This is a genomic window from Acetobacterium wieringae, assembly GCF_023700225.1.
GTDB classification, from domain to species: domain Bacteria; phylum Bacillota; class Clostridia; order Eubacteriales; family Eubacteriaceae; genus Acetobacterium; species Acetobacterium wieringae.
On record NZ_CP097897.1, the window covers coordinates 634,388 to 863,170 of the forward strand.

Annotated in this window: 255 protein-coding genes, 14 tRNA genes, 2 rRNA genes and 1 pseudogene (2 of these 272 only partly in view); 192 read left to right on the forward strand and 80 right to left on the reverse strand. The window is 43.5% G+C overall.

What is annotated here, in order from left to right; translation table 11 throughout:
• The 8 genes from CHL1_RS02955 to CHL1_RS02990 form a co-directional block, all read left to right on the forward strand.
• Positions 1-295, forward strand: a 23S ribosomal RNA gene (locus CHL1_RS02955); it begins 2,569 nt to the left of the window's first position.
• 89 nt (positions 296-384) lie between these two features.
• Positions 385-501, forward strand: a 5S ribosomal RNA gene (rrf, locus tag CHL1_RS02960).
• 9 nt (positions 502-510) lie between these two features.
• Positions 511-585: transfer RNA gene (locus CHL1_RS02965), tRNA-Asn, on the forward strand.
• A gap of 55 nt (positions 586-640) precedes the next feature.
• Positions 641-715 (forward strand) — tRNA-Glu (locus CHL1_RS02970).
• Positions 716-735: 20 nt separating this feature from the next.
• Positions 736-812 (forward strand) — tRNA-Asp (locus CHL1_RS02975).
• Positions 813-988: 176 nt separating this feature from the next.
• A tRNA-Thr gene (locus CHL1_RS02980) sits at positions 989-1,064 on the forward strand.
• A gap of 21 nt (positions 1,065-1,085) precedes the next feature.
• Positions 1,086-1,170 (forward strand) — tRNA-Tyr (locus CHL1_RS02985).
• A 301-nt stretch (positions 1,171-1,471) separates the two neighbouring features.
• Positions 1,472-1,547, forward strand: a tRNA-Lys gene (locus CHL1_RS02990).
• A gap of 143 nt (positions 1,548-1,690) precedes the next feature.
• Here CHL1_RS02990 and CHL1_RS02995 read toward each other — a convergent pair.
• The 4 genes from CHL1_RS02995 to CHL1_RS03010 all read right to left on the reverse strand — a co-directional run bounded on the left by CHL1_RS02995 (position 1,691) and on the right by CHL1_RS03010 (position 5,613).
• On the reverse strand, positions 1,691-2,818 hold the full coding sequence (locus CHL1_RS02995) for a tyrosine-type recombinase/integrase (protein WP_250934599.1): 1,128 nt from the start codon (positions 2,816-2,818) through the stop codon (positions 1,691-1,693).
• Positions 2,819-2,988: 170 nt separating this feature from the next.
• Positions 2,989-3,645, reverse strand: a complete 657-nt coding sequence (locus CHL1_RS03000; protein WP_250934600.1) for an NYN domain-containing protein — start codon at positions 3,643-3,645, stop codon at positions 2,989-2,991.
• Between the two features lie 368 nt (positions 3,646-4,013).
• Positions 4,014-4,871: an exonuclease domain-containing protein gene (locus tag CHL1_RS03005; RefSeq protein ID WP_250934601.1), complete on the reverse strand. Its 858-nt coding sequence runs from the start codon at positions 4,869-4,871 to the stop codon at positions 4,014-4,016.
• Positions 4,872-4,896: 25 nt separating this feature from the next.
• On the reverse strand, positions 4,897-5,613 hold the full coding sequence (locus tag CHL1_RS03010) for a LexA family transcriptional regulator (RefSeq protein WP_250934602.1): 717 nt from the start codon (positions 5,611-5,613) through the stop codon (positions 4,897-4,899).
• A 200-nt stretch (positions 5,614-5,813) separates the two neighbouring features.
• Here CHL1_RS03010 and CHL1_RS03015 point away from each other — a divergent pair, with 200 nt between their 5' ends.
• The 23 genes from CHL1_RS03015 (at position 5,814) to aroD (ending at position 20,553) form a co-directional block, all read left to right on the forward strand.
• On the forward strand, positions 5,814-6,023 hold the full coding sequence (locus CHL1_RS03015; RefSeq protein ID WP_250934603.1) for a hypothetical protein: 210 nt from the start codon (positions 5,814-5,816) through the stop codon (positions 6,021-6,023).
• A 157-nt stretch (positions 6,024-6,180) separates the two neighbouring features.
• A complete protein-coding gene (locus CHL1_RS03020; RefSeq protein WP_250934604.1) occupies positions 6,181-6,807 on the forward strand; it encodes a hypothetical protein in 627 nt (208 codons plus the stop codon).
• Positions 6,807-7,328 (forward strand): PcfJ domain-containing protein, encoded by a 522-nt coding sequence (locus tag CHL1_RS03025; protein ID WP_276520490.1) that lies wholly within the window; start codon positions 6,807-6,809, stop codon positions 7,326-7,328. The genes CHL1_RS03020 and CHL1_RS03025 overlap by 1 nt, the downstream gene beginning before the upstream one ends.
• Positions 7,329-7,331: 3 nt before the next feature.
• Entirely contained in the window at positions 7,332-7,568 is a 237-nt protein-coding gene (locus CHL1_RS03030) for a hypothetical protein (RefSeq protein WP_250934606.1), read from the forward strand.
• Positions 7,565-7,810 carry a hypothetical protein gene (locus CHL1_RS03035; protein WP_250934607.1) on the forward strand — a complete coding sequence of 82 codons (246 nt, stop codon included), beginning with the start codon at positions 7,565-7,567 and terminating at the stop codon, positions 7,808-7,810. The genes CHL1_RS03030 and CHL1_RS03035 overlap by 4 nt, the downstream gene beginning before the upstream one ends.
• Positions 7,811-7,812: 2 nt before the next feature.
• Positions 7,813-7,983, forward strand: a complete 171-nt coding sequence (locus CHL1_RS03040) for a hypothetical protein (protein ID WP_250934608.1) — start codon at positions 7,813-7,815, stop codon at positions 7,981-7,983.
• Positions 7,973-8,968: a hypothetical protein gene (locus tag CHL1_RS03045; RefSeq protein ID WP_250934609.1), complete on the forward strand. Its 996-nt coding sequence runs from the start codon at positions 7,973-7,975 to the stop codon at positions 8,966-8,968. Before CHL1_RS03040 ends, CHL1_RS03045 begins: the two co-directional genes overlap by 11 nt.
• A gap of 17 nt (positions 8,969-8,985) precedes the next feature.
• Positions 8,986-9,312, forward strand: a complete 327-nt coding sequence (locus tag CHL1_RS03050) for a hypothetical protein (RefSeq protein WP_250934610.1) — start codon at positions 8,986-8,988, stop codon at positions 9,310-9,312.
• A gap of 16 nt (positions 9,313-9,328) precedes the next feature.
• Positions 9,329-9,481 (forward strand): hypothetical protein, encoded by a 153-nt coding sequence (locus tag CHL1_RS03055; RefSeq protein WP_250934611.1) that lies wholly within the window; start codon positions 9,329-9,331, stop codon positions 9,479-9,481.
• A gap of 61 nt (positions 9,482-9,542) precedes the next feature.
• The gene (locus CHL1_RS03060; RefSeq protein ID WP_250934612.1) at positions 9,543-9,809 is read left to right on the forward strand and encodes a hypothetical protein; all 267 of its coding nucleotides are present in this window, start codon (positions 9,543-9,545) and stop codon (positions 9,807-9,809) included.
• Between the two features lie 3 nt (positions 9,810-9,812).
• The gene (locus tag CHL1_RS03065) at positions 9,813-10,199 is read left to right on the forward strand and encodes a phage holin (protein ID WP_250934613.1); all 387 of its coding nucleotides are present in this window, start codon (positions 9,813-9,815) and stop codon (positions 10,197-10,199) included.
• Positions 10,200-10,216: 17 nt separating this feature from the next.
• Entirely contained in the window at positions 10,217-11,731 is a 1,515-nt protein-coding gene (locus CHL1_RS03070; protein ID WP_250934614.1) for a GH25 family lysozyme, read from the forward strand.
• A gap of 100 nt (positions 11,732-11,831) precedes the next feature.
• Positions 11,832-12,416: a P-loop NTPase fold protein gene (locus tag CHL1_RS03075; protein ID WP_250934615.1), complete on the forward strand. Its 585-nt coding sequence runs from the start codon at positions 11,832-11,834 to the stop codon at positions 12,414-12,416.
• 2 nt (positions 12,417-12,418) lie between these two features.
• On the forward strand, positions 12,419-13,174 hold the full coding sequence (locus CHL1_RS03080) for a P-loop NTPase fold protein (protein ID WP_250936219.1): 756 nt from the start codon (positions 12,419-12,421) through the stop codon (positions 13,172-13,174).
• 365 nt (positions 13,175-13,539) lie between these two features.
• Positions 13,540-13,614 (forward strand) — tRNA-Gly (locus CHL1_RS03085).
• A gap of 493 nt (positions 13,615-14,107) precedes the next feature.
• Complete coding sequence (gene fdhF, locus CHL1_RS03090; protein WP_070369912.1) at positions 14,108-16,783, forward strand: formate dehydrogenase subunit alpha; 2,676 nt, start codon at positions 14,108-14,110, stop codon at positions 16,781-16,783.
• Between the two features lie 60 nt (positions 16,784-16,843).
• Positions 16,844-17,458: a molybdenum cofactor guanylyltransferase gene (locus tag CHL1_RS03095; protein ID WP_250934616.1), complete on the forward strand. Its 615-nt coding sequence runs from the start codon at positions 16,844-16,846 to the stop codon at positions 17,456-17,458.
• An 80-nt stretch (positions 17,459-17,538) separates the two neighbouring features.
• The gene (locus CHL1_RS03100; protein WP_070369914.1) at positions 17,539-18,231 is read left to right on the forward strand and encodes a TrkA C-terminal domain-containing protein; all 693 of its coding nucleotides are present in this window, start codon (positions 17,539-17,541) and stop codon (positions 18,229-18,231) included.
• Between the two features lie 87 nt (positions 18,232-18,318).
• Positions 18,319-18,403 (forward strand) — tRNA-Leu (locus tag CHL1_RS03105).
• A 7-nt stretch (positions 18,404-18,410) separates the two neighbouring features.
• Positions 18,411-18,485, forward strand: a tRNA-Gly gene (locus tag CHL1_RS03110).
• Positions 18,486-18,550: 65 nt separating this feature from the next.
• Positions 18,551-18,627: transfer RNA gene (locus CHL1_RS03115), tRNA-Arg, on the forward strand.
• Positions 18,628-18,723: 96 nt separating this feature from the next.
• Complete coding sequence (locus CHL1_RS03120; protein WP_148637289.1) at positions 18,724-19,731, forward strand: nucleoid-associated protein; 1,008 nt, start codon at positions 18,724-18,726, stop codon at positions 19,729-19,731.
• Positions 19,732-19,794: 63 nt separating this feature from the next.
• Positions 19,795-20,553: a type I 3-dehydroquinate dehydratase gene (gene aroD, locus CHL1_RS03125; protein WP_250934617.1), complete on the forward strand. Its 759-nt coding sequence runs from the start codon at positions 19,795-19,797 to the stop codon at positions 20,551-20,553.
• A 16-nt stretch (positions 20,554-20,569) separates the two neighbouring features.
• Here the strand turns inward: aroD and CHL1_RS03130 are convergent, their stop codons facing one another.
• Together CHL1_RS03130 and CHL1_RS03135 are read right to left on the reverse strand one after the other, a co-directional pair.
• Positions 20,570-21,106: a phosphatase PAP2 family protein gene (locus tag CHL1_RS03130; RefSeq protein ID WP_070369917.1), complete on the reverse strand. Its 537-nt coding sequence runs from the start codon at positions 21,104-21,106 to the stop codon at positions 20,570-20,572.
• Positions 21,106-21,804, reverse strand: a complete 699-nt coding sequence (locus CHL1_RS03135) for a uracil-DNA glycosylase (protein WP_070369918.1) — start codon at positions 21,802-21,804, stop codon at positions 21,106-21,108. The genes CHL1_RS03130 and CHL1_RS03135 overlap by 1 nt, the downstream gene beginning before the upstream one ends.
• A 164-nt stretch (positions 21,805-21,968) precedes the next feature.
• On the opposite strand from CHL1_RS03135, the gene ispE reads away from it, so the two are divergent.
• The gene (gene ispE / locus CHL1_RS03140; RefSeq protein ID WP_250934618.1) at positions 21,969-22,715 is read left to right on the forward strand and encodes a 4-(cytidine 5'-diphospho)-2-C-methyl-D-erythritol kinase; all 747 of its coding nucleotides are present in this window, start codon (positions 21,969-21,971) and stop codon (positions 22,713-22,715) included.
• Positions 22,716-22,831: 116 nt separating this feature from the next.
• Complete coding sequence (locus CHL1_RS03145) at positions 22,832-23,515, forward strand: GntR family transcriptional regulator (RefSeq protein ID WP_070369920.1); 684 nt, start codon at positions 22,832-22,834, stop codon at positions 23,513-23,515.
• A gap of 81 nt (positions 23,516-23,596) precedes the next feature.
• Here the strand turns inward: CHL1_RS03145 and lspA are convergent, their stop codons facing one another.
• Positions 23,597-24,076, reverse strand: coding sequence for a signal peptidase II (lspA, locus tag CHL1_RS03150; RefSeq protein ID WP_070369921.1), 480 nt, complete (start codon positions 24,074-24,076; stop codon positions 23,597-23,599).
• Between the two features lie 196 nt (positions 24,077-24,272).
• On the opposite strand from lspA, the gene CHL1_RS03155 reads away from it, so the two are divergent.
• The 52 genes from CHL1_RS03155 (at position 24,273) to CHL1_RS03410 (ending at position 58,176) form a co-directional block, all read left to right on the forward strand.
• Complete coding sequence (locus CHL1_RS03155) at positions 24,273-25,487, forward strand: AI-2E family transporter (protein WP_242871564.1); 1,215 nt, start codon at positions 24,273-24,275, stop codon at positions 25,485-25,487.
• A 66-nt stretch (positions 25,488-25,553) separates the two neighbouring features.
• Entirely contained in the window at positions 25,554-26,780 is a 1,227-nt protein-coding gene (gene tyrS, locus CHL1_RS03160; protein ID WP_070369923.1) for a tyrosine--tRNA ligase, read from the forward strand.
• Positions 26,781-26,791: 11 nt separating this feature from the next.
• A complete protein-coding gene (gene hisS, locus CHL1_RS03165; protein WP_070369924.1) occupies positions 26,792-28,027 on the forward strand; it encodes a histidine--tRNA ligase in 1,236 nt (411 codons plus the stop codon).
• A 170-nt stretch (positions 28,028-28,197) separates the two neighbouring features.
• Positions 28,198-29,403, forward strand: coding sequence for a THUMP domain-containing class I SAM-dependent RNA methyltransferase (locus tag CHL1_RS03170; protein WP_228881335.1), 1,206 nt, complete (start codon positions 28,198-28,200; stop codon positions 29,401-29,403).
• Between the two features lie 67 nt (positions 29,404-29,470).
• Complete coding sequence (rlmB, locus tag CHL1_RS03175; protein ID WP_250934619.1) at positions 29,471-30,457, forward strand: 23S rRNA (guanosine(2251)-2'-O)-methyltransferase RlmB; 987 nt, start codon at positions 29,471-29,473, stop codon at positions 30,455-30,457.
• Entirely contained in the window at positions 30,454-30,966 is a 513-nt protein-coding gene (locus CHL1_RS03180; RefSeq protein WP_070369927.1) for an NYN domain-containing protein, read from the forward strand. Before rlmB ends, CHL1_RS03180 begins: the two co-directional genes overlap by 4 nt.
• A gap of 12 nt (positions 30,967-30,978) precedes the next feature.
• Entirely contained in the window at positions 30,979-31,587 is a 609-nt protein-coding gene (gene sigH / locus CHL1_RS03185; protein WP_070369928.1) for an RNA polymerase sporulation sigma factor SigH, read from the forward strand.
• 61 nt (positions 31,588-31,648) lie between these two features.
• Positions 31,649-31,733, forward strand: a tRNA-Tyr gene (locus CHL1_RS03190).
• Positions 31,734-31,744: 11 nt separating this feature from the next.
• Positions 31,745-31,820 (forward strand) — tRNA-Thr (locus CHL1_RS03195).
• Positions 31,821-31,890: 70 nt separating this feature from the next.
• Positions 31,891-33,084: an elongation factor Tu gene (gene tuf, locus CHL1_RS03200; RefSeq protein WP_070369929.1), complete on the forward strand. Its 1,194-nt coding sequence runs from the start codon at positions 31,891-31,893 to the stop codon at positions 33,082-33,084.
• A 223-nt stretch (positions 33,085-33,307) separates the two neighbouring features.
• Positions 33,308-34,189: a DegV family protein gene (locus tag CHL1_RS03205; RefSeq protein ID WP_250934620.1), complete on the forward strand. Its 882-nt coding sequence runs from the start codon at positions 33,308-33,310 to the stop codon at positions 34,187-34,189.
• 290 nt (positions 34,190-34,479) lie between these two features.
• Positions 34,480-34,788: a 30S ribosomal protein S10 gene (rpsJ, locus tag CHL1_RS03210; RefSeq protein ID WP_014357213.1), complete on the forward strand. Its 309-nt coding sequence runs from the start codon at positions 34,480-34,482 to the stop codon at positions 34,786-34,788.
• Positions 34,789-34,842: 54 nt separating this feature from the next.
• Positions 34,843-35,472: a 50S ribosomal protein L3 gene (rplC, locus tag CHL1_RS03215; protein WP_070369931.1), complete on the forward strand. Its 630-nt coding sequence runs from the start codon at positions 34,843-34,845 to the stop codon at positions 35,470-35,472.
• Between the two features lie 29 nt (positions 35,473-35,501).
• The gene (rplD, locus tag CHL1_RS03220) at positions 35,502-36,122 is read left to right on the forward strand and encodes a 50S ribosomal protein L4 (RefSeq protein WP_148637297.1); all 621 of its coding nucleotides are present in this window, start codon (positions 35,502-35,504) and stop codon (positions 36,120-36,122) included.
• Entirely contained in the window at positions 36,122-36,412 is a 291-nt protein-coding gene (gene rplW / locus CHL1_RS03225; RefSeq protein WP_148637298.1) for a 50S ribosomal protein L23, read from the forward strand. The genes rplD and rplW overlap by 1 nt, the downstream gene beginning before the upstream one ends.
• A gap of 52 nt (positions 36,413-36,464) precedes the next feature.
• Complete coding sequence (gene rplB, locus CHL1_RS03230) at positions 36,465-37,298, forward strand: 50S ribosomal protein L2 (RefSeq protein ID WP_070369933.1); 834 nt, start codon at positions 36,465-36,467, stop codon at positions 37,296-37,298.
• Between the two features lie 43 nt (positions 37,299-37,341).
• Positions 37,342-37,620: a 30S ribosomal protein S19 gene (gene rpsS, locus CHL1_RS03235; RefSeq protein WP_070369934.1), complete on the forward strand. Its 279-nt coding sequence runs from the start codon at positions 37,342-37,344 to the stop codon at positions 37,618-37,620.
• An 18-nt stretch (positions 37,621-37,638) separates the two neighbouring features.
• Positions 37,639-37,974 carry a 50S ribosomal protein L22 gene (gene rplV, locus CHL1_RS03240; protein ID WP_041669084.1) on the forward strand — a complete coding sequence of 112 codons (336 nt, stop codon included), beginning with the start codon at positions 37,639-37,641 and terminating at the stop codon, positions 37,972-37,974.
• A gap of 11 nt (positions 37,975-37,985) precedes the next feature.
• Entirely contained in the window at positions 37,986-38,711 is a 726-nt protein-coding gene (gene rpsC, locus CHL1_RS03245; RefSeq protein WP_070369935.1) for a 30S ribosomal protein S3, read from the forward strand.
• A gap of 18 nt (positions 38,712-38,729) precedes the next feature.
• Positions 38,730-39,170: a 50S ribosomal protein L16 gene (gene rplP / locus CHL1_RS03250; protein ID WP_026393630.1), complete on the forward strand. Its 441-nt coding sequence runs from the start codon at positions 38,730-38,732 to the stop codon at positions 39,168-39,170.
• Complete coding sequence (gene rpmC / locus CHL1_RS03255; protein WP_070369936.1) at positions 39,167-39,370, forward strand: 50S ribosomal protein L29; 204 nt, start codon at positions 39,167-39,169, stop codon at positions 39,368-39,370. Before rplP ends, rpmC begins: the two co-directional genes overlap by 4 nt.
• Positions 39,371-39,398: 28 nt before the next feature.
• Positions 39,399-39,656, forward strand: coding sequence for a 30S ribosomal protein S17 (gene rpsQ, locus CHL1_RS03260; protein ID WP_070369937.1), 258 nt, complete (start codon positions 39,399-39,401; stop codon positions 39,654-39,656).
• Between the two features lie 27 nt (positions 39,657-39,683).
• Positions 39,684-40,052 (forward strand): 50S ribosomal protein L14, encoded by a 369-nt coding sequence (gene rplN / locus CHL1_RS03265; protein WP_026393627.1) that lies wholly within the window; start codon positions 39,684-39,686, stop codon positions 40,050-40,052.
• Positions 40,053-40,066: 14 nt separating this feature from the next.
• The gene (gene rplX, locus CHL1_RS03270) at positions 40,067-40,381 is read left to right on the forward strand and encodes a 50S ribosomal protein L24 (protein ID WP_070369938.1); all 315 of its coding nucleotides are present in this window, start codon (positions 40,067-40,069) and stop codon (positions 40,379-40,381) included.
• Between the two features lie 20 nt (positions 40,382-40,401).
• Positions 40,402-40,944, forward strand: a complete 543-nt coding sequence (gene rplE, locus CHL1_RS03275) for a 50S ribosomal protein L5 (RefSeq protein WP_070369939.1) — start codon at positions 40,402-40,404, stop codon at positions 40,942-40,944.
• Between the two features lie 13 nt (positions 40,945-40,957).
• Positions 40,958-41,143, forward strand: coding sequence for a type Z 30S ribosomal protein S14 (locus CHL1_RS03280; RefSeq protein WP_084504860.1), 186 nt, complete (start codon positions 40,958-40,960; stop codon positions 41,141-41,143).
• Positions 41,144-41,175: 32 nt separating this feature from the next.
• On the forward strand, positions 41,176-41,574 hold the full coding sequence (gene rpsH / locus CHL1_RS03285) for a 30S ribosomal protein S8 (RefSeq protein WP_070369940.1): 399 nt from the start codon (positions 41,176-41,178) through the stop codon (positions 41,572-41,574).
• Positions 41,575-41,598: 24 nt separating this feature from the next.
• Positions 41,599-42,135, forward strand: a complete 537-nt coding sequence (gene rplF, locus CHL1_RS03290; RefSeq protein WP_070369941.1) for a 50S ribosomal protein L6 — start codon at positions 41,599-41,601, stop codon at positions 42,133-42,135.
• 40 nt (positions 42,136-42,175) lie between these two features.
• Positions 42,176-42,544: a 50S ribosomal protein L18 gene (rplR, locus tag CHL1_RS03295; protein ID WP_070369942.1), complete on the forward strand. Its 369-nt coding sequence runs from the start codon at positions 42,176-42,178 to the stop codon at positions 42,542-42,544.
• A gap of 17 nt (positions 42,545-42,561) precedes the next feature.
• The gene (gene rpsE / locus CHL1_RS03300; protein ID WP_070369943.1) at positions 42,562-43,068 is read left to right on the forward strand and encodes a 30S ribosomal protein S5; all 507 of its coding nucleotides are present in this window, start codon (positions 42,562-42,564) and stop codon (positions 43,066-43,068) included.
• Between the two features lie 11 nt (positions 43,069-43,079).
• Complete coding sequence (gene rpmD / locus CHL1_RS03305) at positions 43,080-43,262, forward strand: 50S ribosomal protein L30 (protein WP_070369944.1); 183 nt, start codon at positions 43,080-43,082, stop codon at positions 43,260-43,262.
• An 11-nt stretch (positions 43,263-43,273) separates the two neighbouring features.
• Positions 43,274-43,717 carry a 50S ribosomal protein L15 gene (gene rplO, locus CHL1_RS03310; protein ID WP_070369945.1) on the forward strand — a complete coding sequence of 148 codons (444 nt, stop codon included), beginning with the start codon at positions 43,274-43,276 and terminating at the stop codon, positions 43,715-43,717.
• 1 nt (position 43,718) lies between these two features.
• The gene (secY, locus tag CHL1_RS03315) at positions 43,719-44,978 is read left to right on the forward strand and encodes a preprotein translocase subunit SecY (RefSeq protein WP_070369946.1); all 1,260 of its coding nucleotides are present in this window, start codon (positions 43,719-43,721) and stop codon (positions 44,976-44,978) included.
• Between the two features lie 23 nt (positions 44,979-45,001).
• Positions 45,002-45,661: an adenylate kinase gene (locus CHL1_RS03320; protein WP_070369947.1), complete on the forward strand. Its 660-nt coding sequence runs from the start codon at positions 45,002-45,004 to the stop codon at positions 45,659-45,661.
• Between the two features lie 2 nt (positions 45,662-45,663).
• Positions 45,664-46,413, forward strand: coding sequence for a type I methionyl aminopeptidase (gene map / locus CHL1_RS03325; protein WP_070369948.1), 750 nt, complete (start codon positions 45,664-45,666; stop codon positions 46,411-46,413).
• Between the two features lie 12 nt (positions 46,414-46,425).
• On the forward strand, positions 46,426-46,605 hold the full coding sequence (locus CHL1_RS03330; protein ID WP_250934621.1) for a KOW domain-containing RNA-binding protein: 180 nt from the start codon (positions 46,426-46,428) through the stop codon (positions 46,603-46,605).
• A 125-nt stretch (positions 46,606-46,730) separates the two neighbouring features.
• A complete protein-coding gene (gene infA / locus CHL1_RS03335) occupies positions 46,731-46,958 on the forward strand; it encodes a translation initiation factor IF-1 (protein ID WP_070369950.1) in 228 nt (75 codons plus the stop codon).
• A gap of 13 nt (positions 46,959-46,971) precedes the next feature.
• Positions 46,972-47,085: a 50S ribosomal protein L36 gene (gene rpmJ, locus CHL1_RS03340; protein WP_013382261.1), complete on the forward strand. Its 114-nt coding sequence runs from the start codon at positions 46,972-46,974 to the stop codon at positions 47,083-47,085.
• A gap of 144 nt (positions 47,086-47,229) precedes the next feature.
• Positions 47,230-47,592 carry a 30S ribosomal protein S13 gene (gene rpsM, locus CHL1_RS03345; RefSeq protein ID WP_070369951.1) on the forward strand — a complete coding sequence of 121 codons (363 nt, stop codon included), beginning with the start codon at positions 47,230-47,232 and terminating at the stop codon, positions 47,590-47,592.
• A gap of 13 nt (positions 47,593-47,605) precedes the next feature.
• On the forward strand, positions 47,606-47,998 hold the full coding sequence (rpsK, locus tag CHL1_RS03350) for a 30S ribosomal protein S11 (protein WP_070369952.1): 393 nt from the start codon (positions 47,606-47,608) through the stop codon (positions 47,996-47,998).
• 15 nt (positions 47,999-48,013) lie between these two features.
• Entirely contained in the window at positions 48,014-48,643 is a 630-nt protein-coding gene (gene rpsD / locus CHL1_RS03355) for a 30S ribosomal protein S4 (protein ID WP_070369953.1), read from the forward strand.
• Between the two features lie 71 nt (positions 48,644-48,714).
• Positions 48,715-49,674, forward strand: a complete 960-nt coding sequence (locus CHL1_RS03360; protein WP_070369954.1) for a DNA-directed RNA polymerase subunit alpha — start codon at positions 48,715-48,717, stop codon at positions 49,672-49,674.
• Positions 49,675-49,678: 4 nt separating this feature from the next.
• Positions 49,679-50,020, forward strand: coding sequence for a 50S ribosomal protein L17 (rplQ, locus tag CHL1_RS03365; RefSeq protein ID WP_026393609.1), 342 nt, complete (start codon positions 49,679-49,681; stop codon positions 50,018-50,020).
• A 98-nt stretch (positions 50,021-50,118) separates the two neighbouring features.
• A complete protein-coding gene (locus CHL1_RS03370) occupies positions 50,119-50,964 on the forward strand; it encodes an energy-coupling factor transporter ATPase (protein WP_070369955.1) in 846 nt (281 codons plus the stop codon).
• Entirely contained in the window at positions 50,955-51,809 is an 855-nt protein-coding gene (locus CHL1_RS03375) for an energy-coupling factor transporter ATPase (RefSeq protein WP_070369956.1), read from the forward strand. Before CHL1_RS03370 ends, CHL1_RS03375 begins: the two co-directional genes overlap by 10 nt.
• Positions 51,810-51,813: 4 nt before the next feature.
• Positions 51,814-52,635 (forward strand): energy-coupling factor transporter transmembrane component T family protein, encoded by an 822-nt coding sequence (locus CHL1_RS03380; protein WP_070369957.1) that lies wholly within the window; start codon positions 51,814-51,816, stop codon positions 52,633-52,635.
• A gap of 16 nt (positions 52,636-52,651) precedes the next feature.
• The gene (gene truA, locus CHL1_RS03385) at positions 52,652-53,386 is read left to right on the forward strand and encodes a tRNA pseudouridine(38-40) synthase TruA (protein ID WP_070369958.1); all 735 of its coding nucleotides are present in this window, start codon (positions 52,652-52,654) and stop codon (positions 53,384-53,386) included.
• 180 nt (positions 53,387-53,566) lie between these two features.
• Positions 53,567-54,004 (forward strand): 50S ribosomal protein L13, encoded by a 438-nt coding sequence (gene rplM / locus CHL1_RS03390; RefSeq protein ID WP_070369959.1) that lies wholly within the window; start codon positions 53,567-53,569, stop codon positions 54,002-54,004.
• Positions 54,005-54,027: 23 nt separating this feature from the next.
• The gene (gene rpsI, locus CHL1_RS03395) at positions 54,028-54,420 is read left to right on the forward strand and encodes a 30S ribosomal protein S9 (RefSeq protein ID WP_070369960.1); all 393 of its coding nucleotides are present in this window, start codon (positions 54,028-54,030) and stop codon (positions 54,418-54,420) included.
• Positions 54,421-54,504: 84 nt separating this feature from the next.
• Positions 54,505-56,319 (forward strand): translational GTPase TypA, encoded by a 1,815-nt coding sequence (typA, locus tag CHL1_RS03400; protein ID WP_070369961.1) that lies wholly within the window; start codon positions 54,505-54,507, stop codon positions 56,317-56,319.
• A gap of 199 nt (positions 56,320-56,518) precedes the next feature.
• Positions 56,519-56,860, forward strand: a complete 342-nt coding sequence (locus CHL1_RS03405; protein WP_070369962.1) for a hypothetical protein — start codon at positions 56,519-56,521, stop codon at positions 56,858-56,860.
• Between the two features lie 125 nt (positions 56,861-56,985).
• Positions 56,986-58,176 (forward strand): AI-2E family transporter, encoded by a 1,191-nt coding sequence (locus CHL1_RS03410; RefSeq protein WP_228881349.1) that lies wholly within the window; start codon positions 56,986-56,988, stop codon positions 58,174-58,176.
• Between the two features lie 72 nt (positions 58,177-58,248).
• Here the strand turns inward: CHL1_RS03410 and CHL1_RS03415 are convergent, their stop codons facing one another.
• Together CHL1_RS03415 and CHL1_RS03420 are read right to left on the reverse strand one after the other, a co-directional pair.
• The gene (locus tag CHL1_RS03415) at positions 58,249-59,097 is read right to left on the reverse strand and encodes a Tle-like phospholipase domain-containing protein (RefSeq protein WP_070369963.1); all 849 of its coding nucleotides are present in this window, start codon (positions 59,095-59,097) and stop codon (positions 58,249-58,251) included.
• Between the two features lie 43 nt (positions 59,098-59,140).
• Positions 59,141-59,980, reverse strand: coding sequence for a putative ABC transporter permease (locus CHL1_RS03420; RefSeq protein ID WP_070369964.1), 840 nt, complete (start codon positions 59,978-59,980; stop codon positions 59,141-59,143).
• A 220-nt stretch (positions 59,981-60,200) separates the two neighbouring features.
• On the opposite strand from CHL1_RS03420, the gene CHL1_RS03425 reads away from it, so the two are divergent.
• Together CHL1_RS03425 and CHL1_RS03430 are read left to right on the forward strand one after the other, a co-directional pair.
• Positions 60,201-60,791, forward strand: coding sequence for a secondary thiamine-phosphate synthase enzyme YjbQ (locus CHL1_RS03425; RefSeq protein WP_070369965.1), 591 nt, complete (start codon positions 60,201-60,203; stop codon positions 60,789-60,791).
• Between the two features lie 46 nt (positions 60,792-60,837).
• Positions 60,838-63,396 carry an MrcB family domain-containing protein gene (locus tag CHL1_RS03430; protein ID WP_250934622.1) on the forward strand — a complete coding sequence of 853 codons (2,559 nt, stop codon included), beginning with the start codon at positions 60,838-60,840 and terminating at the stop codon, positions 63,394-63,396.
• A gap of 115 nt (positions 63,397-63,511) precedes the next feature.
• Here the strand turns inward: CHL1_RS03430 and CHL1_RS03435 are convergent, their stop codons facing one another.
• Entirely contained in the window at positions 63,512-63,943 is a 432-nt protein-coding gene (locus CHL1_RS03435; RefSeq protein WP_070369967.1) for a CBS domain-containing protein, read from the reverse strand.
• Between the two features lie 193 nt (positions 63,944-64,136).
• Here CHL1_RS03435 and cdaA point away from each other — a divergent pair, with 193 nt between their 5' ends.
• From cdaA to hydG, 8 genes are all read left to right on the forward strand, one after another.
• Entirely contained in the window at positions 64,137-64,985 is an 849-nt protein-coding gene (gene cdaA / locus CHL1_RS03440; protein WP_070369968.1) for a diadenylate cyclase CdaA, read from the forward strand.
• Entirely contained in the window at positions 64,972-66,186 is a 1,215-nt protein-coding gene (locus tag CHL1_RS03445; RefSeq protein ID WP_250934623.1) for a CdaR family protein, read from the forward strand. The genes cdaA and CHL1_RS03445 overlap by 14 nt, the downstream gene beginning before the upstream one ends.
• 144 nt (positions 66,187-66,330) lie before the next feature.
• Positions 66,331-67,419 carry a 3-phosphoserine/phosphohydroxythreonine transaminase gene (gene serC / locus CHL1_RS03450; RefSeq protein WP_070369969.1) on the forward strand — a complete coding sequence of 363 codons (1,089 nt, stop codon included), beginning with the start codon at positions 66,331-66,333 and terminating at the stop codon, positions 67,417-67,419.
• A gap of 29 nt (positions 67,420-67,448) precedes the next feature.
• Positions 67,449-68,618, forward strand: coding sequence for a phosphoglycerate dehydrogenase (locus tag CHL1_RS03455; RefSeq protein ID WP_070369970.1), 1,170 nt, complete (start codon positions 67,449-67,451; stop codon positions 68,616-68,618).
• A gap of 70 nt (positions 68,619-68,688) precedes the next feature.
• Positions 68,689-69,933: a DUF1015 domain-containing protein gene (locus CHL1_RS03460; protein WP_070369971.1), complete on the forward strand. Its 1,245-nt coding sequence runs from the start codon at positions 68,689-68,691 to the stop codon at positions 69,931-69,933.
• Positions 69,934-70,399: 466 nt separating this feature from the next.
• Positions 70,400-70,678, forward strand: coding sequence for a TM1266 family iron-only hydrogenase system putative regulator (locus CHL1_RS03465; RefSeq protein ID WP_148637308.1), 279 nt, complete (start codon positions 70,400-70,402; stop codon positions 70,676-70,678).
• Positions 70,671-71,711 (forward strand): [FeFe] hydrogenase H-cluster radical SAM maturase HydE, encoded by a 1,041-nt coding sequence (hydE, locus tag CHL1_RS03470; RefSeq protein ID WP_250934624.1) that lies wholly within the window; start codon positions 70,671-70,673, stop codon positions 71,709-71,711. The genes CHL1_RS03465 and hydE overlap by 8 nt, the downstream gene beginning before the upstream one ends.
• A 101-nt stretch (positions 71,712-71,812) precedes the next feature.
• The gene (hydG, locus tag CHL1_RS03475) at positions 71,813-73,231 is read left to right on the forward strand and encodes a [FeFe] hydrogenase H-cluster radical SAM maturase HydG (protein WP_228881362.1); all 1,419 of its coding nucleotides are present in this window, start codon (positions 71,813-71,815) and stop codon (positions 73,229-73,231) included.
• A 36-nt stretch (positions 73,232-73,267) separates the two neighbouring features.
• Here the strand turns inward: hydG and cls are convergent, their stop codons facing one another.
• Positions 73,268-74,731 carry a cardiolipin synthase gene (gene cls / locus CHL1_RS03480; RefSeq protein WP_228881365.1) on the reverse strand — a complete coding sequence of 488 codons (1,464 nt, stop codon included), beginning with the start codon at positions 74,729-74,731 and terminating at the stop codon, positions 73,268-73,270.
• Positions 74,732-75,219: 488 nt separating this feature from the next.
• Between cls and hpf the strand changes: the two genes are divergently transcribed.
• The 8 genes from hpf to CHL1_RS03520 all read left to right on the forward strand — a co-directional run bounded on the left by hpf (position 75,220) and on the right by CHL1_RS03520 (position 86,662).
• Entirely contained in the window at positions 75,220-75,750 is a 531-nt protein-coding gene (hpf, locus tag CHL1_RS03485; RefSeq protein ID WP_070369976.1) for a ribosome hibernation-promoting factor, HPF/YfiA family, read from the forward strand.
• A gap of 246 nt (positions 75,751-75,996) precedes the next feature.
• Complete coding sequence (locus CHL1_RS03490; RefSeq protein WP_070369977.1) at positions 75,997-77,682, forward strand: DUF5317 domain-containing protein; 1,686 nt, start codon at positions 75,997-75,999, stop codon at positions 77,680-77,682.
• A 140-nt stretch (positions 77,683-77,822) separates the two neighbouring features.
• Positions 77,823-80,333: a preprotein translocase subunit SecA gene (secA, locus tag CHL1_RS03495; protein ID WP_070369978.1), complete on the forward strand. Its 2,511-nt coding sequence runs from the start codon at positions 77,823-77,825 to the stop codon at positions 80,331-80,333.
• Positions 80,334-80,642: 309 nt separating this feature from the next.
• Positions 80,643-81,734, forward strand: a complete 1,092-nt coding sequence (prfB, locus tag CHL1_RS03500; RefSeq protein WP_228881371.1) for a peptide chain release factor 2 — start codon at positions 80,643-80,645, stop codon at positions 81,732-81,734.
• Between the two features lie 226 nt (positions 81,735-81,960).
• Positions 81,961-83,127, forward strand: coding sequence for a homocysteine biosynthesis protein (locus CHL1_RS03505; RefSeq protein ID WP_070369979.1), 1,167 nt, complete (start codon positions 81,961-81,963; stop codon positions 83,125-83,127).
• Positions 83,124-83,528, forward strand: coding sequence for an NIL domain-containing protein (locus CHL1_RS03510; RefSeq protein ID WP_070369980.1), 405 nt, complete (start codon positions 83,124-83,126; stop codon positions 83,526-83,528). Before CHL1_RS03505 ends, CHL1_RS03510 begins: the two co-directional genes overlap by 4 nt.
• A gap of 2 nt (positions 83,529-83,530) precedes the next feature.
• A complete protein-coding gene (locus CHL1_RS03515) occupies positions 83,531-84,262 on the forward strand; it encodes a UPF0280 family protein (protein ID WP_070369981.1) in 732 nt (243 codons plus the stop codon).
• A 33-nt stretch (positions 84,263-84,295) separates the two neighbouring features.
• The gene (locus tag CHL1_RS03520) at positions 84,296-86,662 is read left to right on the forward strand and encodes a homocysteine S-methyltransferase family protein (RefSeq protein WP_250934625.1); all 2,367 of its coding nucleotides are present in this window, start codon (positions 84,296-84,298) and stop codon (positions 86,660-86,662) included.
• A 222-nt stretch (positions 86,663-86,884) separates the two neighbouring features.
• On the opposite strand, the gene ade is transcribed toward CHL1_RS03520, so the two are convergent.
• The gene (gene ade, locus CHL1_RS03525) at positions 86,885-88,600 is read right to left on the reverse strand and encodes an adenine deaminase (protein ID WP_250934626.1); all 1,716 of its coding nucleotides are present in this window, start codon (positions 88,598-88,600) and stop codon (positions 86,885-86,887) included.
• Between the two features lie 217 nt (positions 88,601-88,817).
• Here ade and CHL1_RS03530 point away from each other — a divergent pair, with 217 nt between their 5' ends.
• The 3 genes from CHL1_RS03530 to CHL1_RS03540 all read left to right on the forward strand — a co-directional run bounded on the left by CHL1_RS03530 (position 88,818) and on the right by CHL1_RS03540 (position 91,302).
• Positions 88,818-89,555: a flavin reductase gene (locus CHL1_RS03530; RefSeq protein ID WP_242871567.1), complete on the forward strand. Its 738-nt coding sequence runs from the start codon at positions 88,818-88,820 to the stop codon at positions 89,553-89,555.
• 189 nt (positions 89,556-89,744) lie between these two features.
• On the forward strand, positions 89,745-90,371 hold the full coding sequence (locus CHL1_RS03535; RefSeq protein WP_070369983.1) for a TetR/AcrR family transcriptional regulator: 627 nt from the start codon (positions 89,745-89,747) through the stop codon (positions 90,369-90,371).
• A gap of 7 nt (positions 90,372-90,378) precedes the next feature.
• Positions 90,379-91,302, forward strand: a complete 924-nt coding sequence (locus CHL1_RS03540; RefSeq protein ID WP_250934627.1) for an alpha/beta hydrolase — start codon at positions 90,379-90,381, stop codon at positions 91,300-91,302.
• A gap of 84 nt (positions 91,303-91,386) precedes the next feature.
• Here the strand turns inward: CHL1_RS03540 and CHL1_RS03545 are convergent, their stop codons facing one another.
• From CHL1_RS03545 to CHL1_RS03565, 5 genes are all read right to left on the reverse strand, one after another.
• Positions 91,387-91,782: an AAA-type ATPase lid domain-containing protein gene (locus CHL1_RS03545; protein ID WP_250934628.1), complete on the reverse strand. Its 396-nt coding sequence runs from the start codon at positions 91,780-91,782 to the stop codon at positions 91,387-91,389.
• Positions 91,754-92,842 (reverse strand): sigma-54 interaction domain-containing protein, encoded by a 1,089-nt coding sequence (locus tag CHL1_RS03550; RefSeq protein ID WP_250934629.1) that lies wholly within the window; start codon positions 92,840-92,842, stop codon positions 91,754-91,756. Before CHL1_RS03550 ends, CHL1_RS03545 begins: the two co-directional genes overlap by 29 nt.
• A 120-nt stretch (positions 92,843-92,962) precedes the next feature.
• The gene (locus tag CHL1_RS03555) at positions 92,963-94,378 is read right to left on the reverse strand and encodes a trimethylamine methyltransferase family protein (protein WP_070369985.1); all 1,416 of its coding nucleotides are present in this window, start codon (positions 94,376-94,378) and stop codon (positions 92,963-92,965) included.
• A gap of 31 nt (positions 94,379-94,409) precedes the next feature.
• Positions 94,410-95,858: a trimethylamine methyltransferase family protein gene (locus tag CHL1_RS03560; protein WP_338078309.1), complete on the reverse strand. Its 1,449-nt coding sequence runs from the start codon at positions 95,856-95,858 to the stop codon at positions 94,410-94,412.
• A gap of 38 nt (positions 95,859-95,896) precedes the next feature.
• Complete coding sequence (locus tag CHL1_RS03565) at positions 95,897-96,676, reverse strand: aspartate/glutamate racemase family protein (RefSeq protein ID WP_070369987.1); 780 nt, start codon at positions 96,674-96,676, stop codon at positions 95,897-95,899.
• Between the two features lie 673 nt (positions 96,677-97,349).
• On the opposite strand from CHL1_RS03565, the gene CHL1_RS03570 reads away from it, so the two are divergent.
• The 15 genes from CHL1_RS03570 (at position 97,350) to CHL1_RS03640 (ending at position 114,965) form a co-directional block, all read left to right on the forward strand.
• Positions 97,350-99,008, forward strand: a complete 1,659-nt coding sequence (locus CHL1_RS03570) for a BCCT family transporter (RefSeq protein ID WP_250934631.1) — start codon at positions 97,350-97,352, stop codon at positions 99,006-99,008.
• 460 nt (positions 99,009-99,468) lie between these two features.
• Positions 99,469-100,686 carry an NAD/NADP octopine/nopaline dehydrogenase family protein gene (locus tag CHL1_RS03575; RefSeq protein WP_070369989.1) on the forward strand — a complete coding sequence of 406 codons (1,218 nt, stop codon included), beginning with the start codon at positions 99,469-99,471 and terminating at the stop codon, positions 100,684-100,686.
• A gap of 142 nt (positions 100,687-100,828) precedes the next feature.
• A complete protein-coding gene (panB, locus tag CHL1_RS03580; RefSeq protein ID WP_228881407.1) occupies positions 100,829-101,683 on the forward strand; it encodes a 3-methyl-2-oxobutanoate hydroxymethyltransferase in 855 nt (284 codons plus the stop codon).
• 21 nt (positions 101,684-101,704) lie between these two features.
• Positions 101,705-102,328, forward strand: coding sequence for a corrinoid protein (locus CHL1_RS03585; RefSeq protein WP_250934632.1), 624 nt, complete (start codon positions 101,705-101,707; stop codon positions 102,326-102,328).
• Positions 102,329-102,591: 263 nt separating this feature from the next.
• Positions 102,592-103,476, forward strand: coding sequence for a DMT family transporter (locus CHL1_RS03590; protein ID WP_070369992.1), 885 nt, complete (start codon positions 102,592-102,594; stop codon positions 103,474-103,476).
• 104 nt (positions 103,477-103,580) lie between these two features.
• A complete protein-coding gene (locus CHL1_RS03595) occupies positions 103,581-104,930 on the forward strand; it encodes a uroporphyrinogen decarboxylase family protein (protein WP_070369993.1) in 1,350 nt (449 codons plus the stop codon).
• Between the two features lie 126 nt (positions 104,931-105,056).
• On the forward strand, positions 105,057-105,686 hold the full coding sequence (locus CHL1_RS03600; protein WP_228881419.1) for a cobalamin B12-binding domain-containing protein: 630 nt from the start codon (positions 105,057-105,059) through the stop codon (positions 105,684-105,686).
• A gap of 9 nt (positions 105,687-105,695) precedes the next feature.
• Positions 105,696-106,505, forward strand: coding sequence for a methyltetrahydrofolate cobalamin methyltransferase (locus CHL1_RS03605; RefSeq protein ID WP_250934633.1), 810 nt, complete (start codon positions 105,696-105,698; stop codon positions 106,503-106,505).
• A gap of 199 nt (positions 106,506-106,704) precedes the next feature.
• Positions 106,705-107,622 (forward strand): CobW family GTP-binding protein, encoded by a 918-nt coding sequence (locus CHL1_RS03610; RefSeq protein ID WP_250934634.1) that lies wholly within the window; start codon positions 106,705-106,707, stop codon positions 107,620-107,622.
• A 104-nt stretch (positions 107,623-107,726) separates the two neighbouring features.
• Positions 107,727-108,254, forward strand: a complete 528-nt coding sequence (locus tag CHL1_RS03615; protein ID WP_070369997.1) for a hypothetical protein — start codon at positions 107,727-107,729, stop codon at positions 108,252-108,254.
• A gap of 353 nt (positions 108,255-108,607) precedes the next feature.
• Complete coding sequence (locus CHL1_RS03620; protein ID WP_250934635.1) at positions 108,608-110,038, forward strand: APC family permease; 1,431 nt, start codon at positions 108,608-108,610, stop codon at positions 110,036-110,038.
• Between the two features lie 145 nt (positions 110,039-110,183).
• On the forward strand, positions 110,184-112,943 hold the full coding sequence (locus CHL1_RS03625) for a bifunctional diguanylate cyclase/phosphodiesterase (RefSeq protein WP_250934636.1): 2,760 nt from the start codon (positions 110,184-110,186) through the stop codon (positions 112,941-112,943).
• Positions 112,944-113,062: 119 nt separating this feature from the next.
• The gene (locus tag CHL1_RS03630; protein WP_250934637.1) at positions 113,063-114,046 is read left to right on the forward strand and encodes a 1-deoxy-D-xylulose-5-phosphate synthase N-terminal domain-containing protein; all 984 of its coding nucleotides are present in this window, start codon (positions 113,063-113,065) and stop codon (positions 114,044-114,046) included.
• Positions 114,047-114,048: 2 nt separating this feature from the next.
• Positions 114,049-114,561 (forward strand): 1-deoxy-D-xylulose-5-phosphate synthase, encoded by a 513-nt coding sequence (locus CHL1_RS03635; RefSeq protein ID WP_250934638.1) that lies wholly within the window; start codon positions 114,049-114,051, stop codon positions 114,559-114,561.
• 194 nt (positions 114,562-114,755) lie between these two features.
• Complete coding sequence (locus CHL1_RS03640; protein ID WP_250934639.1) at positions 114,756-114,965, forward strand: hypothetical protein; 210 nt, start codon at positions 114,756-114,758, stop codon at positions 114,963-114,965.
• Positions 114,966-115,037: 72 nt separating this feature from the next.
• On the opposite strand, the gene CHL1_RS03645 is transcribed toward CHL1_RS03640, so the two are convergent.
• Positions 115,038-115,559 carry a helix-turn-helix domain-containing protein gene (locus tag CHL1_RS03645; RefSeq protein WP_070370001.1) on the reverse strand — a complete coding sequence of 174 codons (522 nt, stop codon included), beginning with the start codon at positions 115,557-115,559 and terminating at the stop codon, positions 115,038-115,040.
• A 312-nt stretch (positions 115,560-115,871) separates the two neighbouring features.
• On the opposite strand from CHL1_RS03645, the gene CHL1_RS03650 reads away from it, so the two are divergent.
• From CHL1_RS03650 to lpdA, 24 genes are all read left to right on the forward strand, one after another.
• Entirely contained in the window at positions 115,872-116,009 is a 138-nt protein-coding gene (locus tag CHL1_RS03650; protein ID WP_250934640.1) for a hypothetical protein, read from the forward strand.
• Between the two features lie 8 nt (positions 116,010-116,017).
• Complete coding sequence (gene modA, locus CHL1_RS03655) at positions 116,018-116,665, forward strand: molybdate ABC transporter substrate-binding protein (protein WP_250934641.1); 648 nt, start codon at positions 116,018-116,020, stop codon at positions 116,663-116,665.
• 93 nt (positions 116,666-116,758) lie between these two features.
• Positions 116,759-117,442, forward strand: coding sequence for a molybdate ABC transporter permease subunit (gene modB, locus CHL1_RS03660; RefSeq protein ID WP_070370003.1), 684 nt, complete (start codon positions 116,759-116,761; stop codon positions 117,440-117,442).
• 3 nt (positions 117,443-117,445) lie between these two features.
• The gene (locus tag CHL1_RS03665; RefSeq protein WP_250934642.1) at positions 117,446-118,519 is read left to right on the forward strand and encodes a sulfate/molybdate ABC transporter ATP-binding protein; all 1,074 of its coding nucleotides are present in this window, start codon (positions 117,446-117,448) and stop codon (positions 118,517-118,519) included.
• A gap of 154 nt (positions 118,520-118,673) precedes the next feature.
• A complete protein-coding gene (locus CHL1_RS03670; RefSeq protein WP_250934644.1) occupies positions 118,674-119,651 on the forward strand; it encodes a CHAD domain-containing protein in 978 nt (325 codons plus the stop codon).
• A 109-nt stretch (positions 119,652-119,760) separates the two neighbouring features.
• Positions 119,761-120,669: a quinolinate synthase NadA gene (gene nadA, locus CHL1_RS03675; RefSeq protein WP_250934646.1), complete on the forward strand. Its 909-nt coding sequence runs from the start codon at positions 119,761-119,763 to the stop codon at positions 120,667-120,669.
• A 12-nt stretch (positions 120,670-120,681) separates the two neighbouring features.
• Positions 120,682-121,983, forward strand: a complete 1,302-nt coding sequence (locus CHL1_RS03680; protein ID WP_250934648.1) for an L-aspartate oxidase — start codon at positions 120,682-120,684, stop codon at positions 121,981-121,983.
• A gap of 1 nt (position 121,984) precedes the next feature.
• On the forward strand, positions 121,985-122,836 hold the full coding sequence (gene nadC, locus CHL1_RS03685; protein WP_476723733.1) for a carboxylating nicotinate-nucleotide diphosphorylase: 852 nt from the start codon (positions 121,985-121,987) through the stop codon (positions 122,834-122,836).
• Between the two features lie 111 nt (positions 122,837-122,947).
• Positions 122,948-123,460 carry a transcription repressor NadR gene (locus tag CHL1_RS03690; RefSeq protein WP_250934652.1) on the forward strand — a complete coding sequence of 171 codons (513 nt, stop codon included), beginning with the start codon at positions 122,948-122,950 and terminating at the stop codon, positions 123,458-123,460.
• A 316-nt stretch (positions 123,461-123,776) separates the two neighbouring features.
• A complete protein-coding gene (gene amrS / locus CHL1_RS03695; RefSeq protein ID WP_338078281.1) occupies positions 123,777-124,607 on the forward strand; it encodes an AmmeMemoRadiSam system radical SAM enzyme in 831 nt (276 codons plus the stop codon).
• Between the two features lie 9 nt (positions 124,608-124,616).
• Positions 124,617-126,113: a metallophosphoesterase gene (locus tag CHL1_RS03700; protein WP_250934653.1), complete on the forward strand. Its 1,497-nt coding sequence runs from the start codon at positions 124,617-124,619 to the stop codon at positions 126,111-126,113.
• 134 nt (positions 126,114-126,247) lie between these two features.
• Complete coding sequence (locus CHL1_RS03705) at positions 126,248-127,639, forward strand: sigma-54 interaction domain-containing protein (protein ID WP_250934655.1); 1,392 nt, start codon at positions 126,248-126,250, stop codon at positions 127,637-127,639.
• A 137-nt stretch (positions 127,640-127,776) separates the two neighbouring features.
• Complete coding sequence (locus CHL1_RS03710; protein ID WP_070370012.1) at positions 127,777-128,064, forward strand: thiamine-binding protein; 288 nt, start codon at positions 127,777-127,779, stop codon at positions 128,062-128,064.
• Positions 128,039-128,239, forward strand: a complete 201-nt coding sequence (locus CHL1_RS03715; protein ID WP_250934657.1) for a hypothetical protein — start codon at positions 128,039-128,041, stop codon at positions 128,237-128,239. The genes CHL1_RS03710 and CHL1_RS03715 overlap by 26 nt, the downstream gene beginning before the upstream one ends.
• Positions 128,236-128,811 carry an ABC transporter permease gene (locus CHL1_RS03720; RefSeq protein WP_250934659.1) on the forward strand — a complete coding sequence of 192 codons (576 nt, stop codon included), beginning with the start codon at positions 128,236-128,238 and terminating at the stop codon, positions 128,809-128,811. Before CHL1_RS03715 ends, CHL1_RS03720 begins: the two co-directional genes overlap by 4 nt.
• The gene (locus tag CHL1_RS03725) at positions 128,808-129,782 is read left to right on the forward strand and encodes an ABC transporter substrate-binding protein (RefSeq protein WP_250934661.1); all 975 of its coding nucleotides are present in this window, start codon (positions 128,808-128,810) and stop codon (positions 129,780-129,782) included. The genes CHL1_RS03720 and CHL1_RS03725 overlap by 4 nt, the downstream gene beginning before the upstream one ends.
• A complete protein-coding gene (locus tag CHL1_RS03730; RefSeq protein WP_070370015.1) occupies positions 129,763-130,515 on the forward strand; it encodes an ABC transporter ATP-binding protein in 753 nt (250 codons plus the stop codon). The genes CHL1_RS03725 and CHL1_RS03730 overlap by 20 nt, the downstream gene beginning before the upstream one ends.
• Positions 130,516-130,805: 290 nt before the next feature.
• Positions 130,806-131,108 (forward strand): DUF6506 family protein, encoded by a 303-nt coding sequence (locus tag CHL1_RS03735; protein WP_070370016.1) that lies wholly within the window; start codon positions 130,806-130,808, stop codon positions 131,106-131,108.
• A 30-nt stretch (positions 131,109-131,138) separates the two neighbouring features.
• The gene (locus CHL1_RS03740; RefSeq protein WP_228881468.1) at positions 131,139-131,507 is read left to right on the forward strand and encodes a Lin0512 family protein; all 369 of its coding nucleotides are present in this window, start codon (positions 131,139-131,141) and stop codon (positions 131,505-131,507) included.
• Between the two features lie 153 nt (positions 131,508-131,660).
• Positions 131,661-132,617 carry a thiamine pyrophosphate-dependent dehydrogenase E1 component subunit alpha gene (locus tag CHL1_RS03745; RefSeq protein WP_070370061.1) on the forward strand — a complete coding sequence of 319 codons (957 nt, stop codon included), beginning with the start codon at positions 131,661-131,663 and terminating at the stop codon, positions 132,615-132,617.
• Entirely contained in the window at positions 132,614-133,585 is a 972-nt protein-coding gene (locus tag CHL1_RS03750; RefSeq protein ID WP_228881470.1) for an alpha-ketoacid dehydrogenase subunit beta, read from the forward strand. The genes CHL1_RS03745 and CHL1_RS03750 overlap by 4 nt, the downstream gene beginning before the upstream one ends.
• A 115-nt stretch (positions 133,586-133,700) precedes the next feature.
• Positions 133,701-134,696, forward strand: a complete 996-nt coding sequence (locus CHL1_RS03755; RefSeq protein WP_250934663.1) for an ATP-NAD kinase family protein — start codon at positions 133,701-133,703, stop codon at positions 134,694-134,696.
• Between the two features lie 53 nt (positions 134,697-134,749).
• Positions 134,750-136,066 carry a dihydrolipoamide acetyltransferase family protein gene (locus CHL1_RS03760; RefSeq protein ID WP_250934665.1) on the forward strand — a complete coding sequence of 439 codons (1,317 nt, stop codon included), beginning with the start codon at positions 134,750-134,752 and terminating at the stop codon, positions 136,064-136,066.
• 13 nt (positions 136,067-136,079) lie between these two features.
• On the forward strand, positions 136,080-137,483 hold the full coding sequence (gene lpdA, locus CHL1_RS03765) for a dihydrolipoyl dehydrogenase (RefSeq protein WP_070370020.1): 1,404 nt from the start codon (positions 136,080-136,082) through the stop codon (positions 137,481-137,483).
• Positions 137,484-137,589: 106 nt separating this feature from the next.
• On the opposite strand, the gene panD is transcribed toward lpdA, so the two are convergent.
• From panD to uraA, 8 genes and pseudogenes are all read right to left on the reverse strand, one after another.
• Positions 137,590-137,973: an aspartate 1-decarboxylase gene (gene panD / locus CHL1_RS03770; protein WP_250934667.1), complete on the reverse strand. Its 384-nt coding sequence runs from the start codon at positions 137,971-137,973 to the stop codon at positions 137,590-137,592.
• A gap of 10 nt (positions 137,974-137,983) precedes the next feature.
• Positions 137,984-138,826, reverse strand: coding sequence for a pantoate--beta-alanine ligase (panC, locus tag CHL1_RS03775; RefSeq protein ID WP_250934669.1), 843 nt, complete (start codon positions 138,824-138,826; stop codon positions 137,984-137,986).
• 4 nt (positions 138,827-138,830) lie between these two features.
• Positions 138,831-139,667 (reverse strand): 3-methyl-2-oxobutanoate hydroxymethyltransferase, encoded by an 837-nt coding sequence (gene panB / locus CHL1_RS03780; protein WP_250934678.1) that lies wholly within the window; start codon positions 139,665-139,667, stop codon positions 138,831-138,833.
• 284 nt (positions 139,668-139,951) lie between these two features.
• Positions 139,952-140,806 carry a Rossmann-like and DUF2520 domain-containing protein gene (locus CHL1_RS03785; protein ID WP_250934680.1) on the reverse strand — a complete coding sequence of 285 codons (855 nt, stop codon included), beginning with the start codon at positions 140,804-140,806 and terminating at the stop codon, positions 139,952-139,954.
• A 459-nt stretch (positions 140,807-141,265) separates the two neighbouring features.
• Positions 141,266-142,189, reverse strand: coding sequence for a magnesium transporter CorA family protein (locus CHL1_RS03790; protein ID WP_250934682.1), 924 nt, complete (start codon positions 142,187-142,189; stop codon positions 141,266-141,268).
• Entirely contained in the window at positions 142,176-142,499 is a 324-nt protein-coding gene (locus CHL1_RS03795; RefSeq protein WP_228881556.1) for an OST-HTH/LOTUS domain-containing protein, read from the reverse strand. The genes CHL1_RS03790 and CHL1_RS03795 overlap by 14 nt, the downstream gene beginning before the upstream one ends.
• Positions 142,476-143,225, reverse strand: a pseudogene (locus tag CHL1_RS03800) (NYN domain-containing protein); the annotation flags it as partial. The pseudogene CHL1_RS03800 and the gene CHL1_RS03795, both read right to left, overlap by 24 nt.
• 386 nt (positions 143,226-143,611) lie before the next feature.
• On the reverse strand, positions 143,612-144,904 hold the full coding sequence (gene uraA / locus CHL1_RS03805; protein WP_458795893.1) for a uracil permease: 1,293 nt from the start codon (positions 144,902-144,904) through the stop codon (positions 143,612-143,614).
• A 233-nt stretch (positions 144,905-145,137) separates the two neighbouring features.
• Between uraA and aroE the strand changes: the two genes are divergently transcribed.
• Positions 145,138-146,004 carry a shikimate dehydrogenase gene (aroE, locus tag CHL1_RS03810; protein WP_070370027.1) on the forward strand — a complete coding sequence of 289 codons (867 nt, stop codon included), beginning with the start codon at positions 145,138-145,140 and terminating at the stop codon, positions 146,002-146,004.
• Positions 145,994-146,521, forward strand: coding sequence for a shikimate kinase (locus CHL1_RS03815; protein WP_070370028.1), 528 nt, complete (start codon positions 145,994-145,996; stop codon positions 146,519-146,521). The genes aroE and CHL1_RS03815 overlap by 11 nt, the downstream gene beginning before the upstream one ends.
• Before the next feature lie 70 nt (positions 146,522-146,591).
• Here the strand turns inward: CHL1_RS03815 and CHL1_RS03820 are convergent, their stop codons facing one another.
• The gene (locus CHL1_RS03820) at positions 146,592-146,840 is read right to left on the reverse strand and encodes a hypothetical protein (protein WP_070370029.1); all 249 of its coding nucleotides are present in this window, start codon (positions 146,838-146,840) and stop codon (positions 146,592-146,594) included.
• Between the two features lie 316 nt (positions 146,841-147,156).
• Between CHL1_RS03820 and CHL1_RS03825 the strand changes: the two genes are divergently transcribed.
• Together CHL1_RS03825 and CHL1_RS03830 are read left to right on the forward strand one after the other, a co-directional pair.
• Positions 147,157-147,243, forward strand: a tRNA-Leu gene (locus CHL1_RS03825).
• 5 nt (positions 147,244-147,248) lie between these two features.
• A tRNA-Lys gene (locus tag CHL1_RS03830) sits at positions 147,249-147,325 on the forward strand.
• Positions 147,326-147,509: 184 nt separating this feature from the next.
• On the opposite strand, the gene CHL1_RS03835 is transcribed toward CHL1_RS03830, so the two are convergent.
• The 24 genes from CHL1_RS03835 to terS form a co-directional block, all read right to left on the reverse strand.
• Positions 147,510-147,746 carry a hypothetical protein gene (locus CHL1_RS03835; protein WP_250934684.1) on the reverse strand — a complete coding sequence of 79 codons (237 nt, stop codon included), beginning with the start codon at positions 147,744-147,746 and terminating at the stop codon, positions 147,510-147,512.
• Between the two features lie 124 nt (positions 147,747-147,870).
• Complete coding sequence (locus CHL1_RS03840; protein WP_250934686.1) at positions 147,871-148,908, reverse strand: N-acetylmuramoyl-L-alanine amidase; 1,038 nt, start codon at positions 148,906-148,908, stop codon at positions 147,871-147,873.
• Positions 148,908-149,240, reverse strand: coding sequence for a phage holin (locus CHL1_RS03845; RefSeq protein WP_250934688.1), 333 nt, complete (start codon positions 149,238-149,240; stop codon positions 148,908-148,910). The genes CHL1_RS03840 and CHL1_RS03845 overlap by 1 nt, the downstream gene beginning before the upstream one ends.
• Positions 149,237-149,530, reverse strand: a complete 294-nt coding sequence (locus tag CHL1_RS03850) for a hypothetical protein (RefSeq protein WP_228883292.1) — start codon at positions 149,528-149,530, stop codon at positions 149,237-149,239. The genes CHL1_RS03845 and CHL1_RS03850 overlap by 4 nt, the downstream gene beginning before the upstream one ends.
• A 62-nt stretch (positions 149,531-149,592) precedes the next feature.
• A complete protein-coding gene (locus CHL1_RS03855) occupies positions 149,593-149,754 on the reverse strand; it encodes a hypothetical protein (RefSeq protein ID WP_250934689.1) in 162 nt (53 codons plus the stop codon).
• The gene (locus CHL1_RS03860) at positions 149,747-149,890 is read right to left on the reverse strand and encodes a hypothetical protein (RefSeq protein ID WP_250934691.1); all 144 of its coding nucleotides are present in this window, start codon (positions 149,888-149,890) and stop codon (positions 149,747-149,749) included. Before CHL1_RS03860 ends, CHL1_RS03855 begins: the two co-directional genes overlap by 8 nt.
• 1 nt (position 149,891) lies before the next feature.
• Positions 149,892-150,212, reverse strand: a complete 321-nt coding sequence (locus tag CHL1_RS03865) for a hypothetical protein (protein WP_250934692.1) — start codon at positions 150,210-150,212, stop codon at positions 149,892-149,894.
• Between the two features lie 9 nt (positions 150,213-150,221).
• Positions 150,222-152,342 (reverse strand): hypothetical protein, encoded by a 2,121-nt coding sequence (locus CHL1_RS03870; RefSeq protein WP_250934694.1) that lies wholly within the window; start codon positions 152,340-152,342, stop codon positions 150,222-150,224.
• On the reverse strand, positions 152,342-153,406 hold the full coding sequence (locus CHL1_RS03875) for a siphovirus ReqiPepy6 Gp37-like family protein (RefSeq protein ID WP_250934695.1): 1,065 nt from the start codon (positions 153,404-153,406) through the stop codon (positions 152,342-152,344). The genes CHL1_RS03870 and CHL1_RS03875 overlap by 1 nt, the downstream gene beginning before the upstream one ends.
• Before the next feature lies 1 nt (position 153,407).
• Positions 153,408-154,271, reverse strand: coding sequence for a phage distal tail protein (locus CHL1_RS03880; RefSeq protein ID WP_250934697.1), 864 nt, complete (start codon positions 154,269-154,271; stop codon positions 153,408-153,410).
• Positions 154,264-157,332 (reverse strand): peptidoglycan DD-metalloendopeptidase family protein, encoded by a 3,069-nt coding sequence (locus CHL1_RS03885; protein WP_250934699.1) that lies wholly within the window; start codon positions 157,330-157,332, stop codon positions 154,264-154,266. Before CHL1_RS03885 ends, CHL1_RS03880 begins: the two co-directional genes overlap by 8 nt.
• Before the next feature lie 188 nt (positions 157,333-157,520).
• Positions 157,521-158,114 carry a bacteriophage Gp15 family protein gene (locus CHL1_RS03890; RefSeq protein ID WP_250934707.1) on the reverse strand — a complete coding sequence of 198 codons (594 nt, stop codon included), beginning with the start codon at positions 158,112-158,114 and terminating at the stop codon, positions 157,521-157,523.
• Entirely contained in the window at positions 158,111-158,512 is a 402-nt protein-coding gene (locus CHL1_RS03895; RefSeq protein ID WP_250934709.1) for a DUF6673 family protein, read from the reverse strand. Before CHL1_RS03895 ends, CHL1_RS03890 begins: the two co-directional genes overlap by 4 nt.
• Before the next feature lie 11 nt (positions 158,513-158,523).
• Positions 158,524-159,030: a hypothetical protein gene (locus tag CHL1_RS03900; protein ID WP_250934711.1), complete on the reverse strand. Its 507-nt coding sequence runs from the start codon at positions 159,028-159,030 to the stop codon at positions 158,524-158,526.
• A 4-nt stretch (positions 159,031-159,034) separates the two neighbouring features.
• Positions 159,035-159,460 carry a chloramphenicol resistance protein gene (locus CHL1_RS03905; RefSeq protein ID WP_250934720.1) on the reverse strand — a complete coding sequence of 142 codons (426 nt, stop codon included), beginning with the start codon at positions 159,458-159,460 and terminating at the stop codon, positions 159,035-159,037.
• On the reverse strand, positions 159,457-159,789 hold the full coding sequence (locus CHL1_RS03910; protein WP_250934722.1) for a minor capsid protein: 333 nt from the start codon (positions 159,787-159,789) through the stop codon (positions 159,457-159,459). Before CHL1_RS03910 ends, CHL1_RS03905 begins: the two co-directional genes overlap by 4 nt.
• A gap of 2 nt (positions 159,790-159,791) precedes the next feature.
• Positions 159,792-160,205 carry a DUF6751 family protein gene (locus tag CHL1_RS03915; RefSeq protein WP_250934724.1) on the reverse strand — a complete coding sequence of 138 codons (414 nt, stop codon included), beginning with the start codon at positions 160,203-160,205 and terminating at the stop codon, positions 159,792-159,794.
• A complete protein-coding gene (locus tag CHL1_RS03920) occupies positions 160,202-160,531 on the reverse strand; it encodes a head-tail connector protein (protein ID WP_250934726.1) in 330 nt (109 codons plus the stop codon). The genes CHL1_RS03915 and CHL1_RS03920 overlap by 4 nt, the downstream gene beginning before the upstream one ends.
• A 12-nt stretch (positions 160,532-160,543) precedes the next feature.
• Positions 160,544-161,425, reverse strand: a complete 882-nt coding sequence (locus CHL1_RS03925) for a hypothetical protein (protein ID WP_250934728.1) — start codon at positions 161,423-161,425, stop codon at positions 160,544-160,546.
• Between the two features lie 15 nt (positions 161,426-161,440).
• Positions 161,441-162,007: a phage scaffolding protein gene (locus CHL1_RS03930; RefSeq protein ID WP_250934729.1), complete on the reverse strand. Its 567-nt coding sequence runs from the start codon at positions 162,005-162,007 to the stop codon at positions 161,441-161,443.
• A 357-nt stretch (positions 162,008-162,364) separates the two neighbouring features.
• Complete coding sequence (locus CHL1_RS03935; RefSeq protein WP_250934731.1) at positions 162,365-163,570, reverse strand: phage minor capsid protein; 1,206 nt, start codon at positions 163,568-163,570, stop codon at positions 162,365-162,367.
• A complete protein-coding gene (locus tag CHL1_RS03940; protein ID WP_250934733.1) occupies positions 163,570-165,033 on the reverse strand; it encodes a phage portal protein in 1,464 nt (487 codons plus the stop codon). The genes CHL1_RS03935 and CHL1_RS03940 overlap by 1 nt, the downstream gene beginning before the upstream one ends.
• Positions 165,018-166,379 (reverse strand): PBSX family phage terminase large subunit, encoded by a 1,362-nt coding sequence (locus CHL1_RS03945; protein WP_250934735.1) that lies wholly within the window; start codon positions 166,377-166,379, stop codon positions 165,018-165,020. Before CHL1_RS03945 ends, CHL1_RS03940 begins: the two co-directional genes overlap by 16 nt.
• A complete protein-coding gene (gene terS, locus CHL1_RS03950; RefSeq protein ID WP_250934737.1) occupies positions 166,366-167,067 on the reverse strand; it encodes a phage terminase small subunit in 702 nt (233 codons plus the stop codon). The genes CHL1_RS03945 and terS overlap by 14 nt, the downstream gene beginning before the upstream one ends.
• A gap of 199 nt (positions 167,068-167,266) precedes the next feature.
• Here terS and CHL1_RS03955 point away from each other — a divergent pair, with 199 nt between their 5' ends.
• Entirely contained in the window at positions 167,267-168,040 is a 774-nt protein-coding gene (locus CHL1_RS03955; protein WP_250934739.1) for a hypothetical protein, read from the forward strand.
• A 57-nt stretch (positions 168,041-168,097) separates the two neighbouring features.
• On the opposite strand, the gene CHL1_RS03960 is transcribed toward CHL1_RS03955, so the two are convergent.
• The 26 genes from CHL1_RS03960 to CHL1_RS04075 form a co-directional block, all read right to left on the reverse strand.
• The gene (locus tag CHL1_RS03960; protein ID WP_250933967.1) at positions 168,098-168,613 is read right to left on the reverse strand and encodes a DUF1492 domain-containing protein; all 516 of its coding nucleotides are present in this window, start codon (positions 168,611-168,613) and stop codon (positions 168,098-168,100) included.
• Positions 168,610-168,837, reverse strand: a complete 228-nt coding sequence (locus CHL1_RS03965; protein WP_250933968.1) for a hypothetical protein — start codon at positions 168,835-168,837, stop codon at positions 168,610-168,612. Before CHL1_RS03965 ends, CHL1_RS03960 begins: the two co-directional genes overlap by 4 nt.
• 103 nt (positions 168,838-168,940) lie before the next feature.
• Positions 168,941-169,273, reverse strand: coding sequence for a hypothetical protein (locus CHL1_RS03970; protein WP_250933969.1), 333 nt, complete (start codon positions 169,271-169,273; stop codon positions 168,941-168,943).
• Positions 169,270-169,680 (reverse strand): dATP/dGTP diphosphohydrolase domain-containing protein, encoded by a 411-nt coding sequence (locus CHL1_RS18470; RefSeq protein WP_420840479.1) that lies wholly within the window; start codon positions 169,678-169,680, stop codon positions 169,270-169,272. The genes CHL1_RS03970 and CHL1_RS18470 overlap by 4 nt, the downstream gene beginning before the upstream one ends.
• Entirely contained in the window at positions 169,677-170,165 is a 489-nt protein-coding gene (locus CHL1_RS03975; RefSeq protein WP_250934741.1) for a helix-turn-helix domain-containing protein, read from the reverse strand. Before CHL1_RS03975 ends, CHL1_RS18470 begins: the two co-directional genes overlap by 4 nt.
• Positions 170,162-170,293: a hypothetical protein gene (locus tag CHL1_RS18300; RefSeq protein WP_276520472.1), complete on the reverse strand. Its 132-nt coding sequence runs from the start codon at positions 170,291-170,293 to the stop codon at positions 170,162-170,164. Before CHL1_RS18300 ends, CHL1_RS03975 begins: the two co-directional genes overlap by 4 nt.
• A 23-nt stretch (positions 170,294-170,316) precedes the next feature.
• On the reverse strand, positions 170,317-170,505 hold the full coding sequence (locus CHL1_RS03980; RefSeq protein WP_250934743.1) for a hypothetical protein: 189 nt from the start codon (positions 170,503-170,505) through the stop codon (positions 170,317-170,319).
• A complete protein-coding gene (locus tag CHL1_RS03985; protein ID WP_250934745.1) occupies positions 170,502-170,897 on the reverse strand; it encodes a RusA family crossover junction endodeoxyribonuclease in 396 nt (131 codons plus the stop codon). The genes CHL1_RS03980 and CHL1_RS03985 overlap by 4 nt, the downstream gene beginning before the upstream one ends.
• Positions 170,887-171,051: a hypothetical protein gene (locus CHL1_RS03990; RefSeq protein WP_250934747.1), complete on the reverse strand. Its 165-nt coding sequence runs from the start codon at positions 171,049-171,051 to the stop codon at positions 170,887-170,889. Before CHL1_RS03990 ends, CHL1_RS03985 begins: the two co-directional genes overlap by 11 nt.
• Positions 171,052-171,348: 297 nt before the next feature.
• On the reverse strand, positions 171,349-173,589 hold the full coding sequence (locus CHL1_RS03995; protein ID WP_250934749.1) for an AAA family ATPase: 2,241 nt from the start codon (positions 173,587-173,589) through the stop codon (positions 171,349-171,351).
• Positions 173,590-173,592: 3 nt separating this feature from the next.
• Positions 173,593-174,459 carry a radical SAM protein gene (locus CHL1_RS04000; protein WP_250934751.1) on the reverse strand — a complete coding sequence of 289 codons (867 nt, stop codon included), beginning with the start codon at positions 174,457-174,459 and terminating at the stop codon, positions 173,593-173,595.
• Positions 174,453-176,066: a DEAD/DEAH box helicase gene (locus tag CHL1_RS04005; protein WP_250934753.1), complete on the reverse strand. Its 1,614-nt coding sequence runs from the start codon at positions 176,064-176,066 to the stop codon at positions 174,453-174,455. The genes CHL1_RS04000 and CHL1_RS04005 overlap by 7 nt, the downstream gene beginning before the upstream one ends.
• Positions 176,067-176,068: 2 nt before the next feature.
• Complete coding sequence (locus CHL1_RS04010) at positions 176,069-176,536, reverse strand: DUF669 domain-containing protein (RefSeq protein ID WP_250934763.1); 468 nt, start codon at positions 176,534-176,536, stop codon at positions 176,069-176,071.
• Between the two features lie 26 nt (positions 176,537-176,562).
• Complete coding sequence (locus tag CHL1_RS04015) at positions 176,563-177,696, reverse strand: ATP-binding protein (RefSeq protein ID WP_250934765.1); 1,134 nt, start codon at positions 177,694-177,696, stop codon at positions 176,563-176,565.
• 2 nt (positions 177,697-177,698) lie between these two features.
• Entirely contained in the window at positions 177,699-179,027 is a 1,329-nt protein-coding gene (locus tag CHL1_RS04020) for an AAA family ATPase (RefSeq protein WP_250936230.1), read from the reverse strand.
• A gap of 7 nt (positions 179,028-179,034) precedes the next feature.
• Complete coding sequence (locus tag CHL1_RS04025) at positions 179,035-179,193, reverse strand: hypothetical protein (protein ID WP_250934766.1); 159 nt, start codon at positions 179,191-179,193, stop codon at positions 179,035-179,037.
• Positions 179,190-179,423 carry a hypothetical protein gene (locus CHL1_RS04030; protein WP_250934768.1) on the reverse strand — a complete coding sequence of 78 codons (234 nt, stop codon included), beginning with the start codon at positions 179,421-179,423 and terminating at the stop codon, positions 179,190-179,192. Before CHL1_RS04030 ends, CHL1_RS04025 begins: the two co-directional genes overlap by 4 nt.
• Positions 179,423-179,611: a hypothetical protein gene (locus CHL1_RS04035; protein ID WP_250933980.1), complete on the reverse strand. Its 189-nt coding sequence runs from the start codon at positions 179,609-179,611 to the stop codon at positions 179,423-179,425. Before CHL1_RS04035 ends, CHL1_RS04030 begins: the two co-directional genes overlap by 1 nt.
• An 89-nt stretch (positions 179,612-179,700) precedes the next feature.
• Positions 179,701-179,934: a hypothetical protein gene (locus CHL1_RS04040; protein WP_250933981.1), complete on the reverse strand. Its 234-nt coding sequence runs from the start codon at positions 179,932-179,934 to the stop codon at positions 179,701-179,703.
• A gap of 14 nt (positions 179,935-179,948) precedes the next feature.
• On the reverse strand, positions 179,949-180,281 hold the full coding sequence (locus CHL1_RS04045; RefSeq protein ID WP_250933982.1) for a hypothetical protein: 333 nt from the start codon (positions 180,279-180,281) through the stop codon (positions 179,949-179,951).
• Positions 180,274-180,441, reverse strand: coding sequence for a hypothetical protein (locus tag CHL1_RS04050; RefSeq protein ID WP_250934770.1), 168 nt, complete (start codon positions 180,439-180,441; stop codon positions 180,274-180,276). The genes CHL1_RS04045 and CHL1_RS04050 overlap by 8 nt, the downstream gene beginning before the upstream one ends.
• The gene (locus CHL1_RS04055; RefSeq protein ID WP_250934772.1) at positions 180,438-180,611 is read right to left on the reverse strand and encodes a hypothetical protein; all 174 of its coding nucleotides are present in this window, start codon (positions 180,609-180,611) and stop codon (positions 180,438-180,440) included. Before CHL1_RS04055 ends, CHL1_RS04050 begins: the two co-directional genes overlap by 4 nt.
• Complete coding sequence (locus CHL1_RS04060) at positions 180,611-180,784, reverse strand: hypothetical protein (protein WP_250934782.1); 174 nt, start codon at positions 180,782-180,784, stop codon at positions 180,611-180,613. The genes CHL1_RS04055 and CHL1_RS04060 overlap by 1 nt, the downstream gene beginning before the upstream one ends.
• Before the next feature lie 2 nt (positions 180,785-180,786).
• The gene (locus CHL1_RS04065; RefSeq protein WP_250934784.1) at positions 180,787-181,278 is read right to left on the reverse strand and encodes a hypothetical protein; all 492 of its coding nucleotides are present in this window, start codon (positions 181,276-181,278) and stop codon (positions 180,787-180,789) included.
• A gap of 6 nt (positions 181,279-181,284) precedes the next feature.
• Positions 181,285-181,548, reverse strand: coding sequence for a hypothetical protein (locus CHL1_RS04070; protein WP_250934786.1), 264 nt, complete (start codon positions 181,546-181,548; stop codon positions 181,285-181,287).
• A gap of 12 nt (positions 181,549-181,560) precedes the next feature.
• Positions 181,561-181,743, reverse strand: coding sequence for a hypothetical protein (locus tag CHL1_RS04075; RefSeq protein WP_250934788.1), 183 nt, complete (start codon positions 181,741-181,743; stop codon positions 181,561-181,563).
• Positions 181,744-181,799: 56 nt separating this feature from the next.
• Between CHL1_RS04075 and CHL1_RS04080 the strand changes: the two genes are divergently transcribed.
• Positions 181,800-182,078: a hypothetical protein gene (locus CHL1_RS04080; RefSeq protein WP_250934790.1), complete on the forward strand. Its 279-nt coding sequence runs from the start codon at positions 181,800-181,802 to the stop codon at positions 182,076-182,078.
• Here the strand turns inward: CHL1_RS04080 and CHL1_RS04085 are convergent, their stop codons facing one another.
• On the reverse strand, positions 182,079-182,345 hold the full coding sequence (locus CHL1_RS04085; RefSeq protein WP_250934792.1) for a hypothetical protein: 267 nt from the start codon (positions 182,343-182,345) through the stop codon (positions 182,079-182,081).
• A 42-nt stretch (positions 182,346-182,387) separates the two neighbouring features.
• Positions 182,388-182,621, reverse strand: coding sequence for a helix-turn-helix transcriptional regulator (locus CHL1_RS04090; protein WP_250934794.1), 234 nt, complete (start codon positions 182,619-182,621; stop codon positions 182,388-182,390).
• A 157-nt stretch (positions 182,622-182,778) separates the two neighbouring features.
• On the opposite strand from CHL1_RS04090, the gene CHL1_RS04095 reads away from it, so the two are divergent.
• From CHL1_RS04095 to CHL1_RS04245, 31 genes are all read left to right on the forward strand, one after another.
• Positions 182,779-183,420 (forward strand): LexA family protein, encoded by a 642-nt coding sequence (locus CHL1_RS04095; protein ID WP_250934796.1) that lies wholly within the window; start codon positions 182,779-182,781, stop codon positions 183,418-183,420.
• Positions 183,421-183,488: 68 nt separating this feature from the next.
• Positions 183,489-184,163: a hypothetical protein gene (locus tag CHL1_RS04100; protein ID WP_250934798.1), complete on the forward strand. Its 675-nt coding sequence runs from the start codon at positions 183,489-183,491 to the stop codon at positions 184,161-184,163.
• 240 nt (positions 184,164-184,403) lie between these two features.
• Entirely contained in the window at positions 184,404-185,486 is a 1,083-nt protein-coding gene (locus tag CHL1_RS04105) for a tyrosine-type recombinase/integrase (RefSeq protein ID WP_250934800.1), read from the forward strand.
• A gap of 361 nt (positions 185,487-185,847) precedes the next feature.
• On the forward strand, positions 185,848-186,009 hold the full coding sequence (locus tag CHL1_RS04110; RefSeq protein WP_175440888.1) for a hypothetical protein: 162 nt from the start codon (positions 185,848-185,850) through the stop codon (positions 186,007-186,009).
• Between the two features lie 173 nt (positions 186,010-186,182).
• Entirely contained in the window at positions 186,183-187,895 is a 1,713-nt protein-coding gene (hcp, locus tag CHL1_RS04115) for a hydroxylamine reductase (RefSeq protein WP_070370030.1), read from the forward strand.
• 164 nt (positions 187,896-188,059) lie between these two features.
• Positions 188,060-189,229, forward strand: a complete 1,170-nt coding sequence (locus tag CHL1_RS04120) for a class I SAM-dependent methyltransferase (RefSeq protein ID WP_070370031.1) — start codon at positions 188,060-188,062, stop codon at positions 189,227-189,229.
• A gap of 137 nt (positions 189,230-189,366) precedes the next feature.
• Positions 189,367-190,485 (forward strand): metallophosphoesterase family protein, encoded by a 1,119-nt coding sequence (locus CHL1_RS04125; RefSeq protein ID WP_070370032.1) that lies wholly within the window; start codon positions 189,367-189,369, stop codon positions 190,483-190,485.
• A complete protein-coding gene (locus tag CHL1_RS04130) occupies positions 190,482-192,791 on the forward strand; it encodes an ATP-binding protein (protein ID WP_070370033.1) in 2,310 nt (769 codons plus the stop codon). The genes CHL1_RS04125 and CHL1_RS04130 overlap by 4 nt, the downstream gene beginning before the upstream one ends.
• A gap of 218 nt (positions 192,792-193,009) precedes the next feature.
• Entirely contained in the window at positions 193,010-193,360 is a 351-nt protein-coding gene (locus tag CHL1_RS04135; RefSeq protein ID WP_070370034.1) for a hypothetical protein, read from the forward strand.
• Positions 193,357-193,824 carry an ATP-binding protein gene (locus CHL1_RS04140; RefSeq protein WP_250934802.1) on the forward strand — a complete coding sequence of 156 codons (468 nt, stop codon included), beginning with the start codon at positions 193,357-193,359 and terminating at the stop codon, positions 193,822-193,824. Before CHL1_RS04135 ends, CHL1_RS04140 begins: the two co-directional genes overlap by 4 nt.
• Positions 193,793-195,142, forward strand: a complete 1,350-nt coding sequence (locus tag CHL1_RS04145) for a [Fe-Fe] hydrogenase large subunit C-terminal domain-containing protein (RefSeq protein ID WP_070370036.1) — start codon at positions 193,793-193,795, stop codon at positions 195,140-195,142. Before CHL1_RS04140 ends, CHL1_RS04145 begins: the two co-directional genes overlap by 32 nt.
• 262 nt (positions 195,143-195,404) lie before the next feature.
• Positions 195,405-195,737, forward strand: coding sequence for an AraC family transcriptional regulator (locus CHL1_RS04150; RefSeq protein ID WP_070370037.1), 333 nt, complete (start codon positions 195,405-195,407; stop codon positions 195,735-195,737).
• 1 nt (position 195,738) lies between these two features.
• On the forward strand, positions 195,739-196,476 hold the full coding sequence (locus CHL1_RS04155) for a PHP domain-containing protein (RefSeq protein ID WP_070370038.1): 738 nt from the start codon (positions 195,739-195,741) through the stop codon (positions 196,474-196,476).
• Between the two features lie 365 nt (positions 196,477-196,841).
• On the forward strand, positions 196,842-197,312 hold the full coding sequence (locus CHL1_RS04160) for an NADH-quinone oxidoreductase subunit NuoE family protein (RefSeq protein ID WP_070370039.1): 471 nt from the start codon (positions 196,842-196,844) through the stop codon (positions 197,310-197,312).
• Positions 197,313-197,321: 9 nt separating this feature from the next.
• Positions 197,322-197,867 carry an ATP-binding protein gene (locus CHL1_RS04165; RefSeq protein ID WP_276520473.1) on the forward strand — a complete coding sequence of 182 codons (546 nt, stop codon included), beginning with the start codon at positions 197,322-197,324 and terminating at the stop codon, positions 197,865-197,867.
• Positions 197,868-197,871: 4 nt separating this feature from the next.
• Positions 197,872-198,270: a (2Fe-2S) ferredoxin domain-containing protein gene (locus CHL1_RS04170; RefSeq protein ID WP_228881509.1), complete on the forward strand. Its 399-nt coding sequence runs from the start codon at positions 197,872-197,874 to the stop codon at positions 198,268-198,270.
• 19 nt (positions 198,271-198,289) lie between these two features.
• Complete coding sequence (nuoF, locus tag CHL1_RS04175) at positions 198,290-200,089, forward strand: NADH-quinone oxidoreductase subunit NuoF (protein ID WP_070370042.1); 1,800 nt, start codon at positions 198,290-198,292, stop codon at positions 200,087-200,089.
• Between the two features lie 20 nt (positions 200,090-200,109).
• Positions 200,110-201,861 carry an NADH-dependent [FeFe] hydrogenase, group A6 gene (locus tag CHL1_RS04180; protein ID WP_228881512.1) on the forward strand — a complete coding sequence of 584 codons (1,752 nt, stop codon included), beginning with the start codon at positions 200,110-200,112 and terminating at the stop codon, positions 201,859-201,861.
• Positions 201,862-202,062: 201 nt separating this feature from the next.
• Positions 202,063-204,276 carry an SF1B family DNA helicase RecD2 gene (gene recD2 / locus CHL1_RS04185; RefSeq protein WP_250934805.1) on the forward strand — a complete coding sequence of 738 codons (2,214 nt, stop codon included), beginning with the start codon at positions 202,063-202,065 and terminating at the stop codon, positions 204,274-204,276.
• A 148-nt stretch (positions 204,277-204,424) separates the two neighbouring features.
• A complete protein-coding gene (locus CHL1_RS04190; protein WP_250934806.1) occupies positions 204,425-205,174 on the forward strand; it encodes a ComF family protein in 750 nt (249 codons plus the stop codon).
• A 214-nt stretch (positions 205,175-205,388) separates the two neighbouring features.
• Entirely contained in the window at positions 205,389-206,294 is a 906-nt protein-coding gene (murB, locus tag CHL1_RS04195) for a UDP-N-acetylmuramate dehydrogenase (RefSeq protein ID WP_070370046.1), read from the forward strand.
• A gap of 131 nt (positions 206,295-206,425) precedes the next feature.
• Positions 206,426-206,824, forward strand: coding sequence for a PHP domain-containing protein (locus CHL1_RS04200; protein ID WP_250934808.1), 399 nt, complete (start codon positions 206,426-206,428; stop codon positions 206,822-206,824).
• Between the two features lie 17 nt (positions 206,825-206,841).
• Positions 206,842-207,156 carry a PHP domain-containing protein gene (locus CHL1_RS04205; RefSeq protein WP_250934810.1) on the forward strand — a complete coding sequence of 105 codons (315 nt, stop codon included), beginning with the start codon at positions 206,842-206,844 and terminating at the stop codon, positions 207,154-207,156.
• Positions 207,157-207,311: 155 nt separating this feature from the next.
• Positions 207,312-208,184, forward strand: coding sequence for an RNase adapter RapZ (gene rapZ, locus CHL1_RS04210; RefSeq protein ID WP_250934812.1), 873 nt, complete (start codon positions 207,312-207,314; stop codon positions 208,182-208,184).
• Between the two features lie 235 nt (positions 208,185-208,419).
• Complete coding sequence (locus tag CHL1_RS04215) at positions 208,420-209,430, forward strand: gluconeogenesis factor YvcK family protein (protein WP_250934814.1); 1,011 nt, start codon at positions 208,420-208,422, stop codon at positions 209,428-209,430.
• A gap of 45 nt (positions 209,431-209,475) precedes the next feature.
• The gene (whiA, locus tag CHL1_RS04220) at positions 209,476-210,477 is read left to right on the forward strand and encodes a DNA-binding protein WhiA (RefSeq protein WP_250934815.1); all 1,002 of its coding nucleotides are present in this window, start codon (positions 209,476-209,478) and stop codon (positions 210,475-210,477) included.
• A 292-nt stretch (positions 210,478-210,769) separates the two neighbouring features.
• The gene (locus tag CHL1_RS04225; protein WP_250934817.1) at positions 210,770-211,168 is read left to right on the forward strand and encodes a phage holin family protein; all 399 of its coding nucleotides are present in this window, start codon (positions 210,770-210,772) and stop codon (positions 211,166-211,168) included.
• A 157-nt stretch (positions 211,169-211,325) separates the two neighbouring features.
• The gene (locus CHL1_RS04230) at positions 211,326-211,679 is read left to right on the forward strand and encodes a D-Ala-D-Ala carboxypeptidase family metallohydrolase (RefSeq protein WP_250934819.1); all 354 of its coding nucleotides are present in this window, start codon (positions 211,326-211,328) and stop codon (positions 211,677-211,679) included.
• Between the two features lie 202 nt (positions 211,680-211,881).
• Positions 211,882-212,106: a DUF1659 domain-containing protein gene (locus CHL1_RS04235; protein WP_070372874.1), complete on the forward strand. Its 225-nt coding sequence runs from the start codon at positions 211,882-211,884 to the stop codon at positions 212,104-212,106.
• Positions 212,107-212,138: 32 nt separating this feature from the next.
• Positions 212,139-212,363, forward strand: a complete 225-nt coding sequence (locus CHL1_RS04240; protein ID WP_250934821.1) for a DUF2922 domain-containing protein — start codon at positions 212,139-212,141, stop codon at positions 212,361-212,363.
• 293 nt (positions 212,364-212,656) lie between these two features.
• On the forward strand, positions 212,657-213,235 hold the full coding sequence (locus tag CHL1_RS04245) for an RNA polymerase sigma factor (RefSeq protein ID WP_250934822.1): 579 nt from the start codon (positions 212,657-212,659) through the stop codon (positions 213,233-213,235).
• A 187-nt stretch (positions 213,236-213,422) separates the two neighbouring features.
• Here CHL1_RS04245 and CHL1_RS04250 read toward each other — a convergent pair whose 3' ends face one another.
• The gene (locus CHL1_RS04250) at positions 213,423-214,478 is read right to left on the reverse strand and encodes a PocR ligand-binding domain-containing protein (RefSeq protein WP_070372872.1); all 1,056 of its coding nucleotides are present in this window, start codon (positions 214,476-214,478) and stop codon (positions 213,423-213,425) included.
• 586 nt (positions 214,479-215,064) lie between these two features.
• Here CHL1_RS04250 and CHL1_RS04255 point away from each other — a divergent pair.
• The 10 genes from CHL1_RS04255 to CHL1_RS04300 form a co-directional block, all read left to right on the forward strand.
• Entirely contained in the window at positions 215,065-215,655 is a 591-nt protein-coding gene (locus CHL1_RS04255; protein ID WP_250934824.1) for an RNA polymerase sigma factor, read from the forward strand.
• A complete protein-coding gene (locus CHL1_RS04260; RefSeq protein ID WP_250934834.1) occupies positions 215,652-216,776 on the forward strand; it encodes an anti-sigma-I factor RsgI family protein in 1,125 nt (374 codons plus the stop codon). The genes CHL1_RS04255 and CHL1_RS04260 overlap by 4 nt, the downstream gene beginning before the upstream one ends.
• Positions 216,777-216,779: 3 nt before the next feature.
• The gene (locus CHL1_RS04265; RefSeq protein WP_175440990.1) at positions 216,780-216,935 is read left to right on the forward strand and encodes a hypothetical protein; all 156 of its coding nucleotides are present in this window, start codon (positions 216,780-216,782) and stop codon (positions 216,933-216,935) included.
• A 559-nt stretch (positions 216,936-217,494) separates the two neighbouring features.
• Positions 217,495-220,197 carry a hypothetical protein gene (locus CHL1_RS04270; protein ID WP_070372870.1) on the forward strand — a complete coding sequence of 901 codons (2,703 nt, stop codon included), beginning with the start codon at positions 217,495-217,497 and terminating at the stop codon, positions 220,195-220,197.
• Between the two features lie 619 nt (positions 220,198-220,816).
• Positions 220,817-221,236: a hypothetical protein gene (locus CHL1_RS04275; RefSeq protein ID WP_070370126.1), complete on the forward strand. Its 420-nt coding sequence runs from the start codon at positions 220,817-220,819 to the stop codon at positions 221,234-221,236.
• Positions 221,233-222,375, forward strand: a complete 1,143-nt coding sequence (locus tag CHL1_RS04280; RefSeq protein ID WP_242871574.1) for a tyrosine-type recombinase/integrase — start codon at positions 221,233-221,235, stop codon at positions 222,373-222,375. Before CHL1_RS04275 ends, CHL1_RS04280 begins: the two co-directional genes overlap by 4 nt.
• Positions 222,376-223,084: 709 nt before the next feature.
• Entirely contained in the window at positions 223,085-223,552 is a 468-nt protein-coding gene (locus tag CHL1_RS04285) for a JAB domain-containing protein (RefSeq protein WP_070370133.1), read from the forward strand.
• Positions 223,553-224,387: 835 nt separating this feature from the next.
• Positions 224,388-224,945 (forward strand): hypothetical protein, encoded by a 558-nt coding sequence (locus CHL1_RS04290; RefSeq protein ID WP_070370127.1) that lies wholly within the window; start codon positions 224,388-224,390, stop codon positions 224,943-224,945.
• On the forward strand, positions 224,945-227,623 hold the full coding sequence (locus CHL1_RS04295) for a hypothetical protein (protein ID WP_250934836.1): 2,679 nt from the start codon (positions 224,945-224,947) through the stop codon (positions 227,621-227,623). The genes CHL1_RS04290 and CHL1_RS04295 overlap by 1 nt, the downstream gene beginning before the upstream one ends.
• A 535-nt stretch (positions 227,624-228,158) precedes the next feature.
• Positions 228,159-228,783, forward strand: partial view of a tyrosine-type recombinase/integrase gene (locus tag CHL1_RS04300; RefSeq protein WP_250934838.1) — the 5' portion only. Its footprint extends 236 nt past the window's final position; 625 of the gene's 861 nt are visible here — the first part of the coding sequence; the start codon lies at positions 228,159-228,161; its stop codon lies off the right edge, out of view.

The window sequence follows — 228,783 nt, forward strand, 5'->3', positions numbered from 1 at the left end:
GTTCGGTCCCTATCCGTCGTGGGCGTCAGATATTTGAGAGGAGCTGTTCCTAGTACGAGAGGACCGGAACGGACAAACCACTGGTGCACCAGTTGTTCCGCCAGGAGCATAGCTGGGTAGCTAAGTTTGGAAGGGATAAGTGCTGAAGGCATCTAAGCACGAAGCCCCCCTCAAGATAAGATATCTCACCAGAAATGGTTAAGGTCCCTGATAGACGATCAGGTAGATAGGCTGGATGTGGAAGTATGGCAACATATGGAGCTGACCAGTACTAATCGACCGAGGTCTTGATCCAAGAATTTATACACTGTGCTGTTTTGAATGATCACTGCGTGATCATAAAAGACAATTGATAAATGCAATAATAATTAAATAGTTAATTAATCTCGCGACGATGGCGGAAGGGCCACACCTGTTCCCATACCGAACACAGAAGTAAAGTCTTCCAGCGCCGAAAGTACTTGGTGGGCAACTGCCTGGGAGGATAGGACGTTGCGGGATTTTAAATAATCCTCAGTAGCTCAACGGTGGAGCACTCGGCTGTTAACCGATAGGTTGCTGGTTCGAATCCAGCCTGGGGAGCCATTAAGAAACAAAGCGGGTGTGAAGCAGACCGTTTCATATCCGCTCTTTTAAGCAAGGCCCCTTGGTCAAGCGGTTAAGACACCGCCCTTTCACGGCGGTAACAGGAGTTCGAGTCTCCTAGGGGTCACCAAATTTAATATCCATCCATGCGGCCTGGTAGTTCAGTTGGTTAGAATGCCAGCCTGTCACGCTGGAGGTCGAGAGTTCGAGTCTCTTCCAGGTCGCCATTTACAAAACATAATAGTATGTCAAACAATTATCATTAAGCTGATGTGGCTCAATTGGCATAAGTAGAGAGCCCAAAATTGACGAGAGTAGCGAGTCAAAATTTTGGTGCGAATCACTTAGTTATCTGTAGTGTATTAGCAGTAAGTAATTCAATGTATCAATACTTTTTTATTAAGCTGATGTGGCTCAATTGGCAGAGCAGCTGATTTGTAATCAGCAGGTTAACGGTTCGAGTCCGTTCATCAGCTCCATTTTTTTGTCAAAATTCGGATGGGAGAATGCCCGAGTGGCTAAAGGGGGCGGACTGTAAATCCGTTGACGACGTCTACGATGGTTCGAATCCATCTTCTCCCACCATAAGTGAGATCCGATTTCAGGATGAAATTGGCTATGCATGTGAGCAGAGCGAATCGTGCATCATCGAACTTACGCATTTTAATTAAAAACTAATCCATATTGGATGAGAAGAGTTTTCGATTAAAATACGATCCTTAGCACAACTTAATTTAATGATCTGACCCATTAGCTCAGTTGGTATAAGCAGTGAACCAAAAATGCACGACCGTAGGGAGTGAACATTTTTGTGTGAATCGCTTAGTCAGGCAAACTTGGGTATTACACAATCGTTTGAAGACAAACAATAACTAAATAATTTTATGACCCATTAGCTCAGTTGGTAGAGCATCTGACTTTTAATCAGGGTGTCGGGCGTTCAAGTCGCCCATGGGTCACCATTTTTTTATCAAAAAAACCGCTATTTAAAGCGGTTTCTTTTTTTACCTTCAATTCTAAATCTTCACACATTTTGAAATCTTCACACATTTTTAGCACTTCAGAAATATTTCTAAAATCTTAGCACATTTCACACACTGGCAAGTTAAACGCTCCGCTTAAACTGAACAATCTTATCAGAGGTTTCCATGTATTGATCCAGGGCATCAATGGCGGTACGCTTCATGTCTTCCAGGGCGTGCAGGTAAATGTCCCCGGTGATGGTTATAGAGCTGTGGCCCAGGATGGCCGATACTGTTTTGATGTCGGCCCCGTGATAGAGCATTAGGGTTGCGGCCGTATGCCGGAGATCATGGTACCGGATATTTTCAAAGGCTGGCCCTTTGATATTGGTGTACGAATGGGAAACATACTCCGGGATAAATTGCATACCGTTTCGATGGACACAGACATATTTATTTTTGACATAACTTTCAGCGAAATGTTTCCGGAATTTGGCCTGGTTCTTTATTTCCTCTTTCAGTTTCTTGGCCACCCCCAGGGTAAAGGGGATCTGCCTGGTCTGCTTGCTTTTTGTTGGAAGATGAAAGTACGCACCTTCCTTGTAATGAAGTGTTCTCCGGACTGTGATCACCCGGGTTCTGAAATTAATGTCATGCCACTGTAAACCACAGACCTCAGCACGGCGCAAACCCAGGAAGAGGGATAAGTAAACAGCGGTTTCAATTTCAGCCCCAGAAAAGTAGGATAGAAAGGTTTTAACCATATCCGGGTGGATGATCTCAGCTTTGAATTTATCCTTTGGGATCGGCTGTGCCAGATCGGCCGGGTTGAATTGGATCAGTCGATCCTTGAGGGCCTGCTTCAGTGACTGCTTTAAAATGCGATGGTAATAGTTGCAGCTGGTACCGGACAGACCATCGGCCCGGAGATCATTATACAGAGACTCAATATCCGTGACCGTTAATTTCTGCAGCTGTATTTTGCCAATGACCTCGCCCATGGCCGCCGTCGTTGACTCATAAGAAGAGTATGTTTTATCAGACAGGGACGATTTTTTATAAGATAACCATTTTTTAAAATAATCCTCAACCAGCATTTTGGACGGGCTGACATAGGTACCGTCACGCTGGGAAGCCTCAATACTGACCTTAAAATCATTGGCGTCCTTAGCCCGGGAAAAGTTTTTCATGCGCTGTTTACCATCTTCCCGCCACCGGACCTGCCACGTTTTCTTTCCGGATTTGTACTCAATTTTCTTTACTGTAGCCATTATTCTTGATCCTCCTAAAAAAGGGCGTAAAAAACCCCGATTTTGTCCAATTACGTTGAAAAAAACCGGGCGTAGTGCTACAATAAATATGTGAATAGGTATATTGTGCTTAGCCCGGTATATCTGAACCCGTCTTTTCTGCTCCAACAGAAGAGGCGGTTTTTTGTTTTTTATTTAAATGCGTTTTCACATGTTCTTAGACCATCGATATGCTCAAATAAATCGGGTTTAATTGGAGCGCCCAAAGGGTCTAATACAAAATCGATACCTTCACGACGGGCAAGCTTTGCTGCAGGGACAAAGTCACTATCACCGGAAATCAGAACGATTTGATCAACTTGTCTTTTATAGGCTATTGAGGCAATGTCCAAACCGATTTTCATATCAACTCCCTTTTGATCAACATTAATTACAAAATCATATTCTGAAAGCTCATCAAAAGCAATTTTATCATTGCACAATTTTTTGAGGATATCCGGTCTTATTGTGAAATGAGCCTGTGTATCTGCAAGTTTTCCCATTCTTAAAGCAAATTTTCTTTTCTTTTTTAATTCATCAAGAAATTCAGTCATCCAGGTATGAAGATCAGTTTTTGAATAATCGATCTGCTTTTTAAGAAATGGATGATATATCTTTTTATCCATTGGCGGACAATCATAGTAAAAGATTCTGTAAAGGTCATGTTTGGTATCGTCATGTTTTTCTTTCAAATGACGGTAACAGTATTCACTTAACTCTTTTGCTCTTTCTTCAGCCGTTTTTTCTCCAAGTTTTATTTGAGCACGGCGTCTATAAAATCCCCCATCAACAAGTATCGCTGTTTTCATGAAGCATCCTTTCAAAATTTTAAATAAAAAAATCCCTGGGTTCGGCACATCCCTTATAGGTGGGAGGCTTACTGCCAGGGAACTATTAGCATTATTTGATGCTTTAATTATAGTTCATTTGGCAGTGATTGTCAACGATTTGGAAGCTATTTAAGCTTATTTAGGCTTATTTTAGCTTATTTTATTGTAATTTAGCGTTTTATAGAAGAGGCGGTATATTTACTATATTTCCAATCCGATAAGACTGTAAAAAACATCCTCAGGCATTATATCAATATCAAAACCATCAGATTTCAACTCTTCAGCCCTCTTGTGTTTATTACTTTTGCCGTCCTTTATGCTTTTGCAATAATCGTTATTACCGAGAATTAAATAATTTGTTTTTGGGTGACAGTTTTACCGCACGTGCCACCTAAATTTACGACTATTTGCTGAGCTTCCTTTCTGACCATCTTATCAAGAGAACCAGTAAAGATACACTCTTTATTGAAAAAAGGATTTGAATCATCAATTTCTTCAGATTCAGGGGAAAGATTTCTGGGATCAAAATTACTCCGGGTACGACGGTTAAATAAATCAATAAAATTATCGTGAGTATCATACTTTGACGGGATCATGTCATACATTGCTTGGTAACAATTAAGAGTAACTTCGCAATCATATAGGCTACGATGTAGTTTCGAATCGTCGAGAATGATACTTAAATAATTGGTAACATCTATGAGTCGATGATGTCTTTCTTCGCTAAAAATCTTTCTTGCAATACGCATTGTATCAACATAGGTAATTTCAATATTGCGGTCAAACAATTGTCTGAAGTTATGTTTTAAAAAATTAACATCAAAACTAACATTATGACCAACAACAATGGAATCTAAAATAAATGATGAAAAATCTTCAAGAACATCTTTTAAATCCGGTGCGTCAGCAAGCATTGCGTTTGTTATGCCAGTAAGGTCAGAAATAAAATCACAAACATAATAATAGGGCTCGCCATCATCGGTATACAGATAATCTGTCTTGTTTTCTTTTGGAAAAAGAGGCATAAAATAAGATGTGGGTTTAGTTAAGGATGAAAACTTAGATATAACAATGCCATCCCGAACTCGCAAGGCTGAAATCTCAATAATTGAATCGTAAGTAGGAGAGAGACCAGTGGTTTCGATATCAAGAACAACAAACTCATTTGGAAATGCGATAATACTATTCGGATTTGATCTAGACATAAGTTCCCCTTTCAAAGATAAAAATTTATATCTCAACAACCTTGCCAACAACCTTCAGATGATCAGCTTCTTTGATCACGATCGGTTCATAGGCCGGGTTGAGTGAAACCAGACTGCAGTTTTCTCCTTCACATACATATTTCTTAATGAATCCTTCACCATTCAAAACAAACACACCAATTTCACCAGAGTTAATTACAGGAATTTGTTTAACAAAAACAACATCCTTATCATAGAAGTTTGGCTCCATGCTGTTACCAGCAACCCTGACGCAAAAGGTCGAGTCGGGTGGGACGATCCCGGCAGGGAAGTCCATCATTTCATAATGGCTGCTGTCCAGGAACTGGCCGTTACCGGCGCTGGCCGGTAGATCATATAAAGGACGGGAAATATATTCGATATGATCCCGGATCTGGATAATCTTGGAACCTTCTTTGACTTTGATCAGCATATCCATAAATTCTCTGACCTTCACCAAATCTTCAAGATCGAAATCCTCAATGATTTGTTCGAATTGGCTTAGAGCTGGCGAACGCTTCACAAACATTTCACCTGTACCATTTTTCAACCATTCTTCGGAAACGTTGAATTCACGACAGATAGATAAAATCATCTGTTCAGTGAAATTACGTTCACCTTTTTCAAGTTTAGATATAGCAGTATTAGTAACACCAAGCTTTTTGCCAAAATCATTTTGATTAAGCTTTAGAGTTTTTCTGAGTAAATTTAATCTATCTTTCATTATTCAACCTCCACAGGTTCGATAATATCACCATTATTCCCCTCTGTCAATATTTTTCAAAAACTATTTGACAAAATAGACATAGGCGAATATTATATAGACAGAGGACACATTTTGTGCAAAAAAAGTTATCCCGCCTGTGGGAGATTGGCATTTTTTAAAAGATGCTGTCAAGAAATGAGTCAAAGGAGGTGAAGAGGATGAGCGATGATTGCAAATTTTGCACAGAGGAAAAAGAGATCCGTCAAACAGGAATACGCAATGGCGATTTTAAAATTGAGATTTGGAAAAATGAGAGTCAGGATCTGGACAATGAATTTTATTTGAATGTCCAACACCTAAACCAAAACATTTACGAAGAGGATTTTAAGATAAACTATTGTCCGATCTGTGGAAGAAAATTAGCGTGAGAGAGAGGAAAAGATTAAAAAACTCGTATATTAATTTTAATGACAGGATAAAGTGGCTTGTATTCAGATCATCAATGAGCAGATCGCCGTGAGGTATTTTAATTATTGCAAGTATTACAGCAAAAATGAGCAAACCGGCGAAAGGGAAGAAAGCATTATGAATGAATTTGAAGAAATGCGATTTCTGCTTGATAAAAAAAGCAAAAGGGTGACAAAGTATGAGCGAATTCAAGATAGTTGGAAGGGGGAACGATGGGTTAAAAGAGGCGGAACTGGAAATAACAGTCAGCATTATGATGTTTTTCCGGAAAATATAAAAAGCGTCCTATCTGGAACAAACTGGCAATACTCAAAAATGGAAATTCTGGCAGAGGCGGGCAAGCAGTTTAATCCATTGGTTTATCTCTTCCATTATGACAATAACCCAGCGATTGAATATATCTTGAAAGCCGGACTTTATAACATTGCCACAGATATGCTCAGTGACGGTTATTGGCGGTACGAAAGAAAAGCAAAATCGCTGCAGGAATATTTTGGTATTACGACAGAAGAATTAACGATGGTGAAACGAGTGGATCCTAAATTAAGGACACTGAATCAATTCAAAAAACTAATAGAGAATAAATTGCCGAGAGAATCAGATATGCTTCTTCTTCAGGAATGTAAAATAACAGAGCATAACTTCGAAAAAATACTCAAATGTGAGGGTGATCCAGTTAAGAACATGAAGTACCTGAAAAAACAGGCAGGCATAAAATCAAAAAAACTACCATTAATTCCATAATTGGAACCTATTTTGACTACATCAACATGGCAAGGCAGGAGCAATGGGATCTCAGCGAAAAACATAACCTCTGGCCGAAAAACCTAATCGCCCGGCATGATCAGCTGGTGGATATCATCAACAAGAAAAAAGACGAAGAACGTATGAAGAAATTAAGAAAAGAAAACAGGCTGATCATGCAGCGCCAGAAGAGGATTGATGATCGTTATTACTTTGAAAGCCAGGGATTTTTGATAAAAGCACCTGCAGAGGCAAAAGATATCATACAGGAAGGTTCAAAGCTGGGGCATTGTGTTGGCGGTGATTCTTACATTAAAAGTCATGCGACCGGGACGACAACAATTTTATTTATCAGAGAGGTAGATAAACCAGAAATACCATTCTACACGTTGGAGCTGACCGGTGACAGGGTTATCCAGGTCAGAGGGAAACGAAATGAGTTGCCAACAAAAGAAGTCGCTGCTTTTGTAAATGAGTGGACCGATAAAAAAATTAAAAGAGAATTCAAGGAAGCGGTATAGGCCATGTTTGAAAAATGCATGGGCTGCAGTAACTATGGAGGAACAAGTTTAATATGTGCATTTGCATGTGAAAGGGCTAGAAAAATGAAAAAAGAAAAAAGAGATCACTGTAAAAAAGCCGACTGTCTGTATTATGACCATAAGCAATACAATAACAATTGTTCAGCATCGGCCACACAGCACAAACAAAAAAATGATTGCCAGTTGTATTTGAAAAAGAAGGAAAAAGCTGAAAAATGAAACAATCAGATCCCAGGGACATTAAAAAACAGGTTACTCTTTGTGAGGTAAAACTGTACGGATCGGAAATAACAGAACCGGCAGAATTTTTTAAAGATTGTGAGATATCGGCATCAGAATTATCGGAATGTGTGGTGATCAAAGTCAAAGACACCCACTCAGCAATAAAAATAAAAAAGACAGCGTTATTGAGCTTAATGGGATATCCGTGTAATCATCAAAAATATACTGAGAGGATATGAAAATGACAAAGACGATTTATAACGAGGAAAAATTTGTGGAAAAGTATCCGGATCCAACCGCAGCCAGTGCGATTGAGAATATCAACAGAGAAAATAATAAGAATAAGAACAGGGCCAAGGGGTATCGGAGCCGGTCAATCGGGAAGTCATTTGAACAAGTGATTGAGCATTGATGCGCTTTTTGGCAACGTTTTAGCATCATGGCTGTTTTATAACAAATTTACAAATACGATCATGCACTTATGGCAAAATGGCTCTAATTATTACATCAGACATGTTAATGAGAATAAAGAGGTTTTATTCTCATTCTCGATTGGAAGTATAACTTATGGCATAACCTGTGTAAATTATGGTGATTATGCTTTTGTTTTTGATGTAAATGGCTGGAAGAAATACTCGTCAACCGGAACACTTTTATCAAGTGGATCTGATTTTAAAATCGATAGCGCATTTAATACTTCGTACCAGCGGATTCTTATCCTTGAGTCAGCGGGTGTTTTGATTGGTGTTCAACCCGACAAATCTGTTAAATGGTTTGATCTTTCAACAAGTGCGGTAATAAAAACACTAACATTCAGCGATTTGGTTTCAGGTTATCCATTTAGAGATAAATACGGAAATTGGTATTATGAAATTACTGGGGGCTATTATAAGAAGGTTAACAGCGATGGCAACATTGTTTTTTCACAGTCATTGGGAACACGTTTAAACCAAAACAATGGTAATTACCCTGTTTGTCTACTTGATGATTTGGATATGTTCTTTCAAACATATATGACAAGTCCTCCTAATTATTTTTACGCTAAAGCATTATCAATGGTAGATGGCAGCATCATTTATAACACCGCAACTTATAATGCAAACATAACTTATAGCGCACAATTTGCAAAAGTATCAAACAATGGAAAACTGGTGATTCTTTCACAATTGCAGTCACAGAACAGCGTTGTGTGTATGGAGATCACTGAAGCAGGTGTGGTTGATTATAACACGTTCAAAAATATATCTTCATTGGGCGGTGGAGGTTATGCCCCCGTTACTGCTCATTCAATTCCAAGTTATACATTTGCAGATGATAAGTTATTCTTTTGCGGGTATTTATCAGCAGCATCGGTATACCTTATTTGTGTTGTAAATTTAGGTTATTATTTAGACTGAGAAATAGGGAGAAAAAAATGCTATTCATAAAAACAAATTCAGACAATCAGGTCACGTTTATTCACTACAAACCGTTTGATGAAATTAATGGCTTGAAAAAGACAGAAACAGAATTATTGAAGGAGGGATTTCTTGTTGAGTCACTCCCGGCAGTTGAAGAGGTCGAGGGTAAAAATGTTATCTATTTTTATACACAAACAGGCGGTTTTAGCCATGAGTACTTTGATGTACCGAAAACCAAGGAACAAATCTACGCTGAAAAGCTTGATCAACTGGAAAATCAGACAGCTGAATACATGGTTGATCTGGATTTTAGATTATCAAACATCGAATTAGGATTATAGGAAGGAGGTGTGAAAAATGACCTATACATATTGTAAAAAAGTGATCACAAACGGAAATTATGGAACGGAAGAAGACATGATGATTAAACTCGACGTGTTCTTGCTTAATAACCGAATTAACCAGGATCAGTACAACGAACTTGTTTCATTGTTGAACGCAACAGCTTAAGGCTGTTTTTTTATTGCTCAGGGGCGGGAGACCGTCACTATTTATTTGAAAGGGGACGGTTATGTTTTCACCGACAGAAATTTTAAGCATGGGTGTAGCGGTAGCAAGTATTATATTCGGTTTCGCCGGGTGGCGACGAAACGACAATAAGGATGCTGAACGGTTGGGGGTCATAGAAACGAAACTTGAAAGCATTCTGGATGATTTAAAGTGTTTGATCAGCAAAATTGATAAGACAGATGGTCGTTTTAATGCACTGGAGCAGAGGATTACAAAACTGGAAGAACAGGTTAAGACATGTTTTTCAATGATAAAAAAGGAGGATTAAGAAATGAAAGAAAAATTTATAAAAATTGCGGATGCTCTGAGTGGCGTATCCGTTTCTACGTGGGTGGTACTGGCAACGATTCTATTGGCGGTAACGAATGCCATTCTGACAGCAACTGGTCATAATCCGATTGAGGTATCAGATGATCAATTGTTTCAATTAGTGTCCTGGGCGCTGGTTTTTGCCAGTATCGGTTATGGGATCTGGAAAAATATGTCAATCACGAAATCAGCGCAAACTGCGGATGAAGTACTTAGATTATTAAAACAGGGATTGGTAACGGTCGCTGAAGTTCAACAATATGTACAACAGGTCAAAGAAAAGCAGAACACATCAGCGGATCAGAGCGCTGAAACAGTTAAAAATACTGGAAACTATAAAACGGAATAATAAACGGAGGTAGCGATATGCTGCAAATCGAAGGAATAGACGTTTCCCAGCACCAGGGCGATATCCAATGGCCACTCGTAAAAAACTCAAACAAAAAGTTTTCCGGCGTCCGGATCGGATGGGGTGAAGCCAGGAATGCATCAGGCGGGGAGCTTGATGCAAAAGCCCTGGTTAATTTGGATGCCTGTGTTGTCAACGGTATTCCCCCAATGCCATACATGTACTCCTATGCACAAACCGTGGAAGAGGCAAAGATGGAAGCAAACTTTGTTAAAACCATCTTATCAAAATATCCACGATCAACATTTGCCTATCCGATTGCATATGATGTTGAGGATCAGCAGTATCAAGGGAACATCGACATTAACCCGATCATTGATGCATTCTGTGAAGAGATTCATGATTCCGGGTATAAAGTCATTGTTTATACGTCATTGGATTGGTTTGAAAATAAGGTTAATGATATTAACAAAGGAAAGTGGTTCACATGGCTGGGTCAATGGGATGTGGATCAGCCGGAATTTATGCCAAGCATCTGGCAGTATTCAGATAAAGGATCCGTTGAAGGTATTTCTGGAAACGTCGATCTTAATATCTGTTATCAGGATTATGTGAATATTGACAACCCATTTCCGACGAAAGCGGTTGAAGTCGTGGTTACTCAGCCATCAAGTCCATCTCAGGAAGTGATTACACCATCGGATCCGTTAAGTGTCCAAGTATTTTCTATTGTTGAGGAGCAACGAGTTTTAAGACTTTTAAATTATGGAGACATTGAGGCAGACGGTCAAGTTGGGGATTTAACAAGATCAGCCAGAAATAATGCAAGAAGAGGTTATGGCCTGGACGAAACCGGAGAATCCGGGCTGGATCTGGAACGATGCTTAAGAGGTCAGCTCATGTCAGTGCAGGCTCGGTTAAATGAATTAGGTTATGAATGCGACATTGATGGTCGCCTGGGAGATGCAGGCACCCAAACAACAGACCGGGTATTAAGCTTCCAGAGAGATAGAAACCTGACAATTGATGGAATAATCGGGACAAATACTTTTACGGCGTTGTTCTCAGTGACAAACGCACCGGTCGCAGCAACGGCCCCGGTAGTCGCATTGCCTGAAGGAATGGCTTCTAAGAATTTCAGCTGGTACGAATTTGCGTGTGGCTGCATCAAAGGAGATCCGACCAGCGGCTGCAATGGATATCCCGAAACAAATTATGGTCAGATCATAGCGCAGCAGCTCATTGATAAACTGCAGCAGCTCCGGGATTATGTCGGGGCAATTGTCATTACGTGCGGGATCCGCTGTCCGGAGAATAATAAATACTGGCAAGGCGTTTGGAATTCACTACACATGCTGGGTGAAGCCATAGACTGTTATTGTCCAGGACTGAACATCATCGAGTTTGCCAGGATCGCATGGCAGGTATTTGGAATTGCAGTTAGAGTATACCCGTCACAAGAGTTTGCTCATTTAGAGTTATCTGATCTTGGTGGTGTATACAACCAGGAAACCGGCGACTTTATTTATTGATTTCGGCCACCTTCGGGTGGCTCTTTTTTGTTTTTAGACAATGGGGGAAAGAGGTGTTATAATCAAAGAAAACTTTGATTGATGAATGGAGAATTACTTAATGGATATAGAAAAAAAGAATGTTTTATTTGCGCAAAGAGAGCAATTATTAGATGAGTTGATTCAATTTAATAATAGAGAAAGAAATAGAATATGCTCATTGGTTGGAGAATGGGGAAGCGGAAAAAGTTTTTTTATTGATAAATTTATTGAACGAGTTAAACAAGAAGATATTATTGAGACGAGTGAAGAACAATCGGATCCAATAAAAAAACAAAGTTTTGATATTTTGAAATTTGATGCTTGGGAGAATCAAGCAAGTACGAATATTAATGGCATTTTTTTGGAATTTGTTTATAATGAATTGATAAAAACTTCAAAAGATGAAAAGTCTTTTTATGAGTTTCTGCAAAAATATGGGATCAAGTATTTTAAAGATATAATAAAAAGTGCGGGTGAAGCGCTGCTGCCACTGCCAAAGGAAGTTAGCAAACAAATTATAAAGCCGATTGATGAGTTCAATAGTATGGCATTGTATAAAATGCTTTCTAATACTATTTTGAACGAGATAATTGATGAAAAAAAATTCTATGAAATTATGATTGACTTGCTTTTTTTGAAGAACAAAATAATAAGTTCCTATTAATTATTGATGAACTTGATAGATGTGAACCAAAATTTTCAATTGAGTTAATTAAAAAAATAATATACTTGAATAAAGAATTAATAAAAAAAGGAAAAGATGTTAATTTCTTAATATCTATAAATAAAGTAGAATTTGCTAACTTGCTAAAAGGGTACTATGGAAATGAGTATGATACACATCAATATTTTGATAAAGTATTTGATTATGAATTTGATTTGCCTGTAGCTAAAAGTGCTTTTGAATATGTTGGAGAATTATTATCAACACCAAAGAACGGACAAATACTAGAATTTGAGCTTAAAGAAAAATTAAATTTGGAAACTATAGAAAAATTTAAAAACTTAAATTACAGAAAATTAAATTTGCTAATTGAAATAATTCAGAGACCGAAAAAATTGGTAAATGAATATTATGGAGATAGTTTTAATCCAGATTACTACTATGATTTAATTAGATTTACATTAGAAGTTGTTAAAATGAGTAACTATACCGAATATTTAGAAATAATAAATGCAATAAGAAGATTGAAATCAAGAAAGATTTATTCAATAAATTTAAATAGAGGGATTTTAACGATTACTGATGAAATTGAAGATACTGAGAAATTTTTCAATGATATTATAACATTTAGCAAATATTTTAAATATCAAGAAATGGGTGTTGTTCACAATGGAAATTTAGAAGAATTAGAAATAAACAAATTAAAAGAACTCTTAAGTGTAGAGGTGCTTAGTTTAATGTCGGGTTATCCAATATAATTTATTAAAATATAAAAATGAAAAACTTTACTATTCAATTTGATAATAATTAATTAGACTTAGCACTATGTTAGCACACAAGAAAAAATACATATATAAAGGAAGGAAAAGAGCAGCTATAAGAAAATGGCATAAAATAAAGGGTTGAGACAGGATAGTAAATTATAAAAAATAATAAAGAACGGTTTGCATCTGACTTTTAATCAGGGTGTCGGGCGTTCAAGTCGCCCATGGGTCACCATTAAAAAAGCTAACCGCATGATTTGCGGTTTTTTACTTTTTTGTTAATAAAATTCAACAAAAACATCATTTGTATGAAATAATTACTTGCAGAAGAATGGATTTGTTGTTATAATATAAGCGTTGCGGAAGTGGCTCAGTGGTAGAGCACTGGCTTCCCAAGCCGGGGGTCGCGGGTTCGAATCCCGTCTTCCGCTCCAATAAGATGATCGTCAAAACGTAAGTGTAAAGTTGTGTATAACAATTTTGCACTTTTTTATTTTTCTCTAAAATAGTTCTAACTTGACTCATATAAATTTGGAAGTGAATTACAAATTCCTGTAAAAATTATCAGTAATAACTGATAGAATTGAGATTGCTATAAAAATTTTGTGGTAGTTTAATCGACAGTCATTTTTTAACGTCGGAAAATTACTCGTTATTGTTGCTATTTTCCGAAGTAGCATTTTATTCGCATTTAATTTTTGTTAGTTAAATCACAAACATACAATCATTATAAATTCAGGTCCAGAATATCGTTTTGTAAAGCATTGCAAAATCCCATCCGACAGGGATTCTTGGTGATTTTACTAAGACGATAAGTATGTATTTCTTAAATCATCCGAGAAAAGAATCATTTAACTAAAAAACATCAATGACAAATTAAAAGTTATAGAATATAATGGAATCCTAAAAGAAGGGAGAAATAAATTTATGGTTAATTTGACAATTGATGGACAAAAAGTTAGTGTCGAACCAGGAACTACAATACTGAAAGCAGCACGTTCCATCGGTATCGACATTCCGACATTATGTAATTTTAAAGACTTCACACCGGAAGGCAGCTGTCGTATGTGTCTTGTTGAAGTCGTTGGAGCGAGAAGACTTGAAACTTCCTGCTCAACTCCAGTAGCGGAAGGTATGGTGGTTAATACCAATACGCCGGAGGTAAGAGAAGCGCGCCGATTTGTATTAAAAATGCTCATGTCAGATCATACCTTTGACTGTATGACATGTTATAAATATGGTTGTTGTGAATTTGTTGAATTCAATGCGAATTGCATTGAATATGATGCGGTTAAGGCTTTCGGTACCGAACGGGTGATGACAAAACCCATCGATGATTCCAATCCGTTTTATACCTATGATCCCAATAAATGTGTACTCTGTAATCGATGTATCAAAGTTTGCGAACACCTTCAGTGCAACCATATTTTAGCCCAATGTGACCGTGGTTATGAAACCAATATCAATCCGGTTTTCGAAACGCCCAGAGGGAAATCAGAATGTGTCAGCTGTGGTAACTGTATTGCAGTCTGTCCGACTGGTGCATTGGCACCGAAACAGTTTAAACCCTTTGCCTATGCCAAAACAGTTCAGACTGTTTGTCCATATTGCGGAGTAGGCTGTACCTTGAATTTAAAAATAATAGATAATAAGATTACTGACATTTATAGCACAGAAGGAAATGTTAATGACAATCTTTTATGTGTCAAAGGACGCTTTGCTTATGATTTTGTCAGCAGTCCTGATCGTTTAACAACGCCGTTAATCCGCAAAAACGGTGTTCTGGAAGAAGCAAGCTGGGAAGAAGCCTTAAACTTAGTAGCAGAGAAACTAAAAGAAGCTAAAGCAGAAGGTCCTCAGGCAGTTGCGGGGCTGTCTTCAGCCCGATGTACGAATGAGGATAATTATGTTTTCCAGAAATTTATTCGTACTGTTGGTGAAACCAACAACGTTGATCATTGTGCCCGACTTTGTCATGCTTCAACTGTTGCTGGTCTGGCTAAATCATTTGGTAGTGGGGCGATGACCAATAGTATTGATGAAGTGGATTTAATGGATGTTATGTTTGTTACCGGCTCCAATACCACCGAAACTCATCCGGTTATTGGTGCTAAAATAAAACAGCGACAACAAAAAGGGGCAGCTCTGATTGTAGCCGAACCACGAAAAATCGAACTGGCAAAATACGCCGATGTATATTTACAGATTAAACCGGGAACCAATGTCCCATTACTTAATGGAATGATGCGTGCCATTCTGGACGCTGGTCTGGAAGATAAAAACTTTATCAATGAACGAACCGAAGGCTATGCAGCGTTTAAAGAATTTATGGATACGCTGACTGTTGAAGGATGTGCTGAAATCTGTGGTGTTGATCCTGAAGATATGCGTAAAGCGGCACTTCTCTATGCAACCAAAGACAAGGGTGGAATCTTTTATTCCATGGGTGTCACACAGCATAAAACCGGTACCGATGGTGTTATGTCAACCGCCAATCTGGCGATGCTGACTGGAAAAATCGGCCGTGAAGGATGCGGTGTTAATCCATTGCGTGGTCAGAATAATGTTCAGGGAGCCTGTGATATGGGCGCATTACCAGGCGATTTGCCAGGTTATCAGAAAACCGCCAACCCGGAAGTGGTGGAAAAATTCGAAAAAGCCTGGGATGTCAAACTGCCACAAAATGCTGGCAAAACACTGACTGAAATTATTAATGGGGTCGGCGACGGAACCGTAAAATTCTTATACGTCATGGGCGAGAATCCAGTTGTTTCTGATCCGGACACAAATCATGTTAAACATGCTCTTGAAAAAGCCAATTTTGTTGTAGTCCAGGACATCTTCTTAACTGAAACGACAGAGTATGCGGATGTTGTCCTGCCAGCCTTTGTATATGCTGAAAAGGATGGTACCTTCACCAATACGGAACGCCGTATTCAGTTACTCCGAAAAGCGGTAGAAGCTCCCGGAGAAGCTAAGAATGACTGGGAAATTATTTCTTTAATTGCTCAGAAGCTGGGAGCCAAAGGCTTCGACTTTAACAGTGCAGAAGAAATCATGGATGAGATTGCCTCTGTAACACCCAGCTACACCGGGGTTTCCCATGAACGACTCAGAAATGGCGATCGGATTCAATGGCCGTGCCTGAGTAAGGATTCAGAGGGAGCAAAATTCCTCCATGCTGAAAAATTTACCCGTGGATTAGGAGCCTTTATGATTGCGGATTATATTCCGCCTGAAGATCAGGCTGATGAAAAATACCCACTGATTCTGATGACCGGTCGTATTTTGCAGCACTATCATACCCGAACCATGACCATGCGGACACCAGGAATCGAGGAGATCGCTGGTGACCCATTTGTCGAAATCAATCCCGAAACAGCTAAAGAATATGACATCAATGAGGGAGATTTCATTACCGTTACGTCGCCCAGAGGAAATGTTTCTGCAAAAACCCGTTTCAATAAGGGAATTATGGAAACGAATCTGTTCATGCCATTCCATTATGGAAACAGCGGTGCTAATCATCTAACCGGCGGAGAATTAGATCCAATAGCTAAAATTCCACCATTTAAAGTTGTCAAAGTCAATATTAGTAAGTAAATAGTCACAAACCAAAAAGGGTGCGCATAAGCACCCTTTTTCGATTAAAGGAGGATGGATTTGAAGAAGTTTGGTACAGCAGTAATCTTGTCGGGGGGGCTCAGCCGACGAATGGGATATGACAAAAAAAAACTACGGATTGATGGCGAAAACATCATCAATCGCATTGTTAAACAGCTTTCCTTAGATTTTGAGGATATCATTATTGTCGGATCAAAACCTGAAAATCTGCCCGAAATTGGAGGAATTCGGGGTGTGTATCCGGATGCTATGGAGTTGTCGGCATCCCTGGTTGGTATCTATACCGGTCTATTGCATGCCCGGTCTGAGTATCTTTATGTAACGGCTTGTGATATGCCGGTTTATAATCATGATTATGTGGTATACATGAAGCAGCTGATAAAGAGCAATCCTGGGGTAGGCGGTTGCGTTACCCGTTTTGAAGAGTGGATCGAACCCTTTAATGCGTTCTATCGTGCTGATCTTGGCCCTAAAGTAGCTTCTTTCCTGGAAACAGGGCGCAAGAGCATTTATAAATGCTTTGAGCATGAAAACCTCTATTATATTGATGAGAAAAAAGGGCGAGAGTTCAGTCCCGACTGGGATATGTTCTGCAATTTAAATACCCCCAGTGAGTTAAAAAATCATATCAAAAAAAGACGAGACTTGATTTAATCGGGATCGTGCGGCATAATATAAATCTGAAGGTCATGCCGGTAAATGATTCGGATCGGTGGCCTTTAAAAAGGAGTAGCATGAGTTTTAATGTATCACTGATTAGTTTTTTTGTCCTGATAATTGCCTATTTTATCCTGGTGGAGATATTTACCGTGCTTTTTCGTCTGACCGGTCTGCGGGAAGATAAGGCCCGTTTTCAGGCGGTATCCTGTATGACGAACAGCGGCTTTACCACGAGAGAAAGCGAATTGATCCTTAATTCGGCGGCGAGGCGTAATTTGGCTCGAGTGATGATGCTGTTTGGCTATCTGTTTGCGGTTTCCGGGGTTTCGCTTTTAGTCAATTTATTTATTCGTTCTTCAGGGGATCAGATCAATTGGATGACAATACTTTATTCACTGGTTTTTCTTGTGGTAATTTTAGTGATAACCCGATCAAAATGGATCATCCGAAAATTTGATGAATTAGTGGAGCGCCTGGCTAAAAACAAAACAAAGGGAGCATTTTGTAATAATGTTCGCATTCTGGAAATGTTTCACGATAAGCTCATCGCTGAGGTTTTTGTAACCTGCATTCCCCCGGAGATCAGAGATAAAACCTTATTGGAAATGAATTTTCGGCATACCTATAAATTAAATGTTTTGTTAATCAAACGGGGGAATATAATCATGGATCATGTTATTTCTTCTGATGAAATTAAACAGGGAGACCGGGTTTTGATCTATGGTTCAAAAAATAATATAATGGAATTATTTAAAGACAGCATATAAAATATAAAAAAAGTTTCAAAGTGGGTTGACAAAGCCTACGTATTTTGTTATTATAATCAAGCACGTTACAGATGACAGCATTGCTTAGCGGATGTGGCGGAATTGGCAGACGCGCTAGACTTAGGATCTAGTATCGAATGATGTGGGGGTTCAAGTCCCTTCATCCGCACCAATTATAAGCGGAAGTGGCTCAGTGGTAGAGCATCGCCTTGCCAAGGCGAGGGTCGCGGGTTCAAATCCCGTCTTCCGCTCCAAAATTTAATAAATTTGAAGCGATTTGGGCGATTGTCCGAGTCATTCTTTTTTAATCTACTTATGTGCGCCCATAGCTCAATTGGATAGAGTGCCTGGCTTCGAACCAGTAGGTTGGGGGTTCGAGCCCCTCTGGGCGTACCATAAACGTGCTTAAACAGTCATTCGTGGCTGTTTTTTATTTACCCGAAAGTTTGTTGAATGTCATCTGATCAAACGTAATAAGAATAGGAAAATGAAATGAAACCAGAAATCAGTATTAACAAAGCAATTTTACATGTTTTGGATACCAATGCAAGTATCCCGGTGTTATCGGACATGCTTTTAAATATGACGGTGTTGATCAAAGAATATGTCGAAAAACATGTGTTAAGATCGCTAAAGGATCCGGAAATTAAACGAACCATGTTTCGGGTGGGGAGTCCTTTTAAAGAGCGAATCATTGATTATAAGAATAATCCCCATGAGCTGATCCGAGTTAGCTCTGAAATATCGCAGTTGTTTTTTGACTATATGCTGGAAAATATAGAGATACCCTCCGCCGATCTGGTTTTTGTGGACTTTAACATCGAACATGAAAACTATCTGGGAATTTTCAAATTTAATTACAAACAGGGATACATCCACTACGTCAATACCGACAATGGTCTGACAAATGATATTCTGGTTCAGCCCTGTGTACTGCCAACGGAAAGTCAGAAACTGGATGAGTTTATTCTTATCAACCTGGCCAGCGATGAGCTGCTTCTAAAGGAAAAACAATATCTGATCAATAACGAGAAGGCTTATTATATTTCCAGCCAATTGATTTTTTGTGAGCCGGCGATTTCCGAAAAGGAGGCTTTTGACATTATTGATAAAACTGTCAAAGAAGTGATTGTCAGAGAATATGGCGGTGATTATGAAAAGCTGAATGCAGTTAAAACGGTGTTGGCAGGCGACTATGAAACCGAAAACGAAATTGATGTCGATAATCTGGCTAAAGTCGTTTTTGATGGGGATTCGACCATTCAGGAGCGTTTCAGATCGTCGTTGGAAGAAAAGGGGCTTTATGATAAAAGGATTCCGGTTACGTCAAATATCGAAAAGAAAATATTCAGTAAGCAAAAGTTCATTACCGATACCGGTATTGAAATCAGTATCCCTACGGATCAGCTAAAGCGAAATGACATTATCGAATTTAAAAATAATCCGGATGGTACCATTTCGGTGGAGATCAAAAATATCGGGCTTTTAAACCACAAGTAACGATCTGCTGTCACCAGGATGGTGTTTGCTACGATGAGCGGAAGATTTGGAAGGAAGAAGTTTATGGATAGGCAAAAGACATATAAATTAATCGAAAAAAACACTTTTACCTCGTGTGTTCCATTGATCAGCGCCAATCGTAATGAACTGTTGGCTGATGTTGAAGTGGGGGTGGCAAATGGCTGTGATTTTCTGGAGTGGCGCCGGGATCATTTTATGCCGGGAGAGATTCTTACTGTTGCAGACGAACAGGATCTGCTGAGTGAAATGAAAATCAGAATGCCTGATCAGGGGCTGATTTATACCTTTCGCAGTCATTATGAAGGTGGTGCTGTCGAAACTTCCGATGAGATTCGGGCAGACGCAGTGATGGCTGCGATAAAAAGTAACCGGGTTGACTATGTGGATGTGGAACTTAACAACGCGGCTCCTTTTTTGACGAGGATCAAAGAGGCTCTCAAAACAAGCGAGACCCAGTGGATCGTGTCATACCATGATTTTGCGAAAACGCCGACTACAGCGGAGATATGGGATATTTTTACAGCCATGGAGGAAGCAGGTGGAGACCTGCTTAAGCTGGCGGTCATGCCCCAGTCAACGGACGATGTGCGCCGTCTGATGCAGGCAACGCTTACCTATAATGAAAAATTTCCCAAAGCGATGATTGCCATTGCCATGGGAGCAAAGGGATCGATAACGCGAATAGCTCCGGAACTGTGTGGTGGTTCGCTGACTTTTGTGGCTGGGGCCGGGAAAACCGCCCCTGGACAGCTTAGTTTGGAAGAAATAGTGGATCTGAGGAAACGAATGGCTCTGATATAATTATCAGAGCCAGCGGTCATTCCAGAAGCTTATGCATCCAGGCGGTGTTGGTAAAACGAAAAACCAGCCACCGGGAAAAATAGGCACAGAGGATACCGATGATAATCCCGGCCAGAACATCGGTGGGGTAATGAACAAAAAGGTAAAGTCGTGAAAAACAAACAAGCAGAGCGAAAGTTACAAAAATCCAGCGCATTCGGTCTTTTCGGGTAATGAAATATGCCCAGACAAAGGCGAAAACGGACGAGCTGTGACCGGATGGAAAAGAAAAATCAGTCTGCACTGGTAACAGCATGTCGATCTCGTACAGGGTATAGGGGCGGGGTCTGGCCACCAGTGGTTTCAGTGTTAGATTTACAACCAAAAGATTGAATAAAAGCGAAACGGCAATGACGAGACCTGTTAAACGGGTTTCTTTTTTTATGAGCAGAAACAGTGTAAGCAACACGGTTAGAATGCCATCGCCCCATAAATTAGTGATAAAAATAAAAAAACCGTTAAGCTGTTCAAAAACCAGATGTTGATGGATCCATATTAAGATGTTGAGATCCATTAGTTTGCTCCATTGGATGTCTCAAGATCCTTAATGCACCAGTCGATGGGCGCAATTCCCTGGGCTTGCAACAGCTGGTTAGCTTTGGAAAAGGGCCGACTGCCAAAAAAACCACGGTGGGCTGACAAAGGGCTGGGATGGGCGGATTCAATGATGGGATGATGGCGGTTGGTAATTAGAGATTTTTTGTTTTGGGCATCCCGGCCCCAAAGAATAAAAATAACTGGTTCAGCTCGGGTGTTTAACAATTTTATGATCTGACTGGTAAAAATCTCCCAACCTGCATTTCGATGAGAACCTGCTTCACCACCCCGGACGGTGAGTACGGCATTGAGTAGCAGCACTCCCTGTGTGGCCCAGTCGGTCAAACAGCCATGGCGGGGTATCGGGCAACCCAAATCAGCTTCCAGCTCCTTATAGATATTTTGCAGCGAAGGGGGAATTGCTACGCCAGGTTTGACTGAAAAAGCCAGGCCATGGGCTTGCCCGGGACCGTGGTAGGGGTCTTGGCCAATGATACAAACCTTTGTTTGCGACAATGGCGTCAGGTGAAAGGCATTGAAGATATCATGCATGGGGGGGTAAACAACCCGGTTCTGATATTCGTTAATCAAAAAATGCCGCAGGTTCCGGTAGTAGTCGGATTTTAATTCGTGTTGAATGGGTTGTTCCCAATCGTTGTCAAAATGGATAGCCATCGTTTATTCTCCTAAATATAGTGGTGATGAGTGGATTTGGGTAAGTTAATGTCTTGATTATACACTATAAAATTGGATTATAACCATGATTTTTATTTGAATCAGGGAGGGACTGTGTTATAATGAATAAAGTATACAATATTAAGAGTGCAATGTGAGGAGAGATGAATAAGGTTGTGTTAAAGGCCAAAGCTAAAGTGAATCTATCTTTGGATGTTGTTGGCATCCGGGAAGATGGTTATCATGAAATGAAGATGATTAATCATTTAATCGAATTGGATGATATATTGACCTTTGAATCCTGTGCGACGGGAATCAGTTTAACGTCCAACGAGGATACCATTCCTCTGGATGAGCGAAATCTGGTGATCAAAGCAGCCCATAAACTGCAGCGTCAGTTTGATGTCAAACAGGGAGCTAAAATTCACCTGGAAAAGCGAATTCCAACTCAGGCTGGCCTGGCTGGAGGCAGCAGTGATGCAGCGGCTGCCTTAAATGGTCTGAATCGTCTTTGGCAACTGGGGCTAACGCAATCGGAGCTTTTGGCAATTGGCGTTACCATTGGGGCAGATGTACCGTACTGTCTGGTTGGTGGTACGGCTCTGGTAGAAGGGATCGGCGAAAAAATCACTCCGCTAAAAGACCTGAGGAAAATGATAGTTCTGGTGGTAAAACCAGATATTGATATCGCCACCCCCTGGGCCTTTAAAAAACTGGATGAATCAATGATCGAAAATCATCCGGATATTCCGGAGATTATCAAGCTGTTGCAGGATGATGCGTATGATATGTTAAAAATGAAACTGGGAAACGTTTTTGAAGCCGTAGCTTTTGCCGAATATCCTGAAATAAAGACGGTTAAAAACCAAATGATGGAACAGGGGGCTTTGGAACGCCGTCATGACCGGTAGCGGGTCGACGGTCATTGGGTATTATCAGAACCATGAATTGGCGGAAAAATCCTGGCGATTTTTCAAAGAAAAATATACAATGTGTTTTTTAAGCAACACTGAAGAAGGAGAAAACGATGTGGGATGATAAAAAAGGCTTAAGTCTTGATATAAGTTCCTGTAAGCCATTGCGGGAAATTGTTTTTGAAACCATCCGCTGCGCTATTATTACCGGTGAACTCCAACCGGGACAGCGTTTAATGGAGGTTCAGTTGGCTGAACAGATGGGCGTCAGCAGGACTCCGGTGCGAGAATCCATCCGGAAGCTTGAACTGGAGGGGCTGGTAAAAATGGTACCAAGAAAAGGTGTCTATGTGACACCAATGTCAGTGAACGATCTCAAAGAAATGATGGAAATCCGCCGGGCACTGGAAGGGTTGGCAGCTGAGCTGGCGGCCATGAATGCCACCAAAGAGGAAATCAGCAGGCTCTATGAAGCTAACGAATTGTTTGGAGAGTCGGCGTTGCATAATGATGAAGAGGGAATCATCAAACATGATATGCAGATTCATGAAACGATTTATACTGCATCAAAAAATGTCAAATTACAGGCAATGATCAATAGTCTGCGGGAGCAGATGCAGCGGTTTCGGGCTGAATACGTCCATCGCATTGAAGATAAAACGCCGCTGGTCAATCAGCATATGGAAATAATCAGACAGATCGAAAAGGGTGAGTGCCGAAAAGCCAATCTGGCCGCCTGCGATCATATCTATACGACTGGCGACAGCATGCTTGGTTTGCTCAAAAAAAACGAGTAGACAAAAAACGCCTCCCGGGATAAGACAATTTTTGTTTTATCCCGGGAGGCGTTTTGTTTAGCTGCAGTATTTTTAATTGATCTACTCCAGACTACCAAAGTCATTGTTTTCCAAAAAATTTTTATTGGTGAACAGCGCAATGACAAGGATAATGCTCCCACAAACTACAAAGATGTCGGCGAAATTAAAGATCGCAAATTTGATAACTCGAAAATCAAGAAAATCCACGACAAAATTCAGACGCAGGCGATCCAGTAAATTCCCGGCAGCACCGCCGATGATGAAGGCAAGAGCGGTTTTAATAACTCGATTCTCCCGGATATCTGGTATCTTGATTAAAAAATAGATGAGAACCCCAATAAAAACCAGGGTCATAAGAATTAAGAAAATCTGTTTATTAGTCATCAGACTGAATGCAGCACCGGTATTTTCGACATAGGTTAAATGAAAAACATCAGGAATAAGTGGTAAGGTATCAATCGGTTTTATATGGGCAACGACCAGGTATTTCGAATACTGGTCAAGAAATATAGCAAAAAGAATAATAGCGATATAGATCATGATTTCTCCTAAAAAAAGAATTAACTATAAAAATATTATGATAGATTTCTCTAAAAGACAAGGAAAACTTTAAAATATACGGGTATTAATGCGGTTTTGTTTAATCATAATTTAAGAATCTGGCTGAAACTGCTTTAATTTTTTCCGGTTAAATGTTAAGATATAACTCGAATTAAAAACAGTATTGGAGGAGCGGTTGAAATTTAAAATCGATCAGGAACTTGTAAAAAAATACAGCTATCTGTTAGTGGGGATACTTATCCTAATTTTGTCATATAAATTATTGGATAATTTTGGCGTCGTTACCCAAACACTAAGTGGCATGATTACCAGAACTCTGGAAGTATTGATGCCGATTCTGTTGGGTGTAGTGCTGGCATATTTTTTATTCCGGCCAATGCGGGGAGTGGAAAAGTTTATCTTTAAAACGGTTCCCCGAAGCCAAAACAAGGCCCGGGTGGTTCGCTTGCTTTCAATTCTGATTGTCTATGTGATCACCATTATCTTAATTGTATTGTTTTTTTATGCGACGATTCCATCGGTGATCGAGAGTCTGACCGGTCTGATTGCCCAGACTCCCGAGTACTTAACAATCATTGATAACTATCTGGGAGAAAGTCTGGCTAAAGGTGGAGCCGCACAGGATATTTTAACTGAACTGAAGGTAGCAATCGATAGTCTGCAGAATATGACGGCAATGGATGTACTCAATCAGCTGACCACATATTTTGGGGCTAATCCGGACTCCATTAAAAATATCGGTAATTTTGCCTTTGTCTTTTTAAAAGGAACCATCGGCTTTGTCATCAGCTTTTTTATTGTTTTTTTTGTTGGGCTCTATTTAATGCTGGATAAGGAAAAAATCAGTGATCAGGTCGATCGTTTTGCTAAAGCGGTGTTAAACAAGACCTTATACAATGGAAGTCATTGGGCGATCCTGACCATTGATGAAATTTTTTACAAATATTTTACCGGAAAAATTCTGACATCAATGCTGATTGGATTTTTATTTTATCTGGGACTTTTGGTGATTGGCGTGGATTATGCACCCTTATTTGGTGTGATTGTTGCCGTTACCAATGTGATTCCATATTTTGGTCCAATTATTGGGGCGGTACCGGCTATTGTCATCACCTTTATTGATGATCCGTCCAAGGCCTTTTGGGTGGCAATCTGGATTCTTGTTGTCCAGCAGTTTGATGGTAATGTTTTAGCACCAAATGTGTTGGGAAAAATTGTCGAGCTCAATCCCTTCTGGGTATTGTTCTCAGTTATTGTCGGGGGCAGTCTTTTTGGCCTGTTGGGGATGTTTGTGGCGATTCCGATGTTTGCAGTGATCAAAGTGTTTTTTGAAGAAGGACTGACTCGGTGGGAACGAAAAAAAGAGGCGCTTGAAAAACTACAGGGATAAACAGTAACAAAACTATTTAGAATAATTGCGGGGGAAACCCCTTGAATAAGGAAAGGACAGAGATAAATGGAAAGTGTATTTGACGTATTGCAGGAGCGGGGCTTTATTGAACAATGTACCCACGAAGAAGAGATAAAAAAATTACTGGCGGAAGAATCCGTTTCTTTTTATATTGGTTTTGATCCAACGGCTGACAGTCTTCATATTGGACATTTCATTCAGATTATGGTGATGGCTCACATGCAACGTCATGGCCATCGACCGATTGCCTTAATCGGAGGTGGAACCACGATGATTGGTGATCCTTCTGGCCGATCTGATATGCGTCAGGTGATGACGTTGGAACGGATTGTTGAGAATGGTGAAAAATTCAAAAAGGTCTTTGAAAAATTTCTGACCTTTGAAGATGACAAGGCGGTGATGCTCAATAACGCCCAGTGGTTGCTGCCGCTTAATTACATTGACTTTTTACGGGAAATTGGAACCCATTTCTCAGTTAACCGGATGCTGACGGCGGATTGCTATAAATCACGGCTCGAAAAAGGACTGACCTTTTTGGAATTTAATTATATGCTGCTCCAGGCCTATGATTTTTATGTGCTGCATAAAGAGCAGGGCTGTAAGATGCAGTTTGGTGGAAATGACCAGTGGTCGAATATTATTGCTGGAGTTGAGCTGGTTCGTCGCAAAGATGCGAAACAGGTCTATGGCATGACCTTCTCGCTACTGACCACCAGTGAGGGCATTAAAATGGGAAAAACTGCCAAAGGGGCATTGTGGCTGGATCCGGAAAAAACATCGCCCTATGAGTTTTATCAGTACTGGCGAAACATTGCCGATGCTGATGTGGAAAAATGTCTGGCGCTTTTGACCTTCATTCCGATGGATGAGGTGCGGCGTTTGGGAGCCCTTAAAGACTCCCAAATCAATCAGGCCAAGGAAATCCTGGCGTTTACCGTTACTGAGATTATCCATGGCACGGAAGCAGCTCAGGAAGCTCAAAGTGCGGCCCGCAAGCTTTTTGCTGGCGATCAGGGAGATGCTGAAATTCCAAGTGTGGATTTATTGCAAGCGGAATTGGGCGACGGCATGGATATCCTGTCAATACTCGAAGTGGCGAAGTTGATCCCTACCCGCAGTGAGGGACGTCGTTTGATTGACCAGGGCGGAGTTCTGCTAAATGGTGAAAAAGTATCCGATTTTAAACGGCTGGTAACACTGGCAGATTTTAAAGACAAGAAAATTGTTCTCAAAAAGGGCAAAAAAGCGTTCAAGCAAATTAATTTAGTATAGAAGGTGACCAGATGATCAGTTCAAAACCTGTGAGAGGTACCCGGGATATTTTGCCCGAGGAAATGAAAATTCGGGATCGGTTGGAGCAACAGATATTGGCAGTCTACCGTTCTCATGGCTTCAGCCGGATTGAAACCCCGGTGATGGAAAATCTCGAATTGCTGCTGGGCAGTGATGGTGGCGAGAACTTAAAAATGCTGTTTACCATCTTAAAGCGTGGCGAAAAGCTGGATTTAAGTCAGGAAGCCAGTGTAACAGATCTTTGTGATATGGGTCTGCGCTTTGATCTAACTTTGCCCCTGAGCCGTTTTTATTCAAACAATCAGGAAGTGCTCGAAACGCCGTTTAAGGCAATACAGATCGGTAATGTCTTTCGGGCGGAGCGACCTCAAAAAGGCCGGTTTCGGGCCTTTAAACAATGTGATATCGATATTATTGGCGATCCTACCGTTTCGGCAGAGATTGAGCTAATGGATACCACGGCCAAAGCGCTGCTGGCAATGGGGTTTGCCGGTTTCACGATAAAAGTGAATCATCGTCAGCTCTTAAGTGAAGTCATTATCAATGCTGGCTTTGCCGCAGATCAGGTCGGAACAGTCTGTATTGCACTCGATAAAATGGATAAAATTGGAGTCGCTGGAGTAACCGGCGAATTGTTGGAAAAGGGACATGACCAGGAAAAAGTCGACAAGCTGATGGCCTGTGTGACCGGCATTAGTCTGGACAATTTGGAACGGTGGGTGGAAGATGCTGTTGCTGTTGGCCAATTAAACGAGGTGATTAACACCGTCAAAATCCTTGCTAAAGAACAATTTGATGTTGTTTTTGACTTTTCGCTGATCCGGGGAATGGGTTATTACACTGGTCTGATCTTTGAAGTCAGCTATGGCCCTTATGGTTATTCCATTGCCGGTGGTGGCCGTTATGACAACATGATTGGCAAATACAATAAAGTTTCAGTACCGGCAGTGGGTTTCTCGATTGGCTTTGAGCGAATCATTACGATTCTTATGGAAGAGCAGAAAGATGCCCGGCAAGTTGATTCGGCAATCATCCTGTTCTACGATCCACAGAGCAGCAACATGGCAGAAGTTATTGGTGAAGGCGATCGCTGGCGGATCAAAGGGTATCAGGTCAATCTGGTGGCCATGAAGAAAAAATTTGGTAAACAGATTGCCGCCTGGGATAATGGACAATACGAAGGCTTTGTGGTTTTTGGTCGGGATGAAGCGATAAAGAATTTTTAGAAGAAGAACTGATTTTTACTGCCCCAGGCACCGGTTGCGATGAGTGTAACGGTGTTTGGGGTTTCATTTTTATTTAAATATAGTTATTTAAGAATATCTCGAATTTTTGTGTTATAATGTACTATTGAGAGTTAACGACAAGATCAAAAATAATGATAAAGGAAAAATGAATGTCGAAAAAGATAAACTTAATTGCCACAGTGGCTTTTGGAATCGAAAGTGTGGTAAAGGACGAAATAAAAAAACTGGGCTACGAGGTAACTGAAGTGGAAAACGGAAAAATCCGTTATTCCGGGCCTCTGGAAGCGATTCCCCGGTCAAATCTCTGGCTCCGTTGTGCTGATCGGGTGCTGTTGGAGATTGGCCGTTTTAAGGCCGAAACCTTTGATGAACTGTTTGAGAAAACAAAGGCATTGCCCTGGGAAAACTGGATCCCGGTTGACGGCGAATTTCCGGCGGCTAAAATTACCAGTGTTAAATCAACGCTGTTTAGTAAATCGGACGGACAGCGAATTGTCAAAAAAGCCGTGGTGGAACGCTTAAGATCGAAATATCAGGTCGATTGGTTTGATGAGAATGGCGGAAAGTATCCGATTCATATTCAAATTCTTAAAGATGAAGTCACCCTTTCCATCGATACCAGTGGCTCTGGTCTTAATAAGCGGGGGTACCGCCAATATGGCAATGAGGCGCCGCTAAAAGAAACCATTTCTGCGGCGCTGGTTTATCTATCCCGGTGGCGACCAGATCGGGTTTTTCTCGATCCTCTTTGTGGATCCGGAACGATTGTCATTGAAGCGGCGCTGATCGGTAAAAATATTGCCCCGGGGCTGAAACGGGATTTTGTCTCTGAAACCTGGGACGCCATTCCGCCGGAATTGTGGGAACAGGCTCGTCAGGAAGCCCGGGATGCCATCAATGACAAAGAATTTTTGTTGCTGGGATCCGATTGTGATGCCAATGCGCTAAAACAAGCCCGGACGAATGCAGAATTGGCTGGCGTTTCAGATTTGGTCGCTTTTCAAAAACTGCCGGTTCAGTCGGTATCCACCAAGAAAAAATATGGGGTCATTATCACCAACCCGCCCTATGGTGAGCGAATCGGCGAAGAAAAAGAAATTCAACGCCTCTATCGTGATATGGGTAAGGTCTTTCACAGTCTGGATAGTTGGTCTTATTTTATTATTACCGGTTATGAAAAGTTTGAGAAATATTTTGGCGAAGTGGCAACCAAGAATCGCAAGCTTTATAATGGCGACATTAAGACCTACTATTATCAGTATTATGGACCACTGCCGCCACGAAAACGAAACCCTGTCGATGAAGCCCAAAATATGAATGCAGAAACTGAAATAAACACACAAGCCAATAAATAAACGAAATAATGCAAGAATCGGTTTATCGAGAAATAAATCGAATTAAAATAAAAGAATAGGTGAAAAGATGAAACGAGTATCAAATAGTCGCTCAAACAGCAGCAAGACCAGTGACAAGCCCCGAGGGAAAAGAAATGACCAGGCGGTAAATGGGGATAAAAGGCCCCGCAAGTTTGAAGAACGTGGGGAAAAGGACGATAAAAAACCACGGAAATTTGACAGTCGAGATTCCCGGGAGGAGCGTGGCCCCCGTCGCTTTGACGATCGGCGACCACAACGCAAGTTTGATGGATATAATCGGGAAGACGAAGGCGTTACCGCAGAAACGTTTGTAATTGTCGGAAAAAACCCGGTGATGGAAGCACTTCGTTCCGGTCAGGAAATCGACAAGTTATTGATTTTAAAAGACAATACCGATCATGTTCTTAAAAAGATTAGCGATGCAGCGAAAAAACAGAATATCATTATTCATTCGGTCGAAAAAGCCAGACTGGAGTATCTGGCTGATGGTCAGGTACATCAGGGGATTGTGGCGTTGATGGCGCCATTTCCCTATAGTAATCTTCAGGATATCTTAAATCATGCCAAAAGCAAGGGTCGAGCCCCCTTTATCGTTATTCTCGATCATCTGACGGATCCCCATAACTTGGGGGCGATAATACGGAGTGCCAATATTTGTGGGGCTGACGGCGTCATCATTCCCAATCGCCGCTCGGCTTCGCTAACAGCGGTTTCGGTAAAGGCTTCATCTGGAGCAGTATCCCATACCCCGATTGTTAAGGTGACAAATTTAAGTCAGACAATTGATGACCTTAAGAAAAAAGGTTTCTGGATCATGTCCACTGACATGAAAGGGAATCCCTATTATAAGGCTGATTACAAGGGATCGCTGGCCATTGTCATTGGCAATGAAGGTAACGGGATCAGTGAAAAGATAAAGAAGCAATGTGATTTTTCGGTATCGATTCCGATTCATGGCGAGATCGAATCCTTTAATGCATCAGCAGCAGCAGCGATCATTTTTGCAGAGGCTGCCAAACAGCGATTTCAATGAAAACCATATTAATTGTGGATGGTTATAATGTCATTCATGGTTCAGATGATTTAAAACGTCTTTCAGAAATTCAGTTGGAAGAAGCCAGGCTAAAGTTGATCGATGATTTAAATGGCTACAGCGGATTTAAAGGATGGGAAACCATCCTTGTTTTCGATGCCTATCAGCAACAATCATTGGAAAAACGGGAAGAAGTCCATGGCCGGATCAAAGTAGTGTTTACCGAAAAGAATAAAACCGCCGACAGCTATATTGAAAAGCTTGTCTATAGCCTCCCGAAAGCTTATAACGTTCGGGTGGTAACGTCAGATTTTACCCTTCAGCAAATGGTCATGGCCAACGGCGCCGAGCGGGTTCCAGTGCGGGAGTTGATCCAGGATATGGAAGCGTCGTTGAAGAATTTTCGGGATGATAAGAGAAAAAGCGTCCCGAAACAGGGTCTTAAGCTCAGTGATTTTTTGGATGAAGAAACCCTGGATCAATTTAACAAAATGCGTGTTAAAGAATAATGTGAGGAAAAGATGGTTAAGCTAAGCAATGATAAACTAGCGGAATCGGAAATCGTCAGGCGTGCCCAGCAGGGGGACAAAGAGGCAGAGGAGTATCTTCTGGAAAAATATCGAAAAAATGTCCTGATCCGAGCCCGTTCTTATTATCTGGTTGGCGGGGATCATGAGGATTTGATTCAGGAAGGGATGATTGGGTTACTAAAGGCTATATGGGACTTTCGCCCTGATCGGGAGACACAATTTGCAACTTTTGCCAATCTTTGTATCGAACGCCAAATTCAAACAGCGATCAGCTCGGCGAATCGTCAGAAACATATGCCACTTAACAATTCGGTATCAATTTATGCGGCTGTTTCGGAAGAAGATCCTGGAAATACGATTTTTGACCGATTGGCAGCTAAAAAAAGTGTGGAGCCGGGAGTAAAATTAATTAAAGAAGAAGAATTGGAACAGCTGATGATTGATGTTAAACGGGAATTGTCCAGCTTTGAGAAAAAAGTTCTGGCACTTTATATCCAGGGGGCCTCCTATTATGAGATTTCCAGAATATTAGCGTGTGGAAATAAATCGGTGGACAATGCCTTGCAGCGCATTCGAAAAAAAATCGGTAAAAAGATTTAAAAAACAGTTGACAAAAATGGCAAAACAAACTATTATAGAGAAGCTGAATTAATAAGCACGTGGGAGAATGCCCGAGTGGCTAAAGGGGGCGGACTGTAAATCCGTTGACGACGTCTACGATGGTTCGAATCCATCTTCTCCCACCACTTTATTATAAGCCCTCATAGCTCAGTAGGTAGAGCACCACCATGGTAAGGTGGGGGTCTCCGGTTCAAATCCGGATGAGGGCTCCATTTTTATATCATAAATTAAATTTGACATAGTGGTTAAACGATAATATTTAGATTTATAAGGAGAATACAAATGGCAAAGTCAAAATTTGAAAGAAATAAGCCCCACGTAAATGTTGGAACAATTGGTCACGTTGACCACGGTAAAACGACATTAACAGCGGCCATCACATCTGTATTAAACAAACGTTTTGGAACCGGTGAAGCCGTAGCATTCGAAAACATCGATAAAGCCCCAGAAGAAAGAGAACGTGGAATCACTATTTCCACCGCTCACGTTGAATATGAAACAGCGAACCGTCATTACGCCCACGTTGACTGCCCAGGCCATGCCGATTATGTTAAGAACATGATCACTGGTGCTGCCCAAATGGATGGTGCCATCCTGGTTGTTAGTGCGGCTGATGGTCCAATGCCACAGACCCGTGAACATATCCTGTTAAGCCGTCAGGTCGGTGTGCCATACATCGTTGTTTTCTTAAACAAAGTTGATATGGTCGATGACGAAGAATTACTGGAATTAGTTGAAATGGAAGTTCGCGAACTGCTTGACGAATACGAATTCCCAGGTGATGATACCCCAATCATTCCCGGATCGGCATTACGTGCCTTAGAAGATCCAGACGGCGAATGGGGCGACAAAATTGTTGAACTGATGACTGCTGTTGACAACTGGATCCCCGATCCAGAACGTGATACCGACAAACCATTCCTGATGCCAGTTGAAGATGTTTTCTCAATCACTGGTCGAGGAACTGTTGCAACCGGACGTATCGAACGTGGTGTTGTTAAAGTTGGTGAAGAAGTTGAAATCGTTGGTATCCACGACAGCCGAAAAACCGTTGTAACCGGAATCGAAATGTTCCGTAAATTACTGGACGAAGGTCGTTCTGGCGACAACGTTGGTGCATTACTGCGTGGTGTTGACCGTACTCAGATCGAACGTGGTCAGGTACTGGCTAAACCAGGCTCCATCAAACCACATACCCACTACATGTCAGAAGTCTATGTCTTAACCAAAGAAGAAGGTGGACGTCATACCCCATTCTTCGATGGCTACCGTCCACAGTTCTACTTCAGAACAACCGACGTTACTGGTATCATCAAATTACCAGAAGGTGTCGAAATGGTAATGCCTGGCGATAACGTTCAAATGGAAATCACCCTGATCACTCCAATTGCGATCGAAGAAGGTTTACGTTTTGCGATTCGTGAAGGTGGCCGTACTGTTGGTTCTGGTGTTGTTGCCAAAATGTTGGAAGACTAATAACAGAGCAAAGACAGACTAAATAAATAACTTATGGATATTTAAATTAGCAACCCATCATATAGAAAATTAACCGTCCTTTTTAGGGCGGTTTTTTTATTTGGATATTGTTAAAATTATAAGTTAGTGATAAAATAATGACTTAAACAAAATGATAAATTAATAGCAATAAGTAGTATCGATAAGTTGAAAATTGCTGGCTGCAATTGGAAAGAAGTGAAAAATGATAAGACTTTTAGTGGACAGTATGTGCGATCTGCCAAAAGATTTTGCAAATCATCCCAACTTGGATATGGTTTCGTTAAATGTAATTATAGAAGGCGTGGCTTATCGGGATAAACGGGAAATTGATTTGGATGGCATGAATAAATTTATGGCCCGGGGAATCGTGCCAACCACATCTCAGGTGAATCCGGGGGACTTCCTGGAATACTTTGAAGATTGTGCTAAGAATAATGTGGAATGTCTGTATCTGGCTTTTACCTCTAAACTATCGGGGAGTTATGAGACGTCATGCCTGATTCTAAAAGAAGTGAAGGAAAAATATCCCGCCTTCAACTGTCGGATTGTTGACAGTCTCCACAGCGGTGGCAGCATTGGCCTGATTGCGGTGGAGTTGTTGAAATTGGTTGACCAGGGCAAAGACCTGGACTATCTGGCTGCTGCGGCAAAAAAAATTATTCCTCATGCTCACTTCTATTTTAGTATTGAAGATCTTAACTGGCTTTATATGGGTGGGCGGGTATCTAAGGGTACTGCTGTTGTTGGCGGGTTCCTAAAAATTCATCCGATCGTTTCAGTGGAAGAAGGGGAATTGAAGATCATTGGCAAATCCCGGGGGCCTAAGAAAGCGCAAAAGACAATTATTGATAAAACGGCTGAAAACATTGCTGGTTATCTGGATCAACACGTTGGCATTGCATTTAATGGCTCGATGAAGCCGGTGGAGGAGTACGATGCAGCGCTTCGTTTAATGGGTGTTAAACATATTGAACCAGTCCCGATCGGATGTGTGTTGGCTGCTCATTTGGGACTTCAGGGGACAGGGATTTATTTTTTTGACACGGCGCCGGAGACGATTTTGGAGCAAACGAAAAATAATTGAAAAATCTTGTAAAATATGAAAAAACGCTTGCCAAAGGCGTTTTTTTCTTGTATAATGTGAAAGGTTGACACTCTGCGATGAAGTGAGAGGTTGCTGTCGCCTTAGGCAGGTTTTTCCCATGGAGTATGTCACGATCTTAGAATCGGACGACAACCACTTAAATCATCTGATTTTTGCAAAATGATCCGTCATTTTGCTAAAAAAATAATGATGAAACACCCGGATGGGTTGACGAGTGGTTGGAGTACCTAAATGACGAGTAAAAATTGATAAGGAGGTAAAATTTAGGTATGGCAAAACAAAAAATTAGAATCAGATTAAAAGCGTTTGATCACAAACTGTTGGATCAATCCGCTGAACGAATTGTGGAAACAGCAAAGAGAACAGGTGCGAGCGTTTCTGGCCCGGTGCCACTGCCAACAGACAAAGAAATCATTACAATTCTGCGAGCAGTACACAAGTATAAGGATTCCAGAGAGCAATTTGAAATGCGTACTCACAAACGGTTGATTGACATTTTAAACCCAACACCAAAAACCGTAGACGCATTAATGCGATTGAACTTACCAGCAGGCGTTGATATAGAAATCAAACTATAAGCCCCAATTGGTATTATGATTGCAAAGCAATCCAATGATATTTAGGAGGAAATGATGAAAAAAGCGATTATCGGACGAAAAATTGGAATGACCCAGATTTTCACAGAAAATGGAACAGTAATTCCAGTAACAGTAGTTGAAGCAGGGCCCTGCGTTGTGCTTCAAAAGAAAACCATCGAAACTGACGGATATGAAGCAGTGCAATTAGCATTTGGCGAAGTGAAAGAACGACGCATGACAAAACCGCTAAAAGGTCACTATGACAAAAACAGTATCGAGTATAAAAAAGTAATCCGGGAATTCAAACTTGACGATTATGCAAGTTATGAAACCGGTCAATTAATTCAGGCTGATGTGTTTGAAGCTGGCGAACGTGTGGATATTTCAGGGACTTCAAAAGGTAAGGGATTCCAGGGGGTTATTAAACGACATAACCAATCCCGGGGACCAATGGCCCATGGTTCTAAGTATCACCGTAGCCCAGGTTCCATGGGAGCATCTTCTTCGCCTTCACGAGTATTCAAAGGCAAGAAGCTTCCAGGCCAGATGGGGAACAAAAATGTAACTGCAGTTAATTTGGAAGTTGTTAAAGTCGATGCGGAAAACAATGTACTTTTAATCAAAGGTGCAGTACCAGGCATTCGAGGAGCACTTATTACAATTAAAAGCAGCGTTAAAGCATAAAAAAATCAAGCCTGAAAGGAGGAAATCAAATGCCTAAAATTGACGTTTTAGATGTAAAAGGAAATGTTGTTGGTGATGTCGAATTAAGCGAAGGAATCTTCGGAATCGAACCCAACGAACATGTAGTACATGAAGTAGTGGTCGCACTGCTTGCAAATAGACGACAGGGAACACGTTCCGCCTTGACTCGATCAGAAGTCCGTGGCGGTGGTCGAAAACCCTGGAGACAAAAAGGAACAGGCCGGGCTCGAGCCGGTACCATCCGATCTCCATTGTGGAAGGGTGGCGGTGTGATCTTTGCACCAAAATCAAGAGATTACAGCAAAAAGGTTAACAAGAAAGTTAAAGCTTTAGCAATGAAATCTGTTTTCTCGGCAAAGGCTCAGGACAACGAACTGCGGGTTCTGAATCAATTGGTGATGGATGCTCCAAAAACCAAAGAAATGGTAGCGGTGCTGAACAATATCAACGCTCAAAAAGCCTTGATTGTACTGCCGGAAAACAACGAAGCGATTATCCGCTCCGCAAACAATATTCCTAAAGTTGCAACAACGACAGTCAGTGAATTAAACGTCTATGATATGTTGAAATATGATGTATTGATCATGACTCAGGAATCATTACAAAAAATTGAGGAGGTATACGCATAATGAAAAATCCTCGCGATATTATTATCAAGCCGATTATTACCGAACGTAGTATGGCTGACGCTGAAGAAAAAAAATTCACATTTAAAGTGGACAAACGAGCGAATAAAATTGAAATCAAAAATGCAGTTGAAGTCATTTTTGGTGTTGAAGTTGAAAAAGTAAGCACCATGAACATGAAGGGTAAACTGAAAAGAACCGGACGTTTCGTTGGTCGCAGATCAGACTGGAAAAAAGCAATCGTAAAATTGACACCGGCAAGTAAGGGTATTCAATTCTTCGAAGGCGTATAAGCAAAAACGAGACTACAACCCGAGAAGCATACAAAAAAGGAGGTAGCGATTAATGGGTATTAGAAAGTATAAACCAACGTCCCCAGGACGTAGAAATATGAGCGTCAATACATTCGAGGAAATTACCAAGCACGAGCCTGAGAAATCCTTATTGAAGCCACTTAAAAAACATGCTGGTCGTAATGCATATGGACGCATTACTGTTAGACATCATGGTGGTGGAGCGAAACGAAAATACAGAATTATTGACTTCAAACGAAATAAAGACAATATTCCCGGAAAAATTGCCGGAATTGAATATGATCCAAACAGAAGTTCAAATATAGCACTGGTTCACTATGCAGATGGTGAAAAACGTTATATTATTGCGCCACTTAAGTTAAAGGTTGGAGATGTTATTTTCTCTGGACCGGAATCAGATATTACCATTGGTAACTGTCTGCCACTCAAAAACATTCCCGTTGGTACAACGGTTCACTGTGTTGAGTTAAAAACTGGAAAAGGCGCTCAAATGGTGCGTTCTGCCGGTGCCAGCGCTCAGCTGATGGCGAAAGAAGGAAACTACGCAACATTGCGATTGCCTTCAGGCGAAATGCGACTGGTTCGAATTGAATGTCGAGCTACCATTGGTCAAGTTGGAAATCTGGATCATCAGAATGTCCGGATTGGTAAAGCGGGTCGTACCCGACACATGGGGATCCGCCCAACCGTTCGTGGTTCGGTAATGAATCCCAATGACCATCCACACGGTGGTGGTGAAGGACGTGCCCCGATTGGACGTTCTGGCCCAGTTACACCATGGGGTAAACCAGCACTTGGTTATAAAACACGTAAGAAAAACAAGCCTTCCGATAAATATATCGTAAGAGCCCGAAACAAAAAATAAGCACTCAACCATATAAGATAACGAACCGAGAGGAGGTTGAATAATGGGTAGATCACTTAAAAAAGGACCTTATGTTGACGAAAAGTTACTTAAACGTATCGAAGCAATGAACGAAAAAGGTGAAAAGAACGTGCTGAAGACCTGGTCAAGAAGCTCCACACTTTTCCCACAAATGGTAGGACACACCATCGCCGTACATGATGGCAGAAAACATGTTCCAGTTTATGTTACCGAAGATATGGTAGGGCACAAACTTGGAGAGTTTGCACCGACCAGAACCTTTAGAGGTCATGCTGGAGAAAAGAAATCTAAATTAAGATAGCCAGAAGGAGGTATACGAATGGAAGCAAGAGCGACAGCTAAATATGTACGTGTTTCATCCAGAAAGGCTAAGTTAGTGGCTGATTTAATTCGAGGCAAAAGCATTGGAGAAGCATTAAGTATTCTAGCATTAACACCAAATAAAGCAGCGAAAATAATTGACAAAGTTGTAAAATCTGCTTTGGCAAATGCTGAAAATAATTTTAACATGAATCCTGAAAACTTATATATCGATCAGATTTATGCAAATCAGGGTCCAACACTAAAACGATTCAGAGCGGGTGCACAGGGACGTGCAACAATCATTCGAAAAAGATCGTCTCATATTACAGCCGTATTAAAAGAAAAAGAGTAAGGAGGGCATAGATGGGTCAAAAAGTCAATCCTCACGGATTAAGAGTTGGCGTTATTAAGGACTGGAATGCAAAATGGTTTGCGAACAACAAGGATTTTGCAGATTGTTTAATTGAAGACTATGATATTCGTAAATATATAAAAGTAAATCAATACCAGGCGGGCATTTCTAAAATTGTCATCGAACGTTTTGGTAACAAGGTAAAGATTCATATCTATACAGCAAAGCCAGGCATGATCATTGGTCGTGGTGGTGCAGGTATCGATGCGTTGCGTCTTGAACTTGAAAAAATGACCAAGAAAACCGTTTTTATCAACATCGTTGAAGTTAAAAATGTTGATATGGACGCTCAATTAGTGGCCGAAAACATTGCTGCTCAGCTGGAACGACGAATTTCTTTCCGACGGGCAATGAAGCAAACCATGCAACGAACCATGAGAGCTGGCGCTAAGGGTATTAAAACTGCTGTTGCAGGCCGTTTAAACGGTGCTGAAATGGCACGAAACGAACATTATGCCCAGGGTCAGGTTCCCCTTCAAACCCTCCGAGCTGATATTAGCTATGGCTTTGCTGAAGCTGATACCACCTATGGTAAATTAGGTGTAAAAGTTTGGGTCAATAAAGGCGAAATTTTAACTGGACGTGAAGATATTTTAGCCGTCACAGCTGAAGACGACGCAAAAGCTAAAAAAAGCGCACCCCGCCGAAAAGCTCCTACTAACAGGACAGAAAACTAAGAGAGGAGGCCAACGCATATGTTAATGCCTAAACGTGTAAAACGTAGAAAACAACATAGAGGTCGTATGAAAGGAAAAGCGCTTCGTGGTAACAAAATCACTTACGGAGATTTCGCTATTCAAGCATTGGAGCCAGCATGGATTACTGCTAATCAGATCGAAGCTGCCCGTATTGCCATGACCAGATATATTAAAAGAGGTGGCCAGGTTTGGATTAAAATATTCCCAGATAAACCTGTGACACAAAAACCAGCAGAAACTCGAATGGGTTCCGGTAAAGGATCTCCTGAGTATTGGGTTGCAGTGGTAAAACCAGGTAGAGTAATGTTTGAGATTGCCGGAATTTCTGAGGAAGTAGCTCGGGAAGCCATGCGTCTTGCGCAACATAAATTACCAATCAAAACGAAATTTATCACTCGTAAAGATCAGGAAGCACAAGAAGTGGGTGATGAAGCATGAAACCAAGTGAATTAAGAGAATTAACAACGATCGAACTTGAAGCAAAATTGGGTGATCTGAAGGAAGAATTATTCAACCTCAGATTTCAACATGCGACTGGCCAGTTGGAAAACCCCATGCGGATTAAAGAAGTTAAGAAGACTTATGCACGGATCAAAACAATTATCCAAGAACGTGTCATGAAGTCAGATGAAGCATAATAAACCAATAGATAAGGAGGTTTAGCTTATGGAAGAAAGAGGTTACAGAAAAACTCGAATCGGTAAGGTTACCAGCGATAAAATGGATAAAACCATTGTTGTAGCTGTTGAAAGTTTTGTAAAACATCCACTTTACACAAAACGAGTTAAGCACACTGTAAAGTTCAAAGCCCATGACGAACAAAACGAATGTAATATCGGTGATACCGTTAAAATAATGGAAACAAGACCACTCAGCAAAGACAAACGCTGGAGATTAGTAGAAATCGTAGAAAAAGCACTATAAGTCAATGTGCGGAAGGAGGTATTTCGGATGATTCAACAAGAAACGAGACTGAAAGTAGCAGATAATACCGGTGCAAAGGAATTACTGTGCATCCGAGTTCTTGGTGGTTCCGGTCGTCGATATGCAAATATCGGGGACATTATCGTGTGTGCTGTTAAAAGTGCTGCACCCGGTGGCGATGTTAAAAAGGGCGACGTTGTAAAAGCCGTTGTCGTACGAACAAAGAGCGGAATCAGAAGAGACGATGGCAGTTACATCAAATTTGACCAGAATGCAGCGGTTCTAATAAAAGATGATAAAAACCCAAAAGGTACACGTATTTTTGGACCTGTCGCACGAGAATTACGGGACAAGAAATACATGAAAATCGTATCTTTGGCTCCTGAAGTACTTTAAGGAGGAAATGAAAGATGCATGTAAAAAAAGATGATATCGTAATGGTAATTTCCGGTAAGGACAAAGGAAAAAAAGGAAAAGTGATTCAATCTTATCCTAAAGATGGAAAAGTCCTTGTGGAAAATGTGAATATGGTTACTAAACACCAGAAACCAACACAGCAAATGCAACAGGGTGGAATAATCCGTCAGGAAGGGCCAATTCAGGCTTCCAATGTATTAATTTACTGTGCAAAGTGTGATAAAGGCGTTAGAACCGGTCATAAAGTTCTAGGTGACGGAAAAAAAGTCAGATTTTGTAAAAAATGTAATGAAACATTTAATAATTAATTTCGGGAAGGAGGACCAATATGCCCAGATTAAAAGATAAATATTTAACCGAAGTAATTCCAGCATTGATGGAAAAATTTCAATATAAAAACATCATGGAAGTTCCTAAACTCGAAAAAGTTGTGATCAACATGGGTTTGGGAGATTGCAAAGACAATTCCAAAGCTTTAGAAGCCGCCGTGATCGACCTTGGAATTATTGCTGGCCAAAAACCAGTGATCACTAAGGCAAAAAAATCAGTAGCTAACTTTAAAGTCCGAGAAGGCATGAACATTGGAGCGAAAGTAACTCTGCGAAGTGATCGTATGTATGAATTTGCTGATAAGTTATTCAACGTTGCCCTTCCTCGAGTACGTGACTTCAGAGGGTTATCCAATAAATCCTTTGATGGACGTGGTAATTATGCTTTTGGTATCAAAGATCAACTCATTTTTCCTGAAATTGATTATGACAAGGTAGAACAGGTTCGCGGCATGGATATCATGTTTGTCACAACGGCAAAAACAGATGAAGAAGCTCACGAACTGTTAAGACTGCTTGGCATTTCATTCAGTAGAGCATAAGGAGGACGGTACAGTGGCAAAAAAAGCGATGAAGGAAAAGCAACAACGCAAAGCAAAATATTCAACTCAGGCGTATACACGCTGCCGAATTTGTGGTCGACCACATTCTGTATTACAGAAATTTGGCATTTGTCGTATATGTTTCCGAGAATTAGCATATAAAGGCGAAATCCCTGGCGTAAGAAAAGCAAGCTGGTAAAAAATACCAGCAAAGAAAAGGAGGTACCGAGTATGGTTATGACTGATCCTATTGCGGATATGTTAACACGCATCAGAAATGCAAATGATGCAGGTCATAAAACAGTTGAGATGCCTGCTTCAAAAGAGAAAAAAGCAATTGCTCAGATTCTTTTAGAAGAAGGTTATATTAATAAAGTTGATTACATTGCTGATGAAAAGCAAGGTGTCATTAAAATTACTCTCAAATATGGAGAAAACAAAAGTCGTGTCGTTGCAGGCATCAAGAGAATCTCAAAACCTGGTTTAAGAGTATATGCCGGAAAAGACGAAGTGCCAAAGGTATTAAACGGTTTAGGCATTGCCATCGTTTCTACATCTAAAGGCGTAATGACAGATAAAAAAGCAAGAAAAGCCGGCGTTGGCGGCGAAGTGATATGTTACGTTTGGTAACAAATTAAGACAGGAGGTAAAAAGATGTCAAGAGTAGGAAAAGCACCTGTTGCAATCCTCCCAGGAGTCGACATAAAAAAAGACGGTCAAACGTTGACGGTCAAAGGTCCATTAGGACAACTCGTTAGAACGTTTCATCCTGATGTCATCATCGATGTCCAAGATAGCGAAATTGTTGTCACCCGACCATCTGAAAGTAAGCTGCATAAATCGCTTCACGGTTTAACCCGGGCTTTAATTCAAAACATGGTTACTGGTGTCAGCACTGGCTTTACACGAACCCTGGAAATCAGTGGAGTTGGGTATAGAGCAGAGAAAAAAGGAAATAAGCTGGTTATGAATTTAGGTTATTCACATCCCGTTGAGATGGAAGATCCTGAAGGTGTAGAAGCTGTTCCAGAAACCAATACTAAAGTCGTAATTAAAGGCATTAGCAAAGAAGCCGTTGGTGCACATGCCGCCAATATTCGAGCGAAACGCCCACCAGAACCTTACAAAGGTCATGGCGTACGATATTCTGACGAAGTAATAAGACGTAAAGAAGGTAAAACAGGTAAATAACCTGCCAACCCGTCAAAGATGATGAAGGGAGTAAAACTCGATGATTAAGAAACCCATTAAAAATAAAATACGTATTGCTCGTCACTATCGGGTCCGAAACAAGGTTTCTGGAACTGAAATGAGACCACGTTTAAACGTATTTCGAAGTAATAAAAACATTTATGCTCAGATTATAGATGATACCAAAGGTATCACCTTGGTTTCTGCTTCTTCCAATGACTCTGAACTTAAAGGTCAGTTATCAAAAGGTGGAGATAAAGCAGCAGCTAAAGCCGTCGGTCAGGCTATTGCCAAACGTGCACTTGAAAAAGGCATTGAAGCAGTGGTATTTGATCGAGGTGGTTATGTATATCATGGTAGAGTAAAAGAATTGGCTGACGGCGCTCGTGAAGCCGGCCTGAAATTCTAAGTAAAGGAGGTCATTTGATGCAAAACAAAAAAATCGATCCAAGTACATTAGATTTGAAGGAAAAAGTCGTTGCCATCAACCGTGTAACCAAGGTTGTAAAAGGTGGTCGTAACTTCAGATTCAGCTGTCTTGTGATTGTTGGAGACGAAAACGGTCATGTTGGCGTCGGTAAAGGAAAAGCGATGGAAATTCCAGATGCAATTCGTAAAGGTATCGACGCAGCAAAAAAATCATTGATCAAAGTGCCAATGGTTGGAACAACTATTCCTCACTTAGTCAACGGTGAAGCTGGTGCAGGTCATGTATTATTGAAACCTGCTGGAAAAGGTACTGGCGTTATTGCTGGCGGACCCGTCCGTGCAGTACTGGAACTCGCTGGAATCAGAGATATTCGTACTAAATCTTTAGGATCTAATAATGCCCGTAACATGGTTAATGCTACAATGGCAGGCCTTGCAGAACTGACTACTGTTGAAGAAGTAGCAGCAAAACGTGGTAAGAAACCTGAAGAAATTTTAGATTAGGAGGAATCATTATGGCTAAGCAATTAGAAATTACACTAAAGAAAAGTTTGATTGGTCGTAACCCCAAACAACGGGCTACCATTGAAGCTTTAGGCCTCAAGAAAATTGGTCAAACTGTAACACATAATGATACCCCTCAGATTCGTGGCATGATTCATCGAACAGATTTCATGCTCGAAGTAAAAGAAGTATAGGAGGTGTCGAGATGAAGTTACATACTTTAAGTCCAGCCCCAGGTTCAAAAAAGGCACCCAAGCGAAAAGGACGAGGTACAGGTTCTGGTCTTGGAAAAACTGCTGGTCGTGGACAGGATGGACAAAAATCACGTTCCGGCGGTGGCGTACGACCAGGTTTTGAAGGTGGACAGATGCCGCTGGCAAGACGTTTACCAAAACGCGGATTTTCTAACGCACGATTCAAAAAAACATATGCAATTGTTAATGTGGGTGAGCTGAATGCATTTGATGCAAACACAGTGATTACTCCGGAACTATTGATGGAATACGGATTTGTCCGTAAATTAAATGATGGCTTGAAGATCCTTGGAAACGGAGAAGTTGAAAAGGCATTCACCATCAAAGCACATAAAATCAGCAAATCAGCTGAGGAGAAAATTCTCGCTGGAGGAGGAAAGGTAGAGGTGATCTAGTATGGTCTCTACCTTGAAGGATGCTTGGAAAATTCCAGATCTACGACGAAAAATAATATTTACGTTAGCGATGCTGTTTATATATCGTTTGGGATCCTTCATACCGGTTCCCTTCATCGATACCGAACAGCTTAGTCAACTCGTCAACGATAGTGGAATTTTTGGTCTGTTTGATATTATATCCGGTGGTAACTTTGGCAACTTTACGATTTTTGCCATGAGTATCACCCCGTATATTAATGCTTCAATTATCATGAACCTTCTGGCATTTGCAATTCCAGCTTTGGAAGCACTACAAAAAGAAGGCGAAGAAGGAAGAAAAAAACTGGCTCAGTATACGCGTTACCTTACCATTATTCTGGCGCTGATTCAGGCACTGGGAATGAGCTTATCCTTCGGAGACTTGCTAATTGAAAAAACACCATTTACCGTCTTTACGGTTGTATTATGTATTACAGCAGGGACTGCGTTTTTAATGTATCTGGGCGAGCAAATCACTGAAAATGGTATCGGCAACGGTATCTCTTTGATTATCTTTATCAGTATCATTTCCCGTATTCCATCTGCAATCGGCCAAATGTATCAATATCTGACGATTGGAACCTTAAATATCATCACCCTGATTGTTTTTCTGGTTTTCATTGTGGTGGTTATCTTTGGTGTGGTGGCAGTTCAGGAAGGGCAACGACGTATCCCGGTTCAGTATGCAAAACGGGTTGTTGGCCGAAAAATGTACGGCGGACAAACTACCCATATTCCCATGCGTGTGAATATGGCAGGCGTTATTCCGGTAATCTTTGCCAGTTCGTTAACGTTATTCCCAGCGACACTTGCCAGTTTTTTTCCGACATCGGCTTTTGCAAACTTTATTTCAACCTATTTTGCCTGGGGATCCTGGCTCACTAATATTATTTATATCACACTAATAATTGCGTTTACCTATTTTTATACAGCTGTAACATTTAATCCGTTTGATATCGCAGAAAATATCAAGAAACAAGGTGGTTATATTCCTGGGATCAGACCGGGAAAACCAACCGTAGAATACTTGTCGAGAATTATGAACCGATTAACATTATTTGGTGGCGTCTTTTTAGCGATCATTGCTGTTATTCCTATTTTTGTAGGTAATTTTATGGGTGTCAATCTTCAATTCGGCGGAACAAGTTTGCTGATTGTAGTTGGGGTAGCCCTTGAAACGGTTAAGCAGATTGAAGCAGAAATGATGATGAGACACCATCAGGGATTTTTAAAATCTTAAAATGAACTGGAGTTAAGTGAAAAATGAGAATTGTATTATTAGGACCTCCGGGAGCTGGCAAAGGGACACAGGCAAAACGAATTTGTGAAACTTATGGTATCCCGCATATTTCTACCGGCGATCTCTTTCGAGAAAATATGAGCAAAGATACGCCGCTCGGAAAAAAAGCTAAAGAGTATATGGCACAAGGTCTTTTGGTTCCGGATGACTTAGTTGTTGATATGGTTGAAGATCGGTTGACACATGAAGATGTATTGGCGGCTGGCTATGGCTATTTGCTGGATGGATTTCCACGAACGGTTCATCAGGCGGAAGCTTTATGTCGAATCAATGCCAAGCGTGATTGCGAGTTGGATTTTGCAATTAATCTTGATGTGCCCTTTGATATTTTGATTGAACGGGTTTCAGGCCGTCGGATCTGTCCGACATGTCATGCAACCTATCATATCAAGTACAGCAAACCCAAGGTCGAAGGTGTCTGTGATTTAGACGGAACACCCTTATACCAACGGGAAGATGACAAAGTCGAAACCGTAAAGAAACGAATTGAAGTATATCAAGATCAGACAGAACCATTAATCGAGTTTTATGAAGACAAACAAAAGATCATTAATATTAATGGATTGCAACATATGAAGGACGTTTTTGATAATATCGAAAAAATCCTAAGTGGAGTTAATTAAAGATGATAACCATAAAATCCCAAAAGGAAATTGATCTAATGCGCCATGCCGGAAAGATTGTGGCAGGCGCCCACGCCTTAGTAGAAACAATGATCAAGCCTGGGGTAACAACACAAGAACTGGACCATGCAGTTGAAAAGTATATTCGTGATGCCGGAGCAGTTCCAACATTCAAAGGCTATGGTGGATTCCCAAACTCAATTTGTGCTTCAATTAATGAAGTGGTTGTCCATGGGATTCCTGAGAAACGACGTTTGCAGGATGGTGACATCATCAGTATTGACATCGGAGCTACATTTAAGGGTTACGTTGGTGATGCGGCGGTGACGCATGGCGTCGGGACGATTTCCGATGAAGCAAAAAAGCTGATTCGAGTCACCCGGGAGTCCTTTTATAAGGGCATTGCCTATGCCAGGGATGGCTATCGCTTGTCGGACATTTCGAATGCGATTCAAAAATATGTTGAGGACAACGGTTTTTCAGTTGTCCGGGACTATGTCGGTCATGGTGTTGGAAAACAAATGCACGAAGATCCACCAATTCCTAACTTTGGACCCAAAGGTCGAGGACCGCGGCTACGACAAGGAATGACATTAGCCATTGAACCAATGGTCAATGCCGGAACTTATGACGTTGTTACGTTAAAAGATGGATGGACGGTGGTAACCACTGACGGCAAGCTTTCTTCACATTACGAGCACACCGTTCTGATTACCGGAACCGGTGATCCCGAACTGCTGACAGTACTATAAGTTGGTGTTTGGATGAATGAATATAAAGTTGGACAGGTGGTTCGTTCAAAAGCTGGCCGGGATAAAGGTCAGTATATGGTGGTTATTGAAGTGGTGGACGAACAGTTCGCCATGTTATCAAATGGAAAGCTTCGAAAAGTGAGTAATCCAAAAAAAAGAAGGTCAAACACTTGGCGAAGACGAATCACATAGCCACAGATATTCGTGATAAAATATTAAATGGAAAAAATGTAACTAACGCTGAGATTAGAAAAATACTCGAGTCCTATCACATGCCTGATGGTATTGGGGATGAGAATCGTGAGGAGGTTTGATCAATGGCCAAAAAAGATGTTATCGAGGTAGAAGGCTCAGTGATTGAGTCATTACCAAATACTATTTTCTTAGTAGAATTGGAAAATGGACATCAGATAACTGCGCATATTTCGGGAAAACTTCGTATGAATTACATCAGAATTTTACCCGGAGATAAAGTAGTTGTTGAATTATCCCCATATGATTTGACCCGCGGGCGTATCGTATGGCGTGGAAAAGGGAAATCATAAAGGAGGCATACAAATGAAAGTTAGACCATCAGTTAAACCGATTTGTGAAAAATGCAAAATTATTAAGAGAAATGGTCGTGTTATGGTAATTTGTGAAAATCCAAAACACAAACAAAAACAAGGTTAAACCGTCGAGTCCAGAAAAAAAGAACATGGCCGCGGCAATTTTAGTCATGTTCATGATATAAAACACCCTGGGTTTTAATTTCGTTACGTCACTAACTTGATTAATTTACCAGCATTTAGAAAATAATTAGGAGGTACACACCCTATGGCAAGAATTGCCGGAGTCGATTTACCCCGAGATAAGCGGGTAGAAATTGGATTAACTTATATTTACGGTATTGGACATTCAACATCGCTGGAAATCTTAAAAGCTTTAAATATTAATCCAGATACCAGAGTTAAAGATCTTACTGAAACTGAAGTAAATGATCTGCGAAATACGATAGACAAATACACCGTTGAAGGTGACCTTCGTAGAGAAGTCAACTTAAACATCAAACGACTAATCGAAATTGGATCTTATAGAGGATTACGTCATCGTCGAGGACTTCCTGTTAGAGGGCAAAAGACAAAAACGAATGCCAGAACTCGAAAAGGTCCGAAACGTCTCGTAAGCAAAAAGAAATAAGGAGGGCTAAAGAATGGCAGTTAAAAAAGCACGAAGAAAAGTTAAAAAAATTAAAAAGAATATCGAACGTGGCCAGGCCCATATTCAATCTTCTTTCAACAATACGATTGTTACCATTACTGATATCTCCGGAAATGCTCTTTCATGGGCAAGTTCTGGTGGATTAGGCTTTAAAGGATCACGTAAAAGCACTCCTTTTGCATCTCAAATGGCTGCAGAGGAAGCGGCTAAAGCTGCTATGGAGCACGGTCTTAAAAGTGTTGAAGTTTTAGTCAAAGGCCCTGGTTCCGGACGTGAGGCTGCAATTCGGGCCTTACAGGCGGCGGGATTAGAAATTACCCTGATCCGTGATGTAACGCCTATTCCACATAACGGTTGTCGACCACCTAAGCGACGACGAGTATAACAGGAGGGCGAAAAAATGTCAAGAAATATAGAAGCATCATGCAGACAATGTAGACGTGAAGGTGCAAAACTGTACCTGAAGGGAGAACGTTGTTATTCTACAAATAAATGTGCGTTTGAAAGACGACCAACACCACCAGGCCAACACGGTAAAAGACGAACAAAATTATCAGAATATGGTCTTCAGTTACGAGAAAAACAAAAGGCAAAACGTATTTACGGTGTCCTTGAAAAACAATTCCGTGGCTATTTTGAAATTGCTGAAAAGCAAAAAGGGATCACCGGTCACAACTTATTGATCCACTTAGAATCACGTATGGATAATGTTGTTTATCGACTGGGTCTGGCAACCTCCCGTAAAGAGGCCCGTCAGTTGGTGGATCATGAACATTTCCTGGTTAACGGTAAAAAACTGAACATTCCTTCTTACATCATGAAAGAAGGCGATGTCATTGAAGTTCGACCAAAAAGCAAAAAATCACAAAAATTCAAAGATATTTTAGAAACGACTGAAAATCGAACCATGGCCTCATGGTTATCGAGAGATGTTGACACACTATCAGGAAAAGTCATTGGCAGACCGGCAGTAGAAGACTTAGATGTCGAAATTGCTGAACATCTTATTGTTGAATTGTATTCTAAATAGGCTACATGTTCGGGAACCAATTAACCCTCATGTTAATGTATGGATTATAAATAAGTAGGAGGGTCTGATAAATGATCGAATTCGAGAAACCAGTCATCGAAATTGTTGATAAAAAAGACGACGATACTTACGGGCGGTTTGTCATTGAACCTTTAGAACGGGGATATGGAACCACCCTTGGTAACAGTCTGAGACGAATAATGCTGTCATCCCTGCCGGGTGTGGCAGTCACATCAGTAAAAATAGAAGGCGTCTTGCACGAATTCTCTACCATTCCAGGAGTTAAAGAGGATGTTATTGAAATCCTTCTGAATCTCAAAGGTTTGGCAGCTGAAATTTATACCGATGAACCCAAAGTTATTTACATTGAAGCTTCAGAAGAAGGTGAGATCACCGCTGGTGATATCATTGCTGACTCTGATGTCGATATCCTTAATCCGGAAATGCACATTGCTACCTTGTCCAAGGGGTCTACTCTGAACATGGAAATGCGCATTGAAAAGGGTCGAGGCTATGTAGCAGCAGATAAAAATAAATATCCGGGTATGCCGATTGGAACCATCCCGATGGATTCAATCTTCTCTCCGATTATCAAAGTTAATTTTCTAGTTGAAAACACCCGAGTCGGACAAATCACCGATTTTGATAAATTAACCATCGATATCTGGACCGATGGAACCACAACCCCGGAAGAAGCACTCTCTTTAGCTGCGAAGGTGTTAAGTGAACATCTCAACCTGTTCATTAACTTGACCGAGCATGCCACCACGGTGGAAATCATGGTGGAAAAAGAAGAAAGTGAAAAAGAACGTATTCGCGAAATGTCCATCGAAGAATTGGAGCTTTCAGTAAGATCCAGTAATTGTCTGCGACGGGCGAATATCGATACAGTTGAAAAATTAACACAACGAAGCGAAGAGGACATGATTAAAGTCCGTAACCTCGGTCGTAAATCCCTGAATGAAATCAAGCACAAACTAGCAGAAATTGGATTGTCCTTGAGTCAAGAAGAAGAAAAGGCAAAGGAGTAACACTATGGCGGGATATCGAAAACTAGGCCGTCCCTCTGATCAAAGAAGAGCATTATTGCGTAATCTTACCACTGCCCTTTTAGAACACGGTAAAATTGAAACAACCGTAACCAGAGCGAAGGAAGTAAAAAGAATTGCAGATAAAATGGTCACTTTAGGTAAAAGAGGCGACTTACATGCCAGAAGACAGGCAATTTCATATATCACTCAGGAAGCAGTGGTAAAACAATTGTTTGACGAAATTGCACCTAAATATACTGAACGAAACGGTGGCTACACACGAATTTACCGTGTTGGACCACGTCGTGGCGACGGCGCAGAAATGGCGATAATTGAATTAGTATAATTTAAGAGGCATACAGGGGATTAAGATGTTATTGACGCTTAATCCCTTTCTTGTATTATAAAGTTAATTAACACCAAAGAAGGTGATTACACGTGACAATGGATAGTAAAAATAGAATGATTGACGTGCAGGATGTATATTTCAAATATCCTCATAATAACGAAAATGAATCAGTCGTAGCCTTGGATGGCGTCAGTTTACATATTGAAAAAGGTGAATTTGTCGGAATCATCGGACATAATGGTTCGGGGAAATCCACCCTTTCCAAATTACTCAATGCGATTATCTTTCCCACCCAGGGTGATGTAATGGTCAGTGGGCTTAATACCAAGGATCATGAAAACCTGTGGACGATTCGTCAAACTGCCGGAATGGTATTTCAAAACCCCGACAACCAGCTGGTCGCAACGATCGTCGAAGAAGATGTGGCTTTTGGTCCTGAAAATTTGGGTGTACCACCCCAAGAAATCAGAGAACGGGTAGATCGGGCTTTAGCAGTGGTCGAAATGCAGGCCTATGCCCATCAGAAACCCCATCAATTGTCGGGTGGTCAGAAACAGCGGATTGCGATCGCCGGGATTCTGGCGATGGAACCCGAGTGCATCATATTTGATGAACCCACAGCGATGCTGGATCCGTCGGGACGACGGGAAGTGATGGAAACCATCAAGCGCCTTAATCGCGATAAAGACATGACGGTTATTCATATCACCCATTTTATGGAAGAAATCGTCGATGCGGATCGGATCATCGTGCTGGATAAAGGTAAGGTGGTCATGGAAGGAAAACCCCGGACGATCTTTAAACAGGTAAAACGGCTCAAAGAAATCGGCCTGGATGTACCCCAAATGACGGAGTTGGCGTATGAACTGCGAAGTGCCGGACTTGAAATTGCGGACGATGTATTAAGCATCGAGGAAATGGTGGATGCCTTATGTCAGTAGAAATAAAAAATCTTTCCCATACCTATTCAGAGGGTTCACCCTTTGAATTCAAAGCTCTCAAGGAGATCAATTTAACCATCGAAGACGGTAGTTTTATTGGCATCATCGGCCACACTGGTTCGGGTAAATCGACGCTGATTCAGCATCTCAATGGATTACTAACTCCTACTTCCGGAACTGTTCTAGTCGATGGAAAAGATATTTTCGAAACAAAAAAAGCCCAACTAATTCAGCTCAGACACCAGATTGGCCTGGTCTTCCAATATCCGGAACACCAATTGTTTGAGGAAACCGTCCAAAAAGATGTCGCTTTTGGCCCCAGAAATCAGGGACTCACTGAGGACGAAATTGATCAGCGGGTCAGACAATCAATTAAGATGGTTGGTCTTGATTTTGATGCAATCAAAGATAAGTCGCCCTTTGAATTATCCGGGGGACAGATGAGGCGGGTCGCGATAGCTGGTGTTCTTGCGATGGAACCTGCAGTACTGATTCTCGATGAACCAACCGCTGGCCTTGATCCCCGAGGACGGGAAGAAATATTGGCTCAGATCAAATCATTGCATAGTCAAAAACAGATAACCGTTATTCTGGTGTCCCATAGTATGGAAGATATTGGAAAAATGGTCGATAAAATTCTGGTTATGAATGAAGGGGAAGTTGTTTTTTACGATACACCCAATCGTGTGTTTACGGAAATTTCTACCCTGGAGAGCATTGGACTGGCGGTACCAGAGGTAACCTATCTGATGCGGCGACTCAAAGAAAAGTATCCAGAAATTAGAGAAGATATTTTTACGGTGGAAGCAGCCAAAAAAGAAATTCTCAAAGTTGTAAGAGGATAATAAAATGTTAAAAGATGTTACAATTGGCCAGTATTATCCAACCGGGTCGGTGATCCACAAATTAGATCCGCGAACGAAGATACTGTTTACCACAGCATTTGTTGTGATGTTGTTTTTTTTGAATAACCTGTGGGGGTATCTTGCCACATTTGTCATACTGGCAACCATCACCCTGTTATCTAAAATCCCCGTGGGGTATATTATCCGGGGAATTAAAGGATTAGTCCTGATTATTATGCTGACGGTGGTTCTGAACCTGTTTATGACGCCGGGAACGGTCGTGGCAACGTTGGGGCCACTGACAGTTACATTGGAAGGATTAAAAGTGGCAACCTATATGGCGCTGCGCTTGATTTTCTTGGTGGTTGGTACCAGTATTATGACACTAACGACCTCGCCGATTGATTTAACTGACGGGATGGAGTGGTGTATGCGATATATTCCCTTCGTCCGACGATATGCGCATGAGTTAGCGATGATGATGTCGATAGCGCTGCGTTTTATCCCAACATTGATGGAAGAAACCGAGCGAATCATGAAAGCCCAAAAAGCCCGGGGGGCAAATTTTGAAACTGGAAATATTATTTCCCGGGCTAAGAATTTGATCCCAATTTTAATTCCCTTGTTTATATCTGCATTTCGAAGAGCGGATGAGCTGGCTACAGCCATGGAAGCACGCTGCTACCGGGGGGGCGAAAACCGAACCCGGATGAAGCAATTGGCTTTTGAATTCCGGGATGGTGCCAGCCTGGTATTGATGTTTGTAATGATCGTGGGGCTTTATCTGACCACCTGGATTCAAATACCGCTATTATTTCCGGTCTAAGAATTAATATCGAGTAATGAAAAATATCCAATTAATCATCTCTTATTGTGGTACCAGGTATTGTGGTTGGCAGATACAACCCAATGGCGTGACCATCCAGGAAGTAATTATCAATGCAATCCGAGAGTTGACGGGCGAAACGGTCAATCTGATTGGATCTGGTCGAACCGATGCGGGCGTTCATGCTTTGGGGCAAAGTGCCAATTTTCTTACCCGATCAACAATTCCGGCAGAGGCATTTTATCGGGCGTTGAACACCAGATTGCCGTCAGATATTCGCATTGTCGGCAGTCGAGAGCGAGCGCTTGACTTTCATAGCCGTTATCATGCCAAGGGGAAGAGTTATATCTATAAGATTTATGAGAGTCCGGTTGACAGTCCCTTTTACTCGGATCTGGCGTTTCATGTCAGCCGTACCCTGGACTGGCAGGAAATGAAGGAGGCCGCATCCTATTTTATCGGTGAGCATGATTTTTCCGCCTTTATGGCAAGTGGCAGTTCGATCAAAACAACGATCCGCACCATTGAAGAAATTTCATTTGATAAAAAGGGTGACCTTTATGAAATGACATTTCGGGGTAATGGCTTTCTCTACAATATGGTCCGGATTATGGTCGGAACCCTTTACGAAGTCGGCTATCAGCGGCGGAAACCCGAGGACATCGCTACAATCATTAAAAGTCTGGAGCGCAGTCAGGCTGGGATAACGGCTCCCGCCCAGGGGCTTTACTTAAAGGAAGTCTATTATTAAAAATAAAAACACACAACGGCATAAATTACTTGACACACCCGGAAAGATGCTATAGAATTAACGATGGACGTTAATGTATCACTAGCCCGGATACAATAAAAAACGATTTCTGATAACTCCCACTTGTCAGAAAGCCAATAGATAAAATAAAGAAATTATTAACTGAGGAGGACTTTTGAGATGAATGCGAACGCCACAAAAATGGCCAAATCTCATGAAATAGACCGTAAATGGTATGTGATTGATGCAGAGGGTAAGGTATTAGGACGACTGGCGACAGAAGTTGCAAATATTTTACGAGGAAAAAACAAACCAATCTTTTCACCACATATGGATTGTGGAGATTTTGTCATTATTATTAATGCCGATAAGGTTGTGTTAACCGGAAATAAACTGGATCAGAAATTATATAAAACATATTCTGGATATTGCGGTGGGTTAAAAGAAATGACCTATCGAAAATTCTTAGCTGAAAAACCAGAACTTTTGGTTTTCAAAGCAGTAAAGGGAATGATCCCACATAACAAATTGGGTGATAAAATTGCGACTAAACTTAAAGTTTATGCTGGCAATGAACATCCACATGCTGCACAATTGCCTGAAGTTTACGAATTTTAATGCTGAGAAGGAGGAAATAGAGAATGGCTAAAGTACAATATTTTGGAACTGGACGAAGAAAAACCTCGGTTGCCCGAGTTCGATTATTACCAGGGAGTGGAAAATTCACCATTAACGGACGTGATATTGATGAATTTTTCGGAATGGAAACCTTAAAGGTTATCGCTAGACAACCATTAACATTAACCGATACACTAAACACCTTTGACGTGATTGTCAATGTTCACGGTGGCGGTTTTACCGGACAGGCTGGTGCAATCCGCCATGGGATTGCCCGTGCTCTGCTTGAAGCAGACATCAACCTGCGACCAGCACTGAAACGTGCCGGTTACTTAACTCGAGACTCTCGTATGGTTGAACGAAAAAAATACGGTCTCAAAAAAGCGCGTCGTGCACCACAGTTTTCAAAACGTTAATATCAGACTTATTACAAGTCCTGCGACATTCAATGTTGCAGGACTTTTCAGTGTAACACTAGTTAATTAAGAAAGCAGGAATTTATGAATAACAAACAACCCATTATTAACATTGCAGTCATCGCCCATGTCGATGCCGGAAAATCTACCCTGGTAGATGCCCTTTTAGGACAAAGCAATGTTTTTAGAGAAAATCAGGAGGTCGTGGACTGCGTAATGGACAGTAATGACCTTGAACGCGAACGCGGAATCACCATTTACTCAAAAAACTGCTCCATTATGTATAAAGACATCAAAATCAATATTGTCGATACCCCCGGCCATGCCGACTTTTCTTCAGAGGTTGAACGAATCCTGAAAACTGTTGATACAGTTGTTTTGCTGGTCGACTCCAGTGAAGGTCCGATGCCGCAAACCCGTTTTGTTCTGAATAAGTCGCTGGAGAAGGGGCTTAATCCAATTCTTTTCATTAATAAAATCGATAAAAAAGATCAACGGGCGGAAGAAGTCGTTGATATGGTTTTCGATTTGTTTGTGGAACTCAAAGCCAATGACAAACAGTTGGATTTCCCGGTACTTTATGGGATTGCCAAAGAAGGAATCGCCATTCGTGATATGGATGACGAAGGGGTGAACCTGGAGCCGCTTTTTGAGACCATTGTGGAGCATGTCGGCCTTCAGGATGATCTGAGCCTGGAACCACTACAGATGCAGGTTTCTTCCCTGGCATATGATGATTACATTGGCCGCTTGGGGATTGGTAAGATCTATTCTGGCACGATTCATGCAGGCGAGCAAATTGAAATATGCAAAACCGATGGATCCTTTAAAAAAGAGAAAATCAACCAGGTCTTTGTGTATCGCGGTTTATCCCGGGTCGAGGTCAAAGAAGCCAAGGCTGGCGATATTGTGGTTGTTTCAGGAATACCTGATATCTCTATTGGGGAAACCATCGGTGAAATCAACCAGGTACAACCGATGGAACTGATTGAAATTGAACAGCCAACTTTATCAATGAACTTCCTGGTCAATAAGTCGCCGTTTGCTGGTGACTCTGGAAAATTTGTAACGACCCGACACATTCGGGCTCGATTGGAAAAAGAACTGGAAGTTAATGTGGGTCTACTCGTTGAAGAACTGGAAGATACCACCGATGGTTTCAAGGTTTCCGGACGGGGCGAGCTTCATTTATCGATTCTTTTGGAAAACATGCGTCGTGAAGGTTACGAAGTGGCTGTATCCAAACCCGAAGTAATTATGCACCGGGATGAAAATGGTAAGTTGCTGGAGCCGGTTGAATTGGTCATTATTTCAGTACCGGAAAAATATTCGGGTGCCGTTATTTCAAAGCTAAATATCCGTAAAGGTCGGATGGAGAGTATGTATACCGATGAAGCCTGGACAAGAATGGAATTCTTTGTGCCGACTCGGGGCTTGTTGGGCTATCAGAGTGAGTTTATCAATGATACCCATGGAGAAGGAACCATGGTTCGGCGTTTTGCTGCCTTTGAAGATCACAAAGGGGATATTCCGCAGCGTCTTAATGGGGTACTGATTTCTCAGTTCAGTGGCGAAACCATGGCCTACTCGCTGTTTAACCTCAGCGATCGGGGTGAGATGCTGGTTGGTCCTGGAACCAAGGTTTACGAAGGGATGATCATCGGGATCAATAACCGAAGTGATGACATGACGGTTAATCCGACAAAGAACAAAAAGATGACCAATGTCCGATCGTCTGGTACTGATGAGGCGTTAAAACTGATTGAGCCTCGCATCATGACACTGGAGCAGGCACTGGAATTTATCAATGATGATGAATTAGTGGAACTGACCCCCACCGATATCCGGATTCGTAAGAAAATTCTCGGGGAGCTGGAACGAAAACGTAGCGCCCGCTAAAAATTTTGGAACGCCGGACTGGCGTTCCTTTTTAAATGACAGAGAAAAATGAAATATCAGCACCGGTGCATGAAATAACGATTGACCGTTAAACTTTCAGTGTGATATTATATATACGGTATAAGGTTTTACCGAACAAATAACCAAACGGATAATGGCTTTACAGCTGTTGTCTGAACTTAAGCGGAGGTAATACGATTTGATTAATATTGATAAACAAGAAGCTGAAGATGGTAAAATCATGGCAGTTTTTGCCTATATTATCTTTCTCATTCCATTGTTTGCCGCCGGAGACAATCAATTTGCCCGCTATCATACCAATCAGGGTTTGGTGTTATTTCTGGCATGGCTGGTTTTCACCGTAGTCGGAATCATTATCGGTGTTGTTCCCGTCATTGGTTGGATTCTTTCAACCATCCTTTTTAGTGCCGTGCCCCTGGCGTTTGTTGGTTTTGCCATTTATGGAATCATCAATGTGATTCAGCTGGAGGCCAAACCGTTGCCATTAATTGGCGGAATTACCCTGATTAAGTCCTATTAAGTCGTTCTTCATACATCATAATAAATTTGTAAAAAGCATTGCTTTACCAGGCGATGCTTTTTACTTTCAAAATAGTAGTAGCAAAACGTATTAGAAAATAACCCGAATATAAAGGCGGTGAATCTGTGGAAAACAACAATGAGCGTAATAATGAAAATCACGATATGAGCGATAAAAATTTTCGGAATTATTTCTTTCTGATTACTTTTGGAATCTGCTTACTGGTAGCCTTGCTGAACATCAGATATCTGGTCAGCTATTTAGGGCTATTTATGAATATCATCACACCAGTGCTGATTGCGCTGGGTATTGCGTTTGTCTTAAACATCCCAATGACCTTTATCGAAGGACATTTTCTTGGTTTTATGAATCGCATAAAAAATAAAAAGAATCGTGATCTGAATAAGGGCAAACGAATGATTGCAATAACCCTGACATTCTTATTTGTGATTGGTATTCTGGCCGGTTTGATTACCTTTGTTATTCCCCAGGTGAGCGAAAGCATCGATACATTAATGGTCAAATTACCAGGGTATGTGGATTCATTTAATACGCTGGTAGATGATGCGCTGGCATTCTTTAATTTACCGGATACACTGTGGAATGACATTGCCATTGAATGGGATTCTTTGATGGAACAGTTTGGTAGCCTTTTGCTTAATTCCGTACCGGAAATATTCAATGCGACGAAAAACTTCACGGTTGGTTTTTTTAATGCGATTATGGGAATCGTCATTTCCATTTATCTGCTGGCTGATAAAGAAAACTTGTTGGCCGTCAAAGATAAACTGATTTATGCTTATATCCGAAAAGACCGGGCTGATTTTATCCAGGACGTCAGCATTACCGCTAATCAAGTGTTTCACGGATTTATTGCCGGGCAAATAACGGAAGCCTTTATTCTGGGAACCCTCTGTACCGTTGGATTAGCTATTTTGCAGATCCCGTATGCGTTACTGATTGGAGTATTGGTTGGCATGACTAGCGTGATCCCAGTGTTTGGTGCTTTTTTGGGAGCCGTACCCAGTGGCTTTATTTTACTGGTGGTCAACCCGATCTATTGTCTGATCTTTGTGATTTATATTATTGCCCTACAACAGGTGGAAAGCAATGTGATCTATCCCCGGGTTGTGGGAGGCTCCATTGGTTTATCCGGTTTATGGGTACTGGTTGGAATGATTATCGGTGGCAGTCTGTTTGGTTTCCTGGGAATTATTTTGGGGATTCCTTCATTTGCGGTATTTTATGCGGTATTTAGAAAAATTACCAATGAGCGGATCGAAAAAATGAAGCTTGGGCAGCAAGAGTCTGACTAAATCAAATGATGAATTAACAAGCGTCCGGAAGTGGATCCAGTTGGGTCAGTCACTTCGTGGACGCTTTTTCAGTTATTTTTTTGTAGTTCGTGTCTTTTCCAGTTGTTGTTTGGCTTTGGAAGCGATCTGGGTTAAAGTGACCGTGAAATTCTGAAAACCGGCATAAAAAGGATGCCGCATATCCAGGTTGCGAATCTCGCCATGCTGATCCAGCAGGCGATTGGGAGGATGATTGTTGTGGGGGAGTTTGGATTCATTACCGACCACAATCCTTTTTCCAGCGATGCTGTTAAGCAGGATATTAACCACATCCCAGGCCGATTCATAGGCAATGATTTTATCCTGATTGGCGATAATTTCGGTGGCATATTTACGGATGAATTCAGCCGAAAAACCCTGACTGTTAAAGGTCACACAGCGACTAATCTTTCTGCCTGCAACAACGGTAATATACTGACCATTGTTGCCGCCTTTGGAATGGCCGGTTAAGGTATAATGTTCCATATCAAAGGCCGCATCAACAGCACGATAGAATTCCAGGGCTTTTAGTTGTTGTGGGGTATCGGTCACAAAGCCGCCTTGAATATTGTCAATCCAGCCGATGCCGGTGGTGCCCCGAAAAGCGATGATGCCGGAGTGTGGAATAACATCAGAAAAACAATAAGCGACGAGTCCGTTTTCGGGCTGGTTTGTGTAGGCGAGTACCTTCAGGGCAGTGAGGTGCGGATTAGCCATCATCAGATGAAGGGATTGATCCCATTCAGCGGCCGACATGGCGCAATCGCCCTGAAGATTATTGACATTTTGCAAGAGTGCCGCAACCATTTCGCCCACCGAATAATCAGGTAATCGGGATGGTTCAACCGGTAGGTTCAGGGCAGCCAGTTGGCTGATCAAATTCAGTTCACTATGATACAACATGCTCTTACCTCCTTTGGTAAGAAATTAAAACTGCTATGCTAAACTAGTTTGCATCAATTTTTGTATGTTTGGCTTTGTTTTTCTCCATAAAGGCTTTATAGATTTCCAATGACGTTTGATGGTTTAGATGGGACATCTTGGGAAAAGCATTCATAATTCGGCGATGTGAATACCGATTGATGACTTTGTTTTCGCTGATGCGATTGGTTAGCGAGACGATCAGATGGTGGGCTGAATCCTTGGCTTCGGTCAAGGTTCCGTCTTTGAGATCCCGAACTTTGGCAGTCACTTCGTGAGCGGTGGTGATCCCTTTCTCTTTTAAATGATCTTTAAGTTCAGTGGTCGCTTCGTAAACACTGCCCAGTTTTTTGTTGAAGGAAACGGTTTCCCGGGTCGATTCCACCAGATCACTGACAAAGAAGACGGCTGCAATGGTGGCAATAACCTGAATCCAGAAAGCGGAGAAACTGTTAACTAGATCATTGACAATGGGATGAACCACGTACATTAAAATCACACACAACAGACCAAAAAGAAATGAATTGAGCAGACAGACGCGTCCATTGATGTTGAATTTATGGTCGGAGTAGTCCCACCATTTGGCATGAAAGAGTTTTTCCATTCCCCAACTGGTGACATATTCCAATGTACTGGTGAGAATAATGCCAATGAAAAAAACCAGAATCGGATCACTGACATAGGGCATCAGAAACATGATGATAATCAGTGCGCCAACTCCATAAATCGGACAATAGGGACCATTTAGAAAGCCCCGGTTAATAAATTTTTTTTCCGGGATGGAGCAGTACACGACTTCACACATCCAACCGATGATGGCATAAAGAAAAAAATAAACAAATAGCAGACTCAGATTATAATACATAAATGATTCCTCTCAAATTTTAGCTTTGAATCATTTTAACACATCAGTATGCGGTCATAAAGAAAAATCGTGAATAAAACGCCTTTTGACTCCTGTACTGCAAATATTTATCCAAGATGGGTGGATATGTTTTTGTTTTTTTAAAATGGATCGTTTATAATGGTTGATATACCCCAAATAATGACAAAGCAACCAAAAATCAATCAAACAGGGAGCATAAATGAAAAACAATAAAATTGAGATAACAAGAAGTGAACAACTCATCGACATTACCCCAGCGATTCGGGAATTTGTTGACCAGTCCCGATTAAACGATGGCTTTGTACAGATTCAGGTTCCCGAGCGAACCGCAGCAGTGATGATTTCCATTAATGATGACTGGCGGCTTGAACGGGAATTTTTTGATAAGTTGAACCATCTGATGCCTAAGTATGACGGCATGAAGTTTACCGGTTGGACAACCGCCTGTGTTAAGGCTACGATTTTTGGACCGTCGCTGCAGGTGATGGTTAACAGCGGAACGTTGATGCTGGATAAAAATCAGAGTATTTATTTTGTTGAATTCCAGGGGCCCGGTGAACGTCAGTATTTTATCAGCAGTTTTGGCACAACCCTGGCAGAACATGAGGAAGCGTCAATGCCGGAAGAACTGGCTTTAATTTTTGAGAAGCGTCAAGCTTATGAAGCAGAACAGCAACAGATTGCTGAAGAAATGCGCAACGAATGGCGTCTACGGGAAGCGAATCGGTTGAAACAGGAAGCCGAAAGCAGAGAAACAGTCGTCGCAGAAAACGATACCGATGGCGATTGATAAAAACACTTACCACAATGAGCAAGAATCGAGAAAGGCAGTAACAATGAGCTGGGAATTAACAGGATCGGATCAAATGATCAAAATGATGGAACTCGCAGACTTTAAAAGTACGGAAATGCTTGTTCCAGTTGAAATGATTGGTTTTTTTGGCAATGTCGGAGACCGATTGGCAATTATTTATCAGAATCGGGAATACCCGGCATACCTGGAAGCTGAAGGCGGAGATACCATACTGAAATGGAGTAAGGTACTGATTCGCAAACTGGGTGAAACCTTTCCGGACTACGAGTCCTGGTTCCAGGGCGAGCAGCCGGATGTTTTTATACCAAGAATGGAACTGACAAAAAGCAACGATGCGTTTAGTCTGCGTTTAATAACTGGCGATGCGGTGACAGCTTCTGATGCGGTCAAAGCGAGTGATGCGACCCAAAAGACCATCCCGGCAGGAGTAGGACTTCGGGAGTTGCTGTTAAAATGGATAGCCGGTTACCCCAACTATTATCCCCGGGATTTTCGTTTTTCCTTTAAGGATATCATCAACGAAGAAATTCCCAAGGTGATTGAAAGCCTTGAAGCGATCCAATCTGGTCATTATCAGGTTCGGGGCTTTGCCGGTGACACCCAGTGGGCGGAAATTCCCTGGGTTAAAGTGGTTGAAAAAAAAGATCAGCGGCTGGATCATGAGGATCTGTATCTGGCGTATATACTGGCGAAGGACAGTGGCAAACTCTATCTGGCGATTGTCTATGGTAAAGAAGGTTTGGGAATCCGAAGTCTTTCGGAGCAAGCCGCCAAATACCGGGAAAAGATTGAGACGGAAAATTTTAAAACCAGTCATCAGGAGGTTTTATTGGCCAGTGCCAGCCTGGTATCCGGGATTGTCTGTTATCGGGAATATAGCGAAACGGATATGCCTGAAGATGGGGTACTGGCAACAGAATTTGAAGCGTTCAGAAAAATGTATGAACAGTGTTTGATTAAGGATCGGGATGCGGATAAAACCTTAGTCAGTAATGAAACGATTGAAAAAATCAGCACCGAAACAGATTGTGGAGAGACCATTGAAACAGTGAGCGCCAGTCCGATAATGGAAGTAGAAGCGGATCCGAAAACGTTGGTGGAAGCGCCAAAGACAGTGGCAGAACCGCAACTAACCAAAACTGCCGCAGTGGTTGCAAAAGACCTGGATGCGAATCGTTCGGATGAAGTGATCGATAGCGACGACAGCTTGCTTTGTAACGCAGAGGATAACAGAGAACCACAGCCTGTCTTTCCTTCGCCCCCCCCGGACAAAGCAATGGAGACGGAAACGGTGGTGCCCTGCGAAAGCCGAAATCCAGCAGAAACCCCTTTTGATCAGGAAGCAGAGAGCGCCCAAAATGGTCAAATAATCAGCGGCAAAACCCAGAAAATTTGTGAGAAAGCCGAATTGGAGGCGGATCACGCGATCGCTTCGGATGCCAATAAAGCTACTCCAGTTGAAACGTTGACCCGGCCATTGGTCCGTTATCCGGCCCAAAATGATGAGCTCACTCCGGCGCTCCGGATGGTTCAGGCAAAAATGGGAAATAGAGGCTATTACTATCCGGCTGAATTAATTAAGCGTTACTATCTGTCGATTAAGTCAAAACCCTTTGTGATGATTAAAGGCCGGGTGGGTAGTGGCAAAACAAGCTTTCCCCGACTTTTTGCCGAGGCAATTGGCGCTACTTCAGAAAACAGTCGCTTTAAACGGCTATTGGTGGGGAAGAATTGGGATGATGATACGCACCTTTTTGGTCGTCTGGACAGCCGTGGTCACTTTATTCCTGGTCCGATTATGCTGATGTTAAAGGCCGCCAAAGAATACCCGGACAAACCCCATTTTTTTCTGCTTGATGAAATGGATCGGTCGCCGACAGCAGAGTATCTACGGCTGCTGTTGGAAGGGATCAATGGCAGCCAGGAGCCTTTTTTAAAACGGGAAGATTTTGGTTCTGATATTACGGCGTACCGGGAATACGGCAGTTTGAATTTTCCAGATAATCTTTATTTTATCGCCACCATCAATGAAGGCTTGGGTTATTTTCCGGTCCCAGACCGGGTTATTGACAGCGGCAATGTGATTGAGATGCCAGTCGTCGGAATTGGGGTTTTCCCGGATTATGGCAGTCCTGTCGGTGACAGCGACTGGGAGAACAGCGCTTTTAAAATCCATAGCCAGGCCAAGGGCTTGCCGGAAATTCTGGAGCGACTGATGAATTTACTAAAAGATCTCCAAACGCTGTTAATTGGGCATGACTGCCCGATGGGATATCGCGGCAAAAATGAAATCCTGGCTTTTGGAATTAACAGTGGAGCCGAGGGTTTGTTCACAGAAGAGGAGATCATTGACTTGGCCATTGTCCAACGGATTCTACCAGCACTGGCGCTTGATCCTAAAGCTGATCATGTCGTCTATCAGGAATTAGCCTGCTTTTTACTGGACGACGGGCTACGGGAAAAATGCCTGAATCTACCACTCGATCGTTTTATTGGCCACTATGAAGTGCTACTTAAAGACCAAGTCATTCCCTGCCCCAGAAGTGGTCAGGCGGTGGTAAAGTTACTAAAAACCAAATAGGGTCAACAAAAAAAGCCAATTAACAAAGTCTTTGTCCGGCATTTCTGTGGTCAGTATGGTCTGACTGGGGGACAAAAGATTAGTTAATTGGCTTGACTTATGAGCGGAAGGATAGTTAGCCAGCTTCCTGCTCAGCTACCTTATCTTCTAAGAAACTGATCAGTTCTTTGATCAGTTCCTGACGACGGAGGATGCCGATAAAAATACCCTGGTCATCGACTAGGGGAATAAAGTTCTGTTTGACTGCCAGCTCCACCAGATGTTCGTAGCTTTCATTGATTCGGGCCACTTCCAGATTAATTTTAAAATCAATATCTTTGATTTCAAAAGACTCCAAATCAATTTCCGGATGGGTGAGACTCAGTGACAGTACCCGGAGCAGATCACCCTCACTGATGGTTCCGACATACTGTCCTTTCTTGTTAATAACCGGTAAGGCGGTGTAATTGGTAATGACAAACATATTATAAGCTTGATTAAATGAATCAGTGTTGGTTAAAAAGACGGTTTCGCTTTTGGGCAATAAATAAAACAGATGGTTTTTCATGAAAATGATCTCCTTATTCTTAAAAAAGATGGGAAGGTTTCAATTTAAAATTTATTTTAACATGTGTTTCACAAGTCTCCCTTAAAAAAATTCTTAATGATGATTGTAAAAATATGAAAAAAAACAAATTCTCTTTCACGAAATGGCCTTATTAGTGTATAATTAATAGCAACGAATGAACGAGGGAACTAAAATGGAAGAGTTTTTGTTATATATTCAATCGAGAATCACCGTAGCCAGTATCATTGAGATCGTCATTATTTCCTTTATTGTCTATCGGCTATTGATGTGGATTCGGGGCACTCAGGCTGAACAGGTTTTTAAAGGCTTGATCGTGTTGCTTTTTTTGGCGCCCATCAGTGAATGGTTGGGTTTCACCACTCTGAATCTGATTATCACCAGCGTTTTTACCTGGGCGTTTATTTTTATTGTCGTGGTATTTCAGCCGGAATTCCGTTCAGCTCTCGAACAACTGGGGAATTATCGAATTTTTAAAGAGATGATGAAAAAGCCCTCAATGGATTTTCTGGAAGACGATGTGGATAAAATCATCAAAGCCGTGGGAAAACTGGCCTGCGAGCGAACTGGAGCTCTAATTGTACTGGAGAAAGATACCGGGCTTAATAATATTGTTAAAACGGGCACGGAGCTGGATTCAGACATCAGCAGTGAATTACTGGAAAATATTTTCACCCCCAATCGACCCCTTCATGACGGAGCGGTGATTATTAAGCTTTGGTCCAGACAAATCCGAGCGGCTGGTTGCTTGCTGCCACTTTCGGACAATCGTGATTTAAGCAGTGAATTGGGAACCCGCCATCGGGCGGGGTTGGGAATGACTGAAAAATCCGATGCCCTGGTCATCATTGTATCGGAAGAAACCGGTCAAGTTTCCTATGCCTCAAAGGGTACCTTGTTTCAGGACATCATGATTGAGGTGCTCAAACAAATTATCATGGAAAACTATACCGTAAATGAGGATGGTAACACCGATAGCGGGTGGATTGGCAAACTTTGGGGGCGATTAGATGGCAGCAAATAAAAAGAAAATTTCGTTTCGTGAACGACTGATTCGAATGCTTGCATCCGTTGGTATTGCGATTACGCTTTGGTTTATGGTCAATGGGAATGCGGATATGCTGATTACCCAGGATTTTAACAGTATCCCGATAACCTTGACCAATGTTGAATCGTTGTCCGAAAAAAATCTGGTTCTGGCCGATGATAAAACCTATTATCTGAATATGCAGGTCAAGGGGACGGACAAGAATCTAAGAAATGTTAACATGAAAGAAATAACCGCCGAAGTTGATCTTGGGGATATCGATGAGAAGGGAACCTACGATCTGGATGTAGAGGTTAAGGGACTGGCCAACTCGGTGATAATCACCAGTATGAATCCTTCCAGCCTTCAGATTGATGTGGATAATATTATCAAAGAAGATATGGATGTGGATATTGGTCTGGAAGGGAAACCCGCCGATGATCTGGCGGTGATCTCGGCCGAGTCTCAGGAAACCGTGGAAGTAAAAGGTCCACAGGAGTCCATCGCCCGGATTGATAAAATTACGGCAACGGCCAATGTCAATGGGTTAAAAGAGGATACCACGCAAAATCTGAAAGTAACTGCTTATGATACTGCCGGAAATCCGATTACCGATTTGGAGATCTTGCCCAATGTGGTGGAAGCGGAAATCATCCTTGGCAAAACAAAATCAATTGGGATTGTCCCATCCACAACCGGAGACCCAGCCAGCGGATATATTGTCACGGGTGTTCAGGTTGAGCCCTCCAAGGTGCTAATTGGAGCCAAGGAAGGTCTGCTCAATACCATTGAGACGATTCCGATGGATGCCATTGATGTATCAGGACAGTCCAAAACATTTACCAAAGATGTTAATCTGTCGCTGCCGTCAGGATTTTATTTCCTCGATGGTAGCGGAAAAGTCAAGGCGACAGTGTCCATTGAAACGCCGGTGGAGAAAAGCTTTACCATCGATAAAGTGAGTACTAAAAATCTGGGAACTGGTCTGGTTACGTCTAAGATCAAGGATTCTCGAGTGGTGGTTAAATTAGAAGGTGCCAGCAGCATTTTAAACAGTTTAAATGCAGCTCAGATTGAAGCCTTTGTTGATTGTGCCAACTTGGGTCCAGGGGAATATGAATTGCCGATTCAGACGAATTTATCCCAGTCTTTGGTCAAATCGATTACGCCAGCAAAGACAACAGTAATAATTGAATAAAAAAATTTGGTAAACAATAATTTTTACATAAAATTTAATACAAAATCTTGCATTTGACAAACTTTTAACATATAATAGCAGGAAGTAATTTTTTTCAGAGAATTACATTCACACCAAAAACACTATTTAAGGAGGAAATTAAAAGTGAAAAGAGTTTATAATTTTTCAGCTGGACCATCTTGTTTACCACTCGAAGTCCTGGAAAAAGCTGGGTCTGAAATGGTATCCTATGGAGATGCAGGCATGTCCGTAATGGAGATGAGTCATCGATCATCCTATTTTGATGATATTCTGCAAGCTGCCAAAAGTCTTTACCGGGAACTGATGAATGTTCCAGAGAATTATGAGATTCTGTTTTTACAAGGTGGAGCATCAACTCAGTTTGCCATGGTTCCCTTGAATCTTTATTCAAAAACCAATAAAGCCGATTTTATGATTACCGGCAGTTGGGCAAAAAAGGCTTATCAGGAGTCAGCCCGTTATGGAGAAGCAAAGGTTATTGCGTCATCCCAGGATCAAACCTTTTCCTACATCCCCAAGGTGGATCCCAAGGATTTTACACCCGATGCTGATTTCTTCCATATTTGCGTAAATAACACCATCTACGGAACGCGATTTAAACCTGAAAATATTCCTGATACTGGAAATGTGCCACTGGTTGGGGACATGTCGTCAAATATCTTATCTGAAGTCTATGACGTTTCTAAATTTGGCCTGATTTATGCGGGCGCTCAGAAAAACATGGGACCTGCTGGTGTAACGGTCGTGATCATTCGTAAAGATTTACTGGGTCATGCCAAAGATTTCACCCCTACCATGCTGGATTATAAAATTCATGCGGATAACGATTCTTGCTACAATACCCCACCTTGCTACAGTATTTATATCTGTAAACTAGTTTTTGAATGGGTTAAAGCCAATGGCGGCGTTGCTGGAATGGAAGCAGTCAACAAAGAAAAGGCTCAAAAACTATATGACTTCATTGATAACAGTAAACTGTACAAGGGCACCGTTGTGCCGGAAGACCGTTCCCTCATGAATGTACCGTTTATTACCGGATCTGACGAATTAGATGCGCTATTCGTTAAGGAAAGTAAAAAAGCCGGAATGGAAAACCTCAAAGGTCACCGCAGCGTTGGTGGGATGCGAGCCAGCATTTATAATGCCATGCCGATGGCAGGGATTGATACCCTGATCGAATTCATGCAGAAATTTGAAAAAGAAAACGCCTAGGCGTTTTCGCTAAGAAAGGAAACACGACAGTGAATTATAAAGTTCAGACCCTCAATAACATTTCAAAAAAAGGGCTAAAATTATTAGGTGAAAATTATACGGTTTTAGATCAACCGGAGAATCCCGATGCAATTTTACTGCGAAGCTTTAAAATGCACGATATGGATATTCCAGCATCCGTTAAATTTGTTGGTCGGGCTGGTGCCGGGGTCAACAACATTCCCCTGGATAAATGTTCCGAACAGGGCATTGTTGTCTGCAACTCACCGGGTGCCAATGCCAATGCGGTAAAGGAACTGGTGATCGCCGGGATGCTGATCTCATCACGTAAGGTCGTTGACGGGATCGCCTGGTCAAATACCCTGGCTGATAAGGGTGATGAAGTTCCTGCTCTGGTAGAAAAGGGTAAGGGCGCTTTTGGTGGGCCGGAACTTTACGGCAAAAAAATGGGTGTCATCGGTCTTGGGGCCATTGGTGTCCTTGTTGCCAACATGGCTGTTGATTTTGGGATGAAGGTTTATGGTTTTGACCCCTTCATTTCGATTGACAATGCCTGGGGTTTAAGCCGCAAAGTAAAACGTGCCGTCAGTAAAGAAGAAATCTTTAAAAACTGTGATTACATTTCACTGCATATTCCTTATATGGATGAAACCAAAGATTACGTCAATGCTGATTTATTAAAAGATACCAAAGAAGGACTGCGACTACTCAACTTTGCCCGGGGCGGACTGGTTAACTACGATGCCCTGGAAAATGCCATTGAAGAAGGTATCATCGCCACCTACATTACCGACTTCCCCAACGAACGTTTGCTGAAAATGAAAAACGTCATTAACATTCCTCACTTGGGGGCATCAACCCCGGAGAGTGAAGAGAACTGTGCCGAAATGGCCATTCATTCGTTAAAAGAGTATTTGGAAAATGGTAATATCATCAATTCGGTCAATTATCCGGATTGCAACATGGGCGTTTGCGAAGCTGAAAACCGCATCACCGTGAATCACGCCAATGTGCCCAACATGTTGGGACAGATCACTAAGATTTTGGCTGACCATGATCTTAATATTGCCGTGATGACCAATAAAAACCGAGGAGCCTGGGCTTACACCATGATCGACGTTGACAGCAATGTTGGCGAAGACGTGAAAACAGCCTTAAAAGCCATTAAAGGGGTTACCCGAGTACGGATTTTAAAATAATTACAATACGACAAAGAAGTGGTCTTCGTTCATCTGAAGCCACTTCTTTATTTAAAAATAGGAGGAAATAATGGCAACAATCAAGCCCTTTAAAGCGGTGCGTCCGCTGCCGGAAAAAGCGCAGGATGTGGCAGCCCTGCCTTATGATGTCTATAACCGTGAGGAAGCGGCCATTGCCGCCCGTGGCAAACTGGATTCTTTTTTACGGGTTGACCGACCCGAAACGACCCTGGATCCTCGGATTAAAATCAATGACCCCTTTGTTTATGAAACCGCCAGAAAAAACCTGGAAAAATTGTTTCATCGCAAGGCTCTGACCCAGGACACCCAGGATTGCTTGTATATTTATGAGCTGATTATGGATGGCCGCAGCCAGGTGGGACTGGTCGTCTGTACGGCCATCGATGAATATCTTGATAATACCATCAAAAAACACGAACTGACCCGGGCCGATAAAGAAGAAGACCGAATCAAACACGTCGACGCCTGCAATGCCAATACCGGACCGATTTTTTTGACCTACCGGGCTCAGGACGCCATTAACGCCATGATCGACGCTTGGCGAAATGAACATCAGCCAGTCTATGACTTTGTCGCCGATGATGGGATTACCCACCGGGCCTGGGTGGTTGATGATGAGACCGTGATTACCGGCCTGGTCGAAAAATTTAGTCAGGTTCAGAATCTTTATATTGCCGATGGTCATCACCGTTCGGCTTCCGCTGTTAAGGTTGGCCTGATGCGTCGGGAAGCAAACCCCAATTATACCGGTGATGAGGAATTCAACTACTTCCTGTCGGTACTATTTCCTGATGAACAGCTGTACATCATGGACTACAACCGGGTCGTCAAGGATCTTAATGGACTCAGCGTTGAGGAATTTATCAGTGCCTTGTCAGAAAAATTCGAGGTGACACCAAAAGATGGCGAACCCGTGAATCCACCGCAAAAAGGCAGTTTTGGTTTGTTTGTGGATGGCAAATGGTATCTGCTGACGGTTAAAGAGGGGGTCTATGATCCCGCAGATCCGGTTAACTCACTGGACGTGGCGATTCTGCAAGACAATGTTCTGGTGCCAATTTTGGGCATTGGCGATATTCGAACCGATAAACGAATCGATTTTGTTGGGGGCATCCGGGGCTTAAAAGAACTGGAACGTCGGGCCAACGAAGACATGGTTCTGGCTTTTTCGATGTATCCTACTTCGATTGAAGAGCTGATGAACATTGCCGATGCCGATTTGCTGATGCCGCCAAAGTCTACCTGGTTTGAACCCAAATTAAGAAGCGGATTATTTATTCATAATCTTTACTAGTCAGCCATGAGCTAAACGAATTATTATAAAAGGCAATTGTTAACCGTGATCCAGCCGAAATCTTCGGAGAGGGCCGGGCGGGGAAAAATGATTGCCTTTTTTTGTTGTTTATTTACCAGCTACGGATGAGTCGAGACAAAATTTTCCCTGTGATTATGATTGAAGATTTAGATAATATATGATATCCTTTTCAACAACAGTGAACTGAAAGATGATGAAAAAACGGATTCTGACAGCAAACTGTAAATGTATTTAGTAAAATCAAAACAAAGTTATCGTACTGATGCCATCCGGGTTCGTCCCTAATGGAAAGGCGAGAGAATCATGTGTCATGTATCCATTTCATTTTTAAGAACAATGAATGGGTTATTTGCGTGTTTCCCTGTGCCCTCTGGTACAGGGTTTTCTGTTTTTTTGAGGATGTTGTGGGTAGCTTGTCAAAAAGAAGGTGAACAAGGAGAACGAGATGGAGAAAAGAATTGGACTGATTGCGATTATTGTTGAAAAAAAAGATGCCGTGGAAAAACTGAACCAGGTACTTCATGATTATGGCGAGCATATTGTTGGAAGAATGGGTATCCCTTATCATCAGCGCAACGTATCGGTCATCAGTGTGGTGGTGGATGCATCCACCAATATCATCAGCTCGCTGTCCGGGAAGCTGGGAATGATCGAGGGAGTTAGTATTAAAACCGTTTATTCAAAATTACCGAAGGGTGAAGAAGTGGAAAGCAATCATGAATAACCTAACTGAAAAGCTGGAAAAAAAGCAGTTCCTGGAACGGGACGAATTTAAATGGCTACTGGAAAATAACACGCCGGAATTACGGGCGGATCTTTCAAACCGAGCTCAAAGAGTGTCAGGTGAAACCTTTGGTAAAGGGGTCTATGTCCGGGGACTGATTGAATTCAGTAATTATTGCAAAAATGATTGCTATTACTGCGGCATCCGCCGGGGCAACGAAGCAGCCCATCGCTATCGCTTAAGTGAGCAGGAAATTCTTGACTGTTGTGCGCTGGGATACGACTTAGGCTTTCGCACCTTTGTGCTGCAGGGCGGTGAAGATCCGGGATTTTCCGATGAACAGATGGCGGCACTGATCAAAAAAATCAGAGCGGGGTACCCGGACTGTGCGATTACCTTGTCGCTGGGAGAACGCCCTCGGGAAGTCTACGAAGCATTTTATGCCGCTGGGGCCAACCGCTATTTGCTCAGACACGAAACCGCTCAGCGGAACATTATCGAAAACTCCACCCCCGGGAATTGTTGCTGGAAAACCGTAAGGCATGTCTCCAGGATCTCAAAGCAATCGGCTTTCAGGTTGGCACCGGCTTTATGGTCGGCTCGCCACCACCAAACTGTTGATAATCTGGTGGCAGATCTACTTTTTATTAAAGAACTAAACCCCCAGATGATCGGAATCGGGCCCTTCATCCCCCATCAGCATACCCCTTATAAGGATGCCAAGGCTGGTACCCTGGAAGAAACCCTGCTGCTGATTTCAATCTTACGTTTGATGCTACCTAAGGCCCTGATTCCTGCTACCACAGCCTTGGGAACAATTGATCCCAAGGGTCGTGAATTGGGAATTCTGGCCGGGGCTAATGTGGTTATGCCCAACTTGTCACCAGTGGCGGTTCGAAAAGACTACAGCCTTTATGACAATAAGATCTGTACTGGCGATGAAGCAGCCGAATGCCGAGTCTGTTTAAGTAAACGGATGGAAGGAATTGGCTATGAGATTTTAACCCACCGGGGGGATTACCCGCAAGAATAGAAATAATGACGGTTGATTTTGAAAGTGCCGTGAGCTTTACAACCATCGTTCGATGGAATAAATTTATACTTATGAAATAATAAAAACTTGAGGAGCGTAAAATGTATAATGTAATGTCAAAAAAAGCGGTTGAATTTATTGATGACCAGGAAATTCTGGACACCCTGGCCTATGCGGAAGCAAATAAAAGAAATGCTGTCCTGATTGATGAAATCATTGAAAAAGCAGGTACCTTTAAAGGGTTGACCCACCGGGAGGCAGCAGTGTTACTGGCCTGTGAGCTGGAAGAACAGAATAACCAGTTGGTTAAACTGGCGATGGCGATCAAAAACAAGTTTTATGGCAATCGCATTGTCATGTTTGCGCCCCTATATCTTTCCAATTATTGTGTCAATGGCTGCATCTATTGTCCTTATCATGCCAAAAATAAAAACATCAGCCGCAAGAAGCTGACCCAGGAGGAAATTGCCAAAGAGGTGATCGCCCTGCAGGACATGGGCCACAAGCGGCTGGCCCTGGAAGCGGGTGAAGATCCTAAAAATAATCCCCTGGAATACATTTTAGAAAGCATCAAAACCATTTACAGCATCAAACATAAAAATGGCGATATCCGCCGGGTCAATGTCAATATCGCTGCCACCACGGTAGATGACTACCGACAGTTAAAAGAAGCTGGCATCGGAACCTATATTTTATTCCAGGAAACTTATCACAAAGAAAATTATGAAATGCTCCACCCCACCGGCCCCAAAAGCGACTACGCCTGGCACACCGAAGCCATGGATCGGGCCATGGAAGGTGGCATCGATGATGTTGGAATTGGGGTGCTCTTCGGACTGAATATGTATCGCTATGATTTTGTAGGGATGCTGATGCATGCCGAGCATTTGGAAGCTGCCATGGGGGTTGGGCCGCACACCATCTCCGTGCCGCGGATCTGTCCGGCTGATGATATTGACACCAGTGATTTTTCCAATGCCATTTCTGATGAAATCTTTGAAAAAATTGTCACCGTACTGCGCATTGCTGTACCTTACACCGGGATGATTATCTCTACCCGGGAGTCGCAGGCTTCCCGGGAGCGGGTCTTAAAACTGGGAATTTCTCAGATCAGCGGGGGATCAAGTACCAGTGTCGGTGGTTATGATACACCCGAACCGGAAGACGAAAACTCCGCCCAATTTGAACTCAATGATACCCGGAAACTCGATGAAATTGTCAACTGGCTACTGGAAATGGGCCACATTCCCAGCTTCTGTACCGCCTGTTATCGGGAAGGCCGTACCGGCGACCGCTTTATGCAACTGGTCAAATCCGGTCAGATTGCCAACTGCTGTCAGCCCAATGCGATTATGACCCTCAAAGAATATCTGGAAGACTATGCTGCCCCGGAGACCAAATTAAATGGTGAAAAAACCATTGCCCGGGAGCTGGCATCAATTCCCAACGACAAGGTTCGCAGAATTGCTGCTGACCATCTCACTGAACTGAATTCCGGTAAGCGGGATTTTAGATTCTAGTATGCAAAAGCCTCCCGGAAGGGAGGCTTTTGTGTTTTACAATAACGGGGAGAACAGCCGGGATATCGATTCTTTGATCTTGACCCGGCGGCTGCGGTTGCGATAGAGTTCCTTATTATAATAGGTGCATTTTTTAATATCTTCGACAAAGATGTTTTTAAGTTTGGTGGCAACCTTGCGGTCATAAATAAAGGCATTGGTTTCGAAATTCAGCCTGAAGCTGCGGATGTCAAAGTTACAGGAACCCACCGAACAGACCGAATCATCAACGACAATGGTTTTAGCATGAAGGAAGCCATTTTCATAAATAAATATTTTGGCCCCATATTCAATCAGCTCACCCACATAAGCCAGGGTGACCCAGTAAATAAAAATATGATCCGGCTTATTGGGAATCATAATTCGCACATCAATGCCGGATAATAGGGCGATTTTGAGAGCTTCCAGGATACTTTCGTCGGGCACAAAATAGGGTGACTGAATCAGGATATAATCCTCAGCGGTATTGATCATCCGCAGGAAACCCTGCTTAATCTGCTGGTTGATGTTGTCGGGACCGCTGGAGACAATTTGAATACCCGCCCCGGATTTTTGGGGAATGACGGGAAAATACTGATTGAGTTTGGTATCGTCAATGAGGAGCTCCTCATTGGAACTGGCCCGCCAGTCCAAAAGAAAACGATGCTGAAGTTCATAAGCCGCCGAACCGACCACTTTTAAATGGGTATCCCGCCAATAGCCCATTTTCTTCTCCAGACCCAGATATTCATTGCCGATGTTAAACCCACCGACAAAACCGGTGACACCGTCTATGATTACAATCTTGCGATGATTTCGGTAATTGACCCGGAGATTGAGCATTTTAAACCGGGATGGGAAAAAAATGCCAATTTTACCCCCGGCAGATTCGAAGGCTTCGAGAACCGTCCGAGGAAGATATCGGCCGCCCATGGCATCAAAAAGCAGCCGTACTTCGACACCTTCTAAGGCTTTCCGGGTCAGAATGTCGAATAGTTTAGCAGTCAGGGTATCATTTTTAATAATGTAGTATTCCACATGAATGGAGGATTGAGCCTCTTCCATGGCATGAAAGAGAGCATCAAATTTTTTATAGCCATCGGTAAAAATCTGAACCTCATTATTGTTGGTGTATAGGGATTCACTGACATTGAGATGGAATTCAATGGAATGTCGGTATTTCTCGATGGGACTATCCGGATCAATGGCAATAATACGGGACAGTGACCGTTGCTGTTGCCGTAGCAGTTGATGATACTGAATGTTCTCCGGGGTATTATAACGAAAAATTTTTCGTTTGGTTAAATTCTGGGAGAAGAGGATGTAAAATAAAAATCCTAAAATAGGAACCATCCATAAAAACAATAACCAGGCATAGGTGCTTTGCGGGTTCTTGCGTTCCAGAAAAATAATCGTGAAGGTCAGAGTAATATTTACAACAAAAACAATCGTTGAAAATATTGCGGCAATACCCAATAACATAAAAACCTCCGTAAGTATATTTCACCTATTATAGCATAAATGGCAACAAATGGAATAGTCCGGATTTTGAATGATTTGATTTTGCTTGACATTATTGTGATGGGGATCTTATAATAGACGTTGTCTCAGGTTTGTGGTTGAAAGTCGATGCCAGATGCAGGCGAAGCGATCCACGTAAGACAATTCAATAGCGAATTGTTGAGCATAGTGCGTCTTAGAAGTAAGTCCAGCCGGGTACACCGAGAGAAGGAGTTGTGATGCGAACACTGAGCTAAACTTCCAGCTGGCGAGTGTGGGGGAAAAGACCAGGTCAACTGAGGCAGCTTAAAAATGAATAACTTTATTTTAGATGATATTTTGTGACAAGAATTTGACACAAATGATTTTGACTAAAAGGGATTGGATTGGGTATAATAAGAATATACTTAAAAGCACTTCATGAGTGAGTGTAAACGAGTAAGGTTGACCTTTTGAAAGGAGTTGTCGTTATGAGATTCACAATTTACGGAAAAAATATGCATGTATCAGAAGGTTTAAAAGAAACATTAAAAAAGAAACTGGGGAAATTTGATCGTTACTTTGGTCAGGAAACTGAAGTGTACGCCACCTTCAGCAAAGAAAAAAATTACCAGATGCTGGAAGTAACCATTCCTGTGGGAAAAACCATTTTACGAGCTGAAGAAAGATCCGAGGATATGGTGACATCAATTGAAGATGTTGTCAATAAACTGGAAGGTCAGCTTAGAAAACATAAAACAAAATTACAGAAACGCAATCAGGATGAAGCAGCGAAGTTTAACTTAGAAGGGATCGAAGGACTCGAAGATGATGTGTTCCAACCCAAAGTCGTTCGAACCAAAAAATTTGCGGTCAAACCCATGAATGTTGATGAAGCAACCTTACAAATGGAATTGCTGGGACATGATTTCTTTGTATTTCTCAACGGCGATACGGACGACGTCAATGTTGTCTACATGAGAAAAGATGGAAATTACGGCTTGATCGAGCCAACTTTCTAAAATTTTTTAAGAAAAAACTGAAAAGAACGATAAGCACCCCTTGAATAATCGATTTAAGGGGTGTTTTTGATGAAGTTGTTTTATGAATTCACTTTATTTTCAAATTTATACATTATTTAGGCATAAAGTTTTGACAGAACTTTTCTTTTGTTTTAAAATAGATCTATATGCATTAATATCTAAACATCGATAAAGATGAGAATACCTAAGAAATGATTATAAATAAATAGTGGGGTTAAAATAAATATGTTAATACTAATTGCAATTATTTTAGGTTTTTTAATTGGGAAAATTCGCAGGGGAAGTCTGCGTGGCTTCAAAGTCAGAAAAATTTCCCTGCTACCGGTAGGGATTTTAGGGATGGTGTTGCAGATTGCTTTGCATCTTTACATCTACACTGGCGGTATTTCGTTGGTTGAACCCTATCTGGAGATTGTCAATTTTGCCAGTTATATCCTGATATTAGTCATGCTGGTATTTAATCTGGATGATTTCTGGGTTATTCTGATGGCAGTGGGGATTACTTCGAATTTTGTTGTGATTTTTATTAATGGTGGGCACATGCCTGTTTCGCAGGGCGTAATTGATACGCTGCCAGCAGCTTTTGGCGAGCAAATCGTTCAGGGGTTGAGTCCTTTATACGCATTGATTCAACCGAATACGCTGTTATGGTTTTTGGGGATTAATTTACCGATTCCGGTGCCCTATGTGCCCCTGATCATGAGTCTTTACGGATCGGTGGCCGGTGTAACGGTTGGTACGATTGTAACTCTGATCGGTTTAATTGGTTTTATTCAATATGTGATGAATAAAAAAGCGTCCATCATGCAAGACGAGCGCAATGACCATGGTGAAGACGAAGGTATTTTTGGCGATGACGATGATTATGAAATCAGCGGGGTTTCGCTTCAGAACAGCTATCAGGAAGGTTATGACGAACCGGAAGATATTGACGATTATTATCGCGACATGGCGGCGACCGGAGGGATTCGTGGTGATCGGGATGAAAATGCCACGATCGCTATTCCTGCCGAAGGCTTTAGAAGTGCCGATAATAGCAGTGTTCAAGACAGCTTTGAAACCAGATTGATTCCGGCAGCTCTGGATGAGGTGGATTCAGGAATCGGAACGGAAACTGAAGAAATTGTCATCAGCAAGAGTGATACCCAGGAAACTCGGATCATGGAACCGGTGGATGATGGCAGTACCAAGATTATTAGTAATATCCAGGATGTTGGCACCTATGTTAAGGGCGAAAAAGAATTGGAAGCCGCTGATATGGAAGAAATTCTCAACAGTGAGGACGCTGGCTTTTTTACCAAAAAGTATTATGAAGAAAAACTGGCGGTTGAAAAAGAACGACTGATTCTGCAAATGCGGGAAATGGAACTGAACAAGGTGGCAAAATCCCTTAGTGATCCCGAAGGCGAACCCCATCCTGTACCGGAATCCGATTTGCGGATCGTGGAAAGCTTCAAACTCACCGATCTCGACCAGCCGTTTGTGTTACGGAGCGAAACCAGTACCTATGATAGTGGTGTAAAAAGTAAAGATGAAGACGATGTGGAGTTTTCTGAAGATGAGATGCTCAATGTCTGGCAACGCCTGAATCTGGAAGATGAAAAACGTAAAGCCGAACGGCGTAAACAACTGATGCGGGAAACCAGTAAAGAGGCAGAAACCCTGATCAGTGGTTCGCCCCGAGATGAGGTTGCCATTCCCTTAAAGGAAATCGAAGAGGTGACAGAACCAGTAGTGGGTCGGGTATACGACAGTACCAATGAAGACAAGGACAAATTGCTGGCCAATATGGATGATGATGAGCGCAAGAATTTTCAGGAAACCGTCGATGAACGAAAGCGGGCGGGCTATGAACTGGTCGAACTGAAGTTGGACGGAAAAGATGTGGCTTTTTGGCGCAAGAAAAAATAAATGATAAATAGTTGCAAAACAAGGGGACTGTATCAAAAAATACAGTCCCTTTAAAATTATATAAGTTTCATTAAAGAGAGTATGCTATAATAAAGTTTAGTGTATAAATACAGCAAGAATGTTACAAAGGAGTGAAAAGATTGGGAATTTTAGATCAGATATTTGATAGTAATAGAAAAGAATTAAAACGGATGCAAAAAAAAGTTGACCAGATTCTGGAGCTGGACAGCCGCTATGCAGCCATGAGTGATGATGAATTAAAGGGCCAAACCCTTATATTTAAGGAACGACTGGCTCAGGGGGAAACCCTTGATGATTTGCTGGTCGAGGCCTTTGCCACCGTACGGGAAACTGGGGCCCGGGTTTTAGGCATGAAACACTTTCCGGTTCAGCTTTTGGGGGGGATGGCCCTTCACGAAGGCAATATTGCCGAAATGAAAACCGGGGAAGGTAAAACCCTAGTATCAACTCTGCCCGCCTACCTCAATGCCTTGGATGGCCGGGGGGTCTATATTGTTACGGTCAATGATTATCTGGCAAAACGTGACAGCGAATGGATGGGTAAGATCCACGAGTTTTTGGGACTCCAGGTGGGTCTGGTCGTTCATGGCCTGTCATTTCAGGAAAAGCAACACGCCTATGCCTGCGATATTACCTACGGCACTAATAACGAATTTGGCTTTGACTACCTGAGAGATAACATGGCCTCGGTGAAAGCCCAGCAGGTGCAGCGGGAACTTAACTATGCCATCATCGATGAAGTGGATAGCGTGCTGGTCGATGAAGCCAGAACGCCACTGATTATTTCCGGCAGCGGAGACAAAAGCACCAAACTGTACGCTTTGGCCAATAGCTTTGCGAAAAGCCTAAAGGCCGATGATTATATCAAAGATGAAAAAGCCAAATCAGTGATGTTGTCCGATGAAGGGGTCATTAAAGCCGAAAAGTATTTCAATCTCACCAATCTGGCGGATATGGAAAATATGGAAATATCTCATCATATTAATCAGGCCCTTCATGCCAATACCCTGATGTTTAAAGATCGGGATTATGTGGTCAAGGATGGCGAAATTATTATCGTCGATGAGTTTACCGGTCGTTTGATGCCCGGACGCCGTTATTCCAACGGTCTACATCAGGCCATTGAAGCCAAGGAAAACGTTAAGGTCAACCGGGAATCCAAAACCCTGGCAACCGTTACCTTCCAGAACTATTTTAGAATGTTTAATAAGCTGTCTGGGATGACCGGGACGGCCAAAACCGAAGAAGACGAGTTCCAGACCATTTATAATCTCAATGTTTTATCGATTCCCACCAATAAACCGCTGATTCGTCAGGATCTCAACGACTTGATCTATAAAAGTGAACAAGGAAAGTTTCTGGCTGTCACTGAAGAAGTTAAGCGGCGACATGCCACCGGTCAGCCGATTCTGATCGGAACCATTTCGATTGAAAAGTCGGAACTGCTCAGTGGCTACTTAAAACGTTCTGGTGTTAAGCACAATGTCTTAAATGCCAAATTTCTGGAAAAAGAAGCTGAAATTGTCGCCAATGCCGGTCAAAAAGATGCCGTTACGATTTCGACCAATATGGCCGGTCGTGGAACCGATATCGTTTTGGGTGAAGGGGTCAGAGAACTGGGCGGACTCCATATTCTTGGTACCGAACGTCACGAGAGTCGCCGGATTGATAACCAGCTTCGTGGTCGGGCCGGTCGTCAGGGAGATCCCGGTTCTTCGCAATTCTTTGTTTCGTTAGAAGATGATCTGATGCGGGTATTCGGATCAGAAAAAATTCAGGGTCTGGTTGAATCGATTGGTCTGGATGAAGAAACGCCGATCGAAAATAAAATGCTGACCCGGGGTATCGAGAATTCCCAGAAACGGGTGGAAGGTCGCAACTTTGACATCCGGAAACATGTGCTTCAATATGATAATGTCATGAATCGCCAACGGGAGCTGATCTATGAACAGCGGCAGCAGGTTATTGATGGCAAAGATATGGAAAGTGAAATCTGGAGCATGACCGAAACCCTGATCAATGCCTATGTCAGCATGTATACCGGCGATGGTCAGTATTATGACGATTGGGATCTGGAAGGGTTACACAAACATCTTGAGGCCAATGTTTTGCCGAAGGACACTTTCACTCTACCGGAAAAACCGGAAAGTACCGAAGTACTGGTGGAAGCGATTTTGGGTGAATGCCGCAAAGTGCTGGAAGATAAAAAAGAAAAGCTGGGTCTGGAACAGCTGCAGAATATTGAGCGGATGATTTTGTTAAGAAGTGTCGATTCTGCCTGGATGGAACATATTGACAACATGGAGCAGTTGAAACAGGGGATCGGACTGCGGGCCTATGGACAGAATGATCCGGTTAAAGAATACACCAAAGAGGGATTTGATCTGTTTGACGATATGATCATGCGGATTCAGGAAGATACGGTTAAATACTTATTCAATTTGAATATACAGGTGGTTCCGGCGGAAGAAGCACAGGCAAAATCGGTGGATTTCAGTCAGATGAAGACCAACGAAAATGAAATTGAAGGAAAACCGAGCGGACCGGCCAGCGCTCAAAACAAGGTTGGCCGCAACGATCTTTGTCCCTGTGGCAGCGGGAAAAAGTATAAGAAATGTTGTGGCGCATAAAAATAATTAAGGTTGTCGCTAAACTACCGTACCGACCAATTGTTAATCTGTTGTACGCTGCGCCATGCGAAATCCGCTACGCTTCTTTCGCATTGGTCGCGGGCAGTCGCCAACTACAAGCAAGCTTGTGATTGGCTCGTTGCCTTCGCGCAGAATCGGACAGGCGATGCCGTGTCCGCTCCGATGTGTAGGGTCTGACCCCTAGGTCACAACATGATGTAACAATTGTCGGTACTGGGTTAGCTTTTAAGTCGATCTGAAATAATTTTTATTATTAGTTAACAATAAAAAAGAAGGGGTGTGATCGTGATGATCGATTTGTATGAGGAAAAACAAATCATCAATGCAATGGCGACTAAACTGAAGGAAATGGGGAATTCACTTGACTTGCCACGGCTTGTCAATGAAATGGAGGCCTTAGAAAAAAAAACTGAGGATCCGGAATTCTGGAATGATCAGAAAAGTGCACAAATTGTTTTAAAAGAACTAAAAATTATTAAAATCAAGGTGGATCATTATAATGCGCTGGCTGAAGCCCTGGATGATATCCAGGTGATGCTGGAGCTGGCCGAAGAGGGCGAACTGCTCGACGGCTTTAGTGAATCGATACGGGAACTCGATGAAAAACTGGATAATTTCCGGACCGAGACCCTGCTTTCCGGTGAATTTGACAGCAATAATGCCATTATTTCGCTGCATCCCGGGGCTGGCGGAACCGAGTCCCAGGATTGGGCTTCGATGCTACTGCGGATGTATACCCGTTGGGCCGAAAAGAAGGGGTATAAGGTTAAGACCCTGGATCTTCAGCCTGGCGATGTGGCTGGGATTAAAAGTGTCACCCTGCTGATTGAAGGGGTCAACGCTTACGGCTATTTAAAAACCGAGCGGGGAGTGCACCGGCTGGTGCGGATCTCTCCCTTTGATTCATCTGGCCGCCGACATACCTCGTTTGCATCCCTTGATGTGATGCCTGAGGTCGATGAATCGGTGGAAATAGAAATTCAACCCGACGAAATTCGGATTGACACTTTTCGCTCCAGCGGGGCCGGTGGCCAGCACGTTAATACCACTGATTCGGCGATACGGATTACCCATTTAAAAACCGGGATTGTGGTGCAGTGCCAAAACGAACGCTCCCAGCATCAGAACAAAGAGGTGGCCATGAACATGCTTAAAGGCAAGCTGGTGGAAATCATGGAGCAGGAAAAGATGGATCACATTGAAGATATTAAGGGTGACTACAGCCAGATTGCCTGGGGCAGCCAGATCCGTTCCTATGTCTTCCATCCATACAACATGGTCAAAGACCACCGCACCAATGTCGAGGTCGGGAATGTCGGTAGCGTCATGGATGGCGATCTGGACGGTTTTATGAATGCTTATCTCAATACGATGGTATAGAATAATTACGGAACTAATTTAAGAAGAATAGTAAATTGCGAAATATAAAAACATCGAACAATGATTGCTTTGAGTGCAGTTTCCACAAACAATTGTGTAACGTGTAGGCGAACAGTTCAGCGAACTGTCCGCCGTATAGTGTAACAATTGTTTCGTGCGAAACTGGGCGCAAAGCTCATGGCAGTTTTGCAATTACCTAATTTAAGAAGAATTGTTGGAGGGGAAAATGGCAAAGAGCTATCAGGAAATTAACGAAAAAATTGCCCGGGGCGAGGCGGTGGTTGTCACTGCCGAAGAAGTCATCGGGATTGTCAAAGAACGGGGCGTTAAAGAAGCCGCCGACTATGTGGATGTGGTCACCACCGCTACCTTCGGACCGATGTGTTCATCGGGGGCCTTTCTGAATTTTGGACATTCTGATCCGCCGATCCGAATGGGGGAGATCAGCCTAAATGGGGTTTCCGCCTATGGTGGTCTGGCAGCGGTGGACACCTATCTGGGGGCCACCCAGCCGTCAACAGACAAGGGTATTGAATATGGTGGGGCTCATGTGATTAGTGACCTGATCGCCGGAAAAGAAGTCCATCTGGTGGCAAAATCTCAGGGGACTGACTGTTACCCCAGAACCGAGCTGGATACCTGGGTCACACTGGAGGATTTAAATGAAGCTTACCTCTTTAATCCCAGAAATGTCTATCAGAATTACAATGCCGCCATTAATGGTTCCAGCCATCGGCTTTACACCTATATGGGAATTCTGCAGCCCAATATGGGAAATATTACCTATAGCACTGCCGGTGAATTAAGCCCCCTGCTTAATGACCCGTTGCTTAAGACCATTGGTATGGGTACCCGGATCTTTTTTGGCGGCGCTCAGGGCTATGTGTCCTGGATGGGTACCCAGTTTAATACCGCCTGTCCCCGGGATGAAAAGGGCTACCCCCAGACCCCCGGCGCAACCCTGGCCTTAATCGGAAATATGAAAGAAATGAATTCCAAATATATTCGTGGCGCTGTTTATGAAGGTTACGGCACCTCGATGTTTGTTGGCGTAGGGATCCCGATTCCGATACTCAATGAAGAAATAATGGCTTTTGTGGCGGTGGAGAATAAAGATCTGTACACCAATGTGATTGACTACAGTGTTCCTAAAAAAGCCAAGCCAGTTTTGAAAAAAGTTTCTTATGCTGAACTGAGAAGCGGATCGGTGGATATCAATGGCAAAAACATCAAGACGTCACCACTTTCCAGTCTGAAAATGGCCAGAGAAATTGCTGAAGAGTTGAACAATTGGATCAAAAAAGGTGAGTTTTTTCTGCAGGAACCGATTCAGAGCTTCCCGATGGGAAATTCCCTTAAGGGTCTGGAAATCAAGGAAGGAGAATCCCGATGATGACAAAAAAAATACTCTTGTCCTTTCCGCAGAAGGCTGCCGGTCAGCCGATGGCCATGGAACTGATCAAAACCTACCATCTGGATTTCAACATCCTTAAAGCCTTTATCGATGATAATATTAAAGGAACCCTGCTGCTTGAAATAAAAGGTGAAGAAGCCGATATTGAAGCCGGGATTGTCTATTTGCGTCAACATCAGATTGGGGTCAGAGACATCGAATCGGTGGTTGAGGTGGACCCTGACAAATGTGTTTCCTGTGGTGCCTGTACCGCAGTCTGCGCAGTCGGTGCCCTGGAAATGACGGCTGACTGGTCGCTGGTGCATCACGATGACAAATGTCTGGAGTGTATGCTGTGCGTTAAAGCCTGCCCGATGCGGGCCATCCACGCGCTGATCTGAGTATGCAATACCAACCCCGAACCTATCGAAAGATGATGAAAGCCGAGGATCTGGATTATTTCCAGGTCCTCGAATTTGAATCCGACCTTTTTATTGGTGTCGATCATGGCCGGAGTAGCCCGGAACTGATTGGGGCGGTACAGACTGAAGTACAGACCCTTCGCCAGACTATTTTTAACTACCATCGTAGCAATCCGGATTTTATTAAATCATTGTTGCCATTGCCGCTAAATTCTGCTGCCGCCCCGATTGTAGCCGATATGCTTCTAGCCGGAAAAATAGCCGGGGTAGGACCGATGGCAGCGGTAGCCGGTGCGGTCTCAAAATATATCGGAAAGATGCTGGAATCTCACACAACCGAGATGGTGGTGGAAAACGGCGGCGATCTTTTGATCCGGACCAAAAAAGTGCGACGGGTGGCGCTTCATACCACCAATTCCCAATTTGTCGATCTGGGTATCGCAATCAAACCCCGGGAAAAGGCCCTGGGGGTCTGTACCTCCTCTGGCGTGATGGGGCACTCCCTGAGCTTTGGCAAGGCCGATGCTGTCACTGTGATCAGCGAAGACATCCCACTGGCGGATGCAGTGGCAACCGCCCTGGGAAATCGCATCAAAAAACCGGAAGATGTGGAAAAAGGACTGGACTGGGTAAGAAATATAAAAGGAATCCTCGGCACCCTGATTATCATTGATGATCAATTGGGGGCCTGGGGTGAAATTGAACTATGCTAATACATGCAACCTGTCTAAAGGAAAGGAGAACCAGTGAAACTAGGAGAAATACTAAAAAGTAAGCGGCTGTATCTCGATGGCGCCATGGGGAGCCTGCTGCAGAATAAATTGGCGGCTATTGGCCCGGTTCCCGAAGTGCTCAACCTGACCCATCCGGAGCTGATTAAAGAAATTCATCAACTATACATCGATGCCGGGGCCAATATTATTCTTTCCAATACCTTTGGGGTTAACGGCTATAAGCTTAAGGGTTGCAATTATACCGTTGAACAATTGGTGACGGCTGGGGTACACAATGCAAAGGCCTTGAATCCCGACTATGTGGCCCTGGATGTCGGACCATTGGGAACCCTGATCGGGGCTCTCGGGGAGATGCCATTTGATCAGGCTGTTGACTATTTCAAAGAGGTTATTACCGCCGGTGATCAGGCTGGTGCCGATCTGATTGTCATTGAAACCATCACTGATATCTGCGAGGCCCGGGCAGCTCTGATTGCTGCCAAAGCCGTATCGGAGCTGCCGGTGATTGTATCGATGACCTATGAGGAGAATGCCCGGACGCTTACTGGCAGCGATGCGTTGACGGTTGTCAACATTCTGGAGGCTCTTGGTGCAGATGCCATTGGGATTAATTGTTCCACTGGACCGGATGCGATGCTGCCGATTATCGCCGATCTGGTTCGCTATGCCTCGGTGCCGATTATGGTGGAACCCAACGCTGGTTTGCCACATATGAAAGAGGGCAAAACCGTCTATGACATCACCATCGATCAGTTTACGCAATATATGGTGCAAATTGCCGAGATGGGAGCCTTAATTCTCGGTGGTTGCTGCGGCACCACCCCGGCCTATATCGAAAAAATGAAGCAGGCTACTGTGGATCTACCGCTTTTTCCGGTCACCGCAAAAGGCTTTACTGCTGTTTCTTCCAGTACCAAAACGATAATCCTGGGCGACGACATTCATATCATCGGCGAATGTATCAACCCGACGACCAATCCGGTACTGAAGGCCTCCCTACGTGCGGGTGAACTGTCCGTGGTGACCCAGCTGGCGGTTGATCAGAAAAAAGACGGCGCTGATATTCTCGACATTAACCTGGGACTACCGGATATTGATGAAGAAGCGATGATGCAGGAAGCCGTCGACACAGTTAGTAAACTGGTGGATTGTCCGCTACAGATTGATTCCTCCAATCCGGAAGTCATCGAAGCTGTCCTGCGGAGCTATCCCGGTAAAGCAATTATTAATTCGGTTAATGGCAAACAGTCGTCAATGGCAGCGATTTTTCCGATCGCTAAAAAATACGGAGCCTTGGTGCTGGGTCTGACTATGGATGAGAGTGGTATCCCCAGTCTGGCGGGTGATCGCTTTGCCATTGCCGAAAAAATCATCACAACGGCAAAATCTTATGGGATTCCTGAAAAGAATATTCTGATTGATGCCCTGGTGTTAACCGCCTCGGCCCAACAGGCAGAAGTCCGGGAAACCATCAAAACCCTGGAAAAACTCCGGGCTCAGCTGGGTGTACCAACGGTATTGGGGGTTTCCAATATTTCTTTTGGACTCCCTAACCGCGAACTTCTAAACCGAACCTTTTTAGCGATGGCTCTGGAAGCGGGACTGACCACCCCGATTATGAATCCCGGTGATCAGGAAATGATGGACACCATCAAAGCCTTCCGGGCCCTCTGGGGTTTTGATGGCCAGTGCATTGCCTATGCCAACGCCTACAAAGACAAAAGCGCCGCTGTAACCAAAGCAGAAACCGGGCGGGCGACTCTGGGACTAAAAGCGATCATTGAAGAAGGTCTGACGGATCAGGCGGCTGCAGCCACGGCCATTCTTTTAAAAACCAGAGAACCGCTGGATATTGTCAATAATGAGATCGTCCCGGCCCTTGATGCAGTGGGGGATGCCTTTGAAACCGGCGAATGCTTCCTGCCCCATCTGATTTTTGCGGCCGAAACCGCCCAACAGGCCTTTGAGGTCATCAAAGAAACGATGACCCAAGCCGGTCAGACTCAGGTAGCCAAGGGAAAAATTGTGTTGGCCACAGTCGAAGGCGATGTTCACGACATTGGCAAGAATATCCTCAAGGTGATTCTGGAGAATTACGGCTACGAGATTGTCGATCTCGGTAAGGATGTCAAGGCTGATACCATTATTCAGATAATCAAGGCCGAAGGGATTAAACTGGTCGGGCTCAGTGCCCTGATGACAACCACGGTTAAAAATATGGAAAAAATCATCACAGAAATCAAAGTCAGTTGCCCGGGAACTATCATTATGGTTGGCGGAGCGGTACTAAACCCTGAATATGCCCAGACCATCGGTGCCGACTTCTACGGCAAAGATGCCCGGGAAGGTGCTGGCATTGCCAAAACCGTATTTGCGTAACAGCAAAAAAAGACAGCTTATGGTTGTCTGTTGAGGTTGTCGATAAACTACCGTACCGACCAATTGTTAATCTGTTGTACGCTACGGAATCGGACAGGCGATGCCGTGTCCGCTCCGATGCGTAGGGTCTGACCCCTAGGTCACAACATGATGTAACAATTGTCGGTACTAGGTTATTTTTTTTGACAGTTTGAAAGACAGTTTATGGCTGTCTTTTTTTGGTTAGTCGTTAATCAATTGGAAGGCTTCTACATCAAAAAGTCCCAGATCGGTCAGGCGCAAGGCGGGGATTACCGGCAGGGCCATAAAAGAAAGGGTGATAAAAGGATCAACCCCGGAAGCGACGCCTAATTGATGGGCGCTGGCAATGAGTGCGGACACCTTTTTCTGAACCAGGTCTCCGGGCTCAAGACTGATCAGACCAGCCAGAGTCAGCGGCACCGAACCGATGATGCGGTGATTGCCTGCTACCACATAACCGCCACCAATTTCTGCAAGGTGCTTAACTGCCAGCAAAATATCCGCATCATTATCGCCAACGACAATCATATTGTGAGAATCATGGGCGACAGTGGTGGCAATGGCCCCATTGCGGATGCCAAAGCCCTTAATGGCAGCAACACCGACGTTGCCGGAGTGGCCATGCCGTTCAATGACACACAGCTTATCATAGTTTTCGTCGGGACAAAAGGTGCCATCAATTCCTGGCAGGGTTTCAATCAGATGGTGGGTTTCAATCTGATCCTTGATAATCTCGATCACATGATTTTTTTGACCAAGGGGGAGTCGCAGTTTTTCGGGCGTAAGGGTGTGGATATGAACCGAATCGAGCAGCTTAGGATCAATCGGGTGCTGGGGCGGATGGGCCCAGGTAGCATCATCCACCAGCCGACCATCCCGATAAACCTGATTCACCTGCATGGTGCCCAGATCCGATAGGATTACCAGATCGGCCTGGTATCCCGGGGCAATGGCGCCGAGTTTTCTGAGGCCATAGGCTTGGGCGGTGTTAATGGTGGCCATCTTGATTGCCTTGATCGGGCAGAGGCCCAAATCGATGGCTTGTTTAATATTAAATCGGATATGACCCTCCCGATGAATATCTTCTAAATGCTTGTCATCGGTACAGAAAAGGAATCGATCCATCGGACAGTCACTTTCCAATAAGCCACTGATGATGGCATGAAGGTTTTTGGCGGCAGAACCTTCCCGAACCAGAATATAAAAGCCCGCCCGCAATTTTTCAAGGGCTTCGGACCAACTGGTGGATTCGTGCTCACTGTGGATTCCGGCGCTGGCATAAGCCTGCAGGGCTTTACCGGAGAGCCCCGGGGCGTGGCCATCAGCCAATGCGTTGCGGCACAGGGTCAGTTTGTCAAGAATCACCGGATCTCCAGTCAGCACAGCGGGATAACACATGACTTCCCCCAACCCCAGAACCCGGGGATGATTAAGATAAGCTTGCATATCGGCGGCTAAAAAGGGTCCTGCGCCATTGGTTTCAAAGGGGGTAGCGGGTACCGATGAGGGCAGCATCACAAAAACATTTAAAGGAATCTGTTCGGTGGCTGCTAGTAAGTAATCCAGTCCGGATTTTCCAGCTACATTTACCAGTTCATGGGGATCGGCGATGATCGTGGTGGTGCCAGTAGGAACAATCGCCCGGGCCAGCTCGAAAGGTGTAACCATGGTGGATTCAATATGCATATGGGCGTCAATAAAGCCAGGGACAATATATTTGCCATCCAGATCCACTTCTTCAAGACCCTGATACGTTCCAATGCCCACAATGGTGCCATCGTTAACGGCCAGATCGCCAACACAGATTTCTTCAGAAAATACGTTGAGAATCTTAGCGTTTTTGAAAACCAGTTCGGCTTTTTCAAAGCCATTGGCGACAGCAATGTTTTTTTTGAGACATTCGTTATATTTTTTCATGTTCCATCCTATCTTGGTTCGTGATTTATTTGCGGCAAAGAATAATGCTAAGCTCTTATATGCCCTTTTTTTACAAAAAAATGCAATAGTGATATGAATCTAATCAAAAAAGGTTTATAATGAGAAGCAGAACATCAATTTTTTCCTGTACTTCAAGATACTTTTAAATTATAATTATTATAAAGTAGAGAGTAATTCTAAGAAAGTGGTGAACAAAATGAAAAAATGGCGCTGCACAGTATGTAATTATGTACATGAAGGTGATACTCCGCCCGACAAATGCCCGATCTGCGGGGTGGGACCGGATAAGTTTGTGTTAATTGAAGAAACGGAAGCTGTTGCCCCTGTTAAAGAGAAAAAATGGCGTTGTACCGTTTGTAATTATATCCATGTGGGTGATACTCCCCCTGACGTTTGCCCGGTCTGCGGCGTGGGACCAGAAAAATTTGTGCTGGTTGAAGAAGTCGAGGATGGTTTAACTGATAAAGAAAGAGAAGCCTTACAGACCTTATTATTCAATGTCAGCTACGGTTTATATATTATTTCATCAGTCAGGGATGAAAAACTCAATGGGATGGTCTCTAATACCTTCATTCAGGTTACCAGCACGCCCTTAAAAGCGAGTGTCTGCCTGGGAAAAGGAACCTTGACCTCAGAATATGTCCGGGAATCCGGCGTCTTTGGGGTTTCCATTCTGGGTAAAGACAATCATGATCTGATCAAACATTTCGGTTACCAGAGTGGAAGAGATGTCGATAAATTTAAAGATCTCAGCTATATTACCGGCAAAACAGGCTGTCCCGGCTTGTTGGAAACGCTCTGTTTTGTAGAATGTGAAGTGGAGCAGACAATTGATCTGGGTACCCACTATATGTTTATCGGCAAGGTTGTCGATGGCGATGGATTCAGCAAAGATGAACCGATGACCTACGCTTATTATCACGCAACCCGATAGAAAAAAACATGAGAGAAAACCATGCGAGAAAAAGTCGCATGGTTTTTTTTATTTGCTCAAAAGATCGTATAGGCGTGGTTTAATGATAGCGGTCGTAAAGCGTTAGCAAAATATCAGGTGGAGATATTGACAAAAATGGCGCTGGATGATATATTGAATATATATTCAATATATCATCCGGGAGGAAGCATGGCTCGATCAAAGGAACAAAATGAAAGAATGCGGGAAACCCGTAAAGAAAAAATTCGAACAGCTGCGTTGTCACAATTTGTTAAACAAGGGTTATTTGCCACCCGGATCCAGGACATTGCAGTTGAAGCAGGTATTGCCCAAGGGTTGTTATATCATTACTATGGATCAAAAGAAGAAATTTTTGTAGATCTAATCAATGATGCACTGGATAAAACAATTGAAGCATCCTATTCGGTCCGTGATATGGAGGCCGACCCCGGTGAAAAAATCCGCTTTGCTTTGGAGAGACTGGTTGAGATTATTGAAAATAGCCAGACATTTTTAGATACTTGTCGGTTGATTACCCAAGCCACCAATTCAACCGCAATCCCTCAGGCTGCCCAGGATCTGATTCAGGAAAAACGGAACATCCCATATCAGGTCATCGAAAAAATTATGGCGGCGGGACAAAAAGAAGGAACGATTATAGCGGGAGATCCTAAAATGCTGGCTATTTTTTTCTGGACGAGTATTAATGGCCTGGCAATATATTATTCTACCAATAATAATCGTGAGGTAAAACTGGATTATCGGGTGATCGCATCGATGTTTTTAGTTAAAACTGAAAGAGAAAGTGAGGAATAAAGTTAGAATGACTGCAAAAGCAAAAATGATGCACTATACACTGAAATATCGTCATCTCCTTAAAGGGAAATTACGACCGGAAGAGATTGATCACAACACTTCAATCGAAAAATTGCGTCGCGACTGTGATGAAAGTGCCACCCGTTTTTTTAAACCAATCCCGGGCATCAGTTTTATCCCCAGTGACTATCCGGGGGTTTATGCGGAATGGGTTGAGATTGAAAATGCTCCGGATGAAAAAGTGGTACTCTATTTTCATGGCGGCGGTTTTGTCATGGGTAATGCCCGGTCGCACCGAAATATTGTCGGGAATTTCGTCAAGTACTTAGGAATTAAAGCCCTGGTGTTTGACTATCGGCTGGCGCCGGAACATCCGGCACCGGCCGCTGTCAATGATGCTGCAGCGATTTACAGTTGGCTTCTTGAACAGGGGTATCAAGCAGAAAATATTGTCTTTGCTGGTGATTCGGCGGGCGGTGGGATCGCACTGGCCACCCTTTTAAAATGTAAAGATGATAAAATCCCCTTACCGGGAACCTGTGCCGTATTTTCGCCGTGTACCGATATGACAATTTCGGGCGAGTCCCATATAACTCGGGCAAAGGCTGATCCCTGCACACCTAAAGGGGCAAATGAAACCTATCTGGGCTACTACGCTGGTAATGGTGATCCCAAACATCCCTATGCATCGCCATTATTTGGCGATTTAAGTGGTCTGCCACCAACGATTATTCAGGTTGGTGATAACGAAACCTTAAGAGATGATTCGACCCGTTTTGGCGAAAAAGCCAAAGCCGCCGGGGTTGATGTGCAATTAAAGGTATGGAAGGGGATGTTTCATTGTTTTCCGTTATTGGCACCACTGTTTCCCGAGGCAACGGTGGCCCTGGAAGAGGTTTGTCAATTTATCAGAAAAAAACTGAACGATTGAGTTTTTCATTAAACGAACAGTACTTGATATAAGAGGGCAATTAAAGAAGTAAAAAGGTTTCCGCCAATTCAGGCGGAAACCTTTTTAGAATTCATCATCATAATTTTTAATCCCATGCAAGCGGATCTTATACTGCAGATTTTGGCGTGAGATACCCAAGTCACGGGCGCTTTTTGAGATGTTCTGATCATTGCCCTGCAAAACGTCGATGATCATTTGTTTCTCAATTTTATTCAGGGTATTTTTAAGATTTTTGTCATCGATACTGGCCGATAGATATTTTTCATAGATTTTTTTATCGGAAATATTCTTTCTTAAATAACCCGGCAGCAAATCAGGGGTCAGAATCGTATCCTGGTATTGGGCAATATAAATGGCATGGGTCACGGCGTGTTTTAATTCCCGGATATTTCCCGGCCAGTCATGGGAAAGTAGAATTTCCTGGGCTTCGTCAGAAACTTTGAACAGCTGCTTTCCCATGGCCGCCTCCTTCAGTGGAAAGGAAGGCCGGAACCAGATCTAAAATATCTTGTTTGCGGTCTTTAAGCGGTGGCAAGTGAATCGAGAAGACCGCCAGACGATAATATAAATCCGAACGCAAACGTTTTTCTTCAATGGCTTTGAGGGGATCCTGATTTAAGGCACTGAGCAGGCGGATATTGGCGGTTATTTCTTTGTGTCCCCCGACCTTCCGGTATTTGCCAGTTTCTAAAACCCGCAGTAGTTTGGATTGCAGACCCATGTGCATGGAGTTAATTTCATCCAGAAAAATGGTGCCACCTTCAGCGGTTTCCAAAAGCCCCACGGAATCAACCGCCCCGGTAAAGGAACCTTTGACGGTGCCAAACAAGGTACTCTCCAGCAGATTTTCCGGAATGGCACTGCAGTTGATGGCCACAAAATGTTTGTGGGCCTGGGGACTGGCATTGTGGATACTCTGGGCAAAAACTTCTTTACCGGTACCAGTGGGCCCGGCAATCAGGATCGGGGCTGTGGTTAGCGCAGCAATTTCCGCATGGTGAATGCACTCCGCCATTGGGCCACTGCTGCCAATAATGTCTTTGAAAGTAAATTGGGTGCCATTGTTTTTTAGTTGCTGGGATTTTAAGTCGTTTTGAAGCTTATTGATGGTATTGGCCATGTGAATATAGTCCGAAATATCCCGGTAGATACAAATGGCGGCCTCGACCTTTTTTGGATCAGTTTTCGAAAAAACCGGGTAGGTGCTACTGATCACATCGGCAACTTTTCCAGAGGGGGAGGTATATTTGACATGGACATCCTGAACCTTTTTTCCTGTCTTCAAAACCAGGGATTCCATCGATTCATTTTCAAGATAATCATAAATATCAGACATGTTTTTACCAATGACGTCTTCGTGTTTCATATTCTCGATGATTTCACAGCCCTTGGAGTAGCAGATGATTTTTCCGCTGGCATTGACAACATGAATGCAGACATCTTCGATGCGTTCAACATCCTGAATGGGGAAAGAATTTTCGCCAAAAGCCTCTAAAATGAATTCTTCTTTTACTTTCACTGGTATTCTCCGTTTCGGGTTTACTGAATAAACAGTATGATAACATGAAATCCAAAAAAATCATAGAGACAACCCCGAATGGGGGTTGTCCGTCTGATTGATAAGGGGATTAAACACAGATTATTGATAATTTTTTTCGATTTTTTCAATCTCGGCCAGGATTGAAGCTTCCAGAGCCGGAACTTCGTGGGTTTCCAGAATTGTATCAATTTTGGCATTGACCATCTCAAGAATATCGGACTGATCAGGGTTAACCATCCGGCGCTTAAAGAATTCCGGATACCAGACGCTTCTAAAATTACTGAGGGTGTGCATTTCATTGAGGTAGTGACCACCGTGACCAACGCCTTTGATGACATCCATAGCCAGGGTTTCTTCATTGACTTCGACACCGCTGGAATAAGCCGACAGCTCGTTGATCATTTCATTGGCTAATACCACCATGGCCGGGGCGACCGAGTTGCAATGATCCAGGACGCCGATATCATGAACGATGTTGGCCTTGCTTAAAATCGAAGAGAAGAGCTCCATCTGAACCTCAGCAACCGACTGGGGATCGACGGTTTTGGCATCGCTGCAGCCCGCTGTGCCATAGAAGGGCAGGTTGTAATAATTGGCCAGCTCTGAGGCAGCCGCCACCGATTTATGGAACTCGGGAGCGCCATAAGAACCGATGGTGGTTTGCATGTCAAAGACAGTTGGCATCGAACCGTAAATAAGTGGCGCACCTTCATTAACCGCCTGGGTAATGACCACACCAGCTAAAATTTCAGCGTTATTTTGGGTTAGCGCACCAGCGATGGTAATCGGAGAGGTGCCACCCATCATGCTGTATGGCATGTAAACCACCGGGATTTTATTGGTAGCACTGATAAAGAGTTTTTCAGTGCTTTCCACCGGATGGGTCAGTGGTGGAATTGGCTCACAGTAGTTAAAGATAAAGGGCTTTTCAGCCAGTTCTTTGTGTCCACCGGCTACAATGGCGGCGATGTCAATGATTTCCTGAAGTGATTCGATGTCATTGGTGGAAAAATTGATGGTTTTGTCAAAATTCTTCAGGGTTTCAATAAAGGTCACCTGCGATTGAACCAAGGGGTCGACATCGGCACACATGCCGACTGATAGAATAAAGCTGATGTTGGATAGATAGCTGCCCAGTTTACACATGTTTTTGATGTCTGACTTCAGGTAGGGGCGGGCCATATTGGTTTTGTGATCAAGGATCTCCAGTTGATCGGAATGGGTTCCGAAATAGACATTGTTTTTGCTGTTGATTACCATATTGGGCTGGCCGTCCCGGGTATAAAGGGTCAATTCTTTGGGGATGGTGTTTAACGCCTTGTCAACAACGGCTTTGGGGAACTTAACCATGTCGCCATCGACGCTGCAGCCATACTTTTTCAGCAATTCAATGGTGCGGGCACCAACGATGCGCATGCCAAAATTCTCCAGCAGATCCATGCTTTTTTCGTGAATGGTTTCGATTTTATTTTTATTTAATACATTAAATTCAATATTTCTTTGTGTGGTTTCCATAATGTCTCCTTAAGTCTTTAGATGATCGCTATTAAATGCGTTCGCGATAGTTTGCCGGAATATAATCGTTCAGCAGGGCAGCCTGTTCCTTGGTGATATCTGGCGTCGTATAGGAAGCCAGACGTTCCTTGACGGCAGTCTGAACGTCATGAAGAACCGGCTTGCTGCCATTTTCCTGCCATTGGTTGGGGTCTTCTTTATTGAAGTACTTGGGAACAAAGAATTCTTCTTTGAACATCTTCGGAGTTCGACCCTGGAGGAAGTTACCCCGAGGGCCGATTTTGGCAATCAACTCGTGGCAGAGGTAGTTCTCTTCGGTATTGATGCCTTTAAGCAGACGGCGATTCATCCGGTAAGTGTCTTCATCCATCAGGAATTTTTCAAAACTCAAGATATTAAAGCTGCCGAGAATCCCACAGGAATGCAGCACCAGATCGGGAGCTGCTTCCAGGGTGGAGCGGATCATCATATCGGATTCAATTCCAGCTTGCATATCAAAATCTTTGGCGTCACTAAGTAAGCCGCCAGTCCGGCAGGGCAGTTTGTAAAAATCAGCCAAGCCCCGGGTGGCATAAGAAATTAAAGCGGTTTCCGGGGCACCGATGCTTAGCTGAACAGTGCGCAGGTTGGTGGAAGCCGAGGTTTGGCCATATACCACCGGTAAGCCGGGTTTGACCAGTTGAGACATGACCATCCCAGCCAATACTTCAGCATTGGTCATGGCAATCAGTCCGGCCACAGATGGCGGTCCGGTGAGGACCGGCATGGCGCAGGGGCTGAACCAGACGGGCTGATTCATGTCAGCGGCAATCAGGAATTTTTCCAGCGGGTCATGGTCAAAACATAAGGGCGACAAAGAGTTGACATGGACGATATTATTGTACACACCACGGCGGCCTTCAAATTTTTCGATCAGTTCCAGACCTTTTCTAAAAGATTCCCGGATGTTGGATTTTAACGGGAAGGTATTGGCCTGTAAGTGCAAGGCGGTTTTATTGGAATATTTTAAAATCATGGCGATGGGGCTAAAGACCCGTTCATCCAGGGACAGGTTTTTGTCATCCAGGAAAATATTAAAGTAGTTACAATTGATGACATCACTGGTATCGGACAGCTTAAACTGCGCAACGGCATCGTCATTGGTCATTTTATGTAAATGGCCATTTTCCAGTCGGAAAATATTACCGACACCCGGCATTAAAATCAGGCTACCGCCGCCAAGGGTATGGTTGCCTTTGGAGTTTTCGATGGTAAAGGTTTCAGGAATGGTAGCGATCGCCGTCATGATTAATTTTTCATCAAGAAAGACGGTTTCGCCATCAATCCGGGCGCCATGATTTTTGAAAATTTCCAGGATTTCCGGGTGCTCGAATTTGATTCCAACTTCGGAAAGAATTTTCAGCGACTCGGCATGGATAGTCTGGACATCTTCTTTTGAGACGTATTTTTCATATGGTTTCATTGTTATAATCCCCTTAATTGAGTTTTTTCTTTACAGACTAGCGTTTCGGACACGATTTAGATATCACCATAGTAATCACGATGAGAAACACAGGAGTAAGCATAATCCAGCAAAGTTCCCCAGCTGAATACCGGTAGATCCACGGCCCGTTGAATGGCCCGGGCAAATGGCTGCATGCCGGTACATTCTAACATAATGGCCTTAATATCCGGGTGTTTGGCGATGAATTCTTTGGTTATGCGAATCATATCCTTTTCGGATTCATCATAATAACTTTCCGGAATCTCCGGTCGTTTTTCATGATCCCAGAGGGTGTCAAATTGCGGGCAGCCGTATTCATCCTGGGCACCGGCGATATAGAAGTTACTGTTTAGATCAATGCCAACTTTTTCCAGATGGGTATCGGTCAGGAACCGTTTTTGAGCGCAGATAATGCCAACGGCACTATCGGGTCCAATGGTTTGCTGAATAAAGGGGACCTGTAGCAGACTGGACATAAACACCGGAATGTCAACGGCAGCAGCAACATCTTGTTGGAAATAAGCGAAATAGCCGCATTCAGCTGCGATCGCTTTACAACCCATTCGTTCAAGGTTTTTCGCCGCCTGAACAATCGGTGCCCGACAGGGTGTTTTGTCCTGTTCCCATACCAGGGTGTAGTTATCTACTCCCTGAGCAATTTCATACTGAATCGGAAAACCCCAGGCACTGGCATTACGGACATCGCCAGGAAAACCGGGATAGGCATCATCCAATACCATAATACCGATACCCATCCCATAACAGGTATGGTTTTTTCGGGTAGTCATGTAATTAATTCCTAAATCTCTTTGCATTTCTTCCTCCTGAATCGTTAATATGTATTTAATAGAGTTTTGCTATTTGCTGATTTAATACTAGCAAGTATTGTGCCAAGATCTGAAACGCTTCCAACGAAAGCAAAAAATGTGGCGCTCTGTGGGCAGCTCAAAAAAGATCCGCAGCAGGACTTTGCATGGCCAAGCGATCAGCACGATTCAGGTATCCGATTAATGAAAAGAATACGGAATTGACATTATAATAGAAGGCAAACAACGAAATAAAAATAATGCAGTAATCCAGACAAAAGGACGATGTGGTGATTTTTAAAGAAATAGCAGATCAAGTGCAAAAAATAACGACATGCAAAAAATAGCGATGGTTAGCAGAAATCCCTGTTTTAAGCAGGTTTTCTGTAATGGTTTTCAGACAATCTGATAAAGCGGTGCATAATCTTTTGCAGGACTATGGAACCATTGTAAAAATGACGGCTTAAAATAGGCTTAAAACGGTATAAATTTAAAGATCGGATTATTTTACGAATTGGCACAAAGCTTGCGATAGATACCGGATATAAAGCAGTGGCTAAATATCTGTGGGAGGTGTCAAAAAAAGCAGACGGGTTTCATGGCAAAACTGTAATTTTTGGGAAATCATTATTCTTATGTGTTTACAGGTTTAAAACAGAAAAATTTAGGAGGAGAGAATCTTATGTTAAAGCGAATACGTATTGTTCCGGTTGCGATTCCCATCGTATTAATGGGTATTATTCTCATTATCGGATTTATCAGTCCCGATGAGTTTACCACCATTATGACCGATTTCTTTATCGCATTGATGGAAAATGCCGGTTGGATGGTTTCCATCGGGGTATTGATCTTTGTTGCTTGTATGGCAGTATTGTTTCTGCATCCCTTCGGGAGTATTAAATTTGGTGGGAAAAACGCCGTGCCCAAGTATAAAACCTGGATCTGGTGGGCGATCTCACTTTGTGCCGGGATTGGAACTGGAATTGTTTTCTGGGGTGCAACCGAGCCACTGATGCACACCTTTGCGCCACCACCGTCAGTTGGTTTGGAACCCGGCAGTCTGGATGCCGTCATCTGGGGGATGAGCAAATCCTTCCTGCATTGGTCATTTTCACCCTATTCCATTTATGCGGTAGCCGGGATCACCATTGGTTATGCTTACTATAATATGAATAAAAGCTATACTGCCAGTGCCGGTCTTGTATATTTAAACGATGGCAAAGAATTGAATGCCAAGATTAATACCATCATTGATGGGATCATTCTTTTTGCCATCTGTGGTGGGGTTGCCGGTTCACTCGGCTACGGATTACTGCAGATTGGTAGCGGACTTAATTTCGTGTTCGGAATTGAACCGGGGCCAATGGTTTGGGCGATCATTGCCTGTGTTATTATTACTTCCTACACCATTTCCAGTGCTACTGGTCTCGATCGTGGGATTGCCTGGCTCAGTGATAAAAATGCCTGGATCTTTATTGCCCTGATGATCTTTGTGTTGATTTGCGGACCGACTGCCTATGTGTTTAATCTGTTTACCCAGTCATTTGGTTATTTTGTCAATAATTTTATTGATTTGAGTCTGTTCACCCAACCAATTGTTGACAGTGATTTATGGCCGCAATGGTGGGATATGTACTGGATGGTTGACTGGTTGTCCTTTGGCCCCATCGTTGGTTTGTTCCTGGTAAAACTGTCCTACGGCCGAACCATCCGCGAATTTATTGTCGTTAATGTCATTTTGCCAGCGATGTTTGGTATTCTCTGGTTCAGTATTTTTGGTGGATTGGCATTGGATCTGCAACTACGAGGTGTTGCTGATATGTCCGGCTTCCTGACGGAAAACGGCGCCCAGGCGTTTATGATGTACATCTTTGAATTCCTGCCCTTTACCGAATTAATCCGCATCATCATGCTGGTTACAATTGGTTTATCCTTTATTACCCTGGCGGATTCGATGACATCAACTATTTCGACCATGTCATTAAAACAATCCAAAGGTGTAAAAGAAGCACCCCTGCCGATTAAAGTATTCTGGGGCGTCTTCATTGGTTTGATTTCGCTTGTATTTGTTATAAGCGGTGGGATTGACGGCATCAAGATTGTTAAAACCATTGCCGGGTTCCCAATTCTCTTTATTGAACTGGCGATGATCCTTGGCTTCCTGTATCATTTATTCTCCGGCAAACTAAAGCGGGATGAATTGGAGTATGCCGATTTCATGGATGGTGAAGTGGCAGCGGCTGCGGCTGAGGCCGAAGCGGAGCTGGCAGATGCCCATATCCATAAAAAATGGTATACCCTGGAAAAGCAAAAAGATAATAAAAAAAATAAAGACGAATAAAGTGTTCCTAAAAAGAGTGTGGCTTTAAGCCAGACTCTTTTTTAAATGCGTCACTTGCTTAGTCGGGGATTCTGGTGAGTATCTGATCAGCTGTTTGAAACAATCATTAAGCTATGAAGATAGCGCTGACAAGATCCCCGGATTTGTAAAAATAAACCAGTCTGGCGATGCAAAATACGGTAACATGCAAAAATACGTGACATCCGTCAGAAATCCCATTAAATCAATACTTAGCGTGAGTTTTTTAATAAATAAAGGTTATCGAAGGTCTTTGATGGTTTGAAATTTTGCACCTGAATATTTGGAACAGACCGAAAGGTCGCTGGCAAACGACAGGAAACCCCCGAACACTTTAAAAAGTGTGCAGCTTCATATCTTGGCACGAACCTTGCTTTAATACTGCAGTGAGTAAACAAACCATCAATTATTCCAAATTGAGATGATTAAAAGGAGAAAAGATATGGCAGACATGAGTTATTTAAAAGACAAGCCCATTGCAGTATTGGGGGCTGGTGCAGTTGGTAAGGCGATCGCTGGTGACTGTGCCCTGGGTGGCGCAAAAGTTCGAATTTGTGATTTTGAACCGTTCGCCGAAAAAACATTAAAAAATGTTGAAAAAGTAGGGATCAAGTTCTTTGGGGAGCAAGTTAATCTTTATGGTTTTGAGCGGGAAGGCTTTGCCAAAATGGATAAGGTGACGACCGATGTGGCCGAAGCGGTCAAAGGTGCGGGCATTATTGTCGTAGCGACGCCTACTTTTGGACATAAACCTTTTTTCGAGAAACTGATTCCTTGTCTGGAAGACGGACAGGTTATTCATATTTTCCCCGATAATTTTGGTAGCTTGATCCTCCGCAAAATGATGAGGGAAGCTGGATGTACTAAAAATGTCATCGTTGGTGGCTGGTCAAGCTCAACCTATGGTAGCCGGGTGGAAATGCCAGGGGGTGTGATTACCCACAAAATCCGGGTTTATTATCGGGCCATTACCCTACGTGGAGCTGCTATGCCAGCGACGGATACAGAAGCCTTTATTGAAAGTTCAAAATATTTGCCATCAATGGATGCTGTCACCGAAGGCGAAGGCGCTGTCGCCGGGGATACCGTTTTAGATACCGGCTTCTCGAATGTTAATCCGGTGCTCCACTGTCCGGGAGCCATCCTTGGGGTCTCCACCATGGAAAACTTTGGTACCATTTTTGGCGAAGATAAATTTAAATTCTCAATTTATTCCCATGCCTATTGTCCTTCGATTTCTCAGGTTCAATATACCTTCTATCAGGAAGAATGCCAACTGGCAGATACCATTGGCGTGGGCATTCAACCCTATGAAAAAGAGCATTTCTTCTCCCGGGAAAATGTCCTGGGCCAGGAATATATGGGCCTGGATTACCTGATTCCGTTTGATAAGCAGGATCCAATCCAATACGGTACCGGTCCTTTCACCATGGAAAACCGCTACATCACCGAAGATATTCCGGTTGGCTGTTATGTTTATCAGCAACTTGGTGATGTCTATGGGGTTAATACTCCCGTTGTCGATTCAATGATCAGTCTGGCCTGTGCCATCCTCGGTCGAGACCTGACTGCCAATGGTTATACCCTGGAATACATTGGGATTGACAACATGACTAAAGAAGAATTAAACGACTATTTAAGAACCGGAAAACTCAAATAGTCACCCCGCTATTCTCAGACACCCCTTAAAATAAAATAACCCAAGACCCTCAACCTTTCGCACGCTTTTAAAGCGTGCGATGGTGGATGGTCTGATAAGCAGACTGGTCTGAAAAAATATTAAAAACCTTAAGGAGCGAATGATGAAAAAAAGTATTATTAATTTTAGAGAAATGGCCGAAAAGAAAGAAAAAATTGTCTATATTACCGGCTATGATTATTTAACGGCCAAATATGAAGAACGGGCTGGCGTCGATATGATCCTGGTCGGTGATTCACTGGGAATGGTAACCTTAGGTTACGAAACAACTTTTCCGGTAACGATGGATGATATGATCGCCCATTCATCAGCGGTCAGACGGGGTGCGCCCAATACCTTTATTGTTGGTGATATGCCCTATATGTCCTATCAGATTTCTGATGAAGAAGCCGTTTTCAATGCCGGACGTTTTACCAAGGAAGCCCTGGTCGATGCCATTAAGCTCGAAGGTGGAACCGAATCGGTTTGCCAGCGGATTAAAGCCATTGCTGATGTGGGTATTCTGGTCATGGGACACATTGGCTTGACACCACAGTTTGCGGCCCAAATGGGTGGTTATAAGGCTCAGGGAAAAAGTGCTGGAGCCGCCATGGAATTATTGCGACAGGCCCTGGCCATTGAAGCTGCCGGAGCCTCCTTTATCCTGGTTGAAGGGGTTCCGGCGGTGGTTGGTAAAGCCATCACTGAACGCCTCAGCATTCCGGTTCTGGGCATTGGCGCCGGATCGTATACCGATGGTCAACTGCTGATTTATGCTGATATGGTCGGCTATTACGATGACTTTACCCCTAAATTTGTCAAAAAATATGCCAATGTCGGTGCTGAACTGTTAAAAGGCTTTACCGCTTTCTGTGATGAAGTTCGCAACGGTGCCTTTCCTGATGACAGCGTTCACACCTATGTGATTGCCGATGAAGAAGCCGCCGAACTGGAAAAATTGTTAGCCGAAATTAAATAAAACGAAGAAGGGTGAAATACTATGTTGAAAATAGCCGATTTAGGACAGTTTGTAATTGATGGCGATGAAGAGGGAATTATTGATCATGTTAATCTTCTGATTGAAGCCAAAACCGATCCGATTGCGATCATCAATGAAGGATTATTATCAGGGATGAATGTGGTTGGGGAAAAATTTAAGAATGGGGATATGTTTGTTCCCGAAGTGCTGATGGCAGCCCGGGCCATGAATGCCGGAATGGCTATCGTCAAACCACTGATCGCCGATCAAGACATGCCCAGCCTGGGCACCATTGTTATCGGCACCGTCAAAGGGGATCTGCATGATATCGGTAAAAATCTGGTGGTGATGATGTTAGAAAGTGCCGGTTTCAAGGTTGTCGATCTGGGCATCGATGCCAAAGTTGAACAATTTGTGGCGGCTGTCAAAGAACACAAGGCCGACATCGTTGGTATGTCAGCGATGCTGACAACCACCATGACCTATATGCAGGAAGTCATCAAAGCCTGTCAGGATGAAGGCCTATCAGTTAAATATCTGGTTGGTGGAGCACCCTTATCACCAGCATACAGCGAAAAACTAGGGGCCATTTATGCTGCTGATGCTTCAGGAGCAGTCGATACGGCAAAAGCGTTAACTGCATAGCTAAGCGTTGAAATAGACGAGACATTAAAGATTGTGACAGAAAAGCACCCTGACTCAGGAGAGCTTAGACTGTCAAAAAGAAAACCCAGTACCGACAATTGTTACATCATGTTGTACGCATCGGAGCGGACATGGCATAGCCTGTCCGATTCCGCAGCGAACAACAGATTAACAATTGGTCGGTACGGTAGTTTATCAACAACCTCAGCACTCTGAGTCAGGAGTGCTTTTTATAAATATGAAGTAAGAAAAATGAGGCAATTATGTCAATGGGAATCATTGCGGCCATGGCTGCCGCATTGGCGGCCGGACTCATTCCGGTATTAACCAAGGCTCTGATGCTGGATGGATGGGATGCCACCACAATTTTATTTTATCGGTATGCCGTTGTGTTTATCATTCTGGGACTGGCCTTTATCATCAAGAAGGAACGGATCAGGGTTACAAAAAAACAAGCTGTCGAGTTAGTTGCTTTTTCGGCAGTCGGCTATGGTGGATCCACCTTTTTATTGGCCCAGGCCTTTAATTATCTACCAATGGGATTGGCCACGATGCTGTACTTCTCCTATCCACTTTTTGTGGTGATGATGATGGCTTTGATTTTTAAAGAAAAACCCAATCGGATAAAAATGATTGCCCTGGCCATTGCCATCATCGGAATTATTTTTCTGATGAACTTTAGTCTCGATCTTGTCAACTGGGGGAGTGTATTGGCTTTGGGCTCAGGTCTGGCCTATGGCATTTATCTGGTCAGTCTCCAGCAAAGCAGTCTGAAAACCCTGGAAAACCGGGTGATTATCTTTTATCTGGGAGGGCTTTGCGCCGTCTTTTTTGGAATTCAGGGTTGGCTTTTTTCCGACAACTCGGAATTTTTGATACCATCGGCCAAAGGGTTTCTCCTGACTGTGGCATTAGGGGCGATTACTATTTTTGTACTACAGATGGTTACCTTTGCCATCAAGCGAATTGGCTCCAGCCAAACCGCATTGATCATCGCTTTTGAGGCCGTGGTTACCCTGATACTGGGAGTGGTATTATACGGTGAGCCCTATAATGGCAACACCATTGTCGGGGCTGGGCTGATGTTGGTTTCGGTAATTCTTGTCAGTTGGCGGACAGATCCCGACCCGTTATCCATTGACCATTAAGACGTAAGTGTAGGTAGCCGAAACCATGATGATCATCGAAAAAGAACGCAGGAAAGTAAGGTAATTAAAAAATAAACGAGAGAAAACAATAATGAGGTAAAGAAATGGGAAAAGATCTGATTTTAAAGACGTTAAGACACGAAACTGTTAATGAGGTACCCTGGGTGCCCTTTAGTGGTGTCCATGCTGGCTTTCTAAAAGGCTATACTGCCCGGGAAGTACTGACTGACGGTGATAAATTATTTGAGTCATTAATGGAAGTTCATAAGCTATATACCCCCGACGGGATGCCAGTGATTTTTGATCTGCAAATTGAAGCCGAAATCCTCGGCTGCGAGTTGTTATGGGCCGAAGATAATCCGCCGTCGGTAATGAGTCATCCCTATGCCGGGGAATTGACGGTGCCCTGTAAATGCAAGATTCCTAAAATAACGGACGGTCGTATTCCGATGGTGGTTGATGTGATGAAACGGGTTAAAGCGGCAGTAGGGGAGGACACCGCCCTCTATGGTTTGATCTGTGGACCGGTTACCCTTGCTTCACATATCCGTGGCAGTGAGTTTTTTATGGATATCGTCATGTATCCGGAGTTTGTTAAAGAACTGGTGGGCTTCTGCGTGGAGGTCTGCAATGCCATGTCGAGTTATTATATTGAAGCCGGGATGGATGTGATTGCTCTGGTCGATCCGCTAATTAGTCAGATTTCACCAAAATCAATTGAAGCCCTGTTTATGGAACCCTTTCAGGTGGCCTTTGATTTTATCCGCAGCAAAGGGGCATTAAGCAGTTTCTTTGTTTGCGGTGATGCCACCGTTCAGATGGATGTGATGTGCCGCACCAATCCAGACGGGATTTCGATTGATGAGAATGTCAATATCTATGAAGCCAAGAAAATTACCGATCACTACAATATCACCATTGGCGGAAATATCCCCCTGACTACCACCCTGCTGTTTGGTAATCAACAGGACAATATGAAATATATTGTCGACATGCTGGATAACATTGATCACCATAATCTGATTGTCAGCCCCGGTTGCGATATGCCTTATAATGTACCCATCGACAATACCGTGGCCACTGTCCAGGCGATTAAGCAAACCGAAACCGTTCGCAAGATGATTGAAAACTATGAAGCCGTTGATGAAGATATCCCCGTGGAACTGCCAGATTATGAAAACCTGGAAAAACCGCTGATTGAAATCTTTACTTTGGATTCGGCGACCTGTGCGGCTTGCACCTACATGGTCAAGGGCATCCTGTTGGCCGAAGAAGAATTCGGGGATCAGGTTGAGATTAAAGAATATAAATACACCAATAAAGTGGATATTGCCCGGACTAAAAAAATGGGCGTCCAGCATCTGCCATCGGCCTATATTAATGGCGAACTGAAGTGGTCCTCAATGATCCCCAGTAAGCAGGAATTAATTGAAGTCGTTGGTCAATACTTATAGCAATATATTCTTTGCCGGTTTGGATCGATATGACAGCAGGCAAAACAAAGTATTAATTAAAATGTGAACAGAAAAAAATAAGGAGAGAAGTCCACGAGTCGATAGCGAGGACGAATAAAGAATAGAATGTTAAATTTAAATGAATTGACACAGGCCCTGGGTGACTTGGAAGATGGTCTGGTAATGGATCTGTTAAAAGAGTTTGTGGCGACCAATCCATCGGAAGCAGAAGCACTTGAAGCGGTTGCTGCCTGTCAGGCGGGGATGGCAATTGTCGGCGATCTTTTTGAAAATGGTGAGTATTTTGTTGGTGATCTGATTTTTGCGGGCGAATTGCTGACCGAAGCCATCAACGTTTTAAAACCATCCCTGGGAAGTGGCGACACCAAAGTAATGGGAACGATTCTCTTGGGAACCGTCCAAGGGGATTTGCATGATATTGGTAAAAATATTTTCAGAAGCATGGCCGAAGCAGCAGGATTTGAAGTGGTGGATATGGGCATTGATGTTAAGGTTGAAACCTTTGTGACCAAAGCTCAAGAAATAAAACCGCAAATTATCGGCATGAGTGGAGTCTTAACTCTTGCGATTGATTCCATGAAGGATACGGTCGACGCTTTAAAAGAAGCAGGGGTCGATTCAAAAATTATTATTGGGGGAAATCCGGTGACCAAAGAGTCCTGTACATTGGTGGGTGCCGACGCCTTTACGACGAATGCGGCTGAAGGTATCAAAATTTGTCAGGGTTGGGAATAGGAGCAGTATATGATTATCATTGGAGAAAAGATCAATGGCAGCATCCCGGCAGTGAAGACGGCCATCGAAAATCGTGATGCTGCATTTATTGCCGATCGCGCAGTTAAGCAGACAGCAGCGGGGGCTCATTTTATTGATGTCTGCGCCAGTACTGCGCCGGAATATGAGGTTGAAACCCTGAAATGGTTAATCGATGTTGTTCAGGATGTAACGGATACGCCGCTGTGTATTGATAGTCCGAATCCCCGGGTGATTGAAGCCGTGTTTAAATATGCCAATAAACCGGGTATGCTTAACTCGATCTCGGAAGAAGGCGATAAATGCGACGTCCTGCTGCCGCTAATGGCTGGCAACACCTGGGAAGTGGTCGGCTTGACCTGCGATGATCGGGGGATTCCTAATAATCTTGAAACAAAGTTGGACATTACCAAAATTATGGTCGAAAAAGCTGACAAATATGGCATTACCCCGGATCGGATTCATATCGATCCCTGTGTTATGGCCCTGTCGACGGAAAATAACTCGATGCTGAATTTTGCTGAGGAAATTCGATCGATTAAGGCGCTGTTTCCGACCATCCATGTCACCGGGGCCATCAGTAATATTTCGTTTGGTTTACCGGTGAGGGGCTTGATCAATAAAACCGCCATGGCCTTTGCCATTCAGGCTGGCATGGATTCAGCCGTTATGGACCCGCTAAACCGGGAGATGAGAGAAACCATTTTTGCCACCTATACCCTGCTGGGACAGGACAAACATTGTCGAAAATACAGCAAGGCATTCCGAGTTGGCCAAATCGGATCCGTTGGAAACAAATAAGGAAAAACAGGACTGTCAAAAAAGATAACCCAGTACCGACAATTGTTACATCATGTTGTACGCATCGGAGCGGACACGGCAAAGCCTGTCCGATTCCGCAGCGAACAACAGATTAACAATTGGTCGGTACGGTAGTTTTTCGACAACCTCGGACTGAAGCACAGGCTACTTCAGTCTTTAAATAATAAGGAGCAATGGAATGAAGCTGATTTTATTGACAGGATTTTTGGGAGCGGGAAAAACAACCTTGTTAAAAAAGCTCTTAAACGAATACCAAGGCCGAAAAATTGGGGTTCTGATGAACGAGTTTGGTGAGATCGGGATTGATGGACAGTTGATCAAAAACGAAAATTTTGATCTAATTGAATTGAACAATGGTTCGGTTTTTTGCGCCTGCTTAAAAGAAAACTTTATCAACGGACTGGCTGAATTTTTAAATCATGAACTGGAAATCGTCTTTGTGGAATCCTCTGGGGTTGCTGATCCTGCCAATATGGGGATCATTCTTGAAATGGTGACGAAAATCACCGGTAAAGCTTATGACTATCTGGGATCCATCTGTATTGTCGACGGACGCTTCTTTCTCAAACAGTTCGACGTGATTGCGGCACTGGAAAAACAGATCATTTATGCCAGTAAGGTTATTATCAATAAAGCCGATCTCCAAAATCCGGAAACGCTTCAAGAGATTGCACAAAAAATTGCGACAATTAACCCGACAACAGAAATTTATCAGGCGTCCTTTTGCCAAGTACCCCTGGCTGAGTTGGTCATGACGATGAGCAGTCAAAGCAGCCAAAACAGTAGGTCGACAAATACCTGGGAAAGCCGTCCGCAGGCCTGTGTTTTAAGAACCGATGCGGTGCTTGACTATCAAAACTTTGAGACGTTTTTAGATGAGATAAAATTTTGCACCCATCGGCTCAAAGGTTTTGTCAAAACGGATCAGGGCATTTTTGAAGTGTGTGGCGTCAGTGACTTGGCGAGCCTGAAGCGATGGGACGAAGCGGTTGAAACGACCGAAATTGTGCTGATTTCGGCAGTTGGCATCCGGATGATCAGTGATTTGCTGCGACTCTGGAAACAGTATTTTGGTGATACGCCAATGCAGATATAATTCTGTGGGAGCGACGTAAAGATTGAAAGTCCATCAGGTCAACGATAATTATCCTTGCCTTCTTTTTACAGTACGGCTATAATTTAACCATACGGAGGTCGGAGATGAAAAAGCTGGGGATAATACTTTTGTTTTTTGTTCTGACAGTCTTTGGACTTTCAGGTTGCGGCATTGTCGACTATTTTACGGCGCAAAGGGAGCCCATTGTCGCTAAAAAACTGCCGGAAATGGTATTAAATGAGCCCTTTGTCATAACCACAGCCAATGGCGATTACAGTGTGACCATCAACGGAGCCAGAACAACGCCACAAAGAGATGCTAATTCCAAATCGAATCCCCAAGCGGTTATCTTTCTTGACTATAGTTATGAAAATATCAGCTATGAAAAGCGAAACAATATGGATTTCTTTTTGGCACAAGGGGATTTTATGGTTAGCGATGATGCGGGTAACGAGCTGGAGACTTATAATATAAAGGATCCCAAGCGGATGATTCAGGAAACGCCCATTGGTGGGAGTTGTGCGGCAAGCATTGCCTATGCTCTGGAAACGGAGAGTGAAAGTCTCACCGTCACCTTTGTCAGAGGAAAAGGCCGGGAAATTGCCCAGATTATTATTCCAATTGAAGAATAATGGGATAAAATTTCAAAGTGTTCCGATTTTTACAATAAGATCAGGATGAAATAGAGTATAGTAAGATCAGAAAGACAAAGCAGTCTGATTTCTTTTTAGGAAATCAATTGTTTTGTCTTTTTATTTTCGCAGAAATGAGCTTACTTGTAGGCGTTTTTTTTCAGGAAATAATGAAAAATATAACTCGGAATTTTTTGTGTGTTGTGGATTGTATTAGTTGAATAATAATGGGGGCAAAGGTGCTCAGATATCCAAAAGGATGTTTGGGCATCTTTTTATTTTAAAAAACACACCATCGGGACACTTTTTCAATGACGAATAAGGTGTCAAAAAAAATTAAGAAGGAGATTATTATGGAAAATCAGAAAAAATTGGGATTAGGCTCTGCGGTATCAGTCTGTGTTGGTCTGATTGTAGCAACCAGTTGTTTGCTTTTACTTGGTCAGGGAATGGGTTTGGCAGGTTCCGGGTTTATCATCTCGTTAGGAATTGTACTTTTTTTAAATGTGATGCTGTCGCTGACATTTGGTGAGCTTCATGCCATCATGCCAGAGGTGGAAGGGGGTCTTGGACAATATACGCTGGCGGGACTCGGCCCGGTGGCATCCATTATTTCAAACCTTTCCGCCTATGTGATTACCATGATTTTGGCGTCATCGGTGGAAATGGCAATGTGTGGAATGGTAATCAATCAGATTTTCCTACCAATGATTCCAGCCCCGGTCCTCAGCGTGGTGTTATTGGCAATTTTATTTATGGTCAATTATAATGGGGTCGATATTTTTGCCAAGGTTCAAAATGTTGTGGTTGTATTACTGATCGGTTCATTGATTGCCCTGGGGATTATCAGCTTTTTTAATCTGGGAACGGGAACCGTAATTACCGCCGCCCAGCAAACACCAGCGCCGGTAACCGGGATCAGCGGCTATGCATCGCTGGCCGCTTTGGCATTCTGGTTATTCATTGGCATTGAATTTGTTATTCCCATCGCCAAGGATTTAAAGAATCCCAAACGTGATGTAACCCTGTCAATGATTCTTGGTCTGTTATTGCTGTTTGGAGTTCAGGCCATGCTTGGGATTGGGATGACCCATTATGTTACCCTGGAAGCCCTGGCCAGCTCAGAAATGCCGCATATGTTATTTGCAGAAAATCTATTGGGTCAATTTGGTGTCTACTGGATGGGGATTGTGACCTTGCTGGCTGGAATCAGTACCGCCAATACAGTTCTGGGCAGTGTCAGTAAAATATTATCGGGAATGGCCCAGGATGAGATGATGCCGAAGGTATTTGCCAAAAAGAATAAACATCAAATCCCAGTGGCCGGGCTGGTACTGATTTTTGTCGGTGACCTGGCAATGCTAATTACCGGCTTTACCCAGTCTTCCGGTTTAGCCACAATTTTATTGGCGGCCTCATGTTTCTGGTTGGCATCCTATATTCTGGTCAATATTTCAGTGTTGGTCCTGCGAAGAAAATACCCGGATATGCCTGGCCGTAATAAAAAGCTGACCTTCTTTGGGATTCCCCAGCTGCTATGTATTGTTGGTAACATCTATATGATCTGGCATATTGCCGAAGGTGACACCCGATTGCTGGTCTATAAAATATTCTTCGGTCTGTTTGCAATCCTGATTGCCTACGCAGTGATCTGGGTAAAAGTGATTAAAAAAATCTCACTATTCGAAACGGCCGATGTTCATGAAATGAATTTAAGATGTCAAGCGGTAGGCGATACGGGGGTAAAGAATAAGCCGGTGATCATTGATTCACCAATTGTCTAACGTTAAACCGATTGCGTATCAAAATATTATAAAACAAAACAAACCACCACTGGTCTACTTTGCCCGGTGGTGGTTTGTCTTTGTGTTATAAATTGATTTTAAGTGGATGGGTATTTGATTGCAACACTTCTGCGAGTTTAGTATAATGAATGGCAAAGAAACGATTATCACGAAAATCGAAAGGATAGTCATGATGGATTCCAAGAATAAACGAATAAAACAAATGCTTACGAATTTTCTGATGATCTTTGTGCCGGGACTTCTGATTGTGACCATTTTTGCCGGGATTTTTATCAACATCAATATCGAAAATGGTAAAAATATCATTAAAATCAGACAGTTAAATAACAGCGAAATTGTTGGCGTCAACGTCAATTCAATTTTTGAAGATATCAAGTCAGATGGAAACATTATTTTAAATTCCAGTGAGATCAGAGCTTATGTGGGCAATATGACGGATGCCAATGTTCAGAACGAATTGAAACGGATCTTTTCCAATATGATGACCAACAAAAAAATCTATGATTCCATCCGGTTTATCGGTGTCGATGGCTACGAAAAAGTTCGGGTCAATGAGGTCGAAAATGGTACCACAGCAGTGGCAGACAGTGAGCTGGAATATAAGGGCGATCAGACCTATTTTCAGGAAGGGATCAAGCTTAATCCCGGCGAAATTTATATTTCACCGATGGATTTAAGCATGAAAAGTGGCGTTGTTGAAACACCACTTAAGCCACTGATGCGGCTGGTGCTGCCGGTGTTCAACGATAAAAACGAACGTCAGGGAATTCTGGTGTTAAACTATCTGGCTAAGAATATGCTGGATCAGATCGAAAATGATTCCAAAAGCAATATGGACATGAAAATACTGCTGTTAAATAATGAAGGCTACTATCTGCTTAGTGAAAACAGCGACAAGGATTTTTCCTTTATGTATGGTGATCAGCAAAGGATCTCATTCAGCCAGGAAAATCCGGAAATCTGGCAGGCTATCCTAAACAAAGGCAGCGGTTATTATGATGACGGCAGAGACCTGTATTTTTACACTCCGATCTATCCCTTAAAAGGCTATCAAAACCTGCATTGGGTCTTGGTTGGGGCTGTACCCCTGGATGTACTGGGGGTTTTCACCAATGAGGATAACCGAACCATTGTGCTCATTGCCGTTTTGTTGATTCTGGTTTTATGTATTATCAGTGTGATTGTTTCATGGTTGTTGCTGATCAGGAAAGAAGCCAGATCCCGGGAAAAAATAACCGATGGCATTTTTAAAAATGCCAAGGAAGGGATTATGATCATGGATGCCGACATGCAGATTGTTTATGTTAATAAGGCATTTTCGACCATCACTGGCTATTCCGAAGGTGAAGCCTTGGGTAAAAAGCCCATTGATTTAAAAACAGCTAAAACGCTTCGGGAGATCTACAGCAAAATCTGGGAGACCGTTAATGAAGAAGGAAACTGGAAGGGTGAAATTACCGATCAACGAAAAGACGGCACCACTTATCCCAAATATATTTCGATCTCAAAAATGTTTGATCGAAAAAGCAATACTCTCAGTAATTTTCTGGAAGTTTTTGAAGATTTAACCAGTGTCCGAATTACCGAAGAGGCCATCAATAAAATTAAACATTATGACGAAGCCACCGGGTTACCTACCCAGGTGCTTTTTGAAATGAAAGTCCGGGAATACATCAAGCAGATTGATCGGATGGCTGTCGTGGTGCTTCAGGTTACAAATTTTAATACGCTGTATGATAATTTGGGAAAAAAATCAGGTGCCATTTTAATCAATGAAGTTTCCCGGCGGATTCAGACTTTTTTGAGCGCTACGGATCTACTGGGAATTCTGCACAAAGACCAGTTTATAATGGCCCGTATCAACAGCAATGATAAGCTGGAAATGGGACATTTAATGAATAAAATGATAACCTATATCAGAGAACCGATCGAAATTGATACCGAGAAGGTTTACTTAAATGTGTCAATAGGAATCGCCGTTTTTCAGGATGACAGCGCTGATCTTGAAAAACTGATTGAATACGCAAATATTGCCAAAAATTATGCGCTGCAAACCGGCGATAATACCTATGTTTTCTATGAAAAAGAAATCCGTGAAAACTATCTCAATAATCTGAAACTGGAAACAGAGCTGCGAAGTGCTCTGGAAAACAATGAGCTCAGTTTAAATTATCAACCTCAGGTTCAGGTCGGCAGCAGAACCATTATTGCCAGTGAAGCATTGCTGCGGTGGCATAACAAAAATCTCGGCCAGGTCAGCCCGGGGGACTTTATACCCGTCGCCGAACGGACAAATTTAATCATTCCCATCGGAAATTGGGTTTTGGAAGAAGCCATTCGGCAAAACCAAAAATGGCAACAGCTGACCAATGAACCTCTAGGAGTGGCTGTTAACCTGTCTCCAGTTCAATTTAAAAAATCAGATCTGCCTAAAATCATCAAGGAACTGCTGGAAAAATATCAAATGCCCGCAGAATTATTGGAAATTGAGATTACCGAGGGAATTCTGGTGGAAAACATGGTCGGAACCGGCAGCCAGTTGGAGCAGATCAAAGCATTGGGGGTTAAGGTTGCCATCGATGACTTTGGCACTGGCTATTCATCACTAAAATATCTGCAAAATCTGAATTTTGACAAACTGAAAATTGACCGGGAGTTTATTAAAGATTATCCGGAAAATGATAGCGGCAGCATTGCCAAGACAATTCTGAACCTGGCTGCCCAATTGGAACTTCACGTGATTGCCGAAGGCGTTGAAACGCACGAACAGTTTTTGTTTTTAAAAGAAAATAATTGTCATGAAATACAAGGGTATTATTTTTCAAAGCCGCTTTCGGTTAAGGACTTTGAAATTTTGATCACTGAGCAGAATCAAGTGGATTAAAGAAAAGTATCGCATAATGTGGTATGATTGAAAACGAAGGTGTTGACCTTAAAAAAATGCTTAATTAATGGCAAGTATTACGATGATTCCTTTTTATGATCGATGAAAGGGAAGAAACGGTGAAAGGATTCAAATTGACTTTATTAGAAAATATTTTGTCTCCCCAGGATTTAATCGGCCTGTCTGATGCCGAGCTTAAAAATCTGGCCGGGGAGTTACGGAATCGAATTTTAGAAACGGTATCAAAAAATGGTGGGCATCTGGCTTCCAATCTGGGTATTGTTGAAACAACATTGGCCATTCATCGGGTTTTCAATAACCCGGAAGATCAAATTGTATTTGATGTCGGGCACCAGTGTTATACCCATAAATTGTTAACCGGTCGACAGCAGGTCTTTAGCAGCTTGCGGCAGTGGAATGGGATTTCCGGTTTTACCAATCGCAAAGAAAGCGATAAAGACGCTTTTGGCGCTGGTCACAGTGGCACCTCGATTTCAGCTGCCCTGGGTCTGGCGATGGCCAATCAGCTGGATGGCAAGGAGAATTATGTCATTGCGGTTGTCGGCGATGGCTCGTTTACCAATGGGATGATATATGAAGCGCTGAATAATTGTAATAAAAAAAATCTGCGACTGATTATAATTCTTAACGACAATGAGATGTCAATTTCAGAAAATGTCGGCGGACTTTCGAATTACTTATCAAAAATTAGAAACAGTCAGAATTATTTCAATTTAAAACACCAGACACAGTCGTTGTTACACAAGATCCCCACCATCGGCGATGGTCTGATTGAAGGCACCCGTAAACTAAAAAAACACATTAAAAAACGGGTGGTTGCCGAGAATTTTTTTGAACATCTGGGTCTGGATTATTTGGGGCCGGTTGATGGTTGTGATCTTAAAAAATTGGAATCGGTACTGAGCGAAGCCAAAAGTAAAACCAACTGCTGTCTGGTTCATGTTCATACCGTCAAGGGAAAGGGCTATGTCCATGCCGAAGAACATCCGGAAATGTATCACTCATCGGGTCCCTTCGACCAGGTTAAGGGGATTGAAAAAAAGCATCTGAAGATAGTTTTTCGGCTCAGTTTGGAAAAATAATGGTGGCGGCGACCAACGCGGACGATTCTATTTGTGCGATTACCGCAGCGATGACTGGGGGCACCGGACTGGATCATTTCAGCCTGACCCATCCCCGGCGTTTTTATGATGTCGGGATTGCCGAAGAACACGCCGTCACCTTTGCTGCCGGTCTCTCAGCCAATGGGAAAACGCCAGTATGCGCCATTTATTCAACCTTTGTCCAACGAGTCTATGATCAACTGATTCATGATGCGGCCATTCAGAAGTTGCCGCTGATCATGGCTCTGGATCGGTGTGGACTGGTACCCGGCGATGGCATTACCCATCAGGGAATTTATGATTGTTCTTATCTGTCTACCATCCCGGGAATTGAAATCTACAGTCCGGAGACCTACGATGAAATGAAGCAGAGTTTTGCGACCTGTTTTGAAGCGCCGAAGCTGGCGATCATCCGCTATCCCAAAGGCGCCCAGCAGCAATACGATCGCAGCGGTTTTAATCTTTGCGGCAGAGTTTTGTTATCAGGACTTTGATGACACAGGGCGCAACCAGGGAGATCCGGAAATTGTGATGGTCACCTATGGCCGTATCACAAAAAATGTCTATGAAGCAGTCCAATTATTAAAAGCGAACCACCGGATTCGCCTAATCAAACTGATTCAGGTTTATCCGCTAAATAGTCAAAAAAATCCTGTCGCTGATTGGTCAGCCGAGGCTTGTTTATGTTTTGGAAGAGGGCATCCGCAGCGGCGGAATCGGCGAAAAGCTGGCTGCGGCCATCGCCCAGCACGATGGTTGCAAGCCGGATACGATAAGAATCCGAGCCATCGAAGACCCCTTGATGGAACAGGGCGATCTGGCGGCATTAGATGGCTATTGCGGATTTTTACCACCGCAGATCGCTGCTGAAATCGCAGAAATATCGAAGGAAAAATAAAAACGGCGTAAGCCGTTTTTATTTTGCAATGATTTGCTGGGCATGCCAGAATTATTATCAGATCAGCATTAACTATTTATAGACAGTAATCGACATTGTTTTAAAGACTGCATAAAGCTCACAGCCCTTGCTGATCTTCATGTTTTCCAGCGATTTTCTGGTAATCAGGGACATGATTGGAATCCCGATGTCTAAAATAACTTTGACGCCATCAGCATTATCAATCAGATCCACCACCTGCCCTTTAAAAATATTTCGGGCGCTGCTGGTAAATGGTTCAAGACTGAGAATGATATCCTCCGGTCGGATTGAAAGCTTAACCGCTCCGGTTAAATCGGTGTGAACATGGATATTGACATCATCAATTTTGACGAATTGATCATCACCTTCCATAAACACCGTGCCCTGATACTGATTGGCGGAACCCTTTGATTTGAGTAAATAATTATCGAACTGGGACTGGGAAATGCGCAGATGCTTGCCCAGGCGATGGGCTTCAAGATCCCCCCGTTTGACCATCTCGTAAACCGTATTCTTGGTAATCTTTAGTTTTTGGCTGATTTCTTCTGGGGTGTATAAAAGTTCGTCATTCACGATGATCGCCTCCTTTTGTTATGTATCGATTGACTAATTGTGAGTTCGGAAAAACTTCTGAAAATTTTGAAATTAAGCCAGTCCAGGAAGTAATAAGTTCCTCACAATTCCATGGTTACATCTATTATAACCAATCCTGGGCGAATATTAAAGGATTAAAATGCCCATTTACAGTTAATTAAAGAAAAAACAGGATGTGAATGTACATGAAAAATACAGAATAATCATTTGACTCGGACAATTCTGTTTTGTATAATGGAAAACATCAAAACATAACAAAACATAATGAAAAAAGTGAAAAGGAGAAATGAGATGAAGTTGTTAAAAAGAGGTCTTGTTCTGGTTGTTTTCATGTCTTTGATTTTTGCCCTGGCTGGTTGTCAGCCTGCAGCCAAGGAGGAAAAGAAATCAGAACCGGTAGCACTGACTATTTCTGGGCGGCCAGCTTAAAGGAGGCCATGACCGAAATTCAGAGTCTGTATTTAGAAGAGTCACCGGAAACCACCTTGACGCTTAATTTTGGTTCGTCGGGATCGCTGGCTCAGCAGATTCAGCAGGGTGCAGAAGTGGATGTCTTTATGTCCGCATCAGCTAAAGATATGACAACATTAAAAGATGCCCAATTGATGAATGACGATACGATCAAGAATCTATTGGGAAATGAAGTTGTTCTGGTCGTGCCAAAAGACTCAACCGCCACCATCACCAGTTTTGATCAATTGGTCGATCCAGCGATTACAAAAATTGGTATCGGTGAACCAAGTAGTGTGCCAGTTGGTCAATATGCAGTTGACGTATTTAATTTTTATAATATAATGGAACAGATTCAGAGTAAAATTATTTATGGGAAGGATGTTAAAGAAGTCCTAACCTGGGTCGAAACAGCAAATGTCGATGCCGGTGTTGTCTATTCAACCGATGCTCGGGCATCAAGTAATGTCAAGATCGCAGCCACTGCTCCGGCTGATTCTCATAAAGCGATTATTTATCCGGCTGGCGTTGTAAAAGCCAGTAAAAATAATGATGCGGCAGTGGCATTTGTAACCTATTTAAGCAGCGATGCAGCAAAAGCAGTATTTGAGAAATACGGTTTTACGATTTTATAAAGAAACTGGTGAGAGCCATCAGTAGTGATCATTTGCCCGCATCATCGCACAGTTTTATGTGGATGCCAGCAAGAAGTAGAGGGAGAAGTTAGAATGGGGTTCGATTTTTCGCCAGCATGGATTTCAATCAAGGTTACCTTGACCGCCACGGCCATTGTCTTTTTTCTGGGGCTGGTGATTGCCTGGCTGATGACCAATTATAATGGTCGCTGGAAGGGCCTGATCGATGGCATTTTAACCCTTCCGTTGGTTTTACCGCCAACTGTCGCCGGGTTTGGGATTTTACTGTTAATTGGCAAGAATGGACCAATTGGCAATTTCTTAGAAATATTTGGAGTCAACATTATTTTTTCCTGGTATGCTGCCGTAATTGCGGCAGTGGTGGTCGCATTTCCATTGATGTATAAAACCACCATGGGTGCCTTTGAACAGATTGATCCCAATATTCTCAGTGCCGCCAGAACCCTGGGCGCCTCAGAAGTCAAGGTATTCTGGCGGGTCGCCGTCCCGGTAGCCCGGCCGGGAATCGCCGCAGCGACCGCCCTGACCTTTGCCCGCTGTCTCGGCGAATTTGGAGCAACCCTGATGGTGGCTGGCAGTATTCCCGGAAAAACGGAAACCATTCCCATTGCCATTTATTTTGCCACCCAAGGTGGCGAGATGCAGGTAGCGTTGATCTGGGTGCTGATTATCTTTGCCATTTCGTTAACGGTGCTGGTGATCAATAATTATTGGGAGAGTCGCAAAAAGAAACAGCAACGGGGCTTTGGAGGTTAATCGATGGCGTTTATGATTGACATAAAAAAGAATTTATACGATTTTCAGCTGGCAGTAAAACTCCAAACGGAGGAAGAGATCATCGGTATTCTAGGTGCCTCCGGGTCTGGTAAAAGCATGCTTTTGCGGTGTATCGCTGGATTGGTGAAACCCGATCAAGGCCAGATTATCATTAATGGAAAAACCTTTTTTGATTCGCAAAAAAAAATCAATTTATCGATGGGAGCAAGAAAGGTGGGGTTTCTCTTTCAGAATTATGCCCTCTTTCCCAACATGACGGTGGTTCAGAATATTGCCTTTGGCTTGGATCATTTGCCGAAAAATGAAAAAAAACGACGTGTCGATGCGTTAATGGAAAAGTATCATTTGGGTGATATTGGTAATCGCTACCCGACTCAAATATCCGGGGGGCAGCAGCAGCGGGTAGCGCTGGCCAGAGCAGTGGCAGTTGAACCGGATATTCTTTTGCTGGATGAACCTTTTTCAGCACTCGATGTCCATCTTAGAAATCACATGATGAAAGAAATGGTCGAATCACTGAAAGAATTTACGGGATTAACCCTGTTTGTCACCCACAACCGCGAGGAAGCCTACCGGCTGGCTGACCATATCGCCATCTTTAATACCGGGAAGCTGGAAGTATTGGGACACAAAGACGTGATTTTCAAGCATCCGGCCTCGTTGGAAACGGCTAAAATTACCGGCTGCAAAAATCTAATCAAGGCTCGCCGCTGCTCTGATTACCTGTTGGATATTCCAAAATGGGGTGTAACGATGCAAACCACCATGAAAATTGTAGCGGAATCCGGGTATATGGGAGTTCGGGCAAATCAGGTCAAGTTTATCAATAATCCGGAATATTCCGGGATCAATCGCTTCAAGGTGTACATCGCCGATGAGAGTGATGGCCCATTTCGAACCTCGCTTTATCTGAAAATTGGTTCCCCGGCTAAAAGCCTGGATGATTATCATCTTCAGGCGGAGATCAGCAGAGACGAGCGGGATCGTTTATTTGATCGATCGCAACCACACGAGATCGAGATCAACCCGGAATCGGTGTTTTTTGTGATCGAATAAAACCAGCCGGAAACGGTCTCATTGTGACAAAAAAGGAAATCAGCTTTTGTTGATTTCCTTTTTTGTTTGCAAAAATGAGTGATCAAAGCAGTGCTTTAGAAAAACAGTGGGTATATAACGAATGTTAAAGAAGTTCGAAAGGCAGGAAAATATAATGATGATGGAGAAACTGTCACAGTTATTGCACGAAAATCAGGGACGTTATGATAAAGGCTTACGGTTGCCCCAGATACCACCGATTAAATCAGTAAGGGTAGTAGGTCAATCAAGCCTGGATATCAAAGCCAAAAAGAAGCTGGTTCCAGCAGCGGAGATTATTATGAACAGTGGATTTGACGAAATCATCAATGCATATGATTATTTCTTAAAAAATCCCAGCGATCCCGAGGGAGTTCATCAGGTGCGGGTCCGGATTCGCAGGTTTCGGGCTATTCTGGCTTTTTTTGCGCCGATATTCAAGGCCGAAAACTATCAACGGCAACAGGATGCGCTCAGGGAACTGGCTGGACAATTCGGTGAAGTAAGACAACTGGATGTGTTGCTGGAAGGGATTGACGTAATCGAAAAAGAAAATACGCTTAAGATCAATTGTTTTGGAAAAATAAAAAGTTTCCTTCTAGAAAAACGGGAAGCAGCCTTTGATTATTTACTGGCAGAACTTAAAACCGATGACTTTGCGCTGAAATTACTGGACATCTGGATCTGGAAATTCAATGAGCCCTGGGATGAAACGGCTCCGGACTCGCGAGGTTCGATCAAAAACTATTCCGAAAAGCAGATTGCTAACTGGCACAAAAAAATCAGGCGGAGCATGAAAACGTTGGAGATAAACGATCAGCAGGCCATTCATCGGGTGCGTATCAAGAGTAAAAAACTCCGCTATGTCATTGAACAGCTGTCTTCGATTCTTGATCAAAAAACGCGTAAATCGATGAACGCTTTTGAAAAAATGCAGGATGATCTGGGCTATTATCATGATGTCTTCGCCAACCAACTCTTGCTCGAACAGCTGGTATTGGCTAGTGATGATAATCAACTTCATTATCAGGCGGGTATCATCATTGGCTGGCAGATGATGTCGGGTAATCGCAAGATAAAAAAGCTTAGTGAATTGGTCGGTACGGTAGTTTAGAGATAAACGTAAATATCTTAAATAAACTTTACAGCCAACTTGTCAGCTGTAAAGATACGTGCTATACTTTTAATCATAAAAATCCGATTAAAAGGTGGAGGCATAAAAAGTGGAAGAGCGCTTGTTAAAAATAGAAAAACTCAAAAAAGAAAAAGATGCCGTGATTCTGGCTCATTACTATGTTAATGATGAAATCCAGGAAATTGCGGATTATATTGGTGATTCCTATTATCTCAGTAAAATTGCCGTTGAGCTGCCTCAAAAGGTGATTGTCTTTTGCGGGGTAACCTTTATGGGCGAAAGTGCAAAGATTCTAAGCCCCGAAAAAACCGTGATCATGCCGGAAGCCCTTGCGGACTGTCCGATGGCTCACATGGCATCCCTTGAGAAAATTGCGGAGGTTAGGCAAAACTATGAGGATCTGGCGGTGGTCTGCTATATCAATTCAACCGCTGAAATCAAAAAAGCGGTGGATGTTTGTGTGACCTCCTCCAACGCCTTAAAAATTGTCAGGGCCCTGCCCCAGAAAAATATTTATTTTGTACCGGATCAAAACCTCGGCCAGTATATTGCCAGCCAGGTGCCGGAAAAAAATTTCATATTCAATGATGGCTATTGTCATGTCCACGACGAAATCATGATTGACGAGGTAGAAGCGGCAAAAGCTGCCCACCCCAATGCCAGGGTGCTGGTGCATCCCGAATGTACGATGACGGTAATTGATGCTGCCGACTATGTTGGGAGTACTGCTGGGATCATTGATTACGCCACGGCCAGTGATGCCGATGAATTTATTATCGGCACTGAAATCGGCATTTTGCATCAGCTCAGAAAAAACAATCCCAACAAAAAATTCTATACCATCAATCGAAACCAGATCTGTCCCAACATGAAAAAGATCACCCTGGCGAAAGTTGTTTATGCACTGGAAAACGGCATCAATCCGATGGAAGTCGATGAGGAGACCCGAAACCGGGCCGTTTTGGCGTTGGAAAAAATGCTGGAACTCGCCAAATGAGGGGCACCGGCAATGAACGGGAAAACAGATATTATTGTTGTAGGAACTGGCGTATCGGGTTTATTCTATGCCTTAAATATTCCCGAAACAAAAAATGTATTGATGCTCACCAAAGCAGCTGCCGATGAAAGTGATTCTTATCTGGCCCAAGGCGGGATCTGTGTACTGCGGGGTGCCGACGATTACAGCAGTTTTTTTGAAGATACCATGAAAGCTGGGCATTATGAAAATGATCCGGCCTCGGTTGATGTGATGATTCGCAGTTCCCCGGAAATAATCTCGGATCTGATTGATCAGGGGGTTGAGTTTGAAACAAAAGATGGCGAGCTGGTTTATACCAGAGAAGGAGCCCATTCCCGGGCCCGGATTCTTTATCATGAAGATCTGACCGGAGCCGAAATTACCAGTAAATTGCTGGCCCAGGTCAAAAAGCGACCCAATATTACCATCGTTGAAAACATGGCGATGGTGGATCTGATCTGTCAGGAGAACCAATGCTCCGGTGTGGTAGCCTGTGATCGGGATGGCGGCATTCATCTGTATCGTTCTGACTATGTGGTGCTGGCTACCGGGGGACTGGGAGGGCTGTTTCACAGCTCCACCAACTTGGCCCACCTCACCGGGGATGCCATTGCCATTGCCTTAAAACGTCAGATTGAGTTGGAAAATATCAGCTATATTCAAATTCATCCAACTACCTTATATTCCAGGAAACCCGGCCGTCGGTTTTTAATTTCTGAATCGGTTCGGGGTGAAGGGGCGGTGCTGTATAACCGCAAAATGCAGCGTTTTGTGGATGAGTTGTTACCCCGGGATTTGTTGACCAAGGCGATCCATGAGCAAATGGAGCAGGAAGAAAGTGATTTTGTCTGGTTGTCAATGCAGGACATGGGCCGGGAGGTGATTACCCATCGCTTTCCCAATATCTTTAAGCATTGTCTGGAAGAAGGCTACGATATCACCCGGGAGTGTATTCCGGTTACACCGGCCCAACATTATTTTATGGGTGGAATCAAGGTCGACCTCAACAGTCGAACCTCCATGGGCCATCTGTATGCTGTTGGTGAAATCAGCTGTAATCGGGTTCACGGTGCCAACCGGCTGGCCAGTAATTCACTGCTGGAAAGCCTGGTCTTTGCCAAACGAGCAGCCCGGGACACCACTGCCAATTATCAGGTTGCAAGTGAGGGCAGCCATCCCATTCTTGATCTGACGGATTATAAAAATTTGGAACAGTTGCGCCTGGCCTATAAAACCATCATTCTGGACGAAATCGAAAGGAGTAAAGTGATTGAACGAATTGCTAAAGCTTAATATGGATCCGCTGCTTTTACAGGCCTTGCAGGAGGACATCCCCAACGAGGACATCACCACCAATGCGGTCATTGCCGCCGGTATCAAAGCCCGGGTTGAACTGGTTGCCAAAGAGACTGGGATTATTGCCGGTTTGGACGTTTATCGTCGGGTATTTGAACTACTGGAGCCCAGTGCTACGATAGAAACCTTTGTCAGTGATGGGGATACCGTCACCCCTGGCGAGCTGCTGGCGATTGTTTTTGCAGAGGCCCGAACCCTCCTCTCCGGGGAGCGGACCGCGCTTAACTATCTGCAGCGGATGAGTGGTATCGCCACACACACCCGAAAACTGGTGAGCTGTTTGGCTGGCACCAAAACCCGGTTGCTGGACACCCGTAAAACAACCCCCAACATGCGGATTTTTGAAAAATATGCCGTAACCGTTGGTGGCGGATTGAACCACCGTACCAATCTATCCGATGGAATATTGCTTAAAGACAATCACATCAATGCAGCCGGTGGTGTCAAAGAAGCCATTGCGGCGGCCAGGAACTATGCTTCCTTTGTTCGAAAGATCGAGGTTGAAGTTGAAAATCTGGAAATGCTTCGTGAAGCGTTGGAGGCCGGGGCCGATATTATCATGCTGGACAATATGGATGGAGACACCATGAAAGACGCTATTAAAATTATCGATGGTCGGGCCATCAGCGAATGCTCCGGCAATGTGACAGAAGGCCGGTTAAAAGAGCTTGGTCAAATCGGAGTGGACTTTATTTCCTGCGGTGCCCTGACCCATTCCTCGCCAATTCTTGATTTATCGATGAAAAATCTGACAATTCTATCGGATTCGTTGATGACAAATAGAAATTGACGTCGCCAGCATTGTTCACTTATTATAATTGAGACAGCACCCGACTCAATTTACAAACGGCGAGTTTAACTTAAAATCTGATTTGAATCATAAATACCAGGAGTGAAAACCATGAAGAAACAACAGCGACAGGCAGACATTGTTAAGACCCTCCGGTCATCCCGGGAACCGGTTTCAGGTGCCGCCCTGTCAGAAATTTTTCAGGTCAGCCGGCAAAGCATCGTTCAGGATATTGCGCTCCTGAAAGCGGCCCGTTTCAACATCATTTCCACCAACAAAGGCTATATTATCGTTGATCCACCGCCCCGGGAAAAGATCTTCAAGGTGTCCCACAATCATGAAGAAATTGGCGATGAGCTTTATACCATTGTTGATGCCGGTGGTTTTGTCAGAGACGTCTATGTTCTGCACGATATTTATGGAAAAATCCAGGTTGATTTGTTTCTGGCCACCCGGGCCGATGTGGATGCCTTTGTTGCCGGACTAAAAGAAAAAAAACCAGCCCCCCTGATGAAGCTTACCGACACGGTCCATTATCATACCGTGGAGGCAGTATCTGACAGCATTCTTGCGGCGGTCGAAAAAAGTTTAACGGAAAAAGGCTATTTAATCAGCGTCGGGTGATTTTAAAAATAAATATTGGGGTATGAACTAAATAGCATACAAAAGAAGGAAGACATCAGGAGGTTTTCCTTTTTTATTTGCACCGGAAAGTTCATTTCACAAAAATGAAGCAGACTGTCAAAGAAGATAACCCAGTATCGACAATTGTTATATCATGTTGTCTGCATCAAGGCGGACATGGCGATAGCCTGTCCGAGCTTGCGGCAGACAACAAATTAACAATTGGTCGGTACGGTAGTTATTTGAGAACCTCATTCATTTCACAAAAATGAATTGGGATTATTTTAACTAGATATCAACGAAGGGTGGAAAAACAGTGAGTAAAATAGCGTGTCAGCTCTGTCCGCATCATTGCAGATTGGATACGGGAGAGATTGGATTTTGTCGGGCCCGGGTTAACCGGTCAGATGTGATAAGCGATTTGAATTATGGGGTGGTTACAGCCATCGCATTGGATCCCATCGAAAAGAAACCGTTGCGCCATTTTTTTCCCGGCTCCCGAATTTTGTCAGTCGGAAGTTTTGGCTGTAATTTAAGATGTCCGTTTTGTCAAAACTACGAAATTTCCATGGCTGGCAGTGAAGAAGCCCATGGTCGGCGGATGACGCCTGAGGATCTGGTCGGCAATGCCCGAAGACTGGTAGGCGAGGGGAATATCGGCTTGGCCTATACCTATAACGAACCGCTGGTGGGGTATGAATTTGTCAGAGATTGTGCCAAGCTGATAAAAAAGAATGGCTTAAAAAATGTGCTGGTCACCAATGGTTGTTTTTGTGAAGCGCCAGTCCGGGAAATCCTGCCCGATATTGATGCAATGAACATTGATCTAAAAGCATTTAACCAGAAATTCTATCAAAAAATCAGCGGCGATCTGGAAACCGTCAAACAGACCATTCGGATTGCCAGTGAGGCCTGTCATGTGGAAGTAACGACCCTGATCGTGCCAGGGGAAAACGACAGTGAGGAAGAAATTAGGGCTTTATCTAAGTGGCTGGCGTCAGTGGGAAAATCAATTCCCCTTCATCTGTCCCGCTTTTTTCCCAGATATGAAATGACCGATCGGAATGCCACCGACGTGGATCAGGTTTATCGCCTGGCTGATATTGCCAGAGAGTCCCTGGAAAATGTTTATGTAGGGAATTGTTGAGGCAGAACAATGGGACATAAACGCTCAAAAAATCTAAACAGTCGCCTGGCAAAACAATTAAAAGATATCGAACAACAGATTCGACCAGCCACTGTTCCGGTCACCAATACTGAAACGGCGCTTCATTCAGAAAAAGCAGTGTATACCTTTTTTCTTGATCCGGTTGTTGCCACAGCCCCGCAGGTTGAGGCGGGTGAGATCAACCGCTTGGCTCAGGAAGGCTATGGGGGATGGATTGCCGAGGATCCGAAGGAGCCAGAAAGACGGGATGATCTGATGCCGGAGGGCTATTTGCTGCCAGCCGGTAATGAGCCGCAACAGCTGCTGCATTTTTTTGCCATCACGGATATTCATATCACTGACGGGGAGTTTCCGGCCCACGGAATCTATTCAAAATTTGGTGGTGGCATTGTCTCAGTGTATTCTGAGATGATGCATTATACCACCCATATTTTAGATGGTGCCATTCATTCCATCAACGCCATTCATCATCAAAACCCTCTGGATTTTGGTCTATCCATGGGCGACAACACCAACAACGCCATGTACAACGAGCTGCGCTGGTCGATTGACATTTTTGATGGCAAAGAAATAAATTTGGATTTTGGGGTCAGTCCCAATCCCCGGGTCGGCCCCCGGAAGCCATTTTATGACGAATTTGTGGCTGTGGGGCTAAATCCGCAGATTCCCTGGTATCAGGTTATTGGCAATCATGATCACAGCTGGCCGGATAAACCGCTTTTGTCGGTGTCGGATGATCCCAATCGGCGGTTTCTTGGTCGGGTGGAGTGGATGAAGGAATTTTTTATTACCGGAACCCAGCCCATCGGACACGGTTTTAGTCTGGAAAATAGCCAAAATGGTTTTGCCTGCTATAGCTTTGAACCCCGGGCGGCGGTTCCCTTCAAGGTGATTGTGCTCGATAATACCCAAAGGGATGATGATCCCAACGTTAAGGGATATGCCCATGGTTCCCTGGATCGGGAGCGTTTTGACTGGCTGGGGCAAGAGCTGGAAGCCGGACAACAAGCCGGTCAGCTGATGATCATTGCCGCCCATATTCCCATTGGCGTGGAATATCAGGAGCCACTGACCAGGCCGTTTATGTCATGGAGTACCCTTTCACCAGTTTCGGAACAGGAGCTGCTAAAAAAACTCCAGTCTTATCCCAATCTGATTTTGTGGGTGGCCGGACATCGGCATCGCAATACCGTAACCCCGATAAAGTCTCCGGATCCGGCCCAGCCGGAATACGGCTTCTGGGTGGTTGAAACAGCATCCCTCCGGGATTTTCCGCAAAACTTTCGAACCTTTGAAATTCTCAAAAACAGCGATGGCACCCTATCGATTGTTACCAGAAATATAAATCCGACCATCAGAGAAGGTTCCTTTGCCAGTATCGCCCGGTCTTATGCGGTGGCGGCCCAGCAGCTTTTTAACGGCCGGACGGAACTGCTCCCATCCGGCTCATACAACGGTGAATTGCTGGTTAAGACAAAAGCATAACCAACGACCAGCAAAAGCAATGAGCGACAGTAAAAAAGAGCAGCAAAGGTTTGAAACATCGATCAGCCGGTTTGATTACGGACAGACACGGGATTTTAAGAGGCGAACTGACAATTCTTGTGGAGGTAAAAGAGATGGAAGTAATGACGCTGATGGAGAAATTAAAAAACGGCGATGTCATGACTCAAGACATGCGCAATGAGATTGTCGATTCATATAAACTGATGGATGTGGCTTTGGACTCCATTCTCAACGGACTGATGATCATTGATACCGAACTGCGGATAAAGAAATTTAATCATAAAATTTGTGAGCTGTTTCAAATGGATGAAGCCGCTGTTTTAAAGCTGGACATGAATGTGGTTTTAAAAGAGATCGATGTAGTTGGCAATATCCTGATTAATAAACGAAAATTTTCGTATTCGGATATCACCCTCACAATTGGGTCAAAACAAATTGACTGTTTTCTGGATATTACCCCAGTGGTTTTTAATGAGAAGGTTATGGGCGCAGTGCTGGTAATTCGGGAATCCAAACAGGTGCGCAAAGAAATCAATAAACTGGCAGGTTTTCGGGCCAACTATACCTTTGATAAGATCATTACGAAGAATAAAACGATGCTGGAGCTGATTAATACCGCCCGGCGAATTGCCAAAACAAATTGTTCGGTGCTGATTGAAGGTGAAAGCGGTACCGGGAAGGAGCTGTTTGCCCAGTCCATTCATAACGACAGCCAGCGCCGTAACGGCCCCTTTATTGCCATCAACTGCGCCGCCATTCCCAAAGAGTTGGTGGAGAGTGAATTTTTTGGTTACGAAACTGGCTCGTTTACCGGAGCCATCAAAGGTGGCATGCCGGGAAAATTTGAGTTGGCCAATGGCGGCACCCTGTTTCTTGATGAAATAGGCGAAATTCCCCTGGAAATGCAACCCAAGCTGCTGCGGGTGTTGGATGAAAACAAGGTAATGCGGATTGGCGGCAGTTTTGCCAGGGACTTGGATGTCCGGATTATTGCAGCCACCAATCGCAATCTGCTCAATGAGATGTCAAAATCGGCTTTTCGTCAGGATCTCTACTTTCGGCTCAATGTCATCAATTTACGGCTGTTGCCGCTTAAAAGGCGACCAGAAGATATACTGGTTCTGGGCCGATATTTTCTGGAGCAGCTCAATTGCGAAAACAGTGACGTCAAAAAATTCTTCAGCAAGGCATTCGAAGAAAAATTGCTGGCCAATGAATGGAAGGGCAATGTCAGAGAACTCAAAAATATGGTGGAGCGTGGCTACTATTTGTCAGCCGGTGTTTTTATTGATTGCATTGAGGCACCGACAAAAGAGCAGAATGTCATTTTACCAGTCCGTGACAGTGATGGTGAAACTTTGAGAGATTTGGAAAAAAACAGCATCGAACAGGCTCTTTTTCTCAATAAGGGCAATGCGGTAAAGGCCGCAGAAGATCTTTGCATCAGTCGGGCGACCATCTATCGGAAAATAAAAGCCTATGATATTCACGTGACCAGTTTATAAATGAAGCGAAACGTAAAAAGCAGCCCTTTGAAGAAAATTTTAAAACTTTTTTCGAAGGGTCTTTTTTTGGCATGAAACATGCTACAATTAGTTTTGGAAAGAATAGGAAAAATGAAAAGAATAGGGAGGTGAGCGTTTTGGCAAAAGTAAATCTAAGCTTGCAGGTTTTACCGGTAGTACCGGACAGAGAAATATACTATGTAGTCGATCAGGTTATTGAGATGATCCATCAGACGGGCCTCAAATATGTGGTGGGTCCTTTTGAGACATCCATCGAAGGCGAACTGGATGAACTGCTGGACATTGTTAAACGGGCCCAATCCATCTGCACAGAGCATGGAGCCGAGCGGGTGGTTTCAATCGTAAAAATTGATTACAAGGAAGAAGGCGTCACAATTGATGAGAAAGTATCAAAATACCAGTGACAAGCTGATTCCGATCGTATTTCTGCTGACCATTCTGATTCTCTGGGAGGCCGCTGTTAACCTGGGGGTTGTGGAGCGATACGTTTTGCCATCGCCCACTGACATCATCGCGGCGCTGATTGCCAATGGTTCGGATTTGATGATGCACGCCGGAACAACTTTTTTGAAGGAATGACAGGACTGCTGGTAGCCGTATGTTTATCACTGATTATGGCAATTGTGATGGATTTGTTTCCAGTGGTGAAAAAAGCCATTTACCCGGTACTGGTGATGTCGCAAACCGTGCCGATTATTGTTATCGCACCCCTGCTGGCGATGTGGTTTGGTTTTGGGATTGCCCCCAAAATTTTTGTGGTGGTGCTGGTTTGTTTTTTTCCCATCACGGTCAGTCTGATTGAAGGGCTTCAGAGTGTTGATGGGGAACTGATTAATCTGGTGCGATCGATGGGTGCAAAGAAGCGTCAGATCTTTACAAAAATCAAGTTTCCCAGTGCCCTGCCCTATTTTTTTTCGGGCCTTAAAATTGCGGCTACCTATAGTATTATGGGGGCAGTTATCGGGGAATGGCTGGGTGGCAAGGCCGGACTGGGCGTTTACATGTTAAGAGCCCGCCATGCCTTTGCGTTGGATCTGGTTTTTGCCTCGATTCTGGTGATTGTGGTTTTATCAATTGGACTTTTTTACGGCATTGCCGGGATTCAGAGGGTCATGATGCCCTGGGAAAAATTAAAGGAGGAAGAGGAATGAAAAAGAAAATCATCTTATTAACACTGGGAATTCTACTGATTGCATTAACCGGGTGTACAACAAAAGAAAGCGAGAAAATAACGGTGGTTCTGGATTGGGTTCCCAATACCAATCACACCGGTCTTTATGCGGCAAAGGAGCTTGGCTATTTTGAGGCCGAAGGGCTTCAGGTGGAGATTATTCAACCCAGCGAAGGCGGCTCAGCGGATCTGATTGCGGCCGGTCAGGGAGAGTTCGGAGTCAGCTATCAGGAACAGGTGACCTACGCCAGAACCGCTGCAAATCCCCTGCCGATTAAGGCCATTGCTGCGATTATCCAGCATAACACATCGGGCTTTGCTTCGCCAGTGGATCGCAACATTGTCAGTCCCAAAGATTTTGAAGGGAAAAAATACGGCGGCTGGGGTTCGCCTATGGAAGTTGCCACCTTAAAAGCCCTGATGGAAGGGGCAAAGGCTGATTTTAGCAAGCTGGAAATCGTCGATGTGGGAGCGATGGATTATTTTACCGCTGTTAAAGATCATGTCGATTTCACCTGGATCTTTTATGGCTGGGATGGAGTTGCTGCCGAGCTTAAAAACGAACCGCTCAATTTTATTAAACTTCAGGATGTCGATAAGAACCTGGATTACTATACCCCAGTCATTATTGCCAACGAAGACTATCTGGCCAAGCATCCGGAAACGGCTAAAAAATTTCTGCGGGCTGTCACCAAAGGCTATCAGTACGCCATAGAAAACCCGGAAGCCGCTGCGGATCTGTTACTGGTTGACAACCCCGAAATTGACCGCGACCTGGCGGTGGCCTCGCAAAAATATCTGGCCGCTGAATATCAGAGCGATGCCGAAAAATGGGGTTTGATGCGTTTAGATATCTGGGAAAACTATGGCAACTGGATGTATAACCAGGGCTTGCTGGAGAACCAGTTAAATGCCGACGAGGCCTTTACCAATGAATACCTGCCAGAATAAATGTGTACTCAAGGTTTTGGGGGTTACCAAAGAGTATAATCATAAAAATATTATACAGAACATTAATATTCATCTGAATCAGGGTGAGTTTGTCTCGATTCTGGGCCCCAGTGGCTGCGGTAAAAGCACGCTCTTTAATGTGATTGCCGGACTGTTGCCCCCGGAAGATGGCCAGGTTTTTGTAAATGAGAAGGAGGTAACCGGGGAAACCGGAAAGGTCAGCTATATGTATCAGAAGGATCTGCTGCTGCCCTGGCGCAACGTCATTGACAATGCCATTTTACCACTTGAAATTCGGGGCATTCCGAAAAAGGAAGCCCGGGAGACGGTCAAAGCGATGTTGTCGATTTTTCAACTGGCAGACGATGGGAAAAAATATCCCATCCAATTATCCGGTGGGATGAAACAGCGGGTGTCACTGTTGCGAACCACCATGTTTTCACAGGAGATCATGCTGCTGGACGAACCCTTTGGCGGACTGGATGCCATTACCCGGATGAAGATGCAGGCGTATCTGCTTGAGATACTCAATAAAATTAAAGGGTCGGTCTTGTTTATTACCCACGATATTGATGAGGCCATTTTCTTATCAGACCGGATCTACATCATTAACGGATCACCGGCCCAGATCGTTAGCGAAATGGTGGTGCCGATTAAACACGCCAGTCCTGAGGAAATGATGACCGCAGAAGCATTGCGTCAGCTGCGTAGTGACATTCTAAAATGTCTGTAAATCTCCAGGCGAGCAATGCTCGCCCTGAAAACCGGATAATTATTGTGAATAGAAGCACATCAACTTGTTAATAAACTACCGTAGCAGTCTCATTTTTGAGACTGCTTTTCTCATTTTGAGACGCCAATTCTCATAATGAGAAAGAATTGTTCCAGGATCGGTTGGGTAAAGGCGCTCGGAAGCAGAAAGCAGCACCGTTTACGTAAACGTTTAAACAACTAGCCGATTCATCGGTTATGGCATGAATATTGCTTAACATATAGACAACATGAAATCAAGGAGGTTAGAATATGGCGTTAAAAGCAGCATTTATTTTTATTGCTCCCAATGCAGATCCGGCCATTCACCGGTCGGCGGTTGAAACGGAACAGGTCACCCTGATCGCTGTTGGGGTATCGTCCTACGAAGCAGCAGTTGCAGCAGCGGGGCAGTTGGTTGATGAAGGGGTGGTCGCTTTCGAGCTCTGTGGTGGCTTTGGAAATCGGGGGACGGCCATGGTCAGTGAAGCCGTCAAAGGAAAAGCCGCCGTGGGGGTCGTGCGTTTTGATATTCACCCCGGATTGGATAATAAAAGTGGTGATGATCTTTTTTAACAGCATGACCACAGCAATTCACGTCAGGAGGTGTTTCTTATTAAAAAATTTATCATTGAATTTGGCATGGGGATGGACTTTCATGGTCAGGATGTTAATAAGGCGGCGGGAAAAGCGATTAAAGACGCCATTTCCCGAAGTTGTCTGATTGGTTTGAATCAGATCCATGGTTTAACGGAAGAAAGTCTCAATGAAAAAATGATGATCGAGGCAATTATTGGGGTGTCCCGGCCTGAAGATTTAAACATTGAGATGTTAAAAAAACTATTCCCGGTGGGAAAGGTAACCATTCAAGCCAGGAAAGGAGGATTAACAACAGCCGGTTTATTCTTTCCCGGTTTTGGCGATACCGACGATACCATCGAAGCCGCCATTGTGTGCGTAACGGTGAGTGTGTAGCGGAAGGTAGGTTGCAAACCTACAAAAAAACTGATAATGTGTGGTGTTATCGACGTAACAACAGACAAAGCGCATCATCGTTTAAAAAAAACTTAGCAAAGCAGATACAAAGGAGGAAATATTTTGAAAATCTCAAACGAAACTATCATTGAAATGTATGAAAAAATGGTAAAGATCAGGAAGTTTGAAAATAGAGCCATGAATCTTTTTGCTGAAGGTCAGGTTGGCGGATTCGTTCACCTTTATATTGGTGAAGAAGCAGTGGCAACAGGCGTTTGCGCAAGTTTACGGGACGATGACTACATTACCAGTACCCATCGGGGCCATGGACATATTTTAGCCAAAGGCGGCGATATGAAATACATGATGGCCGAGCTTTTTGGCAAAGAAACCGGATACTGTAAAGGCAAGGGCGGCTCGATGCATATCGCCGATGCCACCAAAGGAATTCTTGGGGCCAATGGGATTGTCGGGGCTGGCCATAATATTGCGGTAGGTGCCGGACTGGCAGCACAATATAAAGGAACAGATCAGGTTTGTGCCTGTTTCTTTGGGGATGCCTCCACCAATCAGAGTACCTTCCATGAAGGATTAAACCTGGCCAGTACCTGGAAACTGCCGGTTATCTTTATCTGCGAAAACAATGGCTACGGAATATCTGTGAGCCAGGCCCGTCATCAGAATATCACCGATATTTCCCAACGGGCAGTGTCTTATAATATTCCGGGGATTACGGTGGACGGCAATGATGTTTTTGCGGTTTTTGAAGCGGTTCAGGAGGCCGTTGCCAGAGCCCGTAAAGGTCAGGGACCAACCCTGATTGAATGCAAGACCTATCGCTGGCGGGGACATTTTGAAGGGGATCCGACGGTGTACCGTCCCGAAGGTGAGCTGGAACAATGGAAGAAAAAAGACCCCATTCCCAGAGCCGAAAAATATATCCTTGATAATCAGGTGATGACTCAGGCGGAAATGGATCAGCTTAATAAAAAAATTGATGCTGAGGTTGAAGAAGCCGTTGATTTTGCCCTGGCCAGTAAATTCCCTGATGTTGCATCCGCTGTTTTAGATGTTTATACCGATATAGTAGAGGAGGGACGAACAAGATGAGAGAGCTTACGTATGGTCAAGGAATCAAAGAAGGTATGCGTATAAAAATGCTGGAAAATCCGGATGTCTTCATTTTTGGCGAAGATGTTGGTCTATTCGGGGGCTGTTTTGGTGTCACCTCCGGCTTATTTGAAGAATTCGGCGAAAAACGGGTGCGTGATACCCCAATCTCGGAAGGGGCCATTATCGGTGCTGCCGTTGGTGCGGCAGCGGTTGGCTTGCGACCGATTCCCGAGCTGATGTTTGTTGACTTTTCCACTGTCGGGATGGATCAGCTGGTTAACCAGGCTGCTAAAATGCGTTATATGTTTGGTGGTAAATTAAAACTGCCAATGGTAGTACGACTACCGTCCGGTGGTGGGGTGGCAGCGGCAGCCCAGCACTCCCAATCACTGGAAGCCTGGTTTACCCATGTGCCGGGTTTAAAGGTCGTTTATCCCTCGAATGCCCAGGATGCCATCGGATTGATGCTGACAGCCATCGATGATGATAACCCGGTAATTTATCTGGAAAATAAAACCCTCTATGCGGTGACCGGTCAGGTTGAAGATGAAGTCAAACCAATTCCACTGGGTAAAGCCAATATCAAGCGGGAAGGGAGTGATGTCACCATCATTACCTATGGCAAACAGGTATACGACTCCCTCAAAGCAGCTGAGCTGCTAGAAAAAGATGGCATTGATGCTGAAGTCATCGATTTACGTTCCCTCTATCCGCTGGATAAAGAAGCGATCTTTGAATCGGTCAAGAAAACCCATAAGGTGGTCATTGTCTCCGAAGAAGCTAAACGGGGCAGTTATGCCGGTGAACTGGCTGCGATTATTGCCGATGAGTGTTTCTATGAATGTGATGCTCCGATTAAGCGGGTTTGCGCATTGAACACCCCGATTCCGTTTTCTGGCAATCTGGAAGCCTATGTGTTGCCCAATGCCGACGATGTGGTTGAGGCGGTTAAATCGTTATTCTAAGGTGGGTAATTGAATCGGCCAGACGGGCCAGGGTTCTGGAAATAGTGGAGTGCACAGCGATGATCTTATTTCCAGAACTTTTTTTAAACAAAAGACAGAAAAAGGTGGTGGACATATGAATTCAATTGGAATCATTGCCAATCCGGCATCCGGGAAAGATATCAGGCGGCTGGTTTCCCATGCTACGGTGATTGATAATAACGAAAAGATCAATATTGTTGAACGGATTATACTGGGAGCCCAGCAAAATGGCGTCAAAAAAGTATACATGATGCCAGATCCCTATAATATGGGCTATCGGGTGGAGGATAAGCTTAAAACCTCCGGCGAGCTTAAATGTGAGATCGAAGTGTTTGATTTTTATAAGGAAGACACCGTGGAAGATACCTATAAAGCGGTGCAAATGATGAATGAGAAAAACGTCGGCTGCATTGTCACGTTGGGAGGTGACGGCACCAATCGGGCGGTGGCTAAGGATATTAAGGAAATCCCGCTGATTTCCATCTCCACAGGGACGAATAATGTCTATCCGGATATGATTGAAGGAACCATTGCTGGCATCGCAGCGGCCGTGGTCGCTTCCCAACAATTTGATAAAGCGGCTTATTCAAATAGAGATAAGATTATTGAGATTGAGACAGCGGGGCAACTTAAGGATATTGCCCTGATCGATGCGGTGATTTCCCGGGATATCTTCGTGGGTTCCCGGGCGATCTGGAAAGTTGAGGATATTGAGAAAATATTTGTGGCCCGGAGTCATCCGGCCTCAATTGGTTTTTCGGCGGTGGTGGGGGGAAAAACCATTATCACCGAAGCGGACAATTTTGGTGCTTATGTCAGCATTGATAAAAATGCCCCCAAAATTAAGATTCCCATGGCAGCGGGGATTGTGTTGCCAATTGGTACCAGTGAGCCGGTGATCTTAACGTTTAGCGAAGTCTATACCTTTACCACCTACTGTCGGGGCACCATTGCCCTGGATGGGGAGCGGGAAATTGAATTTCATCAGAATCAGACTTTTACCTTTAAACTAAGCCGCAATGGGCCCTGGCATGTGGATGTGAAAAAAGCCATCGAAGTGGGACAGCAAAACGGATTTTTCAAGGTTTGATGTTTAAATTTTCATAGAGTTATGTGATTTCAGAATAACAGGAGGAATGCATTATGGCCAAGTTTTTAGTGATGCCCAAGCTGGGATTGACGATGACTGAAGGCAATATTGCCAACTGGCGAAAAGCAGAAGGCGACAGCGTTGCGATGGGCGAAATCATCTTTGATGTGGAAACCGATAAAATAACCAAGGAATTTGAATCTCCGGGGGCTGGCATCATCAGAAAGATACTGGTCGAAGAGGGCACCGTGGCAGTGCTAAAACCGATTGCCATTCTGGGAACAGCTGAAGAAGATATAACTGCATTGCTGGCCGAGGCCGAAAATTTGACTGACAGCCCAGCCAGCGAAGTTAAATCCACCGCAGCAGAACCGGATTCGGTGGTTGCTACATCATCGCAACCGGTCGCTGGGGGCCGCATCAAAGCATCAGCCCGAACCAAAAAAATTGCGGCTGAGCAAAATATCGATCTTGCCCAGGTAACCGGGACGGGCCCCCAGGGGGCCATTACGGAAAAAGATGTTAATGAGTTTGCGTTAAGAGCAAAAACAGCAGCCCCCAAAATATCGCCGACGGCCGGGGTGATTGCTGATGGTTTAGGCATCGATCCGGGACAGATTAGCAAGGACGGCCGGATTATGAAGGCCGATGTGCTGGCTTTTAAACAAAAAGCTGATTTACTACGATTTGCCGATCCACAGGAGAGTAGCAAACCGATGTCGGCGATGCGAAAAATTATTGCCAGCCGGATGTCAGCCAGCCAGGAAACGGCTGCTACAGTTAATTACAACCAGCGGGTGGATACCACCGCCATGAAACAGCTAAGGGAAGAATTAAAAAACTCTGCCAAAATTACCTATACCGATATTCTGGTTAAGATTTTAGCCCGGGTGCTGTTGGAGTTTCCGCTTTTAAACAGCTCGATAGTCGGCACTGACATTGTCACCCGCAATTATGTCAATATTGGGGTGGCGGTTGCCCTGCCGGATGGATTGATAGTGCCGGTGGTCAAATTCGCCAATAAATTAGATCTGGGCGAGATTTCCCGGGAAATCAAAGCCCTGGCCGAAAAAGCCCGAAATAATGAACTGGAAAGCGATGAAATTACCGGGGGCACTTTTACCATCACCAATATCGGGATGTATGGCATGGAATCCTTCACGCCGATTATTAATCAGCCTGAGGTGGCCATATTAGGGATTAATACCATAATCGACACCCCGATGGTGGTGGATGGCCAGGTGGTTATTAAACCAATGATGAACCTGAGTTTAACAGCTGATCACCGGGTGGTTGATGGCTCGGTGGCGGCGCAGTTTGTTGCCCGTCTCAAGGAGCTCATTGAAAAACCGGGACTTCTGCTCTTGTAATGGAGGTGGAATCATGAAGATTGTTATAATTGGCGGTGGCCCGGGGGGGTATGTGGCAGCGATTCGGGCGGCCCAGTTAGGTGCTGCGGTAACCCTGATTGAAAACAAATATCTGGGCGGCACTTGTCTTAATGTCGGTTGTATTCCCACCAAGGTGCTCCTCCATACCACCGAACTGCTGGACGTTCTTAAACATGATGCCAAGGAACTTGGCATCACACTTTCAGACTATCACGGTGACTGGCCAAAGCTGCAGAAAAGAAAAACAAAAATCATCAAAAAACTGGTCGGTGGGGTCAACGGATTATTAAAGAACAATGGGATTACCAAAATAATGGGCACCGCTGTTTTTGTGAATGCGCATCAAATTAAGGTCATCAGTGACAATCAGGACGAAATAAACAACGCAGCAACTGTCATCGATTTTGATTTTGCCATCATTGCCACCGGCTCAAAACCAGTGATACCACCGATACCGGGGAGCAATCATCCGGATGTGATCACCAGTGACACGGCTCTGTCATTGGATGCTGTGCCGGAAAGCCTGGGCATTATTGGCGGCGGCGTCATTGGCTGTGAATTTGCCAGTATCTACAATGCCTTTGGCTGTAAGGTAACAATCATCGAGATGCTACCGGAAATTGTTGCCAACATGGACCGTGATATTGTCAAGCCGCTCAAAGAAAAACTGCTAAAAGATGGGGTCGATATTTTTACCAGCACCAGAGTCGAGTCAATTCAGGAAAGTGCTGGCGGTTTAACCGTTACAACCAGCTCGCAGACCGGTGAAAAAACCATTACCGCCAAAAAAGTGCTCTTGTCAGTGGGCCGAAAACCGGAGCTTAGTACCCTTAACTTGGATCTGGCTGGTATAAAAACCGCCCGTGGGGCGATTGTTGTCAATCAAAAAATGCAGACCAATGTCCCGCATATCTATGCCATTGGCGATTGCAATGGCGGGGTAATGCTGGCCCATGTGGCCTCAGCTGAAGGAATTTTGGCGGTGGAAACGATCATGGGGAAAAGATCACAAATTGATTTTAAAACCATTCCCTATTGCGTTTATACCAAACCGGAATTGGCCAGTGTCGGGCTGACCGAAGCCCAGGCCCGAGAAGCGGGCTATGACGTAAAAGTCGGCATTTTTCCCATGGCCGTCAATGGTAAAGCAATGATCATGGGTGAAACAACCGGGGTCGTCAAATACGTAACCGATGCCGCTACTGGCGAAATTCTGGGACTGCACATGGCCGGTCCCCGGGCCACCGATCTGATTGTTGAAGGCGCTCTGGCCATCCGCCTGGAAGCCACCGTGGCCGAGCTGATGGCTACCATCCACGCCCATCCCACTGTCGGCGAAGCACTGATGGAAGCTGCCCATGCCGTCGATGGTCACGCCATCCATTTAATGCGATAACGATGGTTAGAAAAAACGGTATCAAAAAATAAAACAGGCTGCCACTTTTGGATCGGAATTAAAAAGTGGCAGCCTGTTTGTTTAAATTTAGATAAAAACGAAAAAACTAATGACTCTGGCCGTGGACCTCATGATCCGTAAGCTTTGTTACCTGATTGTTATCATCGAGAATCAGCACCCGGGGCTTAAAAGCCAGGGCTTCCTGCCGGTCCATCATGGCATAGGCGATAATGATCACCTGATCACCTTTTTGCACCAGCCGGGCTGCGGCACCATTGACACAGATCACGCCACTGTTCCGTTCGCCCACAATCGTATAGGTTTCAAAGCGTTGGCCGTTATTTATATCCACCACCTGAACCTTTTCACCGGGAAGAATATCCGCCTGATCCAGCAGCGCTTCGTCAATGGTGATACTGCCCACATAATTGAGGTCAGCCTCGGTGACAGTTGCCCGATGGAGCTTTGACTTAAATAGGGTGATATACATAATTTACCTCTTAATCTAAAATAATATTATCAATCAGCCGGGTGCTGCCAAAGCGAACGGCTACTGCCGCCAGGGCCGGTGCGGTGATGGTTTCGATATCGGCCAGGGTTTCAAAATCAAGGATATCAACGTAATCAATAACCGCCAACGGCATGGTACTGATCTGGCCGATAATCTGATCTTTTAGGGTTTTAACCTGGACGACGCCAGATTCATGAAGGGCTTTGGCAGCCGTCAGCGACTGGCTAAGCACCAGGGCCTGGTTACGCTCTTCCGGCGTTAAAAACACATTGCGGGAGCTCATGGCTAAGCCATCGGCTTCCCGGACAATCGGGCAGACTGTCAGCTGAACCGGCAGATGTAAATCCCGAACCATTTTTTTTATCACCGCCACCTGTTGGGCATCTTTCTGTCCAAAATAGGCACGGTTTGGCTGGATCAGGTTAAACAATATATTGACTACTGTGGTCACGCCTTTAAAATGAGTCGGCCGGGACTGACCGCAGAGTTTTTGGGTGATCTCGCCTGCCACTTCCACAAAGGTGGAAGCACCGGCCGGATAGATTTCGCCCGGATCAGGAAAGAACAGCAGATCGGTTCCGGCAGCTGCGGCAAGTCGTGAATCCCGGTCAAAATCCCGGGGGTAGGCATCCAGATCCTCGCCCGGGGCAAACTGAGTGGGATTGACAAAGATACTCACGACCGTGAAATCATTCTGACTTCGGGCTTCATTAATCAACGACAGATGACCGTCGTGAAGATAGCCCATGGTCGGAACAAAGCCGATGCTTTTATCCCGGCCAATTTCTTCAAGAGCGATCTTAAGTTCTGAGATTGTTTTTATGATCTTCATAGTCTTATTGTTTTAGCGCGGCGATCACCGCATCATCAATGGAAAAGGTATGTTTTTCTTCCGGGAACTTCGCTGACTTTACCTCGGTGATATAGGCTGTCACCGAATCCTTAATGGTTTCATTCAAGGCCGCATAGCGCTTGGAAAACTTGGGTGATTGACCTGAATACATGCCCAGTAGATCATGGATGACCAGCACCTGACCGTCGCAGTAGCGACCGGCGCCAATACCGATGGTGGGCACCGAGATTTTTTGCGTAATCAGGGTGGCCAGTTTTTCGGGAATCCCCTCCAGAACAATGGCAAAAACGCCCGCTGCTTCCAGGGCCAGGGCATCATCAATGACTTTCTGAGCCTGAGCAGTGTCCTTACCCTGCACCTTAAATCCTCCGAACAGGTTAACCGATTGGGGCGTCAGACCGATATGGCCCATGACGGGAATCTGGGCTTTGACAATGGCTTTGACAGTGTCAACCTGATCCACGCCGCCTTCAAGCTTGACGGCGTGGGCCTTCCCTTCCTGAATCAACCGGCCGGCATTGCGAACAGCCTCTTCCACCGAAATGTGATAGGATAAAAAGGGCATGTCACCGACGATCAGGGCGTTTTCAGCGCCCCGGGCAACGGCTTTGCAATGGTACACCATGTCATCCATGGTCACTTCCAGAGTGGATTCATAACCCTGGACCACCATGCCGAGCGAATCGCCCACCAGAATGGAATCGATACCGGCATCATTGACGATTTTGGCCATTGAATAATCATAGGCCGTTAGCATGGTGATTTTTTCCTTGTTTGCTTTGGCTTGTAAAAAAGAACTGACAGTAAATTTGTTTTTCATTGGTTTCTTCCTTTAATTTAAATTTTAATCGATCTAAGATGAGCGACAAGCAGTCGGCGCTATAACCGTACCGATCAATTGTTAATCTGTTTTTTTTCGCGCCATGCGAAATCCGCTACGCTCCTTTCGCATTGGTCGCGGGCAGTCGCCAACTACAAGTAAGCTTGTGATTGGCTCATTGCCTTCGCGCAGGATCGGACAGGTCTATCAACCTGTTCGCCCCGATGCAAACAACATGATGTAACAATTGTCGGTACTAAGGTGTGATTGGTGTATTAAGGTGTTTAGTTAAGAATTTTTTGCAATTGAAGGTACTTTTCAGTATCAATCCGTTTGTCTTTGATCATCTCAAGGGTGGCTAAACCCATAGTCTGGTAGAGTGGCAGAAATTCCGGGGCCTGGGTTTTTAGGGCTTTTATGTGTTTGTTGATGGTGTTTTCATCCCCCCGAACCAGCGGACCAGTAAGGGCGTTGACAGTTCCGGATTTTTCGATATTGCCCAAGGTGGCGGTGATCAGTGGCATAAATGCCCTGATTATTTCATCATCAGCAATGCCAGTGGTCTTTAGTAGTTCAAAACCGGAATCAATCAGGGTTACCAGATAGTTGGAAAGGATACAGGCGGCATGATAAAGTACCTTATCATTCTTATCAATTACCGAATAGGGATTGTCAGTGATCGCCAGGATTTTTTGCGCAGCAATTCGCCCCTGTTGATTGCCTTCCAGGGTAAAAACGGTTTGTTTTAAATTTTTTGACGCAGTCAAGGGATCCGAAAAACTCATGATCGGATGGAGTGAACACAAACCACACCCGGAAGTGAGTAACGGCTCAAAAAGATCGGTTGACAGGGCGCCACTGGTATGGATTAGGGTATGATGTTTGGTTAAGCAGGCGGTTTGGAGGAGTTGGTTGATAACTGCAGAAATTTGATCATCCCCAGTGGTGATAAAAATCACCTCACTTGCAGCAGCAAAGCCGGGAAGGTCGTAGAAAACAGCGGAGTCCGTTACCTTGGCCGCACATTGCGACGAGGTCTCGCTGCGGCTGAGGTAACCGGATAGGGTCAGACGATTGTTTTTGAAAAAAATGCCCAGGGCGGTGCCGACTTTGCCAGCGCCAATAAATCCGATTTTCATGCGTTTCACCTGTTCTGAGTATTTGGTTATGACCGCAAAGAGCAGAGAAACACATTTCACGCAAACCTGTGGCTGTTGAAAATCCAGGCTTCGTATTCCCGGTACCGACCAATTGTCAAGCACGAATAATTGTCGGTACTCTGTTCGACAAAACCGGAAGGCGGCTGTTAATTTTGGGCAAAGAAAAAAGGTCCTCTGCACTGAAAATAAACAACTGCAAAAAGACCAATCATTACATTATAAAAATGCAAAAATGGATGGTTTTATTCAGTCTCTATCACCAGGGATTAGAGCAGGTTTTTAATTGATTATTATTTAATGAATTAAAATTTTTATGCGTTAATTATGTGCAGCTCTTGACGATGCCACCATGTGGGTATGATACCTGATGCAGGATAATAATGCAAGCGTTTATTTAGAGAATGGAATTGGTTTAAGAAATAAAAAAAACAAGCAGCCCTAAAACCACTTGTTTTTTTTGAAATACAGCATGGTACCGGTTACCACAGCAACACACAACAAAATCACAAATGGATAACCATACTCCCAATGAAATTCCGGCATCATGATGTTCATGCCGTACCAACCGACAATCAGGGTCAGGGGAAGAAAAATAGATGTGACGACAGTAAAAATTTTCATGACATTATTCAGGTTGATATCGAGCTGCGCCTGGTAGGCTTCCCGCACCTGAGTGCCGTAATCCCGGAGATTCAGCACATTGGTAAAAAGCCGGTTGATGCGATTGGTGAGAATTTTAAAATAGCGGAGATCTTTTTTATCGATCAGATTATTTTCATTTTCTTCAATGGCCTCAGAAATTTCAAATAGTTGCTCATAATATTGTTTCAGACTTAATAGACGCTTGCGAAAAGTGATCAGATAGTCGACCAGGTCATTTTTAATGGCGACAATAAATTCTTCTTCCAGCCCGGAGATTTCTTCCTCAATCGCAATCAATACATCCCGATCATCGTAGGTCAGCTTGTCAAAAAAGAGGTGAAAAAATTTGCTCAGATCGGATATCTGGATATCGGCCGTCTTGATGGCGTCAACCAGGTCAGCGAAATAAGTGATCCGATCCGAGGCGAAAACAAGCAGGTTGGCACGGAAATAAATTCCGATCCGTTTTGGTTTGACTGTACCGGAAATGGCATCCGGAATTGACAGGGTAATGAAATCAAAACCATCGTGACTTTCAAACTTACAGGATTTACCGCTGATGCATTCTTCAACCAGTCGTGATCCGATATCCAATTGGGCACTTACCGCTACGAGCTCACTAAAATCGAGGATACACAGGTGCTTCTGGTCAGAGCTGGCAAAAGACTGTGAGGGGGAAACAGCTGTTAGTTGACCTGCCGTCAGTTTATAAGCCAGCATTTTTAACCTTCAGCTGGGGTTTATTGCGGATCAGTGCTTCCGGGTTCTTGGAATTCGCTGTTTTATGGACTTCGATATCAAAGAGGTTGAGGGCTTCCAGCAGTGAGCGCAGTTTGGCATAGCCGTAATTTTTACTTTTAAAGGTGGGGTGCTTCTGGGCGATTTGGGAACCAACCAGGCCCAGATTGGCCCAACCGGATGGGTCAGCATTTTCTGAAACAATTAATTGAAAGGATTGGATCAGCTCTTTTTTGAGTTGAATGTCTTTTTGCGATGATCCGTTTTTTTCAGAAGTGATGTTGCGGATCACGTATTTGACATTTTGAGAATTGGCGGTTCGGCGGGTTGTCAGTTCAAATTTATCCAGTGAGGAAAGCAGCGAGCGCAGTTTGGAATAGCCATAATTGCGGCTGTCAAAATCTGGATAGCGGTTGTTGAGGCGGGAGCCAACCAGACCCAGATCGGCCCAGCCTTCTTCATCCGAGTTATCGTTGATAATTGTTTTAATCGATTGGATCAGTTGTTTTTTGGAGGCCATTCCTTCTTTGGCAGAAGACTGCTTTTGGTTTAATATTTCTTCCGGTTGAGAAGAATCCGGGTCGGCTGCCAGAACTTCCAGATATTTAAATTTTTCACAGGCCGAGATAAAGGGGGTGGGGGTTTTCTTTTCACCCATCCCCACCACATACATTCCGGCTTCCCGGAGCCGGGTCGCCAGACGGGTGAAGTCGCTGTCACTGGAGACGATACAGAATCCATCCACATTATTGGAATAAAGAATATCCATGGCGTCAATAATTAAGGCGGCATCGGTGGCATTCTTTCCGGTGGTGTAACTGTACTGCTGAATCGGGGTAATGGAATAGTTAAGTAATACCGTTTTCCAGGATCCCAGCTGGGGTTTGGTCCAGTCACCGTAGATGCGTTTAAACGTTGCCATCCCAAGGTTGGAAATTTCATCGAAGATATATTTGATATATTTATCCGAAACATTATCGGCGTCAATTAAGACGGCAATTTTCATATCATTTTTCATGGGTCACCTTTTCTATTTCGTTGGTTTCGATCACTTTGTTAGTCTCAGTATAATTGAAATCACGCTTTTTTACAACCGACCGCCGCCACAAAAAAATAACTGATCAATTCTGATCAGTTGAGGTTGTCGATAAACTACCGTACCGACCAATTGTTAATCTGTTGTATGCGCACAATTCGTACAGTTGCTATTAAAGATTCGGCTAATTATAGGCGTTTCAGCGCAACTGTTCGCCTTGAGGCACACAACATGATCTAACAATTGTCGGTACTGGGTTAGCTTTTTTGACAGTTTGTAGGGGCGATCCGTGATCGCCCGCAACTAAATTTATGCCGAGACATCCGTGATGACCAGGGGCTCAGACCCTTGCCCCAAGCGGCAGTGAATCAGGGCTGGTCGTAAAGATGCTCTTCTTCCCGGTCATTGGTCAGATTCAGTTTGTCCAGCACAAAGAAGATCAAACTTAAAATCATCCCAACCACGGCGGCCAGAACCATCCCTTTGAGCTGGATACTGCCAAAGGTAACCGCAATGCCGGATAAGCCCACCACAAACACGACTGAAGTCAGGGCCAGATTACGGGATTTGCCATAGTCAACCTGGGCATCAACCAGAATTCGGATCCCGGCGGCGCCGATCATTCCATATAAAAGGAACGAAATCCCACCGATAACCGGACCGGGAATGGTGGAAATCAGCATCGACAGTTTACCAACAAACGAGCAGACAATCGAAATAATTGCCGCACCAGCGATGACCTGGACCGAGTAGACTTTGGTGACCGCCATTACGCCAATGTTCTCGCCGTAGGTAGTGGTTGGTACCGAACCAATTAAACCCGACAACATGGTCGAAAAATTATCGGCAAACAGGGAGCGGTGCAAACCGGGATCTTTTAGCAGATCTCGTCCCACTACCTTGCTGGTGACAATCTGGTGACCAATGTGTTCAGAGGCAATAACCAGCAGTACTGGCAAAATGATAATAATTGCTTCTAAATTAAATTGTGGGAACTGGAAGTTTGGCAGCGAAAACCAGGGGGCCTCTGCGACGGCCTCATAGGTAGCCGGGCCAACCACACCGGTGATCAGAGCCGTGATGTAGCCAGCCACAATCGCAATCAGGATGGGGATAACTGCCAGAAATTTACGGAACATCACCGATCCAAAAACGGCGAAGGCCAGGGTCACCAGAAAAACAATGACATTTTCAGGAACAATGGCGGTTACCACTTGTTCATAAAGACCGGAAGCTTCGTCCAAAACGTAGCTGGTGCTACTGACGACTCCAGCCGTGCTGGCAGCGGTCCCAGCCAGCTCCAGACCAATCAGCGCTACTACCGGGCCCATGGCCGCTGGAGGCAGCACCACATTGATCCATTCAATGCCGAACTTATAAATAATCCCAGCCAGGATACAGCCGCATAAACCGACTACCACAAAACCGCCGAGGGCATAAGAATACCCCCAGGTGGCAATAACAATACCGGCTGGCGCCAGAAAGGCAAAACTGGAACCCAGGTAAGCCGGGGCCTTACCCTTGGTGATCACCATAAACAACAGGGTACCCACACCATTCATAAAGAGTACGATGGCCGGGTTGATTCCAAAGAGGAAGGGAACCAGAACCGATGCGCCAAACATGGCAAACATATGTTGCAGGCTCAGTGGCACCAACATATTCAATGGCACCTTTTCCTCCACTTGTATAATTCTTCGATTGTCCAAAACGTTTCCTCCGTTCTTTTCATTTTCCTTTGAGATTATAACACAGGAATGAAGCAGAGCAAAGACTTTATACAATTAAATGAATAATAATAAAAAAATCCAGTTACCGGCCAGTTGGGAATATTTACCCGCTTGCCAACCTGTGATACAATGCAGCTAAAGCTAAAAAATGAAGGAGTCCTAGAATGCGAATTTCAGTTGATACCAAAATATATGCCGTCATCGGCGATCCCATTGTGCAAAGTTTATCGCCCCAATTGCATAATGGACTGTTTAAAGCAACCGGGGTGGACGCTTTATACCTGCCGATTGCTGTTAAGTCTGAAGATTTAGGAAAGCTGGTGGATGGTTTTCGGCTAATGAATGTGGGCGGATTTAACATCACCAAGCCCCATAAAATGGAAATCATGAAATATATCGACCAACTAGATCCTTTGGCAGAGAAAATCGGGGCGGTGAATACGGTGGTTTGCCGTGATAAAAAAATGATCGGCTACAATACGGATGGGAATGGCTTTATTAAATCAATTGAAACAAAAATTGGTAAAATTCCCAGATCGGAATTGACCATTCTGATTCTCGGTTGTGGGGGTGCGGTTAAGTCGGTGGCGATGGCTTTGGCAGACTGGGGCATCCAAAAGGTCATCATTGCCAATCGTACAGTGGCTAAAGCAAAAGAGCTGGCCAGTCAAATTAATGAGAGTTGGCCGGGAAAAGCCCAGGCCATTGACATGAATGCAGAGTCCTTAAAAGCAGCCGTTAATGAAGCTGCGGTAGTGGTCAACGGAACCAGTTTAGGAATGGCCGATACCGCCTGGCAAACGCCGCTTGACAAAACGCTCCTGAAAAAAGAATTGCTGGTATATGATATGATCTACAGCCCGGCGGTGACCCAGTTCATGAAAGATGCCCGGGAAATCGGGGCACAAACTGAAAATGGGCTGGAAATGCTGTTGTACCAGGGACTATTAGCCTTTGAATTATGGACCGGAGTGTTTCCGGAACCGGTTTTGGGCAAAAAATTACTGGAGGAAGGGATAAATGAAAACTGAAAAAAAGTGTGTGGCATTGATTGGCTTTATGGCAACAGGTAAAACCACCATCGGTTCCTTGTTGGCCCGGGAACTGGAATATGATTTTGTCGATACCGATGCCTTAGTGGAAGCGGAGCTGGGGATGAAGATAACCGATATTTTTGCCCAGCTGGGGGAAGATGCCTTCCGGGACGCCGAACATGAGGCGTTAAAAAAGGCCTTAACGATGGAGAATATTGTTTTGTCCACCGGCGGGGGAATCATTCTGTTTAAAAGAAATCGAAAATTGTTGGCTGAAAAGGCCTTTGTAGTCAGTTTGTCAGCTCAGCCGGAAACCATCTATTGCCGAATTAAGGGCGATGATACCCGCCCTTTGCTAAAGAGTGAAGATCCGCTGGTGCGAATCCGTCAACTGCTGGCCGAACGTCAGGAGTATTACGATGTTTGTGATTTTAAAATATCAACCGAAACCTGGACTGCCGAGGGATGCTGTCAGAAAATAAAAGAAGCCTTTAACGATCATCGGGCAAAATAGTTTACTGAACGAATCAGGAAGAAAACGAGACAAAAAAATACACCGATCAACTGATCGGTGTTATGCTTCGTTACTTCATGGCTTTCAGATCGCAAATATAGCAATCCGTCAGTCGTTGAACCGCATCGGGGTTTTTGACAGGCCAGGTGGTTTCCAGTGCCTCGCAATGCCCCGTGGAGGTTTCTTCATCAAAGACAAAATCAATACAGCCATTGCATTTTTTATCCTTTGTTTTTTTAATCAACTCAAGAACAGACTCGTTTACAAATTCTCGAAATTCCTTATAAGCGATTGTTTTATGATTTTCAAACATGCTCATCACTTCACCTGACTTTCTGGAAATAAGATTATCGGATGGGCAATTAAATTCTTTGTTAATAACCAATCCTTTACTAAACTTATAGTAACCCATAAATGAAAAAAAACAAGATAATATTTTGTCGTATTTTCATTTTAAGAAAATAATTTAAAACGAAAAAAAATGATTGAAATTCTTTTTAAGCTGTGTTATCATTTATGACAGTGTCCTGTGGGGCGCTAATAAGATGCGCTGAATCTTTGATTTGGTGTGAATCGCTTAGTTATCTCTATTGCATTAGGGGTACAATCCTTACAACCAAATAAACTATTTTTTCGCCGAAGTGATGGAATTGGCAGACGTGACGGACTCAAAATCCGTTGTGAGTGATCACGTGCGGGTTCGAGTCCCGCCTTCGGCACCACTTTTGCTCCCTTAGCTCAGTTGGCTAGAGCACCTGACTCTTAATCAGGGTGTCCAGAGTTCGAGTCTCTGAGGGAGCACCAATAATAGCGCATAACAGAGCCGTTTATCGACTCTGTTTTTTTATTGTCAAAAAATTACCCTAAGATTTCCTAAGCTTTTAGGGGTACAAAAGGGGTACTAAAGGGGTACTCGAAATAAGTGGTGGTGGGGGGGGGGAGCGGGAATGAAAAAAACCGGTGATTAAACCGGTCTTTCTGCCATAAATTAATCAAACGAAAAACGATTTCCATTTTTGGGCTCTTTGCAAATCATAGATACCCTAATATCCATCACTGAATTACCACTTAAATACAGAAAATCTCTACGTTTGATAATGCAAGGCTTTCCCTCTACATAAACCAGTTCACCAACGTTAGGAATAGGAGGCGTACCTTCATACATCAATTCTTTTTCATGAATGCGGGTCTCGTTTTCATCTAAAAATTCTAACTCTACTATCATTTTTACCCCTTTCAAAAAAATATTTATTATTACATTATACTCTTGCATATATTCGATATCAATATTGTTGTTCATAATAACAAGTAAATAAAAAAAGACCACCCGAAGGTGGCCATAAATCAATCTATCCAAAATAAGCAAGAATCCCGTCCAAAATCCCCAGCGCTTCCAGTTCTGCTCCGCCATTCTGGAACAGCGCACAATCAGCTGGGCAACTAGCAAACATCGCCTCGGTGATTACCGCTGGCATATCTGAATAAGTCACATCTGAATCATCCCGCTGGATCAATCCCCGCTGTTGTAGCCCTAACCGGTTATAAAGCCCTTTCAGGCACAGTGTAGCCAATCTATAGCCATTTTCAGATCCTGGGTAGCTGATCGCACAGGTCCCGGATGCGTTCGGATCGCTAGAGCCGTTATGATGAATACTGATAAACAGATCCGCACCGGCATTATTTGCAATGACTGGCCGATCTGACAATGGAACGCGTTCATCTGTGGTTCGTGTGTAAATCACCTGTGCGCCACGTTCTGTCAGCATTGGCCCGAGGATCAGGGCAACGGTCAGATTCATGTCAGATTCTCTTAGATCTCCACAGGCTCCGGGATCACTCCCGCCATGGCCTGGATTAATACAGATAATCTTTCCGGAAAGATTACCAGCTGGAGCTGCAGGGGTGACCGGCGCAGCAGGTGCTGGTTCAAACTTGATGTATTTGTTTGGGTTGTCCACATTCAGGTCGATCCCCTTCGGAGTCAAAACGATCCGGATTGCTTCAATTCTCAGACCGCCACCTTCAGATCCGCACAATTCACCGTTTTTAGCCCAGTTCGTCCAGCCAATATTTTCGGAGTGAACCTGATAATGAATATCATACTTTTCGGCATCCGCACCAGTTAACTCGATTTGAACCGCTTCTAAGCGTTTACCCTGACCGATTGATCCACACAAAGCACCGTTATAAACCGGCTCAAGCCATCCCACATCCTGCTGATGCCCCCGCAAAAATACATTAATATCCTGACCGTTCAGTTCATCCAACCAGACTTTTAGCCCTTCAAGCCGTTTTGACCGGCCGGTGACACCCAGCGTCTCGCCGCTGGTAACTGGGCCGATGTCACCAAAGTCCTGTTGGTGTCCTGAATATTTTAAAACTGCCATTACTGCACCGCCTTTTCGGCGGCAGCATTGACCGCTTCTTCCTGTTCTGCTAACATCTGACTTGATTTATCCATTATAATTTTTAATGCCGCCTGTTTTAAATTTTTCATTATAATATCTGACTGTTGAGCTGAAGCGGTGATGCTGTTGTTTTTCCACGCTGTCCAGAGGGAGGCCCCAATCATCGCAGCATTTGACAAAAGCACATATAGCTCTGTTTCTGATACTGCAATTGGGTTCATTCCTGAAGCGGTTAGAATTCCATTCACTAGAGCCAGAACCAATACTACCAGCCGAATCCATACATCTGTTTTTACATCTTTTAGATTCATTTTATTTCTCCTTCCAAACTATCAATACGCTTATGCGCTTGTTTTGCCGACGCTTCCACGTCACAGACCCTTTCAAGCAACTCTATGTGCTTGTCGGCCTGCTTTTCTAACTTCTTATCAATTCCATCCACGCTCGATTTTATATAACCCATGTCGGACGTGATGGTCGCAATGCTGGCACCTTCAGCTTTATCATCTTTGGCCTTATTTCTCCCAAAGACCAACCATGCTATCACGAAACCGCCTACTGTACAAAACAGACTTGCCATAACTGTAATGTCAACACTCATAAACCGTCCCCTTTCAAATAAATCGGGACGGTTTCCCGCCCCTGAGCAATAAAAAAACAGCCTTACGCTGTCGGTTCGTTCTCGATGTCGTATCCGATTTCAATCAATTTTTTGCCAACTTCATCTCTTAGATTGGACAAATTTGGCACCTGGCTGTAATTGTAGGTTCCGGCCAAAACAGCCCCAAACCAAACGCGTACTAACATACTATTTGCATTAAACATTGCTTGCACCTCCTTCCACAATAGCAGTAACAACAGCGATAAGATTAGATAAATTGGGCACTTCTTCAAGTGTTTTACTTCCTTTCTGAATTGCTTCAACCCATGCTTTTACAACTATACTATTTGCATTAAACATTTTACATACCTCCCACAATCGCCATTGATAACTCAATGATGGCACTATTTAAATCGTTTCTAAGTGATTCGATTGCTTCCGCCTGAATCTGCTCTGCGGTTTTGGGAATATCCTCGTACTGAAAGATAAATCCGTCAGCTTCTGTATAATACATAACCGCTATTTTCCCTTCAATCTCTTCTGGTTCCGGGATTGATTCAACCAGAAAACCTTCTAGTCCGAGTTCTTCTTCTGTCTTGCCTAATCCATACTTTTCATCAAACGGTTTATAATGGATCAGCTCAACTAAATTTGAATCTTTGTTCGTTCTAAAATAAATCATTTTTCCTCCTTACGATAATTGATAATTAAATTTCAGTTTCTTAACAGCGGGATATCCTGAAATTAAATAAGAAATAAACACCTCATCATCAGAATTGGCGTATAAACCATTAACCATATTTGATGTACTGAGTATTTGACCAAATGTGCTTTGTATTCCCTGAGCCTGATCATCGAGCTTTATAGCGTAAAGGTAATACGTTGATGTACTTTTTAAAAACAGCAGCTTCTTCGAGCTAGCTAAATTGGGATACCCACATTGTAACCCAGTGTCAGTTGATACCTGACTGACTTGACTGTTAATTAGGCTCCAATCACTTGTAGAAACAATTTTTGTTCTAAAATAACCGTTGTAAACTCTTGAAGCAATCACTTTTGCACCAACGTCAAATACTTTATATGTAGGAGTAGACAAATTTTCAAAATTGTGCGCCGCACCTGAAAAAACAACATCTCCATTTGCATTAAATTTAGTTATTAGCGCTGATGCTGCGTGATAATACCAATTACCTGCATCATCGAAAAATGGAACAGTACCACTAAAGAGATTTGGCAATGATATCGTTTGATCAACTGTCATTGTCGCCATGTTGAATCGTTTTACCGATCCATCGGCTTGAAAAGCCTTAATCTGGTGTTCGCTAACTCGTTCTACCCTTAAGTCAGTATCACCAGTTCTGAGCGAAAAATCTGTACCAGAAGTTATTAAAGTTCCAGTAGGGTTGTGCTTAGCCCATCCACCATTGTAAAAAATAAAATAATTGTTCTCGTATAAAATAACCCTGTAAACACTACTTGCAGGTGAAATTATAAAATTATTCAACCAATTACCATCGGAATCAAAAACGTATATTCTTCTTTCTCCACTTGTTATAACCTCGATCATAAGCCTATTTGAATGTTCATCAAAATACATTGATTCTAAACTGGTTATCCATTGTGGAATTAAATCTTTATACGGAACAAGTGGCATCTCAGGAATAAGATTGTCATATGATATTTTCATGCCACTTTTATATGGATTCGTCCCTGTCAATTTATTTTTTGCATCATCGCTGTAAAACATCTTCCCATCAACAACATCAGCAGCCACTGCATCACCAGTTAATGCTAATGTTCCTATCAGTCCTATATCATCATCATTACTAAATGTATGGGGTGCTAGTACGTCTTCGGCTGTCGCCGTTCCCTCCGCACTAGCCTTGATAAAAAAACAATCACCCGCCAAATTGTACCAAACCGTTGCCGCTTTACCGGCAATAAGTTTCGGTGATGTTGTTGTGCCGGGCTTGTATAGGGGTTTCCCGTTAATTGTTGTTGCTGCGCCTGAATTGTTTGTTTTAATTACAAATGTCGTTTGGAATCCGTCAACCAACTCAACCCCTGCCAGCGTGATTGCCGTTCCGGTTCCTCCAGCGGTTTGGAATGTTTTTAGGTTATCCCACGCCGCCTGCTTCTCCACCGAAACGTGGAGGTTGGTGTCGGCGATGTGGTCGTTAATCGTATTAAGAAGATTTGCCGCTGCGTTTTCATCTAATATTTCACCCAATCCATTAAACCATTCGTTAAAAACAGCTGTAAATTGAGCAAACAAAGCCTCAGTATTTAGAACATTCGTCTTTGGAGCGATCACTCCACATAAGCTTGTATTCAGACGATCATCTGTAATTTTTGCCTGCGTGACAGTATCACCCGGGGATCTAAGGATCGTTGCCAGGCACAGATCATGAACATTTTCTGTTCTTACTAAAGCCGGTGCTACGGGTGCGGCATTCTCTACACCAGATAAAAACATAATCTTAATTTCTCTGGCCACATTATCACGCCTTAAAACAACTCGATCATAACGGCTGTATGTAGCGGGGGAAGTAGGTAGGTCAACCGTATAATCAAGCTGATCATAAGCCATTTTCCCTTTTAGCAATGCGAGTCCAGGCTTTACAGTTATCTTGTTTCCCAATTCTGAAATTACCTGAAAACAATTTTCAACAAATACTGCGATCCCATCAGTAAAGAAACCGCCACAATACATTTCAAGAAACGATTCATCGACTGCCCGGTCATACATTGGCATATTGTTGGTGTCTAAGCCTAAAAATTCAGATTCGAATATTCCGTATTTTAATGCCACTATAACACCTCCCTTTTAATTTTTTCGATTTCTGTCTTATTCTCATTTCCGAGAGTCAAGACAATTTGCATTTGATTTTTCTCATAAATTTCTGTTACTTCCGTAATAAACAAATCAATCGAAACACCCAGAGTATCATCTTGATATGTGACCTTATCACCAAGATCATAATCCGTTTTGTAAATCAGGTTAGAATTTCCATTGACCTCAAATGAAATGGTTTCGATGATTCGATACTCAGAAAGTTTTTCAAGACCTCTAGCCTGTAAGGCTGCCAAATAATCGGCATCGGTCATATCCGTTTCTTTTCTGATATCTTTGGCATCAACCCATAATTCTTTTAAAGCTTCGCCCGGTTCCCTTAGATCAACGGTTGTTACGACTCGGGCATCTCCTTCGCCCTCACCAGCAATATAGGCAAAGTTCTTATAATCAGTCGTATTTTTGTAATAAGACGCTTTCAGGACATTACCTTCATTTTCAGAGAAAACAGCAAAACTATTTTCTGTCTGGTTCTGGGTGCGATCCTTGCCTTTCCAAACTTTGGGAGTAATCTTATTTTGCAAATAATCATAATCTAATTTAATGCTCATATCGTAAGTATTTGCCAGACTATAACATTTTTCCATGAGACTATCACCCCGTGTTTGGAGCGTTATGTTTTCCCCCAGATTATTATTTGTTCCAGCGGTAAGAAGGGGAATAGCACGATCGCCTGTCATTGCAAATGTTGTGATCAACGACAGAATAATTGTTTCGACATTACCGGTCAGATTCTGCGTGACATCAATTACCCGGTCATCTAGCTTCTTTTCAATGAAATAGCCGGATATATTAACCTTTTTAGTCATTTCGTCAAAGTCTACAACCTGAGCAATCCCGGTTTCATCTTTGCCATCAATAACCAGGTATACACCGGCCATAACTAAATCAAAATAATTAGCAAGAATGATCATCTTGTAATTACCAGGCCCTTGAGTTTTACGTGTCCACTGGATCCCTGAAAAGCTTGTGATGCTCCCAAGTTCCTGGAAGTCTTTATCCAGAACAATAATTTCAAGCATTTTACACCCCCAGGAATTCCTGCGACCATTTTAGCCAAACATCAAGATTGGTGTACCCATCATCTGCATCATATTTAAGAACTACAGTCCCCTGGTTGATCATAAAGTACCTTGAAGCCCGGTCTTTTTTATTTGAGATGTTTACGCCGTTCAATTCGATCCGGGTTTTCCCTCGATTTGTATTAACGGTCAGGATATCACCTAATTGCATAGTGACCAGGATTCGGATATACTCACCTGTGGTAAGATTCATAAATTTTGGATTAACCACAATCCCACGATTTGCCGCAAAGGTTAAGATCAGACCACAAGAATTGTGGCCTTTGTTTGTAAAGGTTGTTTCTTGTTTAAAGATCCGCATTGAAAATGCAACGCCACTTGTTTTTGGGATCGCAAAGTTTGAAGTGAGTAGGGGAAACTTACCTGCCATATTTTCATGGAAGTCTTCACCCCGAAAGAACGGATTCGGTGCCAATAAAACAACCAGGAACGAAAGCGGCTCATAAATGTTTTTTCGCCCATCTTTGAAGCTTCGAATATTGGCATTGATCCACCGTTTTACCCCACAATAATCAACACTTAATTTGACTGGGTGGCGGGGATTAAAGAAACTGATAAGTTCCTGCCTTCGAAGTTCTTCCTGACCATCTAAGGCCGTATATTCGGCTGTGGATGAGATGACGCGCTCCTGAATTCGAGAACCCACAACGGAAGAACCGTCATAAGTGGCGTTATCAGATGTAGTCACTTCAAAATCAGAGCTTTCAATTCCTTCAACTTCTAGTAATCGATAGGGTTTGCCTTTACCGATTTCAAGTGTCTTGCCGTTTGATTCAAGTGTAAAAATTAATTGCTTATTATCCAAATACAGCCTCCTTCCTCTGAATCTTCATTTCCCGGTAAGCATCTGCCAATGTAGCGATGGGCTGATTGATATATACCGTCTGGGAATTATCGGTTGTGGTTGATGTGGTAGTAGATCCTGAAACATTATTCAAAGCGCTGAGCGATGCCGATGCAGACAAACTGTTTCCAAATTTCACGGATTCAGCAGCTACTGCTGCCAGTAGTTTATTGACAAGATCATCATTACCGTTTAAAGCCGGATTGTATTTTTTAGGAACAACCGCCTCATCTTTATGCAAAAGATAAGGGCCTGTTTTTGGTACCCGATTTGTACCTGTCGCTAAACCGAATAGGGCGGAAGGATCAATCCATTCGCCGTTTTGCTTCAATCCAAAATGGAGATGGGGTCCAGTTGAATTACCAGTGCTCCCGACAAGTCCGATAGTCTGCAGCTTTGTTACCAGATCCCCGACGTTGACTAATATTTCCGATAAATGCGCATAGAATGTTTCCAACCCGTTCCCGTGGTCGATTGTTACTGAATTTCCGTAACCACCATTCCATCCTGCCTGGGTTACCGTTCCTGCTCCAGCAGCTCCTACTGGGGCTCCATACGGGGCGCCAATATCGATTCCCGCATGATAATCACTTGACATCTCGCCACTGTCTGTCATGAACGGGTCTCTCCACCCAAAACCTGATGTAACGCCCCCGCTGACAGGAGCTGTTAAATCTCCCATGGAAGCGCCACCAACTCCGATGGACTTAAAGAAATCTAAAGCACCAGAACCAAGAAACTCAATTGCTGCCTGCATGTTGAAATTTCCATTCGCAAAAGCAGACTTAATTTGTTCTACCATGTTATTGACGAATTTCATCACGCTGTCAGCGTCAAGACCATTGATTAAGCCTTGAACGATATTATAACCGTATTCCTCAAAAACAGTTGATGGTGAGTGGATTCCCAAAGCTGTTGTAAAAGTCTCTTTAAGTGTTTTAACAAGACCGCCAACAGCATCAGTTGCTGCTTTTAAATTTGCTGTAATACCCTCACCAATCTTAGTGAGCATATCGTAAGCAATTTGATAAATAGCATCCGGTAGATCATCGGCAATGTTGGTTATCGTTTTGACGATACCATTTTCACCGCCCCATAACTCGGCAGCTCCACTTCGGATGCTTTCCCATTTATCGGGTAGAGTAGTTACAATTTCTTGAGCTTTATTGGTGACGTTTGTAAAGATTTCACCGGCTTTTGTTGTCAGATCGTCACGAATAGCGCCCCATTTTGTTTGGGCATCATCCTTTGAAGCTTGCCACTTATCGGCAACACTTTGAAATGTTTCCTGAACCTTAGTGGACACGTTGGTATAAATCTCACCCCATTTAGTGGCCAGATCCGACTTAATAGCAGACCATTTTTCCTGAGTATCTGTCTTGGTAGCAGACCATTTATCTGCAACCGATTGGAAAGTATTCTGCACCTTTTGGGAAACGTCTGAGTAAATCTCGTTCCACTTTGTGACCAGATCACTCTGAATGGCGGCCCACTTTGCTTGAGAGTCGGTTTGCGTTTCCTGCCATTTTGTCGCTACTACCTGGGCTGTCTCGGTTACTTTTCCAATTGTATTGTCATAAATACCCTGCCAGGCTGTTGCTATGGAATTTCCAATACTGGTTAAAATACCAGTAATGATACTCCATAGGAAGTTTAGTATTGACCCAATTGAATCAACGACATTTTGGACAGCTGTTCCTGCAAACTGCCAGGCTGTTGACCAATCCCCCTGAAGCAATGCAATAATCATACCAATTACATTACCAACGAAGCTGATTACATTTGTCAAAACCTCATAAATCGGCGCTACAAAGGAAATGATCCCCGGTAAGCTTTCCATGAAGGCATTGAACAAAGCGGATAGGGCGGGGATAACTGATTCATATAGAACCTGTACCAGGTACAAAAATACCGGTTTCAGGTTTTCCCATAGATTTTGGAAGGCCCCCAGGATCGGCTGTACCGCTTCAATGATTTGCGGCATAACCTCCATGACTTTTGTTTTGGCTTCCTCAAAGGCACCAACAGCCACCATTTTGACGCGTTCGAATTCTACCCCAAACGGTTCAAGTTCAGCGGCAACGCCAGAGAAATCCATATTTTGAGCATTTGAAACGAGTGTTTTAAATCCTTCACCGGCTAACTGTAAACCGGATGTCAGGCCTTTTAATGCGTCAACAGCCAGCCCCAGGACTGGACCCCCAACGATAGCCAGAAAATCAGTCCATGCCTGATTGACATTGCCTAATTGATTTTCTAATCCGTCTGACTCCCTGGCAGCTTGTCCGGTAGCGCCGGCAAGATTCTGCATGTTCTGGGCATACTCAAGACGGGTGGCCTGTTTAGTTGCTTCGTCCAAACTGGACCATTCCGCGGTCGTGCCAACTAAGCCCTTTTGTATAGCGTATTGCGCCATTTGGGTATCGTTGGCGAAAAGCCCAATGGCTTCACCGCCTTCATAATTACCTTTGATAAATGACGTTAAAGCGCTGTTTGCGTCCTGATACGAAACATCATAAAACGCTGCAGCATCGGCACTGGCTGTAACGGCATCGGTCGCTTTGGACATTGCCGTTTCGGTATCCAGTCCCAACCCCTTAAACATCGATGTCATCTGGGACATGGAAGGTTTCAGCCGGTTTGGAACCATACCGAACTTATCAGCCATTTTTTCAACTGCTTGTTGGGCTGCCGGTTCCAAATCCCCAAATACCTGGGTAAATTGGGAAGATATCGCTTTTGCAGATCCTGCGGCTTCAATAGCCGCCTTGCCGAATTCGATAATTTTTTCAACAGCGAAAGCTCCGGCAATCGCACCGCCAACAGCTTTCAACCCGTTCATTGCTGTTTGGCCTAATTCGGATAACTGACTTCCAGCACCTTTTGTTGACTTCCCGATATCATCAAAACCGTTTTTTATTGAATCGGTTCCTGATTTACTTGATTTTTCCAGATCTGAAAGACCCTTCTTGATCCCACTCGAATCAAGATCTGTTTCAATTATAATTTTGCCGTCTGCCAATGTTTCTCACCACCTTTTCGGTAAAACATTGGCACGGTGGCACTAGAGTTTTATTTCAAATTCCTTTTTACATTTTTTGCATTTAGTCCAGAGATCCTGGCTTTTAGCCTTTTCACCTTGCTGAACCTGAGCATTTTCATGCCCACAATGAGGGCATCTTACTTTCTTCTTTTCAATAACAATCACCTCTAAAATAAAGCGTCTAGGCTATTGGCAAAGTCGCTTTCTTTCTCTTCTTCAGTCCGGTAATCCGGCAACCGGTAAAGCTGCTTTAACTTCTTGTATGCTTTTCGTTGTTCAGCCGTCATGTTTTTATCAATTTTCATAGCCCGATAACCCATGACTTTTTTAAACTCGTGATCATCCCGTAAAGCAGTCATCAGTGACCGAAACGACCACCAATGCAGATAGTCGACATTGACCAGATCAATCCGGTATTGATCCATGAATGCCGCGTAAATAAGCGCCCCGTCAATATCGAAGGAATAAACAGGGCGCGACGTTTTAATTGATTCTAGGGCATTCTCACGGCTTTTCTTAGGGATTTCACCGCATCGATAAAACCAGAGAAAAGCCTCCACGGCTGAGTCAGGATTCCCAATATATCTACCATTAAAAAAACGCTCAACTAATGCCAGCGTCTTGGGTCCTTTTTCTTCTGTTGTTCCGGGACCGTTGGTGATGATCTCGAATTCGATCATTAATCTAAAATCTGTATTAACCGGATATTCAACTCCATCAATCTCGACCGATTGGGGGAGCTGCCTTGTTAACAGGTTCATTTTACCGACGTAAATTTCTTTTTAGTGGCCGGTCGTGTTTTGGGCAGATGATCCATAGGTTTCACGGGTGCCGGTTTCTTTTTTACAACCTTCAGGTATTTATCCATCTGGTCATTGATCGTTTCAGGTGCCTTTTCAATCTCGGAAACAACCTGAGTAAATGCGTCCATGTGATTTACAAGGTTCATTTTTCCTTCAAAAACAGCATCAGAAGCGCCTTCTCCAAATACAGCATCAAAGAAAGTATTGATGGTGATACATGGTTGTCGCACAAGGTCACCGACTCTTTCACTTTGTTCAGCTTCCATTGTCAGGTTTTCCAGTGCATCCTGCACCGAATCAAGGACATCAGCGTCCATCAAATCCAGATCTAATTCCACTCCATTAATTTCAATCATGATTTATCTCCTTAAGCAGCTGTGAATGTGGCAATTTTCTTGTCTGCATCCAAGGTAACGGTTCCTTTAGCAACAGGCCCGTTTGATTTCAGATTGCCGCTGTAGGTGTAGGCATCCAATGAACCACCTTCACTGTCAGGAATAACGGTATAGTCTCGTTTTCTGGCGGCATAGGTTGTTACTTCACCTGCAGTTGTTGAATCGGTCAGATCCACAATGATAATAGACCGAACTGCGGCAGTCCCCAGTGTTTCGTTGTCGGTCAACGCTACAATATCGTCATGCACTGGATTATCAAGATACTGGTCGAATTCATAAGACATCGCAGGACTGAAGCCTGTAACGTCAGATCTTTCTGAATCCTCATCGACATATTGCCGGTTATATTCCTTCGCATTTTTACTTACACTGGAATCGGTAAACCCTCTCATTCTGTGATAGGTGATGGTCCCAGTTCCGGCCGCTGGCACTCCGTAAAAGGCCAGCTTGTCACTTCTTTTTACTAATACTTCACTCATTTATTTAAGCCTCCTGCTTATATTTAAAATTACATTGAATCACATACTGGGCTTTGTCCAATTCATTGTTGAACAAATATCCCGATGTTGTAGCCTGGATTGATAAAGGCACCTGATTCTCATTCATGACCGGAAAGTCCCCGGAATCTGTCCAGATCTCCAACCATTCTGAAAAGTGTTCAAAGAACCCGATATTATCCAGATTTTCAAGAACATCAGAACCATAAGGCTCACGGCTGGAAAAGTTGAAAGCAAACTGTCGAATAGATCCACCATCCGTATATTTCTTGACGATGGGATCAGCCGGCACACTTTCGATCATGTAGGCCGTGGCGTCTTCTCTGAGATAATCAACGCCAATACCCTGGTGATATTCATCCAGATAAGGACAAGTCTTGATAAAATCACGAATATACTGAATGACTGTCATTTGACTTTACCTCCTGCCATATTAGCTATTGATTTTACTACCTCAGGCCCACGATCTGACCACATCCGCAAACACCATTGCTTCCCTCGTAAGCCTTTACCTTTATTCTCAAACCATTGGCGTCTGGCATAAGGAGTAACGTACTCGATCCGATCCGGCTTTTCAATAGCTGTGTTTTTTAAGGGTCCAGATCGAAACGGAACGTAAGAATCACTTAACCGTCTGATCTCATGTGTGAGATGTTTTTGGACTGGTCCGCTTTCATTCAACCCACGCTTTACCTGGATTTTTTCTGCTGAGTTAAGGTTAATGGTTACTTTGGTTGCCATGGTTATTTCGCTCCAATCTCCCAGTGGGGTAGGGAAGTCTCTGACAGATCAACCACCGACAAGATGGTCAAAACATCATCATAACTGTTGATAAGTTCCTTTGCTGATGAGGCTGCTATTTCATAGTCAATAATGCCTTTAACGATGATATCCCCAGCATTCAAGGTGAAATGATCGTTTTTGTTGATAGATTTCGCCCAGGCCTTGGGTTTTAGGTATGTTTTATCCACAATCACAGTATCTTTGTTGATAAAAACCTCTGTAAAATCAGCGGTTAAGATCCCTTTATCACCGACATTTACTGCCCGGGATCCCTGCCAATTGACCCCATAAAGATATGACCGCTTATAGACGTCATAGCCTATAGTGCGGTCATAGTATTTGTTGTATAGGGTAATATCAGTATTGGTAATCATGTCAGCCCCCGATAAAGTAGCCCGGTATTAATCAACCAGGGATAAGCAGCAGCATAAAGCTTTTGATCCTGGGTTTTCCCTGATTGAACATAAGACCGGGATTCTTTTCCGGAAGACTCAGAGGCGACTTCTGGGGTTTCCTGTTTCTTAAGCGCATCAATCACAGCACATGATGCCATTTTTACCGGTTCGGTTGTTTCAACGATTCTGTTATTGGTGATCGTGTCAATATAGATGCTGGCCAAAAGGGAAAGACGGGTAAAGTCAGAATCACTGATTTTCCCGCCGTAAGTACCCGTATAATAGGTGTAATCAACATAGGCCATAACAGCCACCTATTAGGCTGTTGCTTTAGGATGCAGGTAAATACCTTTGACCTTGTTTTCATAAACATAGCAATCATGATACAGTCTGAACTGGAATTTCCAGGCGTCCTTTGTCTGGTTTTCATCAGGAGTGAAGATCTTTGGCAATGCAAATTTCTTAGCCTGTAAAATAGACTGTGGATAGATGATCATGAAATTGATATCTTTAGCAGTTGCACCCTTAGCATATCCCCATGAAGCAGAGCCATCATTAAGGGTAATTGCTGTGTAAAAACGTTTCTTTGGTACATAAACGATAGGCATATCGTTATAAGTTTTTAAAACGGTATTGACCGCATTGTCAGACCCAAATTGACGGGTTAATGCGGCGTTTAAGATCGGTTTTAAGTCACTATTGATATAAAGGCGTCGTCCTTCCAGTGGTACTTCGTCCTCATCCATCTGACGTACTGCCTCGTCAATCGCTTCTAAAATGTCAGAAGCTGTGAGAATCGCTGCCGTTGCTGCTGAAATACCGGAAGTGCTGGCATATTTTGCAAAACGGTAAGCATCCAATTCAGGGATGACATACTCTCGCATGAACTGGCCAGTGACTTCTCCGAACACAAGGCCCAATGTTTCTTCATTATCCATCCGGTCAATAGATAATTCTTTGCCACGTTCAACAGCCAGAGAAATGGTTTCCCATGCTGCCGTGATGTCCCCCGCAGGGTAACCGGTCGATCTGTCATATTCCCCCAAGCCGGTTGTTGATACTTTCAATACTTTTACTTCATTAACCCCGGTAAAATCCACCTGAGTTGCTGAATCCATCCCCTCAGTAAGCCCAGCGGCTTTATAAATCCCGTCAATGACAGGGACAAATTTCTTTGCAAATTCTAAACTATTTGGCATTTTTTATTTCTCCTTTTATTCTTTAGTTAATCCGGCACCTTTCATCATGCTTTCAATGAATTTATCACCAATCACGTCATCACCATGATCCCCACCAGTATCTACCCGGGTTGTGCCGTCACCCTCAGATACTTCAAATGCTGCAGGGTTTGATTCCTGAACTGTTTTCATGAAATCATCAGCCCCTAGGAATTTACCGTCTTCAAACTTAAAACCCTTTTCTTTAAACTCAGAAACAACCGCTTTTTTTGCCAGATCTGAGGTAAATTTATAATTACCCAGGTAGGCCTCAGCGGCATGATCGTAATCTTTCTGCTCGATCTGCTTCTTTAGTGTTTCGGTATCGGTTTTATACTTTGATTCCCAGTCCTGGGCAGCTTTTTTAATGCCTTCAACATCGAGATCCTCAAAACCTTTAATCGCTTTATTGGCATCATCCAGTTGAGCCTGAACGCCCTTAAGTGTTTCAGTTACCTTTGTTGTTTCCAGCTTTTGTTTCTCAATATCAACGCCGTTTTCAGCCATGATTTTATCAATTGCTTCTTTTTCAAGGCCTAAGCCTTCAAGAAATTCTCTTTTCATTAGTTGTTCCTTCCAAACATTACGCTTTTTACGGGGTCGCTCCCATAGTTTCCGTAGTTTTACGACATCGGAACGGTCAAAAATAGGCGTAAAAATAAGACCTTAACCCAGATCTTACGGGAGATATGAGGATCACTCCTTCCTTAAGCATATGTCAGCATGCTTGTACTGGCAGGACCATCTATCAATACAAAATTTACAATCAGTTTCTGATTTCGGATAATCCTGAAAATTAATACCAGTGTAATAAAGGCATCCGGTTTGTCGGTATGGATCTTTTAAGACTGAATCCAGACAAGTACCAGAACGATTATGCGTACAGTTCGTTAAGTTGCAGCCATTCACAGCGCCCTCCTTTTACTGAGCTTTTCTATTCGCCCAAACGCTCTTCTGGGCAATACTTTGATCATATTTTACGACCTGGTGCCGATCATTTTGATAGGGAAGGCCGGCAGCTTTACTGAAATCCCTGTAAAATTCCTTTTGTCGCTGAAATTTAATACTAGCAGTTGTGAATGCTTCTTTATCACCCAACGCATTGTAGCCAATCAATTCGTTTTTTGTTTCTCTCATGGCTGTTTCAATTTTCCTTTGTTGCTGGGTCGCTTCATAGTGGGTGTAGATCTTTCCTTCATAAGAAATCGGATCATTATCAAGCTTTTTAAGCTGCTTATTGGTGTAGGTAGGAACTGAGATACCTGGGAAGAAAGCATAATAATTATGCCGGCAATTCCAACCACACAGCCCCGAACCTGTTCCAAGTCCTGTTGTTTCCATTAAATTGGGATACCCTGGCGCTGATCCGCTGATCTTATAAGCTTTACCTTGCCACTCAGCATGATCCGGTCTTGCCCCGGGATGGGCGGTAACTTCCACATATTCAGCGCCTAAATCTTTAACCACCTGTTCATTAAACTGGCTAGACATCTGATTTACACCGGTCATGATCGCCCGTCTGGCAGCAACATCAACCCGGTTACGCCATCCAGATTCAAAATCAACCCAGCGCACACCGCTTTGACTCATTTGCTTGACCGCCTGCCTGGTAGCAGTTTGATAATCCAGAACACCAGTAGATACTTGAAACTGAGCCATATCTAAAACATTGTGATAATACTGAGATGTTAAAAGATATTGGATCTTATCGCCAAACTTCCTGGCAAATCCCATGGACTGAGTCATATTAAAGAGCTCACCTTTTGTCTGTTCCTGGGCAGCTTTTACATAGTTCTGCAATGTCTCGGATTTTTCAAAGTTAGGGGCTAGTTTGCCCATTTGCTCGTATATGGGGGCATCATTTTGCAAAGATAACTCTGCAACACTACTAAATAAAGCATCAATTTCGCCCTGAGATAGCTCTGTAACTCTTTTTATTTCGCTTTTGATATCTGACATGGCCATGCCGATTTCTTGCGCCCTGATTGCCTGCCATTCAGCCGTATCTGTTATTGCCCCGGCTTTCCCGACTCTTCTGGCAAGATCCGCAATAATAAACTGTTCAAGCTCCTGATACAGATTAACAAAATAATCAGGGATGTTTTGCAATTGCTCAGGTGTCAGCATTATTCAGTACCCGGATCCCTTTGATCAAAAGGATTATCTTGAACAGTTGAACTGGCATCCGGCATCATCTTCAAAGCTTCTTCTTCAGTAACGCCATATTTCTTGGCAAGATAAATCTCAGGACGAATTAAACCGCTGGCAACATCCTGCTGCATCGACAAGAGTTCTGAGTCCTTGTCAACAATGAAACTATCATCAAAAGTTATGACAATTTCAGCGTCCGGTTTTATTTTAGGATCAATAACCTTTTGACCGATCGTAAGGATTCCCCGGATCAATTGGGTTAAGCTATCTTTCATAGAAATATAATGCTTATTGATGTTCTGAATCAGATCCTGCTTATCACCAACGTATTGGGTAGCTGTTACTGCACCAGATCCGCTGCTCAGATTGAATTGATAATGTTTCGTACCGAATCCGACTTTGAAACTCAAATAATCAAGCTGCGCCTGAATTCCTGAAACATTTTCGGCAACTCGGAGAGTCGGGTTAAATTCTTGGATCAGCTGCCCGGATTCCATACCATCGCCAACGTGTGAAAATAATTGTTGATTAATATCATCGGGAGGAATCTCTTTACCATCATCGGTCATCATAAGCAGGCTTTTATTCATGAATACTTTTTTTGTGCCCAGTCTGAAATCTGAACACAGGTTATGATAAGCCAGATCAACGCCTTTTAGATTATCAATTGCATTGCCGTAGACAGAATATCCAAACGCCCCCGATCCCTTCACAGGATTAACAATGTTTGGTTTGAAAATCGCAAACAGCGGTTCTTTTGATCCGGTATAAAAACGGGGAACCATCCCGGGGGGAAGGGGAGCCTCAACAAAAGTGTTTTTAATATTAAAATAATGGTTTTCGATGGTGTATGTTTCGTCATCATTACGGTGATGCACTTCCAAGTACAGAAATGGATTCCCCTTTACAATGACGTTAGATGCAAAAGCGACTTCCTTGATATCGCCATTATCCCAGGAAAGCGGGATGATCTTACTGGCTGGGATATAATTAAGTTTAATTCTGGTATCTGGTGAATTTAGGATGTTCCCAGAATCGGTTGTTTTTGCGCTCATTATCCTGACAGCAATGGCTCCCGTACCAAATGCAAAAGCCTTTTCGACCAGGGCGTTCCCTTGTACCCAGAAATCATTCTGGCCAAATACTCCACCATAACCGTTGTCGCCTTGTAAAAATTGTGAAGTGTGTTCATCATCCAGAACAACCTCTGTTTTTTCATTTAGCAGCAATGCCGCCCAATCTTCAGAAATCTTTTTAGCCATTTTCAGAGTGAACATTTTCTGCTTGGTAACATTGATCCCGTTATTAAAAGTGTACTCATGAAATTCTTTCTGGAATCCACGCCACCATTGTTCCCATTCTGAGATTTCATTGTAATAGCCAGAGCTGATCTCATAGCCGTATTTATTTTTTATAAATTCTCTTAATCGTTCATCCATTTTTTCACTCCTATCAGTGCAAAGGCTTTTAAGAACTTGCTGAAGCTATACTCTAAAGCATCGGCGGTATCGATATCACAGGTTCCATCATCCAGTCGTGTATCATTTTCTTTTTTCTGATCCCACACCTGTTCCTGTAGGCTTTTGATCACGTGCTTACAACAGGACATAACAAAAAAACGCCCTGTGTTAATCAGGCCGTTTAAAGTATAGATCCGTTCGATGATGGTTGCTTTTTCACAGTCAACTACTTTGATTGGTAATTTTGATTTTAAGATGGCAGCACGCATTCCGTTGATCAGCGTCTGGGCTTCATTGTCGCAAAAAGCATAAAGGATAGGTGAGGTGGGGTAACCTTGCTGAACCCGTTGGACAAACTCAATAAATTCTTTATTTAACCGATCCGGGTCAATTGTTCCTTTGTCACCCTTCATCTTGTAGTCATCCAGAACAATCAGCTTTTGATAATTTCCGACAAAACCAGTGGCAACAAAAGTAGTTTTGGATTTATTACCGCCAAAGTCAACACCGATCATAATATGCTTGATCTTAATATCTTGTGGAATCTCTTTGAGAATATACCGCTCCGGATCATCTGAGAAGTTCCTGAATATCAAGCCCTCGGCAATACAGCGTTTTCCTTCAATGTCCCTTTTGTACCAGATGCTATTTTGATCATACTGGCTGATGATTTCCCGTTTACGGTCATCTGGGATAGTGATATTATCATGTATGGTGAAGTGACAATAGTTATACCCGCCAATGAGTATATTTTTCTCATCAAGCTCTTTATATTTGTCGATGTAGTCCCGGTATATCGGGGCATTTGGATTATCCGGGTTAAGATCCCAGAATATTTTACGCATATCAGCGACCAATTGTCGGTTGAATGCTTCTTTGATCGTGTTGTCGTGATGAAGGTTAATCTCTGTTGCAATCCACATTCCGTAACTGTTACCACGGATCTTTTTAAAACTATCTGCCTTGGCGCCACCAGCAAAGATCACAATTCGTTGCCGCTTTCCGGTCGCTGGCCCTTTGATAAATAAAGCCTCGTTATCTTTGTACTTTCCCCAGTGACATTGCCCCCGAAAGATATACTCAAGACCAAAACCGTTGGCGTCACCGATATTTAACTTAGCGTTGGCAACAGTGGAGCCGGTCGCCAGATGAATCTTATCTTTGGTCGTTTTAATTTCGTGGGAAAAGGCAAACACATTATCAACAGTTTTCCCGGCTCTGACGGCACCCTCGGCGAAATTAAAGGTATTCAGGGAACAGGCCCGGATGTAATCAATATGCTTATCTGAAAATCGAAAGGGGATCGTTTTTTTACTTATCGCCATAGATCAGATCGTCCGTTTCTGTTAAGTCTTCAATTTCTTCGCCCTCGCCGTTGATTTTTGAAATATCAGCTTTCAGCTTATCGATCCGTGCCCGTTGTTCTTCGGAGACCATACCGGATCTTGTCAGCTCATCGTATTGTTTGATCATAGATTCTAAAGTTTTCATGGCCCGGGACTGTGCCTGAAGAAAATTAGCATGTTTATCCCAAGCTTGCTGGACTTCCCATTTTTCACTGTATGAAGAGTCGCCGCTGCTCTCAGCTATTTTTGTAGTAGTTGTATCTTCCTGATCCCTGACAAACATCAGATTTTGCGCCCGGATGATGGCGGCATACTGAAGCTGGATGTTATCCCAGAGTAAATCAATAGGGTTGGATCGCTCAATACATTGAATGATTTCCATCGTTTCAGGTGGCAGCCATTTAGCATAGAACCCATGGCGTTCAGCGTTTTTATTTCCAGGGGGACCGGTGCCACCATGCCCAGCTGCATTCCTGTTCCCGGTTGGTGCGCCTTTTTTCTTAGTTGCAACTTTTTTAGTTGCAGGGTTGCAACCTTTTTGCTTCCAGTACCGGGAAGCCCAAGACTTTACGGCTGACAAGCTAACACCGTGCTTTTCAGCAATATCTTTGTATTTCATGCCGGCTTCATAATCTTTAAATGCCTTATCTCTTAAGTCTTCACTCAATTCACCTCACCTCATTTGTTTCGTTTCGTGGTATTAAAAAAGACACCCTTGCAGATGCCTTTTATTTCATAATGGTTATTTTGTGTAATTTTTTTAAAAGCACTCAATTATTCAGCGCTCTAAGAATCTTTTAAATAAAATACTTTGAATTAACACAGTAAAAGTGTATCATAAAATCAAAAATATGGGGGAACAAGCAATGGCTAAACATAAAACAAATATTCGTGTTGAATCTGAATACAAAAGCATTTTAAATGAGCAGATACATTTTTTGATAAAATCTGCTGAAGAATTTGACAAAGGTTATTTTTCAGAAGCTAAACGATTAGCTACTACAATTCGAGTATTATTACATGATACACGTACTTCAATAAGCCTTTTGAAACAAATTGGAATAAAGGATTCAATTAAATACTATAATACGGCAAACTTTTTAAAAGAGGAAGTAGAATATTACATGGGCCCTATATCTGTTGTTACAATCCCAGATCCTCATGTTTTAAAAAGAACATACATTAACACCTACTTACCTGTTCTCGATGAAATGAAAAATACAGAAAGCGATAATTGGATAACCTTTGATACTTGGTGGACGCATAAAATATTTATTGCTAGTGGAATATCTTTTACTAGAAAAGAATTTGTTCATTATTTAGCAAATCAAGACGGTGGCGCTCATATTGATCCACAGCTTGATGAAAAATATTGTATGCTCACCAAAAATTCCTTCAGTTTTCTGGCTAAATATAAAGGCATTGATAAAGAAATACCTTTTGAGAATCTGCATCTAGCAATGTCTCGACAAATAGCACATGAATTATTAATAACGCTAAAAAAATATATACATTTTCAAGAGAAGTACAAACCAGAACATAGGGGAAATAAAAAAGGAAATATCTGCAATATTGAAGTGTCCCACGTAGTTGTGGCGAAGCTACCAAAGACAGAATCTCCTTTTTTAAAAAGACCTTAGTTTTCGATGAAATTTAAACAGTTATTTCATATTACCATAATACCACGATCATAGGGCTCATTGTGGCTCATGTTTCAAAATTGCTATTGCTTCGTTGTGCAATCTCTTAGCGTGCTGATAAGAATACTTCATTTTGCAACATATTTCTTCAAGATACAATCCGTCCACGTACTTGTAATAAAGCACCAACTGTAATTTATCGTCAGGGACTCCGTCAATGGCCTTTCCTATATCCGACCTAACTTTTGTCGACTGTGAGATTTTCTCTTTGATTTGGCACTGTATGTCTGAAATTTCAGCTATGCAGTCGTCGATTCCTAACCCACTTGACCCACGGACCACAACCGGCATCATGTTGTTTCGTCTCAACTCTTGCCGTGTCATTGCAGCAAGAAATTTCTGATCGTTTTTATTGTTGCTGTCATAATACTTAAAATGTACCGGGGCGGGTACTGTATTCGCCGCCCGGGACCGCCACCGTTCGGCTTCAGCTTCCAGGCGCTTAATCTGATTTTCCAAGATCCGGTACCGGCTTAACCATTTTACTTTTGCTTGTCTTTCTTCTGGTGTCATACTTCCTCCATAAAATTTTCTTCAAGATGCTCATTCGTAATCTCAATCCAACCAAAATCGACACAACCGCTTATGCAAACCAGATGGACTTCTCCACCAAGAAGATTAGACTCGCTTACCTCCCATATTGACCCAGCAGGTACATTGCGATAATCATTATCTATCATGAAACAATCGTCATCGCACATTTGTATCTCAAATTCATTTATGCATTTATATTTCATTCGTCACCTCCATACTTCAAACTAATCCAGTGATAAACTAAAATTGTGGCCATCAATGAGATCCAGGTCAAAAGACCACAAATATCGTGAATTGTTTCGGGTGTCATTCAGTAGCCCTCAGCTTTCTTCCGCACATCGGGCAATAATGAACCTCACCAATATCAAACGATGCTTCATTTTGAGAGTCAGCGTAGTATATTATTATTTTGTCATCTTTTACTCCTGCACAAATGAATAAGTCCCGGCTTTCAACAATTGCATTGTCATTAAAGTTTTGTATATTACAAAACTCGCACCCACTTTCAATCCCGTTCCATTCCCAATTTGAATAATTTGGTTGTGCTCGATGTAACGTGCAATCTTTGCAGACGCCGTCAATGCCAATCTTATAATTTTTACAGGTCTGGCAGTTTCTCATTAATATTTTTTCACTCATACTTCCTCCATCTCAATCAAAAACGCAATATTGCAAGCGCAATGCCAAATATGTGGCAACCCACTCTCTGGATCGTTAACCTCACCCTCCAGGTAAGCCAACCAATGCCGGTATAAAGCGTCCTGGTATCGTTGTGGTTCAACCTTTCGCCAGTTCTCGGGGTCATGGTATTTCTGGCATCCATACTCACGAATCGCTGTCACGGCCCGGATTAGTGACGGTGGTACTAATGTTGGCCGTGGCTTGCCGTTGTCTGCCTTAGCGGAATAATCGATCACATTCAAATCAACTTCGGCAGGGTGCCAATAGTAACCACCCCTACAACCAACGCAGGTTGTGTGATATTCGCCGCCATTCCAGTACTGGCAGTCTTCACATATTCTGTCTTCTTCCCACGGCATAATCATCTCAACCCTAACCTTTCCAGCCCCTGAAGCTGCCCGTAACTTAGGCCCTGGGATCTGGCCCGTTCGTTAAACTCTGTAAACGTGACCGGCGGTTTCACGTCCTCGAGCACCAAATATTTCTTTTTCTTCGGTCGCCGCTCATTATACGTCCTCATGACATGTTCGCCCGAATTTACTTTTCGTTCGTATTCTTTCACGACCTCGGCCCGATGCTTTTTCACACACTCGTCGGACAAGCATGTTTTTTGCCGTTCGTCTCTTGGTAGGTACTCGCTGCCACAATAAGGACACTTTTCATATTCAAAATATTCTCGAAATTCGTCACCGAATGCCTTGTATATTTTTTCGGCTAATGCCGGGGTATAAACATTTCTCAAGCGAATCTGTGATACTTGCGACGGATGCGTACCGATTCGCCGGGCTGCTTCAGCACCTGATAAACAATATTTTTCCATGTATTGGTTTAATCGTTCTTGCAAGGTCATGACTGCACCACTTCAAATTGATCAAATAGCCATTTCAGCAAGAGCAATAAATCAGCTTTTGTTGTTCCATTGTGAGTTTCGAGATAAAGTTCTTCTTGAATTGCATTTATCTTTGCGGTTTCACTCATATTTTCCTAGTTATCATATTTCATTAGTCATCCTCCATAAATTTATAAATCCTCGCTGGCACTCCCTGGTACCGCTTCGTCACTTTGTGGTCCTTGATGATCCGGCAGATATACGGAACTCTCACCTCGCACATTTTAGCTAACTCATTGAGCGATCCGGCGGTTGCCAGTGGTAATTCCAGATCGTCAGCGGTGGCAATCAGATAAATCATTCCAATTCCTCGATTCTGATATAGATCCCCGGGACAGCAGCCCAGAACTTTTCAATGATCTCCGATGCCACCAGAGAATCATCAACCCAGTATCCCAGCTTTGTCATGACATCCTTCAGCGTCTTGACCATATTGTCGGTGTCTGGTTTAGTCGTTTTATACGTACCAGGTGGATGTTTCCCATTTGGAAAGCACCACTTTGTCATGAGCCGAACCGGGCCAGTGTATTTTTCTCCAGGTACATGCTTTGCCAGGTGCGCTTCTAATTTCTGCCTTACTGCCAAAAGTTCAGCCGGCTCATAAAACACTGGTTTACCTTTTACGACTCTGACTTGTTTTTCCTGATGCGTTTTAGTTGGTGGGACGATTGCCATAAAGAATTCAGTTGTCATTGATAATCTCCCATTCGGGAACTTCCCCCGTAAAACATAAACCCCCTACACGCTTAAACGCCATGTCTGGATTTTCTGTAACACAATGCGGTAAATTATCCTCATCCAGCTCCGGGCATTTTTTTACACATATATATTCTTTCTCATTTTTCATTTTGTTTTGCTCTCCTAACTTACTTTTTTAATTTAGCGAAAAAACTTTTAGTCATGGGATAGGGGACCGAGGGTTACAGGGGCGAAGCTCATAGCCCCTGTTCCTCTGTTCCCCCATGACCGGAGGGACAGACAATTATATATATATATATATACTTTGTCCCTGTCCCTGTCCCTAGGGACATTCTCGGGACATTTCTCGACTTTGTCCCTAAAAGTGAAATGGGACAGACAGGGACATTATCGGGGTTTGTCCCAAAGGGACACGTGTCCCTCTCGACTTTGTCCCTAATTTACATTAATTGACATTTGACATTTCTTCGACTTTGTCCCTGTCCTTTTCTTTGATTTCCCCTTGAATAATCTCATAATCAGGGTGCTCTTTTACATCTCGTCTAACAGTTTTTTCAGACTTACCCATGTATTCAGCCAATGATTTTACCGTCGCTACGTTATCAAACGAACAACATTTGATAGCTGTTTCCAATGAATCAAGTCGCTCTTTTTTTCGATCTTCAGGCGTTTTCTTATTTGCTAAATTCTTCTTCCATGGCGGCTGCGCTCCGTCGGTATCCACATCTTTCAGTACCCCGACATGATCCACATTGTGAACCGGGTAATCAAACCACAGATTTACCGCTGGGAACTTAGGGAACTCTCGAAGTGTGCCGTCAATTCGCCACGCTGTACGGCCGTGTACGGCTTTTCTGGCGGGTTCAATGAACTGTTGAAGGTTTTGATACTGCGCCTTATTTAAAAGCTCTTTACTGATGTCTAACATCGCCTTTTCGCTGAGTAGATCATCCTGGGAAACATCGTCATCCCAATCGGTCACATGCTTTTCAAGGAAATCTTTGCAGACCTTACAAACTGCCTTATTCTCTTCCTGTTTAAGTAAATTATCATTCAGATCAAGTTCGATCAAGTCAATGAGCACGTCCGGATCCCGGGCAAATACGCCGGAACCAGAGGCCCGGTCCATGGACTTTTTACCGCCCTGGCCACCTTTTGAATGATGATGGCAATAGATCACTGCGGCGCCAAGTTCTGTACACACCCGGTCAAACTGATTACAGAAATTAGCCATCTGATCGGCACTGTTTTCGTCACCGGTGATGACCTTATAGATCGGGTCAATGACAATGGCGATATAGTTTTTCTTTTGTGCTCTCCGGATTAACTTAGGGGCCAGCTTATCCATTGGGACTGACTTTCCCCGGAGGTTCCAGATATCAATATTGCTTAAATTATTGGGTGTCCAGCCTAGTGCCTGGTATACATCCTTGAATCGATGCAGACAGGAAGCCCGATCTAATTCCAGATTGACATATAAAATCTTCCCCTGGGCGCATTCCCAATTAAGCCATTTCTGGCCTTCGGCAATGGCAATACATAACTCGATGAGGGCAAACGACTTTCCAGCCTTAGACGGGCCAGCCAGTAGCATTTTATGACCTTGTCTTAATACGTCATGGATTAATGGTGGAGACAGCGCCGGGAGATCATCCCAAACATCAGCAATGCTCTCCGGCTCTGGGAGATCATCATTCACGGCCTCGATCCAGTCCTGCCATTCCTTCCAGCTCTCTTTCCCGATGTTGGTGTCAACCATGAATTGTTTCTGGCCGTTTCGCATGATTCCCGGCATCCGTGATAAACGGGAAGGGTTGCGGTTTTGGTTATCGATTTTCAAGCCATTTTTATGGCAAACTGTATAAAGGTAATCTACTCGTTTTCGATATTCGTCATAACTCCCAGCTTCTACTTTTACAATGGCATGCAGGCTCTTTTTCCCGCTATGCACCAGACACGCCACCGGCAATTCCAGTTCACGAATGATGGCGTTTTGCTTGTCGATTTCCATGGTGTCAGATTCAACCAGTGCATAACGGAAATCCGTGACATTTTCATTTTTACACCCCTGGCCATCCAGAGGGTTGAAGCGGATCCACGCGCCGGCTTCGGGTTTACAGTCTCCCAGAACCGAACCAATGTCACCTTTAGACTGATTCAGCTGCTGGATCAGTTCGCCGGCAGTACGATCCCAGCATCCCTTTGTCGGTAGATATTTCCCGTCCTTCTCCCAGGTGTCGGTTACATAGCCGACATTTTCAGATGCTTCAAACAGGATTTCAAGATACTTTACCAGCTGATCAACTGGCTTCCAGTCATCCGGGGCAGCTACTTCTTTGCCTTCCACCCAGTTTTTATCAATGACCACCAGTTCGTCCCTGGCTCCAATGATATCGTCCCATTCCAACTCATGGCCGCCACGATCTGGGGACCAGCCATGATCTTTTGCCATTTGAACAATCGTACCAGCTGTCACCGGTTGGGAAGTTCCCCGGAAAGTGTCCCATTTCTTGAAGCACTCATTTGCATGGTACCGCCTTAAATCTCGGCGAGACCATTCATCCCAATCGGATGCCATATAGCCGGCATCCTTTAGTGCCATGCCGACATTGATCCATTCCTGGTATTCCAAAGCAGATGGGTCGATATGATCCAGTAGTTCTAGTAAGTCATTATGGTACTCCATGAATCACACCCCGTAATTCCTAAAATCAGTCCCGCTTTTCATGTGCATATTGATGCAAGCCGGCCGCTGCCATGATCTACAAAACTTCTCGAATTCCCTTGAATATTTTGTTTTGACATCAGTGAAATCTCTGAATAGCTGAGCAAACGGCATAGCCCCAGCGTGCCAAATCTTTTGAAGCCGTTCTTCATTTTTATTCATATCATCACCAATTAACGCATAACATTTGATATGTTCCCGGGTAAATCCTGCTTTTGCCAATTTACTGGCGGCTTTTTCCAGGTTCTTTAGAGATCCATCAGTATCACAGGCAAGCCATAATTCATCGATACTCAACCGCCGCACATTTTCAATAAAATGGTCGTCAATGAGATCAGATTCTAAACCACCTTTAAATTGAATCCGCTTTTGCGTTTTTAGCATTTCAAATACTTTGTCTTTATGAGATCTGGAAGTTTGGAGAAAATTGTTATCCTGAATGATATTGCCATCTACAATTGGTAGCTCTTTTAGCTTTCCTTCTATTTTGGGAACGATGCACCATGGGCATTGATTATTGCAGCCACGACTTACGAAAATTATGTTTCTTTTTAGATAAAGACCTTGGGTAAATTCAACCGCATTACTTCCAAACGCTGGGCCTCCTAACCTTACTGGCTTATCCTGCGTGCATCTGAATTGGTAGGCCAAATCCTCACAAAACTGCTTGTCCCAACTAAATGAGCAGGAAATATGGATTTCATCAAATTCCGGGAATAGCCCCCACGCCGGTGCCGTTAGTTGTCCGTAAGGATAATAAACAAGCGGATCGGTAGGCGTGTAGCTTGTCTTTTTCGGAAATACCCTGAGAATCTTATCAATTTTTACCATGGGTCGTCTCCTTTCTGCTGAATTTCTGTTTTAGGTTTAAAATTCGACGGATCAATTTCTCTAGGAATCCGCCAACCATTGGCAGCGATTCGGTCAATCAGGTTCTTTGCTGATTCAAACTCCCATGTACCAACATGATCAAAACCTTTACCTTCTAAAAATCGGATCTGCCTAGGGGTCGTTAGTCCGTCAGTTCGGCGCTTATCGAGTCGCTCTAATAATTTTGTCGCTTTCCCGGCATTGTCGATTTCATCCGGTAAGATCCCCAACTTTTCAAGGCTTTTGACTTGCTTGTCAGATGGTGGCCCCATTTCCCAGCCAAAAGAAGGAACGTAATTTGCCAGGTCTTCTGCCTGAATGCTCATTTCGAATTGTAGCGGATCAACGAGCTTTTTCTTACGCTTACGCATTTCGGCAAGTTGTTTGGCAAGAGCTTCCTCACGCTGGGCAATGACATCCTCAGTAGCCTTTTGCTCAGCTTCTTCAATATCAATTGGGCACCCGGCTTCTTCGATGTTTTCTGTCATCTTTTGAGCGACTTCTTCATTTTCACAAATCAGGTGCGCTGGGTGACATAACTCATGGCGTTCGGTGTGCCAGAGGAAATCCAGCAATAACAAATATTCCTTCCCTGGGAATAACCGTGTTCCACGACCGACCATCTGGCTGTAAAGACTTCGAACCTTGGTCGGTCTGAGCACCACTACACAATCAACACTGGGACAATCCCAGCCTTCGGTTAATAACATGGAATTGCATAAAACATTATATTTGCCTTCGTCAAAATCTTTAAGCACCTGGGCTCGATCCTGGCTATTGCCATTGACCTCCGCTGCTGAAAAACCTTTGCTATTTAAAATGTCTTTAAATTTCTGGCTGGTTTTCACTAAGGGAAGGAATACGACGGTTTTTCGATCCATGGCACATTTAACCATTTCATCAGCAATCTGATGCAGGTATGGATCCAGGGCAGTGCCTAAGTCGCTTGTTTTAAAGTCGCCGGCTTGTTGTCCAACACCGGTAAGATCGAGTTTAAGGGGAATTGTCTGAGCTTTGATCGGGCTGAGAAACCCTTCTTTAATTGCTTGTGGCAAAGTGTATTCATAGGCCAGAGACTCAAAATAAGAGCCTAGATTCTTCATATCGCCACGGTCTGGTGTTGCGGTAACGCCCAATACCTTCGACTCGTCAAAATGCCCCAAAACACGCTGATAGCTGTCTGAAATGCAATGATGGGCTTCATCCACGATAATGGTGTCAAAAAAATTAGGGGAGAACTGTTTAAGGCGTTTCTCCCGCATTAAGGTTTGAACCGATCCAACAACTACCCGGTACCAGCTACCCAGGCATGTCTCCTGTGCTTTTTCGGTTGCACACCCTAACCCAGTCGACTGTGACAGTTTATCCGCTGCCTGATCCAAGAGTTCGCCCCGGTGAGCCAGGACTAAAACCCGCTCACCATTACGAACACAATCTTCAATCAGTTTGGAAAATACGATCGTCTTTCCGCATCCCGTCGGCAACACCAGTAATGTTCTTTTGACACCCTTACCCCATTCATCGAATATTGCTGTTTTTGATTCCAGCTGATAAGGTCGGAGCTTCATGATTAGAAGCTCCCCGGGGTATAATCAACCGTAGCTGGCTTACTTTCGTCAGGTTCGTAGAATTTTTGAACCTCGTTAAATTGCTTCAATTCACCTTTTTCGTTGGTCCATTCTCTGACCTTAAGTTTTGCCCGACCAGTCGAACCAACAACAGAATTCCAGTTCATGGTCAGCTTTTCGCCCTTCTTACGTTGCCCGATAGCGGTGAAAAAAGCACACAGCATTCCTTCGGTTTTGGTGTGCAGGAATAAATTATGCTTGACCGTAGTGGTTCCTTCGGGTGTTTCAAATTTCAGACTGACAACCGCTTTATTGCATGGGGGAAGCTTTTCGCTCCCATTGTGCCGTTGGCGTTCAAATTCAGTTACAACAAAGTCATAATCGCCTGCAGGTAGCAGGGTAAAATCCGGACCATCATTTTCAATTTGATCGTCCCAACCTAATTCTCGTTCTTCTACAAATTCACTCATTATTTAATTCTCCTTATAATTTTGATTTAAAATGGTACTCTTTCCGCATCGATCATGGCGAAAACCTGTGGCCACGCCTGTACTAAAACACCCTCAATAAAGTCTATGGGATAATTCCGGATTGGAGTGTCTTTTGGGAAATATTTTTTCTTCGCAACAACTTCCTGAATTTCCAATTCAGTAACTTCTTTTTCCTTCATAAGATCAGCCAGTGACTTAGGAATCCCTTCGGGAACTTGGTAATCATTTGAGATATTCGGATTTTCCGTAACTTTCATTTCTTGTTGCTCAGGCTCGATAATTTCGGTAAACCCTTCATCTTCCAGCATTTTGGTGGCATCAACCTTTGATTCTTCCTTTGGCTGCTCTGTAGGTGTCACGGTTACTTTCGGTTCTTCTTTTACAGTTGCTACTTGAGTCGGTGGTGTCGCAACCATTCCCGGTAAACAGTGAACAATCTGTAAAAAATCAAAAGGCAGTTCCAATGGTAGGTTATGGCGGTTCTTTGCATCCCAACAGGGATGGTGGGTGGTAAACATGACCCGCTTTCCGCCCTGGGCTTTATTCTTTCCTTTATTGGCTCCCTGACCATCCACATTAACGACAGTGGTCTTATAATTTGCAAAGAGCACCATATCCGCCCATTCCTTAAGCAATGGTCCGGTTTGCTTCTGAAGCTTCAACTCCCAACGGTCATAAGCTCCCATTTCGTCGGGCTGCTCGAATTTTCGCATTTTAGCATGGGCTGTAACGACGACATTGATTCCCATTTCGACTAGTTCTTCCAGCTTATTAAGCAGTCGCCCAAATTCTTCGGCCAGATAAATATAGCCTTTGCCATATCCAAAGTCTTCAATCCCTTGCTTTTGATGCTTGGCGCAAATACTGGTAATACAGAGCTGTTCTGCCCAATCTGCAGTGTCAATGGCTAAGGTCTGAAATGATGTTGGGTTTTGCTTAACATACTGCACCTGATCAAGCAGCATCTGCCAACTTGACGGTTTCGGCGTTCGTGCCACGTCCATATGCTTTGTGCTGCCCTCAGTGTCGATGAACAGGACATTTGGGAATTGAGCAGCAAAGGTAGACTTGCCAATTCCTTCCGGGCCATAAATTGCGATTTTCTGGGCTGATAATAGTTTTCCTTTAATAATTTCCATTGTTAGAATTCACCTGCTTTCCATTTTGTTTCTGTTGTTGATTCCGGAGTAACTTCCGGGAGTGTTTCGGCTCCTGCAACATAGCCATCTTCTATAATTATTTGGCATTCCTCACCTGTTGATACTCGGGTCGCAATGGCCTGCAGTCCTTCAGCTTCCAACCATTCCCCAAATTCTTTTAAAGTATCCAGATCCATCTGTTCCAGCTTATCCAGAAGGACGAACCCACACTTGGGATTAAGCTTTCGGACAATCGCTGTTGATACTTTTAGTTGGTCGGATCCAGACATGTTGTCCCATTTCTTTTCCATATAAACCAGTTCACCATCGACTACAGAAAGCCCAGGAAGGGGAAGGGGTGCACCTTTAAGTAAATCAATTTTACTTTGGCGAATTGTGTCAATTTGGGATGTGAAAATTTTATACTGATTTTCATATTCCAGAGCGTCTTCCTCGGCTTTATCCTTGTCAAGATTCGCCCGAACTTTACGGTTTACGGCATCAATATCGTTAATGTTCTTTTCCAGTTCTTCGGTTGATTCGTCCTTCAGGTCCAATACTGATTTTTGAGCGATCTCAATATCTGAAAGGATTTCGTTGTACTGAATTGTCTTACCATTAAGAGTATTTTTCAGAATTTCAATTTCCTTTTGTGTTTGTGCGATCTGAGTCATAATCTGTGTTTTTTGAATTTCAAGTTGAGACAGTTTTTCACGCTTACGTTGATTCTCACCATTTCTGGCCAGTATATCCTGTTGCTGCTTAATCAGGTCGCCGGCCGAAATAGGTTCTTTGGGAGCATCCGGGTAATAGGTCATTTCTTTAGCAAATTTCTTTTTCTGATCGGCAATCTGACCGATGGCCAAACGCTTGTTATAAACTTCCTGCTCCTGTTTTTCCAACTCATAAAGCTTGTCGCCAACACCGATGATTTGAAGTAAAGTATTGGCTTTGTCCTTACTGGAAGATTCCATAAATTTTGGTAAATCAATGGCCAGTTGTTCCACGAACTCATTAAGCAGTTGCTGGCCGGCTTTCTTACCATCTGGATCGATAACCTTGAGGTCGCTGTTTTTCCCTTTACGCTCAACCACCAAACCATTATTCATAACAATGTGTAAATTCGGTGGTAACACCGATCCGTCACGCTGTGCCTGGGAAGGGCGGTACTTCTCACCGCCCAACGCCCATGAAATACTATCCAGGACTGAGGTTTTACCCTGGTTATTTTTACCGCCGACAATTGTCAAGCCGTTTAGAGTTGGCTCAATTTTGACGGCTTTAATCCGTTTGACGTTTTCGATTTCTAATTTATTTATTTTTAGCATTATTTACTCCTTATAAAATCTGTCTTTCGGCAATACAGCCTTTTGTCAGTTCAGTAATTCCAAACTCTAGTTTTTTGTTCTTTTTATGTAATCGCTCAATTTCCATTGTCAAGTCATTGATCTTCTCGATAAGAATCTCAATTACCTGATTTGCCGTATCGTCCGTCATTTCGCCCCCGATCGCTCCAACGCCTTATCTAATCTCGTCAGCATCCAGCCATTTGTCCGGAACAGATGCCCGCCGGCAAAACCTTCAACAATCTTGATATCGTGACAGCCGGGCTTAGAGTAAATAAGGCCCCTATCATTTTTTCCGTTATAGCCGTTTGATTCCAGGATCTCCTTGATCCGTTCAGTAGATAAAGTGTAATCAATCGCTTGATCTGCACAGATTTCCATTAATTGACCCCCTCAAAATACTCCGGGCGCTGGTTTTTTAAGAAGTTAGTCGCGTCAAGGGCCGTCATGTCACCAATTTTAATGCCGTCTTTTAAGATCATTTTGCGACCCTGATACGGGGCTTTTTCGGTTGTGTATCCTAGATCTGTCAGCATTTGCGTTGTGGTTTTTTCCGCTGATTTATTCAATTTGCAATTTCTCCTTTTCCGTTGTATAATTTTGATAAGTTATTTCCACGATCCCCTGATAACAGTTCCCGCTGTTTTGGGGATTTTTTTTAACTACAGACATATACTTCATCCCATAAATCGTGTAAATCAATACCAGAATCCATAACCTCGATAATTTCCTCATTTCCAAAATCATCATCCATCATTTGCTGAGCGATACTTTTGCCTCTTGTACAGGAGCAACCAGCGCTTTTCTTATGCCAGATTTCAGAATATTGCTTTCCGGCAATGTCTAAAGAGATTTTCATTTCTCTTGATAATTCAACTGTAAGTTTTACCATTTTCGTTTCTCCTTTCATTTAACTCCGCATTTCTTTTTATATACTGTGTATCCTCCGACGGCTACATCATGGTCGCCAACATCATGTGGTTTACGTTCCTTGTCAAAGCAATCCCAAAACTGAACATCTGTAATAGTGGTAAATTCACATCCGTCAACCGACATCAATTTCACATTAAGCTCTTTGCAATATCCCCCATAAAGAAAATTAGGACAAAACTTATAATCAGCATTGCAGTATTTACCTTTAGGAGGTATCATCAGCGTCTGGATCTCTGGAACATAGGGCGCATATTTTTTAGCGGCCTGTTCAAGACGGTACTTGACGTGCTCATGTTCTTCAAGCATCCGACTGTCCATATTTCCCCTTACACCTTTCCAGCTTTTTCTGAGCTTTGCAATTATTCGGCTCCTGTAATCTCACCCGGAATTCACGATCGTCGATCATATACGGTGAATCCGCTGCATAGGGCACGTCTGCAATGTGTTCTAATTGCTCTCTGGTCATCTCGCACCTCCCCAATAAATAGGCCGCTGTCTGGCTTGTTGATCCATAGCACCCGCCATTTTGAACTTCTCGGAATCACCCAGCTTTTCGTCATATCCCCGGAAAATCTGCCGGTCAACTTCTCTGGTAGTTTTTAATTGATCAACCTGATCGAGTGTTAATCTAGCCATCAGTCTAAAACCCCCTTATAGTCTAATAAGCCTTTTAAAAACTCAATCTGAGCATCCACTTCTTCGCCACGAATCCAGGCTTCGTTTTTCTTTGGGAAACTGAATGCACGGCGGTCAAGTTCAGCCTTACGCCCCTTCAAAATACTGAGTTGTTCAATAATTTCTTGTTTCATTGTCACACTCCTAGCTGTTCTTGCAGGTTAAGAATATCTTCCTTGAAGTCTAAAATTTGGGAGCCCAGCTCTTCATTTTCCTTTTTCAACTTTTCAAGCTCCATGCCCATATCGAATTTTTCTTTTTTCAGTTCACGGATGATCTCCCGGCATTGGTTATTGTGACCGTTTAGGATTTCGTTTTCTTTTTTTAATCTTGCAACTACGCCTTGCTGCTCAACATTAAACCTGTTTGCCATGGTGCGCTGAGAGGTTACTGTCTCCAAAGCTTTTTTTGTCGTGATCAGGTCGTCCTGATAATCCATTGCTGTATCCGCAACTTTCGACAATAGCTCGTCTTGAGCTGTGCAAAAGTCTTTCAATTTGGCCAAATCTGCTGTCAGTCTTTTGATCAGACAATTTTTGCGAGATGTGAGCACCGTGTCAATTTTAGCTGCGGTAGTTAAATCGTCCACATGTTCTTCTAATAATTGGATGTATAGGTCTTTATTCATTGTGTTCTATCCTTTCATAATGTTCCCCTGAAACCAACGCCACACAGCAGCTTTGGGGATTGCTACGTGCTTACTTCCTTTGAGATCAGACCGATGACCGAAGCCAAAGGGGAGAATACCTTCAAAGGCTGCATTCCTGATTGCCTGTTCGGATAGTCCTGGACCCAAAGCCTCAACCAATTTACTGGGACTGATAACTGATCTGTCATCTTCAGAGAGGGCGTCATATAATCGCTGTTCCTGTTGGATAACGATATCTGGTGCTTTCATGATTTACACCTCCTATTCTTCTACTAATTCGAGTCGTTCCATTGCAAAATCGACCATTTGTTTCAAGATCGGCCCCATGGCCACACCGGTTTCATTTTTGAGATTGTTTAGAACTTCCCACGTCGCCAGGTCGATAGTTACCGACTTACCAATATTTTGACGACGTGGGCACTTGAGAATAAATTTATCTGTCATATATTTTCCTCCTATTCTTTTTTCTGATATAATCAAATCCAAAAGGAAGTGATTACATGGCTTACGATCCAATGGAAAAATTACAGAGACAATTTTACGCTGAGCAAGATCGCATCAGTGAGATAGCAGCAGCTTCAGCCGATGTAAAAAATCTTGAAAAGCAAGTTGCAGTCGATCACTTAAAAGTGACTACGGAAATTAATAAATCATTGAAAGAACAGATCGCTGTTGCTGTCAGTGATTCTGAATCTGCTAAAAAAGACGCCATGTTTTCAAAAATTGCTGCTATTGTTTCTATCTTGATCTCCATAATTGCGTTGCTGCAAAATCACTGATCATTTAATCAGCAATACTGCTAATGCGATAATCAATGCAACATTTGAAATCAACAACCATCTGATTGACTCACCATGTTTAGAAATTGTCTCCTGGTTTATTTTGTTAAGAAGCTCTTGATTCTTGAATGCTTCGTTGATCATATTGATGTTTTCATTAGTTAAATTGTTAATATGATCTTGGTTTTCAATATTTTCAACGACCAACTTGTTTAATTTAAATTGATCATCAATCTCAACTTGTAAAGTGTTCTCTTTTTCGTTCAAATATTTGCTCCTTTCTATGACGCTCTGGGTTTGACGTCGAAATCAGCTAGCTCGCGGCTTTTGTTGCGTATTTGGGACGACTCCGGCAAAAAAAATATCTCTTGGGTCTTCGATGTTAAGAATCTTAGAAATCTTAACAACTTCGTCTAATGTAAATTGATTACGTCCATTAAGCTTTGCATTCAAAGATTGAACACTCAAACCAAGCTCTCTGGACAATTTTAATTGCGTATATTTTTTCTCAACCATCAACCCCTTCAATTTATTTACATCCATACTCATCACCTCCGTTGCGTATTTGGGATATCTAAATATTATCACGCACCATTTTTACTGTCAAGTCAAATATGCAACAAAATTTCAAATTTATTAAAATTTTTGTTGCACTTATGAAAAAATAGTATATAATAAAAATCAACGGGGGTGCTGTATAATGAATGAAAACAACACAGGGTTAATGAAAGAGATAATGGAACGGTTGAAAAATAGACGAGTTGAGCTTGATATTTCTTATCAAGAGCTCGCAGATAAAACGGGTTTAAGTAAATCAACACTTCAAAGATACGAAACAGGTTCAATCAAAAATATGCCTCTTGATAAACTGGAAATTGTTGCTAACGCATTAAAAGTAGATCCAGCGTTCTTAATGGGGTGGGAAGAAATCAAATCTCAAAAATCAAAAGGCGTAAAAATCCCTGTGCTGGGGAAAGTTGCAGCTGGTGTTCCAATTGAAGCTGTTGAAGACATCATTGATTATGAAGAAATAACAGAAGAGCTAGCAAAAACAGGAGACTTCTTTTGTTTGGAAATATCTGGTGACAGTATGTCGCCTAGAATGGTTGAAAAAGATGTTGTTGTCGTAAAGAAGCAAGAGACGATCGAAAGTGGTGAAATTGCGGTTGTAATGGTAAATGGTAGTGATGCAACAGTAAAGAAAGTAGCAATCCACGAGAACGGTCTATCTTTGATTTCAATTAACCCGGCTTACCCCCCAAAATTTTTCACCAGCGATGAAGTCAAAACACTTCCTGTTGGAATCATCGGAAAAGTCGTTGAGCTTAGGGGCAAGTTCTAATAATTACTGTTTGAAAACAATGCAACCTGACGTATAATAAACTTATCTTATTTAGGAGGTAAGTTTATATGAAAAGAAAATTACTGGTTGTATTGTTGGCGGTCACGATAGTTTTGATGAGTAGTGGATGCATGAGAAAATTGAATTCAACCGTGACAGGAACAGATGTGAAAACTCAATCTAAAGGACAAGTTGAAGTTACGCAACGTTATTTCGAAACATATTTAAATTACAGCGATAAACCCGATATTGACATGTCTTTTCAATTCAAAAACACAGGTAGTGTACCTGTTAGGGTTTATTCAGTTGATATGATCGCCTACGATGCAAATAAAACATCATTGGGGGAAAAGAGTGGATACACTTTCGCCCCTGAAATCTTGCAACCGGGTGAGATAGGATATGCTGGTTCTTCAGGATTCGGTTCATATGAAATTAAACTTTCCAGTTTAGATCAAGTCGCGAGTGTGGATGCAAATATTAAATTCGATGTAGTTAACAAAGACGTTCCAAGCACTAATTTAGATATATCCGGATTGCAGATCGTACCTGAACCAAGTACTTACGGACCGGGGAAAGCGAGAGTTGATGTAACAGCCACAAATCCATCATCAAAAGATGCTGAATATTTCCACGTGATTGTTGGTTTATTTAATGCACAAGACCAGTTGATTGGAACCGCGTATTGTCAAGACAATCCTTTGATCGCCGCAAATGGGGAAAAACAATTCTGCAATGCGTGAGTGGTTGGAAAGGAATGGATAAATGGGATACTGTTACGAAACTTGACGGTCGAGGATATGTTGAAAGATATGTAGACTAAAATTGAAATAAAAAACCGCCCTGGTGCTACCAACACCAGAACGGCTTTTAATATACCGGGCGCATGGCCACAATACATTAATCCAAAAACATTGTATCATGCTTCCCGGAGTTTTACAACTACCGGGCATTTTTATGCCCAAAATACAGGAGGTATAACGATGGGATACAAGGTGAAAAAATCAATCACTCTCGGGCATGATTTTGAAGGGAAACCTATCAGGAAGTATTTTTACGGTAAGACAAAAAAAGAAGTCGCTGAAAAGATTGATAAATTCAAGCTGGAGCAAGCAACAGGCCACAAAGAAGATTATAATGATATATTGTTTGAAGCTTGGGCGGATCAGTGGCTTAACATTTACAAAGAAGATACGGTCAGTGAATCCACCTATTATTCTTATAAGCTTTGCATTGATCACCTGAATGATTATTTCGGTGATTATCTGATCCGGGTGATCCGGGCCGCGGATGTTCAGAAGTTTTTTAAAAACAAGGCTCATCTATCACAATCAATGGTTAATAAGCTTCGAATCACGATGAACGCCATATTTGAAACTGCTATTGAAAATGACTATATCGTTAAAAATCCGATGGCAAATATTAAACCGCCAAAGGGGAAGAAAGCACCCGCGAAAAGATCGTATACTGAAAAAGAATATGAAACAGTTTTAGAATTTGCTAAAAACCATCCGGAAGGTTTGGGACCGTATATAATTTTAAAAACAGGGCTGAGAAAAGGCGAGCTTGTCGGTCTTAATCCCGTTTTGGATTTTGATTTCGAAAAAAGACGATTGACTGTGAATAGGGTCATCGTTGATAATACAGGTAGGCTCACTGTTAAAGAAGAAGGAAAAAGCAAAAATGCAAACAGGATTATTCCTTTTGATCAGGATTTTTTTGATCTCTTAATTGATAATCCAAGGTTAGCAAAAGATGACTTTCTTTTTAAAACCAAACATGACCGCGTAATGGGGCCGCGCATCTGGACAGCTTACCACTTCAACTACTTCATGGATGATCTGGAAAAAGAATATCCGGAGATTCCGAGACTTACGCCCCATGAACTCCGGCATACATACGGAACGATTTTATTTAAATCTGGGACTGATGTTTTTACCTTGCAGAAACTTCTCGGCCATGCTAGTATAGAGACAACGACAAAGATTTATGTTCATGACGATATTGATGATTTAGAGAAAAACATCTGCTGGAAACGTGAAAATATAAAGGATTCCGAACAGTAAAAGAGGTATGAAAGGGGTACTTGAAAAAAGCTTCTTATTATAAAGCCGTTTTCTGGTGACTCTTAATCAGGGTGTCCAGAGTTCGAGTCTCTGAGGGAGCACCAATAATAGCGCATAACAGAGCCGTTTGAGGGCTCTGTTTTTTTTACGTCTAATTTGTAATACTTGTAATTTACGGTGCGTTATGGCTATTAAGTGGCGGTTGGAATGGCGACCCAAATATGGGGATTGAAAAAAAGCGGAGTTGTTTTAATTGATGGTTTAAGTACATATCGGCAATAATTAAAGCGTAACGGGCGCTTGAGTATTACTCAGCAAACTGTTATAATTACACGCAATTAAGATTTATGAGGAGAGTCAAATGGAATCAACAGAAAAAAATGCGTGTTCTTATTTAAACTGCGGTTTTAATGTCAATGGACGTTGTCCGGACATGGATGTCTTAAAGAATCCATATAAAGAGACCGGCTGCATTTTCTATAAAAATAAGAATATCCAGACAGATGATAAAAAAAGCGAATAAAAACACCGAAAGGTGTTTTTTTATATTTTTTGAAAAACATTCGCAGCCGTTGCAAATGCAACGGCATAATCACGTACCCCCGGATATAATAGCAACATACCAATGAGGTAGCGACATCAAAATTGTTAAAACTAAATATTATGATGAAATAGAATTTTCAGGAGGATAATCGTATGAGTATGTTTTGTTATCAGTGTCAGGAAGCGGCCAAAGGAAAAGGCTGTAGCGTTAAAGGGGTTTGTGGTAAAAGTGAAGAAGTTGCTAAACTCCAGGATCTATTGATTTATACAGTTAAGGGGATTTCCGAAATTGTCGTAAAAGGCGAATTGGAAGCCAAAGAGTTGGGCGAAGTCAATCATGAGGTATTAAGAAGTCTCTTTATGACCATCACCAATGCGAATTTTGATGGAGATGCCTTTGTTAAAGAAATAAAGAAAATGACCGTGCTGAGAAATCAGCTGCGGGATATGGTGGATGCCGCCAATAAAAAGAATAACCCCGGTTTCTTCCAGAAATTGCTGGGCTTAAAGAAAGAACAAACGGGCAAAAAAATAAATGTATCAGCACTTCATGACGCCGCCCGTTTTGAAACCGCCACAAAAGCGGAGATGCTTAAAAAAGCTGCAAATGTCGGAATCCTGGCTACCAAAAATGAAGATGTCCGTTCGCTGCGGGAACTGATTACCTACGGCGTCAAAGGGCTGGCCGCCTATGCCGAGCATGCCCTTAACCTTGGCAAAGAGGACTTAAGTCTATATGGTTTTATCTACGAGGCCATGGCGGCAACCCTGGATGATGCGCTGTCTGCTGATGATCTGGTAGCGTTGACTTTAAAAACCGGTCAGTTTGGCGTCACTGCCATGGCGCTGTTGGATGGTGCCAACACCGGGAAATACGGCAATCCGGAAATCACGGAAGTCAATATTGGGGTTAAAAAGAATCCCGCCATCTTAATTTCCGGCCATGACCTGACCGATCTGGAACAGCTTCTAGAGCAAACCAAAGGCACTGGTGTGGATGTATATACCCATAGTGAAATGTTGCCCGCCCATTATTACCCGGCCTTTAAAAAATATGATAACTTTGTCGGTAACTATGGCAATGCCTGGTGGAAACAGCTGGAAGAATTTGAATCGTTCAACGGCCCGATTCTGTTTACCACCAATTGTATTGTGCCCCCCAAAAGTGACGAAGTCCGGGGTCGGATTTTCACCACTGGGGCTTCGGGACATCCCGGCTGTACCCATATTGAAGCGGATGGAAGTGGTAAAAAAGACTTTTCAAAAGTCATCGAAATGGCTAAACGCTTAAAAGCTCCCACCGAAATTGAAACCGGAAAAATTGTTGGCGGCTTTGCCCACGAGCAGGTTTTTGCCCTGGCGGATAAGGTTGTCGATGCGGTAAAATCCGGTGCGATTAAAAAGTTCTTTGTTATGGCAGGTTGTGATGGTCGTATGAAATCCCGGGACTACTATACCGAATTTGCCCAAAAACTGCCACAGGATACAGTCATCCTAACAGCCGGTTGCGCAAAATACCGTTACAATAAGCTGGATCTCGGTGATATCGGTGGGATTCCCCGACTGTTGGATGCGGGACAGTGTAACGATTCGTATTCCCTGGCACTCATTGCCTTAAAGTTAAAAGAAGTGTTTGAACTTAATGACATCAACGAACTGCCGATTGCCTATAATATTGCCTGGTATGAACAAAAGGCGGTCATTGTTTTACTGGCCCTGCTCCACCTGGGTGTCAAAAACATCCATCTGGGACCAACCTTGCCAGCCTTCTTATCGGCAAATGTGGCAAATGTCCTGATCGATACCTTTGGGATCGGCGGAATTGACTCAGTTGATGCTGACATGGCGATGTTCTTAGGCGCATAAACCAACAAATAATTATGAGTCGATACAGTGGCTTATCAACAACCTTGCCGGAGTTATCCAGATGGATAGCTCCGGTATTTTTTTGGCAAAAAAGTCAAAGCCCCTGTAATTTTAAGCAAAACCATGATAGGATAGAGCAACAAAGAAAAAACATGAGGTAAAAAATGATGCAGTTAATAACAGCTCTTGAAGCTGGTTTTAATCCCCAGATATATAAAATCATCCTGAGTAAACCACGAATAAAAAGCAATGACTATCAGAAAATCGTCATCAGTCAAATCGGAGAATCCTATCATCTGGAAAAATTCACGGCCACCCAGGTCTTTAATGAAAATCTGGCGGCAGATCAACTGATTGAATTTCTTGGCCAGGCACTGCACACAGACTATCAGCAGTATAACGCCTGGGATGATCAATTTGAGTATATCATCCAGGTCAGCAAAAAAGGCAAGCCATCAATAACCCGTAAAGCAGTTACGAAAGCGCCAGCCAAAGTTATCAGCCACAACCGCAAAAAAAACTACATTCTGCAGGAAGGTACCCTTATTCAGCCGCTGGTGGATATGGGGGTCTTTACGAAAGAGGGCAAGGTCGTCAAGACAATGACTGATAAATTCCGCCAGATCAACCGCTTTGTGGAGATTGTCGATGATGAAGTAAAAAAACTGCCCCCTGGCACCGAGCTCAATGTGATTGACTTTGGTTGCGGTAAATCCTATCTGACCTTTATTCTCTATTATTACCTGACGGAGATAAAGAACATCAAGGTGCAAATGATTGGTCTGGATTTAAAAAGCGATGTGATTGACCACTGCAATGCCAGTGCCCGGAAATATGGCTACAACCAGCTATCATTTGAACGGGGGGATATCCATGACTATCAGGCAAGCTTCCCTGTGGATATGATCATTACCCTGCATGCCTGCGATACCGCCACCGATTTTGCCCTCTACAATGCCATCAAATGGGAGGCCCGGCTGATTTTTTCAGTGCCCTGCTGTCAGCACGAACTCAATGGTCAAATGGAAACCGGGGAACTGAGTCTGTTGACAAAATATGGCATCATAAAAGAACGAACCGCCGCACTGTTAACCGATGCCATTCGGGGGAACCTGCTTGAAGCCTGCGGCTACAAAGTTCAACTGATGGAATTCGTCGATCTGGCTCACACCCCCAAAAACATCCTGATCCGGGCTCAAAAAGCCAAAGTCAGTGAAAAAAGAAAAGCGCAGGCGCTAAGGGAGGTGGAAAACGCCATGCAGGCATTTTCCTTAACCCCTACCCTGTTTAAACTCCTTGAAACAGAGAAACGCATTAATTTTAATAAAATTTAAATGTAAGATCGGTCAAAAGATGATATAATAAAAAATCAGTTAGAAAATAATAACAAAACTCTCTTTGGTCATTGCGAAATTAATGTACAACATTTTCGCAAACACCTGGAAATTTGATAGATGAGGAGGCAAAGCGGATGCTGACAACCTTTGTTCATACCGGTGATTTTCATTTAGGTCGCCCCTTTACCTTTTTACAACAGGGAAATTATTACGGAAAAAACAAAAGAAAAGAACTCTGGAAAGCTTTTGACGAGATGATTGCATACGTTAAAGAAGAAGCAGTGCCCCTTTTGCTGATTGCCGGAGATTTATTTGATAGTGTCAATGTTCTGACCATGGATATAAAAAGAGCAGCCGAAGGATTGGCCAGTCTTGAGAAAACCTGGGTGGTGATTATCACCGGTAACCACGATTACCACGGTGACAGCTCACCCTACAAAAAAGTCGAGTGGCCCAGAAATGTCTACATTTTTAAAGAAGATGTTTTCCGTTCGGTTTATATCAAAGAATTAAATACCGAAATTTATGGGATGTCTTGGGTGAAAAACGAGTACCGGGCCTTTCCTGAACGCTCCTTTAACAGCATTAAACTCAACGATACCCACTATAACATCCTGATGGCTCATGGCGAAGTGACCAATCAAAGCCTTTATCTACCCATTGATTTAAGAATGATCGAGAAAAAAGGTTTTGATTATATTGCCCTGGGACATATTCACAAACCCGGCTTGACCCCTGGTGGCGTCGCTTATTGCGGGTCACCGGTACCCCTGAATTTTGGGGAAACCGGGGAACGGGGCTTTATTATTTCGCAGGTAAAAACGGATTATGAAAACCAGAGTTTTATTACCAGTAGCGGCTTTAATCCCATTGAATCGCGAAAATACGAAACCATTGACATTCAGATTGTTCCGGAAGATTCCTATCAGGATATTATCAACAAAGCAGTCAGTTGTGACAGTGAGAGTAACCGCCAGCAAAACTATTATCGGATTCGATTTACCGGTTACATCAATCCCGAAATTCAAATGGATTGGATCAACGATGATCTGGAAGACGCTTTTTATTACGTCGAAACAGACATGGTTAAACTGGAACCGGATATTGATCTGGAACTGCTGATCAAAGAAAATCTGAACAACCCGATCGGACAGCTTCTTACTGAATTGGGTAAAATAGCCGAACCGGAAGTCCGTAAAAAAGCGATTATTTATAGCATCGAAGCGATGATTAGCGAGGGGGTTTTGAAATGAGAATAAAAACCCTGACCATCAAAGCTTTTGGAAAATTCAAAGATCAGACCATTGACTTCAAACCGGGACTGAATCTGGTTTACGGTCGCAATGAGGCTGGCAAAACAACGGTTCAAACCTTTATCCAGGGGATGTTTTTCGGGTTTTATAAACCCTACCGAAAAAAGAAAACCTATAGCGAAGAATATGAAAAGTATATGCCCTGGAATCAATTCGATTACAGTGGTTCCCTGGTTTATGAGGTGGATGGCCGGGAAATTCGGCTGGAACGGAATTTTCTGCGATCCAAAGATTCCTTATTCATTTATGATAATACCACCGGGAAAATAATCAACGACCAGTTCAAGTACGATGGGGTAATAAGACAGCACCTGCCGCTGGGAAATCAGGGGATGACTGCCGTTATTTATAATAATACCGTCAATATGCGTCAAACGGCCCACGATAACGAAGCAGGCAGCCAGGATGAAGTCCGGGATTCCTACATCGAGATGCAAAATTCCAGCGGCATTGAGATCAATTTCAAAGGGATTGCCAGACGATTGGAAGAAAAGAAAAACGCAATTGGCCGTTCGGGTCAAAGCAAGTCAAGAATTGGGGCTGCCATTCGGGAGCGGGATGAGCTCCGGGAACTGTTAAAAGAGGCGGAAGCCGCCTACGCCAAGGTTGCCGAGAATCAGGAAAAAATCACCCGGAATCAGATGAAAATGAAGCGGATCGAAGCCGAAAACGACTTTCTCAGTCAGGAATCGGTGGTGAAACGAAAAAAGGAATTGTTGGCCTCCTATGAACGAATTAACAAGCTGGAAAAGGAAAACAACCGTTTATCAAAAATAATCAAAGAAGACCAGATTTATGAAGGCTATAACTATAAGACGCTGGAGGGCTTAAAAGCCATTTCCAACCAGGCTGAGCGCCTCAGCGATCAGATGGATTACATTGAAAAAGAAATGGCGGATGCCTCGGAACATCTAAAAACGATCCGGCAAAAAGAAGCGGCAAAACGCAGCTCGCTGGCCGGGCATACCTTAGAAGGCATCGCCGAAGACTATGAACTGTTTAAAAAAGAAGAAACAGAAGTAGCCGAGGTGGATAAAAAAACCAATGTGATCATCAACATCATTGCCACCCTGGTGACGCTTTTAGGAATGGGACTGGTGGGATTGGCCAATATGGGGATGATGGGAACCAGTCAGGGAATCGAAAATCTGTCCTTAACCGTTGGGGTAACCATGGCAATAGTCGGTGTTGTCGGCCTAAGCTACGGCATTTCGGCAACCCTTAAAAAGCGACGGATTTTAAAAGAAAAACAAATAATCCCCATTCAGGAAGAAATACTGGCCAAATACCAGTTAAAAGATGGACCCAGTTTTGACAGTTACTATAAAAAGGTAATTAGAAATCAGAAAGAACTGGAGCAGCTGCAAAATGAAGGCGAATTGATTATTATTCAGCACTCCCGTCATCAGGCCGGTTATGAAGTGCTCTTTGAACAGCGACGGGGAATCATTCGGGATCTGGATCGGAAGCTGGCTGAATATCAGGTTAAAAACATTGCTGAATATGCTGAGCGCTGTGAAAAAGCGCAGCAATTGGAAGAACTCAAAATCCGTTTTAACGGGAACCTGGAACTACTGGAGAATCTGCTGGAAACCGTCAATGGCGGAAAAACAGAGGACGGACAGGCGGTTTGGCATAAAGCCTCCCCAAAATCGGAAGAACTCTTAAGTCTGGGCAAGGAAATTGCCAGACTGGAAGGTGAAAACAGTGCCCTTACCGATGGGATTGGTCTGCCGGTGGAAATAAAAGAGACCATTAAAACGCTGGATAGCCAGATTCAGGCCTTCGATACGGAAATCAGCGCCTGTAATGCAGCGCTTGAGATTATTTCGACAATCCAGAAAGATTGTCATCAGGACTCGGCTCCGGAGTTGAATAAGAATATTGGCGATATTCTCGATACCCTCACCCAGCATTATAAAGGGGTGAAAATTGATGATGCCATGAAGCTCAAAGTGATTGATCCCAAAGGTGGTGACTTCAGGGATGTTGACCAATTAAGTGCCGGAACCATGGATCAGGTTCATTTTGCCTTTCGCTATGGAATTAGCGAGCTGATCAGTCATGAAATGCCTTTTATTCTGGATGAACCGTTTGTGCGGTATGATAAACAGCGAAAAACCGAGGCGCTCAAGCTACTTGCAGAACTCAGCAGTAGCCGTCAGGTGATCCTCTTTACCTGTGACGACGTCGAAGAAAACCTGCTCCGATCCTTAGGCGCAAGCTACCATAAAATTGTGTTATAAGTGCGGGATGACCGCTACACTTTTGGGAAGATCGTCTCTTGAAACAGGGGCGATCAGCGGTTCTTCCTGTTTTACGAAGTCGCACGGGTGATAAATAAGTAGAAGTTGCCGAGCAAGCATCATTTCCCGATAAATATTTAAAAAAACAGGAAAGACCTTGCTAAATGAATAAGAAATCCTTTACAATACTAGTAATAACTAAAAAAGGAGAACATTCGATGAAATTAAGTCAGGTAAGAGACCTCCTCGATGCTGTTGTTTTATCTGGAGAGAGTCATCTGGAGGAAGAAGTTCACTCTGGTTTTGGCTGTGATCTGATGAGTGATGTGCTGTGTTTTGCCAGAGAGGATGCCATTCTGCTCACTGGTCTGGTCAACAAACAGGTGCTGAATACGGCTGATATGGCAAATATGAACAGCATTATTTTTGTGCGGGACAAAATGCCCAGTCAGGAAATGATTGACATGGCCAGAGAACGGAATCTCCTGGTTATGTCCACAAAATATATTCTTTTTGAATCTTGTGGCATTCTCTACACAAACGGTCTCAAGGGAGCCCATCTTAGATGAGCTACGAACTCGTCTTTGATGTGAAACGGGGAGATTTTGACACCGCCGGCGAAGCCTCCCGAAAAATTAAACGAACCCTCCAGCAGTTAGGGGTATCCAACAAGGTGATCCGCAAGGTCTCCATTGCTGGCTATGAGGGAGAAATGAATCTGGCGATCCATTCATCGGGCGGAAGAATTGTTTTGCAGGTAGGTGAAGAGGAACTGGTTCTGACGATCGAGGATGTCGGACCGGGGATTGCCAATATTGACCTGGCGATGACGGCGGGTTGGTCAACTGCTGGCGATGAAGTCCGGCAAATGGGTTTTGGCGCCGGAATGGGTTTGCCCAATATGAAAAATAATGCCGACAGTTTTGAAATCTCCTCCAAGATTGGAGAGGGGACAAAAATTGTCATGAAATTTTTGTCTAATCAGGAAGAAGGGGGGACATATGGAAAAATTACTGCATTCAGTATACCTTGATGAGGAAAAATGTCTGGGTTGCACGACCTGTCTGAGAAGCTGTCCCACTGGAGCCATCCGGGTTCGGGGGGGGAAGGCGACCATCAATGAGTCCAAATGCATTGACTGTGGTGAGTGTATTCGGATTTGTCCGCATCATGCCAAGCTGGCCAAAACCGATCCGCTTTCAAAAAAAGATAATTATCAATATACCGTGGCGATGGTGGCGCCCGCCATCATTGGTCAGTTTAAACCGAAATATTCAATTAGCCAGATTCTTTCGGCCGTAAAAGCCCTGGGCTTTGATGAGGTGGTGGAAGTGGCTTATGGTGCTGAAATTGTCGGCCAGGCCCTGAAGTATGAGTATCATGCCAAACGATATCCCAGACCGCTGATTTCTTCAGCCTGTCCGGCGGTTGTCAAGCTGATTCAGGTGCGCTTTCCTGAACTCACTGACAATATCTGCCGCTTGAAGTCTCCCATGGCGATAACCGCCAGACTGATCAGAAAGCGAATCAGGGAAGAAGGCATCCATAAAAATAGCGACGTCGGCGTTTTTTTTATTACCCCCTGCGCTGCCAAAGCCACCATGGTCAATAACCCGGCGGCCAGTGAGTACGATAAATATGACCTAATCGATGGTGCCATTGCCATTAAGGACATTTATAGTGATATCGCCCGGCTTATCGGCAAGTGCCCGCATCAGGAAGGCCTGCATAATACCACCCCAGAATCCTGTACCTGGGCTTTGTCTGGTGGTGAAAGTGACTACCTTAAAAATAAAAATGTTCTCCATGTCGATGGAATTCAAAATGTTATTAATGTTCTGGAAGAAATTGAATGCGGTAAACTCGATACCATCGAGTTTTTTGAAGGACTAGCCTGTATCGGCGGCTGCGTTGGCGGTTGTTTGACGGTGGAAAATAATTATGTGGCTAAAATGTACATTCAGGATCGGGCCAAAACCATGAAACAAACCTCCATTATCCACATGTCCGATGAATACGTGCGAAGTGTTTATAATTCCGGGATGATGCACATCAAAGAGCGAATTCTGCCGAGAAGTCCGGAACCTCTGGATCAGGATATCAATCGCGCCATCGAAAAAATGAAGCAAATCGAAATACTCGAAAGTAAACTCCCCGGTCTGGACTGTGGTTCCTGTGGCGCTCCGGGCTGTCGGGCTCTGGCAGAAGATATTGTCGCTGGAAAAGCCAAAGAAATCGATTGTGTATTTGTCTTAAAAGATCGGGTCCGGGATCTCTCAGTTTTAACCAATGAACTGTTGCAGGTCGAACATCCCACCGAAAAACCATTGATCAAAAAAGAAGAAATGTAGCTATAAAGGCATTGCAAAATGAAAATACGAACAAAGATTGCTTTGGGTGCAGTTTCCACATACAATTTTGTAACGTGTAGGCGAACAGTGTAAAAATTTGCGAAGGCAACGAGCCAATCACAAGCTTGCTTGTAGTTGGCGACTGCCCGCGACAAAGAAGAAATTCGCCTAGCGATTTCTTCTGGTGTATTGTGCAAACTGGACTCAAAGCTCACGGCAGTATTGCAGTTACCCAATTTAGTCATATTAAAGGAGAAAAGGAATGAAGGTTAGTGCGTTATTAGAAAACAAAGAATTCAAGTGTCTTAATCCTCAGGTAGGGATTGAGGGGGTCATTAAAAGTGGCTATGTCGGTGACCTGCTCAGTTGGGTTATGGCCAATGCCGGTCATGGCTGTGCCTGGGTAACCATCCAGACGCATGTCAATATTATTGCCGTGGCATCGCTGCTGGAGATGAGTTGCGTGATTATTCCCGAAGGGGCTGAAGTTGAAGAAAGTACCCTGGAACGGGCCATCATCGAGGATATCCCGATTATTATTACCGGTCTTAATGCTTTTGAAGTCTGTAAAATTTTAGGAAACGCTGGCATATAAAATGGAAAAGGTAGCCATTGATCTGCACATCCACTCGGCATTATCCCCCTGTGGTGAAGCGGAGATGACCCCCAACAACATTGTCAATATGGCCCTGATTAAAGAACTGGATTTTATTGCCGTCACGGATCACAACACCGCCAAAAATTTACCAGCGGTTATGGCTGTGGCTAAAGAATTGGCCAAAGAAACCGGAACAGGCCTTTGCATTCTGCCGGGTATTGAAGTGACAACCAAAGAAGAAGCCCATGTTCTGGCCTATCTGCCAACCCTGGAGGCGGCCATGAAACTGGATGCCATTGTTTATGACCATCTTCCGGATGTGAAAAATGAAAAAGCGCTGTTCGGCCCCCAAACGATCATGGATGCTGAGGATAATATTATTGGCGAAGTCGATAAATTGTTGATTTCAGCAACTGATATTGGGGTCAATCAGCTCTGGGATCTTGTTACGGACCTGGGCGGGGTGCTGGTACCAGCCCACATCGACCGAAAATCCTATAGTTTAATTTCATCGCTGGGATTTATTCCCCTGGAATTGGCAGTAAAGACCTGCGAAGTGTCAAAAAAAGAAACCTTTGAAAATGTCCGGAAAAACTTCCGTTTTTTTAAAGACTATCAGTTCATTCACGGTTCTGATGCCCATCAATTGGAAGACATGGCCGAGCGGGAATATTTTCTGGAACTACCGGATATGCAAAGGCAGACGCTGATTAACTATCTGGGATCGATTGTTTAAGTCGTACCGACACGTGTTCGATCATGTTGTGACTGAGCGGTCAGACTCTGCGTATCGGAGCGAACAACAGATGAATAAGTGGTTTATACGGTAGTTAGCTGTGAACTTTACAGGTGTTTTTCGAAGCGCCTGTTTTTTTGTGCAAAATTATTACACTTATTTTGAAAAAAAAATAAATGGGTAGAATTTTTACTTCAAAAAACAAAAAAGTTAAAGGTTTTCATAAAAATCCGGGCCAAAAAGAGTGAAAAATTTATCTGTTATAAATATAACGAAATATTTCGTTCTGTGTTATAATGACTTCGTTAGAAAATATGCAATCACAAGCGTAAAGGTTTGCATGATTTAATTAGGAGGTTTGAAAATTGGCTGAATTAATACCAGTTGAAAATTTGGACGTAGTAAAGGCAATAGTCGCCGAGCACAGAGAAGTACCAGGTTGTTTAATGCAGATTCTGCAGGAAACCCAGGAAAAATACGGCTACTTACCACTTGAACTACAGGGAACCATCGCAGATGAGTTAGGAATTCCTCTGACTGAAGTCTACGGTGTGGCAACATTTTATTCACAATTTACACTTAAACCAAAAGGAAAATTCAAAATTGGTATCTGCTTAGGAACCGCTTGCTATGTAAGAGGCGCACAACCAATTATTGACAAGGTTAACAGCATTTTAGGAACACAGGTTGGTGATACAACTGAAGATGGAAAATGGTCAGTTGACGCAACCCGATGTGTTGGTGCCTGTGGTTTGGCTCCAGTAATGATGATTAACGAAGAAGTATTTGGACGTTTAACCGTAGATGAAATTCCAGCGATCCTTGAAAAATTTTAATTAGCTGTTATGAAAGAGTTGTCCCTTCACATTTTGGATATTACCCAAAATTCCATTAGAGCCCAGGCAAAGCTTGTGAAACTGCTGATTATTGAGTCCACGGCAAATAATGAACTCACCATTGTTATCACTGATGATGGGTGTGGCATACCGGCTGATCGGCTTGAGAATATCACAGATCCGTTTGTAACGACCCGAACAACCAGAAAGGTTGGTCTGGGTTTATCTCTATTTAAAGCAGCAGCGGAAGCATGCGGCGGATACTTTGAGATAAGCTCGACCCTTGGTGTTGGCACAAAGGTGATTGGAAGCTTTATGCGAGACCATATTGATCGTGTCCCGCTGGGGAATATGGCCGATACGGTACTCACCATGGTAATGTCTTTTGGAGAGACAGATCTTATTTATCAACACGACTTCAATAACCAACTATTTGTTTTTAATACACGAGAAATTAAAGACACTCTGGAAGTAGAATCGTTAAACGAACCAGCTATACTAAACTGGATTCGGGAATTCGTTTCAGAAGGTCTTGAAGAAATTATGGAGGAATAAATTTATGGCAAAGTCCTTAGCAGAACTAAAAGCGATTCGTGAAAAAAAATTGAACGAAATCAATTTAAGACACGGCAAGAATGGATATCGCGTCGTAGTAGGAATGGCAACCTGTGGTATCGCAGCAGGCGCTCGACCCGTTATGGTTAAACTGATGGAAGAAGTAGATGCAAAAGGTTTGGTCGATGTTACTGTTGCCCAAACAGGTTGTATCGGATCATGTCGATTAGAACCAATTGTTGAAGTTTATGATGCTAACAATGAAAAAGTAACCTATGTGCATATGACACCGGAAAAGGTTGCTAAAGTTGTAGATCAACACTTGGCTCAAGGCAAAGTTGTCGATGAATACACCATGACTGTGGTTGATGGTAAAGTCATTGATCCAACGGTTAAGGGTTAATTGAGGAGGAGAAGAGCAGATGGCATATAAACGTTCGCAGGTACTGATTTGTGGTGGTACAGGATGTACATCCTCAGGATCCATGACATTAGTAAAAGAATTAAAAAAAGAATTAGTCAAACACGATATCCTGGATGAAGTAGAAGTTGTTGCAACCGGTTGTTTTGGTTTGTGTGAACTGGGACCAGTTGTTATTGTATACCCAGAAGGAACATTCTACAGCCGAGTTGAAGCTGCTGATATTCCTGAACTGGTTGAAGAACACCTGGTCAAAGGTCGTCCATTGGATCGTTTGATCTACACCGAAAAAGGTGATGGTCATCACCCACTGTCAATCAATGAACTGGGCTTCTTCAAAACCCAAAAACGTATTGCTTTGGCAAACTGTGGTGTTATCAATCCTGAAAATATTGATGAATATATCGCATTTGATGGTTACCTGGCGCTGGAAAAAGTGCTGTTAACCATGACACCAGTCGATGTAATTAACGAAGTTAAAGCGTCCGGTCTTCGTGGTCGTGGGGGCGGAGGATTCCCAACTGGTCTTAAATGGCAGTTTGCTCACGATGCTGTATCCGAAGATGGCGTAAAATTTGTAGCATGTAACGCCGATGAAGGAGACCCTGGTGCATTCATGGATCGATCTGTACTTGAAGGTGATCCGCATGCACTGATCGAAGCCATGGCGATTGCCGGTTTTGCTGTAGGTGCTTCTAAAGGTTATGTTTATGTTCGAGCTGAATATCCAATCGCTGTTAACCGTCTGCAGATCGCTATTGATCAGGCCAAAGAATATGGTTTGCTGGGAGAAAATATCTTTGATACCGATTTCTCCTTCGACCTGGAAATTCGTTTAGGCGCCGGCGCATTTGTCTGTGGTGAAGAAACAGCACTTATGAACTCAATCGAAGGTAAACGTGGTGAACCGCGTCCACGTCCGCCATTCCCAGCTAACAAAGGTTTGTTTGGTAAACCAACCGTATTAAATAACGTAGAAACTTATGCGAATATTCCAGCGATTATCTTAAAAGGCGCAGAATGGTTTGCATCAGTAGGAACCGAAAAATCTAAAGGAACAAAAGTATTCGCACTTGGTGGAAAAATCAACAACACCGGTCTGCTTGAAATTCCAATGGGTACAACCCTCCGAGAAATCGTCTTTGATATCGGTGGTGGGATTCCCAATGGTAAAGCGTTCAAAGCTGCCCAAACTGGTGGACCATCAGGCGGATGTATTCCAGCTTCTTTATTAGATACAGAAATCGACTATGATAACCTGATTGCCATCGGCTCCATGATGGGTTCTGGTGGACTCATCGTAATGGACGAAGACAACTGTATGGTTGACGTTGCCCGTTTCTTCCTTGACTTTACTCAGGACGAATCCTGTGGTAAGTGTCCTCCTTGCCGTATTGGTACCAAAAGAATGCTTGAAATTCTGGAACGAATCTGCGATGGTAAAGGGATTGAAGGCGATATCGAACGGTTGGAAGAACTGGCTGTCGGTATCAAAGCTTCAGCACTTTGTGGATTGGGACAAACTGCTCCAAACCCAGTTCTGTCTACCATCCGTTATTTCCGTGATGAATACGAAGCACATATCAATGATAAAAAATGTCCCGCTGGCGTATGTAAACATCTGTTAGACTTCACAATCAATCCTGATACCTGTAAAGGTTGCGGAATCTGTGCGAAGAAATGTCCAGCCGATGCGATCACCGGTGAAAAGAAAAAACCATATACCATCGATACAGCAAAATGTATTAAATGTGGTGCCTGTATTGAAGCCTGTCCATTTGGCTCCATTTCCAAGGGTTGATTTAGGAGGTCACAAAAACAATGAAAGATGTAACATTTAAAATAAACGGTCAGGAAATGACTGTTCCCGAAGGAACAACCATTTTAGAAGCAGCCAGAATGAGCAATATCGATATCCCAACACTTTGTTACCTGAAAGATGTTAACGAAATTGGGGCTTGTCGTATGTGTCTGGTTGAAATCGCTGGAGCACGAGCACTGCAAGCAGCGTGTGTTTACCCAGTTGCCAACGGCATCGAAGTACTTACCAACTCCCCAGCCGTTCGAAAAGCACGACGCGTAAACCTTGAGTTAATTCTGTCAAACCACAATCGTGAATGTACCACCTGTATTCGTAGCGAAAACTGTGAACTGCAGACACTGGCCACCGACCTGGGTGTTTCTGAAATTCCTTTCGAAGGCGAAAAATCAGGTAAACTGATTGACGATTTATCAACAGCTGTTGTCCGTGACGAAAGCAAATGTATTCTTTGTAAGCGATGTGTATCCGTTTGTACCAACGTCCAAAGCGTTGCCGTACTTGGCACCGTTGGTCGAGGCTTTACCTCACAGGTACAACCAGTATTTGACAAATCTTTAGCTGAAGTTGGTTGCATCAACTGTGGACAATGTATCATCAACTGTCCAGTTGGCGCATTAAAAGAAAAATCAAATATCCAACAAGTTTGGGATGCCATTGCTGATCCTACCAAAACTGTTATCGTTCAAACCGCTCCAGCTGTTCGTGCTGGTTTAGGTGAAGACTTTGGCTACCCAATGGGAACATCAGTAACCGGTAAAATGGCAGCTGCATTACGAAGACTGGGCTTTGACAAAGTATTCGATACCGATTTTGGTGCTGACGTATGTATCATGGAAGAAGGAACAGAACTGATTGGACGTGTGACCAACGGTGGTGTTCTACCAATGATCACATCCTGTTCACCAGGTTGGATTAAATTTATCGAAACCTATTATCCAGAAGCGATTCCACATCTGTCCAGCTGTAAATCACCACAAAATATCACCGGTGCTTTACTCAAAAACCACTATGCGCAAGCTAATGGAATTGATCCTAAAGATATGGTTGTTGTTTCAATCATGCCTTGTACTGCTAAAAAATATGAAGTACAACGAGAAGAATTATGTACTGACGGTAATGCCGATGTTGATATCTCCATCACCACTCGGGAACTGGCACGTATGATCAAAGAAGCTCGCATCCTGTTTGACAAATTACCAGATGAAGACTTTGATGATTACTATGGTGAATCCACAGGGGCTGCTGTTATCTTCGGCGCTACCGGTGGTGTTATGGAAGCGGCTGTCAGAACAGTTGCCGACGTACTGAACAAAAAAGACATTCAGGAAATTGAATATCATGTTGTTCGTGGTACCGATGGTATCAAACAAGCCAGTGTTGATGTAACCCCAGACCTGAAAGTCAACCTGTTAGTAGCTCATGGTGGATCAAACATTCGTGAGGTCATGGAAATGCTTAAAGCTGGTAAATTGGCTGATACCCACTTCATCGAGCTGATGGCTTGCCCAGGCGGCTGTGTCAACGGTGGTGGACAACCCATCGTATCTGCTAAAGATAAAATGGACGTCGACATTCGTGTTGAACGAGCAAAAGCTCTGTATGACGAAGATGCCAATGTATTAACCTACCGAAAATCTCACCAGAATCCTTCTGTCATCCGACTGTACGAAGAATACCTGGAAGAGCCAAACAGCCACAAAGCGCACCATATTTTACATACAAAATACTCAGCTAAACCAAAATTGGTTTAATTGCAGTTCGATAAACGAAAAACTCCTTAAACGAAAAAAAGGCCCAATAATGGGTCTTTTTTTGTGTTATAATAAACCGATAGAGTATCGAACAAAAGTAAGCACAGGGGGACGGTTTTTCTTGTGTCAACAATTCGATTAAGAACAATCGGACACAAAAGAACCGTCCCCCTGTGCGGAAAAACAAAACAGGAGCAAAGCATGGAAAGCATTAAGGGTACGGTGGAGCACATCGTTTTTAGAAACAGCAGCAACGGTTATACCGTCGCCCATTTTGATATCGAAGGCGATCTGGTCACCGTTGTCGGGAATTTTGACGAACTGAATCATGGCGAATACTTAAAACTCACTGGTTACTGGACTGAACATAAAAATTACGGTGATCAGTTTACTATGGAAACCTATACCATGGAAATTCCCACCTCCACCGAAGGCATTACCCGCTATCTGTCGTCGGGTATTCTGCCCGGCATTGGCGAAAAAACCGCCAAAGCGATTGTTGCCCGATTTGGTGAAGAAACCCTGGAGATCCTGGACAATGATCCCCAGCGGTTGTCCGAAATAAAAGGCATTGGCAAGAAAACTCTGGCTGCCATCAAAGAAGTCTACCACGAACAACGGGAAGTCCGTCAGATTATGATTCAAATTCAGGACTACGGCATCTCGGCCAACTGGGCAATGAAGCTTTACAAAACCTATAAGTTTGACACCATTTCGGTGCTGCTTGATAACCCCTACCAGATGATCGATGATATTCGGGGGATTGGTTTTAAAATTGCCGACCAGATTGCCAACCATCTCGGTTTTGAAGCCAACAGCCCCGGTCGGATTCTGGCCGGCATCAACTATTCACTGGGGGAATGCTACAACCGGGGCAACACCTATATGACTGAAACCGAGCTGATAGAGACCAGTTCTCGAATCCTTGGTGTCGCTGAAGACGAGATCAATGCACAATTAGGCGAACTGGTGCTGATGGGGCGCATCATTCAGGAGGAAATCGCCGACCAGCGGGTTTATTATCCCCGGAATCTATTTGAAGCTGAGGACAATGCAGCCCTGGCCATGGCCAGAATCAGTCAGATGACCTATAAAATAGCGAATGTCAACATTACGGCCAAAATCAGAAACTACGAGCAGGATATGTCGATCACGCTGGATGATAAGCAGCGGGAAGCCATTGCCGCCGCCATGGATAATGGGGTTATTGTCATTACTGGCGGACCCGGTACCGGTAAAACAACCATTATCAACGGGATAGTGCGAATTTTTAAAGATCTGGGTCTTAAAACCGTGCTGGCCGCCCCCACCGGCCGGGCGGCCAAGCGGATTACCGAAACCACCGGTAACGAAGCCAAAACCATCCACCGGCTGCTGGAATATGAATACAGTCAGGATGATGACTTTCCCAGTTTCAGCAAGGATGAAAGTAACCCCCTTGATGTCGATGCCATTATCGTTGATGAATCCTCGATGATTGATATTCTCCTGATGGACAGTTTGCTGATGGCCATCCAGCCGGGCACCCGGCTGATCATGGTTGGCGATGCCGACCAGCTGCCCTCGGTGGGGCCGGGAAATGTTTTAAAAGATATCATTGAAAGCGGGGCGGTCAAGGTATTAAGCCTTGACCGGATCTACCGCCAGTCGGAAGAAAGTATGATCTCGGTCAATGCCTACGAGATTAACCATGGGCGGATTCCGGATGTCAATAATGAGTCGGATTTTTTGTTTCTAAACAAAAACGACAGTGATAAACTGCTCCGGGATATTCTCGAACTGGTCACCAATCGATTGCCGATGGCCAAAGGTTTTGACAGCATCAGTGACATCCAGGTGATCTCACCGATGAAAAACGGTAAGGTCGGTGTTATCAATCTTAACCGGGAGCTCCAGGCGGTGCTCAATCCGCCCCGGGAGAACCGGGTGCAGCGGGAATTCGGAATGGTGATTTACCGGGAAGGGGATAAGGTCATGCAGATCAAAAACAACTACCGGATCAAGTGGGAAGACACCCTGTCGCTGGAACAGGGCGAAGGGATTTATAATGGTGATATTGGAATTCTGGAAAGCATCAGTAACCGGGAAAAATCCTTTGCCATTCTGTTTAATGACGGCAAGCGGGTCACCTATGACTTTGACCAGATGGACGAAATCACCCACGCCTACGCTATGACCGTCCATAAAAGTCAGGGCAGTGAGTTCCCGGTGGTGGTCATGCCGATCGTCGGCGGGCCGCCCCTCTTTTTAAATCGTAAACTGCTCTATACGGCCGTCACCCGAGCCAAAAAGCTGTTGATTTTGATGGGCAACCAGTACGTTTTCCGGCAAATGATCAAATCCGGCGAATCCCAGGATCGCCAGACCGCCCTCCGGGATCGCATCGTCACCTATATCAAACACCCGCTGGTGTAAATAAGACAGGGCGTGACTTGAGGACGATACGGATGTCAGCCCGATAGGGATGAAAGCCGTCGCGTCCCCATGTCATGCCCGGGCCGGGTAGTCTGATATAATCAGAATCAAAGGTAAAATGTCCCCATGAATGCGAAAAGAGGTAACCATGGACCTGAAACAAACCCTCCTGACCTTTCTTGAGAACAACCTTTTTCTCAAAAATGGCACCTGCCCCATCTGCGGCCGGGTACTTTTTATTACCGACCGGTTTTTGTGCCATCAATGTGAGGATGATCTTCCGGTCATCAGCAATCCGACCTGCAGTCAGTGTGGTCGACCAATTTTTCGTCACCAGCGAAAGGAGTGCAGCCCCTGTGCCAAACTCAATCTGCCTTTTGCCGGTGGTTATGCCCATCTAAGTTATGAGGACTCCGCTAAAAGATTGGTGCAGGCCATTAAATTTAAAGATCGGCCCCATTTGGGCATTTGGATGGGTACCCACATGGGGGCTGCCATTGCCCAATCCCAATGGGTTAACCGTGTGGATCTGATTATTCCGGTGCCCCTGCATCCCAACCGTATGGCCGAGCGGGGCTATAACCAGAGTGAAAAGATTGCCCGGGGTATTTATGACGGTTTAGCTAAAAAAAATTCAAATGCTCCGGAATTGGCCCCGGAAGTCCTGATCCGCAGCCGGGATACGCCTCATCAGCTTGGCCAGGGCCGGGAAGAGCGGCTCCACAATCTGACCGGGGCATTCACTGTCGAACAGATTAATACCATCCAGAATAAAACCATTCTGCTGGTGGATGATGTCCTCACCACCGGGGCGACCCTGGCCGAAACCAGTGCCACCCTTCTGGAAGCTGGTGCCGCCCAGGTTTATATCGCAACCCTTTGCGCCGTTGCCGAGTAGCCCAGATAAAAGATTCTTAAAAAGACCCGCAAAGGGCCTTTTTTTGTGGCGAAGCCACGTAAATAATGGTATGATGGATTAATAGAAGCAAAAAAGTAGGATAAGCACTGGGGGACGGTTTTTCTTGTGCTTTCCTAATTACTTGATAAAAAGTGCACAAAAGAACCGTCCTCCTGTGCGATAAATCGAAGCATCAAGAGGTAGGAATAATTATATGAATAATACCATCAAAAAACTGCAAGCCATCATGGCGATCGAAAATATAAAAGAAAATGAACCGATGAAAAACCATACATCCTTTAAGGTTGGGGGCCCAGCCGACCTTTTTTTAATGCCTCAGACCCAAACAGAACTGCAACAGATACTAAAAATCTGCAAAGAATCGGATAAACCCTTTTATATTATGGGGAACGGCAGCAACCTGATTGTCCGTGATAAGGGGTATCGTGGCATCATCGTTAATACCAAGGCCCTCAATCGGGTGGAAGTTCAGGGAACAACTCTGATTGCCGAACCGGGGATCAGCCTTAAAGATCTGGCCAATATTGCGTTGAAAGAAAACCTCACCGGTCTGGAATTTGCTTCCGGCATTCCCGGCAGTCTGGGCGGTGCCGTCACCATGAATGCTGGTGCCTACGACGGCGAAATGAAGGCAGTGATTAAAAGCATTACGGTGATTAAAGAAGATGGTACCGAAAAAACCATTCCTGCCGAACAGTGCCAGTTTGGTTACCGATCCAGTATCCTGCAACAGCACGGCTGGATTCTGATTCGTGTCGAGCTGGGTCTAAAACACGGCGACTGCCAGGCCATCGAAGCAAAAATGCTTAACTTAAACACCCAAAGACAGACCAAGCAACCGCTGGAATACCCCAGCGCTGGCAGCACCTTCCGCCGACCGGAAGGCTATTATGCCGGTAAACTGGTGCAGGATGCCGGTTTTAAAGGCTATGCCATCGGCGGGGCTCAGGTCTCCGAAAAACATAGCGGCTTTGTGATCAATAAAGGCGGCGCCACCGCTGCTGATATTCTAAACCTCATCGGTGCGATTCAGTCAGCCGTTAAAGAAAAATTTGACGTCGACCTGAAAACCGAAGTCATCGTCATCGGAAACGACTAGTCTCGGATGAGAAAAGGGGACGTTACGCCTGTCAGCCCAGCGGGATGAAAGGCGAAATGTCCCATTGTCGCATCCGGGCAACGCAGTATAATCGAAGTAATAAAACATAATAATATATGTAAGGAAATCCCATGAAAATAACCCATGATATGCACACCCATACAACCTACAGCCATGGTAAAAATACCATTGCCGAAATGGTGGCCCAGGCCCGTAAAATTGGCCTTACGGCCATCACCATTTCCGACCATGGCCGCAGCCATCCGCTGTTTGGGGTGCGCAAAAAGAATTTCGCCAAAATGCGGGCCGAGATTGATGCGCTTAATCAAAAATACGATGATATCGATATCTACCTCTCGGTCGAATCCAACATCACTGGTGCCAACGGCGACCTTGACATTAAAGAGGAAGAAAAAAATATTGCGACTGGATTTCGGCCGGGTACCACTACGGCTATATCCCGGCCAGTATCAAAGATATCTTTGTTTTTGCCCTGCCCAACTATGCGGCCCGGGTATTGCCTTTTTTAAGAAACACCGTGGTTAACATGAATACCCGAACCTATATCAAAATGATGGAACGCTACGACATCAAGCTGATTACCCATCCCGGCGACAAAATGCCCATCAATATCGAAGCGGTGGCCAAAGAAGCCGCCGAACATGGCGTCATTCTGGAAATCAACCCCAGACACAATCATTTAAATGCCGAAGAAATAAAAATCGCCATGAAATACCCAGTCAGCTTTGCCATCAACAGTGACGCCCATAGCATTGCTGCTCTGGGGGATATGCGGGACACCCCAGCGGTTGTCAAAGCCGCTGGCATTCCCATCACCCGGATCGTCAACATCACCGACTAGGTAGGATGTGACTTGGGGACGTTACGCCTGTCAGCCCAGCGGGATGACAGGCGAAATGTCCCCATGTCATGCCCGGGCTACGCTGTAGGGATGACGTACGAAATGTCCCCATGTCATGCCCGGGAGTCACAGTAATTCAAAAAAAGGAGTAACCCATGAAAATCATTATCATCACTGGCATGTCTGGTGCCGGAAAATCCCAGGCCATTCAAATCCTCGAAGATCTGGGTTATTTCTGTGTTGATAACATTCCCCCGCAACTGATTGTGACCTTCATCAATCTCTGTCAGCAATCGGCCACCGAAATTGAAAAAATAGCCCTGGTCACCGATGTCCGGGGCGATATTTTCCTGGACGGAAAAGATACCCCCCTGGCTGAGTACAAGGCTACCCGGGATGATCTGACCCTGATCTTTTTAGATGCCCGGGACGAGGTACTGGTATCCCGCTATCAGGAAACTCGGCGTAATCATCCCCTGACCCATTTTGCCAGTAACCTCATCGAAGCGATCCGGGCGGAACGAAAAAGCCTGGAGCATTTTAGAGAAATCGCCGATGAAGTCATCGACACCTCGGACATCAAGGTCAGAGAGCTAAAAGAACAGCTGACAAAGCTGGTTAAATTGGATCGGGATCAGTCCAAACCCAAGGTAAAAATTTATTCCTTCGGTTTTAAATATGCCAGTCCCATGGGGGCCGATTTTGTCTTTGATGTCCGCTTTCTGCCCAATCCCTTTTATAAACAGGAGCTTAGGAATTTGACTGGCGAAGATCAACCGGTGCGAGACTATGTCATGTCGTTTCGGGAAGCGGAGGTTTTTTATCAGAAATTGTGGGATTTGATTGAATTTGTCATTCCCCAGTTTGCCAAGGTTTCCAAAAATACGGTTGAAATTGCCATCGGCTGTACCGGCGACCAGCACCGCTCGGTCACCTTTGCCTGCCTGTTAAGCCAGGCTCTCAAAGAAAAAGGCTACGAAACCACCCTCAAACACCGGGACATCAAAAGAAACCGCCTCGACCACTAGGGTATGACTTGGGGACTGGTAGGATGAGAAAAGGGGATGTTACGCCTGTCAGCCCATCGGGATGAAAGGCGAAATGTTTCATTGTCTCATCCGAGCAGTGTTGTCGTTCATAAAGACGTTGCGTCCCCATGTCATGCTGGCCGAACAGTCAGTTGCACCATCTCGTAGGGGCGATCCGTGATCGCCCGCATACCTGAGCAACGATGTAAAGACAAACAAAAAAGGATGTGATTTCATGGATATGAAAGAATACATAAGGGAGTTTACCTTGAAAGATATTGTCAAAGTAAGAAACCCCAAAGTTGTGGCCATCGGCGGCGGCACTGGTTTATCGGTGATCCTCCGGGGCTTAAAAAAATATACCGATAATCTCACCGCCATTGTCACGGTTGGTGATGATGGTGGCGGCTCCGGAAAACTCCGGGAAGAACTGGGTATTCTTCCGCCTGGCGACATCCGCAGCTGCATTCTGGCTTTGGCCGATGACGAAAACGTCATGCAGGAGCTGTTTAATTATCGTTTCCCCGGTGGCCCGATGGCGGGACAAAGCTTCGGAAATCTGTTTTTGGCAGCGATGAACGGCATCAGCCATGATTTTTACGATGCCGTCCGGCGAACCTCCGACGTGCTGCAGATCAAAGGAGCGGTTCTGCCGGTTACCCTCTCCCAGATGGTGCTGATGGCAACCCTCAAAAATGGTCAGATCATTGAAGGGGAATCAGCCATCCCCGGGGCGGCACTGGAACAAAACAGCCCCATCACCCAGATCTTTCTAAAACAGGAGGATACCGCCCCCCTCCCGGAAACCATCGAGGCCATCAGAAATGCCGACATGATTGTTATTGGTCCTGGCAGTTTGTATACCAGCGTCATTCCCAATCTGCTGATAAGGGATGTCGCCAGAGCGATTTTTGATAGTCGGGCCAGGCGTTTCTACATCTGTAACATTATGACGCAGCCTGGTGAAACCGATGGGTATACCCAGGAAGACCACATCCGAGCCATTGAAGCTCACCTCGATCAGGCCGAAGGCCGATTGTTTGACTATGTGGTCGCCAACACCGGCAATCTACCCAAGAGTATTGAAGAAAAATACCAAAAATGCGCTGCCAATGTGGTCGAAATCATCTCCCCCCTGGAACAGTATGAGTATATTCTAGACGATTATGTCATCATGGAAAACGGTTTTGTCCGTCATGATGCCGACCTCCTGGCCCGTCGCATTTTTGAAACCTATATAAAATAAGGTAAGTACAAAAGAATCGTCCCCCTGTGCGAGAAAGGAGCCGCCATGACATTTTCAGCCATTTTAAAAAAAGATCTTTCCAAGCTTCCCTACGGCTCAATAGCCTGTCAGCGGGCCGAACTGTCCGGCATGATTGGCGCAGTGGGAACCATTCACATCGAGCAATCCGGCGCCATGACCATCAGTATCAAAACCGAAAATCCTGCGGTGGCGGCCCGCTGCTATCAGCTGATTAAATCCCTGTATCAGATTAAACCAAAAATCAAGATCGAAAAAACCCGTAAATTCAAAGAACACCGGGCCTACCGGGTGGTGGTTGATCAACCATGGACGGCAAAAATAATTTTGGAAGACTGTCAGATTTTAAGTTACAATGCCAATGGCCAGGCGTTTTTTGCCAATCAGGTACCGGAGCCGTTTATCAAGCAGCAAAATCAGACAAAAGCCTACATCCGAGGGGTCTTTTTAGGGTGCGGTTCGATATCCAACCCCGAAAAAACCTATCATCTGGAATTGGTGGGTAAAAAAACGACCATCACGAAAAAATCCGACCGCAGTCCAGTGGTTGCTGGTGAGCAATGTGCCTATCTGCAGAGCATTAAAACGATTCTCGATGGGTACGAGATCAAGTCCAACCTGATCCATCGCAAAGCCCATTGGGTGCTCTACCTCAAAGAAGGGAGCAGTGTGGCCGATTTTCTCAGCGTCATCGGAGCCCATCGTGGCCTGCTGGAAATGGAAAACATCCGGATTGTCAAAGAAATGCGCAATGACGTGAATCGTCAGGTCAATTGTGAAACCGCCAATCTCAATAAAACCATTGCCGCCGCCTACGATCAGGTTGCCGATATTATGCTGATCAAAGAGCAGTTTGGCTTAAAAAATCTGCCCAAAAATCTCTACGACATTGCCGAACTGCGGCTTAACTACCCCGATGCCAGTATCAAAGAGCTGGGTGAACGCCTGGACCCCCCCGTCGGCAAGTCCGGGGTCTATCACCGCCTCAAAAAACTCAACCAGATCGCCGCCGACCTCAAACAGCGCTAGAGCATGACTTGGAAACGTTCGCCTGTGATAGGGCGTGAAAAGGGGACGTTACGCCTGTCAGCCCATCGGGATGAAAGGCGAAATGTCCCCTTGTCATGCCCGAGCCACGCATCAGGGATGACGTACGAAATGTCCCCCTTGTCATGCCCGGGCCGCGCGCTGTAAATGCGATAAGTTAGACGTCCCCATGCCGAACCATCCTTCACAGGATGGTTTTTTTATGTCATTTTTTCCTAGAAACTGCCATTTAAGGAGTGTACCACTAGTTAAAGAAAGGAGGACAAGCGATGAAATGAAAACAATTCTAGAATCCCTGCCCACGGTGTGTGGGGTGATCGGGTCGGTACTCGGTTTTCTTTTAGGCGGCTTCGACGGGTATTTGTACACCCTGCTGGGCTTTATCCTGATTGACTATTTAACCGGTCTGGCCCTGGCAGCAACCCGTCGGCAGGTATCCAGCCAAATTGGTTTTAATGGAATTCTCAAAAAAATGATGATCGTTGTCATTGTCGCCATGGGTCACCTGTTAGATCAGAACCTGCTCGGCGGCGGTGCGACACTCCGCACAGCGATGATTTTTTTCTATCTGGCCAATGAAGGCATCAGTATCACCGAAAATCTGGCCGCCCTGGGCTTTCCGATTCCCGCCAGCCTCAAAAAAGTTCTGGCCCAGTTGTCCGAGGAAGAATGAGTAGGGTATGACTTGGGGACGTTACGCCTGTCAGCCCAGCGGGATGAAAGGCAAAATGTCCCCATGTCATGCCCGAGCTACGCTGTAGCGATGACAAACAAAAAGTCCCCATGTCTCCCCATGTCTCAAAAAAATTAAAACGAATAGGAGAATATCTATGTGTATCAACAACGAACAATTAACCCCCCATTTTAACCGTCAAGAGTTTAAATGCTGCTGTGAAGGCCGTTACTGTGATGGCTTTCCGTCAGAAATGAACGGTGAACTGGTGGGCCGGCTGGAAGCCGTCCGGATGATGCTGGAAAACCCGATTATCATCACCTCCGGGGTGCGCTGCCCGGTTCGTAATGAAGAAGTCGGGGGGATTCCCCATTCCCGGCATCTCTTTGGCGATGCTGCTGACTGCTATGCTCCGGGGCTCTCAGTTCATGCTCTGGCCGCCGCTGCCATCGCCGCCGGGCTTGGCGTGATCATTTACGAAGATGAGGGTTTTTGCCATCTGGAAATTTAACCAGCATTTATAGGGTATGACTTGGGGACGTTACGGATGTCAACCCGATCGGGATGACGTACGAAATGTCTCCATGTCATACCCGAGCCACGCTGTAGTGATGACAAACAAAATGTCCCATATCCAAATACTTAAAAAAAGATGGCACCTTTTTCCAGTTCATTCCATTTATAAGTATAACCGATGAAAGGAGGTACACAAAATGCCAGTAACTACTGATTTTATCAGCAATAAGCTCCAGGTTCGTTCGAACCATGGGGTGGTCGACGGGAAAGAAGTGATTAAGTCAAAAACTTATTCCAATCTGAAAGAAACCGCCGTTGATGATGATATTTACGCTGTGGCTGAGGCACTTGCCAGCTTGCAGGTTCCCACCATGGAAGAAGTACTCAAAATCGAAACCACCCTACTGATTCCCGGGGTGTAACCCCCACATAATATGAAGAAAGGAGGTAAAATATGGCCGATATTAAAGCAACCATGGTTTTTGCCCGTGCCGATGGCAAAAACGCAACCATTTCTGTTACAGATGCCGATCCGGCAGTAACGCCTGCTGAAATCAATGCAGCAATGGATCAGATCCTGACCCGAAATGTGTTTGCACCAGACAATATTGCCCTGGTGAAAAAGGTCAGCGGTAAACTGATCAGTACCACCACCCAGGACTTTGAAATGACCGTGTAGCAAAAGGCGGGGGAAACCCCGCCCCCAATTAATAGGATATGAAAAGGGGACGTTTGATGGGGCGAGTCGAGGGGACGTTACGCCTATGATAGGGTATGACTTGGGGACATTACGGATGTCAGCCCGATAGGGATGACGTACGAAATGTCCCCATGTCATGCCCGAGCATTGCAGTAAAAAACGGCCCCATGCCCATAAAAAAACATTTGTTCGCAAAACCATTGAAATAACAAACCGATTCATGTATAATAAGAAAAGAACTGATGTTCTATTTAATTGAAAGAGGTGACAAGATGAAAAATAATGAAATGATTCGTTTGGTAAAGGGCGCCCGGCAACGGGATACCCAGTGCCAGTTGGCTTTAATTGAGGGATTTAAGCCCTTGATGCTCTCAATGATCAGACGTTATGTGTACGAAGTGGACGCTGTTGACGACTACCTCAGCGAAGCCGCCATCGTTTTGCTCAATGCCGTAGAAACCTATAATGAAGACCGGGGCGTGCCCTTTTCCGGCTATCTCAAAAAAGAGTTGTTCTATTATTTTGTCAATGTGGCCAAAAGCCATAAAAATTGCACCTCTTTGGATTTTTCACCCGGTGATGACGAAAATCTTTCCCTGCTGGAGGTTCTGCCCGATCCCGCCGATATTGAAGGTGACTATGTACGGGCGCAAGACCTTTTGGCCTTACGGCAGTATCTGCCCTGCTTAAGGGAACGGCAGCGCTGGATTATTGAAGAACACTATGGCAAAAACCGCAGCTTCCGGGAAATCGCCGCCGCCCTGGGGGTTAGTGCCAACAGCCTGGTCAAACTCCACCGCCGGGCCATTGCTGATCTGCGTACCCATTTCGGCCTCAACCTGATCAACTGACAGGGCGTGACTTGGGGACGTTACGCCTGTCAGCCCAGCGGGATGAAAGGCGTAATGTCCCCATGTCATGCCCGGGCATCGCTGAAAATAAAATGTCCCCATGTCATGCTCGAGCCACGCAGCAGCGATGACAAACGAAACGTCCCCATGTCACAAAAAAGACCACTCGCACGAGTGGTCTTTTGCTTTAGTACAGGCTGTTCTTTAAGTTATTAATCTCAATTTTGAGTTTGTCGGAGATTTCATTGAGCATCGACAGTTTTTCGTTGATCTCAACCATGGCGGCCTGATGCTCGCCGATGATTTTATAGGATTTGGCCGCCTGCGATTCCACCGAATTCATGCTGACCACAATGCTGTCCAGAATACTTTCGATCTTCTTGGCTGAATCCACACTCATGACCGCCAGTTTACGAACCTCATCGGCAACCACATTAAAGCCCCGGCCAAATTCCCCGGCCCGGGTAGCTTCAATGGCTGCATTAAGGCCAAGCAGGTTGGTCTGAGTCGCCACATCCCGGATAAACTTAAGAATCGAGTCGGTTTCCTTGACCTTATTTTTGGAAATAGTGGAAGATTCCAGCAGTTCGTCAGAGGCTTTTATCAAGGCTTCAATCTGAACTGAGAAGTTATTGACCACGTCGGTAACCGCCCGGATATTTTCAAACATATTTTCCGAAATATGCTGGAAGTTCTCGGTTTCATGAACCAGCAGACGGTTATGATGGCCCATTTTGGAAATGGAGTTGGCAAAAACATACAGCATATCCGCTGCGGCATTGATTTTATCCCGGGGGACAATCGTAATTTTTCTTAGGGCGGCGATATACTCATCCTCATCGACCCCGATCTCCCGGGCGATTTTTCTAAACTTGTCCTCATCCGGTGGCGCATCAAGTACCTGTCCACCAAGAATGGCCCCGATCTGCACCCCATCTACGACAATTGGCGCCGCAAAATCCACCAGTCCGGCATGACAGGAGTAAACCGCCGGTTTACCAGTGGTACCCGCTTTTTTACCACCATTGACATCACAGGAAATACAGCGTTTGTTGCCTTCGGCCGAGCCCCGGGTGTATTTCATGCAAAAATCGGTAAAGTTACTGGGCTCGGTAATCGACCCCTTGACATTATCAACAGAAATGCTGGCCATCCCCAGAGCCTTGGCAAAACTATCCTGAAACTGCTGCAAGACGTGTAAATCAATGAGCTCATCGACAGTGTAGCTTAATTTCTTCTCCATTTTAAAACTCCTTCATAAAAAATTATCCCTAAGACATCATTTGTGTAATACTGATATCGTGTGCATAAGAAAATGTATTAATACTTATATTCCCATAATAGATACATTCTATCATGTCATTATAAAAAAGTCACCTATAAACCTTAACCCCCCGGAGATAAAAATTCACCCACCAGCTGGTAGGGCGTGAAAAGGGGACGTTACGGATGTCAGCCCGATAGGGATGACGTACGAAATGTCCCATTGTCATGACCGGGAGCCGCTGTAAATGTAAAATAAGAAATGTCCCATTGTCACATCCGGGAATCGCCGTAGCTTATGCGCTCCCTTGTGCCCAACCTTAATTAACCATAAAATTATAAATTTCTACCCGACCTATGCTATAATATAAAGAAGAGAACCGATCAATCAAAAAAATCCTGGCACATAATCTGCCACACCTTGCCTTTTTCTGATGTATCAACGATAATAGGCAGTATGTATAAGCATAGGGGATGACTTCCTCCTTGTGCGCCGAAAAAAAGTTAAAATTCCATGCAATAAAACGTTAGTTTAAAACGTTACTATAATGTTGGGGGTTATCCTGATGAAGCTTTTTCTTTCCATGATGGTATTAAACGACACCGTCAGTACAGAAAAACAAAAACTGAATATCGATGAAGCCATCTTCACCCGGATTGCCAATGATGATATGGCAGCTTTCGAAGAATTATACCGTCTGACGGAACGCACCGTCTACGCCTTTGTATTGTCAACCTTAAAAAACCATGACGATACCCTCGATGTGGTTCAGGACACCTACTTAAAGATTCGAGCCGCCCATCTCTATCAGCCCATGGGTAAACCGATGGCCTGGGTGTTTACCATCGCCCGGAATCTTTCAATCAGCAAAATCCGCAGCAAACAGAAAAACGACTGCATTGAAATGACCGATCTGGAAAATGATTTGAATTTTTCCTACGTTAGTGACCAGGAAGACCGCCTGGTAATTCAGACTGCGCTAAAAATACTAAGCAGCGAAGAAATCGAAATTATTTTATTACATGCCATTTCCGGCTTTACCCACCGGGAAATTGCCAAAAATCTGGATATGAAGCTTTCAACCGTCCTCTCTAAATATCATCGGGGACTGAAGAAGCTGAAGAAATATCTCATCGAACAGGAGGTGTTAAGATGAGCACCCACAAAAAACTAAATATAGAAGCCTCCCTTTCCCGCAGTATCAGCCAGGCTCCCGGCCTGGATTTTGATAAACTGGCCGCCATCCCGGTCATCAAAATGACTGGGCACGACACGATCACCCGGCAAACCCTGGCCCCGACTAAAGCCCGGAATACCAGTCAGCGGTATTTCAAGCCCATTTCCATGGCGGTAGCCGGTGCACTGGTCATGATTGTCTGTATCACCACCTGGTTTGGCGAGTTTAAATCGCCTGAGAGCATCATCGCCCTTGACGCCAATCAGAGCGTCGAGATCGTTACCAACAAGCACAAGCAGATTTTGTCGGTTAAAGCCTTTGATCAGGATGTCCAGGAGTTGCTTGATGAAGAGAACCTCAGCCAGTCCAATCTGGAAGACTCGGTGGGGGTCATCATCACTGCCATGATTAAAAACGGCTATCTGGATGAAACCAAAAGTGTGGTGATGATCACGGTCGAAAACCAGAATACCGCCAAAGCCGATGATCTGGCCGTCACCCTTAATCAGGTGATTAAAGACTCGGCCACTGCCGAAAACATCAGTGCCACCGTCGTCCGGCAAACCGTCACCCCGGATAGCCAGGCCGTCACCGAGGCCGAGCAGTACAGTGTCACCACCGGTAAGCTCAATGTGATGAAGGAATTAATCGCCGCTGACAGTACCCTGACCATGGAAAGTCTGGCGGGCATGTCGCTGGCCGATTTACTGGCCGTATCCAAGGAAAAGGCAGTCGATCTCACCAAGGTGATTGTTGTCGATGAACCGGAAAAAGAGACCAAGGAAGTCACCACCCCAGTAGTGGAAACCCCGGCGATTACCCCACCGGCCACCACCGAAACCAGTGTGGATACCAACGGTACCGGCAAGGTAACCAATACGCCAGATCCGGCCGTGGTTGCGACCCCGGAAACCCCGGTGGTTACCACCCCGGAACCCCAACCCACCACCGAACCGGTTGTCTCCCCACCGGATGAAAAAACACCGGAAGCAGTGGATGACGAGAAAACACCGCTAAGCGAAGAAAAAACGCCATTAAGCGAGGAGCAGACACCCTTAAGCGAAAACGATCCGATCAGCGAGCCGCCAACGAGTGAGTAGGGCGTGACTTGGGGACGTACCGCCTGTCAGCCCAGCGGGATGACAGGCGAAATGTCCCCATGTCATGCCCGGGCAGTGCAGCGTGTAGGGGCGTTTATTAATCGCCTGGTTCATGCCCATGCTTTTCAGCAAGTCGAAGATAAAAATAAAAAAAAATAAAATCCGGTGCAATAAAACCTCAATCCTGGGCGTTAACCAATTGTAGAGTCAAAAAGCGTTTATTTATTGAAGTTTGAAACCGGAAAGGAGCTGATCGCTGTTATTCTTGAGAAAGGAACCCTTGATTTAAAGTTTGGCAGTCGGTTTGGTCAAAAATTGAAAGTGATGGATACATTGTTTTTCTGAAATATCAGAATGTGTCAAAGATGTGAGCTAAACCCATTATTGTTTCGGTTTTGTAATGTAAAAATCACGAATTTTATTCAAAAAAACATCGATATTTATTGCAAAACATCGTAAGAAGGTGTAGAATCATACAAGAACGCTCTTTCTCGGTTTACCGTTTCACTGTATTGGCAAACCAGCTTTTTTAAAAAGCCCAGGATGGTTTGCATAGCTAAAAATTAGGAAGGAGGAAAGAGGGACAGTTTTAACTGTAAACCAGGAACAACAATAAGGAGCAAGATTAAGCTCTGGAATTTCCAGGCGATTAGTGATGAGCTATTGCTGGAACTTCCGGATAAAAAAACCCAAATTTTAACAACGGAGGAAACAAAGTATGAAGAAGATTACTGTTAGCATTTTAACAACATTGTTAATGCTATCCATGGTATTCTCCTCAAGCGTATTCGCAGCTGAAAAAGAACAGTCAGCCTGGGATTCGTTTTTAGGATTATTCAGTGCTAAAACAGCTGCAACATCAGATGTTGGCGTTGAGTACCGTGGACACATTCAAAACGTAGGAAATTATCCACTGGATGGTTCCTGGATTCAAGGACCAACCGAATTAGGTACAGAAGGTAAAGGCCTTCGATTGGAAGGATTCTGGATTCAATTAGATGGCGATGTGCCAGCAGACGCACACATTGAATATCAGGTTCACGTACAAAACGTGGGTTGGATGGATCCAGTTCAAGATGGCGAATTTGCCGGTACTGAAGGAAGAAGCTTACAAATTGAAGCCATTAAAATTTCTTTAGTTGATGACGAAGGCGTTCAATTAGAAGATTACTCAGTAGTATACAGTGGCCATGTACAAAACATTGGCGATGTAGGTCCTTTTACTAATGGCGAACAATTAGGAACAGTTGGTTCTTTCTTACGATTGGAAGCAATCGAAGTTGAAATCGTTCAGAACCCAGCTGACTTAACAGAATACAACGCCGCTTTAGCAGCTGTAACTCAAGCTGATTACACAGCAGCTAGCTGGACAACTTACCAAGCAGTTGTAAATGCTAACAAAATGACTGAAGATAATCTTCAATCAGAAGTTGATGCAGCAACAGCAAATATTACCGCTGCTCAGGCTAACTTAGTTGCAATTCCAAAAGTTGTAAGCGTAGCAGTGCCTAATGCAAAACAATTAGTTGTTACATTTAACAAAGCAATGGATAAAACAACTTTATTAGCTAATACTACTACATCTCAAACAACTGATGATTATGTTTTATCAGTTGATGGAAGCGGTAAAACTGTAATTGGCATTGCATATTTAGATGCTCAAATTGCTGTAAATAGACCTTCAATCACAGGTGCCGCTGGTGGTGCTACAGGTGCCTTAAGTGCAGATGGAAAAACATTAACCATCACTCTACCAGGCGCTGAATTCTTCAAAGATCGATATACAGTAACAGTAGGAACACCTATTAAAGATACTACTGGTTTAGCTTTACCAGCTGTATACACAGCTAATATTAATGTAACTGATACAGCAAGACCTACACTTGTTGGAGTGACATATACAAACTTCCAAATTGCAAAAGTAAGCTTTAGTGAACCACTCGCTGCTGCTGGAACAGTAACTTATGCTTTACCAGATGGTACAGCGATTACGACACCAGTTGCTTCAGTAGATGCAGATGGAAAAATTCAGATTGACTTAACAGGGATTGCCGCAACTGATGTAAATAAAAATATCACTGCAACAATCATTGGTGCAACTGATTATGCAGGTAATGTAATTTCACCAAATCCAATTACTGTAACAGTGATCAAGAATACTCAAGATACAACAAAACCAACAGTTTCAAGTGTTACTGTAACAAGTAATACTACATTTGATATTAAGTTCTCAGAAGCTCTGATTTCTGATCCTACAATTGCACCCATTACAGCATCTGCTGTCACAGTTGTTAAAGATATAAATGATGCAACTGTTTATCATGCAACAGTTGCTGCAGCAAAAACAGGATTACAAACAGTTTCTGTAACAGCATTCTCTGATTTGTCAAACAATGCAGGTGATGTCCCAGCAAACAAAGTTGTAAACTTCTCTGCTGATACAGCAGCACCAACAATTACTTCATCGAAAGTTGAAAAAATTGATGGTATTGAATACTTAGTATTAACGTACAACAAAAATGTAACTGCAAATGCAGGTGTTACTATTAATGGTTCCTATGTTGATAACTATGTAACAACACCTATGCCAGCATTAACTACTGGTGCCGCAAATACAGCATTTGCACTGTATAAACCAGTTGATGGCAAGTCTATGTCAGTACAACTGGAATTAACAACATTGACAAAAGCAGCTGAATACACAGTTACTTTACCAGCAGCTTTAGTTACTGACTTGTTTGGTAACAATAACGCAGAAGTAACTAACTTCAAATTCACAAGAACATCCAATGCTAGTACTTCAGCACCAAAATTAGATACAACTTATGGTACTAATGGTGTATTAGTAGTTGATAACAACACAATTCGAGTACAATTTGATAGACCAGTTGCAGGAGCAAGTGCTCTCACACTTTCAAACTATGCACTTGAAGGAACCGTATTAGAGAGCGTTACTTTACAATCTAATACAACAAACGGTCTTGTTGAATTAAAAATTGCTAAAGACTCAAATACTCTAACTGGTTCACGTACCTTAACTGTAAGTGGTGTAACTAGCCAGACTGGCGATGTAATGGCAACTGCAACAGTAGCAGTTGCACTTAACGAAAATGTACGACCAACAGTAAAAACAGCACAAGTAACTACAACTAGTGTTATTACTTTAACAACTTCAGAAGATATTAACCCAGCAACAATTGCAGCTGGAGATTTTGAAGTATATGTTGGTGGTAATAAAGTGACTACAGCCGTTACTGCAGCAGCTGGTGGTACTGCAAAACAGATCACACTTACATTAGCTGTTCCATTAACAGCAACAGATTTATCAGCAGGCGTAGTAATTAAACCAGCAACTGGTATTACAACAGCTGATACAGTTGGAAATGTATTAAACTTAACTCAAATTACAGTTACTCAGTAACTAGAAAAAAGAGATAAATTTTAATATATTTAAAGATTCAAAAGACGATCCCAGTTCTTCGGAACTCGGATCGTCTTTTTTTTTGGAGACACGGGGACGTTTCTGGTGTCAGGTGGAGACACGGGGACGTTTCTGTTGTCACATTTAAAAGAAGTAAGCGCTCAAGGAGGTGACATGGGGACGTTTCTATTGTCACATTAGTTGAAAAAGTCTGAGCAATCTGACTGAAAAATTTTGTAGTAGTTGCAGTGGCTTTATGCTTTTGTCTGTTTTCAATGAGTTGTGCCAGTTTGGGATCATCCAAACTCACTTAAGAATTTGAATTCTCCAACCAGTCCATCTTTTTTGTCCCCAAATTGCCGTCAGTGCCGACAGTCGTGTCAGGCGAATTTCAGTTGTGATGGTTCCGGGCTCCAGTGCCAGTCGATATGATGGTCAGAGCCAGTCAATCCGGACAATAGTGCCACTGGTTTGGGGGATAGGATTAAAAAACCGTTCCAGATTTCCCCACAATCATCGGTCACTGAATCAAACCCCCATCTTAAATACATATTATAATCATGAGAGATCATTGGCTTAACCGGTCAATGGTCTTATTTTATTTTTGGAGGAAATCAGCATGGATCAGAAAACAGAAACAATCATCAGCCAATTAAAAAATGCCCTGGAAAGACAGGAACCAGGAACCAACGACCACCAATGGATCATGGGAATCAGCATCAACGATGATCGGAAGCAGTGTGTCATTGTTCGGGTTGTCCTGAAAACGAATGGATCACCCTATGTCGATGGTATGGATATTCTCTTTGACAAGACCAGTGACCAGCTCACCATGGACCCCAACTACTATCAGAATAGTCCCGACTTTATGGGTGGCACTGTGACCGATAGCTTTAAATGGCTCAGAAATCATGGGGATCTGATCTATCAGCAAATGGATGATCCCGATGACAGTGATCGAGGGAGTTTAGAAGCATCAGCAGTGGATGAATTAAATCACGCAGAAAATAATTCCAATGAAAGCAGGTGTTCAAAATGACCATGACCATTGAAAAGATCGAATTCCCAAGACGAGAAACCAAACAAAGCAAGTCCAGGAAAAGCATGACAATTGATTCAGACGATGAACCCGTGGTGCCAGTTGAAGAAATTGATCCAGTCATTGAGCAACTAGACGCTGATAAGTCATTAGAACCGGAAGAAGCACAAAAACGTGACAAGTCATTGAAAATGGAAGAACCACAAATACCAGACAAGTCATCAGCATCATTGGCAGCAATAGCTATCATCGACGAAACCATTTCTGCAATTCAATCCGCTTTTGAGAACCACCTGATGGAAGACGGCAAAGGATCAGCGACTATTGCCAGCTACACCGGTGATATTCAGGGCTTCATCCAGTGGTTAAAGGAAAAGAAGTTGCCCTTTGATGGCAAGCTCACCAGACTGAGTATCACCAGTTATCGCAAACACCTGCAGGAAGCCAACTATCGGATCAATACGATTAATAAAAAGATTAATAGTCTTCACAGCTTCAACCATTTTCTGATAGCAGCCGGATATTGTCAGGAAATGGTGGTGCATCCCAAACGGGATAAGATCAAAGTAGCCAATGGCAGTGAGGCGGAAGTGGTTGTCTTTTCAGAAGATGAGGTGGAACGGTTGTTGTTCTTCCTGGAAAATAAGGAACAGGTTGCCCTGCGTGATAAAACCCTGGTCTATATTCTCCTCTATGCTGGACTGAGGGTTGGTGAATTGGTCAATCTAAAAATTCAGGATCTGGATCTACTGACCATGAGTCTTAAAGTCGTTGGTAAGGGCGGTAAATACCGGGAAGTCCCCTTAAAACCGGAAGTTGCTGAAATCATCAAGACATACATGGAAAGTGATCGCAAAGAAAGTCCCTATGCTAAAAGTTGTCAATTGTTAGTCACCCAGCGATCCGGCAAGATGGATACCGATACCGTCAATAAGGTAATGAAGAAATTGGGGAAGAGTTTAAACATGACCATTTTTCCTCATAAATTCAGGCATACATTTTGCACACGACTATTGAAGAAAGGTGTTGATCTGACGACGGTGGCTAAATTAGCAGGACATGCCAGTATTCAAACCACCGCCAGCTACTACATCAACACCAGCCGTGAGGATAAGCAGGAAGCCGTGGGATTGTTGTAGTCAGCAGTAGTTTGTGCCAAATCTGTCGTCAGTGCTGTCAGTATCGTCAGAAGAATTGTCGGTACTGACGGTACTGACGATAAAAACGGAATAAAAGGGTGGAAGGAGGTGATCGGTCGTGCCATGGTTTCTAGGTGGTGTCATTGCTGGAGCAGCACTGTGTGTTGTTGTTGAGAGCTATGTTGAGTTCGCTTGATTAATTAAAATAATGAAGAAAGCATAGAAATAATGGATTCGGTGGAAATCGATGATCGTCATAGCCTTCGCAGAAAATGATCAAAACAATGGATTTGGTGAAAATCGATGATCGTCATAGCTTTGGCAGGAAGTGATCAAAATAATGGGTTCGGTGGAAACCGATATTCGTCATGGATTTCGCAGGAAATGATCAAAATAATGGATTCGGAGGAAATCGATATTCGTCATAGCTTTGGCAGGAAATGATCAAAATAATGGCTTTGGTGAAAAAGCAATATTCGTCATTAATTCAAAAAAAAAGGAGACCGGGAAGATGTTCAGTTTGATAGCAACCATCGGAACAACTGCAGCCATTGAATGGTTCACAGGTGGTGTATTGTTTGGCATTTCAGCCTATTCAGCAGCGAAAGAAACAACGAAATAACGAAAAAACAGCCTTAACCTCATCAGCGGGGTTAAGGCTATTCATTTTGCCAAAAATCAAAAAGATAAACGAAAGGAAGATATAATCATGAAAAAAGATAGAACCGAACCACCAGCCAAGCGCATTCAGATCTTGTCCTTAAGACTTGTTCGGGAGGGTAGTATCCTCTATCAAACCCGAAGAATCTCATCACCCAAAGACGCTGTGGGGATTGGGCAGCAATTTCTGAAAGATGCAGATCGGGAGCAGGTCATTGTCTGCTGCCTGGACACCAAGAACCAGCCACTGTCAATTAGCGTTGTCAGCATGGGAATCCTGAACAGCTCATTGATCCACCCCAGGGAGATATTTAAAACGGCAATATTAACCAATGCCGCCAGTATCATGCTATTTCACAATCATCCCTCAGGTGATCCTGAACCCTCAAATGAAGATTTGTCAATCACCCAGCGGATTAAGGAAGCAGGGGTACTAATGGGGATCGAGCTGCTGGATCATATCATCATCGGGACAGAGGGGCGATATTGCAGTTTGAAGGAGAAGGGATTGGTGTAGGCTCAAATAATCTATGAATATATTAGCTTAAATCAGTTTAATAATATAAATAAATATTGACGAAAAAAATAAAATATGTTATTTTAAAACTATCGCAAATGATATAAATTGTTTGTTGATCTTCTGCATTATCAGAATTTTCAGATTCAAAATACGGATATTCGGGTGTGGCATAAGACTGGAGCTGAAAGAAGACAGCATTCGGCACCGTGGGATACGGTGGGTCACAACTAATGAGATACAATAAGCAAATTGCTTTTCCTGTATTTCGCCTGATTTGAAAACAAGAACAAAGGTTTGATAAAAATTGACCTTATGTTTTTGTTGCTCAAATTATGACGAAGCGGAAAAGCAATTTTTTTGTCTCCATTTAGAGTTATTTGGATTAATAGGCAAATAGAGCAACCGCTTTTAGTCAAAGATATTCGTCTTTTAAATAACTTACTAAGGAGAATATATGACTACTGAATTTCTATCAAAGATTTACAAGAGCGAGATGCTAATAGGTTCATTAATCAAAATCGGTTTTCACGCACAAGAAAAGGGAGGATGATGATCATGTGAAAAAAATAGACCAACCAGTCGGCAGGTGAAATTGGAGATCAACGATTAATTTAGTGAAGAAGTTGATAATAACAAAAGAAAAAAGTGACTATCATTTTAAAGATAGCAAAATCTAATAATTGAAAGGAGGATTTCAAAAAATGGAATCCTTATGTAATGAAAAAAAGAAATTATTAACACCCGTTCAATCGTCGAGCACGGTAATCAAGGTCGTAGTGTGGATCAAATTGTTGGTTCGTCTGAATTCAAATCTGAAGAAGGGAGGGATGACATGTCTGAACAAAGAAAGAAGGCAATAATCACTAAAATCCTATTAGACGAAGATGCGATTCAGCATATTAAAACAGTATTGCCAGTGTTGCCGGATGGTACATATCACAACTACGAACTCTATGCTTCCTTCACAGGACAACGGTATAACGTAAGTGACATGACTTTCGACACCGATTATCGAGTTTTAATACTCGAAGGAATTAGAATTATCGGGATAGCAATTTACACCCATACTGAATCCGCTGAACTTCTTTTTGATCATATAATGTATCCGCAAATGGAGTGCGTCTTGTTCAATGAAAACGAAGTATTTAACATGAAGGATTGGTTTTGTGGAACTTCAGTCTTTGACATAAGTGTTCGAAAATATTGGGCTGGTTCTCAAACAAAGAACTACATCACCAGTATTTTCACCTTGAATCAACACAAATTAGTCGCTTTTGACTTAAATAATGGTGGCACTATCCTAATGGATGGTGCGGACAATTCCGCTTATGAGGGTAGTAATTCAGAAGTAGTGAAAAATACGGATAATAAATATGATCGGAGGAGTTAATGTCACATCAAAAAATAAAAATAAAAATTAATAATGTTAAAGACACAATGGGACAACAAGTTGGTGCTATCAATGATGATCGTTCCCTGCAACCACAAGGCTTGCACAGAGACAAAATCCGTCAGGCGCTCAACAAGTTTAAACGTGGCCAAGAATTGACCGAAATCAGAATCCTAAGAACGGATCAGGGTACGGTTTCAGGGTATTTTGACAATGTGGAAGCCCTGGTTGATCAAGCTGCCTTATATGATGGTAAATATAACACCTTCATGACCTTGAACCAGGTGAAGTCGGAATTGTTGGATCGCAGCCCAAATAAGTTGACGATCCATGCCAAACAGACCACTTCTGATGCAGACATTGCAAAGATTAAAAACATATTGATCGATGTTGATTCGATGCGACCAACTGGTGTTTCCGCAACCAACAAAGAAAAGGCAGAAGCTAAAAAACTAGCCGAAAATATCAAACCCTACCTGAAAGAACACGGTTTTCCTGAACCATTTGAAGCCGATTCAGGTAATGGCTACCATCTGATTCTGCCGGTGGATCTGGAAAACACCCCGGAAAACGTTCAGCTGCTGAAGAAGTTTCTGGAAGTTTTGAGTTTTCGATTCTCAACCAACACCGCCGAAGTTGATCGAACCACCTACAATCCAGCCCGAATCACCAAACTCTATGGCACCGTGGCTTGCAAGGGTGACAACACCGAAGAAAGACCACACCGGCGATCAGAACTCTTGTATGCGCCAGAACAAATTGTGGCAGCAACAGTGGAACAGATCAAAGCAGTGGCAGATAGCCTGCCGGAAGTGTGCCAGCAGATTCCAAAAGCAAATGGAACCAAATGGAATATCCCGGAACTGATTGAAAAGCATGGCCTCGATCTGGCCTTTGAGAAAAAATTGAATGGCAAGCATACGATCTATGTTCTGGGTACCTGTCCCTGGAATTCCGAACACACCAATGCCGCAGCCTACATCATTCAGTTTGACAATGGCGCAGTCGCAGCTGGCTGTCATCACAATAGTTGTATCGGCGAAGATTGGCAGTCACTGAAAAAACAGCTGGGCGAAAGTACGGTGATGGAAGGTCTTTCAGAAAATCCATCAGCCGACAAGGAACCAGCCAAGCAATCGGATGTCATTCTGGAACTGCTCAGTGATTGCACGCTATTGCATGGAGACGACGGCGAAGAATATGCCAGTGTCGAAATTGATAATAAACTCTATGTCTATAAACTAAAGACCACAAAATTCAAGCAATTCATGCTAAAACGCTATTATGAAGCCAAAAAGACGGCTCCGGGCAGTGAAGCCGTTAATCAGGCACTGGAGATTCTCGCCATGAAAGCCAATTTTAGTGATGATGAAATTGAAATCAATCGCCGAGTCGGGATGTCAGAAGTCGGGAAATACTACTATGATCTCCATCATGATTCCCGCTATGTTCAAATGACGAGTACAGGGTGTTCCATTGTCACCAATACCGATGTCTATTTCTTCCAACCTAAAAATATGGGACGACAAGTGGAACCGGATTTTAGTGCTCAGCCAGAAGATCTGAGTGATTTGATTGGCAAGCATTTTCGAATTAAAAATGACCAGGATGTGATTTTGTTTGCCAGCTATCTGGTTAGTTGTCTGATTCCCGGTATTCCCCATCCGATTTTAATATTGTTTGGCGAAAAGGGATCTTCGAAGTCCACCAGCATGCGAATGCTGAAAAAAATCGTTGATCCCGCCCGACAGGATGTGTTGGCTATGCCGTCAGCCAATAGTGATTTGGCCGTTGTCTTGACAAACCATTATATGCCTTGTTTTGACAATCTGACCTACCTGTCAGTTGATAAAAGTAACATGCTTTGTATGGCCGCAACAGGCGGTTCGATTTCCAAAAGAACCCTCTACACCGACTGTGATGAGACAATTCTGGAAATCAAACGATGTGTAGTCTTGAATGGGATTAACATTGTTGCAAACCAACCAGATTTGTTGGATCGTTCTATCACCATGGAATTGTCCCGGATCAGTGTCGATGAACGACTTCCGGAAGATGTCATTTGGAATACTTTCAATGCCGATTTGCCAAAAATAATGGGCGCAATTTTCAATACACTCTCAGCTGCCATCACCAGACGCCAGAATCTGCAACTGGAAAAAGTCGGCAGAATGGCCGATTTCAGTTATTGGGGTTACGCTATTGCTGAAGCAATGGGTAAAAGTGGTCAGGAATTCCTGGATGCCTATCTCGATAATCAGAACCGGGTCAATGAAGAAGCATTGGCTTCCAATCCAGTAGCGACAGCCGTGATTGCACTGATGCGTGGGAATTTTAAATGGATCAGCAGTGTTGCCAGACTACTATACAAGCTGGAAATGGTTGCTGGTGATGAGCAGATCAACACCCATCAGAAAATATGGCCAGCGGATGCCAATGTGTTGAGCAAACGACTCAAAGAAATCAAAAGCAATCTTGAAGAAATTGGGATTCAATACGAAATCCGACATGCCGGTGACTACAAGAAGATCATCATCACCAATGTTAAAAATGAGGAAACCGGACAGACAATCGAAGATGATCCGAAGAAAACCATGACGAACACACCCCTTTCGGGATTTGGTACGACAGAAGCTTTGAGTACGGAAGCAATTGACATCAACACGTTGTTGGACTAGGTATTAAAACAACTCAAAACTCACCGTCTTTTTGTTCCCAAACGATCGTCAGTCGAGTCAGTCCCGACAAAAACTTGTCGCCAGGGACGGTACTGACGCAAAAAACGGGGAAAAAGGGTGGAACCGTATTCAAACATTGGAAAAAATCGATGCAATCCAGAAAAAACGTGGGCGATTCCACTTGACACAACGCAATTATTTTTTTATGAATTTTTATCTAATGACTCAGGTCATGGATTGCCACTGAAAAATTAAATATTCCCCCTTTTTGTTCCAAACCTGTCGTCAGTCGAGACAGTGCGGTCAGATCATTGTCGGTACTGACGCTACTGACGATAAAAACGGGACAAAGGGGGGGCTTCAAATCAGAATGGATCAAATACCATTTTCATATACATAAATTAAGAAGAAACGTAATCAAATCCTAAAATCATCACCCAGTCAGACGAATTAAATCCCCCTTCCAGATATATATTATTATTGTAGTGGGGATGGCTGTGAATATAAAAATAAAGAAAAACAGGAGGAAATACCAATGCTACTTAAAAAAGCCATTGAAACATACTTGGATTATTTAAAAGCCAAAGAACGATCAAAAGAAACCATTCGAGGGTATGGGCAGGAACTGAATGCTCTGAGTCTCTTCATTGAACAGGAGCACAACGGAGCGGTTTATCTTGATGACATTGAACTGAAGGATCTGGAGGGCTATCTCACCCGTCAGAAGGAAAAAGGCAGTTCAGCCAAAACCCGAAGTCGGCAGGTATCGATACTTCGATCCTTCTATGCCTTTCTTTTCAAACGTGATCTGGTTGAAAAAGACATCAGCCAAAAACTGGAGAGTATTTCCTACCAGGAAAAGGAACGCACCCATCTGACCCCGGAAGAAATGGAAACCCTGATTGAAAATATTGATCATCCGTTGGTTAAGACAGCAACCATCACCATGGCCAATACCGGTCTTCGCATCAGCGAATTGTGCAAACTGACTTTAAATGATGTGGATCTTAAGAAAAATCTCATTCAGGTACGTCAGGGAAAAGGCAACAAGGATCGGGTGATTCCCATCAATGCCAAACTGAAGGAAGAACTGGTCAATTATTTAAATACCATCCGACCCAAAACCACTTCCAGCTATTTCTTTGCCACCACCCGAACCG

Bases quoted from the DNA above. Each gene is read 5' to 3' on its own strand.
- CHL1_RS02995 (WP_250934599.1), bottom strand. From the start codon at position 2,818: ATGGCTACAGTAAAGAAAATTGAGTACAAATCCGGAAAGAAAACGTGG.
- CHL1_RS03000 (WP_250934600.1), bottom strand. From the start codon at position 3,645: ATGAAAACAGCGATACTTGTTGATGGGGGATTTTATAGACGCCGTGCT.
- CHL1_RS03005 (WP_250934601.1), bottom strand. From the start codon at position 4,871: ATGTCTAGATCAAATCCGAATAGTATTATCGCATTTCCAAATGAGTTT.
- CHL1_RS03010 (WP_250934602.1), bottom strand. From the start codon at position 5,613: ATGAAAGATAGATTAAATTTACTCAGAAAAACTCTAAAGCTTAATCAA.
- CHL1_RS03015 (WP_250934603.1), top strand. From the start codon at position 5,814: ATGAGCGATGATTGCAAATTTTGCACAGAGGAAAAAGAGATCCGTCAA.
- CHL1_RS03020 (WP_250934604.1), top strand. From the start codon at position 6,181: ATGAATGAATTTGAAGAAATGCGATTTCTGCTTGATAAAAAAAGCAAA.
- CHL1_RS03030 (WP_250934606.1), top strand. From the start codon at position 7,332: ATGTTTGAAAAATGCATGGGCTGCAGTAACTATGGAGGAACAAGTTTA.
- CHL1_RS03035 (WP_250934607.1), top strand. From the start codon at position 7,565: ATGAAACAATCAGATCCCAGGGACATTAAAAAACAGGTTACTCTTTGT.
- CHL1_RS03040 (WP_250934608.1), top strand. From the start codon at position 7,813: ATGACAAAGACGATTTATAACGAGGAAAAATTTGTGGAAAAGTATCCG.
- CHL1_RS03050 (WP_250934610.1), top strand. From the start codon at position 8,986: ATGCTATTCATAAAAACAAATTCAGACAATCAGGTCACGTTTATTCAC.
- CHL1_RS03055 (WP_250934611.1), top strand. From the start codon at position 9,329: ATGACCTATACATATTGTAAAAAAGTGATCACAAACGGAAATTATGGA.
- CHL1_RS03060 (WP_250934612.1), top strand. From the start codon at position 9,543: ATGTTTTCACCGACAGAAATTTTAAGCATGGGTGTAGCGGTAGCAAGT.
- CHL1_RS03065 (WP_250934613.1), top strand. From the start codon at position 9,813: ATGAAAGAAAAATTTATAAAAATTGCGGATGCTCTGAGTGGCGTATCC.
- CHL1_RS03070 (WP_250934614.1), top strand. From the start codon at position 10,217: ATGCTGCAAATCGAAGGAATAGACGTTTCCCAGCACCAGGGCGATATC.
- CHL1_RS03075 (WP_250934615.1), top strand. From the start codon at position 11,832: ATGGATATAGAAAAAAAGAATGTTTTATTTGCGCAAAGAGAGCAATTA.
- fdhF (WP_070369912.1), top strand. From the start codon at position 14,108: ATGGTTAATTTGACAATTGATGGACAAAAAGTTAGTGTCGAACCAGGA.
- CHL1_RS03100 (WP_070369914.1), top strand. From the start codon at position 17,539: ATGAGTTTTAATGTATCACTGATTAGTTTTTTTGTCCTGATAATTGCC.
- CHL1_RS03120 (WP_148637289.1), top strand. From the start codon at position 18,724: ATGAAACCAGAAATCAGTATTAACAAAGCAATTTTACATGTTTTGGAT.
- aroD (WP_250934617.1), top strand. From the start codon at position 19,795: ATGGATAGGCAAAAGACATATAAATTAATCGAAAAAAACACTTTTACC.
- CHL1_RS03130 (WP_070369917.1), bottom strand. From the start codon at position 21,106: ATGGATCTCAACATCTTAATATGGATCCATCAACATCTGGTTTTTGAA.
- CHL1_RS03135 (WP_070369918.1), bottom strand. From the start codon at position 21,804: ATGGCTATCCATTTTGACAACGATTGGGAACAACCCATTCAACACGAA.
- ispE (WP_250934618.1), top strand. From the start codon at position 21,969: ATGAATAAGGTTGTGTTAAAGGCCAAAGCTAAAGTGAATCTATCTTTG.
- CHL1_RS03145 (WP_070369920.1), top strand. From the start codon at position 22,832: ATGTGGGATGATAAAAAAGGCTTAAGTCTTGATATAAGTTCCTGTAAG.
- lspA (WP_070369921.1), bottom strand. From the start codon at position 24,076: ATGATCTATATCGCTATTATTCTTTTTGCTATATTTCTTGACCAGTAT.
- tyrS (WP_070369923.1), top strand. From the start codon at position 25,554: ATGGAAAGTGTATTTGACGTATTGCAGGAGCGGGGCTTTATTGAACAA.
- hisS (WP_070369924.1), top strand. From the start codon at position 26,792: ATGATCAGTTCAAAACCTGTGAGAGGTACCCGGGATATTTTGCCCGAG.
- CHL1_RS03170 (WP_228881335.1), top strand. From the start codon at position 28,198: ATGTCGAAAAAGATAAACTTAATTGCCACAGTGGCTTTTGGAATCGAA.
- rlmB (WP_250934619.1), top strand. From the start codon at position 29,471: ATGAAACGAGTATCAAATAGTCGCTCAAACAGCAGCAAGACCAGTGAC.
- CHL1_RS03180 (WP_070369927.1), top strand. From the start codon at position 30,454: ATGAAAACCATATTAATTGTGGATGGTTATAATGTCATTCATGGTTCA.
- sigH (WP_070369928.1), top strand. From the start codon at position 30,979: ATGGTTAAGCTAAGCAATGATAAACTAGCGGAATCGGAAATCGTCAGG.
- tuf (WP_070369929.1), top strand. From the start codon at position 31,891: ATGGCAAAGTCAAAATTTGAAAGAAATAAGCCCCACGTAAATGTTGGA.
- CHL1_RS03205 (WP_250934620.1), top strand. From the start codon at position 33,308: ATGATAAGACTTTTAGTGGACAGTATGTGCGATCTGCCAAAAGATTTT.
- rpsJ (WP_014357213.1), top strand. From the start codon at position 34,480: ATGGCAAAACAAAAAATTAGAATCAGATTAAAAGCGTTTGATCACAAA.
- rplC (WP_070369931.1), top strand. From the start codon at position 34,843: ATGAAAAAAGCGATTATCGGACGAAAAATTGGAATGACCCAGATTTTC.
- rplD (WP_148637297.1), top strand. From the start codon at position 35,502: ATGCCTAAAATTGACGTTTTAGATGTAAAAGGAAATGTTGTTGGTGAT.
- rplW (WP_148637298.1), top strand. From the start codon at position 36,122: ATGAAAAATCCTCGCGATATTATTATCAAGCCGATTATTACCGAACGT.
- rplB (WP_070369933.1), top strand. From the start codon at position 36,465: ATGGGTATTAGAAAGTATAAACCAACGTCCCCAGGACGTAGAAATATG.
- rpsS (WP_070369934.1), top strand. From the start codon at position 37,342: ATGGGTAGATCACTTAAAAAAGGACCTTATGTTGACGAAAAGTTACTT.
- rplV (WP_041669084.1), top strand. From the start codon at position 37,639: ATGGAAGCAAGAGCGACAGCTAAATATGTACGTGTTTCATCCAGAAAG.
- rpsC (WP_070369935.1), top strand. From the start codon at position 37,986: ATGGGTCAAAAAGTCAATCCTCACGGATTAAGAGTTGGCGTTATTAAG.
- rplP (WP_026393630.1), top strand. From the start codon at position 38,730: ATGTTAATGCCTAAACGTGTAAAACGTAGAAAACAACATAGAGGTCGT.
- rpmC (WP_070369936.1), top strand. From the start codon at position 39,167: ATGAAACCAAGTGAATTAAGAGAATTAACAACGATCGAACTTGAAGCA.
- rpsQ (WP_070369937.1), top strand. From the start codon at position 39,399: ATGGAAGAAAGAGGTTACAGAAAAACTCGAATCGGTAAGGTTACCAGC.
- rplN (WP_026393627.1), top strand. From the start codon at position 39,684: ATGATTCAACAAGAAACGAGACTGAAAGTAGCAGATAATACCGGTGCA.
- rplX (WP_070369938.1), top strand. From the start codon at position 40,067: ATGCATGTAAAAAAAGATGATATCGTAATGGTAATTTCCGGTAAGGAC.
- rplE (WP_070369939.1), top strand. From the start codon at position 40,402: ATGCCCAGATTAAAAGATAAATATTTAACCGAAGTAATTCCAGCATTG.
- rpsH (WP_070369940.1), top strand. From the start codon at position 41,176: ATGGTTATGACTGATCCTATTGCGGATATGTTAACACGCATCAGAAAT.
- rplF (WP_070369941.1), top strand. From the start codon at position 41,599: ATGTCAAGAGTAGGAAAAGCACCTGTTGCAATCCTCCCAGGAGTCGAC.
- rplR (WP_070369942.1), top strand. From the start codon at position 42,176: ATGATTAAGAAACCCATTAAAAATAAAATACGTATTGCTCGTCACTAT.
- rpsE (WP_070369943.1), top strand. From the start codon at position 42,562: ATGCAAAACAAAAAAATCGATCCAAGTACATTAGATTTGAAGGAAAAA.
- rpmD (WP_070369944.1), top strand. From the start codon at position 43,080: ATGGCTAAGCAATTAGAAATTACACTAAAGAAAAGTTTGATTGGTCGT.
- rplO (WP_070369945.1), top strand. From the start codon at position 43,274: ATGAAGTTACATACTTTAAGTCCAGCCCCAGGTTCAAAAAAGGCACCC.
- secY (WP_070369946.1), top strand. From the start codon at position 43,719: ATGGTCTCTACCTTGAAGGATGCTTGGAAAATTCCAGATCTACGACGA.
- CHL1_RS03320 (WP_070369947.1), top strand. From the start codon at position 45,002: ATGAGAATTGTATTATTAGGACCTCCGGGAGCTGGCAAAGGGACACAG.
- map (WP_070369948.1), top strand. From the start codon at position 45,664: ATGATAACCATAAAATCCCAAAAGGAAATTGATCTAATGCGCCATGCC.
- CHL1_RS03330 (WP_250934621.1), top strand. From the start codon at position 46,426: ATGAATGAATATAAAGTTGGACAGGTGGTTCGTTCAAAAGCTGGCCGG.
- infA (WP_070369950.1), top strand. From the start codon at position 46,731: ATGGCCAAAAAAGATGTTATCGAGGTAGAAGGCTCAGTGATTGAGTCA.
- rpmJ (WP_013382261.1), top strand. From the start codon at position 46,972: ATGAAAGTTAGACCATCAGTTAAACCGATTTGTGAAAAATGCAAAATT.
- rpsM (WP_070369951.1), top strand. From the start codon at position 47,230: ATGGCAAGAATTGCCGGAGTCGATTTACCCCGAGATAAGCGGGTAGAA.
- rpsK (WP_070369952.1), top strand. From the start codon at position 47,606: ATGGCAGTTAAAAAAGCACGAAGAAAAGTTAAAAAAATTAAAAAGAAT.
- rpsD (WP_070369953.1), top strand. From the start codon at position 48,014: ATGTCAAGAAATATAGAAGCATCATGCAGACAATGTAGACGTGAAGGT.
- CHL1_RS03360 (WP_070369954.1), top strand. From the start codon at position 48,715: ATGATCGAATTCGAGAAACCAGTCATCGAAATTGTTGATAAAAAAGAC.
- rplQ (WP_026393609.1), top strand. From the start codon at position 49,679: ATGGCGGGATATCGAAAACTAGGCCGTCCCTCTGATCAAAGAAGAGCA.
- CHL1_RS03370 (WP_070369955.1), top strand. From the start codon at position 50,119: ATGGATAGTAAAAATAGAATGATTGACGTGCAGGATGTATATTTCAAA.
- CHL1_RS03375 (WP_070369956.1), top strand. From the start codon at position 50,955: ATGTCAGTAGAAATAAAAAATCTTTCCCATACCTATTCAGAGGGTTCA.
- CHL1_RS03380 (WP_070369957.1), top strand. From the start codon at position 51,814: ATGTTAAAAGATGTTACAATTGGCCAGTATTATCCAACCGGGTCGGTG.
- truA (WP_070369958.1), top strand. From the start codon at position 52,652: ATGAAAAATATCCAATTAATCATCTCTTATTGTGGTACCAGGTATTGT.
- rplM (WP_070369959.1), top strand. From the start codon at position 53,567: ATGAATGCGAACGCCACAAAAATGGCCAAATCTCATGAAATAGACCGT.
- rpsI (WP_070369960.1), top strand. From the start codon at position 54,028: ATGGCTAAAGTACAATATTTTGGAACTGGACGAAGAAAAACCTCGGTT.
- typA (WP_070369961.1), top strand. From the start codon at position 54,505: ATGAATAACAAACAACCCATTATTAACATTGCAGTCATCGCCCATGTC.
- CHL1_RS03415 (WP_070369963.1), bottom strand. From the start codon at position 59,097: ATGTTGTATCATAGTGAACTGAATTTGATCAGCCAACTGGCTGCCCTG.
- CHL1_RS03420 (WP_070369964.1), bottom strand. From the start codon at position 59,980: ATGTATTATAATCTGAGTCTGCTATTTGTTTATTTTTTTCTTTATGCC.
- CHL1_RS03425 (WP_070369965.1), top strand. From the start codon at position 60,201: ATGAAAAACAATAAAATTGAGATAACAAGAAGTGAACAACTCATCGAC.
- CHL1_RS03430 (WP_250934622.1), top strand. From the start codon at position 60,838: ATGAGCTGGGAATTAACAGGATCGGATCAAATGATCAAAATGATGGAA.
- CHL1_RS03435 (WP_070369967.1), bottom strand. From the start codon at position 63,943: ATGAAAAACCATCTGTTTTATTTATTGCCCAAAAGCGAAACCGTCTTT.
- cdaA (WP_070369968.1), top strand. From the start codon at position 64,137: ATGGAAGAGTTTTTGTTATATATTCAATCGAGAATCACCGTAGCCAGT.
- CHL1_RS03445 (WP_250934623.1), top strand. From the start codon at position 64,972: ATGGCAGCAAATAAAAAGAAAATTTCGTTTCGTGAACGACTGATTCGA.
- CHL1_RS03460 (WP_070369971.1), top strand. From the start codon at position 68,689: ATGGCAACAATCAAGCCCTTTAAAGCGGTGCGTCCGCTGCCGGAAAAA.
- CHL1_RS03465 (WP_148637308.1), top strand. From the start codon at position 70,400: ATGGAGAAAAGAATTGGACTGATTGCGATTATTGTTGAAAAAAAAGAT.
- hydE (WP_250934624.1), top strand. From the start codon at position 70,671: ATGAATAACCTAACTGAAAAGCTGGAAAAAAAGCAGTTCCTGGAACGG.
- hydG (WP_228881362.1), top strand. From the start codon at position 71,813: ATGTATAATGTAATGTCAAAAAAAGCGGTTGAATTTATTGATGACCAG.
- cls (WP_228881365.1), bottom strand. From the start codon at position 74,731: ATGTTATTGGGTATTGCCGCAATATTTTCAACGATTGTTTTTGTTGTA.
- hpf (WP_070369976.1), top strand. From the start codon at position 75,220: ATGAGATTCACAATTTACGGAAAAAATATGCATGTATCAGAAGGTTTA.
- CHL1_RS03490 (WP_070369977.1), top strand. From the start codon at position 75,997: ATGTTAATACTAATTGCAATTATTTTAGGTTTTTTAATTGGGAAAATT.
- prfB (WP_228881371.1), top strand. From the start codon at position 80,643: ATGATCGATTTGTATGAGGAAAAACAAATCATCAATGCAATGGCGACT.
- CHL1_RS03505 (WP_070369979.1), top strand. From the start codon at position 81,961: ATGGCAAAGAGCTATCAGGAAATTAACGAAAAAATTGCCCGGGGCGAG.
- CHL1_RS03510 (WP_070369980.1), top strand. From the start codon at position 83,124: ATGATGACAAAAAAAATACTCTTGTCCTTTCCGCAGAAGGCTGCCGGT.
- CHL1_RS03515 (WP_070369981.1), top strand. From the start codon at position 83,531: ATGCAATACCAACCCCGAACCTATCGAAAGATGATGAAAGCCGAGGAT.
- ade (WP_250934626.1), bottom strand. From the start codon at position 88,600: ATGAAAAAATATAACGAATGTCTCAAAAAAAACATTGCTGTCGCCAAT.
- CHL1_RS03530 (WP_242871567.1), top strand. From the start codon at position 88,818: ATGAAAAAATGGCGCTGCACAGTATGTAATTATGTACATGAAGGTGAT.
- CHL1_RS03535 (WP_070369983.1), top strand. From the start codon at position 89,745: ATGGCTCGATCAAAGGAACAAAATGAAAGAATGCGGGAAACCCGTAAA.
- CHL1_RS03540 (WP_250934627.1), top strand. From the start codon at position 90,379: ATGACTGCAAAAGCAAAAATGATGCACTATACACTGAAATATCGTCAT.
- CHL1_RS03545 (WP_250934628.1), bottom strand. From the start codon at position 91,782: ATGGGAAAGCAGCTGTTCAAAGTTTCTGACGAAGCCCAGGAAATTCTA.
- CHL1_RS03555 (WP_070369985.1), bottom strand. From the start codon at position 94,378: ATGGAAACCACACAAAGAAATATTGAATTTAATGTATTAAATAAAAAT.
- CHL1_RS03565 (WP_070369987.1), bottom strand. From the start codon at position 96,676: ATGCAAAGAGATTTAGGAATTAATTACATGACTACCCGAAAAAACCAT.
- CHL1_RS03570 (WP_250934631.1), top strand. From the start codon at position 97,350: ATGTTAAAGCGAATACGTATTGTTCCGGTTGCGATTCCCATCGTATTA.
- CHL1_RS03575 (WP_070369989.1), top strand. From the start codon at position 99,469: ATGGCAGACATGAGTTATTTAAAAGACAAGCCCATTGCAGTATTGGGG.
- panB (WP_228881407.1), top strand. From the start codon at position 100,829: ATGAAAAAAAGTATTATTAATTTTAGAGAAATGGCCGAAAAGAAAGAA.
- CHL1_RS03585 (WP_250934632.1), top strand. From the start codon at position 101,705: ATGTTGAAAATAGCCGATTTAGGACAGTTTGTAATTGATGGCGATGAA.
- CHL1_RS03590 (WP_070369992.1), top strand. From the start codon at position 102,592: ATGTCAATGGGAATCATTGCGGCCATGGCTGCCGCATTGGCGGCCGGA.
- CHL1_RS03595 (WP_070369993.1), top strand. From the start codon at position 103,581: ATGGGAAAAGATCTGATTTTAAAGACGTTAAGACACGAAACTGTTAAT.
- CHL1_RS03600 (WP_228881419.1), top strand. From the start codon at position 105,057: ATGTTAAATTTAAATGAATTGACACAGGCCCTGGGTGACTTGGAAGAT.
- CHL1_RS03605 (WP_250934633.1), top strand. From the start codon at position 105,696: ATGATTATCATTGGAGAAAAGATCAATGGCAGCATCCCGGCAGTGAAG.
- CHL1_RS03610 (WP_250934634.1), top strand. From the start codon at position 106,705: ATGAAGCTGATTTTATTGACAGGATTTTTGGGAGCGGGAAAAACAACC.
- CHL1_RS03615 (WP_070369997.1), top strand. From the start codon at position 107,727: ATGAAAAAGCTGGGGATAATACTTTTGTTTTTTGTTCTGACAGTCTTT.
- CHL1_RS03620 (WP_250934635.1), top strand. From the start codon at position 108,608: ATGGAAAATCAGAAAAAATTGGGATTAGGCTCTGCGGTATCAGTCTGT.
- CHL1_RS03625 (WP_250934636.1), top strand. From the start codon at position 110,184: ATGAATGGCAAAGAAACGATTATCACGAAAATCGAAAGGATAGTCATG.
- CHL1_RS03650 (WP_250934640.1), top strand. From the start codon at position 115,872: ATGAAGTTGTTAAAAAGAGGTCTTGTTCTGGTTGTTTTCATGTCTTTG.
- modA (WP_250934641.1), top strand. From the start codon at position 116,018: ATGACCGAAATTCAGAGTCTGTATTTAGAAGAGTCACCGGAAACCACC.
- modB (WP_070370003.1), top strand. From the start codon at position 116,759: ATGGGGTTCGATTTTTCGCCAGCATGGATTTCAATCAAGGTTACCTTG.
- CHL1_RS03665 (WP_250934642.1), top strand. From the start codon at position 117,446: ATGGCGTTTATGATTGACATAAAAAAGAATTTATACGATTTTCAGCTG.
- CHL1_RS03670 (WP_250934644.1), top strand. From the start codon at position 118,674: ATGATGATGGAGAAACTGTCACAGTTATTGCACGAAAATCAGGGACGT.
- CHL1_RS03680 (WP_250934648.1), top strand. From the start codon at position 120,682: ATGAACGGGAAAACAGATATTATTGTTGTAGGAACTGGCGTATCGGGT.
- nadC (WP_476723733.1), top strand. From the start codon at position 121,985: ATGGATCCGCTGCTTTTACAGGCCTTGCAGGAGGACATCCCCAACGAG.
- CHL1_RS03690 (WP_250934652.1), top strand. From the start codon at position 122,948: ATGAAGAAACAACAGCGACAGGCAGACATTGTTAAGACCCTCCGGTCA.
- CHL1_RS03700 (WP_250934653.1), top strand. From the start codon at position 124,617: ATGGGACATAAACGCTCAAAAAATCTAAACAGTCGCCTGGCAAAACAA.
- CHL1_RS03705 (WP_250934655.1), top strand. From the start codon at position 126,248: ATGGAAGTAATGACGCTGATGGAGAAATTAAAAAACGGCGATGTCATG.
- CHL1_RS03715 (WP_250934657.1), top strand. From the start codon at position 128,039: ATGAGAAAGTATCAAAATACCAGTGACAAGCTGATTCCGATCGTATTT.
- CHL1_RS03720 (WP_250934659.1), top strand. From the start codon at position 128,236: ATGACAGGACTGCTGGTAGCCGTATGTTTATCACTGATTATGGCAATT.
- CHL1_RS03725 (WP_250934661.1), top strand. From the start codon at position 128,808: ATGAAAAAGAAAATCATCTTATTAACACTGGGAATTCTACTGATTGCA.
- CHL1_RS03730 (WP_070370015.1), top strand. From the start codon at position 129,763: ATGAATACCTGCCAGAATAAATGTGTACTCAAGGTTTTGGGGGTTACC.
- CHL1_RS03735 (WP_070370016.1), top strand. From the start codon at position 130,806: ATGGCGTTAAAAGCAGCATTTATTTTTATTGCTCCCAATGCAGATCCG.
- CHL1_RS03745 (WP_070370061.1), top strand. From the start codon at position 131,661: ATGTATGAAAAAATGGTAAAGATCAGGAAGTTTGAAAATAGAGCCATG.
- CHL1_RS03750 (WP_228881470.1), top strand. From the start codon at position 132,614: ATGAGAGAGCTTACGTATGGTCAAGGAATCAAAGAAGGTATGCGTATA.
- CHL1_RS03755 (WP_250934663.1), top strand. From the start codon at position 133,701: ATGAATTCAATTGGAATCATTGCCAATCCGGCATCCGGGAAAGATATC.
- CHL1_RS03760 (WP_250934665.1), top strand. From the start codon at position 134,750: ATGGCCAAGTTTTTAGTGATGCCCAAGCTGGGATTGACGATGACTGAA.
- lpdA (WP_070370020.1), top strand. From the start codon at position 136,080: ATGAAGATTGTTATAATTGGCGGTGGCCCGGGGGGGTATGTGGCAGCG.
- panD (WP_250934667.1), bottom strand. From the start codon at position 137,973: ATGTATATCACCCTATTTAAGTCAAAGCTCCATCGGGCAACTGTCACC.
- panC (WP_250934669.1), bottom strand. From the start codon at position 138,826: ATGAAGATCATAAAAACAATCTCAGAACTTAAGATCGCTCTTGAAGAA.
- panB (WP_250934678.1), bottom strand. From the start codon at position 139,667: ATGAAAAACAAATTTACTGTCAGTTCTTTTTTACAAGCCAAAGCAAAC.
- CHL1_RS03785 (WP_250934680.1), bottom strand. From the start codon at position 140,806: ATGAAAATCGGATTTATTGGCGCTGGCAAAGTCGGCACCGCCCTGGGC.
- CHL1_RS03790 (WP_250934682.1), bottom strand. From the start codon at position 142,189: ATGCTGGCTTATAAACTGACGGCAGGTCAACTAACAGCTGTTTCCCCC.
- uraA (WP_458795893.1), bottom strand. From the start codon at position 144,904: ATGTTGGTGCCACTGAGCCTGCAACATATGTTTGCCATGTTTGGCGCA.
- aroE (WP_070370027.1), top strand. From the start codon at position 145,138: ATGCGAATTTCAGTTGATACCAAAATATATGCCGTCATCGGCGATCCC.
- CHL1_RS03815 (WP_070370028.1), top strand. From the start codon at position 145,994: ATGAAAACTGAAAAAAAGTGTGTGGCATTGATTGGCTTTATGGCAACA.
- CHL1_RS03820 (WP_070370029.1), bottom strand. From the start codon at position 146,840: ATGAGCATGTTTGAAAATCATAAAACAATCGCTTATAAGGAATTTCGA.
- CHL1_RS03835 (WP_250934684.1), bottom strand. From the start codon at position 147,746: ATGATAGTAGAGTTAGAATTTTTAGATGAAAACGAGACCCGCATTCAT.
- CHL1_RS03840 (WP_250934686.1), bottom strand. From the start codon at position 148,908: ATGGCAGTTTTAAAATATTCAGGACACCAACAGGACTTTGGTGACATC.
- CHL1_RS03845 (WP_250934688.1), bottom strand. From the start codon at position 149,240: ATGAATCTAAAAGATGTAAAAACAGATGTATGGATTCGGCTGGTAGTA.
- CHL1_RS03850 (WP_228883292.1), bottom strand. From the start codon at position 149,530: ATGAGTGTTGACATTACAGTTATGGCAAGTCTGTTTTGTACAGTAGGC.
- CHL1_RS03855 (WP_250934689.1), bottom strand. From the start codon at position 149,754: ATGTTTAATGCAAATAGTATGTTAGTACGCGTTTGGTTTGGGGCTGTT.
- CHL1_RS03860 (WP_250934691.1), bottom strand. From the start codon at position 149,890: ATGTTTAATGCAAATAGTATAGTTGTAAAAGCATGGGTTGAAGCAATT.
- CHL1_RS03865 (WP_250934692.1), bottom strand. From the start codon at position 150,212: ATGATTTATTTTAGAACGAACAAAGATTCAAATTTAGTTGAGCTGATC.
- CHL1_RS03875 (WP_250934695.1), bottom strand. From the start codon at position 153,406: ATGCTTGAAATTATTGTTCTGGATAAAGACTTCCAGGAACTTGGGAGC.
- CHL1_RS03890 (WP_250934707.1), bottom strand. From the start codon at position 158,114: ATGAACCTGTTAACAAGGCAGCTCCCCCAATCGGTCGAGATTGATGGA.
- CHL1_RS03895 (WP_250934709.1), bottom strand. From the start codon at position 158,512: ATGATTGAAATTAATGGAGTGGAATTAGATCTGGATTTGATGGACGCT.
- CHL1_RS03900 (WP_250934711.1), bottom strand. From the start codon at position 159,030: ATGAGTGAAGTATTAGTAAAAAGAAGTGACAAGCTGGCCTTTTACGGA.
- CHL1_RS03905 (WP_250934720.1), bottom strand. From the start codon at position 159,460: ATGACAGTCATTCAGTATATTCGTGATTTTATCAAGACTTGTCCTTAT.
- CHL1_RS03910 (WP_250934722.1), bottom strand. From the start codon at position 159,789: ATGGCAACCAAAGTAACCATTAACCTTAACTCAGCAGAAAAAATCCAG.
- CHL1_RS03915 (WP_250934724.1), bottom strand. From the start codon at position 160,205: ATGATTACCAATACTGATATTACCCTATACAACAAATACTATGACCGC.
- CHL1_RS03920 (WP_250934726.1), bottom strand. From the start codon at position 160,531: ATGGCCTATGTTGATTACACCTATTATACGGGTACTTACGGCGGGAAA.
- CHL1_RS03925 (WP_250934728.1), bottom strand. From the start codon at position 161,425: ATGCCAAATAGTTTAGAATTTGCAAAGAAATTTGTCCCTGTCATTGAC.
- CHL1_RS03930 (WP_250934729.1), bottom strand. From the start codon at position 162,007: ATGAAAAGAGAATTTCTTGAAGGCTTAGGCCTTGAAAAAGAAGCAATT.
- CHL1_RS03935 (WP_250934731.1), bottom strand. From the start codon at position 163,570: ATGCTGACACCTGAGCAATTGCAAAACATCCCTGATTATTTTGTTAAT.
- CHL1_RS03940 (WP_250934733.1), bottom strand. From the start codon at position 165,033: ATGGATGAACGATTAAGAGAATTTATAAAAAATAAATACGGCTATGAG.
- CHL1_RS03945 (WP_250934735.1), bottom strand. From the start codon at position 166,379: ATGGCGATAAGTAAAAAAACGATCCCCTTTCGATTTTCAGATAAGCAT.
- CHL1_RS03955 (WP_250934739.1), top strand. From the start codon at position 167,267: ATGGCTAAACATAAAACAAATATTCGTGTTGAATCTGAATACAAAAGC.
- CHL1_RS03960 (WP_250933967.1), bottom strand. From the start codon at position 168,613: ATGACACCAGAAGAAAGACAAGCAAAAGTAAAATGGTTAAGCCGGTAC.
- CHL1_RS03965 (WP_250933968.1), bottom strand. From the start codon at position 168,837: ATGAAATATAAATGCATAAATGAATTTGAGATACAAATGTGCGATGAC.
- CHL1_RS03970 (WP_250933969.1), bottom strand. From the start codon at position 169,273: ATGAGTGAAAAAATATTAATGAGAAACTGCCAGACCTGTAAAAATTAT.
- CHL1_RS18470 (WP_420840479.1), bottom strand. From the start codon at position 169,680: ATGATTATGCCGTGGGAAGAAGACAGAATATGTGAAGACTGCCAGTAC.
- CHL1_RS03975 (WP_250934741.1), bottom strand. From the start codon at position 170,165: ATGACCTTGCAAGAACGATTAAACCAATACATGGAAAAATATTGTTTA.
- CHL1_RS18300 (WP_276520472.1), bottom strand. From the start codon at position 170,293: ATGAGTGAAACCGCAAAGATAAATGCAATTCAAGAAGAACTTTATCTC.
- CHL1_RS03980 (WP_250934743.1), bottom strand. From the start codon at position 170,505: ATGATTTATCTGATTGCCACCGCTGACGATCTGGAATTACCACTGGCA.
- CHL1_RS03985 (WP_250934745.1), bottom strand. From the start codon at position 170,897: ATGACAACTGAATTCTTTATGGCAATCGTCCCACCAACTAAAACGCAT.
- CHL1_RS03990 (WP_250934747.1), bottom strand. From the start codon at position 171,051: ATGAAAAATGAGAAAGAATATATATGTGTAAAAAAATGCCCGGAGCTG.
- CHL1_RS03995 (WP_250934749.1), bottom strand. From the start codon at position 173,589: ATGGAGTACCATAATGACTTACTAGAACTACTGGATCATATCGACCCA.
- CHL1_RS04000 (WP_250934751.1), bottom strand. From the start codon at position 174,459: ATGGTAAAAATTGATAAGATTCTCAGGGTATTTCCGAAAAAGACAAGC.
- CHL1_RS04005 (WP_250934753.1), bottom strand. From the start codon at position 176,066: ATGAAGCTCCGACCTTATCAGCTGGAATCAAAAACAGCAATATTCGAT.
- CHL1_RS04010 (WP_250934763.1), bottom strand. From the start codon at position 176,536: ATGAGTGAATTTGTAGAAGAACGAGAATTAGGTTGGGACGATCAAATT.
- CHL1_RS04015 (WP_250934765.1), bottom strand. From the start codon at position 177,696: ATGGAAATTATTAAAGGAAAACTATTATCAGCCCAGAAAATCGCAATT.
- CHL1_RS04025 (WP_250934766.1), bottom strand. From the start codon at position 179,193: ATGACGGACGATACGGCAAATCAGGTAATTGAGATTCTTATCGAGAAG.
- CHL1_RS04030 (WP_250934768.1), bottom strand. From the start codon at position 179,423: ATGGAAATCTGTGCAGATCAAGCGATTGATTACACTTTATCTACTGAA.
- CHL1_RS04040 (WP_250933981.1), bottom strand. From the start codon at position 179,934: ATGGTAAAACTTACAGTTGAATTATCAAGAGAAATGAAAATCTCTTTA.
- CHL1_RS04045 (WP_250933982.1), bottom strand. From the start codon at position 180,281: ATGCTTGAAGAACATGAGCACGTCAAGTACCGTCTTGAACAGGCCGCT.
- CHL1_RS04050 (WP_250934770.1), bottom strand. From the start codon at position 180,441: ATGACCAGAGAGCAATTAGAACACATTGCAGACGTGCCCTATGCAGCG.
- CHL1_RS04055 (WP_250934772.1), bottom strand. From the start codon at position 180,611: ATGGCTAGATTAACACTCGATCAGGTTGATCAATTAAAAACTACCAGA.
- CHL1_RS04060 (WP_250934782.1), bottom strand. From the start codon at position 180,784: ATGAAACAAGAAATTATTGAACAACTCAGTATTTTGAAGGGGCGTAAG.
- CHL1_RS04065 (WP_250934784.1), bottom strand. From the start codon at position 181,278: ATGAATAAAGACCTATACATCCAATTATTAGAAGAACATGTGGACGAT.
- CHL1_RS04070 (WP_250934786.1), bottom strand. From the start codon at position 181,548: ATGAAAGCACCAGATATCGTTATCCAACAGGAACAGCGATTATATGAC.
- CHL1_RS04075 (WP_250934788.1), bottom strand. From the start codon at position 181,743: ATGACAGATAAATTTATTCTCAAGTGCCCACGTCGTCAAAATATTGGT.
- CHL1_RS04080 (WP_250934790.1), top strand. From the start codon at position 181,800: ATGGCTTACGATCCAATGGAAAAATTACAGAGACAATTTTACGCTGAG.
- CHL1_RS04090 (WP_250934794.1), bottom strand. From the start codon at position 182,621: ATGGATGTAAATAAATTGAAGGGGTTGATGGTTGAGAAAAAATATACG.
- CHL1_RS04095 (WP_250934796.1), top strand. From the start codon at position 182,779: ATGAATGAAAACAACACAGGGTTAATGAAAGAGATAATGGAACGGTTG.
- CHL1_RS04100 (WP_250934798.1), top strand. From the start codon at position 183,489: ATGAAAAGAAAATTACTGGTTGTATTGTTGGCGGTCACGATAGTTTTG.
- CHL1_RS04105 (WP_250934800.1), top strand. From the start codon at position 184,404: ATGGGATACAAGGTGAAAAAATCAATCACTCTCGGGCATGATTTTGAA.
- CHL1_RS04110 (WP_175440888.1), top strand. From the start codon at position 185,848: ATGGAATCAACAGAAAAAAATGCGTGTTCTTATTTAAACTGCGGTTTT.
- hcp (WP_070370030.1), top strand. From the start codon at position 186,183: ATGAGTATGTTTTGTTATCAGTGTCAGGAAGCGGCCAAAGGAAAAGGC.
- CHL1_RS04120 (WP_070370031.1), top strand. From the start codon at position 188,060: ATGATGCAGTTAATAACAGCTCTTGAAGCTGGTTTTAATCCCCAGATA.
- CHL1_RS04125 (WP_070370032.1), top strand. From the start codon at position 189,367: ATGCTGACAACCTTTGTTCATACCGGTGATTTTCATTTAGGTCGCCCC.
- CHL1_RS04130 (WP_070370033.1), top strand. From the start codon at position 190,482: ATGAGAATAAAAACCCTGACCATCAAAGCTTTTGGAAAATTCAAAGAT.
- CHL1_RS04135 (WP_070370034.1), top strand. From the start codon at position 193,010: ATGAAATTAAGTCAGGTAAGAGACCTCCTCGATGCTGTTGTTTTATCT.
- CHL1_RS04140 (WP_250934802.1), top strand. From the start codon at position 193,357: ATGAGCTACGAACTCGTCTTTGATGTGAAACGGGGAGATTTTGACACC.
- CHL1_RS04145 (WP_070370036.1), top strand. From the start codon at position 193,793: ATGGAAAAATTACTGCATTCAGTATACCTTGATGAGGAAAAATGTCTG.
- CHL1_RS04150 (WP_070370037.1), top strand. From the start codon at position 195,405: ATGAAGGTTAGTGCGTTATTAGAAAACAAAGAATTCAAGTGTCTTAAT.
- CHL1_RS04155 (WP_070370038.1), top strand. From the start codon at position 195,739: ATGGAAAAGGTAGCCATTGATCTGCACATCCACTCGGCATTATCCCCC.
- CHL1_RS04165 (WP_276520473.1), top strand. From the start codon at position 197,322: ATGAAAGAGTTGTCCCTTCACATTTTGGATATTACCCAAAATTCCATT.
- CHL1_RS04170 (WP_228881509.1), top strand. From the start codon at position 197,872: ATGGCAAAGTCCTTAGCAGAACTAAAAGCGATTCGTGAAAAAAAATTG.
- nuoF (WP_070370042.1), top strand. From the start codon at position 198,290: ATGGCATATAAACGTTCGCAGGTACTGATTTGTGGTGGTACAGGATGT.
- CHL1_RS04180 (WP_228881512.1), top strand. From the start codon at position 200,110: ATGAAAGATGTAACATTTAAAATAAACGGTCAGGAAATGACTGTTCCC.
- recD2 (WP_250934805.1), top strand. From the start codon at position 202,063: ATGGAAAGCATTAAGGGTACGGTGGAGCACATCGTTTTTAGAAACAGC.
- CHL1_RS04190 (WP_250934806.1), top strand. From the start codon at position 204,425: ATGGACCTGAAACAAACCCTCCTGACCTTTCTTGAGAACAACCTTTTT.
- murB (WP_070370046.1), top strand. From the start codon at position 205,389: ATGAATAATACCATCAAAAAACTGCAAGCCATCATGGCGATCGAAAAT.
- CHL1_RS04200 (WP_250934808.1), top strand. From the start codon at position 206,426: ATGAAAATAACCCATGATATGCACACCCATACAACCTACAGCCATGGT.
- CHL1_RS04205 (WP_250934810.1), top strand. From the start codon at position 206,842: ATGAATACCCGAACCTATATCAAAATGATGGAACGCTACGACATCAAG.
- rapZ (WP_250934812.1), top strand. From the start codon at position 207,312: ATGAAAATCATTATCATCACTGGCATGTCTGGTGCCGGAAAATCCCAG.
- CHL1_RS04215 (WP_250934814.1), top strand. From the start codon at position 208,420: ATGGATATGAAAGAATACATAAGGGAGTTTACCTTGAAAGATATTGTC.
- whiA (WP_250934815.1), top strand. From the start codon at position 209,476: ATGACATTTTCAGCCATTTTAAAAAAAGATCTTTCCAAGCTTCCCTAC.
- CHL1_RS04225 (WP_250934817.1), top strand. From the start codon at position 210,770: ATGAAAACAATTCTAGAATCCCTGCCCACGGTGTGTGGGGTGATCGGG.
- CHL1_RS04230 (WP_250934819.1), top strand. From the start codon at position 211,326: ATGTGTATCAACAACGAACAATTAACCCCCCATTTTAACCGTCAAGAG.
- CHL1_RS04235 (WP_070372874.1), top strand. From the start codon at position 211,882: ATGCCAGTAACTACTGATTTTATCAGCAATAAGCTCCAGGTTCGTTCG.
- CHL1_RS04240 (WP_250934821.1), top strand. From the start codon at position 212,139: ATGGCCGATATTAAAGCAACCATGGTTTTTGCCCGTGCCGATGGCAAA.
- CHL1_RS04245 (WP_250934822.1), top strand. From the start codon at position 212,657: ATGAAAAATAATGAAATGATTCGTTTGGTAAAGGGCGCCCGGCAACGG.
- CHL1_RS04250 (WP_070372872.1), bottom strand. From the start codon at position 214,478: ATGGAGAAGAAATTAAGCTACACTGTCGATGAGCTCATTGATTTACAC.
- CHL1_RS04255 (WP_250934824.1), top strand. From the start codon at position 215,065: ATGAAGCTTTTTCTTTCCATGATGGTATTAAACGACACCGTCAGTACA.
- CHL1_RS04260 (WP_250934834.1), top strand. From the start codon at position 215,652: ATGAGCACCCACAAAAAACTAAATATAGAAGCCTCCCTTTCCCGCAGT.
- CHL1_RS04270 (WP_070372870.1), top strand. From the start codon at position 217,495: ATGAAGAAGATTACTGTTAGCATTTTAACAACATTGTTAATGCTATCC.
- CHL1_RS04275 (WP_070370126.1), top strand. From the start codon at position 220,817: ATGGATCAGAAAACAGAAACAATCATCAGCCAATTAAAAAATGCCCTG.
- CHL1_RS04280 (WP_242871574.1), top strand. From the start codon at position 221,233: ATGACCATGACCATTGAAAAGATCGAATTCCCAAGACGAGAAACCAAA.
- CHL1_RS04285 (WP_070370133.1), top strand. From the start codon at position 223,085: ATGAAAAAAGATAGAACCGAACCACCAGCCAAGCGCATTCAGATCTTG.
- CHL1_RS04290 (WP_070370127.1), top strand. From the start codon at position 224,388: ATGTCTGAACAAAGAAAGAAGGCAATAATCACTAAAATCCTATTAGAC.
- CHL1_RS04295 (WP_250934836.1), top strand. From the start codon at position 224,945: ATGTCACATCAAAAAATAAAAATAAAAATTAATAATGTTAAAGACACA.